Here is a 230,686-nt window from a genome sequence, read left to right on the forward strand (position 1 = left end):
CGCTGTCGTTATGGCACCGCAGCCGATTGAATTGAAAACAGCAACCTACATCGTCTTTGATATCGAGACTACAGGTCTTTCGGTTACGCAGAACAAAATTATCGAGATCGCGGCGGTCAAAGTGCAAGAGGGGAAAGAGATCGACCGATTCGCAACGTTTGTGAATCCACATGAACGAATTCCATATAACATTCAGCAGCTGACCAATATTACCGATGAGATGGTCAAAGATGCACCTGAACTTGAGCCCGTCATTCGTGACTTTGTTGCTTTTGCAGGGGATGGAGTGCTGGTGGCGCACAACGCGCGGTTTGATATGGGCTTTATTCAGGCGTCACTCAAAAACCTTGGTATGCCCGAGATGCCAAACCCGGTGCTTGACACATTGGAGTTGGCTCGGCTTTTATATCCAAAAATGAAAAATCACCGGCTGAATACGCTGGCGGACAAGTATAAAGTTGCACTGGAAAGCCATCACCGGGCGATTGATGATACGATTGCACTCGCGGGAATCCTGAACGGACTTCTCAATGACGCTGCACAGTTAAAAGGTCTGACGATGCTGGATCGTTTGAATGATTACGTCGGGGTGGACCTTTCCAATACACGACCATTTCACTGTGGCATCTATGCGTTGAATGATGTGGGCAAGAAGAACCTGTACAAGCTGGTTTCCCTGTCTCATACGGAATATTTCAAACGTGTTGCGTGTATACCGAAATCCAAGCTGGTAAGCTTGCGGGAAGGCTTGGTCGTTATATCCGGCTGCGAAAAGGGAGAGTTTTTCGAGGCTGTCCTGAACAAATCCGTGGAAGAAGCGGAGGAAATCGCAGAGTTCTATGACATTCTGGAGATTCAACCACTTACCATGTATATGCATTTGGTTGACAAGGGGCTTGTAGCCACGCCGGAGGAGCTTAAAATTGCGGTTCGTAAAGTTGTGGACATCGGAGCCAAATTAAACAAACCTGTCATTGCGACGGGGAACGTGCACTATTTGGAGCCAAGGGATAAAATTTACCGCGATATTACGATTCATGGTATTACCGGCTTCAGCCCGCTTAAAGATCAGCGCAAGCCGGATGCTCATTTTAGAACCACGGCAGAGATGCTGGAGGAGTTCCAGTTCCTGGGACAGGATAAGGCGTATGAGGTAGTTGTTACTAACACCATAGAGCTTGCTGACCGTTTTGAAGAGATCAAGCTGTTCCCGGATAAACTGTTCACGCCGATTCTGGAAGGTGCGGATGAAGAGATTCGGAATACCTGCTATAACACTGCAAAATCCATTTACGGAGAAGATTTGCCGGAGGTCATCGTGGCACGGCTCGAGAAGGAGCTTCAGCCGATTATCAAATACGGTTTCTCAGCCAACTATCTGATCTCGGAGCGTCTGGTGAAAAAGTCAAATCAGGACGGCTATCTCGTAGGTTCTCGGGGATCGGTTGGTTCATCGGTTGTGGCAACGTTCCTGGGAATTTCCGAGGTTAACCCGCTTCCGGCTCACTACATCTGTGTAAATCCTGAATGTAAATACAGCGAGTGGTTTCTGGACGGAAGTGTACCGAGTGGATTCGACCTTCCAGAGAAACCTTGTCCGAAATGCGGAGGTAATCTGAAAGGGGAAGGGCAGGATATTCCGTTTGAAACCTTCCTTGGATTTAAAGGGGACAAGGTTCCCGATATCGACTTGAACTTTTCGGGTGATTATCAGCCGCATGCCCACAACTATACAAAAGTGCTGTTCAGTGAGAAGAGTGTATTCCGTGCAGGTACCATTGGTACAGTTGCCGAGAAGACAGCATTTGGTTTTGCCAAGAAATATGAAGAAGAACATCACAAAAAGTGGCGCGGGGCAGAGCTTAATCGTCTGGCATCCGGCTGTACGGGTGTGAAACGAAGCACGGGACAGCACCCCGGCGGTATTGTCGTTGTTCCTGATTATATTGAAGTGGAAGATGTCACTCCGGTGCAGTACCCGGCAGATGATGTTACGGCAGAGTGGAAAACAACCCACTTTGACTATCACGCTTTTGAAGAAAATCTGCTGAAGCTCGATATTCTGGGGCACGATGATCCGACCATGATGCGTATGCTGCAGGATCTGACAGGTGTTGACCCGACGACCATTCCAATGAATGATCCCAAGGTTATGAGCATGTTCAACTCCACGGATGCGCTTGGTGTAACGCCGGAGCAGATTCGTTCTCCTGTTGCAACCTTCGGTGTACCGGAGATGGGAACCAAATTCGTGCGTCAGATGCTTGTCGAATCCCAGCCGTCGTCTTTTGCCGACTTGCTGCAGATTTCGGGGTTATCTCACGGTACGGGAGTATGGCTCGGCAATGCACAGGACCTGATCAAAAATGGTACATGTAACATCAAGACGGTAATTGGCTGCCGGGATGACATCATGCTGTTCCTGATCTACAAGGCGGGAATGGATGCAAGTCTGGCGTTTAAAATTACAGAAAGTGTGCGTAAAGGGCGGGGATTGCCGCAGGAATGGATTGATGAGATGAAAAAGTGCAAGGTACCGCAGTGGTACATTGATTCCTGTCTCAAAATCCAGTACATGTTTCCGAAGGCCCACGCGGCCGCTTACGTTATTTCAGCGGTACGCACAGCCTTCTTCAAGCTGTATCATCCGATCGAATATTATGCGACATATTTTACCGTTCGCGCAGACGAGCTGGATATCGAGCTGGTGTGTCAGGGCTATGATGCCATCTATCGCAAAATTGTAGAGATTGAACAGCTCGGCTTCCAGGCTCCGCCAAAAGAAAAGAACATGCTGCCTGTTCTCGAAATGGCGCTGGAAATGACGGCACGCGGCTTCTCGCTTAAACCGATCGATCTGTATCGTTCCGAAGCGACAAAGTTCATTGTGGACGGAAAATCATTGATTCCTCCGTTCTCTGCACTGGCAGGCATCGGGGATAACGCGGCTCGTAACATTGCGGCGGCCCGTGAACACGGTGAGTTCCTGTCGATTGAGGATTTCCAGCAGAAGTCAAAAGCAACCAAAACGATCGTGGAGCTGCTGACCAACATGGGATGTTTCCGCGGGCTGCCTGAGAGCAACCAGCTTTCGTTGTTCTAAGCCAGGCCGGATCAGCTTGTTTTCCAATGGATGACACAGAAGGCTCCGATTTTTTCTTCATTAGTGCGGCTGGTCCGCAAAGGATGGCTTACTTGTCACTATTACCAGACTATGTTATAATTTTTGAAGTGAACGAGATAGTACGAATTTCTGAAGAGTGGGGAAACCCACTCTTTAGTCTTTGGTATACAAGAATCTTGGGTATTTAATCATCTGCCAGCGATACAGCTGGTGTAACCTAAGTTGGAGGTTATCGGTTTTGAGCACAACGAATATTAAATCTACCGTGGAAGAAATGATCCAACCCTACTTGAACGAACAAGGCTTCGAGCTGGTTGACATCGAATACGTCAAAGAAGGCAGCAACTGGTTTTTACGGGTGTATGTCGACAAAGAAGGTGGAATTGACATCGACGATTGTGTCTTGATCAGCGAAAAGCTGAGCGCCAAGCTGGATGAGAACGATCCGATTCCATCTGTCTATTTCCTTGAAGTGTCTTCTCCCGGTGCGGAACGTCCACTGAAGAAAGCGGAGGATGTTGCCAAAGCTGTAGGTAAAAATGTGTTTGTCACAACCTACGAGCCGGTGAATGGAATGAAGGAGTTCGAAGGCAAGCTGGTTTCCTTTGATAACGGGGAGCTTGTCATTGAAGCAGGCAAGAAGCAGCATACCGTTTCTTATGAAAAGGTTGCCAGTGCGCGCCTGGCTATTTTGTTTTAAGTGCCTTGTTCACTTGATTAATGAAAAAGACACATCTCACGATAACGGCAAGGTGCTCACAAGTTTCGAGCCTTTCGCCGTTTTACGTATGAGATGCCATGTTTGAAAGGGGGATCAACATTCATGAGTATGGATTTTATTGAAGCAATGAATGAATTGGAACGGGAAAAAGGGATTAGCAAGGATGTGCTGTTTGAAGCAATCGAAGCTGCACTTATCTCCAGCTACAAGCGTAATTTTAACACGGCCCAGAACGTACGTGTTGACATGAACCGCAATACGGGGGTAATTCGGGTGTATGCCCGCAAGCTGATCGTAGAAGAAGTTCTGGATTCGCGCACGGAAATTTCGTTGCCTGCTGCACGGGAAATCAACCCACACTTCCAGCTGGAAGATATTGCGGAGATTGAAGTTACGCCGCGCGACTTTGGACGTATCGCCGCACAGACGGCCAAACAGGTTGTTACCCAGCGAATTCGTGAAGCCGAACGCGGCCTGATCTACAATGCTTTCGTAGATAAGGAAGAAGATATCGTTACGGGAGTAGTGCAGCGTCAGGATTTGCGCAATATCTACATCGATCTGGGCAAAATCGAAGCGGCATTGCCTCTTACCGAGCTAATGCCGAACGAGAAGTTTGTTCACGGTGATCGCATCAAGGCGTACATCACCAAGGTAGAAAATACGACCAAAGGGCCGCAAATCATCTTGTCACGTACTCACCCGGGACTGCTGAAACGTCTCTTTGAACTGGAAGTGCCTGAAATTTTTGACGGCGTAGTGGAGATTCGCTCCGTTGCTCGCGAAGCTGGATTCCGTTCCAAGATTGCAGTTCACTCCCGCAACGAGGAAGTTGATCCGGTGGGCTCCTGCGTAGGTCCAAAAGGAATGCGCGTGCAGACCATTGTGGGTGAGCTGCGCGGTGAGAAAATCGACATCGTTCGTTATTCCGAACAAGTGGACGAATATGTGGCTAATGCCCTGAGTCCATCCAAGGTCCTGGAGGTTCACGTGTTCGAGGAGGAAAAGATGGCTCGAGTGATCGTTCCTGACTATCAACTGTCCCTTGCCATTGGCATCAAAGGCCAAAATGCCAGATTGGCAGCCAAACTGACAGGCTGGAAGATCGACATTAAGAGTGAGAGCCAGGCGGAGCAGGAATTCGGTAGAGAAAAAGATTCTTCTTCAGAAATGCACCAGGATTCCGTCTCCGTCGACTAAAGGAAAGCACGGGGGGGGGCGCTGACGTATGAAACCAAAAAAAGTGCCGATGCGCAAATGTGTCGCTTGTCAGGAAATGATGCCTAAAAAGCAGCTGATTCGCATCGTTAAAACGCCTGAGGATGAAGTGCTGATTGATTTGACGGGTAAAAAGTCTGGACGTGGCGCATATTTGTGTGGCAAAGAGTCCTGTTTCAAGCTCGCACTTAAAAATCGGGCGCTGGACCGGGCGCTGAAAAGCAAAGTTTCACCCGAGATATATGAACAGCTTGCTGCTGACTTCATTGCAGTAGAGGATGAATTTATTGCTGCACAGGGGCGTGAAGAGGATGAGTGATGCAAAAGTATTATCTTACCTCGGGCTTTCTATGCGTGCTGGCAAGCTTGTCACAGGTGAAGAAATTGTACTGAAAGCGATCCGTTCAGGTGACGCCAAGATGGTTATTGTTGCAGGCGACGCTTCGGCGAATACACAAAAGAAATTTCGCGACAAATGTGGTACTTACAAGGTTCCGCTTCTTATCGGTTGGGATCGCGACCGTATTGGGTCAAGCATCGGTAAAGATACGCGGGTGGTTCTTGCAGTAACAGACCTTGGGTTTGCAAAAATGATCTCCAAGCAAGTCGGTATAATGTCGGAGGTGGAGTATATTGAGTAAACAGGAAAACAAGGAAAAATTGCGAGTTTATGAATATGCGAAGTCCCTTAACATGAGCAGCAAGGAAATTATAACCATTCTTAAAAAGCTGGATATTCCCGTTAACAATCATATGAGCGTGATGGAGAATGGTTCAGTCAGCAAGGTGGAACAATTTTTTAAAGATATCAAATCCACTGCCGCATCCAAACAGGGTGGCGAAGCCAAATCGGTAGCCACTTCGTCTGTGCGCAGTGACAAACCAGTGGACAGCAACAAGCCGGGCGGCGGAGTGAACACGCCGAAGAGCAGCAGTACAACCGGTAGTCCCGTACAAACAAAAATACAACAGGAAAAGCAGGTAGGTATGAACAATAGACCAAATTCCAACAATAACAATGGCGCACAAAGATCAAGCGGCCAAGACAGCCGTAACAGAACAACAACTTCCCAGGGCTCAAACCAGGGAGGACAATCAGGAAATCGTCCAAGACCAGCTTCGAGTGGTCAAGGAAACACGGGGTCCCGTCCGCAAGGCACGGGCCAACGTCCGAACAATAGCGGCGGTCCTGGCAGAACTTCAGGACCCCACAGCGGCGGTAACGCTGGCAACAGCGGCAACCGTAGCGGTGGCCAAGGACAAGGGCAAGGACAAGGTGGCCAACGCAGAGGTGGTCAAGGTAACTCAGGCAGCAACAATGGAAATCGCTCCAACAATAGTGGCGGTGGACGTCGCTTTGACGACAATCGCGGCGGCGGAGGCAATTTCCGCAATAACCGTGGCGGCAAGAACAACCGAAACAGAAATCAGCAGCAGTATGTACAGCGTGAAAAAATTGATAACACACCGAAGAAAATCATCGTTCGTGGTGATATGACGGTTGGTGAAACAGCGAAGCTGCTTCATAAAGATGCTTCCGAAGTTATCAAAAAGCTGATTGGTATGGGTGTTATGGCAACCATTAACCAGGAGCTTGATATTGACACGATTCTTCTGCTTGCAGGTGAATTCGGTGTTGAAGTTGAAGTGAAGATTGTGCTTGAAGATGACCGTTTCGAAAATGTCGAGGAGAATGACGATCCTGCAGACCTGCAGTCCCGTCCTCCGGTTGTAACGATCATGGGTCACGTTGACCATGGTAAAACAACATTGCTCGATGCGATTCGTTCCACGAATGTAACGGGCGGCGAAGCTGGCGGTATCACACAGCACATTGGTGCATATCAAGTTGAGATTAACCATAAGAAAATTACGTTCCTGGATACACCGGGTCACGAAGCGTTTACAGCAATGCGTGCTCGTGGAGCGCAGGTTACGGATATTACCATTATTGTGGTAGCTGCCGATGATGGTGTTATGCCGCAAACGGTTGAAGCGATTAACCACGCGAAGGCAGCGGGTCTGCCAATCATCGTTGCGGTTAACAAAATCGATAAACCAGGCGCTGATCCGGACAGAGTGAAGCAGGAACTTACGAACTACGAGCTCGTACCGGAAGAGTGGGGCGGAGACACGATCTTTGTTAACGTATCTGCGAAGCAGAAGATGGGTCTCGAAGGTCTTCTTGAGATGATTTTGCTCGTTGCTGAAGTGAACGAGTACAAAGCTAATCCGGATAAACGTGCCCGTGGTACGGTTATTGAAGCCGAACTGGATAAAGGCCGTGGTCCGGTTGCACGTATTCTGGTGCAGCACGGTACGCTCAAAGTCGGCGATGCTTTCGTTGCAGGTAACTGCTTCGGACGTGTACGTGCGATGGTGAACGATAAAGGTCGTCGCTTGAAAGAAGCTGGACCTTCTACACCTGTTGAGATTACAGGTCTGACAGAAGTTCCGGGTGCAGGTGATCCGTTCATGGTGTTTGAGGATGAGCGTAAAGCTCGTTCCATCGCTGAGAAACGTGCGATCACACAGCGTGAATCCGATCTCGGCTCGAATACAAGGGTTACGCTCGATGATCTGTTCCAGCACATCAAAGATGGTGAGATCAAAGATCTGAACGTAATCATTAAAGGTGACGTACAAGGTTCGGTTGAAGCATTGAAAGGTTCCCTTGCGAAAATCGAAGTTGAAGGCGTGCGCGTGAAAATTATTCACAGTGGTGCCGGTGCGATTACAGAATCTGATATCATTTTGGCAGCAGCATCCAACGCCATCGTGATTGGTTTCAACGTTCGTCCGGATAGTCAGGCCAAATTGACTGCGGATCAAGAGCAAGTAGACATTCGTCTGCACCGCGTTATCTACAGCGTGATTGAAGAGATTGAACAAGCGATGAAAGGTATGCTTGATCCGATCTACAAAGAAAATGTGATTGGTCATGCGGAGGTTCGCAGCACGTTCAAGATCAGCAAGGTGGGTACGATTGCAGGATGTATGGTTACTTCCGGTAAAATTACCCGTGCAGCAGAAGCCCGCTTGATTCGTGATGGCATTGTGCTGTATGAAGGCAAGCTGGATTCCCTGAAACGTTACAAAGATGATGCCAAAGAAGTAGCTCAAGGCTACGAGTGTGGTATTACGCTGGATAATTACAACGATCTCAAAGAAGGCGACGTTATCGAAGCCTTTATTATGGAGACTGTACAACGATAAGCAAGGAAGTATGAGGTGAACAACAATGGCTAAGATTCGTACAGGTAGAGTGGGCGAGCAGATCAAGAAAGAATTGAGTTTGCTTATCCAGTCAGAACTGAAAGATCCACGTATCGGCTTTATTACCGTTACGGGTGTTGAAGTGACTGGCGACTTGTCGCAAGCCAAAGTTTATCTGAGTGTCTTCGGTGAACAGGAGCAGAAGGATAACTCGCTTAAAGCACTTGCGAAAGCAAACGGCTTTTTGCGCACGGAGCTGGGCAAACGTATCCGGTTCCGTCATGTTCCCGAGTTGATATTCAAGATCGACGAATCGATTGCATACGGCAGCCGGATTGAAAAGCTGCTGGGCGATATTGGTTCCGACAAAAACGAATCCCAGTAACAGAATAGAGGAGACGGCAATGCACACTTATGAACAGGCGCTCCAGGCAGGCAAACAATTCCTGCTGGAGCATGACGATTACCTGGTCGTGTCGCATGTACAGCCGGACGGTGACGCAGTCAGCTCGACGGTAACGGTGGGCTGGCTGCTGTCATGTCTGGGAAAGACATTCACCATGATGAATGAAGGTGAAATTCCGCAGCGCATGCGTTTTTTATGGCAGGCCGATGCCATTGTGAACATGACCGAACAACCCCCAGAGCGTAAGTATAAAGCGATCATCTGTGTTGATTGTGCTGATTTTGCCAGAGTGGGTCTTACCCGTCAATATTTTGAAGAAGACGCCATAATTTTGAATATTGATCATCACCCGACGAACAACGGTTATGGTGCAGTAAACATAATCAAATCGGATGCAGCGGCAACAGCCGAAATTTTGTTTGATGTTCTACAGCTTTTCGATATTACGTGGAACAAGGACATTGCTACGGCGGTATACACAGGTCTGTTGACAGATACGGGCGGGTTCCGATATGCCAATACCAGCCCGAATGTAATGGCCGTGGCTTCGCGTTTGCTGGAACATGGTGTGGATGGTCCTCATCTTGCGCAGATGCTGCTGGAGGAAGTTACGCTTCCTCAGGTTCGCATTCTGAACAAGGCGCTCTCTTCTTTGCAGATGACGGAAGATGGCAGAGTGGCCTGGGTTGTTATTACACCAGATGACATGCAGGCATGCGGAGCAGTTAATGAGGATTTGGAAGGTATTGTAAACTTCGCTCGCAACATTCGCGGTGTGGAAGTGGGTATCTTTTTCAAAGTCATCAATGACAATGCAGTTAAGGCATCCATGCGCTCAGCTGGTAAAGTAGATGTTGCAGCGTTAGCACAGACCTTTGGTGGCGGCGGACATGTGCTTGCAGCTGGCTGCCGGTTGGAAGGCAAGCTGGAGGAAGTTGTGGAAAAAGTGCTGAAGCAGGTGAACTTACAATGGTAAAGCCGTTTGAAGGTGTGTTGCCAGTGTATAAGCCAGCCGGTTTTACTTCTCATGATGTCGTAGCCAAAATGCGCCGGATCCTGAAGATGAAACGTATCGGTCATACGGGTACGCTTGATCCTCAGGTGACCGGGGTTCTCCCGCTCTGCCTGGGGCGGGCTACACGAGTGGTCGAGTATATGCAGGAGCTTCCCAAGGAATATCTGGCAACGCTCAGGCTGGGACTTGCTACAGACACAGAGGATCTGACCGGTGAAGTCATTGAACGATCATCGTCAGCTGTAAAAGTAACACAGGATCAGGTGCAGCAGGTGCTGGAGCAGTTTCTTGGTACCATATCACAGGTTCCACCCATGTATTCTGCCGTAAAGGTTGATGGGAAACGATTATATGAACTTGCACGTGAAGGCAAAACGGTAGAACGCAAGAGTCGTGAAGTTACCATCTATGAGCTGGAGCTGACCGGAATAGAGAGTAATGATGGCACAACCGACATATCTTTTCGTGCCTTATGCTCGAAAGGAACGTATATCCGTACATTATGTGTAGATATCGGCCGCAAGCTTGGGTTCCCGTCTACAATGGTGAAGCTGGAACGTACCATATCTGCAGGAATATCTGCAGAGCATTGTCTCCATATAGAAGAAGTTGAAAAGCGCATGGCTGAAGGTACGCTGGCTGAGGCACTGATCCCGGTAGATGAAGCGATTCCTTCCATTCCTGCCCACAAGGTCGGAGAAGAGCAGATGAAAGGGGCCCTTCAGGGGCAAAAGCTGTCCGCTCGTCTTCTGGATCCGCCAGTGGAGCAGCCTGGCCTGCTTCGCCTCTATGCTCAGGATGGCACGTTTCTGGGGATATTTGAGCGGGATGAATTGAAACCAACCGTGAGGGCTGTTAAAGTTTTCTTACCGGAATAAAAAGGAACCAGGCTTGGAGTGATGACGAGGTTCAAGCTTGGCCCATCAAGTGAAATGCAGGTGAATGATTGTGAAAACCGTAATGTTAACCTATCCGCAGACATTACAATCCGCGGAACTGAGTACACATCCCCAAGTGCTGGCAATTGGTCAATTCGACGGGCTGCATCTCGGACATGCAAGCGTCATTCTATCCGCTGTTCGCATTGCGCGGGAATCGGGTAAGAAGGCAGCTGTCATGACCTTTCATCCACACCCGAAGGAAGTTATGCGCAAAGGGGATTACGAGGGATACCTTACCCCGCTGAGAGACAAAGAAGACATTTTGGCCGGTATGGGAGTGGATATTCTCTACGTGGTTGAATTTAATGAATCTTTTTCAAAGTTATCTCCAGAGCAATTTGTGCATGAATTGTTACTTCCTCTTCAGACACAAACTGCCGTTGTCGGATTTGATTTTCGTTTCGGTCATAAAGGAGCGGGCGATGAACAGTTGCTGCGTACCTTGGGTGGAAGCGATATGACGGTAGAGACAGTTCCTCCGTTTCTGCTTGGCGGGGAGAAAGTGAGCAGTTCACTCATCCGCGCGCTGCTGAAACGTGGCGAAATGGATGAGGCCAGTCAGTGGCTTGGCCGCCCATACAGCATTAGAGGTACTGTTATTCATGGAGAAAAACGCGGGCGTACCATTGGTTTTCCGACCGCTAACCTTGAGCTTGTCGATCATTACGTTACGCCAGCCAAAGGGGTATATGCTGTGCGGGTGAAGGTCGGCGATCAAGAGCTCGCGGGTGTGATGAACCTGGGTGTCAAACCGACTTTTCACGAAAATGGCATGAAGCCGACTTACGAAGTGCATCTGCTTGATTTTGACGGTCAAATCTATGATCAGGAACTGAAAGTGGAACTGGTGCATTACATTCGAAATGAGCAAAAATTTGGATCGATCGATGCCTTGATTGCTCAGATTCGCCAAGATGCATTGACCGCCGCTCGTCTGTTATCCTGAAAATAGAATAAAACAAAGGATGTTTACATTTTTCATTTAAATTGATGTTTACATTTACTTTGTCCGGGCAACTATGATATAATGTACTACGTTGTCGATTGCGACGACATTAACCTTAGCTTGGTTGCAGGCTCTCACCGGCGGTGACGAGGCTAACGGCGATTATAATGAAGGAGGTGAATAGGATGGCATTGACTCAAGAACGCAAACAACAACTGATCGACGAGCACAAAACTCATGAGTCCGATACTGGATCACCTGAGGTGCAAGTTGCTATCCTTACGGAAAATATCAGAAGTTTGACAGACCACTTGCGTACGCATAAGAAAGACCACCACTCCCGTCGTGGACTTTTGAAAATGGTAGGTCAACGTCGTAAGCTTTTGGCTTACGTGAAAAACAAAGATGTTAAACGTTACAGCGCACTGATCGAAAAACTCGGATTGCGTCGTTAATTATCGTACATGTTTTCAAACTCAACCTGGCTGTTATCCGCCTTTTCTTTTGTCTAAAAGGACAAGCGGACCTCACAGCCGGGTTGTTTTGTAGATGAACATGTTGCCATATATTTGTAGCTGAGGGCTCCGCAAGGAGCTTTTGTTTTGCAGGTATGCCTGTGTTTGGCATAACCATTGCTAATGAATGCCGGACAAGCAGGAAATACTGTGAATATGCAGAATCCATTGTGATAGGAACGAATTAAAGGAGGGATTTCATGGAACAGCGTGTTGAAATGCAGCTTGGTGGAAGAAAGCTTACGCTTGAAACCGGGCGTTTGGCCAAGCAGGCGAATGCTGCCGTTAAGGTGACATACGGAGATACCGTCGTATTGTGTACCGTGACAGCATCAAGTGAGCCGAAAGATCTGGACTTTTTCCCACTGACGGTGAACTATGAAGAAAGATTGTACGCTGTAGGTAAAATCCCGGGTGGATTTATCAAGCGTGAGGGAAGACCATCCGAGAAAGCGATTCTGGCAAGTCGTCTGACAGACCGTCCGATTCGTCCATTGTTCCCGGAAGGTTTCCGTAACGATGTACAAGTTCTGAATATTGTAATGAGTGTGGACCAGGACTGCGAGCCACAAATCGCTGCAATGATCGGTACTTCGGCAGCACTGAGCATTTCCGATGTTCCGTTCAGCGGGCCGATTGGCGGTGTGAAGGTTGGTCGTATTGATGGTGAGTTTATCATTAATCCTACCATTGCTCAGCTGGAAGTGAGCGATATTGAACTGGTTGTAGCCGGAACAAGAGACGCGATTATGATGGTTGAGGCCGAAGCGAACGAAGTACCTGAAGAAGTGATGCTTGAGGCAATCATGTTCGGGCATGACGAGATCAAAAACATTGTAACGGTGATTGAACAGCTGGTACAGGTTGCAGGTAAAGAAAAAATGGAAGTGAAGCTTCACGCTGTAAACGCAGAAGTGAACAGCAGTGTGCGTGAGTTTGCAAGCGCACGTCTGGTGGAAGCTGTTAAAATTGCGGAGAAACACGCTCGTCAGGATGCGATTGACGCTGTGAATGACGAAACGGTTGCTCATTTTGAGGAGAAATACCTTGAAACACCGGAATTGCTGAAAGATGTGAAAGAAGTGCTGCACGATATCGTCAAAGAAGAAGTGCGCCGTCTGATCACACATGATAAAGTACGTCCGGATGGACGCGGCCTTGCCGAGATCCGTCCAATCGAATGTGACACTTCCCTGCTGCCGCGTACACACGGTTCAGGTCTGTTCACACGTGGACAAACACAAGCTCTGAGCGTTTGTACTCTGGGTGCACTGGGTGACGTTCAAATTCTGGACGGCATCAGTTTGGAAGAAACCAAACGTTTCATGCATCATTACAACTTCCCGCCGTTTAGCGTAGGTGAAGCTCGTCCGCTTCGTGCGCCAGGACGTCGTGAAATCGGACATGGTGCGCTGGGTGAGCGTGCGTTATCCAAAGTCATTCCTTCGGAAACGGACTTCCCGTACACGATCCGTCTGGTGTCTGAGGTATTGGAATCGAACGGTTCTACGTCCCAGGCAAGTATTTGCGCAAGCACACTTGCGATGATGGATGCAGGCGTACCGATTAAAGCTCCGGTAGCTGGTGTAGCGATGGGTCTGATCAAAGATGGAGAGCATGTATCCATTCTGAGTGACATTCAAGGTATGGAAGATCACCTAGGTGACATGGACTTCAAAGTAGCGGGAACACCTGATGGGGTAACTGCTATTCAAATGGATATCAAAATCGATGGTATTGACCGTCAAATTTTGTCCGAAGCGCTGGCACAGGCGAAAGAAGGACGTATGCACATTTTGGGCAAAATGACCGAAGTGATGAAAACGCCGCGTGAGCAGCTGTCTCAGTATGCGCCTAAAATTACAACGATGCACATCAATCCGGATAAAATCCGTGATGTTATCGGTGCTGGTGGTAAAATTATCAATAAAATCATCGAAGAAACCGGTGTTAAAATTGATATTGAGCAGGATGGCCGTGTCTTTATCGCTTCTTCCAATCAGGAGATGAATGATAAAGCAAAAGCAATTATTGAAGGCATTGTACGCGAAGTGCTGGTTGGCGAAATTTATGTCGGCAAAGTAAAACGCGTTGAAAAATTCGGTGCATTCGTTGAAGTGCTGCCTAACAAGGAAGGTCTGGTACACATTTCACAGCTTTCTACGGAGCGTGTTGCAAAAGTAGAAGATGTGGTGGCAATCGGTGATTCGATTACGGTAAAAGTAACCGAAATTGACCCGCAGGGCCGAATCAACCTGTCCCGCAAGGCTGTATTAACAGCGGAAGCTCCTGCGCAATCCTAGGCAGCTGACGTTTGAATAACAATTGAACGATTGAATGAAGAGACAGAATGTGAATTTCTGGCTCTTTTTTTAACGTTTAAATTGCAGCGTATGCAGCAGGCGCAGACAGATTGCGGGATTTAATCATAATCCTGCCCTTGTCCTCATAAGATGGGGACAAAGACGGCGGGAGGATGGAGCTGTGAGAAACCAATCCAAAAAACTGGCGGTTGTTCTCGCGGGTGTGGCATCGGTCATGCTAATCGGACAAGTCGGCAGTGTACGTACATACATTACGGAAATCCGCGACGGACCTGGGACACAGAATGCGTTTGATATGTTTAAAGAAGCGACCGGGGAAGAATCACTATTATCTGCGATCAAGGATAAGGCAGCCGAAACCCGGATTGCTCCGGTGAATGCCAGAGTTGATCGTGTGTGGAAAGCGATTCCTGGTTACAACGGTCTGGAAATTGACGTGGAGGCGACCTATCGCAAGGCGCTGAGCGGCACGTGGAATACCAAAATTCCATATGTGTATCGTCAGATCGAGCCGGATATCCAGTTGAAAGACCTGGGGGCACATCCGATCTATCGAGGCAATGCCAATAAACCGATGGTTTCTTTTATGATCAATGTGGCTTGGGGCAATGGATTTCTCGTTCCGATGCTGGACACGCTGGATGCCGAAAAGGTAAAGGCTACTTTTTTTCTGGATGGCAGCTGGCTGAGCAAAAATGCGGAACTGGCCAAGGAAATTCAAAAGCGTGGGCATGAAATATCCAACCATGCATATTCGCACCCGAATATGAGCCAATTGAGTGCGGAGCGGGCAAAACTGGAGATTAGCAAAACGCAGGACCTGCTGCACCAAACGCTTGGGGTGGAAAATCGCTGGTTCGCACCCCCTTCGGGTGATTTTAATCAAAAGACGGTAGATATCGCAGCTTCAATGGGCCTGCAGACGGTGCTGTGGACGGTAGATACCGTGGATTGGCGGAAACCAAGTCCGGATTCCATCATTGCCAAAATAGCGAATAAAACCGAAGCTGGTTCATTAATCCTGATGCATCCTACAGCTTCCTCGGCAGGAGCGATGAAAGGCATGATTGATTCAATTCGGGCCAAGGGACTGGTGCTTGGAACAGTCAGTGAAACGTTGTCTTCGGAACGGGTGAAAGGCAACGCGGTTGAGTGAATGCTGTTTTTTTGTTAATATCAAAAAGTTGGAACCAAATGTCGATTGCAATCTGCAAGGATTGAGATCACGGCAATTATAGAGATGTAGGAGGGCCAACCGTGAAAAAAATTCAGCTGGGCAATGGCCTCAGAGTTGTAATGGAGCAAATTCCGACCTGTCGTTCCGTGTCTTTCGGAATATGGGTCAAAACAGGTTCGCGGAATGAGCGTACCGAAAATAACGGGGTATCCCATTTTATTGAACATATGCTGTTTAAGGGAACAGAGCGTTTCGATGCCAAAGCGATTGCGGAGCAGTTTGACGCCATTGGCGGTAATGTGAATGCATTTACCTCCAAGGAGTATACCTGCTATTATGCGAAGGTGCTCGATGAACATCTGCCGATTGCAGTTGATGTATTATCTGATATGTTCTTCCGTTCCAAGATGGATGAAGGTGAATTGGCCAAAGAGAAAAATGTCATTTTGGAAGAAATCTCGATGTACGAGGATACGCCTGATGATATGGTTCATGATCTGATGGCTCTAGCCGCATATGGAGAGCACCCGCTCGCATATCCGATTCTGGGTACAGAAGAACGCCTCAAGGCGATGGATTCCAGTCATTTGCGTGCTTATATGAAGGAACATTATACGATCGAAAACACAGTTATCAGCATTGCGGGCAACATTGACGACAGTGTGATTGATCTGATGGAGAAGCATTTTGGCGCATTTGATGTCAAAGGGGTGTCCGAGGAAGTAAAAGTTCCAGCTTTCCAAAGCGGACAGCTTTTCCACAAAAAGAAAACAGAGCAGAACCACATCTGTATCTCCTTCCCCGGGTGTAAAATTGGTGATCCACTGCAGTACGCCATGGTGGTGTTGAATAACGCTATTGGTGGAGGCATGAGCTCCAGACTGTTTCAGGAGATTCGTGAGAAGCGCGGACTCGCTTATTCCGTTTATTCGTATCACAGCTCTCATGCGGACAGTGGACTGTTCACGATCTATGCGGGTACAGCTCCGAAGCAGACGAAGGAAGTACTGGATTTGACCAAAGAGGTGCTGCATGATTTGGCTGTCAATGGGTTATCTGAGGATGAACTGCGCAAGGGCAAGGAGCAGCTGAAAGGCAGTCTGATTCTGAGTCTGGAGAGCACAGGCAGCCGTATGAACCGACTGGGGAAAAACGAATTGATGCTTGGCAGACATCTTACCCTGGATGAGATGATTGCGAAAATTGAGCAAGTTACGATGAAGGATATCGATGCTGTACTTGATCTGATGTTCGCAGAGCCGTTTGCACTTGCGATGGTAGGCGCTTCAGACAAGACGATTGCTGGATTGAGAAGGGATGATTTGGTTGCATTACGTTCAAATAAAGAAGTTACCGGGTAACGAGGATATCAAGCTGCCACAAAAAATGTCTGAGCTGGCTGCCGGCTTTGATGTTGTGGCTGCTTTGGAAGAAGAGGTTGTTCTGCAGCCGGGACAGCGTACGCTGATCCCGACTGGACTTGCGATGGCGATGCCAGCCGGACTGGAAGCTCAGATTCGTCCGCGCAGCGGCCTGGCCTTCAAACACGGTATTACCTGTCTGAATACACCGGGAACAATTGACGCAGATTATCGTGGCGAGGTGAAAGTGCTGCTTATTAATCTGGGGCAGGAGCCGTTTACGATTGTACGCGGGGAACGGATAGCCCAGATTGTGTTCCAGACGGTGCCTGCGATCGAACTGACGGAGGTTGCTGAGCTTTCGGAGACGGTGCGAGGAGAAGGCGGCTTCGGTCATACAGGCAAGTAATATACTTGAAATGAAATGTCGTCCCTTTGGGACGGCTTTTTTTATGTTCTGGCAGCCTCTAATTCAGTTCGGATTCATTTATTGTTTTCACCCACCTGTGGGCCGCTGCATACGATAAGGCATACATGTGGTGAAAGGAGTGACGTCCCGATGCTGACCGGAGTCCGGATTGTCGTTCTGGGCGGAGATGCAAGGCAGCTTGAAGTCATTCGAAAGTGCGTCGAACTGGATGCAACGGTAAGTGTGGTAGGCTTCGACCAACTGGAACAGGTTATTCCGGGCATTGAGCACCGCGAACTTGAGGATGATGTGTTTGCTTCCGCAGATGTGCTGGTACTGCCTGTGGTGAGCTGTGATGATCAAGGGAAAGTAAGTTCTTCATTCAGTGATACTGCAATTGTTTTGAAAAAAGAACATGTGGCTGCTTTGCCGGAGCACTGCACCGTGTTTACAGGGATGGCAAAGCCGTTTTTGCGTGAGCTTTGCCAGGAGAACGGTCTTCGGCTGATCGAGGTGCTGGATCGTGATGATATCGCACTTTGCAACTCTATTCCGACAGCGGAGGGAGCCATCGCCATTGCAATCAAGGAAACCGATATTACGATTCACGGCTCTGAATGTATTGTACTGGGCATCGGCCGAACAGGGTTCACGCTGGCCAAAACACTACAGGGTCTTGGAGCCAATGTACGGGTGGGAATCAGGCGAAATGAAGATGCAGTCCGGGCAGCCATCATGGGCTGGAAGCCTTTCATGACAACGGATTTGGCCGCTCAAACCGGGGAAGTTGACTTGCTTTTTAATACGATACCGACTATGATAATCACAGCACAAATCCTGTCCAGAATGCCTCAAAAAGCAGTCATTATTGACCTTGCATCCGCTCCCGGCGGTTGTGATTTCAGGTATGCCGACAAGCGCGGCATCAAGGCACTGCTCGCACCAGGCCTCCCCGGTATTGTTGCTCCCAAAACGGCTGGCGGCATTATTGCCGACGCGTTAATCCGTTTGCTTTTGGAAGAACAGAACGCACGGGAGGTTAAATCATGAACTGGCAGGGTAAAACGGTTGGTTACGCAATTACGGGGTCTCATTGTACGTTTGAAGAGGTTATGCCGGTCATTAGCCGCTTTGTTGCTGAGGGAGCCAACGTCATTCCAATTATTTCGAACTCGGTACTGACGACGGATACACGCTTCGGCACAGCGCAGAATTGGCAAAAACAATTGAAAGATATAACGGGTAATGATATCATTTCTACAATTGTTGAGGCGGAGCCTTTAGGGCCCTCTAAGCTGCTAGATGTGCTGGTCATTGCGCCATGCACGGGCAATACAACGAGCAAATTGGCTAATGCAATGACCGATAGCCCGGTGCTTATGGCTGCCAAAGCGCAGATGCGTAATCAGCGTCCGCTTGTGCTGGCTATATCGACGAATGACGGGCTTGGATTGAATGCAGCGAATATTGCAAAACTATTAGTGGCCAAATATTTGTATTTTGTGCCGTTTGGCCAAGATGATCCAGTGAAAAAACCGAATTCGTTAGTTGCCAAAATGGAGCTGATCCCGGAAGCTTGCTGGAGTGCACTGGAGGGCAAGCAGCTGCAGCCTATGATTGTGGAGCGTGCTTCACAGGCATAGAAGAGAGCTGTAGTCAGGGCAATAACGGTTATGCGCTCGAAGAATTGAAGAAGGGTTCGAGAGACAAAGAAAATCATGGTGCACGATAGCTGGCGTGAACAGCTACCTCTAACCACGTTCCTGTTTGTTAGGGCATTCCTGCATTATCGCATCGGAACGCTCCTTAGGGTGATCCATTTGTTGATCTGACTCGTGTCCAGTCTTCTTGCGTACACAAATGGAGGAATAAAGATGCGCATTATGGTACAAAAATTCGGAGGCACGTCTCTCTCTACCGTTCAGGCGAGAGAGCATGTGCTCCGGCATGTTAAACGTGAGCTTGAGGCAGGATTCAATCTGGTTATTGTAGTATCAGCTATGGGACGCCGCGGTGAGCCGTATGCGACAGATACACTTCTGGACTGGGCAGCGCAGAATGGGAACGCACTATCCGCGCGCGAGAAGGATTTATTGCTGTGCTGCGGTGAAATTATCTCTGCAACAACGCTCAGCAGCCTGCTTGAACATGAAGGCATTCCAACATCAGTGCTTACTGGTGCACAAGCAGGGTTTGTGACGGACGACAATTTCGGGAACGCCCGGATATTGGATGTCCGTCCTGTTCGTGTGCTGGAACAGTTGCAGGAGGGTCGCGTTGTTATTGTAACAGGATTCCAGGGACAGACAGAGAAAGGTGACTTCACCACGCTGGGCCGTGGAGGCAGTGATACATCCGCAACAGCTTTGGGTGCTGCACTGCGTGCCGAAATGGTGGATATCTATACCGATGTGAATGGTATTTTGACGGCTGATCCCCGGATTGTTGAGGATGCACGTCCATTAACCGTAGTCAGCTATGCGGAGATTTGCAACATGGCTCACCATGGAGCCAAAGTGATTCACCCACGGGCGGTTGAGATCGCCATGCAGTCTCAAATTCCGGTACGGGTAAGATCAACCTTTGCAGATACAGAGGGAACACTTGTAACGCATCCGGAAGGATTCAAGGACGTACAGACAGGGATTATAGATCGTTATGTGACAGGTATTGCTTATGTCAGCAATGTCACTCAAATTACGGTGGACGTTCCTGGCGGTGCGGATCGCTTGCAATTGAAAGTGTTCAAAACGATGGCCGAGAACTCAATCAGTGTCGATTTTATTAATGTTACCCCTTCGGGAGTTGTCTATACCGTGTTTGATAGTGATTCCGAGAAGGCGATACGTGTCCTGCAGGAGATTGGACTCAAGCCACAGAGCTTGTCTGGCTGTGCCAAGGTTTCTGTCATTGGCGGGGGAATCAATGGTGTACCCGGCATTATGGCGCGCATCGTGGAATCCTTGACTATGGCAGATATTCAGATTCTGCAATCGGCGGATTCCAATACAACGATCTGGGTGCTTGTCAAAAAAGAAGATATGGTTCAGGCCCTGAGGGCTCTTCATGCCTCATTTGAACTTCACTTATAAATCACCGGAGTTAGCGGAGCCAGACCTGTTTTAAGGGAGGAAATCGAATTGGACTTTGGAAGATTGATTACAGCAATGGTTACCCCGTTTAATGCAGCAGGCGAGATTCATTGGGAGGAAACGGCACGTCTTATTGATTATCTGATCGAAGATCAGAAGTCGGAGACTCTCGTGGTTTCGGGTACAACTGGGGAGTCGCCAACACTTAGTGATACAGAGAAAGTTCAATTATTCGAGTTTGCCGTGAAACATGCGGCTGGACGATGCAAAATTATTGCGGGAACAGGAAGCAACAATACGGCTCATTCCATCCATCTCACAAAGGAAGCTGAGCGAGTAGGGGCAGACGGTGTCTTGTTAGTTGTCCCATACTACAATAAACCGAGCCAGGAAGGCATGTACAGACATTTTGAAGCCATTGCTGCGGCAACATCACTTCCGGTAATGCTGTACAATGTGCCAGGGCGTACGGTAGCTAATTTGTCTGCAGCAACAACGTTACGACTGGCACAAATTCCGAATATCGTGGCAACAAAGGAATGTGCTTCTATGGAGCAGGTGACATTGATTGCTGCCGGTGCGCCTGACCATTTCAGAGTATATTCGGGAGATGATGCAGCTGGACTGCCAGCTATTGCTGTGGGAGCTCACGGTATCGTCAGTGTGGCAAGTCATGTTGTAGGGGCTGAGATGAAACAAATGATAGAAGCCTTCTATGGCGGAGATCCTCTGCGGGCTGCGCAGATCCATCAGAAGCTCTTTCCGCTGTTCAAGGGACTCTTTGAGTGCCCTCAGCCGCTGCCGAATCCGGTAGCCGTAAAATATGCACTGACATTACGTGGTCTGAATGTTGGATCGGTTCGTCTGCCACTTATTCCGCCAACCGAAGAAGAGCAGGTCTACATTAAAAATCTGCTTGATATGTAAATAAAAGTTGGGATTCTGCCATCGTTTATTAATTATTAGCATGAAAGCTTTGTTTAGCGAAGAGCCGCACCTCTTAACCCGAGGCAGCGGTTCTTTTTTTTACGACCGCTGTAAGGTTTCTTTTCTTACATGAGGGGGAAACCTACAGGTTAACGAGAGAGTGACTTGTTTTTTCTGTTTTTAATCATGTATAATGATGTCAAGTGACTGGGTGCGGTATTTTTTTGAAATTGAAAGCGACATCGTTTCAGTGGTGTGGCTTTGCGGTGAAAAGGGAAGGAACGGCTAAGAGGGGCAATTCAGATCCAACGTGTTGGTGATGGGGAATAACTTCGAAGAACTTCTTCCAAATATCGTGAATAAAGGTGTTCTTTTGCATTCATGCCTATATACGGGGATGTAATGTTTGAACTACTTTTCTTAACTTACAATAAATAATAAGGTACGACGTCCAACTACCATAGGAGGTTCAGATTCATTTGTCTAAGAAAAATAATAATAACGAAAAGCTGATGATTTTTGCATTGGGCGGCGTAGGCGAGATTGGTAAAAATATGTATGTAATCCAATACGCTAACGACATTGTTGTCGTAGATGCCGGTCTTAAATTCCCGGAAGAAGACATGCTTGGTATTGATATTGTCATTCCTGACATTTCGTACTTGACAGAGAACCGTGACAAAGTAAGAGGTATCATTTTGACTCACGGTCACGAGGATCATATCGGCGGTTTGCCATATGTTCTCAAACACCTGAATGTTCCAGTATATGGAACAAGGCTTACACTGGGTCTTGTAGAGAACAAATTAAAAGAAGCGAATTTGCTGGGTGAGACGAAACGCATTCTCATTAATGCAGATTCTGAAATTGAACTGGGTTCGACGCTGAAAGCATCCTTCTTTGCTACTAACCATAGTATTCCGGATTCCGTCGGGGTATGTGTAGAAACGCCGGAAGGTGCAGTTGTTCACACAGGTGACTTCAAGTTCGATCATACACCAGTTAACGGTCAGTATGCGGATCTTCAGCGTATGGCACAGATCGGAACAAACGGCGTACTTGCATTGCTGTCTGACAGTACGAATGCAGAGAAGCCTGGCTTTACGCCATCCGAGAAAAACGTAGGCATCGTGCTGGAAGATATCTTCCGCAAAGCAAGCCAGCGTGTCGTTGTAGCAACCTTTGCCTCCAACGTACACCGGATTCAGCAAGTCATTAACGCAGCAGAGGTTACTGGACGTAAAGTTGCGGTCATCGGACGCAGCATGGTCAACGTGGTTGGCATTGCTTCCGACCTGGGATATCTGGATATTCCGGACGGCATGATCATTGAACCGGAAGAAGTAGGCAAGATGGCAGCCGATCGTGTTGTCATTCTGTGCACAGGAAGCCAGGGCGAGCCGATGTCCGCATTGACACGCATGGCACGCTCCACGCATCGCAAAGTGGATATCCTGCCTGGTGATACGGTAATCATTGCAGCAACTCCGGTTCCTGGTAACGAGAAGTATGTCGGCCGTACCATTGATGAACTGTTCCGCCTCGGAGCACACGTGCATTACAGCGGTGCCAACAGTGGCGTTCACGTATCTGGTCACGGTAGCCAGGAAGAGCTGAAGCTCATGCTTAACCTGATGAAACCGAAATATTTCCTGCCAATTCACGGTGAATTCCGTATGCAGCGTCGTCACGCTGTTCTTGCTGAATCTGTGGGCATTGATCCAGACAACATCTTCATTACAGACATCGGTGAAGTTGTAGAGATTCAAGGCGGAGCAGCACGCAAAGCTGGGAAAGTGACTGCAGGTAACGTATTAATTGATGGTTTGGGTGTAGGTGACGTAGGCAACATCGTACTGCGTGACCGCAAACTGTTATCGCAGGATGGTATCCTTGTAGTCGTGGTGACACTCAGCAAACAGGATGGCAAAATTGTCTCTGGGCCTGATATCATTTCTCGCGGATTCGTTTACGTACGTGAATCAGAAGGACTGCTGGATGAAGCTAACCGAATCGTTAGCAGCACGCTGCAGAAGCTGATGAGCGAGAATGTCAACGAGTGGGCTTCACTCAAAACGAACGTTAAAGATGCATTGGGACGCTTCCTGTATGAGCAAACTCGTCGTAGACCGATGATTCTGCCAATCATTATGGAAGTTTAACATAAGGGTACACAAACATATATTCTGGCACACAGTCGCCCCTTCTCTACAAGTAATATTGGACGGTTCCTTGTAGAGAAGGGGCTTTTTTTGCGTTTGTCCAGATGGGTAATGTTTCGGTGGTGATTAAAGAATTGATTAGCAATGAAAGTATAAGCTTGTTGGTAAATTCCCCATACTAAGGAAAAGGAAAGCATCACATTTTTCAGGAGAAGGGGATTACATTTCATGAATGAGCAGATGAATGACAAGCAAATACCACGTTCGAATCAGCCGGAGACAGAAGCTCCAGAGATGCCGGCACAGGAGGAGAAGCAGGTTTCTCCAGTGACAGAGTCCATTCAGCAGTTTGGGCAGACACAGTCACCGGCTGCGGAATCTAACATTTTCTGTATGACCATTATCGGTCAAGTCGAGGGACATTTGATTTTACCTCCGCAAAATAAAACGACAAAGTATGAGCATATCATCCCGCAGCTCGTTGCAGCAGAACAAAATCCGAAAATTGAAGGCATCCTTATAATTCTCAACACGGTAGGTGGCGATGTAGAGGCTGGACTTGCGATTGCAGAGATGATTGCTTCCCTCAGCAAACCAACGGTAACGGTTGTTATTGGAGGAGGACACAGTATAGGTGTGCCGATTGCGGTAGCCTCGACGTATTCGTTAATTGCGGGAAGTGCAACGATGACCATTCACCCGATTCGTATGAACGGGCTTGTTATCGGTGTTCCGCAGACCTTTGAATATATGGAGAAGATGCAGGAGCGAGTTGTTCGATTTGTCACGTCACACTCCAATATCTCGGAAGAGATGTTCAAGGAGCTGATGTTCAAGACAGGAGAGCTGAATCGGGATATCGGTACAGCGGTAGGAAGTGCAGATGCTGTGAAATATGGACTTATGGATGCGGTAGGCGGTATCGGACAAGCGATTGCGCAATTGAATCAGCTTATGGGCGACAGGAAACAGACACTTCAGGCAGGAGGGTACACACAATGACAACAATGTATACAGTCATGCCCCCGGAGCAGCTTTGGTCGGGAATGTGGACAGAGGCCGGTGAAACGAAAGAGATTCGCATGAATGGTTTGTTAATGCAGGTCAGACCTGTAAATGACACCGAAGCGGTGATTGTGCGTCTCCTGGACTGTCCGCTCGAAGCGTATCTGGACCCGGCTAATCAGCCGGGTTCCACCGTTCCCCTTTCCGGTAACGCGGGCCTGGCATAACGCGACGAAACCAGACAAAAGGTGCAGAAAAAGAACATATGTACGGAATATATTTGTATGGTATAATATTCTTCTGGGGGTGACCTGATCTTGGCCAGAAGAAAAAAGAGGAAAAAAAAGGGCGCCGGATTTAGCGGTGTCTTAAAATATGAAATTTACGGTATCGTGCTGATTACACTGGCAGTTATAGCACTATCGGGTGAAGCCACCGTTGGACGCTCGCTTTCCAAGATGTTTGGACTGCTGCTTGGCAAGTTCTATTTTGCAATCCCGCTGGTGGGTATTTATTATGGTCTGATGGTGATGATTCATCGAAAATGGCCGAGCGGCTGGACTACTCGCAAAACCGGCCTGGTGCTGCTGGTTTTTGCCTTAACTTTGATGAGTACAATCTCGGCGATGCACCAGAAGCTGATTCCGGTTGGTGCGCTTGAACCGGGTGCTGTGCTGACCCAGGTACATAATGATATGCAAACAGAGCTGCTGACACCTGCCACGCCGGGGGAACGTGACTCCATGCTGAATAAGGATATTAGCGGCGGATATATTGGTGCCGGGCAGTTTGCCTTATTTTTGTGGCTGTTCGGAAGTCTTGGCGCAAGATTGATCATGATTGTGATGTTTGTGATCAGCTTTATGCTGGTGACCAATCTGTCTTATGTTGATCTGATCCGTATATTCAGGACGAAGATATGGGATGCCGGTACTTCCATGTACAAAAAGCTGGAGTCCCGACCAGCCAGACGCCCCGCTTCCAGTGCTGCAGGGGCCAAGAAAGGCAATACACGCAAATTAACCCCTGTACCCGTGCAGGATGACGACTACGATGATGATGAGTTACAGGATGCTCATGAAGGGCAGCTGCCGAGACGCAAGGCTCCGATATTTTTTCAATTGTTCGGAAAATGGGGGGCAGACCGCCAGGCTGCCAAGCAGGATAACAGCTTCCAAGAGGGGGATGCACTGGAATCCGAACAAGTGGTGTACCGGGCCGGGCAGGATGTGGAAGCCGAAGCATGGTATGGTGAATCTGGGCCAGCAGAGCATGGAACAGGAGCTGCCGCTGTGGGTGCTGCGCAGGTTGTATCGTCCAAGGTGGACTCTGCGCCAATCATTCGTGACTTCTTTGAGCATGTCAGAACGGAAGGCTCCGATAAGGATGATGATCTCGATGATGCTTATCCGTTTCCAGATGATCTCGGCAGTAACGATGACAGCGCTGATCGGGTCGACAGACCCGATATCAAATTTACAGATGAGCTGGTCGAAGCCGAGTGGTCTGATGCAAATGGTAAAGAAGCACTGCTTCAAGGTGATCTTGATCATGAATTAACGAATACAGAAGCGAGCTCAGACGAAGCGGTGGACTCTGCAACGGGGCAGCCCGCTGCAGAAGGGGAACATACGCCGCCAGCTGTGCCGCCCCCTCCACCTCCAAAGCCATACAAACTTCCGTCATTCCGTCTTCTGGCGAAGCCTAACAATGGCGGCAAAGGTGGCGACCAGAAGGATTATATGCAGACTGCACGCAAGCTGGAGGCAACACTTGAAAGTTTCGGTGTGCGTGCGAAGGTACTTGAAGTGGTTCGCGGGCCAGCAGTGACGAGGTATGAAATTCAGCCTGATATCGGGGTGAAGGTCAGCCGCATTGTCAGTCTTACGGATGATATTGCTCTGGCCCTGGCTGCCAAGGATATTCGGATGGAGGCTCCAATTCCCGGGAAATCCGCAATAGGCATCGAGGTTCCGAATGGTGAGGTCTCGGTAGTAACGATGCGGGAAGTTATGGAGACGGCAACGTTCCAGGAGGCGGAGTCCAAGGTAACGATTGCGTTTGGTCGAGACATATCGGGTCAGACGATTATTGGCAACCTGGCACGAATGCCCCATTTGCTTGTAGCTGGTGCAACCGGATCAGGAAAGTCGGTATGTATCAACGGCATTATCACCAGCATATTGTACAAAGCGAAGCCGGATGAGGTTAAATTTTTGATGGTAGACCCCAAGATGGTTGAATTGAACGTATACAACGGTATCCCGCATCTGATGGCTCCGGTTGTAACCGATCCGAAAAGGGCATCGCTTGCACTCAAAAAAATCGTGGTTGAGATGGAGAAGCGATATGAATTGTTCTCCAAATCCGGCACACGTAACGTTGAGGGTTACAATAATCTGATGAAGGATAATCCGGCAGCGGTACTGCCTTATATCGTGGTCATCGTGGACGAGCTGGCCGATCTGATGATGGTAGCGGCCGGAGATGTAGAGGATGCAATTGCTCGTCTGGCGCAGATGGCCCGTGCAGCGGGTATCCATCTGATTATTGCTACACAGCGTCCTTCTGTCGATGTCATTACGGGGGTAATCAAAGCGAACATTCCTTCGCGGATTGCTTTCGGGGTGTCCTCACAGGTGGATTCACGTACGATTCTGGATATGGGTGGAGCAGAGAAGCTTTTGGGCCGCGGAGATATGCTGTTCATGCCGATGGGCGCTTCCAAGCCGATTCGTGTTCAGGGTGCGTTTATGAGTGATGAAGAGGTTGAAAATATCGTGAATTACGTTCGGGGGCAGGGTGAAGCGCAGTATGATGAAACTCTCGTTCCCGAGGTGGACGATTCCAGTCAGGCAGCAGAAGAAGTGCAGGACGAGCTGTACGAGCAGGCTGTGCAGATTATTCTGGAGGCGAAGCAGGCTTCGGTATCCCTTTTGCAGCGGCGAATGCGGGTAGGTTATACGCGTGCAGCGCGTTTAATTGATTCGATGGAAGCTCGAGGTGTCATTGGACCGTACGAGGGCAGTAAGCCGCGTGAAGTTCTGGTTTCGCTGGAACAGTACCAACAGAGCAAAATAAGCTCGTAAGGATGTGACCAAGAAGCCTTCAACCCTTAGGGGTTGGAGGTTTTTTGCTATGTGCGGAAAACGGGGGCTGCCATTTGCTCCAGAGATCGGATGATTTGGTGCATAGGAAACAGGCAGGCTTGTCATAATAACGGTAGCGATTCTGTTAAATCCCACAAGAGAAAGGTAGAGCGTAGTCGATGCGAAAAATGAACCTATGGCTTTTCACTGCTATTTTGCTGATATCCGCGCTGGGAATCCGTTATTTGCTTCCTGAGCATACTGCCACTCCAAGCACTGTTGAGAATAATGTACAGGCAGAGGAACAAGCACTGCCTACATTCAGCAGCAATACCGTGAAATACGGCAGTTACGGTCAAGATGTATACGAGCTTCAGGGACGTCTGAAATACCTTGGATTCTACAACGGTAAAATCGACAGTAATTTTGGCAGCAGCACACTGAAATCGGTAAAATGGTTTCAATCCGAATTTGGAATGAAGGCAGACGGTGTGGTTGGTGCGAAAACAAAGCTGAAGCTTTACAATGCAACCGCCAAGTGGTCACCTACCGAACCTCCTTTGCATAAAGGAGGCGCTGGCGGGGAGACGGGGGGGACTTCAAATGCTGGCAACAATGAGCAGGACAATATGGGCTCCTCCAATGCGATGGGGCTCTCCGAGAATGAGCTCAAAATTATGGCGAATGCCGTATACGGTGAAGCCCGCGGAGAACCATTTGAAGGTCAGGTAGCCGTAGCTGCTGTTATTTTGAATCGGGTCAAATCACCGAGTTTCCCATCTACGCCTTCCGGTGTAATCTTTCAGCCAGGGGCTTTTACAGCTGTAGCAGACGGACAGATCTATCTGGAACCTAATGCTCAGGCCAAAAAAGCTGTAGAGCAGGCATTAAACGGCTGGGACCCTTCCGGCGGCTGCCTGTATTATTTTAACCCCAAAACGGCCACATCTAAATGGATCTGGACACGACCTCAGGTAAAAACGATCGGGCAACATATATTCTGTATGTAATCGGGCAGGGGAGCAACCAGAAGGATGAACTTCGGTTGCTTCTTGGCTTTTAAATCGTATAGTATAAAATGATGGTGTTACGTTTGAGCTCGATAAAGGCCTGTTATCTAAATGACGCCGTAAAGGAGTTTTGACATTTGAATACCGCAGAATTTGAACGGGGCAGCCGGAAACAGCTTCGCATTCACGTGCTTCCCACGACACGCTTCAAAACGTTCGCGATTTCCCTGTACGCCGGGGTTCCTTTACGTGAGGACACGGTGACTCAGACCGCGCTGATTCCGTTTGTGTTAAGACGAGGGACTGAATCGTATCCGGAAACAACGCAGTTTCGTGAGCAACTGGAGCATTTATACGGAGCCGGCTTTGGTTTTGACGTTTATAAACGCGGCGATTATCAGATTGTGCAGTTCCGAATGGATACGATTAACGACTCTTTTGTCGGAGGGGAAGAGCAGCTGCTGGACCGCTCCTTTGCTTTTCTTGGCGAGGTGCTGACTAAGCCTGCACAGGAAAATGGACATTTCAAAGCAGCGTATGTTCATGCCGAACGCGAGACGGTCCGCAAAAAGCTGGAATCCATCGTGAACGACAAAATGCGTTATGCCGCTGAACGTTGTATTGAAGAAATGTGCAAAAATGAGCCTTACAGGCTGCATCCGCTTGGTGAACGAAAGGTACTGCCAGCCATAGAGCCTGCGGAGCTGACTCCGGCTTATCAGAACTGGCTGGGCACAGCAAGCATGGATCTATATGTAGTGGGTGATACGACACTTGAAGAAGTGGAAGAACTGGTAGAGCGACATTTTAATCTGGAGCGTACAGTTTCCTCGGATTATCAGGCTCAGAAGGCGGTGCGCGGGGATCAGGACGTGAACACGGTTATTGAAAAGTTAAATATCGGCCAAGGCAAACTGAATATGGGTCTTCGTACTTCGATTACGTATGGAGATGACAACTATGCAGCAGCATTGCTGTACAACGGCATCCTTGGCGGGTATCCGCATTCAAAGCTGTTTGTAAGTGTTCGTGAAAAAGAGAGCCTCGCCTACTATGCGTCTTCCAGATATGACGGGCACAAAGGCATTGCTACGATACAATCCGGCATTGAAATTCCTCATTATGAGAAAGCAGTCGCTATTATCAAGCAGCAGCTTGAAGAAATGCGCAGTGGCAATATTACCGATCTGGAGATGTCCCAGACCAAGGCGATGATTCGTAATTTGCTGAAAGAGATGCAGGATGCTGCGTTTGAGATCATTGCCTATGATTTTAATCGCCAGTTATCGGGCAAGGAAAGAACACCAGAAGAATTGCTCGCGCAAATCGAGCAGGTCAGCAAGCAGGATGTTCGTGAAGCCGCAGAGCAGTTCCGTCTGGATACGATTTATTTCTTGCGGGACGAGAAGGAGGAATAGTCGTGGAGAGCATTCGTTATGAACAGCTGCAGGAAACGTTATATTACGAAGTGATGGACAACGGACTGCACGTCTATGTGCTGCCCAAACCGGGTTTTCAGAAAACGTATGCTACATTTGCAACAAAATACGGGTCTGTAGATAATCATTTTCAGGTGCAAGGACAGGCTGAAGTGAAGGTGCCGGACGGGATTGCTCATTTTCTGGAGCACAAAATGTTTGAGGAGCCTACGGGTGATATTTTTGCTACATTTGCTTCTCAGGGTGCCTCTGCAAACGCTTTTACAAGCTTCGATCAGACGGTTTATTTGTTCTCTGCCACAGAGCATATAAACGAAAATATACAAACATTAGTTGATTTTGTGCAAAATCCGTACTTCACTGATCAAAATGTGAACAAGGAAAAGGGTATCATTGAACAGGAGATCAACATGTATGCCGATAGTCCGGATTGGCGGGTTTATTTTGGCCTGATTGAAGCGATGTATCAAAAACATCCGGTGCATATTGATATTGCGGGAACCGTTCAATCCATTCACACCATTACCAAGGAAATGCTGTACACTTGTTACAATGCCTTCTACCATCCGAGCAACATGCTTCTGTTTGTTGTGGGCGGTGTGGACCCGGAGCAGGTGATTAGCATGGTTCGAGAGAATCAGGCGCAGAAAAAGTACGAGCCGCAAGGACAGATTCAGCGTTTTTTTGAGCCTGAGCCCGCCCAGGTAGGAGAGGCGAGACGTGAAGTTCAGTTGTCGGTTTCCCTTCCAAAGTGTCTGTTTGGCTTCAAAGAAACGGATGTTGGACTAACGGGGAAAGAACTTTTGCACAGGGACACCACGACACAGCTTATGATGGACCTTTTGTTTGGCTCCAGCACACGTCTGTTTCAGAAGTTATACGATGAGAATCTGATCTCGGACAGCTTCGGTCATGAGTACATCAGTTCACCTCAATATGCGTTTTCGGCTGTGGGCGGGGATACTCCTGATCCGGATCAGCTATTGAAACGGATTCGTGAAGAGGTAGATGTCATTGTTCAAAAAGGATTCGAGTCTTCCGATTTTGAGCGTGCACGCAAAAAGAAAATGGGTGGATATTTACGCATGCTGAATTCACCGGAGAACATTGCGAGTGAATTCACACGTCAGCAGTTCCGCGGTGTTGACTTTTTCAGTATGCTCTCCTTGTACGAGACGATTACATTGGAGGATGTAAATCAAAGATTGAAGCAGCATATTCGCTGGGATCAAATGGCTGTGTCACTCGTGGTGAGTCCTTGATGTGGAGAGGGATTTGGGATACTTTTAAGATGATAAAGAAGTATGAGGGAAAGATGATGAAGAAGTAAGAGGAAAGCTTGATGAAATAAAGAGTAAAGCGTTATCAAGAAAGTGAGAGGAATGTGTAATGGGGGAAACGACAGTGAAGGCGATTGGGGAAATGACGGTACTCGTTACCGGTGCAAGCGGCGGTATTGGAGCAGCTATTGCAGAGCGGTTTGCCAGTGTGGGCATGAATGTAGTGCTGCACTATATGAAATCGCATGAGGCGGCCAATGAAGCAGCAAGACGTTGTATGGAAAAGGGCAGCGGGCGCATTATGACCGTGTCAGCCGATCTGCGCAGCCGAGAGCAGATTCAGCGCATGCGGGACAAGCTGGCATCCCATGAGCTGCTGCCGGATATTCTGGTCAATAACGCAGGCATATCTCATTATGGTCTGCTGTCTGACGTAACAGAGGACATCTGGGATGAAGTGATGGCTATTAATCTGAAAGGCACTTTTCTCTGTACTCAGGAAATGATGCCGCATATGATCTCCCAGCGATATGGACGCATCATTAACGTATCGTCAATCTGGGGGTTATCCGGTGCATCCTGTGAGGTGCTTTATTCCACTACCAAGGGTGGCGTGAATGCCTTCACCAAGGCGCTAGCGAAAGAATTGGCTCCATCCGGCGTTACTGTTAACGCTGTTGCTCCGGGTGCAGTTCAGACCACGATGTTAGATCATCTGGACCAAAGTGAACTTCAGATGCTGGAGGACGAAATCCCGGCAGGACGGCTTGCGCAGCCGGATGAGATTTCGTCACTCGTATATTTTCTCGCGTTGCCCGAGTCAGGATATATTAATGGGCAAATCATCAGTCCTAACGGAGGCTGGCTGACTTAGCTGGAGGCACTGCTGGCTGAAATGGTTGAATTCGACGAACTGAATCGGCTGGATTGAACAATAATGCGCGGGCGCTCGTGCAAGGAAGCTGAATTGGAGTTTTATTTCAAAAGCTCGTATATAAAATGTTCAGGAAGCACATATTACAACTGTTGATTTTAAATCTCATGCGTCAGCTAAGGAGGATTTATCATGTCAACAGACAATACAGTAGTTTCCAACTTTGACACGTGGAAGAAGTTTCTGGGTGATCGCGTGCGGCAAGCCGAGAAGATGGGCATGAGTGAAGAGACCATCAACAAACTTGCGTACGAGATCGGTGACTTTCTGGATGAGAAGGTTGATCCGGCGAACCATTCCAACCGGGCATTGAAGGAACTATGGGATGTCGGCGATGCAGATGAGCGTCGTACGATTGCGTGCCTGATGGTCAAATTGGCCAAACAAAACGCATAAGGCAAAAGATGGAGAGCTCCCGCAAGGGGGCTTTTCTCTAATGATTACAAACGGATTACAGAGCTGTTCTTGTAATTCATTTTCATTTTATATATCATTAACGTGACCCATTTTTAGAAGATGACTCCGAATTTCGTTCAGTGGACGCGTTCAGATGTTGTCGAATAATGTGGAATAATGCATTACGGGGTGTATAAATGGAAACTAAACAATGGTATATGGAATATAAAATACATAAGAACAGACCTGGTCTTCTAGGGGATATTGCCTCTATGCTGGGTATGCTGGAAGTCAATATATTGACCATCAACGGTGTGGAAGGCAAAACAAGGGGCATGCTGCTTGAATCCGATGATGACGAGAAAATTCGTCTGCTTGGAGAAATGCTTAGCAAAGTCAACAGTATTACGGTATCGGCCTTGCGTCAGCCCAAGCTGGTAGATATTCTTGCTGTTCGTCATGGCCGGTATATTGACCGGGATTCGGATGACCGCAAAACATTTCGTTTCACTCGTGACGAACTTGGGTTACTTGTGGATTTTTTGGGTGAAGTATTTAAAAGAGAAGGCAATCAGGTCATTGGCTTGCGCGGAATGCCGCGTGTGGGCAAAACAGAGTCGATTATCGCAGGCAGTGTATGCGCCATGAAACGGTGGACCTTTGTATCCTCCACTCTTCTTCGTCAAACGATTCGGAGTCAGATGTCCGAGGATGAGCTGAATCCGAACAACGTGTTTATTATTGACGGCATTGTGAGTACAATTCGATCGAGCGAAAGACATTATAATCTGCTTCAGGATATTATGACGATGCCAAGCACGAAAGTGATTGAGCATCCGGATATTTTTGTGCAGGAATCCGAATATGACTATAATGATTTTGATATTATTATTGAGCTGCGTAACAACCCTAACGAAGAAATTATTTATGATACCTTTACGGCAAGCTACACCGACGAACTGTAAAGCTCCGTACGGCATCATGGAATAGATGAGCAACTACTGAAGAGATAAACATAAGGAGGAGATGGCATGTCTGAACTGGGTCAGCAGTTAAGAGAGGCCCGGCTGCAAAAAGGGATGAGTCTCGACGATGTACAGGAAATGACTAAAATTCGCAAGAGGTACCTGGAGGCGATAGAGGCGGGGGATTATAAAGTGTTGCCCGGCAGCTTCTATGTGCGTGCATTTATTAAAACCTATGCGGAAACCGTGGGACTGAATCCGGATGAGCTGCTGGAAGGACATAAAAAGGACGTGCCTGCAGAGGCAGCAGAAGCAACGATGGAGCCTGTAATCCAGAAGCGTGCAAACAGACCGGTGGAGCGGAGCAATCGATGGATGTCTGTTGCGCTGATGTGGACGTTCCCTATTCTGATTATCGTTCTTTTGTATGTTTACATGGCTAACAACAAAGCAGACGATACCAATCCCCAAGGGCTGGATGATACGAAAATTACAGACAGCCAGAAGCCGCCTGCGGACAAACCTGATCCATCGACGGACAACGGTCAAGCAGCGAATCCGCCTGCAACGGACTCGGGTTCGGAAGATACGGGTAAAGGTGAAGCAGGTGGCAACGGTGGCGGTACGGAAAGTAACGGTCAGACCGATGAACAAGGCAGCGGGCAGACTGAAGGGCAAACGGATGGACAGACAGGTGATAACCAAGGAGAACAGAATCCTCCAAGTACACCTGGCTCAGTCACCGTTTCGGAAGATGGCAAGTCAGGTAACATTACAAACTTCAAGGTTGCCGGAAGTGCGGGTCAGCCTGTAACGGTGACGATCAAAGCGACGGGAAACAGCTGGCTGGAAGTGTATAAAGGAGAGAATTCGAGCGGGGAAAAGCTGCAGTATGGCAACACTGCAGACGGAGATTCATTTACTTTTACACTGGATAGCGCAGGGATGTACATTAAGTCTGGTTATGCGGCAGCAACCACCATTGATGTTGGCGGTCAAGTGGTAACGGACGGCAAAGCGACAAACCGTATTCGTCTCAAACTTGATACGGATAGTACCGCTTCATCTGCGGGAACTGAGGGCACAGATGCAAACAGTTCCGGAGATTCTACAGAGGGCGGAAGTTCAAGTTCAAGTGGCGAATAACCAGGTGAACTGCAGGGGACAATAACGTTGTCTCAAATTGCAGTTAACTTATGGTGAAGTGAGGTGGACGGCCATGACAGTCAGCTGGATCGTAACGGGTTTAGGCATTATTGTCAGCCTCCTGGGTTATTACCTGACTCCAAATGCCTGGGGCTACGGAATATTGGGCTTTGGTCTTGCACATATCCTTCTTGGTGTGCTTGATATGTTCAGACAGCCTGACCGCAGCCGATATTAGAGGGCAGCTTAACCAGCAAGCATTTTTGGTGACCGAGAGGTGTGCCAAAAATGCTTTTTTCTATGGTTTCACCCTGCTCAACATTAGACTTTTGTGTGAAGTTTACTCTATAATGTTACAGAACATATGATTAACTGAAAGGGTGACTCGATTTGAGTTCAGAAAATTCATTTGATATCGTGTCCAAAATGGACTTGCAGGAACTAACAAACGCCGTTACACAAACGGAAAAGGAAATTGGCACTCGTTATGATTTCAAGGGCAGCAAGAGCAGTCTGAAGCTTGACAAGGATGCTCTGACAATTGTGTCAGATGATGAGACAAAATTGAAGGCTGTTATTGATGTACTGCAATCCAAAATGGCAAAGCGCGGTCTTCCGCTGAAAAATATTGATTACGCCAAGGTAGAGCCTGCTTCCTCAGGAACGGTTCGTCAGCGTTTGAATTTCAAACAAGGCATTGATCAGGATGTTGCCAAAAAAATCAATATTCTGATTCGTGACTCCAAGCTGAAGGTTAAGAGTCAGATTCAAGGCGATCAGCTTCGGGTCACAGGCAAAAGTAAAAATGATCTGCAAGCCGTGATGCAGATGCTTAACGGGGCTAACTTGCCGCTGGATCTGCAGTACACCAACTTCAAATAAAAGTTGAGGTGTCAGTGCTTTTTTGACACTATATTGATACGTATATTATACTGAATGTGCATTGCTGGCAGTCATGCATCAAGTCCAGTCCTCATCGTTTGCTGACTTTGTGAAAAGCAGTATACTTCTGGAAGTCACCGAAGCGTTTCAAAGCGGTTTTGCGTTTGAGCGGTAGACTTTATTTTTTGCGTTTCTACATAGGGTTCATGTGAATACAAGTCGAACGCTTGAAACGTTTATTCCTTGCTTCAGATGATGAATACGGGATTAAGATGAATGTTTGAAGTAATGGAGGATACAAAGGGAGGGCGTCTTGTGAATTTACCCAACCGGATTACGCTTGCACGAATTTGCTTAATCCCTTTTTTAATGGTGTTTCTGCTTGTGGATTTTCCGTTTTATCCCGAGCCGTTACAGCTTGGAAGTCTTGCGCTTCCGTATAATCAATTAATTGCTGCTTTCATTTTTATCGTAGCTGCAAGCACGGATGGAATAGACGGCTATCTTGCAAGGAAAAACAATATGGTCACCAATCTGGGCAAACTGCTGGACCCTCTTGCAGATAAACTGCTGGTTACCGCTGTTTTGATCTCACTGGTGCAGATGGGCAAGCTGGATTCCTGGATTGCTGTTGTCATTATCAGCCGTGAATTTGCTGTAACCGGGCTGCGTCAGATTGCTTTGCTTGACGGTTCGGTTGTTGCTGCGAGTGCTTGGGGCAAACTGAAAACGGTGGTGCAGATTGTAGCGATTGTTTTGCTGCTGCTGAACAATTTCCCGTTTTCCTACACAGGCATCCATATGGATGTTATTGCAGTGTGGGCAGCAGCGCTGATCACGATCTGGTCTGGGGTCGACTACTTTATTAAAAACAAAAATCTGCTTCATCTATCCAAGGTGTAATATTTTACTTTATCCCAAGCGTAATGTTTTGCGCTGAAACGGGTAATGATGAAAGACTCATCGGGTCAAAGGGCAATAGGAGCTTATCCTATTGCCCTTTGATTACGCTCAACATATGTACAGGAGGATACTGAAATGAAGGCAGAGATTATTGCAGTTGGAACCGAACTGCTGCTAGGACAAATCGTTAATACGAATGCCAGATATCTTTCCCGGGAACTTGCAGCCATGGGAATTGACGTATACTTTCAGACCGTGGTTGGTGATAATCTGAATCGGCTTAGTGAAGCGATCCGTATTGCGCAGGGACGCGCTGATGTTATTTTATTTTCAGGCGGCATCGGTCCTACCCAGGATGATCTGACCAAAGATGCGCTTGCGGCTGTGCTCCAACGAAAGCTGCACATTGATCGTATGGCGATGGACAAGATTGAAGGTTTCTTCCGTGAACGCAATGTAGAGATGACAGAGAACAATCGGCGTCAAGCCATCGTTATTGAAGGTGGAACACCCTTGGCGAATGAAACGGGTCTTGCCGCAGGCAATGCCATTGCGGACAATGACAAATATTATGTCGTGATGCCTGGACCGCCTAAAGAGCTCATTCCGATGTTTGAGCAGGAGGTCAAGCCGTGGCTGCTCCAGCATGTTCTTACTGAAGAAATGCCGATTTATTCACGTATGCTCAAGTTTGCAGGCATTGGTGAATCCGCATTGGAGGATCGCCTGCTTGATCTTATTGATACGCAGACTGATCCTACGATTGCTCCGTATGCAAGCGAGGGAGAAGTTACTGTACGTGTATCTACCAAAGCAGCAAGCGAAGGAGAGGCCAAGCTGAAGCTGGATGCGATGGAGGTGCAGATTCGCGAGCGTCTGGCCGAACATCTCTACGCGACCGAGGATGTGCCTATAGAGTACACAATTGTCACGATGATGTCTGATATGGGACTGACCCTGAGCGCCGCTGAGAGCTGTACAGGAGGGCTTGTAATGCAAAGCCTCACTTCTGTGCCAGGAAGTGCCTCGATGCTGAAAGGTGGCATCGTCTGTTATTCCAATGAAATTAAAGAAAAGCTGCTTAACGTGCCGCACAGCTATCTGGAAGGTGAGGACGCTCCGGGTGCGGTTAGTCCTGAGGTGGCTAAAGTGCTTGCAGAGCAGGTTCGTATGATCGGGGATGCTGATTTCGGTCTGGCGATTACAGGAGTAGCTGGTCCAGGATATTCGGAACGTAAACCACCTGGGCTTGTGTTTATCGCTTTGGCAGAGCGTGGAAAGGATACTGAAATTCATGAATTGCGAATTAACGGTAACCGGGAGACGGTCCGTATCCGTTCGGCAAAAGCGATCCTGTATCGTTTGTGGCAAAAGCTAGTTGCCATTGACTGATAAGCATGGAATGGTTTGCTTTTGTGTAATGAAGGAAGTATAATGTGTTGAGACGGAAGAACCGTAAAATGTGGCTGTACAGCCTTGTTTACGGTTCTTTTTCTGTTTCTTGAATACATTTCGATGAGGAAGAGGCGCCTCGGCCTGAACAAAAAAACGAATGTATGTTCGAAAAAAAGCTTGGCAAACGAGTAAAAACAAGGTATCATTACATTATAAACAGTAAAGGGTGTGAGTTTATTGTCAGACCGTCGTGCCGCGCTTGATATGGCGCTCCGTCAAATAGAGAAGCAATTTGGTAAAGGTTCCATTATGAAACTGGGTGAGTCAACTCACATGAATGTGGAAATCATTCCCAGTGGATCATTGGCTTTGGATATTGCACTAGGGACAGGCGGCTTGCCTAAAGGCCGTATTGTTGAAATATATGGACCTGAATCTTCAGGTAAAACAACTGTAGCATTGCACGCGATTGCCGAGGTTCAACGCGTGGGTGGACAAGCAGCATTCATCGATGCCGAGCATGCGCTTGATCCGAATTATGCAAGCAAACTGGGCGTTAACATTGATGAGTTGCTTTTATCCCAGCCGGATACGGGAGAGCAGGGCTTGGAAATTGCTGAGGCACTTGTACGCAGTGGTGCAGTAGACATCATCGTTATTGACTCGGTAGCAGCTCTTGTACCAAAAGCAGAGATTGAAGGAGAGATGGGGGATTCCCACGTAGGCTTGCAGGCGCGTTTGATGTCACAGGCACTGCGTAAATTGTCCGGAGCGATCAGTAAATCCAAAACGATTGCAATCTTCATCAACCAGCTTCGTGAGAAGGTTGGCGTAATGTTTGGTAACCCGGAAACGACACCTGGCGGCCGTGCACTGAAGTTCTATTCTACGATTCGTCTCGATGTGCGCCGTATTGAGAGCATCAAATCAGGTAATGACATTACGGGTAACCGTACTCGTATTAAAGTGGTAAAAAATAAAGTAGCACCTCCATTTAAACAAGCGGAAGTTGATATTATGTACGGTGAAGGTATTTCTAAAGAGGGAAGTATCATCGACATTGGTACAGAACTGGATATCGTTAATAAAAGCGGTGCCTGGTATTCTTACGAAGGCGAGCGTTTAGGCCAGGGTCGTGAGAATGCAAAGCAGTTTATGAAAGAACATAAAGAGATTGCTGATGTAATCGAGCAAAAAATTCGTGAAGCCAGCAATTTGACAACAGCTGTTCCTGCACCAACGAGCGAAGAACAAGAAAAAGAAGCGGCTGAGGAACAGGAATTATTTGAAATTAATGAGTAATTTATATGTCGGTTACTAACTCGTGTACTCCGACCTGTTGAAACCTGTAGTAGCGGGCAATTATGCTTATTTAGCTAAGGTTTCTCGCAATGCTAACAGCCTCTGTCCATTCCGGACAGAGGCTGTTAGCATCTATGCCATCCGAATGAAAGAATGAGCAGAAAAAGTGTATTTTAACCCAAACAGAGAATAGCGGGGAGTGTGAAGATCGTAGTGAGGCATCGCCAAAACCAGCATGAATATGATGAACATGAAGAAGAACTGCATGAACAGGCCAAGGTAGACGGTATTTCCCAGCTTCCTGACGATGAAGAACTCGAAATTACAAGGGTTGAACGAACCAAGAGCAGAGAAGCCCGTTATCGGATTTCATTTGGCATTTATTCCATTACCGTTCTGGAAGATGTGATGATCAAGTACAGGCTTACTCGGGGAAGTACCTTTATGAAGAAGGATCTGGAGGCGATCCTGATTGCGGATGAACGCCAGCGAACGTATGTGCAGGCTTTGCGTTTTCTGGAATTCAAGCAGCGAACACGCCACGAATTAAGCCAGAAGTTAAGGCAAAAGGAGTTCGCGACATCGATCATAGAAGAGGTTCTTGATCGGCTTGAACAAGAGAAGCTTGTTGATGACGATCTTTTTGCCAAGGAATGGACAAGACAGCGTATGGAGGGCCAGCGGAAGGGAAAACTGTGGATACGGCAGGAACTGCGTCAAAAAGGCATCGCGAATGAACTCATTGCAGAGGTGCTGGATGATGTGAGTGCTGAGGCAGAGCTGGACACTGCATTGACAGCTGGCCGTAAAAAATGGAAACAGGTGCGGGGAGACGTGCAGGAGAAGAAACGTAAAACGTTTGCTTACTTGATGCGGCGCGGTTTTAGCATGGATATGGTGCGCCGAGTCGTGAATCGTTTAATAGAAGAGGATGGGGCGGAAGACCTCGAAGATGACGAAGCATTGTTATGGGACTAGACGAGAAGACTAACAATCCTGCATTCTCTTGACAATTTCTTTCGTCAAATACTAAAATGGACATGAGTCTGTAAGAAAAGGACAACCCTTTTTCCTTCCAAAAAAGCGGTTTCTGCTTCTGCAGGTTTATACCATTCCTGATTATGGGTTCACTGGAAACAGTGGATAGTACATGTAGTCATGTACATGTGAAATGAAAATCGGCGGGGGATCGCCGTGAGTATTATTTATTCCCAAACATATGTAAGGTATGAAAACAGAAAAAGTTGACCCAAGGCGTGCCTTGGAGGAACCAACGAGGAGGTGAACAGTATGGACATTGCTATCACGATCATTCTCGTTGTGGCCGCGCTCGTTATTGGGTTCGGAGTCGGATATTTTATTCGCAAATCTCTTGCAGAGGCTAAAATCTCTAGTGCGGAACAAGCTGCCGTACAAATCGTGGAGAACGCGAAAAAAGAGGCAGAGGCACTGAAGAAAGAAACGGTGCTGGAAGCGAAGGACGAGATCCATCGTATTCGCGCCGAAGCTGAAAAAGACACTCGTGAACGTCGGAACGAAATTCAACGACAAGAGAGACGATTGTTGCAAAAAGAAGAGTCGCTGGATAAAAAATTGGAATCACTCGAACGTAAAGAAGAGCAAGTGGCAAACAAAGAGAAACGTATCGATGAAACACAGCAGCAGATCGAAATGATCTACAAAAACCAGGTAACAGAGCTTGAACGGATCTCGAACCTCACTATGGAGGATGCACGCAGTATCATACTGTCCAACGTTGAACAGGAAGTTCGTCATGAGACGGCTCAAATGATCAAGGACATTGAACAGCAGGCGAAGGAAGAGGCGGACAAAAAGTCTCGCGAGATTATTACACTCGCCATCCAGCGCTGTGCAGCTGACCACGTGGCGGAGACAACGGTATCCGTTGTAACGTTGCCTAATGAAGAAATGAAGGGCCGGATTATCGGTCGTGAAGGACGTAACATCCGTGCGCTTGAAACCCTTACCGGGATTGACCTCATTATCGATGATACGCCAGAAGCTGTTATTTTGTCGGGCTTTGACCCGATTCGCCGTGAAATTGCCCGCACTGCACTGGAGAAGCTGGTTGCAGATGGACGAATTCACCCTGCGCGCATTGAAGAGATGGTGGAGAAATCCCGTAAAGAAGTGGATGAGCGTATACGTGAATACGGTGAGCAAGCTACCTTTGAAGTGGGTGTGCATGGTCTGCATCCGGATCTGATCAAGATTCTGGGTCGCCTGAAGTTCCGTACAAGTTACGGTCAGAACGTCTTGAAACATTCGATGGAGGTCGCTTATCTGGCAGGATTGATGGCGGGTGAACTCGGAGAAGACGTAACTTTGGCAAGACGTGCAGGTTTACTGCATGACATCGGTAAAGCGCTGGATCACGAAGTGGAAGGATCACACGTCGAAATTGGCGTGGAGCTGGCGAAGAAATACAAGGAACATCCAGTGGTTATTAACAGTATCGCTTCCCACCACGGGGATTGCGAAGCGACTTCGGTTATTGCAATGTTGGTTGGCGCAGCAGATGCGCTGTCGGCAGCAAGACCAGGTGCACGCCGTGAAACGCTGGAAACGTATATCAAACGACTGGAGAAGCTGGAAGAAATTTCAGAATCCTTCGAAGGTGTCGAGAAATCGTACGCCATTCAGGCTGGACGCGAGGTTCGTGTCATGGTGCAGCCTGAGAAGATTGATGATGCTGAAGCCTTCCGTCTCGCACGTGATATTACGAAGATGATCGAGAATGAACTCGATTATCCAGGTCATATCAAAGTCACCGTCATCCGGGAAACCCGGGCGGTTGAATACGCAAAATAAACCATTACGGAAAAGTGGCCGCATCTGCGTGCCACTTTTCCTGTTCATAAGCGATGCAGGAACTTGAGGAGGCAGTATTCGTGAAAGTTTTATTTATCGGAGATATCGTAGGAAATGTAGGTCGTAAAGCGCTCAAGGAAAATTTGCCTTACCTGAAATCGAAATATAAACCTCATGTCATTATTGTCAATGGGGAGAACGCAGCAGCAGGGCGCGGCATTACAGGTGCCATTGCGAACGAATTTTTTAATTGGGGTGTGCATGGCATCACGCTAGGCAACCATACTTGGGACAATAAGGACGTTTTTGATTTTATAGATGATGAACCTCGCATGATCAGACCTGCAAACTTTCCACCAGGCACACCGGGCCGCGGATATACGGTGGTCAAGGGCGAAGGCAAGGAACTTGCTATTGTGAACCTGCAGGGCAGAACGTTCCTGCCAGCGATTGATTGCCCATTTCGTGTAGCGGACGAGATTGTAGACGAGCTGCGCAAAAACTATAAGTGTATTCTGGTAGATATGCACGCAGAGGCAACTTCGGAGAAGATTGCCATGGGATGGCATCTGGATGGGCGCGCCTCCTTTGTTGTAGGTACACATACCCATGTGCAAAGTAATGACGAACGGATTCTGCCTGGAGGCACAGCGTATTTGACAGATGCAGGCATGGTAGGACCTCGTGATGGCATCCTTGGAATGGAACGTGAGGCGGTGCTGCGCAAGTTCTATACCCAGCTTCCCGTGCGGTTTGTCGTCGATGACGGGAAATGGCATTTCCATGGTGCTGTTGTTGATATTGACGAAGCGACCGGGGCTGCAACGCGCATTGAGAAGATTCGTTTGATGGAAGACGAGTGGCGCATGGAATAGGGGTATTGTCCCATTTTGCCAGGCAACTCTGCTAAAAAGAAGGAATTTTTTTGCCTCCCGCGAATAACATCTAGTAAGTGGAAACAAACTTTCAACATTCCCAGGGAGGTACTTACCATGGATGTATTAAAAGTTTCAGCAAAGTCCAACCCTAACTCTGTAGCCGGCGCTCTTGCAGGAGTTCTTCGTGAACGTGGAAATGCTGAACTGCAGGCAATTGGAGCGGGAGCACTGAACCAAGCCATTAAAGCGGTAGCGATTGCCCGGGGATTTGTAGCACCAAGCGGAGTTGACCTGATTTGTATTCCAGCTTTTACAGACATTGTGATTGACGGTGAGGACCGAACGGCCATCAAGCTGATTGTGGAGCCCAGATAATACATGTATCAAGCGTATGCATGAGCCTGTTTACGAATGAAGTAGACAGGTTTTTTTGCGTTATTTTCAGACATTCGGCAGATGAATGGGGTAATTTACAGTTAACAGGGGGATGAGAGATGTCGAGAAAGAACTGGCGCATAGCTGATTTTCATTGTGATGCACTGAGTAAACTGCTGATGAAGCCTGAGCTTTCATTCGAGACTGCTTCTGAGCTGGATGTGAATTTGCAGCAAATGCAGGAAGGTGGAGTAAATCTGCAGGCGTTTGCGATCTATTTACCCGAGGTGCTGGGCCGAGGCAAGTTTGAACATGTGATGGGACAACTGGAGCTGTATCGTAAAAAAGTAGAGTACAGCGCAGAGCGCTCCAGCGGGGTGCAAACACTGCTTTGGCGAGAACAGGCTTTACAGATTCAACAAGGTGCGGCAAGCAAACCCTGGGGCCTTATTACGCTTGAGGGCGTGGATGGGCTTGAGGGAAACCTTTTTTATCTCGAACTGTGTTTTCAGATGGGCGTGCGCATCGTCGGGCTCACATGGAATCACGCGAACTGGGCTGCGGATGGCATTATGGAGAAGCGCGGAGCGGGTCTGACTGCTAAAGGCAGGGAACTGGTGCATCTTTGCAACCGGACGGGGATGCTGCTGGACGTATCTCATTTATCGGAAAAAGGGTTCTGGGAACTAGCCGATCTGAGCGAACGCCCCTTCATAGCCTCTCATTCGAATAGCTACAGTGTATGCTCGCATGTACGTAATCTGAAGGATGATCAGATCCAGGCCATCATTGCCAGAGAAGGACGCATTGGCCTGACCTTTGTACCCTGGTTTGTCAAGGAGCATGAAGAAGTCCGTATAGAGAATTTACTGCCGCACATCGAGCACATCTGTTCACTAGGTGGGGCCCATCACTTGATGATGGGTTCAGATTTTGACGGAATACCTTTGAAAATTCAAGGGCTGGAAAACGCGGGATGTTACCCGAAGCTGACTGAAGTTTTACTGAAGCACTATGACGAAGCTCTTGTGCACGGATGGTTATGGGGGAATGCGATGCGGTATCTGGGGGAACACTTGCCAGAGAGAAGGCCATAAGAGATTTAAAATGGAAAACATTTTGATGAAATAAGTGTATTTCATGAATTTTCAAGCAGTTCGTTTTCATTTCACGATAAAAAGGAGTATAATACCACTTGGATTGTTAAGAGCCTGTCTACGGGCCATAGATAAACAAGGAGTGAATTTAGGATGAGTAAAACAGTACCTGTGGGCGTATCTGCCCGTCACATTCATGTATCCCAAGAGCACGTTGAAATTTTGTTTGGCAAAGGTTATGAACTGACTGAATTTAAACCACTGTCCCAGCCAGGACAATATGCAGCTAACGAAACAGTAGCAGTCATTGGTTCCAAAGGGCAGTTTGATAAAGTGCGTATTCTCGGCCCTGTTCGCCCTGAAACACAGCTGGAAATCTCCATGACAGATTCTTTTGCCATTGGTGTTAAAGCACCTGTGCGTGAATCCGGTAGCATTGAAGGCACACCAGGCATCACAATTAAAGGACCAGCAGGCGAAGTAACGATTGATAAAGGTGTTATTGTTGCGGCTCGTCACATTCACTTCCACACGTCCGATGCTGCTAAATGGGGCATTGAAGACAAACAAATGCTGAAAGTACGTTTGGGTGGAGAACGCGGTCTGGTACTCGAAAATGTACTGGCTCGTGTATCCGACTCCTTTGCACTGGATATGCATATTGATACAGATGAAGCCAATGCTGCGGGCGCACGTAATGGCGACACAGCTGAAATCATCGACTAATTGACCTTAGACTACCTTCATGCGCAGTGCAGGCTGGATGAGGGGGGAGTCCCTGAGCGAATGCAAGAAACCTGAGTGTTCTGGTGCAGACAGTTCTTTTGTTGAACTGCTCTCCAGGCTACTCAGGTTTTTTGGTATTATGGTTTTTGCTGGATAAACGATGGGTTATTTTGTTGTGGAAAAGGGTATAAGCAGAGTCTTCTGCAGACAAAACCGATAAGGCAGCAGCGCTGTTTGCAGGTGGAACTGCAGCCCAATTCATGTTATAATTTGCTGTAATGCTCTTTTGATGCATGAGAATTGAAATGCTTGCAAAACAATGAAGAATTGAACGCTTTTATGAATAGAGGCTGTAAGGAGTGACCGAAGGAAATGGCTAAAGACTCAAAAAAGGATTACTCCCAATATTTTGATTTCTCCGATGCCAAAGTAATTTCGCAAGATGAATTCAGCAAAAAAATTAGAATTCGTGGCCGTGAGATTAATATCAAGGCGGAACCGAACCATCGACAGGAGAAACAAAGGGGCAAGGAAGATATCCAGGTTCTGTATGACACTGCGGTTCCTGATGAACTCAGGTCCATCGGAAAGGGCAAACATTATATCGTATATACCTATGGATGTCAGATGAACGAGCATGACTCGGAGACGATTAAGGGCTTGCTCGAAACGATGGGGTATGAAGCGACAGAGGATCGTAAAGAGGCGGATATTATTCTGCTTAACACTTGCGCGATTCGTGAGAATGCAGAGGACAAGGTGTTTGGCGAGCTGGGTCATCTGAAAACGCTGAAGCTTGAAAACCCGGGCCTGCTGCTTGGAGTATGCGGATGTATGTCTCAGGAAGAAGGCGTCGTTAACCGGATCATGCAGAAGCATGGTTTTGTTGATATGATCTTTGGTACACACAATGTACACCGTCTGCCACATCTGATTCAGGAAGCACTTTTCAGCAAAGAGATGGTTGTTGAGGTATGGTCCAAGGAAGGCGACATTATCGAGAACCTGCCGAAAAAACGTGAAGGCATGCGCGGCTGGGTGAACATTATGTACGGCTGCGACAAGTTCTGCACATACTGCATTGTGCCGTTTACCCGGGGCAAGGAGCGCAGCCGCCGTCCAGAGGACGTTATTGCGGAAGTGAGAGAGCTTGCCAGACAAGGTTTCAAGGAGATCACACTGCTGGGTCAGAATGTGAATGCGTATGGTAAGGACTTCACAGATCTGAAGTACAGCTTCGGTGACCTGATGGACGATATTCGCAAAATAGATATACCGCGTGTGCGCTTTACAACAAGCCACCCGCGTGACTTTGATGATCATCTGATTGAAGTGCTTGCCAAGGGCGGCAATCTGGTGGAGCACATCCACCTGCCGGTACAATCAGGCAGCACAGAAGTGCTTAAACGTATGAGCCGGAAGTATACTCGGGAACACTATCTGAATCTGGCAGCGAAGATCAAAGCGGCCATTCCAGACGTTGTATTGACGACCGATTTCATCGTGGGCTTCCCTGGTGAAACGGATGAGCAGTTTGAGGACACTCTTTCACTTGTACGTGAAGTTGGGTATGATTTTGCGTATACGTACATTTATTCTCCGCGCGAAGGCACACCTGCAGCAGTGATGGAGGATAATGTTCCGATGGAAGTGAAGAAGGAACGTCTGAAACGCCTGAACGAAACGATCAACGAGTACAGCCACCGCAGTAATGAACAGCAGCGCGGCAAAATTGTTGAAGTGCTCGTAGAAGGCGAGAGCAAACGAAATTCGACAGTTCTGGCTGGACGTACGCGCACCAACAAGCTGGTGCATTTTGAAGGGCCTAAAGAATTGATCGGTACGTTTGTGCAGGTTGAAATCACCGACCCGATGACGTTTTATATTCGCGGTAATTTGCTTACCGAACCCGTAGCCGCTAATCAGTAGGAAAAGAGCCGACTATAGGGGCGTCTACCCAAGCCGTACTATACAAAACTCACCGAACAGGATGAGAGTTTCAGGTTAAATATCAGGTTTGGACTTTGGCTTGCTGTAGCGGAGGGGAAGGAATCGATTCTGAAGAAGCGAAGCGCTCGCCTTTATCCATGGATTTTCCCCTTTGAGAAGGGGATCAGAAAAAAATCCGGGGATAACAGCGATCGGAAGAACGATCCGAACCCGAAGCGTCTACCCAAGCCGTACTATACAAAACTCACATAACAGGATGAGAGTTTCAGGTTAACATCAGGTTTGGACTTTGGGCTTGCTGTAGCGGAGGGGCGGAATCGATTCTGAAGAAGCGAAGCGTTCGCCTTTATCCGCGGATTTTCCCCTTTGAGAAGGGGATCAGAAAAATCCGGGGATAACAGCGATCGGAAGAACGATCCGAACCCGAAGCGTCTACTCAAGTCGAAGTCCAAACAAAGGTTGAACCGCATTCTCATCATATAATCATCTCATACGAATGGAGCGATCTCAGTGGCGCAGGAAGAAGTGCAGTACAACCATTATGGAATGCCTACCTACGATACGCGCAATCTGGTTATACGCGACGACATTATGGGAAAGGCCAAAGAACTGGCGGACATGCTCGGAACGAGCGAGGAAGTGAAGCAGTTCCAGCAGGCGGAGGCCAAAATTCGAGATCATGAGCGCATTCAGCAATTGATTGCAACGATCAAGAAAAAGCAGAAGGAAATTGTTGCTTTTGAAAGCTTCAACAATAGTGCGATGGTTAGCAAAATTGAGCAGGAAATTGATGAATTGCAAAACGAACTGGACAGCATTCCTTTAGTGACGGAATTCCAGCAAAGTCAAAGTGATATCAATTATCTGCTTCAGCTTGTCATTTCTGTCATTCGGGATACAGTATCCGAAAAAGTCAATGTCGAAGCCGGAACGGATTCACCTCCTACCAGCTGCGGTTAAAAGAACGGAAGGGTGCGGACGCAGTCCGCGCCTTTTTTGACATCGACGGGCCGAGAGGCACGCATCAGGTAAACTAATCGAGTTACAGGTACGGAGCGGCGATCATCTGCACACATCAGAAAGATTGAAGGGTCATGCTCCACGCTGTGGGGTTATTTGGTTTGGGTATGTGTGGCGCATGCAAGAGGCATACAATACATGTGAACAGTACACGTATTAACGAATAAATATAATGACAACTAGAGCTGGTCAGACAACAAGCGGCAAAAGGAGAAATGAAACATGAGCATTTTGGACAAAATGGTGAAAGACGGAGACGGGCGTTTTTGGGGATTTCTTGGATGTCGTTATATTAAAGGCAGTAACCAAGAGGTTCAAATTGCGCTCACAGCGGGCGAGCATCATACCAATTCGATGGGCATTATTCATGGTGGTGTGCTGACCTCATTGATGGATCAGGCGATGGGAATGGTCGCCACAGCAGCGATGGAGGTTGATGGTTGCGTAACAACTAACCTGAATGTGCATTTTCTTGCGCCGATGAGGCAGGGTGAATTAATCGTAACGTCGAGTGTGCTGCATCAGGCAGGACGCAGCATCACAACCCAATCCGAGGTGCGGGATGAATCTGGTACGCTGGGATGTATGGCTACAGCCACATTCCGTGTAGCAAAACCGAGAGGTTGAAGACAGAAATTTGAATCATCGGTTGACAAAAGATATTATTATGTCATAATGAGATTATCAAAATGAAAATAGTCGGTGGTGCCCATGAGCGAAAATAACAAACATGTTAACACGGAACCAGATCAGGACGAAATGGAAGCACGAAACTACAGCTCCAAGAAATATCGCACCCCGGATGGGGTTCCAGCGGACATCGTTATGTTCACGCTGACGAAGAGGGAACGCAAGACGGTAACGAAAACCCTCCCGATTCGGGAGTTGAAGGTGATGTTAATTAAACGTAAGGGCTGGCCTTTTGCAGGGCGATGGGCATTGCCTGGTGGTTTTTGCCAAGAGAATGAGTCCATATACGGCGCAGCAAAGCGAGAATTGATGGAAGAAACCGGCGTTGACGGTGGACACCTGGAGTATCTAAACGTGTATAGTCAACCGGGACGTGACCCAAGGGGCTGGATCATCTCACACGCGTTTTTCGCTCTTGTAGAGGAATGGATGCTTGAACACCGGCAGGCAGCGGATGATGCCCAGGATGTCGGATTGTTTACCATTCAGGAAGCGCTGGAAGAGCTTGAGCTGGCTTTTGATCACAGAACGATCATTGAAGATGCGTACAGACGGATACAGCAGCAGATGCTGGAGACCACGATTGCGAGACAGTTTCTGCCACGTGATTTTACGTTAAGTGAATTATATCAGGTTATCCAGAGTGTGGTACCGGATTTTGAAGAGCCAAATTTTATTCGTAAAATTACTTCTACACGCAGTCGTAAAGGCATTGTCGAGGAAGTGCGTGATGAGGAGGGCAATCTGGTCAGCTCCAATCAATACTCTCAGCGCCCGGCACAGCTGTACAGGTTTACAGAGCTTGTACCACGTTTATCAATTTATACGTAAAACACGGAAAATGCATTCAACCATATTCAAACCAAGGGAGTGTGGACGATGAAAGCATTAATTGTTATTGATTTTACCCGGGATTTTGTTACAGGTGCGCTGCCTGTAGGTCAGCCTGCGGTGGATATTCAGGAGACGGTTGCGGCGATTACGGAGGCATACTGTAATAACAAAGACGAAGTCGTGATGGCTGTAGACCTGCATGAAGCCAATGATCCGTACCATCCGGAAACAGTGCTTTTTCCGCCTCATAACATTCGCGGTACGGAAGGCAGAGCGCTGTATGGTCGTTTGGCCGAGGTGATGGAGAAACGCAAAAGCGAGATTCGGTGGATGGATAAAACGAGATACAGCGCGTTCTGCGGCACAGACCTGGAACTCAAGCTGCGTGAACGAGGTATCACGGATATCGCACTGATCGGGGTATGTACCGACATATGTGTATTGCATACTGCTGTGGATGCCTATAACAAAGGATTTCATATTACGATTTATGAAGATGCCGTAGCGAGCTTTAACCCGGCAGGGCATGACTGGGCGCTTGGTCATTTCCGTTCCAGTATAGGTGCACAGGTGGTTAAGGCAAGTGAAACGATTTTGGCCTGATTCGTCAGCGAGTATTGCGGTGTAATCAGCTTTAAGCCCGTCTTTAGGTATGTACCTGGAGAGCGAGCGGAAGTCAGAGAGGATGAGACAAATGCAGACAACAAGCCTGGCTTTACATACGGATAAATATCAGATCAACATGATGTATGCGCACTGGGTTAATGGTACACATAAACGGAAGGCGGTATTTGAAGCCTATTTCCGCAAGCTTCCTTTTGGCAACGGATATGCCGTATTTGCCGGACTGGAGCGTATTGTGAATTATATCAGCCAGCTTCGCTTCACGATGGAGGACATCAAATTTTTATCCAAACAACAAGAGAATTATGATCCGGTCTTTCTGGAGGAATTACTTCAGTTCTCGTTCCAGGGAACGATTCATTCCATGAAGGAAGGTGCAATTGTTTTTCCTGACGAACCGCTTATTCGGGTTGAAGGCACCATTATGGAGACACAACTGGTCGAGACGGCCATCCTGAACTTTATGAATTACCAGACACTCATCGCTACGAAGGCTTCCCGCATTAAACAGGTCGCACAGCAGGATACGCTGCTTGAGTTTGGAACACGTCGTGCACAGGAAGCGGATGCTGCCATCTGGGGCGCACGAGCTTCGTATGTAGCCGGGTTCCATGCCACATCCAATATGCTGGCGGGTGAACAATTTGGCATTCCGACAGCGGGCACACACGCACATTCATGGGTGCAGAGCTTTATGACCGAGCAGGAGGCGTTTGATGCGTATGCAAGAGTGCTGCCGGACCAGGTGACGCTGCTGGTGGATACGTTTGATACACTGAACAGCGGTGTTCCACATGCGATCAAAACAGCGAAATGGCTGGAGAGCCAGGGCAAAAAGATGAACGCCATTCGTCTGGATAGCGGTGACCTGGCTTATCTTTCTATTCAGGCTCGGCAGATGCTGGATGAAGCGGGACTTGATTATGTGAAAATCGTGGCCTCGAATGATCTCGATGAAAATACCATTTTCAACTTGAAAGCTCAAGGTGCTCGAATCGACACATGGGGTGTCGGTACACAATTGATTACCGCCTCAGACCAGCCATCATTGGGCGGTGTATACAAGCTGGTAGAGCGTGAAGTGAACGGCGAGATGCTGCCAACGCTGAAAATATCTGCGAATCCCGAGAAGGTATCCACTCCGGGTAAAAAAGAGGTTTTTCGGATCATTGATCCAAAGCATGGCAAGGCGATTGCAGATTATATCTGCTATCCGGGGGAAGAGCAGCCGCTTCAAGGCGGACCACTCAAGCTGTTCAATCCGCTGCACCCTTACCTCAAAAAGACGGTTACCCGCTATGAAGCGGTAAATATGCTGGAGCCGATCTTTGTTAATGGTCGCAAAGTATATGAACTGCCTACGCTCGATGAGATTCGCGCATACCATAAGGAACAGCTGAACCTGTTCTGGCCGGAGTACCAACGGAAGCTGAACCCGGAGATTTATCGTGTGAACATCAGCCCGGCGGCATGGAATATGAAGCAGAAGCTGATTGCTGAACATGTGAAATCTAACGAAGAATAGATGAATGAACCGATTTACAGCATACATCCAGAAGGCATACCCAGTGCATACGAAGCCTGGCTTATGCCTTTTTGATATGAACGGGATATGAACCAGGCGAGAAGCACACCTCCTCTGCAACAATGACATGTGTGCAGCTTCATAGAGGTTTGGGACAGAAAGAGGTATATTATTTCTCGGGAAAGCGCAGGAAACGTCAAATCCCGCCACATTCCGAAATACGTTGCCGATATGCTGAAATCCGCCAGATCATCTTGAAATATGCTTTTAAAAAGATAGAAGGTGATGAACAGCTCCTTGTCCTTGAGATGATCTTGTTTCAATCTGCTGACAGCAGGGGATGAAAAGGATGAGGAGGGATGTGTATGAAATACATACTTTGGCTGCTTTGGCTTGCTTTTATCGTGTATGCACTGTTTATAGCGCCGGGAAATTCCCCGGGGAATGATCCGGTATTTAAGGAGTTGCTTACACTGCAAAGCAAGGAGCCCTGGCTGCTAACCGTGTTTTCGTGGTTGGGTATATTCCCTTGCATTTATGCCTGTCTTTTGCTGCGAAAATCAGTGAAAACCCGAGGCGGCCGAAATGGAAAACATGTTCCTGCTTGGCCTTTTGTCTTGTTGTCTTTCGGGCTGGGTGCATTTGCATTGCTGCCCTACTATGCATGGACTTCCCCTTCGCGAACAGGGGCGGCTTATGAAGCAGATGTTGGTGAACACTCGCTTACTGCTGAACGCAGCAAGACGGGCATTGCGCGAGTGGCTGCCAGCAAACTGACCCATCTGGTACTGTTGTTATTAACGCTGGGTCTGGCTTTTTATGCCGTAAGCCAGGGGAATCCAGAGCGTTATGCGGAAGCGTTCAATCAGTCCTCGTTTGTGCATATTATGACGATTGATTTTGGCGTACTAACGCTGTTATCCACCCTTGCAATCTTTCGGGATGCCAGAGATAACAGGCGTGCAGGTTACTGGGCCTGGTTAGGTCTGCTGCCGCTTGCAGGGCCATTGCTATATTTACTTGCAGAATTTGAACAACAATAAGGAGAGGATACAGATGAAAGAACAATTTCAAGCTTATGTGATTCGCAAACATGACCAACAGGGAGTTACCGCCAGCATAGAGCAGCTGAAAAAGGAGGATCTTCCGAACGGTGATGTTACTGTGAAGGTGCACTATTCCAGTGTGAATTATAAAGATGGCCTCGCAACAGTGGAGAAAGGCGGGGTTGTTCGTCAGTATCCGATGGTGCCTGGCATTGATCTGGTTGGAACGGTTGAAGAATCGGTGAGCGGAAGGTTTGCACCTGGTGATCGGGTGATTAGCACCGGTTTTGAACCCGGTGTATCTCATTGCGGTGGCTACAGTGAATATGCCCGTTTGCAGAGTGAATGGCTGGTGCCTTTGCCACAAGGCTTGAGTGAGCAGGAAGCGATGGCCATAGGAACAGCTGGCTTTACTGCAGCACTCTCAGTGGACGCCTTGATCCATGCGGGCATTACGCCGGAGATGGGCAAAATTCTGGTTACGGGAGCGACTGGCGGGGTGGGCAGTATGGCGATAGCCATTCTTGCCAAGCTTGGTTATGCAGTGACTGCAAGCACGGGGAAAAAGCAGCAGGAAGAGGCCCTTCTTCGCAGTCTGGGAGCAGCTGAGGTCATTTCACGTGAAGAAGCGGATGCACCGATCAAGGGAGCAATGGGTAAACAGCAGTGGGCAGCTGTCGTTGATCCGACAGCAGGTCAGGCACTCGCAGAGCGATTGAAGCAGGTGCAGTACGGAGGGGCAGTTGCGGTATCTGGCCTAACCGGAGGCAGTGGTTTTGAGTCAACGGTATTTCCGTTTATTTTGCGCGGCATTCAGCTGATCGGGATTGATTCTGTATACTGTCCAATGGCAAGGAGAGAACGAATCTGGACCAAGCTGGGTGGAGAATGGAAACCGGATCGGGCGCTTGCACTGGGTGTTCAGGAGATTACACTGGAGCAGCTGCCGCATACCTTGGAGAACATATTAAAGGGTGGGGCAGTCGGTCGTACCGTTGTGCGAATCTGCTCCGAATAGTTTGTTTGGAATAAAATGTTTTAGACATGCTAACTCTACCTGAGAGAGTCACGCTGCTGTGGCTTATGGAAAGGAAGATGCGCATGTTTTTGAATATGGAGAGCAATGGCGGTCAACATCGAAAAGCAGGAAAAGACCGAAAAGAGAAGACGGGCAGGCTGGGTCTTGCGTGGTTTAATGTAACACGGATCATGGTCATTGGTGGAGTTGTGGTGCTCTGCGCAGCCTCTTTGACCGCCTGCACAACATCGTCCATTGAACAGGAGCGAAAGCTTTATAATGGTCAAGCCACCACGGAAGGCAATTTTCGAGCCAAACAGCAGGGACATGGTTTAAACGGTGCATTAGCACGAGAACTGACAGCAGGTTTCGATGCGAAACACATTAAACTGATGAACAACATGTTTGAAGATGATGGCGATGGCGGCATGACCTACATGTATTTATTAAACGGCAGTGCAAGACATATCATCAAAGTGCATATCTATCGCGATGCTCAAACCAGGGCTGAACGCATGGAGGAAATGTATGGCGAGCGCCGAGATCATGCGGTTCTGGAAAATGCGCTGGGCAAAACGACAATTCGCAGCCAAGGGCATGTCTCCTTTGTTTATACGGCTTCCGGTGGAGAGAAAGATGTGTATGAACGGGATGTAATGCAAGTTTTTGGGCAGGTGCTCAGTCAATTAAGCCCAAATAAATAAAACGACAAACCCGTCTGAAACATCAGACGGGTTTATATATTTCACGCATGACATGGCGCAGCTCTGGCAAAATTATGCGTTCCATCGCCAGTTTGACGGCCCCGCGGGAGCCTGGCATGGAAAATACAGCTGTCCGCCCAATCGTTCCCGCAACAGCCCGGCTCAGAATAGCGGCCGAACCGATATCCTCCGTAAAGCTGAGGTATCTGAAAATCTCTCCAAACCCCGGCAGCTCCTTGTCCAGCAGCGAAGAAACAGCCTCGTATGTGGTGTCTCGGGAAGCAATGCCTGTCCCTCCGCTCAGCAGCACGGCTTCAATATCCTCTCGTACTGAAGCATCCTGCAAAATGCTTTGAATTTGCTCTGTCTCATCCGGTGTAATGATATACTCCACTACGTGATAACCGGATTCCTGCAAGAGCTGATTCATCAGCTGACCGCTGGTATCTGTTTCTTTGGTGCGTGTGTCCGATACAGTAACAATCATGCAGGCTACCGTTGGCGGAGCCTCCTGCCTGTGCTGTTCGACTGAATTAGCCATATCATAACCTCCTTGAATACACATGTCCTCATAGCATAGACCATTCAGGTGAATCAGGCAATGGAGTATTGCAGACGGGCGATTGGAACGAGCATATTGCAGAATATTTGACGGATAGTGTACACTCGCTAGATAGAGTAGGCTCAGATTCAGATTTTGCAAGATGGACAGAAGGGTGTGTATAGAATGAATACGATCGTAGAAAAAGAACAAAGCATTCCTGTATATATATTGTCAGGCTTTTTGGGAAGCGGCAAAACGACGTTGCTCGTAAAACTCATCGAACACTGGAAACAGCAGAACCTGCGGCCCGCTGTCGTAATGAACGAGCTGGGTGAGGTAAATTTGGATGGTCAGATCGTCGATGAAGCTGTGCCGATGACAGAAATGCTGGGTGGCTGTATCTGCTGCACGGTGCGTGGCGATCTGGGACTTCAGCTGGCTGATCTCGTTCAAGAGGAGTCGCCGGATGTCATTGTCATTGAAGCGACAGGTGCTGCAAATCCGATGGAGATTCTGGATGCTGTAACCGAAACTTCGCTGTACATGCGTCTGGAACTGAAAAGTTTGATCACCGTGGTAGACGCGGCGCATCTGTCAGGATTGTACTCGGAGCAGAAGGGCAAAACCTTCAAGCTGATGCAAGAGCAGATTCGCTGTGCATCCGTGCTGCTGCTGAATAAAACGGATCGTGTGCAGGAACAGGAGCTTCAGGAGCTGGAGCAGCTGTTGAACAAGTGGAATGGCTTTGCCCCCGTCATTCCTACGATCAGATGTGAAGTGAATGTGGAGCATTTGCTTCATAGCGGTACTGACGTTCACATCCAGCAGTCCGCCGAAGCGGGTGGTGCATCTGAGTCAGAAAAAGCAGCCAAGTCTCATGTGCATACAGAAGCTTGCCATACGCATGGATGCAGCCATAACCATGATCATGCTCATCAGGATGACCATAACCATGACCATGCAGAAGGGCATCTCCATGAGCATTCCTTCAAGCCTCATGCTTCACATGAGCATGTGATGGTTTATACGCATTATTTTAAGGAGCCAGTGAACAGCGAGGCTTTTGAACAGTTTGTGGCGGCCCTGCCACGCGACATCTACCGTGCGAAGGGCATATTATCGTTTAGCGATACGGCCAGCCGTTTCTGGTTTCAGTATGCTTACCGAGAGTCTGATTACATGAAAATTACACCACAGGGTGATGTACCAAATGTTGCAGTGTTTATCGGTGAACATTTTGATCAGACACGTATTCGAGAGCAACTGCTGGAACTGGAGGCCGTAAGTATCACCGAATAAGCTAAGAGAACTAAACCACGAATGTTCTCAAATAACACGACAAAAATGGTCAATTGATGGTGTTAAGAAAGCTCTAAAATAACTGCGATACAAACGCTCTCAAAGAACCGACTAGTAAAACTTATGGTTCAAAGCTCCTCCGTATTGGGTATTAGGAAGCATAGCAAACTTTGCCTGGGAGGTAACTTTAAATGACACAACAACAATACCAACAATGTATCGATGCTTGCCTGGAGTGCATGAATGCTTGCAACGTATGTTACATATCCAGCCTGAAAGAATATGATCTGGCGATGCTGCGTGATTGCATTCGCGTGAACCGCGAATGTGCAGATATATGTGCATTTGCTGCACAGGCGATGACACGCGGCAGTGAGTTTATCGGTGAGATCTGTGAGTTGTGTGTGAAGGCATGTGAAGCCTGCGCAGCAGTATGTGGAAAACATGAGCATGATCATTGTCAAGCCTGTGCGGAAGCGTGCCGTAAATGTGCGGAAGCTTGCCGTTTAATGGCTGCTGTGGCCTAATCTTTATTTTAAAACGTACGGGTTCCTGCCATTGAGCAGCATACAGGTTGCCAAGGCAGACCAGGATATGTATAATGATGTGAAATGAATGCAATACAGCAATATCAGTGATCGGGAGAGTAGCCCAGATTCAACCAGACAGCGAGCCGGGGCAGGTGTAAGCCGGTATGGGATGAAATGAGTGAACCGCACCCGTGAGATGGTTATCCGAAGCCGTATATGTTCTCCGAGAGCAGAGATCTATGGACCTGAGGGTAATCCCGGCATGCAGCCGTTATTTGCACCGAGCGGATCAGTTATACTTGGCATGCAGCCTTATGCAATTCAGGTGACTGTTCACTTAGAGTGGTACCGCGGGAACTGTTCACACAGCTCTCGTCTCTTGTTGAAGAGACGAGAGCTTTTTTGCGTCTGGCGTTGGGAGCATGACAAAACTGGAGAAGGAGTGTTTGATGTGTTGATGAAACAGGCAGCAGCCCGGATTGCACCGTTGACTGGGCTTGCACAGGAAGACGTGTTAAAACTAATGGAGGTACCTCCGCAGGAGGTGATGGGAGATGTGGCATTTCCCTGTTTTGTTCTGGCCAAAACGCTCAAGAAAGCACCAGCCATTATTGCAAGCGATATTGCAGTGGCATTACAAGGCGAAGGTCTGCACGCCGAAGCTGCGGGGCCTTATGTCAATATTCGTTTTGACCGGGATGTATATGCTGCACAAATGCTTGAGGAACTGGGCAGCGAGACTTTTGGAAAATTGCAGCTGGGTCAAGGAACACGTGTTGTAATCGATATGTCTTCGCCTAATATTGCCAAACCTTTCGGCATCGGGCATCTGCGCTCAACCGTTATTGGTGCAGCATTGTACCGTCTCTATAACGAGGCAGGCTATACATCGGTCAGTGTGAATCATCTGGGAGACTGGGGAACCCAGTTTGGCAAGCAGATTGCAGCGTATAAGCGGTGGGGCAGCGAGGAAGCACTGCAGGCTGATCCGATCCGTAATTCACTTGAGTTGTATGTCCGTTTTCATGACGAGGCGGAGCAGGACCCTACTCTGGAGATCGAGGCACGGGACTGGTTTCGCAAGCTGGAGCAGGGTGATGAAGAAGCACAGCGCTTATGGTCCTTTTTTGTGAAGGTGAGTATGCAGGAATTTAACCGGATGTATGAGCGTTTGAATGTGACATTTGACCATACATTGGGCGAGAGCTTTTACAATGACAAGATGGGTGCGGTAGTTGAGGAGCTTCAAGCCAAGGGGCTGCTGGAGGAAAGTGATGGTGCACTCGTCGTAAGGCTGGATGAAGAGAACATGCCGCCTTGTCTTATTATCAAGAAGGATGGAACAACGATCTATCCTACCCGTGATTTGGCGACAGCGATTTATCGTCATGATGTGATGCAGGCGGATAGGTTGGTATACGTGGTTGGCGGGGAGCAGAAGCTTCATTTCAACCAGGTGTTTACGGTGTTGTCCAAAATGGGTCACGAATGGGCAGCAAAGTGTGAACATATTCCGTTTGGGCTGATGCGGTTTGAAGGGCGCAAAATGTCTACACGCCGGGGCAAGGTGATCTTTTTACAGGAAGTGCTGGATGAAGCCGCCGCTCGTGCCCTGCAGATTATACAGGAGAAAAATCCGAACCTGGAGCACCCTGAACAGGTGGCCGAGGCTGTGGGTGTCGGGGCTATCGTCTTTGGGGATCTGCGCAACAACCGGCTGAACGACGTTGACTTCTCATTGGAGGATGCCGTGAGTTTTGAAGGGGAGACCGGGCCTTATGTGCAGTATACGCATGCGCGGATTCAAAGTGTGCTCGCTAAAGCTGCGGAGACAGGTACACAGGATTCTTCCGGGACACAGGAAGGTGCAGAGAACAGCAGTGGGGCTATAGCAGGCGATACCTCATGGTCACTGCTGAAATTACTATGCGATTATCCGGCTTATCTGGAAAAAGCAGTGCTTCGCAGCGAGCCTTCCGTTATTGCCAAATATACGATTGACGTTGCTCAAGCCTTTAACCGCTTCTATCACGCGGAGCGGATTGCAGATGCAGCACCTCATGTGAAAAGCTTCCGGGTGAAGCTGGCGAAATATACGGCGGAACGTCTGGCGTACAACTTGTCTTTACTTGGCGTGCAGGCTCCCGAGCGGATGTGATGTGCAGAGAGGGGAAGTGCGAGGTTAAACGCTGCCGCTTCCTTCAGCTTGAATGTTGAGTTCTGTTTGGGTACGATAGAGGCAGAATAAACATTCAAGAGGAACGGATGGAAAGGAGCGCTCGCAAATGCAAAACACCGATTTCCAGAGTGGCCTCATGCTGGACAGCGAACACTCCAGAGAACTGTTTGCCTACTACGGCTTGGCTGTATATTATGGACAAGCGCTGGAACAGCAGCTGGTTAATCTCATTCTGCTAACCAAAATGTCTCAGGGTAAAGTGGTAACGGAGGAAGAGTTAGAAGAACTGTATGAACGGAAGATGAGCAGCTCTTTGGGACAGCTGATTCATGAGGCACGTCATCATTTTACGTTCTCGGAAGAGGAAACGGACAGGCTGAATGAATTGTGGCAGCAGCGCAATCGGATCGTGCATCATTATTTCAAGGAACGTATTCATGAAACCTTCAGTCCGGAGGGCCGCTCACGTATGATCAAGGAACTGGATGACTTCAAGGAACGGGCTCAGGAACTGGAGATCACACTCCAGCAGTATACAGGTGCCTGGATTGCAGAACTGGGTCTGAATGCTGAATCGGCAGCTGCATGGGCTGCTCTGGAACGCATGCATGCTGCGAGTCTGGAGGAGCAGGAGCAGGAAAAGGAACGGGGTCTGGGTGAGCCATAATGGAACGAAGTCATGCTCTTAGGCCGGGCAGTGCACTTTGGATGAAAAGTAGATATTTCGGGATATACCAAAAAACCCGTTCTGACAGCATGCGGAAGGCTGCTGCACAGAGCGGGTTTGTTGTATTTATTCAAATGGACGTGTGCAGGCAGGGGAGGTTATGCCTTCCCACCTGCGAGCGATGCCGAAGCTGTACCGAAGGAGTTCACGGATTGAGCCGACTCGTCAATGACGGCTTCCCCTTGAGCACCTTGCTGCAACTGATACATTCGGTAATATCGGCCTTTGAGCTCCATCAGTTCATGATGTGCACCTTGCTCCACAATTTTGCCGCGATGCAGGACTAGAATTTGATCAGCGGAGCGAATGGTTGACAGACGGTGAGCGATGATGAAGGTGGTACGTCCTTTTTTTAGGACCTCCAATGCGTTCTGAATCAATGCTTCCGTCTCTGTATCAATGTTGGCGGTGGCTTCATCCAGAATAAGAATGGCCGGATCAAAGGCCAGTGCGCGGGCAAACGAGATCAGCTGCCGTTGTCCGGCAGACAACGTCGCGCCTTTCTCGACAACAGGTTCGTCAAAGCCCTGCGGCAGATGAGCCAGAATTCGTTCAGCACCCACATCACGCAGCGCCTGCTCAATGCGTTCACGAGAGATCTTTTCATCGCCTAGACTGACATTGGAAGCGATCGTGCCTGTGAATAGATACGGGTCCTGCAGCACTATGCCCATATGCTCCCGAATCCACTGTTTCGGCAGTTCCTTGACATTTTGCCCGTCAATCGTAATCTTGCCTTTTTGCGGATCATAGAACCGGAAGAGCAGGTTGATGATGGAGCTTTTGCCTGAACCGGTATGACCGACCAGAGCCACCGTCTGCCCTTGCGATGCCTTGAACGAAATGTTGTTCAGCACATAGTCCTTTTTATAAGCAAACGATACATCGTCAAACACGACATTCCCTTTATATCTTGGCATCGAGCCATCCGTCACGGGTTCTCCCTTTTCGTCCATTAACTCAAATACACGTCCGGCGGAGACCAGAGAGGAATCCAGATTCGCAAGCTGGTTCACCATACCAATGATCGGCTGGAACAACCGACCGAGAACATCGACAAAGGCATAAAGTACACCAAGTGAGATGATGCTTGTGCCCGTGATTGCACCTGTCCCGAAGTACCACAGAACCACCGCAAAGGCGATATTCCGCAGCACGTTAACGAGGTTGTGGGAAGTAAAGGCGTTCAGGTTGAGCATTTTGTTCTGATGTTTCATATAATCTGCATTCAGCTCTTCGAATTCCTGGCGGGTTTGCTTCTGGCGCCGGAAGACACGAATGATGGACATGCCCTGAATGGATTCGTTAATGATGGCATTGATCTCACTCAGTCTTGAGCGAATGATTGTGTTGTATCGCGTTGCAAATTTGCGATAGAGCACAATCCATGCAATCAGCATCGGAACGACAAACAGCGATATCAGACCGAGGCGAACATCGAGCAGGAACAGAGCGATATATACCCCTGTAATCGTAATGATGCCTGAGAAAAAGTTGGATAATACGGCGACAAAAAGATCTTTGACCGCCTCGGTATCATTTGTAACCCGGGATACGACCTTACCTGCCGGCAGATTATCAAAAAAGTTCACTGGAAGCCGCTGAATGTGTGCGTACACATCATTGCGAAGCCGCTGGATGACCTTGTTGGCAGAGGATTGCAGCCAGAAGGTTTTACCAAACTCCATAATTATGGAGATCACAAGAAAGATCAGGTAATACACAATCAATTGATAGATGCCCGGCATCTCGGGTTTGTAAAAAGCAAACAGTTCACCAGCGGACAATGGAGCAGCCGCGTACTGTCCAACGACTTCACCTGAGCGAGTCACGGTTAACGTTCCGTTCGCATAGGTGCGGTCGCCGTCAGGAGCGCTGACAGGCTCGTTTACAAAATAAAAGCTTTTACCGGCTTGCAGCACCCGCACCTCGGCTCCTTTGTTTTCGTCTGGTGCAAACAAACCTTCACGTTTATAAAGTTTTCCTTGATAGACCGCGGCATCCTTGGAAGAAGCGGTCTCATAGAATGGCTGCTCGATGGCGAGCAGATGATTATCAATCATGGATTTGGCGATAAAGGGGCCGGCAAGTTCTGCCGCGACACCAATCGTCAGCATGATCAAGGCAGCTATAAATGTGCCTTTGGCTTTCAAGGCATACTGCAGCAGCCTTTTACCTGTATTAGACTTCAATGCGTTGACCTCCTACGTGGACAGATTGGACTCCACCTGTTGCCGTTCATATTGTTCACGGTACCAGCCGTTCTTGGCGAGCAGTTCCTGGTGAGTGCCTTCTTCCGTAATTTTCCCGTGCTCCAGCACGATGATCCGATCGGCATGTTCAATGGCGGACAGACGGTGAGTCGAGATCAGCGTTGTTTTACCCGCACGTTTGCTGCGAATATTTTCAATGATTTTGGCTTCTGTTCTTGCATCAACCGCGGACAGGGCGTCGTCGAGAATCAGAATGTCCGGATCAGCAATAAAGGCTCGTGCCAGAGACACCCGTTGTTTCTGTCCGCCTGACAAGGCAATGCCTTTCTCACCTACAAGGGTATCGAGGCCGTCAGACAGCGTGCCAAGATCACCGTCAAAGGCAGCGGTACGAATCGCCTCCATAATGACGTCATCCGAAGCGTCCGGTTTGCCGAACTGAATGTTCTGGCGAACAGATTTGGAGAACAGGATTTGCTCCTGCGGTACGTATCCAATCCAGCTGTGCAGATCATCCTTGGCAATATCCTCAATGGAATGTCCCGAAATGCTGAGTGTGCCTGAACCGGTTGGATATTCATGCAGCAGCTGCTTCAGAAGTGTGGATTTACCACTTCCTGTACGTCCTACAACGCCTAGTGTCTGCCCGCGCTGTAGCGCAACGTTGATATGACTGAGATTATCCACGGTCGAGCTTGGATAGCGGAATGTCACATCTTTCATCACAATTTCATCCGGCTTCGTAATATGAACAGGCTGTTCGCGATCCTGCACAGCGGGTTCAACCGACAGGGTTTCATTCACCCGGTCCAGGGAAGCGCTGCCGCGCTGCATCAGATTAATTAATTCGCCAATGGCAAACATCGGCCAGATCATCATCCCCAGGTACATGTTGAACGATACGAGATCCCCCAGGGTAATTTCATTATGAAATACAAGATAAATGCCGTAGGCGAGTGCGATGACATAACTGAGTCCTACGAATAACCGAATCGTTGGCTCGAAGAGCGCATCCATACGGGCCACGGCCAGATTTTTGCGATATACATCTTCCGTCACATCCGCAAAGCGTTTCTCGTCCAGTCGCTCCTGAACGTACGCGCGTACAACGCGGATGCCAGCAATCGATTCGAGCACCTGATCGTTCATGTCGCCGAAAGCATCCTGTGCCAGTGTATAACGCTGATGCACGGCTTTACCGTAGATCATCATGGCAATCGCGATAAAGGGCAAGGGAAGGATGGCGGCCAAAGTCAGCTTCCAGCTGACCAGGAAACCCATGGCGAACAGTACGGTCAGCAGAAATGCTGTCGAGTCTGTAAGGGTAAGCATACCGAAGCCTGCGGTCGTTGCAATGGAACGAAGATCGTTGGTGGCGCGAGCCATCAGATCCCCGGTTCTGTTTTTTTCGAAAAAGGGAGGTGTCATCCGCAGCAAATGGTCCATGAAGCGGGAGCGCAGCAGCCGCTCGACCAGGTTGGCTCCGCCAAACAGTTTGTGCATCCATATGTACGTTGTCAGATAGATAAAGATAACCGTCCCGAGAATCAGCAGGATGTAACGGGTTAATGAGGCGCTTGTAATGGAGCCGCGTACGATTTCATCGATGGCGTTCCCCAGCAGGCGCGGGGGCAGCAATTCGACGATGCCCACCAAAATGAGCAAAATGACACCAATCAGGTATCTTTTGCGTTCCAGCCGGAAGAACCAGGCCAGGTTTTTAAGTACAGAGAACAAGTGTTATCCCTTCCTTTCGATGTCCAAGAAATGCAGTTTTCGTTCAAAATAACAGTTAAAATTTGTTGAAATGCACGTTTATCTCACTTTTAACCCACAAAAAAAGACACACCGCACGCAGGCGGTATGTCTTGATTCCTTCATACGGCAGCATGACTCCGAGAGCAGAGCCGCCGCCGTACATAAGATTATAGTGAGCAAACTTCACAAGGGTCTTGAAAAAGACACCTGAAGTGCTGTCTTATGAACGAAATAATGATTTCGGGGATACTCCGGTATTTAATTGTGTGTGAATATGAACCAGCTTATGTCTGTTAAACACCGTAATCACCCTTTCTTGTTAATGGAAATTAATGCAATGTAGACCTCGTATGTTTGCATCTTACCACCGCGTTTTACGATCTGTCAAACATTTTTCACAAGATAATATGCCTGTGCATGATTTACAGGGTTTGTGTTCAGGACGCTCTAGCGATATGATGTAACATATATACACAGAAGGAGCTGACAGCATATGAGTACCATACATGTATCCGAACAAGCTGCTCGTTGGTACAAGGAAGAATTGAACCTGAATGAAGGAGACAGCATCCGCTTCTTTGCAAGATACAGCTCTGGCGGAGGTCTTCACCCGGGATTTTCGCTCGGAATTGCCGTGGAAAAGCCAAAACATCCTGCCGAACAAACGGAAGTATCCGGCATTCAGTTTTTTATGGAGGATCACGATTACTGGTACCTGAAGGGGCATCAGCTACATGTCGATGTCGTTGATGAAGGCCATGACATTGAATACCGTTACACAGAAGTGCAGTAGAAACATAACGGTTCAAACTTAACTGTTAAAACTTAACTATTCGAACACTAAACAGCAGAGAGTATGAAACCAAGGCAATCCAAAGTAATCCATGGAAATTCAAAGCAATCCAAGGCAATTCGAGGCTATCCATGGCTATCCCTCTTCTGACATCAGTTAGATGATTCTAACGATCTCAGGAAACGCTATTTGCATGTTTTTTAACTCTTTTGAATTCTAACGATCCGCACAGACCTTATTTCCTGCAAATGGACTGTTTTGATGCGTTGTATCCCATTTGCAGAGAGAATAAGGTTCCTGGGGATCGTTAGAATCGGAAACGGCTAAAAAGTGTACAATTAAGGTTTCTGGTGATCGTTAGCCGGTGAATTACTTTGAAAGATCGACAACACAACATTAACTGACGTTGGACCTGAATTGGAGCAGAGTTAGAGCACACTCGGATAGAGGCTGGCAGGGTTCGAACAGGATTTTCAGGAATTGGCGAAACCGGGATCGTTTTATATTTTGCCGAAGCAGCTTGAGCAGGATTCTTTATAGCTGATGGATTTGGTTCAATCGACACAGAGTTGTTTCCGTTTCGAAACCTGTTGCCATCATACATTTTAGCCCGGACCAGGACTATATTATGGTTGACCACCGTCTTTTACTGGAAGGAGGGATGAGGAGTGAATCTGCCAGCGCGAGATATAGGCCAATATATTGCCAAACGGGCAAATATTGTGGTCAAAGCGGCTATTATGGCTGCAAATGAACAGGGTGAGCTGCTGCTCATCCAGCATGCCGAACAAGGGCATTGGCGTCTGCCTGTTGGAGAGATGCGTCCTGGTGAGACGATTGAGGGGGCTGCACATCGTGAGCTGTGGGAAGAAACAGGATGGACAACGGATTTCATGACCTTTAGTGCGTTATATTCTGGCCCGGAGCTGCGGCAAGTGCATGCCAACGGGGATGAAGAATATGATGTTATTGCCCTGTTCCATGCCCGAATCATTCAGGATGATCTGGTGGAGGCAAGAGTGAATAGCGATGCGGGATTGAAGTTTTTCGACCCGACCTCACTGCCAGCTATGAATGGAATCAGTCAAACCCTGCTGGAGCGTTCAGATCTTGCAGTACAAGCGCCAGATTGAACTTATCTTGTTGCTTTTTCCAAAATCAAAAGAAATCCATCAGGTTTATTCCAGAGATCACATCAAATGTACTCGCTCAGAATTCAGGTTTGAGAAATTGGATAGATCTGAGTTTCTAAGTTTCTGAATCCAGAAAATATCAAAGACCTCGATATCCGCTGTAAAAGTGGATACCGAGGTCTTTTGGCGTTTATTGTAAACATACTCAGCTGTATGACCCAGTTCATCTGCTCCGTCCTTCTGTCCAAACCTCTGTAAATCGAATCAAACTTGATCGAGCGGTTCATCGTCCATAGCAAAATCAAAATCATCAATATCAAATACCCGTACCGGAGATTCCGATTCGATAATTCGGGCGATCAATTCAACCTGATCCGTTAAAATAGGAATGCCCAGACGTTGGGAGGTGAGCAGTAGCTCTGTCTCAATGGGATCAAAGAATTCTCCAAACTGAGCAGTATCCATCGCGTTAATAATCGTAAGGGATACCTGGTCGCCGAACAGGATTGCAGGGCTTTTGGCCCAAGGAACAGATAGCGCTCGTTCGATTTTTTTCTTGTTTAGAGGTTCCTCGAAGTACGAGATCATTTCACCGATTTTAGTTTTCACGTGCTGGTCATCTGCAGGATTATCCATCATCGGATCAGCACTGCTTTGAAATTCATATAATTCAAGGATGGTGGTGTAAGGAACAATATATTCAACAGGCGCTGGTGGCGCAAGTAATTGACCGTAGATGGCCACCATCACGGCTTCGGTAACAAAGGGACGTGACATGGTTCCTGAATCCTCCTGAGGACGATAATTGTCGTTGATCAATTCATCTGACAAGGAGAAAGATGCTGTTTCCTTGCACCAGATGCATGTACCTGAATTGCATGAATAGAAGTATAGCATACAACTGTGGGAAATACATCCAATCCGCAAAAGTGTACATGGTTATGCTGCGGTTCAGGATTTGCCTAATAACATGGCCAGAATACCTGCAGCAATCAGCGGTCCGACCGGTACCCCTTTGAACAAGGCAACACCAAGAACAGTGCCGATCAGCAGGCCTGCTACAACAGTGGGCTGTGCAGTCATAAGCGAAGCGCCTCGTCCGCCGAGGAAGGCAACGAGCATGCCTACGCCAATAGCGAGCAGTGATTTCCAGTGCAGGAACGATTCACCGACTGTTTGCAGACTGATCTTACCGCTGGCAAGTGGTGCCATGACACCAATCGTAAGAATGATAATACCCACGGTAAGTCCATACTTTTCAAGCCAAGGAAAGGCCTGATTGACATTCAGCACACGAAGCAGCAGCAAAAATACCATCGCAACAGTCACCGGGGTATTGCTGCTGATAATGCCAAGTGCCGCAAACCCAAGCAGCAGGAGGGAGGTCATGTCCATTGATTTCATTGCTCCCCGGATTGAGCGCCTGATGTGCTGTTCATATGCTCTGACTTGCTAATGATATGTTCTGCAATATATCGCCCATGCCAGCGACCTGACTCGATAAATACTTCGTTGGCATTACGCCCGGATGCGATAACACCGCCGACGTAGATGCCGGGTACACTGCTTTCCATCGTTTGCGGATTGTACATCGGTTTATCCATATCTTCGGACATTTCTACACCGATGGAAGTCAACAGCTGGCGATCCGGTCTGAATCCGGTCATGGCGAGCACAAAATCATTGTCCAGTTCGCTTTCTGAACCGTCGGCGTGTACGATGCGAATCGAGTCATCCAGAATTTCATTTACCCTTGAGCCGAGATGCAGTGTAATGCGATTTTTCTGCACCATACTTTCGAATAATGGACGAACCCAAGGTTTAATGTGGTCGGACAGACCTGTGCCTCGGTAGACCATATCGATATGTGCTCCGACCCGGACAAGCTCCATGGCAGCATCTACGGCAGAATTGCTTCCACCAATAATGGCTACGCGTGTCCGAGTATATGGATGGGCTTCACGGAAGTAGTGTGTTACTTTTTCCTTCTCTTCTCCGGGAATACCGAGATAATTCGGGTGATCAAAGTAGCCTGTCGCTACAACGACATGACGACCTTGATGTACAATAGCTTCGCCGCGCCGGTTAACTGTATGTACCTCGAATGTGCCATCTTCTTTGCGCTGAATCTCACGGGCTTCCTCATAATTATGAACGCGCAGGCCGAAATGTTCGGCGACTTTGCGATAATAGGCAAGTGCTTCATAACGAAACGGCTTGTCATTCGGACTGCTGAACGGCACGTTCCCGATCTCGAGCAGCTCGGCTGTACTGAAAAACTGCATATGGGTTGGATAGAGATAGATGGACTGTACTATATTATGTTTCTCAATGATAACCGCTGACAATCCTACCCGTTCACACTCAATTGCCGCGGACAGACCGCACGGGCCTCCGCCAATAATAATGACATCTTCCATGTTCATAATCCTCCTTCATTGCAAGCAATATAATCCTACCGTAAATAACACTTCAATGCCAGTTTTCACGCAGGAGTACGAATATAAAAATCAAATAAACGATAAGATTGACTTCCCTAAAACAATAGACTAATATCAAATTAGATGATCATCTAATTAATGGAGAGGTGCATAATGATGCAGCTGGAGAAAATAGTGGCTTATCACAAAGCCTTGGCTGATCCTACCCGGCTTCGAATGCTGCTGCTTCTGTCCGAAGGAGAACTGAATGGGCAAGCGCTTGCTGAGCGTTTGAACCTGTCGCAGCCAACCGTGACACATCATGCAGCCAAGCTGAGAGAAGCTGCGCTCATTCAGGAGCGGAGAGAGAAAAATACGGTGTATTTCACATTAAACCCTTCGTTTATCCGGGAGCATGCGCAGGCCTCGGTTGATTTTATTTTCAAAAGAAAGGAGCATTCTGATATGACCGATGTTAACGAGACACTTAAAGCCTCCATCATGAGAAATTTCTTCTCCAAGGATGGCCGGCTTCGCCAGATTCCGGCACAATACAAGAAAAAACTGGTTGTGCTGGAGCATCTGGTGGAGCAGCTTGAATTCGGACGCAAGTACAGCGAGAAGGAGATCAATGCGTTTATTCAGAAGTATCACGAGGATTTTGCCACCCTCAGGCGGGAGTTTATTATGCATCAGTTCATGTACCGGGAAGACGGAGTGTATGAGCTGAATCCACGTGAAATGTGGACCCGCTGGGATCAGGTGAATTAGAGTAAAGAACGCTCTCAATTCAAATATAATTCCAATGCAATTCGAAATAGGCTTGACAATTATATGCATGACTGTGTAACATGATGGCATATTCTACAAGGGAGGCGATGTTAAATGACAAATCTAACGGCATTATACGTGGACTTGAATAAAAACAGCGTCTCCGGAACGGATCAGGGCACATTCATTTTGGCATAGCAGGTAGGGATAGACCTATTTATGTGATGCAATAATGATATGACCTTCAGACAAAGTCACGGGTGACGTACCCGTGGCTTTTTTTGTGCCGATGAGGGAAGAATGGGCAGGTTTGGATAATGGAGGAGATGCAGAACAACCGTTATTCCATATGCTGTGCAGCCTTCTCTTTATTTCGGATAACTTGAAGTTGCCACGGGTGTGTAAACGCTCGTGGTTTTTTTGGTTTGGGATCTGTAACCGGAGAAGCAGGACGAATTGAAAAACGAAAGATGCTTAAATGAGCAAACATTAAATCGTAAATGTAAACGATCTGGGAGGAATTTTTATTTTAAATCAAGATAATAAACAGGTTATTGAGAGCGGTAGTATAAAAGAGGTTATTGAAAGCAGTAGTATAAAAGAGGTTATTGGGAGCACTATCGAAATTGAAAAGAACGGTATTCAAAGATATGGTTGGTCTGCTTCATGGGAGAAAGTATGGACAGAGGAGCAGCAGGAAGCGGCTTCCAGACAGCCTGCCCGAATTATAGCGGATCATGGACATATGCAGCGCCTGATTACAGCAGACGGAGAATGCTGGGGCAAGATGTCAGGACGACTTCGGCATGAGAGTCTGGAGTCAGGCGTATCCCCCGCCGTCGGTGATTGGGTAGCTGTAGCGTGCAAGCCGGGTGAGGAAGTAATTATTCATCATCTGCTTCCGCGTCAGAGTCGTGTGTCGAGACAGGCTGCAGGGCCGATAACGAAGGAGCAGCTCATTGCGGCCAATGTAGATACGTTATTGATCGTTGCTGCGCTTAATCATGATTTTAATCTCAGAAGACTTGAAAGATATGTGTTAATGGCCTGGAATGGGGGCGTAAGACCCGTTATTGTCCTGAGTAAAAGTGATCTCTGTGACGATGTGCTGACACGAATCAGTCAGGTGGAGGGCATTGCTCCGGGAGTAGAGGTGCTGGCAATCTCGGCAATCGAGGGACAAGGTAAAGAGCAGCTGGATATGTATCTGAAGCCTGGGGCAACGGTGGCACTTACTGGGTCATCAGGAAGCGGCAAGTCCACCTTGGTTAACTGGATGATGGGCAGAGAGGTGCAGATTACACAATCCGTTCGTGAAGGGGATAGTCGAGGCAGACATACAACGACACATCGGGAGATGTTTGTATTGCCGCAGGGAGCCGTCCTGATCGATACACCGGGCATGCGAGAGCTTCATCTGTGGGATGAAGGCGAAGATGGGCTGTCTCAGGCATTTGGCGAGATTGAAGAGCTGGCCTCTGCATGCAAATTCATGGATTGCAGCCATACAAAAGAAGAGGGCTGTGCGGTCAAAGAGGCGATCGAGAACGGAGAGCTTGAGGCAAAGCGGCTGAGCAACTTTCTCAAGATGCAGAAGGAGCTTCAGTATCAGCGTCGCAAGGAAGAGGTGGCTTCAAGAAAACGAACAGCGTCAAGCAAACCGGCCAAAACACGCAAGGCCAAGCACGCACATCGGGTCAAGGATTGGGAGCAGTATTGACAGTAGCCGGGGAAATCCGCATCTGCCTTGCATAGGATAGGGCAGGAGGGATGACAACATGCCGAATTATAGAATTATCGTAGATTTGTCCGACCATATGTTATATCTGCTGGACGGAGATCAAGTTGTAAAGGGATATCCCATAGCCACGGGAAAGATGCTTACAGAGACGCCAAGCGGCGAGTTTACCATTGTGAATAAACAAGAAAATCCCGGGGGCCCCTTCGGTGTGCTCTGGATGGGATTGTCCGAGCCGCACTATGGCATCCACGGCACTAATCAGCCCTCGTCCATTGGCAAGTCCGTCTCCCACGGCTGTATTCGTATGTACAATTCAGACGTGCTGGACCTGTCCTCCAAGGTGCCTGTAGGCACGAGAGTCACGATCCGGCCCTAGGCCGGATTGCGGTATCTCACCAGAATACTGTACCTCAAATGAATGAGAAGAAAATGGAGAAGGGAGTAAGACCATGATACGGATCAGACAAGCGCGTCAGGGGGATGCACAGGCAATCGCTTATGTACATACTGAGAGCTGGAAAACAACGTATCGAGGAATTGTGCCCGATCATGTTTTGCATCATTTGACGACGGAATCGAGATTGCCGTAGTGGGAGAAGCAAATACGCTCCGGCGAAAAAGATCAGATTTTGCTTGTAGCGGAGGAGCGGGATGGGAAGATTGTCGGTTTTGCTTGCGGTGGAAAGGAACGGGAAGGGAAACTTCCTTATGATGGTGAGCTCTATGCTATCTACCTGCTGCAGTCTTATCAGCAATCAGGAATAGGCAGACAGCTGGTCCAGCGGATAGTTCAACATCTTCAGAAATGTCAGATGCGCACGATGCTGATCTGGGCGCTGGAGCGTAATCCGGCTTGCCGGTTTTATGAAAAGTTGGGGGGAATTCCTGTTCATACACAGCAGATACGTATCGGGGATGAGGATGTGGCAGAGGTTGCTTATGGCTGGTCTGATTTGACCGTTTGCCTGACTTCGAACGAGGTTAATGAATGAGACATCGTTTTTTCATATGTACATTCTAATCTAAGGATCGGAGGCGTGGCGTAATGACTTTAATGGATAATCAACGTACAGCGGCAACCTGGACGAAGCAATATATTTCAGGCAAATGGGTGGACGGCACAGGTGAAAAAATGCTTGAGAACATCAATCCGTACACGGATGAAGTGATCGCTGTATGGCGTTCGTCCAGTAAAGAGGACATAGACCGGGCGTATCAGTCTGCGAAAAAAAGTGCAGTGGAATGGAAGGCAGCTCTGCCATCCGTTAAGGAAGGGGTGCTTCGCAAGATGTCTTCCTTGATGTACGAACGAAAGGAAGAGATCATTCGGCTTCTCATCACGGAATCAGGCAGCACACGAATCAAGGCAGAAGCGGAATTTGCAGCGGCAAAACGTGTTGTAGACGAGTCGGCTTCATTTCCTTTTCGGATGAAAGGAGAACTGCTCCCGTCGAATACGCCTGGCAAGGAAAATCGTGTAGTACGTGAGCCCAAAGGTGTTATTGGAGTCATCGGGCCATGGAACTTTCCGCTGCATCTGTGTCTGCGTTCGGTTGCGCCAGCAATTGCACTCGGTAACGGTGTTGTCATCAAACCTGCATCGGATACTCCGATTACAGCGGGCTGGCTGATTGCCGATCTGTTTGAACAGGCTGGCCTGCCAGAAGGGGTATTAAATGTTGTTGCCGGAAGCGGCAGCGAAATCGGGGATTATTTTGTAACCCATCCGGTTCCCAAGGTAATCTCGTTTACAGGCTCTACGGAAGTCGGTAGAGGCATCGGCAAGCTCGCGGGTGAGCAGCTCAAGGAAACTGCACTGGAGCTTGGCGGCAACAACGCCATGATTGTTTTGGAAGATGCCGATATTGAGCATGCGGCTCAGGCTGCGGTGTTTGGCAAGTTTCTTCATCAGGGACAGATCTGTATGGCGCTTAATCGCATCATTGTGCATGCGGATATCTACGACAGGTTCCTTCAATCGTTTGTAGACAAAGCGAAAAACATTCAAGCGGGTGATCCTGCTGATCCGAGCACGCTGGTGGGACCATTGATTCGCCAAAAAGAGGTGGAGCGTCTTCTGAAACTGGTGAAACAGGCTGAGGAAGAAGGTGCAAAACTGCTGCTGGGAGGTACACATGAACAGGCCGTGCTTCAACCGACAGTGCTTGCAGATGTGAAGCCGGATCAAGAGATTGTGCAGCAGGAGCTGTTTGGCCCGGTCGCATTAATTATGAAAGCAAAGGATGAACAGCAGGCCATTGAACTGGCGAACGATACTCCTTACGGGCTCAGTGGCTCGATATTTACGGCGAATCTGGAGCGTGGTTATCACGCAGCTCAGCAGATCGAATCCGGTATGGTGCATGTAAATGATCAATCGGTAAATGATGAAGCTCATGTGATGTTTGGCGGTGAAAAATCGTCAGGGATCGGCCGTTTCGGCGGAGACTGGGCCATTGATAAATTTACACGTACACGCTGGATCAGTCTGCAGCATCAACATCGCGACTATCCGGGTGTGAAATGAGTCGAATAAACAGGAAAGCATGGGGAGTGTTCCCTGTCACAGAGGTGTGTTCGCTATAAAGCGACAAGAGTTGTGTAAAGCCTGTCTCAACGCTGTTGGGACAGGCTTTTGCATCATTTTACAACCGGTTCAGATGTGGTGCGGTTTCCGTGAAAAAAGCTGTTTGGGTTCGTCTTGATCTGGTTATTTATGGATACACGGAACGAAGTGCTCCGTAAATATATGGCAAAGGGGCTTGGAACTCATGTCCATTGACCGCTTTATTTTAAGAAAAATAAATACCTGTCAGGAAGAACATACACGAGCCAATCTGGTCAGACTATTTGTTATTCGTATTCGAAAAGCCGAGATTGCGGAGGAGCATGAGGTGGCCTATGCTCTGGAGAAGATGTAACTAAGCAGGAATGTGTGCGAATAGAGTTAAACAGCAATTCATGCGAAAAAGGAAGCTTGTCCCTTGAGGGGAGGCTTCCTTTTTCATGGTAACGTATAAGCGAAGGAGAACGGGGTCTTCTTCAATGTGTTCTTCAATATAAAGATAAAGCAAGAGAGTCATTTTCACTGCGGCTGTGAAGGATCGCTTCGCCACCTACAATTTCAATACTAATCAAAGAGTGCAGACATTTTTGCAAAGCGCGTTTACCGTTACTGATCTTGTGTTCCAAAGCACTGCTAAGCAAGCGTAATGTTTTTTGCACAGGTTGTTTGTTTTCTTGATTAAAGTATACAGGGATTGATTTGTTTTGAAATGTTATTAGAGTTCTCACTTGAAATCACCTCACGAGAGTTATTTCATACAGGTAATATTAAATACCAATGCTTAAAATTACCTTAAAATCAGCTTATGAAAACATAAAGGTGCATAAAGTTTGAAAAGTGTTCACAATTCAATTGTGGGCGAAGCATTAGAAGTCCTATTTAGTATACTATAATCTGCAAATAAATGGAAGAATGTCCGAAACTTTCGCATCTTTGCATTTCTTAAATCAAACAATGACACGAAAGTTCTGAGTCGAATGGACGATATTTTAATATATACGTGGGTCATATGTAACAAAATTACAGCTGGTACGTTGCAAACAGGGGGGTTATATAAGAAAATAGGGTGGAATACCGTTTCATCCGCATTTTTTTGATTTAATCTGACATTAGGACATTTTACATATGAGACTTTTGGGAGGGATTCACATGATATTAACCGTGTATTCCGGCCGGGAGGAAGGCGAATGGTTTGACATCGATGTTCCTGATGAATGTACCATTGAACATCTGAAGACGCTGCTGGGTGTGCGCATTTTCGGGCAGGCCCCGGGAGACGGCATTCAATATATTCTTGAGGCCAAATTTCCGGAGGGACTATGGTTTACCCCGCAGAATACCCAGCAGTTAATGGAAACAGGGCTTCGTCAGGGAAGCTGTGTGCGTGTGCAGCGCGCATTTTCAACCACTTCCGAAGAGGCGCCGATCTATGGAAGACGCTCCTTATTTCAACAAGAGAGCAACGAATAGCGCTCTAAGGCGTATCATTCATTAAATGAACGACTAAAAGGAGGTCTTTTCTTCGTGAATGTGTTATATCAGCGTTCTCCAAGAATGACACCGGTTCTAAAGGAAGAGAATCTCGAAATTCTCAGGCCGCCTTCGGAACCGAACAAACCTACGTTTTCGATGATCTCAATTATTATTCCCGTAATGATGACAATGGTCAGCATCGGTTTTTATGTATATATCAATATGACCGGCAAAATGAACAACAGCAGTTATATGATGTTTCAAATGATGACCGTTATGATGATGCTCACATCGTACACGATTCCTTTTTTCGTCTATCTTAGCAACAAAAAGACCTATCGCAAAAAGATCGAGGAACGCAAAACGATGTACCTTGCACAACTGGACAAACACCGTGAAGAGCTGAAGGAAGCGCAGGCAGAGCAGGTGAAGAGTCTGCATGAGATCCATGGTGATCCGTCCGTATGTTTGCAGATTGTAAAGAACCGCAGCAGTTCGCTTTGGGAGCGCTCGCCGGAGGATGATGACTTCCTGCAGGTGCGAATTGGTACAGGAGAAATTCCGTTTCGGATCAAACTGCAGGTTCCGCGTATTGATGGATATGAAAAGGATGAGCTGATTGAAGCAGCACACGAGCTCGCTGCTGAATTCCAGACGGTTCCGGATGCATCCATCACGCTGCCGTTGTTCGAGTCCAAGGTGATGGGGCTTGTTGGTGATCGGGAAGAAGTTATGGCTTCACTCCGGGTCATTGTATCCCAGCTTGCGGTAAGGCATTCACCTGACGAGCTGAAGCTGGCTGCTTTCTATGAAGAAAAGGATACGAAGGAATGGGAATGGCTCCGCTGGCTGCCGCATATCTGGGATGAGGATCAGGGGCAGCGGTACATGGCTGACAGGCACAGCAGTGCGCATCAATTGGCGGACAGCTTGTTTTCCGTATTAAACCGCCGTCGCAACAATAAAGAGGACCGATATAAAAAAGCGGTGCAAACACCATGTTATGTTGTGATTCTGTCCGACACCCAGCTGATTGAAGAGGAACCTTTGCTGCCGCTGCTGCTGGAGGCTGCGCAAGAGATTGATGTGTGCACAATTGTACTGGCGAACCGCAAACAATCACTTCCTATGCATTGTCAGTTAATTATGGAGGCTGGCAAGGACAAAGGGCTGTATATCAAAAAAACGGAAGATGCTGATGTCATTCAACAGCCATACAAGCCGGATGCTATCTCCAGGGAGATGGCTGAGGCATTGTCTCGTTATATGTCACCGATTCGTCTGAAACGTTCCTCTGCTTCGGAGATTCCACAGGTGCTGCCATTGTTTGATATGCTCAGCACTTCGCGTGTGGAAGATCTGGATGTCGTATCCCGCTGGGAACAGACCCGCTACCCCGATACTCTTCCCGTACCGATGGGAGTAAGAGCCGGGGGCAAGAAAATAGCGATTAACCTGCATGACAAAATCGAGCGGCAAGGCCATGGCCCACATGGACTGATTGCTGGCACGACCGGTTCAGGTAAAAGTGAGGTCATCCAGTCCATCGTTGCTTCGCTGGCTGCAGAGTTTCATCCTCATGATCTTGCATTTATGCTGATCGATTATAAGGGTGGCGGCATGTCCAATACGTTTGTTGATCTGCCCCATGTGGTAGGCACAATTACCAATCTGGACGGCAATCTGATCGAGCGGGCGAATGTTTCACTTCGGGCCGAGCTGGTCAGAAGACAGAAAATTCTGAATGATGCTGGAAATCTGCAGCACATCGATGAGTATTACAAAATTTTGCGATCCAGACATGAGCAGCCGCTGCCGCATCTCGTTATTATTATTGATGAGTTCGCTCAATTAAAGCGGGATCAGCCGGAATTTATGGATGAGCTGATCAGTATTGCAGCCATTGGCCGGACGCTGGGTGTTCACCTCATTCTGGCAACCCAGAAGCCTGCCGGTGTTGTGGATGATAAAATATGGAGCAACTCGCGTTTCCGTATCTGTCTTCGTGTACAGAGTGAAGGAGACAGCCGGGATATGATCAAAATTCCGAATGCGGCCTGGATTACAAAACCGGGTCGAGGTTATTTTCAGGTCGGCAGTGATGAAGTTTTTGAAGAGATGCAGTTCGCCTGGAGCGGAGCGCCGTATAACCAGCAGGAGGATACGTCGACGGTGCTGCCTGTCATGGAGGTACGTCTGAATGGCAAGCGAGAGCCTCTCCTGACTGGTGAGCGAAGAGCCGTGCTTAAAGGGGATGATGTTCCTAAACAGCTCCAGGTATTTATTGATTATGTGGCCAAGGCGGCCGCAGATGCGGGCATTGATCGACTGCCTGGACCGTGGCTGCCACCACTGCCGGAGACATTGGAAATGGAGAACTTGCATGATTGGAAACAGGAGGGCAAGAGTGAGTCTTTGCTTGACGCCGGCGCAAATGGTCTCAAATCAGTCGTAGGTATGCTGGATGACCTGCCGAATCAGCGTCAACTGCCGCTGGCCCTGCCTATGGATCAAGGGCACCTCGTAGTATACGGAATGCCTGGTCTTGGCAAAACAACGTTTGTTCAGACGCTGCTCATGTCTCTGGCCAGCACGGAGCGAACCGAGCCATGGAATGGATACATTATTGACATGGGCCGAATGATGAAGGACTTTGCAGGCTTGCCGCAGATCGGCGGTGTGATGATGGCAGAAGAGGAAGACCGGATCAAGCGCTTATTCCATTACATTTTGAAAATTTCATCACAGCGCAAGGATATCATCTCGGAGGCAGGCGTTAAAACAATTTCGGCATATCGTCGAACAGCCCATACGGCTGTGCCACAGATTGTAGTGGTTATTGACGGATATCTGTCGTTCCGTAATGCTTACCCGGACGAAAATGAATTGTTAGAGACCCTTTTGCGTGAAGGTGGGAGTCTGGGCATCACCTTTGTGCTCACAGCGAATCGGGTAACGGATATTTTTGAAAAATTCAGAAGCAACATTCCGAATGCAGTTTCGTTCGAGCTGTCTGATCCGAGTGATTATTATTATGCGGTAGGACGCCCGTCCAAGGCCCCGAGTCAGCTGCCTCCCGGCAGAGGTCTGGTGAAAGGCCAGGTGCCTCCATTGATGTTTCAGGCTGCACTGCCTTCTACCGGAGCGGATGAAGGTGAACGCTCTTCTGCACTTCGCCGCACAATTGCAGCGATTCGCAAGGGCTGGACAGGGGAAGAAGCACCGCAGATTGCACCGCTTCCGGATGAAATCAAGCTGAAGGACCTGCTTGTACGCACAGGCTCCTTTGGCAAGGCTTGGGAGACCTCAAGCGTTAATGTACCCGTCGGGCTGCTTACGGACGATCTGGAGCCGTTTGAACTGAATCTGCGTGAAGGCCCGCACTTTATGGTGACCAGTCCGATGGAGGGGGGCAAAACGACATTTTTGCAAACCTGGATGTTGTCTCTTGCCTATCACGCTTCACCAAAGGATGTGCAAATATACACCGTTGATATGAGGTATGGCTCAGGAGGGCTGGGCGAAATCAGCAGTTTGCCTCATGTCCGTGGACATGTATCGAGAGAAGAACAGCTTGCACCTGTCATTCAGGAGTTGTACGATGAAGTTCTGAAACGCGGGGAGATTGCGGGAGGGCCGGCCATCGTGCTCGTCGTTGACGACGCAGATACGCTGTCTAAACAGCTGACTGACTTTAATGTAAAAGATCAGCTCGGGGTCATTGTTCGTCAAGGAAGAGACAGGGGCATTCATGTTATTCTATCTGGCGTGCCTGCAGACTTTCCAACGTTCGGCTCCGATTGGGTAAGTGATGTAAAAGCTTCTCAGAGTGGATTACTGTTCGGGACTTTGGACCCTAATGATTTATCGTTCTTCCGTATTCCTTATTCCGAATCCGGGGGCAGCACAAGTGGGCTGAAGGTACTGCCACCAGGTCAGGGTTATTATATAAAACGCAAATATTGCAGGGTTAAAGGTGCAGTTCCATGCGATAACAGCTGGAAGATGAACAATTGGATTTCTGAAATTCGTGACCGATGGCATGTTGTAGTTTGAGGGGAGGTGGCTCATAATGTTGACGGTTCATGATTCTAAGCAAAAGGTAGTCACACTGCAAATTAAGGAACTGTTTTTCCTTGCCGGCATACTCGGTTCCGATCGGCTGCTGGGGGTGGAAGATCCGTTTCGCGGTTATATGGCAGAGGAAATTGCCATGGAGTGGGAGCGTGTCAAAACCTCCTTGCTGGATAAAGGCTACTTGATTCAGGATCAAGATACCAATGAGCTGATCATGACTCCAACCGTTTTTTCCAGAGTAGCTATAGCCGGGTTGTCGGACAGAGCATGCTGGCTTCGCTATACTGTTTGTGGCAAGTCGCATGAAAGTTATATTCATTGTACAGATGAACGGGTCGTTGAAGTCACCCGCGCTTCGGATGCTTCTGATTCATTCCGTCTGCTTGATCTGGGCAATGTACGTGAAGCCATTGATATCCTCATTGAGCGGATGAACTGGAGTGGTCATTCTCCAGCGGAGAAACCGGCATTAATGTGTTCCAAGAAAAAGTTTTACGATGTGATGAATGGTCTTGAGGGCTTTGAGCTACAGTCTCTGACAGATGAGCTCTCACAGGAAACGAGTGATCCTGAAGGCTCGCTTGCTCTGGCCCGTTGCCTGATGAGCAAGCAATCGGATGGAGAGCTGCGGTTACTCGTATGGGGACAGGAGGGATGGCGGTCACAGTCGGCCGCATTCACCGCTAGTCCGGCTTCTAACTGGTTATTCCGCATGAGCACAACAGCTTCGGATGATTGGCTTGTTGCAGCGCTCACAACAAAAGAACAGTTTCACGAAATGCTGCTGGACTGGCTTAAACAGCCTGCAGGGGAAGAGGAAAGGTGATGGTAAATGCGCATTCGTGTGGAACCGGATGTGCTTCGGGCACTGAGCAGGCAGATTCAGTATGCAGCGGAGCAAATACAGCAAAAAATGGCAGTGTTGGATCAGGCAATTCATTCGCTGGATTGGGATATCGAATCCCGTGCGGCGGTGATGAGTGAATGGGATCGCAGTAAACGTCTGGGGGAAGATGCTCTTCGTCGATTGATGGACTTAAGTATGCTGTTAGGTCGCAAGGCATTGTTGTTCCAACAAGTAGATATGGATTATCGTTCCGTGCTGACTCATGTCAACGTTGCCTATGGTAATGCAGTCAACATGCTGAATGTTCTTCAAAGCAGCAGTGCAAGCGAAATTCTGCCTGCTCATGCTGCTGATGTAGCTGTTGTATCCGATCCCCTTTCCGCTATGGCGGCGGTGTATCGAATACAGGATACAGCCCCGCCTGATGGTTCTCCGGCTACTCTTGTTCAGGCAATGCAGCCTGAGCCTGTCGCCTGGAGATTTAGAGACCCTTCCTTTCGGGACAGGAGAGGAACTGAACCTGTAGTTTCTTAAGCATGCTGCGAAACCAAAGTACAACAGGAATTAAATTTAATTGTAAATAGGCTGTTAGTTGAAGTTTCATAGGCTAAAAATGGGGTAAATAGGATTAGGTCCTTCGGCTTTTGTCCGATCGATCCTTGTATAGTACAATTTGAACAAACCAAAACAATTGCACACATCAAGGAGGAATTTAACAATGGCAGGACGTATTTTAGTTACCCCGGAACAACTGGATCAGGTGTCTAACCAATTCAAACAAAGTGGAGAGCAAAGTCAGCAGATCGTATCTACTTTGACTCAATCCATCACGAGCATGGAAGGACAATGGGAAGGTATGACGAAGCAGCGCTTCTTCCAGGAGTTCCAGGAAGCAAGCAAACAAATGCAGTCTTTCGTTCAAACGCTTAACAGCATCAGTGCAGAATTGTCAGCAATTGCGACTAAATTCCGCACTGCAGACCAAGCTCGTTAATCTGCTGTACATAGATCAGGGCGATGAGAGCCATACAACCGCCTTGAATATATGCGGGCAGCAAGAACAAGGTTGTGCAATTTATCAAGAAAAAGGATTGTACAATTACAGCGAAACCGGGTGTATTCACGCCCGGTTTTTGTTGCAACTATGACACAAAGACAGAGAGAGGGATAAGCATGTCTTTTCAACTGAATCCCGGGGATGAAGTGGTGATTAACGACATTGCCTATACGATTGGGCAGCATCCGGCTGCGCCGGGGCTTGCTTATGCTCAAGCCGGGAGGCAAGGGATTGTTTATCAGTTAATTCCCCGCGGCGGCTCCGTGCATGGGGCAAAAGCACTAAAAGTATTTTTTCCGAAATTTCGTATCCCGGCGATGGTATATCAGTCTGAGCATATGGAGCCATACAGTGAACTGCCCGGGCTGCAGGTATGCAGACGTGAAGTGCTCACTCCGGAAAGAAACGGAGCGCTTATTGGAGAACATCCTGATCTGCTGTACGCCGTGTTGATGCCATGGGTACAGGGACTGACCTGGTTCGATGTGATCAGTGACCAAAAACAGCTGACATCGGAAGAAAGCCTGAAGCTGGCAAGAGCACTTGCGGGCACAGGTTCTGCGATGGAGCAGCGCGGACTGGCACATTGTGATCTGTCTGCGCCTAATGTAATGATTCCGTTTTTTTCCGAAGTGCAGAACTCGCAGCTGACTTCTGCAGTTGAACTTGTTGATGTCGAGCAGATGTATGGTTCCAAGATGGATAGGCCAGATGCGCTGCTAGCGGGCTCGCCCGGTTATGCAGCCCATCGTACGGTGCATAGTGGTCTGTGGAGCTCTTATGCCGACAGGTTTGCCGGTGCTGTCATTATTGCGGAGATGCTGTGCTGGTCAGACCCGGTCATTGTCGAAAAAGCATGGGGAGAAAGCTATTTTGATCAGCATGAGATGCAGACTGCCAGCGAGCGTTATTTTGCTATGCGGAGTTCTCTGGAGAAACGCTGGGGCTCCAAATTATCGGATCTCTTTATCCGGGCTTGGGAAAGCCATGACCTGAGCAGCTGTCCAACCTTTGGTGAATGGTACATTGCTCTTGCCGCTGCAGATACAGAACAGGCGGAAGCGCTTCTGGTTCCACCTGTCGAAGTGCAAGATGATGCACAGCATTTGTCAGAAGTTCCTGGGGATACGGAAACTGAGCACGATGCAGGACATTCTGATTATAAGGGCAATACTGCCGCTGGTATGTCAGGTGCCAAACAGGCTCCAGAACAGGAAGCTGTGGTGAATCGTTTGTTCCTTCAAGCCAGAGCATTGGAGGATGAGGACAAACCGGCTGCTGCACTGGAGGTATACCGCTCACTGTATCACTTTATTCCGAGCAACAGTGCGATGCAGATGGAAGTGGAGGCGGCGATCAAGGAGCTGGAGGAACGGATTCATGGAAGCAAGGAAAGCACAGAGCCGGCACCGATTCCATTTTACCGTTCCAAAAAATTCATGATCTCTTCAGCGGTGCTTATTGTGCTGCTGGCCGGGGGAGTGCCTACAGTTAAAATTCTTGCCGATCAGGCTGAGGTAAAACAGCAGGAAGCTGAGCGTTTGGCTGAAGCAAAGGCCGCTGAGGAGGCTGCTGCTGCCAAGCACAAGCAGGAAGAGGCTGACAAGCAAAAGGCCGCTGAAGCTGCGAGGCTTGCAGCCGAGGAGAAGAAAAAGCTTGCGGAAGCCAAGCAAAAAGAAGCGGAAGCGAAGAAAAAAGAAGCAGAACGCAAGGCTTTGCAAGAAAAATATGATAAACAGGCAAAATATGAAGATTACCTGGCGAAGCAGGAACAGCAGAAGAAAGAAGCTGCCAGAAAGGCATTGCAGGAAAAATACGATCAGCAGGCCAAATACGAGGCGTATCTGGTGTGGAAAAAAGAAAATGATGCTAAAATCGCCAAACAAAAGGCAGAGGCTGAAGCGAAGCGAAAGCAAGAGCTTGCTCAGAAGGAAGCACTCAAGAAAAAGCGTGCACAAAACGTGGTAACACTGATCGCACATTATAACAAAGCTTATAACGCACAAAAAGGCAGAAAAACGGATAATGCTCTTTCTTATGCCCGGGATTTTAAAAACCTGTACAATACGGACGCATCGTATTTCAAGGGGGTAGGAAAAGTGGCTGCACGAATGAGTGCAATCAACAAATTTTTGAGCAATTCCAAGTATACGCTGCCTGACCTGTAACTTTATATTAAATAATAGAGGTGACACACTCTAGATGAACTATACAATTCAAGCATCACAGCGCACCCCTGCACTTATTATCTATTTGATTGATATCAGCGCCTCGATGAATATGGTTTTGGATAATCGACGGCGAATTGATATCGTATATGATGCTTTATCCTTGGCGATTCGGCAGATGGTGTTTCGTTCAACCAAGGGAAATCGGCTGACGCCGCGGTATCGGATTGCTATTTTGGCATACAGTGATGACGTATATGATGTGTTAAACGGCATTAAAGGAATAGACGAGATTGCCGCAGTGGGCTCACTGCCTGATTTGACCCCAAGACGGTTCTCGGATTCAGCGAAAGCATTTTTGCAGGCGGAGAAAATTTTGCAGGCAGAAATACCGAATATGCAGGACTGCCCTGCTCCACTCGTATGTCATATGACGGACGGCGTTGCGACAGGCGAGGACCCGGAGCCGATTGCCAAACGCATTATGGGCATGAGTGTACCCGATGGCAACGTTCTGGTGGAAAACATATTTATTAGTGATCATCTGCTGGAAGGGCCTATTACAGAACCGAGACGCTGGAAGGGCATCTCTCCAGAAACCATACTTCAGGATGAGCATGGTGAGAAATTACGCAACATGTCCTCCGTGCTGCCTGAAAGCTATCGTGAAATGCTGGTGGAGGCCGATTATTTACTTGCACCGGGGGCGCTCATGATGCTGCCTGGCACTTGTGCAGAGCTGGTTTCCATTGGATTCCAGATGTCTGCTGCGACACCTGTAAGATAGGAGGGGAATCATGCGAGCGATGCGTATGGCTACATTGTCTGCCAGTGATCGGGCAGGTCATGCCAAACAGGGGCATGAACATTTTCGCTATGTAAGCGTGCAGACGGGAGAGCAGCCGTTGACACGTTATCAGGGCAGGCTGAAATGCAGATATGGATACGGCCGGGCAGCGGAGACAATGAATCAAGGTGATGCAGGTCAAGACTTTGTTGCAATTCGCATGCAGGACAATGTCTGTCATTTTGTATTATGTGATGGAGTTGGTATGAGTTATCTCGGTGATTTTGCAGCCCGTTTTCTGGGCAACGCATTGCTGGAATGGATGGAAAAGACCCCCAGTCTTACAGCTGAAGGCATTGAACGTTACCTTCAAGACGTAACAGATGCGGCTTCCAAGCAGCTTGAACAATTACAGCCTTTGGACAGCTCGCCGCTTCTGCTGCGGGAGGTATTAATGGAGAAGCGGAGCCAGGGAAGCCAGGCGATGTATGTATGTGGGCGCATTGCGCTGACCTCGGGTGGACGTAAAAGCAAGGTATGGCTCGCTTGGCAGGGTGACTCCAGAATCCGGCTCTGGTGTAACGGCCAGGAGCAGTCCAAGCAGTTTCAGAAGCATTGCAGCACCAATGAACGATGGTCTACACGCGAAGGTCCTGTAGGTGGCAAACCTCATGTTTTTGAAACGAAAGCTTCGTCCAATGATGCTTGCCGTCTTCAATTGTATACAGATGGCTTGAATGATCTGGATGCCATTGATACGTACATTCCAGATGAGCATATTCAGGTGCTGCTGGATGCCGCCCATACGGGCGGTCTGGAAGATGATGCCGCTTTCATCGAAATCGAATGGTAAATTTTATTTGAAAATTGTTGCGGGTGTTGATTTAAAAGCTGCTCGTTTTGGGTAATCTTGTGAAGAATTGATTAAACTTCAGGTTGGATCGAATCTTCTTACATAACTTCCAAATCGAAGGAGTGACTAAGTGATGACACAACACAGCAACAGGCCCCAGTTTCAAGGCAAGGTAGCGATCATTACTGGAGCGGGCTCCGGTATTGGGAAAGCAACAGCACTCAAGCTGGCGAACGAAGGAGCGCATGTGGCACTGTTTGATCTGGTGAATGATCGGATCTCACAGACGGAAGCAGAAATTAATGCACAGCATGAAGGGGCCGCGAGAGCCTTTGATGTAGATATATCTGATCCGGCACGGGTGGAAAAGGCTGTGCTTGAAACGGTAGAGCTGTTTGGCGGTTTGGATATCGTATTTGCCAATGCAGGTATTAACGGAGTATCCGCGCCAATCGAGGAAATTCAGGTGCAGGATTGGCAGCAGATCATTACAACAAACCTGGACGGTACGTTTTTCACTGTGAAATATGCACTGCCTCATCTGAAAAAACGTGGCGGGGGCAGCGTTATTATTACGAGCTCGATTAATGGAAACAAGCGTTTCTCCAGCTTCGGAATGTCAGCCTACAGTACGTCAAAGGCAGGACAGGTCGCTTTTGCCAAAATGGCAGCTCTCGAGCTGGCGAAATTCAAGATCAGGGTTAATGTCATCTGTCCTGGCGCCATTGCAACTAATATTGATCAAAGTACCATTAAAACGGACGATCTGCAGGATATTATTATTCCCATTGAGTTTCCTGAGGGGCAGCAGCCACTCGCGGACGGACCAGGGCAGCCTGAGCATGTGGCCGATCTGGTGAGTTTTCTCGCTTCGAATGCCTCCAAGCATATTACGGGTGCAGAGATTGTCATTGATGGTGCAGAGTCATTGCTCAGTTGACCCTATAGAAAGACAGGGGCGGGAAACCGCAGTCAGCAGCAATAGTGCAATGACAAGATGAAGCATGTCTGCCACGTTTACATGTTATGCATACAGCATAGTCGTTCCTTCGGGACGGCTTTTTTTGTTATAATGCTAACAACCGAATTTTGAACCCAGGGGAACGATTATAGATCTTGAACTTAAGGAAATTAAATAAAAATTGAACTTAGGGAAATTAAATAGATGTTGAACTTAGGCAAACAAATGTGAAGTGATGGGAACGATTATTGAAGGTGTGAAAGTGATCTCGAAATAATGAAGTCGAATAGCCAAATAGTGAAATAGAAAATTAATGAAAAAATATGCAAGTGATAGAAGAAATTGAAGGGGTAAGACATTCCTCAGGAGCGATGACATGTACACTGATTTACCGATACAAGCGATTATTCCGGAATTGCAGCAATGCTTCCGTGAGCAGGATACAGCTGTTCTCATTGCCGAGCCTGGAGCAGGGAAGACAACGGTTGTGCCGCTGGCTATGCTTGAACAGCCTTGGCTTGAGGGCAAAAAAATTGTGATGCTGGAGCCGCGCAGGCTCGCAGCCCGCTCAGCTGCGTCAAGAATGGCAGCAGCCTTGAGTGAAAAGACAGGGCAGACTGTTGGATATCGTGTGCGGATGGATACACGGGTTAGTTCAGCCACTCGCATTGAAGTAGTGACCGAAGGTGTGCTCACGCGCATGCTGCAGCAGGATCAGGGGCTGGAGGATACCGCCATGATTATTTTCGACGAATTCCATGAGCGGCATCTGCACGGTGATCTGGGACTTGCTCTTGCACTGGAATCCCGGGCCATGCTGCGCCCGGATCTGAAGCTGCTTGTGATGTCGGCTACGCTGGACCCGGCTCCGGTCAGTAGTCTGCTGGGGGAAGACACACGTGTAGTGCATTGTGCCGGACGTACATTTCCGGTGGAAACGAGATATGTGCCGAAACCGGCTGCCGTTGAACTGGAGAGCTGGACTGCACGCACCATTATTCGGGCATTGACGGAGGAGCAGGGAGACATTCTGGTATTTCTGCCTGGAGCCAGAGAGATACACCGTACGGAACGGGAACTGATGCAGGCTTCACTCCCCGCTCAGGTGAATGTACATACGCTGTATGGCAGTATGGCTGCCGAGAAGCAGGATGAGGCGATACGTGCCGCTGCGGAAGGATGGCGCAAGGTAGTTCTATCTACTTCCATTGCGGAATCAAGCCTTACGATTCCAGGTGTGAAAGTGGTCGTGGATGCGGGACTGAGCCGGGCATCATCGTTCTCGGCCAGGACGGGTATGAGCCGGCTTGTCACACTGCCGGTGAGTAAAGCGTCCGCCGATCAGCGGCGCGGACGTGCGGGGCGGATTGCTCCGGGGGTGTGTTACCGGCTGTGGAGCGAGGAGGCTCATGGGGCGCTGCCTGATGCAGCGCGCCCGGAAATCGCCTCCGCGGACCTTGCGCCGCTGGCGCTGGAGCTTGCCGCCTGGGGTGTCCAGTCTCCAGCCGAGCTGAGCTGGCTGGACATCCCGCCTGACGCGGCCTACGCGCAGGCACAGGCGCTGCTGCGCCAGCTGGGCGGCCTGGATGACGCAGGCCGCATCACGCCCCTTGGGCGGCGGATGAACACACTTGGTGTTCATCCGCGGCTGGCCAGCATGCTGCTCCGCGCGGCGGAGCTCGGGCTGGCCAGCTACGCCAGCACGCTGGCGGCGCTGCTGCAGGAGCCGGCAGGCCTCCGCAGCGGCAGCGCAAGTGCTGGCGGCGCGGGCGTGGATCTCCGCCCGCGCGTGGAAGCGCTGCTTGCCGCAGGCAGCAGCGCTATGCCGCATGCGGCTGGCGCAGACGGCGCTGCCGTGCGCCGCATGCTGCAGGAGAGCCGCCAGCTGTGCTCGGCGCTCGGCGGCCCGGCGGCCGATCCGGTTCAGCCGGATGAGGACAGCTGCGGGCTGCTGCTGTCCTTCGCGTACCCGGACCGGATCGGGCAGCGCCGGGAGGATGGCCGCTATCTGCTGAGCAGCGGCCGCGGGGTACGGCTCGGCGCGACAGAATCGCTGTGCCGTTCCGCTTATCTGGTCGCAGCCGAGGCAGACGACCAGGGCGCAGATGCGCGTATCCTGCTGGCTGCGCCGTTGCAGGAGCAGACGGTGCTGCGTGCCGCGCAGCACCTGCTTCACGAGGAGGTGCAGGTGGCATGGGACCGCACTACACGAAGCGTGCGGGCACATAAAAGGCAGCGTATTGGCGCGCTGATTATCAAGGAAAGTCCAGTTGCACAGCCGCCGGAAGAGCAGGTGCTGGAGGCATTGCTAACAGGAATACGACTGGAAGGGCTGGATATGTTGCCTTGGAGCAAAACTTCCCGCCAACTTGCGGACCGCATGCGTTTTCTGCATAAACATCTGCCAGAGTGGCCGGATCTGATCGAGGATCATCTGACGGATGAACTGGCCGAACAGCTCACACCCTATCTGACGGGCATGCGCTCCGCGGCAGATCTCAAGAGGCTTTCAATGCATGATGTACTGCTGGGCGGGCTCAGCTGGACACAGCGCCAGCAGCTGGATGAGGAGGCGCCAACCCATATACAGGTTCCAAGCGGCTCTCGTATCCCGGTAGATTACAGTAATTCGGATGACCCGGTGCTGGCAGTGCGTTTGCAGGAGATGTTTGGTCAGCAGGAGACACCGCGAATCGGAGGCGGGCGCGTGCCCGTAACATTACATTTGTTATCCCCTGCACAGAGACCTGTTCAGGTGACACGAGATTTGGCGAATTTCTGGCGCAAAACCTATTTTGAGGTGAAAAAAGACCTGAAGGGACGATACCCGAAGCATTATTGGCCGGATGATCCTCTTGAGGCGACAGCAACGAATCGGGCAAAACCGAGAACAACCTGAAGTTAACTTAAAAGATATAAAGCTCTTTGAAAAACCAGGCCGGTGCATATTCAGACGTTCACGAAGATGCAATTGGCCTGCTGAACAACGAAATGGCAATGATGCTCAATGGCGATCATTATCTCAAATGTCCAACATATTTATCCTCTTTTTGCTCTTGTGCTAACCCGGTCATAAGGGTATGTATTCTTTTGATCTGGATATGCAAAGATTGTTCTGTCATCAGAGTGCTCCATGTAAAAGATGTGTAGTCCAGCTTTCATAGATTCATTTTCATACGATCACGATCATCATCTTTCGAACGTTTGAAAGATGATATGACGGGTAATAACATAGCGAACCACTCAAACCAATGAGGAGGTATTCACTATGCAGAAGAAAATCGTAGGTGTGTTTAATACAGAACGTGAAGCATCCGAGGCTATTGAAAGCTTGAAGGCGGAAGGATTTGCATCGGATGAAATATCTGTCGTTACACAGGATCGGGATGAGCTGAAAGCCATTCGTGAGGAGACGGGCACAAAAGCACCGGAGGGTGTGGCTGCGGGAGCAGCAACCGGCGGGTTGCTTGGCGGTGTGGCGGGTCTGCTCGCAGGTATCGGCGCACTGGCAATCCCGGGCATTGGTCCAATTCTGGCGGCAGGACCTATTGCAGCAACCTTCACAGGCGCTGCTGTAGGGGCAGGAGCCGGAGGACTGGTGGGCGGACTTGTCGGACTCGGGATTCCGGAAGAGGATGCTAAACAATATGAAGAATATGTGCAGAACGGTAAAATTCTGCTGCTGGTAGACTCGACCGATCGGGACAGCGCTGTATACGATGTGTTTAACCTGGGCAGACCGGGACATGCGAGCAGAGATGCCGTGCACGGTGAAGATGTCAATGCAGTCCGATCGGAGCTGGATGAAAGAAATAATGTCCGATCAGATCTGGATATGGAAGAGCGCCGGATGGAAGCACAGACCAAAGCCGCGCGTTATGGCAACAATACCTTCTTGTAAAGGTAGCGAGTCTGTCATTTCAAACTGGTTTTGTGAAAAACTGCAAAAAATCATGCCTACAGGTTATACAAAGCACAGCAGCCGGTCTCCGCTGAGGAGGCCGGTTTTCTCCCTTATACAGAACCTTGCCCCTTTCACATACAGAAACTAAGCTTGTTCCTGTATCCATCCTGCTAGCAGCTCAAGCTGTATTCCAGGTCGATGGCCCTGTTTTACTTCAGGCCCTTGTTTTTCCTGGTCAAACAGGGAATAACAATACATAGAGCAGGATTGCAAGCGCGATGCCAATCACAAGCAGAATGATGCCAAGAAAGGTGATGAGTCCGGTTGTGGCCCGGAAGGACTGCTCATTAATTTGCGTTCGTTTCCGATGATAGGCTGCTGCTGTACATATTTGGAATCAGAACCATTGGATGATCTGTCTGACATGGGTATTCTGAACCTCCAATCAAGAATGGTAACCGAAATGATTTTTTACATCGTAAGCAAGAACAAAAATATAAGGAAAGGCTGATGATTTTGCCTCGCAAAGAACGGATTATCGAAATAGAAACCTTAAGGGGAATGGCCTTTGCTGCTGTTGTACTCCAGCATTCCATTGCTCATTATTCACTCGTTCCGCAAGCTGGACTTCAGGACGGTGTAGTGATGGCAGTGCTGCTGATGCTATCCAAGTTTGCTGTACCGCTGTTTATATTTATAACCGGGATGGTGTTGTTCTACAACACAGGGGAGCAGCTGAACTACAGCCAGTTTATGCGCAAAAGAGTAATGGACGTGATTTTGCCCTACGTAGTGTGGACGCTCATCTATTTTATACTTACCCCGCGAAGCTGGACAGGCTTTGGCTGGCAGGAGCTTTCTGATCTTGGACTGAAGGTGGTGACGGGCAAAACGGCCTCACATTTCTGGTACATCATCATGCTGATCCAGATCTATGTGTTTTTCCCTTTGTTCCTACGCAGCATTCGGTACATATATCAGCGTTATCAAGCAAAGGGGCGTATGATTGCCCTGTTGATCTCAGGCATCGTTTATCTGATCCTGGCTGATCAATTGAGTACCATTGCTCGCTGGATGGAGCCGCTGCAGATTCCGGTGCTGACCGATGCTTTTACAACCTATGCCGACCGTAATTTTATTTATTTTTTCTTTTATTTCGTGCTTGGGGCCGCAGCGGGATTGTCTGTCCAGAACTGGAGAAAATGGGTTCATCGTCTTCGCTGGGTATCCTGGCTGGTGTTTATTGTACTGGGTCTGCGGTTTATTTATCTATTAATGCTGGAGTTTCAGAAGCCCGATGGCCTTCAGATCAGCTTCTACAGAGTCACCCTGATCAGGCCGGATATGATCCTGTTCCTAATCTCCTCAATCCTGGTGATATACCAGTTAGCCGTAAAGCTACAGCAGCCAATGGTGCTGCACGGGCTGGCATGGATTGGCGGCATGTCCTATGGCGGTTATCTGATGCATATGCTGGTGCTTCGTTATAGCTACATTCCAGATGAATGGTTTTACGTGGCTTGGGGATGGAATCCGATTGTTCGTATGATTATCACCTGGCTCACTGCACTTGCAGTTTCTTGTGGGCTGACCTGGCTGATCTCTCGTCTGAAATGGGGAAAATGGATCGTAGGTACGGTGCCGTCCAAGCGCCCGCAAACCCAAGGAACAACGGATTCATTACTATCCAAGTGAATATATCATTACATGAAAAATTCACAATAATAAAAGATAAATTCTACGGAGTTCTCACCTCAAGCTTGCTTTCCTCACCTTGATCCTGCTTGCTCTACTCAGACGTTTGTCATAAAGGTGAGATCAGGATCAAGATGGCAGGATCAGAACATATGTTTTATAATGAAAGATAGACAGGTTCTGACAGGAGGGAAAGCTCATGGCTTTTATGATTGCACAGCGGGCATTTATCAAGGTTTATCTTATTACGATGGTCGAGCAGCACAGAGGATATGGCTACGAGATGCTGGAGGCGATGAAGCAGGAATTCAAGGATTACGGATACGTGCCGCCGCAGAGCGAGGTATATCGGGCCTTACATGAGCTGGTGCAGCAGGGTATCTTTTATCGAACCAAAAAATTAAAGGGTAATGATCCGAAGGTAGATTTTCAGGAAATCGTGCTCTATCACTTCACGGATGAGGGTGCGGCGAAAGCCGAGTTATACAAAAAACAGGTCAAAGCCGATCTGGATCGTTGTCTTGGCATTTTACACAAGGCGGAAGCGGATAACTACGGTACGAAAGGACGATGAGCATGAACAGACCTCTGCAGTGGGGTGTACTCGGAACTTCTACGATTGCCAAAAAAGCAATTATTCCTGCGATTCAGCAGTCCGAACGTGGTGAAGTGCTGGCGATTGCCAGCCGCTCGAAGGAAAAAGCACAAGCTTTAGCTGAAGAGATGGACATTGTTAGAGCCTATGGCAGTTACGAGGAGCTTCTGGCTGATCCGGATATCCAGGCTGTCTATATTCCTTTGCCGAATCATCTGCACAGAGAATGGACGATCAAAGCTGCCGAGGCGGGAAAACATGTCCTGTGTGAAAAGCCCGCAGCGCTGAATGCGCAGCAATCTGCCGAGATGATCGAGGCATGTGAACGTCATGGTGTGTTGTTTGCGGAGGCGATCATGTATCGTTATCACCCGAAGCACAGACGTGTGCAGGAGATTATCGAGAGTGGCGAGATTGGAACGGTTAGAGCGATACATGGCAACTTTACGTGTAATACCGCGGATGATAAGGAGAATGTACGCTTCAAAAGAGAGATGGGCGGCGGTTCTATTTTTGACCTCGGCGTATATCCGATCTCTGCTGCCCGCATGTATCTGGGAGACGAGCCTGAAGCGGTCACCGTACATGCCTTGTTCTCGGAAGAGCATGATGGCGTTGATATGATGGCTTCAGGACTGATCGAGTTTCCGAATTCGGTAGCGCTGACCTTTGATTGCGGCATGTGGGCGTCCGGCAGGGCTGAGATGGAAATTCTCGGCACGGAAGGCCGAATTGAGCTGCCTAAGGTGTTCGGCTGGGAGAACAGTGATATTCCACCGCAGATTATCATCCATACGGATTCGGTAAGCAGGGAGGAGCGTGTATCGGTCTCGAACTCCTATGTGCTGCAGGCGGAGATTTTTGCAGAGGCAGCGTTGGAGGGCAAGCCTTTACCGTTTAGTCCGAGCAACACCATTCTGAATATGCGTGTAATCGACGCTTGTCTGGAATCGGCCCGAACGCGTCAGCGCGTGCTGGTGGATCGGAGTCCGGTGGAGTAGGCTCCTGAAGCAGAAGTGCTGGTGTGCTGGTATGCAGTGCAGCGGCTGTCTAATAACCATTTTACCGAGGCTGTAAAAATGAATAAAGAATAGAAGGCGGCTCCATCCATGCGGATGAGAGTCTTTTTTTGCTTGGAAACAAATCTGGAACGGAACTGCTTTTGTTTGCCACTTCAATCAACACTCTACCTGTCAAATGATCATTCTAATCTATCGTGAAAACTCATCGTTAAATATGTCGTTAAAAATATTTTCACGTCAGTATTGATTTTTACGAAAACTCCGTTAAAATAATATTAACATTAAAAATATTTTCACGTTGAGGAGTGGGGCAGATGAATGGCAGCACAGTGGTTGGCAAACAAGGATTAGGGGAACTCATTCGAATCAGGCCATATATGCAGTTTATGATGAGCAAAATGGTATCCCGTTTTGCTGATTCCATAGATTCGATTGCATACAGCTGGATGGTGTACATGTTGACAGGCTCGAAGGTGCTGATGGGCACCCTGCTGGCTGTTAATTTTCTACCGAATATTGTATTTGGCCTGTTCGCTGGTGCGCTGGTGGATCGCTTGTCCCCCAAAAAAGTAATCGTCATGACCAATACCGGACGTGGTGTTATGGTTGGTTTGACAGCTCTCTTATTTGCTCTTGGTCAGCTTGAGGTCTGGCATTTATTTTTGTTCACCATTCTGAATTCCTTGCTGGAATGCTTTACGTCACCTGCCGAGGTGTCCAGTGTTCCCCGCTTGCTTCCACCATCCCTGCTGTTATCAGGTAACGCGATGACCACATCTGCCACCAGGCTGGCTGAGTTAGCCGGTCTCGCTGCGGCAGGTGCATGCATTGCAACGGTTGGCATTGCGTGTACGATCTGGATCGATGCCGCGCTTTTTGCCCTCAGTGCTTTACTTATGAGCCGTGTGCATTATCCCGAAGGTATGCCCGCTCGTGGTGTATCTTCTGCCGCCCGAAGTTTGATAGCCGAGATGGCGGATGCTTTTCATTTTCTACGTAAACATGCCTTGTTACTGATCAGCTCTATTCTGTTTGCCTTGGTGAACTTCTGCCTGATGCCCTTTAATGTGCTTCGTACACCGTACGTGATGGAGACGCTGCACGCGGATGCCTGGGGGCTTAGTCTGCTTAGCGGACTGTTAGTCGGGGGGATTGTCATTGGAGGTCTGTGGATGTCCCATTGGGGAGTCCGTTATCGTAAAAGTGTGCTGATCATCACTGGCATTGTAATGTCTGGTTTTGGTTATGCAATGACAGCGGTTCCCGCTTATATGACGGCGTTTCAGCTCCCGGTTGCAGGTTTCTTCTGTCTGCTGATGGGCTTGGGGATTCCGCTGGCTACAACTCCGCTGGCTTCATATCTGATGGAGGTTACTCCTTCCGAGATGCTTGGAAGAGTATCAGCTTTGCAAAGCATGCTGGTTTTAAGTGTGTCCCCACTGGGCAGTCTGCTATCGGGTGTGCTTGCGGACTGGTTTTCAATGCATGTGCTGTTTATTGTGTTCGGTGTCCTGCTTGGGTTGTCTGCACTTGTACTGCTGGCGAGCAAAAGCTTTCGCCAAGAGATGTAAGTGTATCCGGTTTTGACCGGGGTCCTGACTGAAAGGTATAATAGAGAGAACGAAGGGCAGGCACGTACCCCGGAAATGAGGAACCAGGCATGCAGCAGCACAAAGTGCTTTCAACGATTGAAGAGATCAAAATATACTCTGATCCGTACCGGATACAGATTATGAATATGTTTAACAGGCAGGGGAGACCCTCCACGGTGAAGGAAATCGCCGATCTGATGGGAGAGGTGCCCGCCAAGGTTCACTATCATGTGAAGAAGCTGGAGAAGATTGGTCTTCTAAGCATGGTATCCACCCGTGAGATTAACGGTATTATCGCCAAATATTACGAGCCCTTTTCAGGTGAAATTCATCTGCGTCACAAGGACGAGGAGCATGAGAATGCACCGCTGAAGCAGGTATTTCGCTCAGAGACGTTAAAGCTGCTGAACCAGATGTTCGAGCAGAGCCGTCTGCGCTTCATGAAGCAGGCAGAGCAAGGGGAGCAGGAGAAACGGTTTATTTCGGATATGACTCTGTATGCAACGGCAGATGAAATCGAGGCGTTATATCAGAATATTGTGGAGCTGTGCAAGCCTTATCTGAACAAAAATGAAAAGAATGCTGACCAGCATGTTTTTCAGCTGTTTACGGCACTGTCCAAGGAAATTCCGTTGGAGGCTCAGGCTAATGAGACTGGGGCCAGGAAGAAGAAGACGGGAGGACCGAAAAATTCGTCCGCATCTGCTGCATCCGTTACAACAGAAGCCCTGCATACTTTGCCCACCGATAAAACCTCCAGACGTCCTGCTAAGCGGAAGGCTCAGCAGTCACCTGAAGGTCAGTCTGAGAATTAAGTCTGTTGTATGAGATGAACAAAAGGTTCCAGCCATGGAATGCCCCGGTGACTGCACGGCTCAGGGCAAACTGAACGGCAGTAGAGAAAGTAAGGAGAGCCAGCCAGGGGAGCAGGTGGAGCTGAGAAGAGCATACGAAGTCAAAATGAAGTCAAGAAGTTAAGTCAAGAAGTGCGGTCAAGAGTGTGTGTAATTAGAGCTGCAGGGAAAGGTCACTCAGAACACCACACGCAGCGCAGGCTAAGGTTAAGCAGGCACAGACAGGGACATGACAGCAGAAAAGCCGCCATTGGCGGCTTTTTAGTATTAGTACGTAACGGCAAGGATTGAATCAGCATTTGATATCCCTTTACATGTTCTCGTCGTAATCCTGCACATCCCGTTTGGCGGCCATGGCAGGTGAATTGGATGTACCATATTCCTCGACCGCTTCCCAGGCCTCTGCGTTGTCGAACTTACCTGCATTGCGCTGTCTCACTTCTCCAGCTCCGCTCGGCGGCATTGTCATAACCTCCTCCTCAACAGGGCGGTCATTGCTTACGTCGCGGTTTGGGGTATGATCAATACAATAAGCAGTATACGGGATGGCTTGCAGCCGTTCAAAAGGAATGTCTTTCCCACATGTGACACATGTGCCATAGGTTCCCTCTTCCATGCGCTCAAGGGCATCATTCACCTGATTGAACTCATCTGTCAAGGTGTCATCAATGGCGAGATCACGGCTGCGTTCAAAGGTTTCTGTACCTGCATCCGCAGGGTGATTATCATAAGAGGAAAGTTCACCGGTAGAATCCTTGAGCGATTCGGCGGGAGCACCATCCTCCATGCTGGATTCGAAATGTCGCTGCAAATCTTCACGCTGCTCGAGCAGCGCCTGTTCCAATTCCTGACGTTGATCCTTGGTTAATGTACTCATAAGCACATGCTCCTTTCCTGCTTTGGGTTGTAGAGACTTCTTACCCGAAAAGCGGGAGAAGCAATCATTTTGCTATGGAAACATGGTTTCGTTTTATATCTGATGAATTATGTGTTATAAAAAATAGAGAGAGATATTGCCGTGAGTTCTGTGCCCAGAGCATAGAACCGCTGCTCGGCTACAATGGAGGGTTGTCAAGATGGATGAACATATGAAACGAAGATTGGACAAACAAAGACAATTGTTCAAACAACTGGGTGTACAGCTGGATGCTTTATCCATTCATGAGAAGCAGTTTAATTATAAACTTCGTGGGTATGACCCGGATGAGGTGGATGCATATCTCGATCTGGTCATTAAAGACTATGAGCGCTTTTATGCCAACATCGCCGATTTGATGGATAAATGGCAGGAACAGCAGCTCACGATCCGCGATCTGAAAAACTCGGTCAAACCAGTGAATGATCCGAACAAGATTGATCGCAAACAACTGGATGATATCGTAAAGCAACTGGAATATACGGTGCGGCAGCTTAAAGCGAGAGCACGTCCTGAACAGGATCTGTTTACGGAATAAAGCTGATGTATCCAGGATTATATTAAATAAAGGTGGTTAATCATGAGTACTCATTTTTCGGTCAGTGTGCATTGTTTGTTGTTACTGTCTCTCAGCGCGCCTGAACGAATAACGTCCGCAGATATTGCGGGCAGCGTGAATACGAATCCTGTCGTAGTCAGACGGATTCTGGGGGGACTCAAGAAGGCAGGATTGGTCAATTCCTCACCAGGCACCAGAGGCTTTTATCTGGCGAAGCCTTCCAGTGAGATCACATTGGATATGATCTATCAGGCCGCCAAAGACGAGGGTCCCTTGTTCCCGATCCATGGAAATTGCAACCCGAACTGTGAGGTAGGCATCCAGATGGATAGTCTGCTGACGAATCTGTATCGGATTGCCGAGTCGAAGGTAGAGCAGTTTTTTGCATCGATTACACTTGAGGATATGGAACGTTCCTGCTCGCAGCAGATGGAGACAACACAATTAGAGACAGAGCAGAAAGCCTAACGAAGGGAAGGCGGTTGACACATGAAAATCATAGTCATCTCTGATACACATCTGCCCAAAAAGGCACGAACTTTACCGGCACCACTTGCAGACGCTTTGACCGGTGCAGATCTGATTCTGCATGCGGGTGACTGGTCAGACTGGAGTGTATATGAACTGCTTAGCGGTTATGCTCCCGTTGAAGGTGTGGCTGGCAATACCGACCCGTCCGAGATCGGGGAGAAGCTTGGCTTCTCCCGAATTGTCGAAGTGGAGGGGCTGCGGCTTGGGCTAGTGCATGGTCACCGCGGATCAAAGGGCACAGAACAGAATGCGATCCAAACCTTTGCAGGCGAACAGCTGGATGCGGTGATCTATGGACATTCTCATATTCCGGTGATGCATACGGTGGATGACGTGCTTGTATTTAATCCGGGCTCACCGACAGATCGCCGGTTCCAAAAGCGTTTTTCTTTTGGCATCATGACGGTAGAAGAAGGAAAGCTGCAGGCAGAGCATGTGTTTTTTGACCGGGATTAGAACGGTTGTATTGAAATAGAAATAGTAAGGTACAGGCATTGGCAACGGCACTGGTATTGTAATGGGCAAGCTGTTCCAGCATTGTTAGATATAAAGGCATTTCTGAACAGAAGTAATTTCTGATCCGGAAGTGCTTTTTTGTTTTGAATCGGAGATGTTTATTTTATTTATTTGACGACTCGGAAGAGCTTGCTTTTTATTATTTTGTAATCGGATGTAATGTGAAACGTTATCTCTGGATGGGGAATATGTGCGGATTGTTATCTGACATTCATCTGTTTGCTTTATGCTCTATGGTGGTGTGCGAGAGAGTGATACAATGCGTTTATGACATGAAATGAATGCGTTTACATGGGAGGGTTCATGGTTATGAAACTGTCCGTATTCACCGTTGCAGTTCCAGATTTGAATGCAGCGGAACTGGCTTCAGCCGCCGCAGCGGCGGGCATCGAGGGTATTGAGTGGAGATTTCGCGGCATACCGGAGGATGCGCTGTCCGAACAGCCTTCCTTCTGGAGAAACAACCGCTGTTCCATCGACCCGGACAGGTGGCAGGAACAGGTGCCGGCTTTTCGAGAAGCGGCTGCGGTACATGGAAGACAATCCATTGCACTCGTGCCTTATCTGAGCTGTGGAGACTTGCCGGCAGCAGAGCAAGCATTCCAGGCTGCATCCAAACTCGGTGCTTCGATGATGCGTGTAGGTGTACCCGGTTATGATCGCACGACCGCTTATCCCGAGTTGTATGCGAAGGCCGTTCGTTATTTAGATGAAGTACAGGATATGGCGAAACAGTACAGCATCAAAGCAGTTGTAGAAACACACCATCAGACGATTGCACCCACAGCTTCTCTGGCTCACCGACTTGTGCAATCTCTTGACCCGGAGCACGTCGGGGTGCTCTACGATCCAGGCAATATGGTGCATGAAGGGTATGAGAATCACCGTATGGGACTTGAACTGCTTGGACCTTATCTCGCTCATGTGCATGTGAAAAATGCCGGATGGTATGTGAAAGAAGCCGGAAATACTGGGGATCGCGCGGCATCAAGCCCAAGCTCTGGTTCTGAACTGCCTTTGAGCACATCCTGGCAATGTCATTGGGCTCCGCTAACGGAAGGCATGGTTGACTGGGTGCAGATGGTACGTGATCTGAGAGCAGTCGGGTATGACGGTTATTACGGGATTGAAGATTTTAGCGGAGTTTTGCAGTCCGAAGTGATGTTACAGCATTTTGCAGATGTATTTGCGGCAATCGAGCGTCGTATAAACGAGGAGGAGCAAGCATGAGTATGGTTCGAGTAGCGATCATTGGTATTGGAAATATGGGTGCGTCACATGCCAGAACCTTGGCGGCAGGGGAAGTTCCGGGTGCTGAGCTGGCAGCAGTATGTGATGTGAGAAAAGAGATGGAAAGCTGGGTAACAAGTAATCTTCCGTCCACGGTCACGTACTGGCAGGATGCAGAGCAGATGATGGCTTCAGGCACAATTGATGCCGTTATTATTGCTACGCCGCATTATGATCATCCCGAACAAGCGATCCAGGCATTCCGGCATGGCCTGCATGTCATGATTGAGAAGCCAGCGGGTGTATATACCAAACAGGTGCGAGAGATGAACGAGGCGGCTGCGGCAAGCGGCAAAGTGTTCTCCATCATGTACAATCAGCGGACGAACCCGCTGTACATCAAGCTGCGTGACCTGATTGCATCCGGTGAGCTAGGCGAGGTACGGCGTACCAACTGGATCATTACGAACTGGTATCGCTCTCAGAGCTACTATGATTCCGGCGGCTGGCGTGCAACATGGGCAGGCGAGGGAGGCGGCGTGCTGATTAATCAGGACCCGCATCAGCTGGACCTGTGGCAGTGGACCATTGGCATGATGCCTGTGCGTATGCGTGCGTTCTGCTCCTTCGGCAAATATCGAAACATTGAAGTAGAAGATGATGTGACTGCGTATGTGGAATATGAAAATGGAGCAACCGGCGTATTTGTAACCACCACGGGTGAAGCGCCAGGAACGAACCGCTTTGAGGTGGGTGGCGACCGCGGCAAAATCGTCATTGAAGACGGCCAGCTCACCTTCTGGCGGCTGCGCGAATCAGAGCCGGAGTTCAACCAGCGCTTTACGGGAGGCTTCGGGCAGCCGGAATGCTGGAAATGTGACGTGCCGATTACGGGCATCGAAACGGGACATCCGGGTCTGATCCGTAACTGGGTTGATGCGATTCGTACAGGCGCACCACTGATTGCTCCCGGGCAGGATGGGATTCACGGTTTGACGTTATCCAACGCTATGCTGCTATCCACCTGGACGGACAATTGGGTGAATCTGCCGATCGATGAAGACTTGTTCTACGAGCATTTGCAGGAGCGTATTGCCAATTCAACAACGAAGAAAGACAAAGCATATGCGGGTGGTCAGCCTGCCGATCTGAGTCAGACGTTTAAATGAGATGTAGATAAATTGGAATAGAGATTTACACGGAACACTCCGATGACAGAATAACGTGAAGTACATTTAAATATAATTCGAAAAGAGGATGGGTTGATATGGCGAAAGACGGAATGTTCTACGCACCAAAAAGTGTGACCAAAGAGGTTGTATGCGGACCGGGCGAGTTCACCATCGCGGCAGTTGCTTTGGACCACGGGCATATCTATGGCATGGTTGGCGGTTTGCTGGACGCAGGGGCTACACTCAAATGGGTATATGACCCGGACCCGGCCAAGGTTGAGGCATTCCGCAAGCAGTTCCCGCAAGCACAGATTGCTGCATCGGAAGCGGAAGTGCTCGCGGATGATGAGGTGCTGCTGGTAGCAAGCGCCGCCATTACGTCAGATCGTGCGCCGCTTGGCATGAGAGTGATGGCAGCGGGTAAGGATTATTTTACGGATAAAGCCCCGTTCACAACGATGGAGCAATTAGATCTGGCACGTGCAGAAGTGAAACGCACAGGCAAGAAATACATGGTGTATTACAGTGAACGCCTGCATGTGGAAAGTGCCATCTATGCGGGGCAGCTGATCGAACAGGGTGCGATCGGCAAAGTAGTTCAGGTTATGGGCACAGGGCCGCACCGCTTGAATGCCGGAGGACGACCAGACTGGTTCTTCAACCATGAGCAGTATGGTGGTATTCTCTGTGACATTGGCAGTCATCAGATTGAGCAGTTCCTGACCTTTGCTTCATGCAGTGATGCACAGGTAGCCTTCAGTCGGGTTAACAATTTCAATCATCCACAGTTTCCGGAGCTGGAGGATTTCGGTGAAGCTTCTCTGATCGGTGATAACGGGGCTTCCGGCTACTTCCGCGTAGACTGGTTCACGCCAGATGGTCTTGGCACATGGGGCGACGGACGCACCGTAATTCTGGGAACAGACGGTTACATCGAGCTGCGCAAGTACATCGACATCGCCCGCGAGTCGGAAGGAGATCAGGTGTACCTGGTCAACCATGAGGGTGAATTCAGATACAATGTCAAAGGCAAAGTCGGCTACCCGTTCTTCGGTCAGCTCATCCGCGACTGTCTGGATCGCACCGAGACGGCAATGACGCAGGAGCACGCTTTCAAAGCCGCAGAGCTCTGCCTGATCGCTCAACATAAAGCGATGAGCGAGCGTGTCGTATGGAGTGTGGGCGGGAAGTAAGGTTTTAAGTGTTTTGATTCAGTTGTAAGGCTGATGTTTTAAGGAAAGCAGTCCCAGGTCACTGCAGCTGTGCTTGTTAGCTCGTTCTAACAAACGCCGCAGTGTGAGGGCTGCTTTTTGTGCATCTGTGATTTCGCAGATGGAACAAGTTGGGTTATATTAGATGTAGTTAGGATATAAGGTTGAAATGAGAGGAATATACGAAGTTCGTAAATATTATGTTATATGATAGAAATGATAAGCTGAAAATAGAACATAGGAATAATACAAAAAAGTAGATAAGAACACTTGTACGGAGATGTAAACACAGGTAAAATATAGATACAATTGAATCTTGGGTGGGCATGGTTTCCCTTCGAAAGGAGGTGAGACCATGGAAGTGAAAGATGCGATGACTCTGATGTTATTATTTGGAACATTTATTCTTGCACTTTTAACTTACATCAATAACAACAAGAGAAAGTAAAAACCCACCCAAAGGTTGACCGCCGAAGGTGGGTTTTTATTTACCTGAGACTTAGAAGGGAATAGACCATCCAAGCCAATTGTACTGACCAAGTGTTCGCTGCACTTGGTCTTTATTTAAGAATATGATAACACATCGAAAAAGATGAATCAAAATAAAAAAGCTATGAAAAGAGCAGGGTAGTAAGCAATCTCGAAGAAGTATTTCCATCATATAACATAATATTCACGCTGCGAGCATTCGCCCTTGGTCCGGCATTCGCCGGACACCCGACATACGTCGGGTTCGTGAATACAAGAACGTTATGCGAAATACACTTGGAGGAAAATATGAAAAATGAAAAAGTGGATTTAAAATCAAAAGTTGAAGAGTGGTTAACAAAAGAAGGTTACTCGCTTGAGTTTTATGTAGCAACGCAGTTTAAAAAGTCGAAATTTCTTGTGAAACAAGGTGTACATGTCAGAGATAATTCAAGTGATTTAGTGAGAGAAATAGATGTGCTAGCTACTAACGACTTAGTGGTAAATGATCATACAATTAGGATTGAACACGTTATTGAATGTAAGTGGTCAAAAGATAAGCCATGGGTAATTTTTACTTCAGATAATTCTATACATCCTGCTGCGTGTATTACACAATCTTTTGGTTCAATTTTAGGTAGAACGTTACTTTGGCATATGGCAGGGAATGAAGGATTATATGATACATCATATTTCAATTCTCCTCATAATGCTGGCTTTGCTGGGAGACAAGCCTTATCTAACGGAAAAGACTTATTTTATAATGCCATCCAATCTATTACCAGTGTTACTGAATTACGAGCTAGAAGTCATGATAGCTCAAATGCGCCATTTACTTTGCCAAAGTTAGCTGCAATAGTATTTCCGGTAATTGTTGTTGATAGTGAATTATATGAAGCGAATTATGATGAAGAAAACGATAAGGTGATGTTGAAGGAAACTAATCATGTTAGATTGCATTGGAAAGGGTCTGAGACTTGGAAACTTCATTCTACCGTTGACATTGTAACTAAATCATATATTGGTGAGTTCTCAAATTTAAGAAAAAATGAATTACTGATCTTACAAAACAATCTAGCAAAGGCCTTGGGAAATACAATTGAATGTTTTAAAGAAAGAAGTTTAGAAAAATTAAATAATAAAGATGCTCCTAGGGACTTCTCTGGACTTCCTGCCATCTTACAAGAGATTAGCCAAATAGAAATGATGAATAAAAATGCGAGTCAGTAATAAAGCATGAACTTCGCATAACATAATATTCACGCTGCGGACATTCGTCCGGGGTTCGGCATTCGCCGAACACCTTACATAAGTCGGGGCGTGAATACAAGAACGTTATACGACAGAATCCAAGATTAAAAAGTAATTTCTATTATTTATAATGTGTTGGAGGAATAATAATGGAGTCATCGTTGATAATAGAGCATTTTACTAGTTGCTCTGAGGGATATCTTTTAAAAAGAAAATTTTTAGACTGGAGAATAATGATTGTTGACTTATATAGGAATGGAGAAATTGGAAAAGCTAGTTTCAAAAAACATTTAACGAGAAATTATGCTGTAGGAATGCTGAGTTTACCTAAAAGAAATGATTTTTTTTATTCAACTTGTCAAATTAAAGAAAGTAACGCAAAGAATAATCTAGATAAGATAATAAAAAAATATTCAAACAATCAATGGAATGAAATGTTTGATGCTCTATGTATGCCCTCTGATACTTTTCTTTATAAATACATAGAAGTAGATCGTTCCAGAGGAATTCGTACTAAAGTTGCCTGCTGTAGAAAACACGATAGCGAAAGTGTGATATTAGAGTCGATGACGAAATATATGTTTGAGAATAGGATATTTGATGGTGAAGTTTTTATTTATACTCAAAAAGAACCCTGCTTAAATTGTGAATTAGTTATTCAGCAATTTATGCATCGTCATCCCCTGGTTAAAGTAACATTATTTTATGATCAAGTAAATAATATTAATTTGTCTTCTAAATATCCATGGTTATTTAGGAAGGAGAGAGGATAACTTGCATATTGAAATAACAGAAGATTTTATAAGAAGATTGTTGGAAGATGAAGAAAGTGTAAAACTCAGAAAATTATTCTCTGATAAAGAACTGATTTCTTTAACGTTGGAATTTATAAATGATTATTTGAAGGAAAGAGAAGATATTGAACGAGCAATAGAGTTTACAATTGATGGCTTAAACCAAATGTATATTGAAGATACAAGAACTCGATATATTTTATATAGTGTTTGTTTATATAGAACTGTATTAAGTACCTTCAATGGAAGATTTGAGTACTTTTTTGATAAGATATTGAATTCACCATATGAATTTGACAAATATGAAGTGTGGCAGAGGGAAGAACTCTATCAATCTTTATTTGAAGATATACACCTATATACTGAAGATAAAATTTTTCTTAGGAAATTTTTATTTGAGTTCATCAATGTTAGAGAAGCATATATAAGAACAAGTAATAGGAAAATTTTATACTCATTGGATAGAAAAGTTATTGAAACCGTGTTTCTTAGATAGTTCAATCCAAACAAATGGATAAGTTATTCAAAGAGATAAATTATAATTAAGGTTGAGACAAGATTGTAGTTTATCTGAGAGGCGAGTCTGTCGTACAACATCATAATTCACGTTCCGAGCATAAAACCTTGGTGTGGCATTCGCCAGACACCTAGTATGCGCTGAGTTGTGAATAAAGAAACGTTATACGACACAATCAAATGAAAAGAGAGCCGTTTGGCTCTCAATTAGAATTTATATTTAATTCATTATGTAATTGAAGAGCATCTTTAAAACCTTGCAAGTAGATTTCACGTTCTAGGATTGTTTGAACTGAGAGGTCTGCATCATCGTAAAGAAATAGAGTTTTATGCATATCCTGAGGTAGAATTTCATGTAACTGTTTGAAGTAAAGATTTCGATCAGATGAGAATTGATTATAGATGGTGTTGTTCTTGAGAAGATCGCTATATAAGGCTTCAATTCGATTACGTATCAACGAATCAAGTAATACTTCTAAGGAATTGTACATAAATGATCACCGTCCGTCATGTTTTATTTTATGAATAAAAGTTTAACTTGTTAAACATTATTTTATTATAACGAAAAGTATAGTCAATACATATCAAAGATATTTTTGATTAAGAAAATATATTTTCATATAATTAAAGAAAAATTCAAATCCGATACGAAGGAGTACCGAATGATAAGCTATAAACCATTTCAAAAATTATTGATTGATAGGGAGATTAAGAAACAAGATTTATTGAAAATGACGGGGATTTCATCGGCAACGATGGCAAAACTTAACACGAATGAGTATGTATCTTTAGAAGTCATTGATAAATTATGTACGGCGTTGGGATGCCAGCCTGGAGATCTTTTGGAACATATAACTGACTAATGAAAGAATAGAATATATGAGGATGTTGGTTAACTCGAAGATGTGATTCCGTCGTATAACATAATATTCAAGCTGCGGCTCCTTTGGAGCCTTGGTCTGCAAGGTGGATTTCGAGGAGGAATTTCAGCAGACAACCCCTCGGGGTTCGTGAATACAGGAACGTTATGTGAAATTCAAAGTACTAAGTTGGAGGCAGTCACATGGAAGCAGTTAAAAAAATAGAAAAGATAGAAATGGATTTAAAGGAAAAGATAAAAAGTATTAGACCTAAATTTGTGAGAACACGTAGAAAAGCTAGAATATGGAAGATTTTCATTATTTCATTAGGTATTATAACAACTATTACATTAGGAATAAAAGATATATCTTGGGGAAGCACTGTAGGATTTATTTTGTCTGCTCTTCTTACAGGGGTTACTGCTATTGAAAGCTTATATAATCATGCTTCTAAATCTGTTCAAGAACACGAATACTACGTTAAATTAACAGATTTGAAACAAGATATAGAATTTTATAAACAAGGCAAAGAATTAGAAGACTATCAGTTGTCAGATGTTAAGGCTTTTTTTGAAGAATTCAAGAAAATAAGAACTGAATTTCATAATTTTCGAGTTGAAACTGTAAAAGTATCTTATGAGAATACCAATTCTAAATTAAAATGAGAGAATATCAATGAACTTCACCTAACATTCAAGCAGCGGCTCCGTTGGAGCCTTGGTCTGCGGGAAGGAATTCGGGGAGGTATTTCAGCAGACAACCCCTTCGGGGTTCATGAATACAGAAACGTTATAGGAAATCAGCAAACACACAAAGAGAACTTGTTATATTTAACATATTTTTTGAGGAGAAGTGATTGAGTGAATAAAGACATTCTACTTGAATGGGACACTAAGCATAGTGCGATGAAACGCACGAAAGAAAATTACTGGAAAACCTATAGGAAGTGGCGTGACGAGAATAAAAGCGATTATCATGATACCTTTATGGGAAAGTTATATGATGAATTTATAAGTCTTGAAGAGCGTGCTATATACCTAAAATATAGTTTTAATACAACAGAAGCCGTGCTATTTTGCTCAATTAATATCTTTTACATAGAAGAGCAAATAGGAACTTATGATATAGAGTTCTTTTTGAACGGTGAGATCGCTGATGATTACCTGGATTTTGGAGACGTATTACTTAAAGATCGTATGATTAAAGTAAAGTATAATTTGAAGACTGCAAGAAGCGCCTTAAAACTGGGATTGGAAGTATCAGATATTTTGAAAATCACAGAAATTCCATTCAAATATATAGAAATATTAAAAGAAAAATATGTTGATATAAAGGGAATGGTATAAGAAGTATAACTGATTCGAAGAAGCTGCTGACATCCTATAACATAATATTCACGCTGTGGACATTCGTCCTTGATCCGGCATTCGCTGGACACCTAGCATGCGCTAGGTCATGAATACAGGAACGTTATATGATAAAAATGATGGGGTAACAAAGAGAAAAGGGAAAATGAAAGAAAGCAGATAAGAACGCTTGTGCGGAGATGTAAGAACAGGTAAAATATAGATACAATTGAATCTTGGGTGGGTATGGTTTCCCTTCGAAAGGAGGTGAAACCATGGAAGTGAAAGATGCGATGACTCTAATGCTGTTATTTCGGAACATTCATTCTTGCACTTTTAACGTACATCAATAACAACAAGAGAAAGTAAAAACCCACCCCAAGGTTGACAGCCGAAGGTGGGTTTTTGTCCTAACTTGACTTAAGAAGGGATTAACCATCCAAGCCAATTGTACTGACCAAGTGTTCGCCGCACTTGGTCTTTATTTAAGAATATGATAACACATCTGAAAAGATGAATCAAAATAAAAAGAGCAATGAAAAAGAGCAGATAATAAGCAATATCTAAGAATAATTTACATCATATAAACACGATGTGGCTCCTTTGGCCTGCTGGATGGATTTCGAAGAGCATTTCAGCTGACAACCCCGTTTGGATTCGTGAATACAACAACGTTATAGGAAATTCCGGCAAGTTCAAAAAAAGGAGTTGTTCAATGAAAATTATAAGTCCAATAATTATATGTGTTATCTTACTTCTCATTGTTGGTTGCTCTGATTTCAAAGAAAAAAATTCCTCAATTCCTGCTACAAATTCTTCGATAGAACCCCCAACGACAATTGCAAATACAGAATCAGATTCTACAGAAGAGGCTGTATCAACTGATCCGCCAGTTTCAACTCCTGAATTAGGAAATATTAAAGAAGATAAATATTATTCAATAAAATATAAACAATCCCTTGTTCAACTGAGAGATGATGAAAAGACTGTAGTGCATATATTAGGGGAGCCTGACGAAGCTTCTCAAGTTAAGCAGCTCGGTGATGGGGCAGATACCTTTAGTGGTATGTATTCTAAGGATCTCTATTATAGTGGATTAACATTAAAGTTTCTGGGAATGGAAAAAAGCAGTCTATGGCTTTCAGAAATTATATTAGATAAGAATGAATATGAAACATCTGAAGGGATAAAAGTTGGGGATCATTTAGAAAAATTGAAGAATGCATATTCAAATATTAAATATGAAAAACTGAAGACGATTGAGAACAAACCAAATTTAAAGATATATGAATACTTTCAAGGTGATTTTGGATTCTTCGCAGAATTTATTGTTGATGAGAGTGATGTCATAGAAGAGATTCATATGTATTTTCTTTTTGATTGATTGAGCATCCAGTAACTCAGGAAGGCCGGAACAATCTATAACACCATATTCACAAGCTTCGAGTCATTCGGCCCTCGGTCCGGCAGAAGATGAAGTCGATTCGGTGAGGCAGTTGCAGGGAAGGGATTCAGCCGGATACATCCAACTCCCTAACCGCATCGCGGCCGCCCTTCTGGCTTAAGGGAGTTGGACGTCGTGAATACAGGAACGTTACACGAGAATTCTTGAAAAGAAAAAAGCAGTTAGGATTTCCTAACTACCATATCTTTAAAATCGATATTCAATTGCAAAGTCGATAAAAAATCCACACCTAAGATTCCATCAAAACCATAAGGTTCTTTTGTTTGTCCAAGCTGAATGACGAAATCATTTAATATATGGTGGTCTAAGGTCAACGAGTGAACGGGCTGTTGAAATGAAAGTTCACTTTGACCTCCAATTCCATACATTCGAACGGCACGACCTTGTATCGGATCAATGGTTAGGCCAGTAGGTTCGATTAAATCAATATCAAAGATGGTAGTTGCACATCCTGTATCCAATAATACATTGGGAAGCAAGACAGATTGATTTTGATAAGTGAATAAAACTTCAATAATAGGAAGGCCATTGACTAATCTTATGTTCATCGAAGACCTCTAATTCCAATGAATTCTTGTTCTTGAACTTCAATGTTCTCATTGGCGGTATGAAAGATATAGTACTCACGTGAAGGTTCAGAAGAATGATGTTTCTTGTAAGCATCCCAAGCAAGCTTAGTATCTTCATAATCATTAATGACAGAGAGTTCTTCAATATTACGTATGTTATTAGCTGAGTAGGCTGAAATTGCTTCAACAAGAACCCAACGATCAGGAAACTGAACTCTAGCCTCAGACCATTTCATATCCTTTCCTCCTTTGATTCTTTACTTTTAATTGTACGTAGAATAGAGGAGAAGGGCAATAAAGAAGTTTAAGTGTAGTCAAAGGCTTCTGAATCTTCGTATAACATAATATTCACGCTGCGGACATTCGTCCTTGGTCTGGCATATGCCAGGCACCCAGCATACGTTGGGTCGTGAGTACAGAAACGTTATAGGAAAGTGACAAATTACAATAGAAGGGGGTTAGTTGTGGAAGCAAAGTTAAACCAAACTATTATTGAAGTTCTAAAAGGAGATATTACAAAGTCTCAATTGGATAGTATAGTCAATGCAGCAAATACAAGTTTGCTTGGTGGCGGTGGAGTTGATGGAGCTATCCATCGTGCTGGTGGAAAGGCAATATTAGACGAATGTATCAAAATACGAAATAAACAAGGGAATTGTCCTGTTGGCGAGGCTGTTATTACAACAGGGGGTAAATTGAAAGCAAAATATGTGATTCATACGGTAGGGCCAGTATGGAATGGCGGTAACAACAATGAAGCAGAGAAACTAAAAAATTGTTATATAAATACTTTGAAACTGGCGGTACATAACCATCTTCAAAGTATTTCAATTCCGAATATAAGCACTGGAATATACAAATATCCAAAGAGAGAAGCATCCGAAATAGCAATCAACACAGTGGCAGAATTTGTTAATAGTAATGAATCGATATTGCATATTCAGTTCGTTTGCTTTGATGACGAGAACTATGAAATCTATAAAGAGAGTTTGAAGAAATATGTGTAAGTTACTCGAGAAGTGTTACCATCAGATAACATCATATCCACGCTTCGGGCCCGGTGGCCTCTCGGTCCGCATTAAGCAACTGGCAGGGAAGCAGATTCAGCGGACACGTCCGCACCGACTTAAGGCTCCTGGCGTAGCCTTAAGTCGGTGCGACGTCGTAGATACGGGAACGTTAAGTGAAACTTGCAAGATTGAAAGGAGAAAAAAATGATACTTGGATTATATGAAGCACATTTACCCGTGAGCAATTTACAACAATCCATTGAATTTTACTCTAAGCTAGGATTAGAACTGGCTTGGAGAGATGAAGATACAGCTTTCTTCTGGATTGAAAAAGAAAAGAGTTGGGTGGGGCTATGGCAGGGCGAAGAGCATAAAACATCGTATCATCCATCATTAAGGCATATCGCATTTCGAGTGAGTTATGAAGATCTTCGAGAGAGTGTGAAATGGCTTCAAACGATTGAAATAGAACCAGTTCCATTTGGGAAGAGAGATTCCATAGATCCATTTGTTAGACCTAACCAAGGAAATGCTTCAGTCTACTTCAATGATCCAGATGGTAATAGTTTAGAATTAATGTGTTTTGTGAGTGTACCTGAAAACTTGAAGAATATATCCAATAAATTATCAATAGAAGAATGGGAAGACCTTGTGAAAGAAAGAAATTAAAGAATATACAGGGTTATTTCGAAGAAGTGCCAGCATCAGATAACATAATATTACGCTGCGGACATACGTCCTTGGCTCAGCAGTCGCTGGACACTTAGCACATGCTGAGTCGTGAATACAGGAACGTTATATGCATGACACATAAATTGAGTTTTTAGGAGCGCTCTCAACGATGATTAGGAACATAGAAAGCATAAAATCCATCATTAATAATTTTACAATCCATAGAATCGAGTGGCTTTCAGATTTTCATTTTCATATTACTCAAGATCAATATTTTAAGAATATTTCTATACTGCATATAACGTTCTTAGTCAAAGAAAATGAGACAACATATGAATTACTTATAAGATTTTCGAACATAGAAGCCTTACACTTTAAATCTGGCGGAGCACTAACTCAAATAAGTGGTTTTAATATTAAAAGTTTAAAGGAAAACGGCTATTACCCAATGAAATATGAAGTCGTGGATTATGAGAATGGGATCATCCATTTTTATTGTGCTGATATTGAATTTATACGTCTTACTGAGAGCGAGTACATTGCTATCTAGAATACAGAAGCTAATTAGATACAACTTAAGAAGGGAATATCCTTCATATAACATAATATTCAAGCAGCGGTTCTTTGAGATCTAGGTCTGCGAGATGGATTTCAAGGAGTCATCTCAGCAGACTTCGGGGTTCCTAAATACGGGAACGCTGTAGGAAATCGGCGCAAGATTTTAATAAACAAAGCTTATTTAAATTCATCGTTGAAATAAGGGAAATCTTGCCAAAGGAAATAAGGATATTTTAATTGAAATGTGAAATATTTCAAGAGAGGAACGAAAAAATGATTACATTAGATTTAATGAATTCTACCGAATTCCAGGAGTATCTAAATTCAGCAATTAAAAGCTATGCAGAAAGCAACGTTCAATCTGGTAATTGGAGTGAGCGGGAATCAATCAGTAAGGCAACAGAACAATACGAACAACTTTTGCCGGATGACGAGAAAACTCCTAATAATAAATTATTTACAATTCGTTTTGATGGCAAAGAGGTTGGCATGATTTGGTTGGCATTGAAACCAAACAACAAGGGGTTTATCTACGATATAAGGATTAGTGAAGATTACCGAGGACGTGGATTTGGTAAGAAAGCGATGGAGGATATAGAAAAAGTGGGCAGAGAATTAGGCATAAAGAGTATAGGACTTCACGTCTTTGCTCATAATCCAATAGCACGTAGCTTATATGAAAAGCTAGGCTACAAAGAAACGAGCGTTGTAATGGAAAAAAAATTATAAACTCAATAGCTTATTCAAAAAAAGATGTGAATTCAACAGACAACCCTTACTGGCTAAGATAGGAGTTACCTAAGCGAGTGGGGGGCGTGAATACGAGAACATTAGATGAAATAGCCTGAGATCGTTAATAAAACGTATAAAAAATATAATAGTAATAGAGGTGAAGACAGACATAGATGACAGGAATATCGAAGAAGGTATAAAAGTGCTAGAAGACATGATAAATGAGAATACCTATACACCAAGGATGTCATCTACTCTCTGGCATGTGAAACTGTTTGCTGCATAATCCGAAGCATCAAGAATTATTTTAAGGAAGGGGATTTTCAATGACTAGATTGTTACTCACTTCTTGCGGTTTTATTACTGAAGATATCAAAAATCAATTTCTCGATTTTATGGATAGAGATCTTTCTCGATTAAAGGTCTCTATTATTACAACAGGCTCGCCTATGAAAGAAAATAATAGGTATGCGCAAAGGGCGATGCAAGATTTTAAGGACATGGGATTTCAGCATATCGATTTTGTAGATATTGAATTCGATGACCCGCAAATTCTCGTAGATCGAGATGTTATATATATCAACGGTGGAAATCCCTTTACATTATTGTATTATGCGAAGAAAAGCGGGGCCGACGAAATTATTAAGACGCTCGCCGCACAGAATGTAATTATAGTCGGAGTAAGTGCTGGAGCGTTATTACTGGGGCCGAATATTAACATTGTCGATTTCTTTACTCCACAGATGAACACAATGGATTTAACGGATTTTAAGGCATTAGGTGTAACCGACAAGTTTATTTTCCCTCACTATGATCGAGAGGACAAATTTAAAGATCGTACTAATAAAACAATTGAAGAGAGAATAGTAGAATTTGAATCCAACGAGAACTGTAAGGTGACAAGGCTTAAAGAAGAAGAATATATCTCAATCGTAACGAACCAAGCACAATGAATTTCATAAATTCATTGAAATTAGCTCGAAGTATCAGATCACTTGGTTAAAGAAAGGAGAGAATATGACCAAAATGCCAAGAAGAATCCACATCATCGGCTCCACAGGAAGTGGTAAAACATATCTAGCCAAAAATTTATCTAAGCAATGGGACATTCCTTACTATGAACTAGACAAGGTAATGTGGAGTAGTTCAGTAGAAATGGCAGGGAAAAATTCTCCTGAGGTTCGTGACAAACTATTACATGAAATAATTGTAAAAGACTCTTGGATTGTTGAAGGAGTTTATTACAAGTGGCTGGCTGAGAGTTTCAATTTAGCGGACAAAATTATATTTTTAACACCAAATACATTGGTAAGAGACTTAAGAATAATGAATAGATTTATCAAACAAAAAATAGGCATTGAAAAATCTAATTATAGACAAACTCTAAAAGGTTTATTGGAAATGATTAAATGGAATCATGGATTTGAAGCGAAGCAAAAGAAGGAAATCTTAGAAATATTAAAACCATATAATCACAAATTAGTGATAGTAAAGAATAATAATGACATAATCAATAAGAGTGGTTCACTCTTATCAGAACTATAAAAAAACGGAAGGTGTTCGGGAGATGCTAATGAAAACATTTTATATTGCATCAAGTCTCAAGAATATAGAAAATGTAAAATATGTAAGCGATCAATTGAAGGGAATGGGTTTTATTCATTCATATGATTGGACTCAGAATGATAAAGTAACTTCAATAGATCAAATGAGAGATATAGGACGGAAAGAGATGGCGGCGGTAAAGAAGTCAAATTTTATTGTGGTTTTATTACCGGCAGGTAAAGGAAGTCATATTGAGCTAGGAATTGCACTAGGTAACAGTATTAAAACATATTTATATTCACCCAATGATGAATTAAATGATATTGAAAAGACAAGTACGTTTTATCATCAAGATGGAGTACATAAATGCAAAGGAACACTAGAGGAATTAATACAATACATAAGGAAAGATCAAGAAAGCGTAGGAGGCTAAACATATATGATTGTAATTCAAAGATGAAGCTGACATCTATAATAAAATGATCAATCGTCACATCTGCTCCACGGTGCAGCAGAGGGATTTTGGGAAGTGGATTCAGCAGGATAATCCTGCAAGCCTTCGACCCGTTCCCGTTGGTCACTTAAGGCATTCATGCTTGTGAACACAAGACGTTAGGCGAATTGACATAAACCATTAAAGGAGAAGTATTTATGTCTCAGTTTCCTATTTTAGAAACAGAAAGATTTGTACTAAGACAGATAACACAAAATGATTCATTAGATATATTTCAGTATTTCTCTTTGGAAGAGGTTACTAGGTTTTATGATGTGGAGAGTTTTACAGATATTAATCCAGCAGAAGAATTAATTCAGAAGTGGAATGAAAGATTTGAAAAAAATCAAGCAATTCGCTGGGGAATTACTTTGAAGTCAGAAAGCAGAGTAATTGGAACATGCGGGTTTCATGGTTGGATGAAAAATCATTATAAAGCTGTAATCGGATATGAACTTTCACCTAAATATTGGCACCAAGGTTTTATGACTGAAGTGATTGAGAAGGTAGTTGAATATGGATTTAATAATCTTGAATTAAACCGAATTGAAGCATTCGTAGAACCAAAGAATGTGGGATCAAGAAGAGTACTAGAGAAAACTGGATTTAGAGAAGAAGGGATATTGAAAGAACATTATTTTTGGAAAAATAGGTTTGTTGATAATGTTATATATGCATTACTAAAGAAAGATAAAGAACATTAGAAGAAGAGAACAAATAGTCAGAGAAGAGGTCACAACATTAAGATCATATTCACTCATCGGGCATTTGTCTAAGTCGAAGATCAACTAAGATTGAAGAAGCGGATTCGAACAAGAAGTGTAATACCGAAGAGCAAACCTACAAAGAAATCAATGTATAGGTTTTAAGCCTGTTAAATGTTAAGTTGGACTCAAGGATTCATTGAAGAAGAGTACAGAGAACGATTTAAGAGAAAGATTGAAAGAACGCATAAAGAGATTTTAAATTGGCATACCAACAATCAGAACCGGAGTTGAAATTTATGTTAGTAAAGGAGCAATGAAGTCAAGTCAGGAAGACTGAAGCAGATCTTAACATAGTATTCAATCTGCGGCTCCTTGCAGAGCCCTGGTCTGCGGAAAAATGAATATATTAAAAGGAAGAGAATTCAATGTTGATAAAAATTATTAAATGCATAGTAAATGAAGATTCAAAGAGTATCTTTCATTTTGCTCAAACTAAATGGACAGACCTTAAACTTATAAGTGGATTTATAGCTCAAGTAGGTGGCTGGAATCAACTTGATAAAAATGAGGCAGTAATTATTGCGGTATGGGAATCGTTGGATGCATATACCTTTTTCATGAGTGAAATACACGATAAGATCATTACATCTAATGAACAAACACAATCGTATGAGCAGATCGAAATAAGTTTATGGAAGACCAATGAAATAATAAGCCGTACGGAAATAACAAATTTTAAATGTTCAAAACTTATTGATTTACGGAATCATAATTTAAGAACTGATGATCTTAGTAAAAAGACATTACATATGACTCAACTAAAGGATGGAAAAGTGAGAAAAGTGTTGATATTAAATAACGAATTAGAAGAAACTTCAGAGGGGAACGATGAAATACTTCTAAAATTTGAGAAGGAATGGACGGTGTAATTAGTTCGTGAATTCAGAAACATTATACAAAATAACATGCAGATAAGGATGATAAAATGAATTCGAAAATACTTGATGAATTTGCACGATCGATAAAAAAGGCAAAAATCAAAAGCTGTCTAATTATGAGGGAAGACCGTTTAGTGTTTGAATATTACAAAAATCGTAAAATAGAAAACAATCCTCAAAAAATTAATTCGTGCACTAAAAGTATTTTATCCATACTTATTGGCATTGCACTTGATAAGGGATACATAAAGAGTATTGCAGAACCAGTGAGCAGTTTTTTTCCGGAATTAATGAATATACTTGATGACCCTAGAAAACGACACATCACTATTGAGGATTTACTTACGATGTCGGCGGGGTTTGAATGGCCCGAATTCGGTGAATGGAATTATTCTACTCCGATGGTTTTTAGTTCAGACATTATAAAATTTGTGTTTGAAAGAAATCTCGAAAATGACAGAGGAGAAAAAATGAATTACAATTCTGGTTGTTCGCATGTGTTAACAGCGATCCTGCAGAAGACTACAGGAATGAAAGCTATAGAATTTGCAAACCTTCATCTGTTCAAACCTCTTGGAATCACAAATGTTCAGTGGTATGAGGACAGTAAAGGGATTAACCGAGGCGGAGACGGCTTGACTATGACTACTGTGGATATGTTGAAAATGGGTACTTTGTATTTGCAGGAGGGGAACTGGAAAAACAAAAGTATTGTTTCATCAGACTGGTTGAGAAAGTCAACACAACCTTATTATCTGACTTATGAATCTATCGGTTATTACGCTTACCATTGGTGGGTAAGAAACCTTAATATCAACAATGCTGAAGTAAGCAGCACAGAAATGATATTTGCTTTAGGGTTTGGTGGTCAATATATATGTATAATCCCTGGCTTGAGTATGGTTATTGCAATAACGAGTGATATGTATGAGGATTCATTGAAACCATTAAGAATACTTGAGGAATGCCTTGTTCATTTATAAACACAATGTATAGGCAAGCACTAAAGAATGAAAGGATGATAGTTTTATGATTTCAGTGCATGATAACGAAGTGATCTCATATGAAGTTAATCTAAAGGACAAGTATATTGTTGTACATACAGAGAACAGAGGCGAGGCAGTAAAGATCGATTTTAAACATGTGATGGCCCACCTGTTTGAAGAGCATTTATGTGGCAGCATTCTACTAGACATTACGGAATATGAAATGAATCGATTTATAGATGAACATAAAGAGGTATTTGAAAAGCACAAACCCTATGGTTGGCCGATCAATTACGAGAGCATAGATGAATTGACAGAGGTGCTGACCCAAGAACAGTATAAGTGTTATATAATTTCCTCTTCATACGGATTTAACGGATGGGTACTGGCTAAAGAATTGAATATGACTAAAAAATTGTTATGAAATGAGAATAATATATAAGGAGAAGGTGTTCTCATGGATAGGAATGTTGTTCATCAAACAAACAGCTTTTATTGGGATACAAAAGGAAATGACTATTTGAAAGCAATTGTGCTTCCTTATTATGGAACGTTTATCTCAGAAGAAAAACACCAGCTTTTTGGCGATATCTCTGGGAAAAAGCTGTTGGAAATCGGATGCGGCAGTGGTCATTCCTTGCAATATCAAGCCGAGCGAAACCCATCTGAGTTATGGGCTGTAGATATATCGGAAAAACAAATCGAAAAGGCAACGGAACTTTTAAAGGCAAAGGATCTTTCGGCAAGATTGATCTGTTCACCTATGGAAAAAGAATGCGGAATTCCAGTAGATTATTTTGACTATGTTTATTCGATTTATGCCATAGGCTGGACCACGGATCTGGAGGGTACTTTTAGTCGGATCGCTTCTTACCTTAAAAAAGATGCAATATTTATATTCAGTTGGTCTCACCCTATACATAGATGTGTTGCTTCAGACAATGGTATGTTTACTTTTAAAAAGAGTTATTTCGATGAAAATTGGTATCCGGTCGCTGTTGATGAATGTGAACTGTTATTAGCGGACCGTAAGTTGTCAACCTATGTGAATGCGTTAGCAAAAGCGGGATTTGTAATTGAACAAATGATTGAAGAAACGGATGATGAGATTATGCAAACTCTGGATGATCATAGTGATATGGCAAAGAGAGCAAAGGTGTTTCCTGTAACGTTTGTGATTAAGGCAAGAAAATTATAATATTTGAAAACTATGAATATAGAACGAACTTTAGATGATTCGAGAACGCCATTGACATCCAGTAACTTCATTAATGACGAGGAGGTCGAAACCTTGACACTTAGGTTGCAAAGTGCAGTGGAAGGTAATCTTCCTATTTTGGCTGAAATGAATAAGCAGTTAATTGAAGATGAGAAGAGCTCCAACCCAATGGGAATGAAAGAACTGGAGGAACGTATGCGTCAGTTTTTCGAAGATTGGGAAATTGACTTAATTATAAAGGAAGATAATGTAGTCGGATATGTACTCTATCAATATCAGGGGAATCCATATAATAGTGAAGAACGACAAGTGTATATAAGACAATATTTTATTAGACGAGAATGCCGAAAGATGGGATACGGAATTGCTGGAATTGAACTCTTAAAGAAGACGCGTTTGAAGGATGTAAAGAGAATTGAGATTGATGTATTAGAGACTAACCCTGACGGGAAAAGATTCTGGAACAGGGCAGGATTTAAACCATATTACACAAATATGAGAATGGAGATTTAAAGGTAATGTGTGTCATACCAGTGGTGGGATAACTAAATATTTCCTCGCAGTTTTACGAGAATGTTGTACTGAAATTTAGACGGGGGGAGATTTTAATGGATTATTTTATTTTCCTGATGATTATTGCTGCGATTGTTGTGTTGTCTATATTAATCCTTATCTTATGGAGAAAACAAAAGGTAACAGTTGTTTTCGATAAAGAGGACTACGATCTGAAAGATATTACTTTAGCTGATATAGACAGGATGGAGGACGGCTCAGGTTTTGAAATGTACATATATAGATTATTAATTGAGCTAGGCTATTCTGGTGTGTATAAGACTGTCGGTAGTCGTGACTTTGGAGCTGACGTCGTTTTTACTGATTCAGATGGAGTCAGGAATGTCATTCAAGCCAAAAGATATGCTGTACATAACCCGGTAGGCATCAGCGCTGTTCAAGAGGTCTTTTCTTGTATGAGATATTATAAGGCTAAAAAAGCAATTGTCATTGCAACATCGAGATTTACAGATTCTTGTGAAACGTTAGCTGGTATCAATTATGTGAAATTGATTGACCGAACTGACTTATCTAACATTATAGATGCCTTAAGAACTGGCGATACCTTTGAAGTCCGCAGGATAATTGAAGCGGAACCCAGAAAGATACTTGAATCCTGGTCGGAGTCTAATTCCACTACGTTGCATGAAATCCGTAAGGATTACAAGGCTGAGAAGTATGTGAAAAAAGTAATGAATAAATGATAGATACGATAATAAGAGTAATATTGGAAAATATAAAATATGATCTATACATATTGATGAAATATAATTACAGGATCGTTAGGTGAAGGGTAAAAAATACAAGAAAATCAATGAAGAGAAGAGGTAGCATTCAATGTCCTATAAATCCATTTTAATAGATCAATTAACAGCATGTTATAACGACCAAAGTTGGTTTCTTCCTCTTGAGGATATACTGAAAGATGTAACAGCAGAAGAAGCAGCTACGGAGAATAACAATAAACAAACCATATGGTCCATTGTAAATCATCTTATTTTCTGGAATGAGAAATGGCTTGGGCGTTTTAAGGCTGGAGAATTTGTTTTAAATCATGAAATTAACAATGATGAGACGTTTTCTTTGGATCCGAATCAATTGACTGATTCCGGCTGGAAGGAAACATTAAGTCGACTTGAGCATGTATTTAGAGATTGGAGAATTGTTTTAGAAGAAACAGATGAAATGAAGCTCACCAAACAACTGCCAGAATATTTCAATGCTCCTTGGTGGGGAGTTGTTTCTAATCTAAGTATTCATAATGCCTATCATATTGGACAAATCATGCTGTTAAAGAAACAAATTCGAGCTTTCAATCCTTAGCATTGATGTGGCCATTAGTATAGGTGAAGTTGAAAAGTTGTCTTGAATCGCTGAAGGATAAAAATTCACATCAGAGGGATGGATCATGTATGGATATTTATTTTGGACAGTTTCTTATTAGTGACAATAAGGAATTGCTAAACATCGAGACCGTCAAATCCTTTCTAGCAAGAAGTTATTGGGCCAACAAAAGACCTGAGGAGATCATAGAGAAATCAATTAGCAATTCTTATTGCATTGGGATCTATAGGGAACAATCTCAAGTTGGTTTTGCGAGAATTATTACAGATGATGCTACGACGTATTGGCTTTGTGATGTTTTTATAGATGAGGATTACAGAGGTCATGGACTGGGCAAAAAATTGCTTGAAACGATAACGAACTCAGATCGGTTCAAGAATATGATGGGAATCTTAGGAACTAAAGATGCACATGGGTTATATGAACAATATTATTTTGAAAAAGACAATGAACGATTTATGAGAAGAATGCCGGATTTTATAAGGAACATGTAAGAGGTGAAATCGTGGGGAGTTCGACAATGAACCCAATATACGAGAGGATTTGAAACGATGGAGCTATCTTTATTTAAAGCAGGTGTCGCTGAAGCTTCCGTGATCCACGACATGCAGGTAAAAGCATTTATGCCGTTGCTAAATAAGTACCAGGACTTCGAAACCAACCCTGCTAATGAGACTGTGGAACGAATCATTGATCGATTAAAACAACAATTTACAGACTACTACATTATTAAAGATTCCAATATTTCCGTAGGGGCAATCAGAATTGTGAGAAAAGACAATGAAACAATGCTCATTAGTCCAGTATTTATACTGCCTGAACACCAAGGGAAGGGAATTGCTCAAAGCGTTTTTTCAATAGTTGAAAATATATATAACCATGTAGCCGTTTGGGAGTTAGCGACAATCTTGCAAGAACGGGGTAATTGTTATCTTTATGAGAAGTTAGGTTATCAACAAACTGGTGAAACAAAAGAAATTAATGACCGAATGACGATTGTATTTTATGAAAAACGCTTGAAATAGCTTGGTACTGATACTGATTGACTATGGAACAACTGTGGGCTGCTCAAAAAAGAGAATGCTGTCGCGTAAACGGTGATTACAATTTCAAAAACGGAGCTGATCATATTGGATATCGAATTAGCTATATCAATTGCGTTAGAAGCCCATAAAGGCCAGCTTGATAAAGGTGGAAGCCCGTATATTTTACATCCGTTAGCGGTCATGAACAGAGTGGAAACCATCGAAGAGAAAATCGTGGCAGTTCTCCATGATGTCATTGAAGACACCGAAGTCACGATTGAACAGTTAAGAGAATTGGGATTTTCGGAAGAAATCGTAAAGGCAATCGGTTTATTGACAAGATCGGAAGAAGAGAGCTACGAACAATTTATTGAGAAAACTACCACGAATCGAATTGCAAGAAATGTAAAGATTGCTGATATTCAAGAAAATATGAATTTATCCAGAATTAAAAGCCCTACGGAGCAAGATTATAATAGACTCGAAAAATATAGAAAAGCAATGGAAAGATTGGAGCGGTAATTGGAGCTTAGAATGTATAAATCTAAATCAATCGCATTATTGCTGGGGTTCTTCTACTATTAACAGCAGGTTGCAGCACTACACACAAGATCGTTTATTGAAGCAGTCACTCGACTGCTTTTATTATTTTACGGTTCGCAAATGGAACATGTTGGGTTATATTAATAATAGCTGGAGTTGGAGGGGAGAGGACGTTCAAGAGTCTTATCTGAAAGTATAACTCGAAAAACTCACATGAAAAAAGGAGAGAAAATGAAGAAAAATATTGCAATTATTGTATTAACGGTAGGCTTGATCATTAGCTTGTTTTTGAACTATCAATTGAAGGGATATAAGGAAGTTCAACAAAGAGATTATAATCTGAAATTAAATCATGGACTTCAAATTGGCCTAAAACAATCTATCGAGAATGTGGATTATGTCCTGAAGAGTTTGCAAAACAATTCTTCAAAGGAAACGGTCCTCTATACATTAGGTAATCTGGCAGTGTCGTTAAAAGTAGGCGAAGAAGCTTTTATTTTTCTAAATGCGGATTTTCAAGAGCTTGGATCATCATCAAGCAATCTTATATATAGCGTATTCCGAGATTTCTATGGATATGTAAGAGCAGACCTCTCGGATGATATTGTTTCGAATCAGCAGTCACTTGAACAAGATTCAAGGAGTCAACTGGTCAAGGATATAGAAATTCTCAAAAAGGATCTGGAGTATATTGATAGTCAATTTAACGAGCAGGTTTTGAAAGATCGGAGTCCTGAGTGGATTGAGGATAAATGGAAAGAGTTGATTGCTGAAATTGTGAACCGGAATCCGAATTTCAAGTTATATGAAAGAATGAAATTGAAGTATAATTTTTGAATATTATAAATTAATCAATGAAGGAGCAGCTTTTGAACCAGGGCTGCTTCTTTTTTTGATTTTTACTCTTCGCAAATGGAACATTGTGGGTTATATTGGATATGATTTGGTTCTCTAGTGGAGGAATGGTGAGGTGTTAACCATGGATGATCATATTCGTTTTCCGATCGGGCATTTTGTTCCGCAGCTTGAATTAAGTGATGAGGATCGAAGAGGAATTATAGATCAAATACCTGAAATCACGAAGACGTTAAGAGAAGTTACACAGCATCTTCAGGATGAGCAGCTTCGTACACCTTATCGCACTGGCGGTTGGATGATCACACAAATCGTGCATCACCTTGCAGACAATGATATGAACGCGTACATAAGATTCAAGAGAGCATTAACTGAAGAGGAGCCGTTGGCGAGCTCGTATCGCGAAGATTTGTGGGCATCCCTGCCCGACTATCATGAGCTGCTAATGGATGATTCAATTCAGCTGTTGGAAATACTGCACAAGCGTTTTCTCACACTGCTGAACAGCTTACAACCTGATCAATTTAAACGAAAACTTCGAACAGAAGTGTTAGGTACAATCTCATTGGATATTGCTCTGCAACGATTTGCCTGGCACGGTCAGCATCATATCGCTCAGATTAAAGCTTTTACAGCGTCACAGAGATGGTAGTTTTAAATTATGAAGTGACGGAGGTCATTTATGGGGAATGGAAGAATTCTGGGGATTGCTTATAACGTTATTCCAGTGAAAGATATTGAAGTGTCGGCTGCCTGGTTTGTGAAGCATTTTGGATTTAACATTCGCCATCAACGTGACGGATATTTGAGCTTGTTCAGAGGTGGAAGGCCCATTCTGGACTTGATCCAGAGCGATAATGAAACTAGAGCAACATTTCAGATAGGTCAGCAAAAGAGATGGGTTATTACCTTTTATACCGACGATATTATAGCTTTACATCAATACTTAACATCTGAGCATGTAAAGGTTGGCAGCATTAGTGATGAGGGGAAATACGGAAAATTTTTTGTGTTAGAGGATCTGGATGGCAATGTATTTGATGTGTGGGAGCATCATGATTGTGAGTTGAATTTTTAACAAATACCTTTAGGGGGAATTAGAGTGCCTGACCAAGAAGGAATCTACCCTCACTGTCCCGTGAAAATAAGAATAGTAGAAGTTGGAGGCCTCACTCAAACGCAGCTTCAACACAAACTGCAGCAGTGCTCTATTCAAATAAATGAATACGGAAAAACACTGCTAACTAGCGAGAAATTTATCATGTCTCATACAAAAAAGAGATTGCAAACGGTTGAATTGGCCGTTAAACATTTGGGGTTCAGGGATGGAGCTGCGACTTTGCAGCTCTTTCAAACAGCAGTTGATCTTGGTTTGCAATTATGTCCGATGGAGTTAGGCCCCTATCTTGGAATTCAGTATTTGGATCAATTTGAGGTAAATATAGCAACTTCTGCGAAAGAAAATCAGGCACCCCCAGGTTCGGTTACAATTGCATCCAAGCCTCTTACTGAAGATGATTATTTTCCTAAAGGTTTTTATCTCAGACGTATAAACGATGAATTGTGGTTACGAGGTTATGTTGCAGATGATCTGCATGTGTGGAACCCCGATGATCGTTTTATCTTTTGCAGAGCGGACAGTATTGAATAGGAGACTACGATATGTACCATTACCGGACGGGTCAGAAGAAAGACCTTGCTCAAGTTATCGATCTCACGATCAGCTGGACAGAGGAAGACATCACCTTGGGATATGAGAATGTGGCTTGGACTCCAGAAAAGTTAGAAAAAAAGCTGAATGAATACTTTTATGTTGTAGAGTTCAGTGACGCTATCGTGGGGTATGCCTTTGGAGACATAAGGCGGGGAAATGCGGAGCCAGTCATTCCTCAAACGGATGCTTATTTGGAACTTCATGAAGTATACATTCATCCCGAACATCGGAGGAAAGGCATTGGCAGGGAACTCGTTCAATGCTTATTAGACCAAGCACAGAAACATCAGGTTGAGCGGGCTTTGGTTGGATCATCCAATCGAAGATGGAAAGATACGGCGGCATTTTACGAAGAATTAGGATTCCAGATGTGGTATATCCAGATGTACAGATAGAAGGTGAGCAAACATGAATAAAACCATATATATGATCTCCGGGCCTTCTGGGGTCGGTAAGTCCACAACTTCACAGCAGCTTGTTCAGACATTAAGCAAAAGTGCTTATATTTCAGGAGACGATATCAGTCATATTCCAGTGAATGGACGAGGAAAACCCTGGTTATGTAAAGAGACGTATGATCTGACATGGAAAAATATACTGAGCATAACTCGGAATCTGTTAGAACAGGATTATGACGTTGTCATCGACTATGTTACTTTCCCTTCAGAAGTAGAATGGCTTGTACAGCAGCTATCCAACCTTGAGTATCAAGTCGTTTATGTTGTTTTATTGGCAGATCAGAGTACCTTGTTACACAGAGATCAATTGCGACCGGCAGATCAACAGATGGGTGAGCGCAGTTTGTTTTTGCTAGAGGAATTTAAGATGTGCTCAGAGCTGAAGGAACGATATAAACTTTATACGCAGCAGTACAGCAGAGAGCAATTATGTGAAATTGTTGAAGATATTCTACACAATCCAAGGTTAATTTGGGAAGGAGGTTTTCCAGATTGAAGCCAATTTCCATGGTTTTTTCATTTATTTTGATCATCTTAGGAATCGTTATAATATCGCTTACCAAAACCATTGAAGAGGTCATGCCAAAATTGGGGTATGCTGCTTATCAATCCGCAGGAGCGGGAAGTTACAGTCCGTATGATTATGAGATGGATCTTGAACTGAATTATTGGCTTGGCGGTATCAGTGTCTTGATTGGAGCAGTCTACTTTTTGAGCAAACTACCTTTCTTCCGCAATGCAATCACTGAAATAAAGCTGAGAGACAAAGAGTTTCATGAGAAATACAAGTAATTTCATTGAAGATGCGCTGAAAACGTCATATTTTTATCTTCAAATGGGCGGTGAACGATCGAAATGAACGATCAACATCTCTTGAATTTTTATTTACATATGAGGGAACAGGAAGCATATCAGTGGAATCTATCGCCTTCAAGCTTGTATCTGGAGCTGGAGACACGTGATTTTTTAGCGAAATATTTTGATGTTTTCAATGGACTGAAAGCACTTAATGTTGGCATTGGCGTAGGAGAGTGGGACGACTATATTGGATTCTTGTTGAACGGGCCATCCTAATGCCTCTACTGTTATATGTGATGACTTTTTAGCGTGTAAGCTTCCTCAAGAGCATTATGATCTGGTTACCATGATTGGCTCTGCACTTCAAGAAACTGGCGCATACCGCAGGTGTTTTGAAAAAATATCAGAGGTGTTAAAACCAGAGGCACAATTCATGTACATGGATTTTGATAAATACCACAAAAAAGAAGATTTATTCGAGCTATTGCCTGAGCTAAAGTTTGAGCTAATGCATATTGAACATTTTAACCGATTTTCCAATGTCAGCTTTTATTGTATGAAGCTCAAAAGGGTGCTGTGAACATACATTGGAGAATATTTATGTCTTCTAAAAGATAATCCGTTGGAGGGCTTCTATGAATCGAACGCTCATGATTAGTGATATTCACGGTTGCATTGCTGCATTTAACCAATTGTTAGAAGATGTTCATTACAATCCAAAGCAAGATCAGTTGATTTTGCTCGGAGACTACGTAGATCGCGGTCCCAGTAGTAAAGAAGTTGTTGATAAGGTCATGGAATTAGTGCATGAACATCATGCAATCGCTTTAATAGGTAATCATGACCAGCGATTCGTTGATTTTATACAAGAGGGAGGCTCGTCCATTAAATCAAAGTTTATCAAACACGGCGGACTTCCGACGCTCCAAAGCTACTGTCAACCAGCGCATGACTTTTCGCAGGAAATGATAGAAGAAGCTCGGGAAATCATTCAATCGAATTACCGTCATCATATTGATTTTTTGAGCAGCTTACCTCTATTTTACGAGGATGAAGCGCATATTTATGTTCATGCAGGCTTGAATCCAGGCTATAGTGAATGGAAGCATCAACCAGAGCGTGATTTTATGTATATCAAAGAGAAATTTATTGATCACACGTTCAGCAGCCTTCACAAAAAAGTTATCTTTGGACATACAAAAACGATAGATATTCATGGCTCAGCAGATGTTTGGTTCGCTGAAGACAAAATAGGCATTGATGGTGGATGTGCCTCTGGAATGCAGCTGAATTGTTTAATTTATCAAAATGATACGTACGAGGTAAAACATTTTAACATGTCGTAAAACGATTTTTGTCAGTGTAATAGCGTTTTACAGTGTGTATCCGTACACAATGTAAAATATTTATACATTCATACTTTAGCAAAGGAAGATAACATAATGCATAAAGGCAAAATTATTTTTTTGAACGGGGTAACAAGCTCAGGGAAAACGTCGATTGTAGAGGCGATGCAGACATACGATGAACCGTTTTTCTATGTAGTGGCGAATGATTTATTCGAGAATACGATTGGCGATAAACATCTCCAGACCGATTACTGGAAGTATCTGAGTGAGGCCATCATGATGATGTATCACACAGCAAAGGTATTTTCGGATCATGGCAAGCATGTGCTGATCGATGGTATTCTGGTGGAACGCCCAGAGCTTGCGCCGCATTATGAACAAGTAAAATCGATTTTTGAAGGGTATCCGCTGGATATTGTCGAGCTGTATTGCCCTCTTGATATCTGCCGTCAGCGTAATATTGAGCGTGGTGATCGCTGGGAGAATCAATCCGAGGAGCAACATCGCATCATGGCTTCCGACATTCAGTATACCTACTCGGTAGATACGAGTCTGCATACGCCAGAAGCATGTGCCGAGATGATTATCAACACACTGTTTAAAAATGAGTAATGATTCATGTGTGGCATGAATCCAAAGTAAGGAATCCAAGAAAGAAGCTGGGGCGTCTATTGCATGATGTTCCAGCTTCTTGGCAATTTGAGGGACTAGAGGAAAGGAGAAGCTGAGATGCTGGATAGCAAAAAGCATAAAAGGTTGATGAAAAAGGAACGATTCCTTTTGCAATTCATTACCTTGCGATGGGAAAAAGAAGTGAGAGGGGCTCCTTATGCTGCTGTACGAAACCAAATGGAGAAAGCCTTAAGCTTACCGGAGAACCTGTTCAGTTACGACACGGACTATGGACTGCCATACCACAAGGTGGTCATGTTACATAATAAGAAAGGTCTGGAGACGGTCCTAGACCAGGTTGTACGTTTGAACCCGGGGGCAGACAAGTGGAAACTCGGATGTATTGAAATAGATAAAAAGGGCAGTGAATCCGAATATGATGTGACCTTTACTTATTCTCAAGAATGCGGCAAACCCGCCCGCTATGATTCGAAAAATCATACCTTAACCGAGCGGGCGTTTGGATTGACTTCGAACGAATATGGAAGAGTGCTGTACAACGGAAGGCACCTCTATTCAGATACGGGAGAATGGTATTATGAGTTGAATATATTGAATTTGCTGCTTACGAAGCAAAGCTATTCAAAGATATTCATAGATCACGAGTTGTTAAAAGAGTACAAGCAGATTGCAATTTTATATTGAAGAAAATATACATCGAGAGAGTAAGAGGTGGGAAGACAAATGAAGCATCCTCAAGAGATCATGCCGTTGATCAAAAGATTAAATGAAAATAATATTCCGTTTACACTGGGTGGAAGCGGAATGTTATATTCCTTGAATCTAGCCGAATCCGTGAATGATTGGGATCTGATGGTGGAATGCCCGAAATCCACATTCATAGAAGCAATAGACGGATATGAATGGGTAGAGAAAGAAAGCGGCGATTTACCATTTGCAAGCGAATATCGAATAGGGATTGATTCATTAGATGTAGATGTGATTGGTGGATTTGCCTTTCATGTAGAAGGGAAAATACTGAAGCTGCCTTTATCGCATGTTCCCGATCGTACCTGGCAGGGGATGAACATTTCAAGTCCTGAATTATGGTACGTTGCTTATCATATTATGGGGAGACTTGAGAAAGCTGAGCTGATTTTAACGTATTTACAAACCAACCATGAAATTGTAGATCAGCATCTCGTCAAGAGTTTATTAGAAAACGACAATCTAACGGACGAAATCCAAAGAGGATTGAACACTCTGATTGAAAACTAATCTCTTTTACATTGAGGTGTATCTAATGTTATATCATTTTAGTGAAGAAGCAGACATCGACGTATTTATACCGAGAGCCAAGCAGAATCGGCCTGATTTTCCTGCAGTTGTATGGGCGATTGATGAGCAGCACGAATGCAGCTATTATTTTCCAAGAGACTGCCCGCGAATTGTGCTCAGAAGGAACGAAGAGATCAGCGATGAGCATCAGGAGTTGTTTTTTAGTCATACGGATGCAGCCATCATTGTCACGGTTGAGAGCGAGTGGTATTCAAGGATCGTGAATCAGACGTTGTATCGCTATCACTTGCCGGAGAGTACTTTCCGTCTTTTTGATGAAACGGCAGGATATTATATTTCCGAGCAGGTTATTACACCAAGCTGCATCGAGAAAATAGATCATCTGGTAGAAAGACTTATTGCCAGAGGAGTGGAATTGCGAATGACAACCAATCTGTATCCTCTGAGAAATACTGTATTAAAGTCCGATTTCCAGCAATTCGGGATACACCGGTTTAATCATGCCAAGCTGCCGTAGGGAGGGAAGAAATAGTCGGGTTAGGGGGGATGAAAATGCTATCTGCCTATTGGAAATATTTCTTATATGTAACTGAGCATAAGTTGAATGTTTTCATTGAGTGCTGGCATGAAGGGTTATATGTACAGGGTGTTTTTCATGATTTATCCAAATTTTATCCTCAAGAATTCTTTCCTTATGCAGTCAAGTTTTATGCGAACCAGAAAGATGAAGACATAGAACTTAGATGGAAGAACGCATGGTTGCATCACCAGAATCATAATAAACATCATTGGGAGTATTGGATTGTAAACAGAAATACAAGAGAAGCTCTGCCTATGCCGTCAAAATATATCATAGAAATGGTATGTGACTGGAGATCGTTTTCGAGGAAATGGGGTCGTAGGGTCAAAGATTCCAATCTGGCAGAACGCATGATGAATTCGGAAGATGTTATTTTGCACCCTAAGACTAGAAAATCACTTGAACTGTTGCTTAAGGTGAAGGGGGAAATATAATGACCAAGGAAATGGAACATTTGCTTCAAGCATTTGAAGAATGGACACTCTTTGTCAGAACGTTGACTCATCTTGAAGAAAAGATCTGGAATTCCAGCTTGGAGGAAGGGAAGTGGACGGTAAAATCTATCGTTAGCCATATCATGTTATGGGATCGATATTTTTACAAGGAAGCCATTGAGAAGATTGCGCTGAATCAGCCCGTTACACTGAAACATCTTGACTTTGATCAGTTTAATCGCCAAGCTGTGGAGTACGGTAATCGCACGGGGACATCGGAAATCGTAGATAAAGCGATTACATATCGCCATAAAATCATGAATGACATTCGCGGATTATCGGAGGAACGGCTTCATCAAAAGTATATGGATGCAGAGGGCAACGTGTTTTATATCCCACAGTACCTTAAAGACTTTATATGGCATGATCAGCATCATATGGAACCCTTGAAAAGGTATTTTGCCAGTCTTGAAGTATAAAGAAAGGGACTTAGCAGGCAGGATATTTGTATATGGGATAATATAGCTAATTGAGCTGCGTACATCGAGTCATTACATTTAATTACCCTAATCCAATATGGAGGGATTGTTATGAGTATTCATACGATTGCATTATCTCAAGCCAATCTGATCGGTTCATTCACGAATGAAGTAAAGCCCGTGCTGAACATAAATTCGGGTGACTCTATCCGTTTTCAGACGCTGGACGCGGGCTGGGGAACAGGTGTAAGTTATGCGGAACGTTTGAATCCTTTCCCAAGACAAGGTGAAAAGGATGGAGGTCATGCCTTAATTGGTCCGATCTGCATTGAAGAAGCGAAGCAAGGGAAAACGCTGGAGATTATTTTCAATGAAATTGTGCCCGGCAGTTACGGGTTTACTTCCGCTGGCGGATATCCGAACTGGCAGAACCAGAAGTTGCATCTAACACAGGTAGAAGAAATTTCTCTGAATTGGTCACTTGATCGACATATGATGAGCGGGGCCTGTGAAGTTCAGGGTAGGTCCTATACGGTATCATTAAGTCCATTTCTGGGTGTGGTGGGTATGCCGCCGGAATCAGGAGGAATTTATACGACGTGGCCTCCCCGTTTTTGTGGAGGAAATATAGATTGTAAGGAGCTGGTGCAGGGGAGTAAGCTGTATTTGCCAATTCCCGTAGATGGTGGTTATCTCGCTGTAGGGGATGGTCATGCACGGCAAGGTGACGGGGAAGTCAGTTGTCAGGCAATAGAATGTCCGATGGAGCTTGTAGATATCACAGTAAATGTCATTGACGATATGCCGCTGATGAATCCTCGGGCGCATACGCCAACTGGCTGGATTACTTTCGGATTCCATGAAGATTTAAATGAGGCAACAGTTCAAGCGTTGGATGGCATGTTAAACCTGATGGGTGAGTTATATGGCTTGCAGCGTGTAGAAGCGATTGCACTGGGAAGTGCGGTGGTGGACTTGCGTATTACCCAGATTGTAAATGGTGTAAAGGGTGTACATGCTTTCCTGCCCCATGATGCCTTTAAATAATCGAAAAAAGTGAAGGTTTTATAAACGAAAGAAATGAAGGTTTTAGAATCTGACACTGAGCCGGCCAATGATCGTCAAAGAGGGCTGTAAGGGGGCAAGAGTCAGCAATGGCAGGTTTGCTCAAGGAGAGGAGGGGATCCTAACGATTCCCACAGAGCTTATTTGCCCTGAATCGGGGGTATCACAATTCTAACGATCTCCAGAAAGCTTATTCCATTCAAAATTGTGAAAAATGCGCATAATCAGGATGATTTCAGATGTATAGCGTCTCTGTGGATCGTTAGAATGTTTGAAAGCCCAAATATGCCGAAATAAGGCTTCTCCTGATCGTTAGCGCCGGCAGTAGCAGACTTGCATGGGAGATGGATGAATTTTTCCAATGCCCTCCCTTGGATTAATGAGCACTAAAAGTATGACTGCAATATACGGTGACGTGACGCAATTTGACGGTGTACACAGAGAGGTCAAACCAGAACAAGCGGAGCTAAAAGCTTTCTGAAAGAAAGATCCATCGTAAGCAAAGGCTCAGCCTTTATCACTGGATTTTTCGCTTTGAAAAAGGGAATTCAAAAAAAATCTGGAGATGAACGCTACTCTCCAGGCTTTTCTTTCACCCGGAGTGACTCTATAAAATCTTTAGTTCAACTTACATAGAACCCTATGTTATAAAATTCAATTTTATAGCATAGGGTTCTGTATTTATAAACACATTTAAATGTTTCAATATCATAAAAATGTGAGGAATGAAACCGCAATAATCAAAATATTCTAAATAATAACATAAATAGTATTGACCCAGGGCTTTTCGCGATACTATAATGAAATGGGTTTCATGAAAGCCTTTTCATCAACGCCCGACATCTTGGTAAGCGCTTTCTATTAGAGGTGTGATTGCTGGTTTTCAAGTTCCCGATTCATCTTTATCTAACTTTAAGGGGGAGCGTGCGTAAGATGAAGTTTATGAGACAGAAGCGGTTTACCTTGCTTGTGATGTTCACCTTGCTGGTTACCGTCATCGCTGGCTGCAGCGGCGGAGGGGGTGCGCCAGCCGAGGCTGTGAACAAGCCGCCAGCAGAAGAAAACAAAGAAATGGCTGCCGAGCCTGCTGAAGAGAAGCAGGAGCCAGCCGCAGATCTGAAGGGCAGAGCTGTTCGAATATCCAATTGGTGGGATGCGGCCCCCAAAGGAGACTCGGAGGCAGATGAACGTGCCCGTGAACGAATCAAAAATGTAGAGAAGAAATATAACGTCAAAATCTCTTATCTGAACACAGACTATGGAGCAACGTCGGAGAAAATATCTTCATCTGTCATGGCGAATGAGCCTTTCGCCGAGATTGTGCGTGTGCCTGACGGCAATATCTGGGGGCTGATGCAGGGCGGGTTTCTGACACCGCTGGATGAATATTTGAAGGAGACAAAGATCCAGCCGGATGTCATTGACTCGATGCGGTTTGGCAGCGATAAAGTATATGGCTTGACCGGGTGGTATACCCCGAATGACAGCGGTATGTTTTATAACAAACGCCTGTTCAAAGAAGCTGGCTTGAAGGACCCGCAGCAGCTGATGGAGGAGCAAAACTGGAACTGGGATACGATGCTGGAGGCGGCCAAGAAGCTGACCGTAGACAAAAACGGAGATGGCAAGATGGATCAGTATGGTCTGTCGGGTGCGTATTATGTGCTGCATGAAATGCTCATCGGAAGCAATGGCGGCAAAATGTACGATGAGGCAACGCAGAAGGCAGCGTTTGACTCGCCCGAAGCTTTGGAAGCGCTTAACTTCCTGCACAGCCTGTACAACGATCATAAAGTCATAAAGGCTAACGCAGGCAATGATTGGGAGGACCCGTCCAAATATTTCTCGGAAGGCAATATTGCAATGTACCCCGGCGGATTATGGGAAGTAGAAGGTCGCATTCTTGACAAGTTAAAGGATGACTGGGGTTATGTTTACATGCCTAAAGGCCCCAAGGCTGCTACCTATCTGGATACGGTAAATAGTACAGAGAGTTTTGTAATTCCGAAAGGCGTTAAGGACGCAGACGTTATTGTGAAAATCTGGGAGGAGCTTCAGGACTTTGATAACTGGCAGGAGAATCATCGTCTATGGCTTGAGAACATTTTGCCAGATGAAACCTCCATTGCTAACGCTATGAACGACAACGGGGAGGTTGAACGGGTCTATGGGGCACGTGCCGGGGGATTGGGTGTAAAAGAGGCTCTTGGCAGTGTAACTGAAAAGTTTGTCAAAGGTGAAGTAACACCTTCCACAGGCGTTGCACAGATCATTGGACCTGCACAAGCTGGCATCCAGAAGGTGTTAAAGGGAGAGAAGAGCAAGTAAGGCGTAAGTATGCAGTTGGAAGTCGTCTATGGAGCTTCAAACGGTAACGGTTGGTGTCAACAGTAAAACAGTATGCATAGCAAAGCAGGATCATTTACTTGAGGGAGGCAGCCCATGTTGAAAAAAATGATGATCAGCAAAATCATGTTGTTTGTTTTGTTTGCCACATTAATTACTCTTTTGTCTGCATGCACGAGTACAAGTGAAAAGCCAGCCGAGCCGGTCGCGAAGCCAGCTGAAGTCGAGACGAGCACAACGCCTGCGAAGGAAGAAAAGGTGGAAGAGGAGGAGCCAGCCCCGAACCTGAACGGACGTGTCATTCGAATCTCTCACTGGTGGGATGCGACACCAAAAGGCGATTCGGAATCCGATGAGCTTGCACGGGAACGGATCAAAATGGTGGAAGAAAAGTATAACGTAAAGATCAAATATCTGAATACAGAATACTGGTCTACGTCTGAAAAGCTGTCTTCCTCCGTGTTAGCTAATGAACCTTTTGCGGAGATCGTCCGAATTCCCGACGGATTCATCTGGGGACTTATGCATGGCGGATTTCTGACACCGCTGGACGATTATCTCAAGGACACTCGGGTAGAGAAGGATGTTATTGATTCGATGCGTTTTGGTGGTGACAAAATCTATGGCCTGGAGAGCTGGTATTCACCAAATGACAGCGGCATGTTCTACAACAAACGCATTTTTAAGGAAGCTGGATTGAAGGACCCGCAGCAATTAATGGATGAGGATAACTGGAACTGGAATACGATGCTGGATGCAGCGAAAAAGCTGACCGTAGATAACAATGGTGACGGAAAAATGGATCAATACGGTCTGGCTGGAGCGCATTACGTGCTTTCCGAGATGCTGATCGCGAGTAATGGCGGCAAGTTATACGACGAGCAGACAGGTAAGGTCACGTTTAATTCACCGGAAGCTATGGAAGCGCTTAACTTCCTGCACAGCTTGTACACCGAGCATAAAGTGATCAAAGCAAATGGAGGCAATGACTGGGAGGATCCAGCTAAATATTTCGGGGAAGGTACGATTGCGATGTATCCAGGCGGGCTGTGGGAGATTGAAGGCCGCATCCTCGATAAGCTCAAGGATGAGTGGGGTTATGTGTACATGCCGAAAGGTCCACAAGCCCAGTCCTATCATGAACCTTTTGGTCAGACCGCAGCTTACGTTATTCCTAAAGGCGTGAAGGATGCAGATGTCATCGTAAAAATCTGGGAAGATCTGCAGGACTTTGATAACTGGCAGGATAATCGCAGGCTTTCCCTTGAAAACATTTTGCCGGATGAAACGTCGATTGCCAACGCGATGAATGATGATGGCAAAGTGCAGCGTTTGTTTGGTGGACGTTTTGGTGGGCTGGGCATCAAGGAGCAGCTGGACAGCGTAACAGAGAAGTTTGTTAAAGGTGAGATCACACCTTCGACAGGTGTTGCCCAGGTTATCACAAAAGCACAGGCAGCGGTGAAAAAGGTGTTAAGCGGAGAGCAGGACAAGAAAAAATGATGCAAGGTAGTTAGAGCATAACGGTGCGGCCCCATACTTTTTTCGAGCGGAGTCAGCTGGGAACACCAATCATGCGGGCCGCATCTTATTCCTTTCACGAACGTCAGCAAAAAGGGGGGCATTGGGTGAAGTTCACATTATCCCGAGTGGTGATCGTCGTTGTCGCGTTAATGCTCGTCGTGGTGTATGCGATATCCAGTTCCGGTGCGAGCGGCGATGCCAAGACCGGAAGTCGATCATCAGATCCGAGTCGTATCATGCCGATATCTGAATCTGCTGCTGAGGATAGCTATGATGCCTATCTGAAGCAATTCCAGAACGAGAAGCGGCCTTTGAGGGAGATTGTCATCCATGGAGCTGATTACACAGCTGCCGAAGGCATGAACCCGCAGGTGATCACGGAGCTCGGCGGCGAGTCAGGCAAGTTCATAAGAACAGAGGAAAGTGGTTCGGTGGAGTGGGAAGTGAACGTTCCCGAGTCAGGTATGTATCACATGTCATTACGCTATTACCCGATTCAAGGGAAAAGCTCTGCCATCGAACGTGAATTGTGGATTGATGGGAAGTTACCGTTCAGCAGTGCACGTAACATGAGCTTTCACCGGGTATGGGTCAACGAAAAATTTGAAATCGAACAGGACAATAGAGGCAATGATCTTCGCCCGCGCCAGGTGGAAGCGCCAAAGTGGCAGGAGTCGATCCTGAGAGATAAAGAGGGCTATTATGAAGAGCCGTACCAGTTTTATTTTTCAGCGGGAAAACATTCCATTAAGCTTGTGTCTACACGTGAGCCGGTGGTGATTGATACCCTCAAGCTGCATCATTACGAGGCTCCGCCATCTTATGCAGAGCTCAAGCAGGAGTATGAGGCAAAGGGATACAAGCAAACCATTGGACATTTGATCAAGGTGCAGGGAGAACAGGCTTCATATAAGTCATCGCCGACACTATATCCCGTTACAGATCGCTCCAGTACATCTACAGAGCCGTATGATGTTTCCAAGATCAGAATGAACACGATTGGTGGGAACAACTGGCGGGTGCCAGGACAATGGATTGCATGGGAGATGGATGTACCTGAGGATGGTTTATACAAGATAGCGATCAAGGCCCGACAAGAACTGCTGAGAGGCATATATTCAACTCGCTCACTTCAGATTGATGATAAGGTTCCTTTCCAGGAAATGATGCAGATTCCGTTCTTCTATGATGCCGATTGGCAGATGAATGTGCTGGGCAATGAAGAGGAGCCGTACTTGTTTTATTTGACGAAGGGAAAACATGAACTGCAGCTTGAGGTGAGTCTGGGTGCGATCGCACCGCTGATTCGTCAGGTTGAAGCCAGTGTGCTCGAGATCAATGCGATGTATCGAAAAATTCTGATGATCACGGGCAATGTGCCAGACCCGTATCGTGATTATCAATTGGATAAACAGATTCCCGATATGGTGGATGTGTTTCGCAAACAGAGTGACATTCTGAACGCAGTCTCTGAAGAGTTAATTCGTTTGACAGGGGAGAAAAGCGACAAAACAGCGATTTTGAATAAAACCGCCTATCAGCTGGCTGATCTGGCGAATAAACCGGAAACCGTTCAGAAACGGCTGTCCCAGTTCAAAATCAACGTCGGAAGTGTTGGCTCCTGGCTTCTGGAAGTACGTGAACAGCCGCTCGAAATTGACTATCTACTGCTTGCCTCACCTGATGAGAAGCTTCCAAAAGCGAATGATTCGGTGTTCAGCAAGGCGGGACATGAGGTGTCGTCGTTCTTCCATTCTTTCTTCGAAGATTATGACACGATTGGCAGCACAGCGGATGAAGATAAGTCCGTCACCGTCTGGATTGGTACAGGCCGCGACCAGGCGCAGGTGCTGAAGGCAATGATTGATGATACCTTTACACCGCTGACAGGCATTAGCGTTAATCTCAAGCTGGTTAATGCAGACGTGCTGCTTCGTGCCTCGCTGGCAGGCGAAGGCCCGGATGTAGCGATGCAGGTTGGCAACGATGTGCCGGTCAACTTCGGAATGCGGCATGCAGCTGAGGATTTGTCTACATATCCTGGCTATCACGAGTTAATCAAACAGTTCAGGGATAGTGCGATGGTTCCGTATAAGTTTGAGGATCAGGTATTTGCGCTGCCGGAGCAGCAGATCTTCAACATGTTATTTTATCGGAAGGATATACTGGAGCAGCTTGATCTGGAGCCGCCGCAGACGTGGGACGACGTGTATGCCATGATCCCGGTGCTGCAAAAACACAACATGGAGATGGCGCTGCCTTTGGCACAGACAACTGGCGTACCCGTCTTGGAAGTCAATCGGGCGTATGCCATGCTGCTGTATCAGATGGGCGGTTCCTTCTATCTAGATAATGGTGCCAGAAGCGGTATGGATACGGAGACGGGACTGGAGGCGTTCAAGGAGTGGACGGATTTCTACACCAGCTACAAGCTGCCGCTGACCTTTGATTTTCCGATGCGCTTCAGAACAGGGGAAATGCCGGTCGGCATCATGGACTATACCTTCTATAACTATTTGTCTGTATCTGCTCCAGAGATTAAAGGGCTGTGGGAATTTATCCCGGTTCCCGGTCTCAAGCAACAGGATGGAAGCATCAAACGTGATGTTGCAAGCGGCGGAACCGCGACCGTTATGCTCAAGCAGTCAAAGCATAAGGATGCAGCATGGGAATTCATGAAATGGTGGGTCAGCAAGGATGCCCAGGTTCGCTTCGGACGGGAAATGGAAGGTCTGATGGGTGCTGCTGCGCGGTATCCAACGGCGAACATTGAAGCATTACAAGAGCTGCCTTGGCCGATTCGTGATTATCGCAGTCTGGAAGAACAGTGGGAGTGGGTACAAGGCGTACCTGAGGTTCCCGGAGGTTACTTCACAGGCCGTCATCTGGATAACGCACTGCGTGAGGTCGTCAATAACGGTACCAACTCAACCGATGCTTTATACGATTATGTGCAGGAAATTAACTACGAAATTCAGCAGAAACGAAAAGAGTTTAAATTGGACGGAATGCGCTAGGGAGGGACTCTTTTGCAAAAGGCAAACCTTGTGACCAAAGCCGGTTCTCAGCCCAAGCGCACGCCTGCAGGCATGCCGGGGAGATGGGAACTCTTTGTCAGAGATATGAAGCGGGATAAACATCTGTACGTCCTTTTATCCCCATATATGCTGTTATTTTTGCTATTCACCGTGTTTCCAGTCATCATCTCGATCTTTTTCAGTTTTACCAACTTTAACATGCTGGAGTTTCCGCAATGGGTCGGCTGGGAGAATTATTCCAAGCTGCTCTGGAATGATGATGTGTTCTTGATTGGTCTCAAAAATACAATTATTTTCTCGGTCGTTACCGGCCCGATCAGCTACATCGCCTGCTTTGTCTTTGCGTGGCTCATCAATGAGCTGAATCCGAAGGTAAGAGCGTTTATGACCCTGATCTTTTTTGCTCCTTCAATCTCGGGCAACGTGTTTTTTATTTGGCAGATTATTTTCTCCGGGGATTCCTACGGCATTATGAACGGTTTTCTGATGAAAACAGGCATTCTTTATGAGCCGATCCTGTGGCTTCAGGACCCGAAATATATGCTTGCCATCATTATGCTTGTACAGCTGTGGCTCAGTCTGGGCACGAGCTTCCTGGCATTTATCGCCGGTCTGCAGACGGTGGATCGTACGCTGTATGAAGCAGGAGCGATTGACGGGGTTCAGAATCGCTGGCAGGAGCTGTGGTATATTACGCTGCCTTCGATGCGCCCTCAGCTGATGTTTGGTGCCGTTATTCAGATTACGGCTTCGCTGGCGGTTGCGGAAGTGGCGACTGCACTGGCAGGTTTCCCGAGTGTGCAGTATGGGGCACATACGATTGTTACACACTTGATGGATTACGGAACGATCCGCTTCGAGATGGGTTATGCGTCGGCCATTGCAACGGTGCTGTTCGGTCTGATGCTGGGCTCCAACCTGCTTGTTCAAAAGCTTCTGAAGAGAGTGGGGGAATAGCAGATGAAGATAGCCCTGCGTATGAAACGAAAAATCAACCGATCCTGGCAGGTCGATGTTCTGCTGTTTCTGCTGCTTGGCGGATTCGGTGCATTTATGGCGGTTCCGCTCATCTATGTCATCAACAATGCCTTTAAACCGCTGGATGAGCTGTTCATCTTTCCGCCAACCCTGTTTGTTCGGAACCCGACATTTGAAAATTTCTCTGATCTGTTTCAGGTAATGAAAAATTCATGGGTTCCCTTCTCAAGATACATTTTTAACACGGTGTTCATTACAGCGGCAGGTACGTTTGGTCATATTATTCTGGCCTCGGCGGCGGCTTATCCGCTGGCAAAACACAAGTTTCGCGGCCATAAAGTATTGTTCACCGTTATTGTGCTGTCGCTGATGTTCTCGCCGCATGTAACAGCCATCCCGAATTATATGATCATGTCAACACTCGGCTGGCTCGACTCATATCAAGCGATCATTATCCCGGCCTTTGCTTATCCGCTCGGCCTGTATCTGATGAAGCAGTTTATGGAGCAGATTCCCGATGCGCTGCTGGAGGCGGCAAAAATGGATGGCGCGAGCGAATACCGGATTTTCTTACAGGTGGTAATGCCGCTTGTCAAACCGGCCTGGCTGACGCTGCTCATTCTGATGATGCAGATGTTGTGGGGAACGGACGGCGGAAGCTTCATCTACAGTGAGCAGCTCAAAACGATGCATTATGCCATGGGACAGATTGTGCAGGGCGGAATTGCCCGTGCAGGGGTAGGGGCTGCTGTAGCTGTCATCATGATGACGGTGCCGATCGTCACGTTTGTATTGTCGCAGAGCAATGTCATTCAAACGATGGCATCATCCGGCATGAAGGATTAAGGGAGGGGATGTTAGAGATGAGAGTGAAATCATGGCTGATCGTTCTGGCAGCTTCCCTGCTGATTGCCGGACTCGGACATAACCAGGCTCATGCGGCACCGTATGAGGGATATACCTACAACTACTGGGGAGATGCGGTAAAATCACCGATTGCGTTTCTCCCTTCCAGAGTCATTACAGGGGATGAGGCTGGAACAGGAACGTGGCAATCTCCACTGGATTTATATGCTGCGAAGAATGGTCTGCTCTACGTTCTGGATTCAGGGAATGCACGAATTGTTGTGTTAAATGAGAAATGGGAAACGGTTCGTGTCATACAAGACTTTAAACATGACGGCAAACAGGACCGCTTTCTGAATCCAGAGGGGCTTTTCGTTACGGAGGCGGGACAGATCTACGTAGCAGATACCGAAAATAAACGAATTGTGGAGCTGAATCAGGACGGTTCATTTGTGCGTGCCATTGGTGCGCCGGAATCAGATGTGCTGAGTGATACGTTTGAATATTTTCCGCGAAAAGTCATTGTGGACAAAGCAGGGCGCATCTATGTGGTTGGCCGGGGTGTCTATGAAGGCTTGATCGAGTTTGATAGTGATGGACGTTTTACCGGCTTCATGGGCACGAACCGTGTGCAGTTTGACCCGGTTGATCTGTTCTGGAAAACGGTGTCCACCAAGGAGCAGCGGGAGAAAATGATTCGCTTTATTCCGCTTGAATTCAACAACGCCGATGTGGATGATGGTGGTTTTATTTACACAACAACAGCGGACAAAAATACGCTATCTGCAGTCAAAAGGCTGAATCCATCAGGTATCGACGTGCTCCGGGTTAACGGTGAATTTGCACCTGTCGGGGACTTGAGCATAAACCGCTCCTCCTTCATTGATATCAAGGTGTCCAGTCATGGAGTTTACCGTGCACTGGATTCCACGCGAGGGCGTGTATTCACGTATAACGAAGACGGCAATTTACTGTATGTCATTGGTCAACTGGGCAATCAGGTGGGCACGTTCAAAAATCCGGTGGCGGTTGAAAGCTACGGTGATGCCATCTATGTGCTGGATCGTGACCTGGGCCGGATCACCGAATTTAAAGCTACAACGTTCGGGAGCCTGGTGAATGAAGCCAATCGATTATACAGTTCGGGAAAACATTCAGAAGCCGCCAAGCTGTGGGAAGAAATATTGCGTCTGGATGCCAATTATGAGATGGCCTATGTCGGGATCGGCAAGTCGATGCTGCGGGAAGGAAAATATAAGGAAGCGATGACGTATCTGAAGCTTGGCAACGATCGTGAATATTATTCCAAGGCACTCGCGAAGTATCGCAGAGAATATATGCGAGAGTATTTCGGCATGTACATGACCATAACAATCGGGCTGCTGATCGGAGTCATTGCATGGCGCCGCATCGCCAGAGCAAGAAATGAGAGGAGGATCGGAGATGTCGCTAATTAAGGAACTCAAATATTCTCTGCATGTAGCTGTACGCCCTTTTGACGGATACTGGGATTTGAAATATGAAAATAAAGGCAGGCTGCGTGTGGCGCTCCTGGTACTGCTTGCAGTGACGGTAACGATGATTGTAAAACGCCAGTACGCAGGGTATGTCGTGAATGACAATTATCCGCTGTCGCTAAACAGCATCAACGAGTTCAAGTATATCGTGCTCCCTTTTTTGCTCTGGTGTATCTCCAATTGGTCGCTGACCACGCTGATGGATGGGGAGGGCAAGTTCAAGGATATTATGATTGCGACCGGGTATGCGATGCTTCCACTGGTCCTGGTCAACATTCCGAATATATTGCTGAGCAATGTCATTACACTGCGTGAATCCTCCTTTTATTATTTGCTGGATTCGTTCGCTATGCTCTGGTTTATATGGCTGCTGTTTATCGGAACGAAGACGGTGCATCAATACTCGGTCATGAAAACGATCACCACCATGCTGCTCACACTCGTTGTGATGGGTGTTGTTATATTTCTGGGCCTGCTTTTCTTCAGCTTGATCCAGCAGATCATCAGTTTTGGCTACACCCTCTATCAAGAGATCACGCTGCGCGAATAGGAGAGGAAGGAGGTACCGGAGATGAAAAGAAAACGTACCGCTATAGTTGCGGTCATACTCATGAGCAGTCTGTTAATTACACAAAGTGTGAATTATGCGGAGGGCGAAACACCGGCGGTTACAGAGCAGCAAACGGCGGATACGCAGGATGCTGGCGTTGGAGCAGTTCAAACCGATCGCGCAGGCAAGGATAATTCACAGGAGGGCTCCTCTGATGTAACTGTGACCTCAGACGCTGCAAAGACTCCAGCGGCAAAGGCTGCGAACAAATCTGCTCAAGCCGAGATGCCTGTCCCTGATGGTATGGAAGCTGTCGCGGAGAACAATGAGCTGATCCTGTATTTGCAGCCGGAGACGACCGAGATTGCTGTAAAGGATAAGCAGAACGGTGTGATATGGTTTTCCAATCCGCAGGATCGGGAGCAGGATGCCATTGCCACGGGGTATAACAAGTCTCAGCTGAATGTGCAGTTTGAGCTGACGTATTACGATAATGCGGGCAATGCGCTGAAATACGATAATTTTACACATAGTGTACAGAGTGGTCAGTTCGAGATTGAAAAAGTAGAGCATGGACTCAACATCGTATACACGCTGGGCGAAGTCAAAAGTGATATCGAAGCGATCCCCAAATATATTAGCGAGGAACGCTTTAACACATTGATTCTCGCGAAGCTGGAGGAGAAGGACCAGAAGGAGATCGAGAAGCGCTTTCGTCATGATGAGCAGAACAAACGTTATGAGAGACGGGACTCCTCTCTGAAGGGCGTGGGCTTGTCAAAGGTCACCCGTATTTTTGAATCCATCGGCTATGATGAAGCTCAGATTGCCATCGACAAAGCAGCTTACGGAGAGGAAGAAAGCGGGGGCGCCAATGTGGTTGTACCCGTTCACTATCGACTCGAAGATGGACGCTTGAGGGTATCGATACCCGAGAATGGCATTGAATATCCGGAAGCGATGAAAATTCAATCCTTGTCCCTGCTGCCGTTCTTCGGAGCAAGCGGGCCTAAGGAAGAAGGCTACAGTCTGGTGCCTGACGGGTCGGGTTCCCTGATTTATTTTAACAACAAAAAGACGTATGCTTCACCTTACAGTACAGCGCTGTACGGCAGTGATCATGCGATCAACCAGCTTACACAGATTCAGAAGGAGCAGAAAGCAAGAATGCCCGTGTTTGGTATGAGTTACGGAGACAAGGGATACCTTGCTGTCATTGATAAAGGGGATGCTGTTGCCTCCGTTGAGGCAGATATCAGCGGCAGGTTGAATCAGTACAACACCGTGCATTCCAGCTTTGCGCTAAGCAGTATGGAGGAGGTCACGCTTACGAATGGCTGGCGTTCCAGCACAGTCAAGCGGTTTCAGGCAGAGCCTTTTCATAACGAGATGGCTGTTGTCTACGAATTCCTGAATGCGGACGATGCGAGTTATTCGGGCATGGCTTCCAGGTATCGGGATTATCTGATTGGGCAAAAGCAGCTCACGCGCCTGGCGGATGATACCACACTTCCTTTTTATGTGGAACTGATCGGTGGCATTCCGAAGAAAAAGTTTTTCCTTGGTATCCCGTACAATGCCTATGAGCCGCTGACCACGTTTGAAGAAGCGCAGGATATCGTAAAGGAGATGCAGGACCTGGGAGTAAAGGATATCCAGCTGCAATACTCGGGATGGTTCAACGGAGGGGTTCATCACGATCTGCCGAAGTCCATCCAGGTTGATAAGAAGCTCGGAGGGATAAAGGGCTTGCAAAGCCTTCAGGCATATATGCAAGAAAATGGCTTCGGGTTGTACCCGGATGTATCTTTTCTGGAGGTGTTTCCGGAGGCTGATGCATTCAGGAAATCGTACGCGTCCCGTCAGATTACGGGCAAACTTGCGCAAATATTCCCGTATCGCATGTCTACGTTTACGCGGGACGAAGAGGCATCTCCGGGGTATGTTCTCAGTCCCGAGGCTGTACCTGGCATTGTAAACGGATTTATGCAGGACTATGCACCGCTCGGACTCAAGGGCATTTCGCTGCGCGATCTGGGTGATCAGCTTCATTCCGATTACAACCGGGCTAAGGTGATCAATCGTGAGCAAGCCAAGCAGGTTGTGGTAGAGCAGCTTGAGCAAGTGAAGGCTTCCTCGGATGCATCTCTGCTACTGGAAGGTGGCAATGTGTACGCCAGTCCTTATGCCAGACATATTGTAGACGCCCCGATGAGCAGCAGTGGATTTAACATCACGGACGAGACGGTTCCTTTTTTCCAGCTGGTCTATCACGGCTACATTCAATACACAGGTACAGCATGGAATATGGCTGAGGATCAGGATTCTCTCAAGCAGATGCTGCGAGCGATTGAAACGGGCTCAGCGCCGTACTATACGTGGTTCCACGCTGATCCGTCCGCGATCAAGCTGACGGGCTTCGACGAGTTATATTCAGCCGATTATCGGCGCTGGATTCAGGAATCGGCCGAACGGTATGCTGAGCTGAACGAGGTGCTGCATGACGTGCAGAATCAAATCATTGTCAAACATGAAAAGCTGAGCGAAGGTGTCTATCAGACGACGTATGAAAAAGGAAAAACAGTCATTGTGAATTACAACGATGCTGCTGTGAATGTGAACGGTGTAAATGTGGCAGCGAAGAGCTATCAGGTAGGAGGTGACACGCCGGAATGAAATTCAAAAAATTATCCTTGGAGCAAAAAAACAGATATTACGGTCTGTACTTCATCCTGCCCTGGTTCCTCGGGTTCCTCTTTCTGTTCATGGTGCCGTTGATCTCGTCGTTCCGTTACAGTCTGAGCAATCTGCAGGTGTCTAACGAAGGTTTTAGTCTGGAATTTATTGGTCTGGCCAATTTCCGCGAGGCTTTATTCTCACACGAATCCTATGTGCGCATGTTGACGGAATCGGTAATCAATATTGTGGTGAATACACCGTTAATCATCATATTCAGTCTGTTCTTTGCCGTTATTCTGAATCAGAAGTTCCGTGGAAGGGTGCTGGCGAGAGCAATATTTTTTCTGCCGGTTATTCTGGCTTCAGGCATTATTGCGAGCATCGAAAACGGCGACCTGATGCAATCCGTTGTCCGTAATGCAAACGATATGACGGGCGGCGGTTTATCTGTTATGAAAAATCTGGATCTGACCATTATGCTGCTTGAGTCTGGCATGAGTCCGATCCTGGTTGAATATTTGACAGGTGCAGTAAGCCGGATTTACGAAATTGTCAGCCAGTCCGGTGTGCAGATTCTGATTTTCCTTGCTGGCTTGCAATCCATCTCTCCATCTCTATATGAAGCTGCCAAAATTGAAGGATCAACGGGATACGAAGCCTTCTGGAAAATCACATTTCCAATGCTCAGCCCTCTGATTCTGACGAATCTGGTCTATACCATTGTGGACAGCTTCATCCGTGATCAGACGAGCCGGCTGGTGGTGGATACGGCCTTCAAAAGCTTTAATTTTGGACTCAGTGCGGCGATGTCCTGGATCTATTTTGCCGTCATTGCACTGATTCTGTGGGTAACCACTGCGATTGTGTCCCGCAAGGTTTTTTATCAAAATTAGCTAAATAATTTGAACTCATCTTTTACCCAAAACGGAGAGGGAGGCCTGACATGAAGACAGAAACCGCAGCAGGACAGCCGTCTGTGAAAAGGGAATGGCTGCAGCGCCTGGGTTCCACGGCCTACTGGTTTGAAGGGATCAAGAAGTGGGCATGGATTCTGGTCCGGTTTGTGCTGATTTTTGGCATATCATTTGTAATTCTTTATCCCATTTTATTGAAAATATCGATATCCTTCAAAAGCATGTCCGATCTGTATGACCCCACGGTGATCTGGATTCCGCGAACCTTTACGTTAGAGAACTTCAAGCTGGTCTTCACAGCGATGAATTACCCTGGCGTGCTGATGAATACCCTGTGGCTATCGTCAGCGGTGATGCTGCTGCAGACGATAACCTGTGTGCTGGCAGGCTACGGGTTTGCACGAATCAGGTTCAAAGGCAGCGGTTTGCTGTTTGCTGCAGTCATCTTTACCATCCTGGTGCCCACGCAGACAATTATGATCCCGCTGTATCTGAATTTCAAAAACTTTGATGTGATGGGGCTGATTGAGCTGTTTCGCGGTAGCCCTGCCAATCTGATCAACACGTACTGGCCGTTTCTGATCTCGGCAGCCCTTGGTATGGGGGTCAAGACAGGCTTATACGTGTACATTTTCCGCCAGTTTTTCAGAGGTATTCCGCGTGAAATCGAAGAGGCAGCGTATGTGGATGGAGCGGGGTATTTCAGAACATTCGGGCGAATTATTCTGCCAAACGCGATACCTTCTATGGTTACCGTCATGCTGTTTTCGTTTGTATGGCAATGGAATGATTCATTTTTCACCAATATGTATCTGAACGAACCTAAGGTGATGTCGTCAATGATGTCATCATCCGGGTTCACGATTGCAACCTATTTGACGGGTGGCGGTCAGGCTGCTGCCTCGTATACGCAAGATCCGTTTTTCATGTCAATGATGATGAACACCAGTGTGCTGATGGCAATTTTGCCACTTATTATTATTTATCTGTTCGTTCAGCGTCATTTCGTAGAGAGTGTGGAGCGTTCCGGTCTTGTAGGATAACGTTGATCCGGAGCTGTGATACAGGAGATACGAAACTGAAGCTGAAGAGGCTGGAAAGCACGAGCATGATGATGGAAAGATTGCAGGCCATTCGGGGCGACCTGTCTAAACAGACGGTCTCCTGAAAGGTACTGCTGGCATTGAATGTTGGCTGCTTAGGTCAGGAAGAGGGGAAGAAAAATGCAAAGTAATACGCGACGAGAAACACAAGTGAAACCGGATAAGAGAATTACGATCGACGGAGGAATCCGTTATCAGCGTATAGACAACTTCGGGGCTTCGGACGCATGGTCGATGGAACCACTCGGAAGGTATTGGAATGAAGAGAACAAAGCTCGGGTAGCTGATCTTTTGTTTTCCAGAGAAAAGGGAATCGGATTATCCGCGTGGCGTTTCAACATTGGTGCAGGCTCGGCAGAAACGGATCAGAATCGCATTCCTGACCCGTGGAGACGAGCGGAAGCTTTCAAAATGGCGGAGGAAGGGGAATATGACTGGAGCAAGCAGTCAGGTCAGCAATGGTTTCTGAAGGCAGCTTATGATCGGGGTGTAGAGACACTTATCGCCTTTGTAAACAGCCCTCCGGTATGGATGACCAGGAATGGTCATGCTCAGCCTGATCCTGAAGTCGGTTCCACTAACCTGAGAACAGGGTATGAAGGCAAATTTGCAGCCTATCTTATGGATGTATTGGCACATTTCAAGCAAAAAGGGCTCGCTTTTAATTACATCAGTCCGATCAACGAGCCAACCTGGGACTGGAACCAGGCTTGGCAGGAGGGCAATCGCTACAATAACGATGATCTGAAACAAGTCATTCTTGAGTTATATCGTCAGCTGCGGCAGAGCGACCTGCACACGCGAATCAGCGCACCCGACGGTGTGGAGATTACTTCACTGCTGGACGATGAATATTATCGTCAGTTTGCGGGCAGCGGAACCTATTCCAGTGGTGCAAACCAGCTGGGGACAGGCAAATACCGGGAGTACATAAAAGACCTGATTGGCGATCCTCAGATGAAAGAAGCCATTGGCAACAAAATCGCGTCCCATTCCTACTGGTCCGACTACAGTAATCCGGGAGATGATCGACTGGTGAGGCTCAGGCAGCTGCTACACAACAACCTCATCCATTACGATCAAGACAGCAAGTATTGGGTTACGGAATATTGCATTTTGGGGGATTATGGCCCTGGACGTGATTTAGGCATTGAGCCAGCGCTGCATGTCGCAAGAACGATTCATTTTGATCTGGTTGAAGCACATGCTGCAGCCTGGCAGTGGTGGACGGCTGTCTCCAAGGTGGATTATAAGGATGGATTGATCTATACGGATTATCAGGAAGCTGGAGACGAGCAGAACATTCTGCCCTCGAAAATGCTGTGGGTACTCGGCAATTACAGCCGATTCATCCGTCCCGGAGCAAAGCGAGTCGAACTCAACGGATTAGGAGAGGAAGCTGACAGCGGCCTGCTCGGTTCTGCCTACATTCATGAGGCTGAGCAGACGTTAACGGCTGTTTTCGTAAACCATGGCGAACACGATAAGTGCATTCAAGTGAATCTTCGGGAACTGGGCTTGAATGGTCCAATTACCACAATGGAGTCTTACGTAACCAGTGCTGAACTTGATTTAGCTTCTCAAGAGACGGTTACAGCCGAGACAGGAGAGCAGTCATTTATCCTGACCATTCCGGGGAAATCTGTTGTGACCTTTACTGGTGGTGTTAAAGAAAAGAATTAAAAAAGTAAATAGTCAGGGTTCAACTCGATATCGCCCATGATATAATGGAACTTGATACATGCAGAAATATGTTATTAAGCTAAATTCTGTCATGGGCTTTTCTAATACCTATAAGTAAATAGAAAGGAGAACAAGGAACAGGATGAATATTCGTACGGTGGCGTTGGCCATTTTCACACGTAATGATGATGAGGTGCTTGTGCAAGAGTTTCGATTCCCCGGAATTTCAACCACGTTCTATCGCCCTGTTGGCGGTACAGTTAAATTTGGAGAAAACAGTGAGCACACATTAACACGAGAAATTAGAGAAGAGTTAAATCAAGAGATAGAAGTTTCACAGCTGGTAGCTGTAATCGAGAATATTTTTGGCGTTGAAGAGACAGGGCATGAAATTGATTTTATTTATGAAGCAAAATTTAAGAACACCCATGTGTACAGTCAGACGGAGCTTCAAGGTACAGAAGGCAAAGAGTCCTACAGAGCTGTTTGGAAGTCCATACACGATTTTGATGAAACAAAAGCGGACATAAAGCTTGTTCCAGATGGACTACTGGCTCTATTAACTGGGAAAAAGAGCAGAGATTCTCAACCTATAATTCATATCAGGACAAGGTAGAATCCAATACGTAATGTAACCCAATCATATCATCCGAAAAGTGAGGGAATTCATGAAAATCAGGAGAAAGAGAATGATGATTTTGTATACTTTTTTCATAATCATCGCTTCTTATTTCGTATTAGATCCGCTCATTGTTCTAGATCGAACAGATCAAGCGTTGGGGGATTATGATTTTGTTCGGTCATCGCCTGATGCTGAGGTGTTAATTGAAGGAACAGGAAAGCAGCAAATTTCAGATGATCAAGTGTTCACCACCCTGAAAATCATTCGTACAAACTGGAATAAAACCCCACTGGCTCTGGATGAAGGAAGTATAATTGAAGCAAAAGAATATTTTGTTGTGTATCGCAATCTAACAATTATGGGATCGCAGTGGATTCCTGGCAGAAGTTTATTCGGTATGGGAACAGATTATGTGCATGTGAAAAAAGGAGAACGAAGAACGCTGTATTTGGCGTTTAATCCAGAAACCAATAAACTATTGATATTGCCTTCCAATCTGGTCAGTCGATGAAAGATAATCACACAACAGAATGCATAACCGGAACAAAAGTGCATAACCGAACACGTATAAGCGCTAAACTCCAAATTGCTTAAGATGATGATCCAGGTGCTTATATATGCCTTTACCCCATTGCTCGGTTGTTAATTTTCCGAAGAAGGGATGGGGATGGCGGGAGAATTTTTCAGGATCACCTTGTTGAAAAACAACAATCTGCTGCTGGAGCTTTTCTTTCTCTTCCAAAAACTCTCTCTGGTCATTAATAATAATGGTCGAAATCGTTGACATGTTATGAGGCAGGGGCTTTTCATTATAAAACATTGGTTTCGCAAACGGTCCAATAAGTCTTCCAAGTAATCCTCTAGGCGGAAAAGCATTACCTAATGGAATATCATGAAAGGCTGAACAGTGAGCCAGCATTTGGGAGACCTGCATCGTTCCCCATTTAGGGACAGATATTTCACTAAGATGATTCATCCGCTCTGTAATCTCATCAGCATTTATCGTAATAAATATACTTTTCACAGAAACACCCCTATCCTTCAGGATATAAAATACAAACAAAACTAGCATTATTCTATTATTGAGAGGTTTAACTTCTTGTTATCAAGAATAATAAAATATGGTAAGTTTAGTCAACGTACTATGGAAGAATTACAATAGAAAGCGGAGGCTGATTTAAATGGAAAACAAGGAAACGTTTAATCTTGTGGTTAATGAATATGAACAATATAGACCCGTCTATCCGAGCGAAATGTTTGAAGATATTTTTACATATGTACAGATCGATCAAGAAGATTCCATTCTGGAGATTGGATGTGGAACAGGGCAGGCTACCGGAGGTTTGGTAAGTAAGGGCTACACAAACATTACGTGTATTGAACTAGGGAGTAACCTGGCACAGTTCACCGCAGATAAATTCAAGTCCTATCCCTCGATTCGAGTGATTAATACTTCCTTTGAGGACTGGGATGAGGAAGGAAAGCGTTACTCCTTAATTGTGTCAGGAACAGCCTTTCATTTCATCAAACCGGAGATCGGTTATCGCCGCGCTTGGGAACTGCTCGAGGATCAAGGTGGTATCGGCCTTTTTTGGACGATTCATGTTCCGACTTTTGACCCACTGCATAATGAGATTCGTTCCCACTACACCGCTTTAGCCCCTCATCTGGATGATTCTCACTATCCTTCGCCAGATGAAGTAATTCAGGAGCGTAAAGAAATTACAGAACAATCCGGCTTGTTCACGGACATTGAGGTTAAGGAGTATAACTGGATACAGACTTGCTCCAGCGAAGAATATGTCGCGTTATTAAATACCAATTCAAAGCATCAACAGCTGGCTGGGGATGTTCGGCGTTCACTTCTGGAGCGAATCAAACATTCCATTGATGGTGCAGGAGGAACTATAGATAAACAGCACAAGGTTGCTCTGTTTCTAGGGAGGAAGAACCTATGAGTGATCTGCGTTCAACATACAATATTCAAACGGCGGTGTTAAGTTTTCAAGAGGAGTTGGAGCGGTTAAAGGTTCAGGCCATCATGGGGTGGCCCAAGGAGTTCCGCAATCTGGAGTGGTATGGTTTGAAAAACGGGATGCGTGTATTGGAGGTCGGAAGCGGTCCTGGTTACATCACAGAGCAGTTGCTGAACAATCTGCCGGACAGCGAGATCACCTCGCTTGAGATTGATCATACGTTACAGGCGCAAGCCAAAGAACGGCTGAAAGACGTTTCTTCCGAGCGATTGAAATTTGTAGAATCCTCCATTTATCAGATCGATCTGCCGGATGAATCGTTTGATTTTGTCGTGGCAAGACTGATCTTTCTTCATCTGAACAATCCTGTCGAAGCTGCGCAGGAGATTTATCGTGTGCTCAAGCCCGGCGGCCGCCTTGCCATTATAGATGTGGATGATGGTGTTTTTGGGGCAGTCAATCCGGACGTTCCTGCAATGCACACCGTATTGATGAAAATTGCGAAGGTTGTTGCACAACACGGCGGTAATCGGTTAATTGGCAGAAGTTTGCCGCGACTCCTTTCTGAGAGCGGATACATTAATATTGACATTGATTCCGTTCTGCAGCACAGTGACGTACTGGGCATCGAAGGTTTCAAGCAGCAGTTTAACCTGCAGCGTTTTGTACATTTTGTAGAAAAAGGTGTGATCCGTTCGGATGAATTCGCTCAGCTGCAGCGAGCTTCTGGAGCGATAAATCACTCACCGGAAGCCTATGCCATGATGAATTTTATTACAGCTTGCGGCACGAAGCCGCTCTAAGAATTCTATAGGTTTGAAACAACGATTATTTGTACGAATACTGTTCATGAGACGGTAAGCTTTCTAAGAGACGGAGGATGGGAATGAATATCACTCAAGCTTTTCAGGAAACTGTAGTTCAAGGAGATCACCAGGGCATGATTGATTTGCTAAAAAAATATGAACATTCTAACAGGCTGTCTGTCAATGAACGCGGCTGGGTGTACTGGAATGTTTCAGATGGCTATGCCTTGTTAAGAGAGCCGAAACCGCTGTATGCCAATCATCTGGCATTCTTCGAATGGGGAAAAGAAAACCTCGCGCCGGAGCAGTTACACTGGATCGTTACGGACTCGACACAAGCGTTGTCACTTTCTCTAGGAAACGACTTTAATCATTGGATCGATTGGTACCAGTATGCTTGCGATCATGCACCGAAGCTGGATTCCAATCGCGGCGCTCGTTTCGAGAGCCATCGGGCATTATGCGGCACGTTCTGGGCATTAGAGAGGTACAGCGAGATGGCCCAAGCACTGGAGAACATGGAACAGCTCATTGAGGAAGATGATCAGTGGTGCAATCTTCTTTTTGCCCGGATTACATATAACAAACAGCGTCTGGCTTATCTGTATCACTCCAGAGACAACAAAGGAGTAGATTCGCTACTGCATGAAACGTTGCTTTTTATAGACCAGATTGACTGGTCTTCGCTAGACCGGGTGAAAAAAGAGGAAGTGATCGGCAGCTGGCAGTGGCTAAATGCATCCAGAAGCTCACAGAGAGATATTCACATTGCGATGAATAATCTGGCATGTATTTTGACGGATATTAAGAAGCATGAGGAAAGTGTGGAGTTGTTCAGGGGGCTGGTGGATAGCGGATATACCTTGAACGGGTATGCTTTTTCCAAGTATCTTTGTTCGGTTTGGGAGTCAGAAGGGATTGAGGCTGTTCGCGAAACGTTAGCGGCCTGCGCGACTTTTGAAATGTCTGAATTGGTTCAATATAGCCCAATGTTATCTGAAGTCCTGGAGCAACTTAAGCATGACAAGAATGAGAATTAGTAGAGGGCAGTAAGAAAGTAGGAATGTATGTGATGATGCACGATATTTTGTTCAGTAGGTATCCGAATGTGAAAATTGTTGAATTAACAGGGGGCTATACCAATAAGACCCTTCTACTTGAGGGAACTGATCCATTGATCATTGCCAAAATCTATCATGTGAATAATACAGATGCAAAAACAGAAATAAGTGCACTTAAACTGTTAACTCATTCTAAATTGACTCCGCGAGTGTATGATTCCTTTGAAAAAGATGAATGGTTGTTTGTTACGATGGACTACGTTCCGGGAGTAAACGTGCAGGCGCTTATCGATCAAGGTGGCCTGGATCAAGCCAAGACAATATATGAGCAGCTTGGGGTATATCTTGCCACAGAGGTGCACTCCATCAAACGAAATCATGGTGAAGCAGAACTGCCAGTGTTAGAAGAGTCAGCTATTCATGTGCACGAACTGGAGTTTGTCCCGTCTGAGATGCTCAGTACAGTAAAAGAGGTATTGACCACTCTGGAGCATGGAGAGCATACGTTGATTCATGGCGATTATGGACCGCATAATGTAATGTTATCTGAGAATTCGATGTTCATCTTGGACTGGGAGTGGGCAGGATGGGGCAATCCTCTGTTGGATGTCGCATGGGTAGTGTGGTTTGTATATCTTCATTATCCTCATATGGCGAAGGAACTCTCAGAAGTTTTCCTCAATGCATATACAGAACGTACAAATATTGAAATAACAGGTGAGGTGATTCGGACATATTCCGTATCGAAGGTAATACAGATTATGAACCGAATTAAACATGCTCATCCAGATGTACAGAAGGAATGGCTGCGAAGATTGGAATGGACGCTGCAAACTAACTTTGGTGTAAACAAAGGAAACGATTAGGAGGAATATCAAATGACTGTTCAGGTAAAACCAGTTTCGGTGGATGATTGGTTTGCATGTACTCAATTAGAGGTAACTGAAGAACAGAAAAAAACGTTCCCTGCACCCGTCGTTTATTGGTTGGCTGAATCCAGATTTGTTACAGATTTTCATCCCATGGCGATCTACAACGGTACGAATCTGGTTGGTTTTGCAGTGTATTCCGATCAAGCTCATGATATGGGTGACTATTGGCTTCCTGCTCTAATGATTGACAGTAAGTTTCAAGGCAGAGGGTATGGAAAAGAAGCATTGCTGGCTTTAGCTCAATGGATGCAAACAACGCTGAACTGTGAACGTATTCTGATAGGACATAGACCTGAGAATCGGGCGGCAAGTAGTTTGTATGAATCTCTCGGTTTTCACCGGATAAGTGAAGAACTTATCGATGGTGAGGTTGTTCGAGCTTTGCAGTGCAATTGATGGACGATATCTGCTTGGGTACAACAGTTTATTCAAATAGGAGACAGGATTATGGATTCAATACAATTTAAAGTTGAATATTCAGAAGAGCAAAAGGCTTCCGTTATTAGTATTTATGTTAATGATGAATCTTTGATCGAGCGCATGAAGCGTTACGAAGCCCAATTCGAGTCCGAAATTGCTGGTTTGTATGAAGGGCTTAATATCGATTTGGTGGATCATATTGAAGCGCACTTTACAGGCAGGCTGCAGGAGGATGATATCTTTAATTATGAAGGAAAAACCTTAGTTCTGGGCTGTAACTGCGGACTGCCAGATTGCTGGCCGCTGTTGGTGAAAATCACAGAAACAGGTGACTCCATCATGTGGAGTCATTTTGAACAACCCCATCGAGCGGAAGATTCCCCGGGAGGATACTGGGATTATTCCAATTTTCCCCCTCTCCATTTTCAAAAAAGAGAATATATTGAACAGCTCAATAACATCTCCAGGTCTGATTGACCCGCTCGAATCGTTTTCTAGAGAGGAGGTACAAGAAGTTGAACATTTTCAAAAAGCTGACCTTCTGGTTTGTGCTTTTCTCGTTATTAGTCTGTTTCAACAATCTATCTGGAAATGATGATAAAAATATTTTGATTTATTTGACGAATCCGTTCAATCCTTTTTTGAACAAGTGGTTGACAGGTATCAATACCAACCCGGAGACCACTTATTTGTTTCAACCGTTAATTTATGGATTGCATCTGCTTTTTTGGACAGGATTAGGTCTGATTATTGACAAGTTATTAAAAAAGGATAAGAACAAGAAACACACCGGGAGGTGACGAATTTGTCTCGTTTATATGGAGAACGCATCGTGCTCAGAGAATACCAAGACGCCGATCTGGAGTATATGAAAAACTGGGTCAATGATCCGAGTATAACAGCCAATTTATCAGACAATTTCTTATATCCTCATTCAAGTTATGCGACAGAATCTTTTTTCAAAACGATGGTTGAGGGGACGTCTGCAAACAAAAGTTTTGTTATCGGAGATGCAGCATCACTGGAATATATAGGTCAAGTTGACCTGTATAAAATTGATTGGAAAAACCGCTTTGCTTCGCTAGCGATCGTGATTGGAAGAAAAGAATGCTTGGGCAAAGGTTATGGCAGCGAAGCCATCCGCCTTCTTCAGAGGTTCGCTTTTGAAGAACTCAATCTAAACCGCTTGGAACTTGAAGTATATGAGTATAATCAGGCGGCTCACAAGTGTTATATCAAGTGTGGATTTCAAGAAGAAGGGCGCTCTCGAAAGAAAATATATAAGAACGGCACGTATTGGGACAGTATAGTGATGAGTATTCTGAAAAATGAATATGAAAAATGAGCATACTTATCTGCAGGTTTGTGTATTTACCGCGTCATAGCCCAAGGGCTGGACAGCGGTTTTTTTATTTCCAGCATGCAGCTGCGTGAAATTATTTAAAACATTTGCAACAATTGTGATCAACAATACAGCAATATTGTTTAGATTTAATCGAAATAACTGTGATACAATTCATTGTAAAGCGCTATCATTTTAAATTATTGAACTATATTGCTATTTATATTCTGAGAAGGGAGATCCTCATTGATGTTAACCATACACACCCCGACGAATATAGCATTGCAGGAGAATGAAGTTTATGTGCGGTCAGAAGCTGATAATTTTCAGGATGAATGGCCTGTGCATACGCATAACGGTTATGAGATTCATTATTTTATTCAAGGGGATGCAACCTTCTTGATCGGTGACCGAATATACAAGCCGCAGCCTGGAGATATGTTTATTTTTAGAGGCGGAGTTCCCCATCGGATTAATCCTTCCAGGGAGATTGTATACAAGCGAAGTTTTGTTAATTTTACGGAACTTCTGCTAATGGACATGCTCGAGCTTAGTCAATTAGATAATCTCATGTCCATATTTCGTCATCCGAATGGACTATTGGTACACTGGTCTCCCGAGGAGCGTGAATACATTACAGGCACATTTAAAGGGATCAAAGAGGAGATGGATGCCCGAAGTACGGGATGTAAAACGATGGTCAAACTAATACTTACTCAATTGCTGCTGCGAATTTATCGGAAAATGACCAGTGAACAGTCCGTCGATCCGATTCCGATTTCTTCACAGAAACAGTCCAGTGTGAGCCGGGTTTTACATTATTTAAACCAGAATTATGCGGAGAATGTTTCGCTGGATGAACTCTCCCAAACGTTGCATTTGAATAAATATTATATCTGTCATTCCTTCAAGGAGACTACGGGATATACCATTAGTAATTATGTCATACGCAAAAGGGTAGCAGAGGCCAAAAAGCTGCTGATCTCCACAGATGAATCTATTTTGTCCATATCGGAGACACTTGGCTTTAATACACCTGTATATTTTAGTAGGGCTTTTAAACAATATGTAGGTGTCTCACCTCAGCTTTTCCGTAAAAACGAATTGCTTAACGCAGTTAAACACCATTAATTCCTCTTAAGGAGATGTTGATATGACAAGAAAAACATGGATTAAAATGAGCATCAGCGTTCTAATGATAGCGGTGCTTGTCATGCTGACTGCTTGCAATAATACGGGGAGCAACGCCAGTGGTAAACAGTCAACGCTCGATTTCTTATGGTTCTCGGATGGGAACGAAGGAGAAGTTGTTAAACAAATTATTAAAGATTACGAGCAGAACAATAGCAACGTTAAAATCAATCTCATCGAAGTCGGCTTTAAAGATATCCAGACCAAATTAAAAACGATGTTATCTGGAGGTAAACCGCCAGCATTGAGCCGGGTTACAGATACGGGGTCTTTTGCGAATCAGGCCGTTGATCTTACCCCTTATGTAGGAAATGCGGAACAATTCGAGGATCAATTTATCGATTCCCTTAAACCTTATTATGTTATGGACAACAAACTGGTAGCCGCGCCGATGGATGTCACAGCGAATGGGCTGATTTATAACAAAACCTTGTTTGATAAAGCCGGTGTCAAGGTGCCAACTTCTCCAGATGAGGTATGGACCTGGGATGAATATATCGCTGCATTGAAACAGGTGATGGCCAAAGGCGGAGCGCGATACGGGATGGTATGGGATGTCACTCCGCATCGGTGGTCTACGCTGTTGTACCAGAATGGTGGAAGCATCTTGACGGAGGATGGCAGCGCGGCAGCGATTAACAGTGAAGCTGGAATTCGTTCTATGGAGATGTTCAAGCAGCTTCATCAAGAGGGAATCATGCCTGAATCGGTATGGCTCGGTGGAGAGAACCCGAACAACCTGTTCCGTTCCGGTACGGTAGCAACTCACTGGGCTGGTAACTGGATGATTAACAACTATAAGGATATTACCGACTTCGAATGGGGAGTTACTTATATGCCAAAAGGTACGCAGCGTTCTTCCGTGCCAGGAGGAAAGTTCCTTATGGCTTTCAAAGGCAGTGGACAAGAGCAGGAGGCAGCTAAATTCATCGAATATTTAACGTCCAAGGAAGTCAATTCGAAATATAATCAGGAGTCATTGTTCATGAGCCCACGTAAAGACAGTGCCAAGCTGAATTATGAATTTGGCAAGGAGATGTTTGAAGTTTTCTCCGATGAACTGAAAAACAGTTCGCCTCTTGCAGCGAGTGACTGGTCCAAGCAAACACTGATTTCCAAAATTTCAACGGACTTGAAAAACAATATTATGGACGTATTATCCGACAAAGCAACACCGCAACAAGCTTTGGACATTATGGCCAAGAAGATTAATGAAGCGATTGCCAGTCAATAACACGCAAAGCGTGACATAAAGTTACGTGGTAATAACAACGGGGGCTTACCGATTCCTGTTAAGCCCCCTTTCCATGTACTTATAAGGAAGGAGCACACAGATGAGTGAAACACAACGATCCAATCCAAAAACCTTGGCAAGACAGAACAGGAAGCTTCTCATCGCTCCGTATCTGTTTATACTTCCCAACCTCCTGATCTTTGGTATTTTCATCGTTTTTCCCTCTTTGTTGGGATTGTATTATTCTTTCCATGTTTACGATGGACTGAATCCGATGAAGTTCAACGGTCTGGACAATTATATCAAGATCATGACAGATGGGGAATTCTGGTCAACCATTGGCCGAACAGGCATCTATGCCGTCATTGTTGTTCCGCTAATTTATGCAGCAGCATTAGGTATTGCTTTGCTGCTTGCTCGTGAGATTCGAATGCGCGGCTTCTTCAGGGCGATATTTTACTGGCCAACCATGATATCTTTTATCATCGTAGGTTTGACCTGGAAGTGGATTTTCGGAGATTCGTTTGGCATTCTGAATCATTTGCTCACGATGGCAGGTGCCGAGCCGATCGGCTTTCTGACCTCATCTTTCTGGGCCAACACGGCTGTAATTATTGCAACAGTATGGTCACGGGCGGGCTTTTTCATGGTCATTTTTATCGCGGGCTTGCAGGCTATACCTACAGATTATTATGAGGCTGCTCGCTTGGATGGAGCAACGGGTACCAAAGTGTTTCGTTATATTACCCTGCCGCTATTGAAGCCGACAAGTTTACTCGTGGTCATGCTTTGTCTCATTGACGCGTTTAAAGCCTTTCCACTTATGTTTGCGCTTACAGGCGGGGGCCCGGGCAAAGAAACCACTTATATTGTTCAATATATTTATGAGATTGGCTTTAACAGGCAGGAATTAGGTCTTGCCAGTGCCATGTCCGTCGTTTTGTTTATACTTATTGGCGGTTTCTCGGCGCTTCAATTCCGCTTATCGAAAGGAGGGGCTGTCTGATGGTGATGAAACCTATGGCCAAAATAATGATCTACGGTATATTGATTGTGGCCGCAGTGTTGTGGCTCCTGCCTGTGCTGTGGGTTGTGATCTCTGCCCTGAAGACCAATAGCGATCTGTACAGCTTTCCTCCCAAATTGTGGCCAGATCCAGTGACCTTTGAACATTTCACGGCGGCATTCAAAAAAGGTGATTTTGGCTTGTATTTTATGAATAGTACGATTGTCACGCTGTCTTCAACGCTGCTGCTGCTGTTGATTAACTCCATGGCAGGTTTTGCACTTGCAAAGTATCGTTTCCGTGGAAGCTCAATCATATTAATTGCTTTTATCTCGACTCTTATGATTCCCATTGAGGTTATCATGATTCCGATCTTCAAAGTCCTAAGTGCACTTGGTCTATATAATACGCTGCTTGCAATCATTATCCCGCCTGCCGCAACTCCGACAGGGGTGTTCCTTATGCGGCAATACTTGCTGACCGTACCGGACGAGCTGCTGGAAGCGGCACGGATGGATGGAGCAGGTGAATGGAAAATTTACTGGAGCATTATTCTTCCCATAGCAAAGCCGATCCTCGCTGTGCTTGCAATCTTTTCTTTTATGTGGAGATGGGATGACTTTGTATGGCCGTTAATCGCAATTAGTGATCCATCCAAATATACGATCCAGCTGGCGCTCTCTAATTTTATTGGGGAATACAACGTCGATTGGGGAAGCCTGCTTGCGATGTCCGTCATCACGATGCTTCCGGTACTGATTGTATTTATGGTTTTCCAGCGTTATTTTGTCAGCGGTATGATTACTTCAGGCATGAAAGGATGAGCTAGATGTTAGAACCCACCCGTAGCGGGATGCAAACTTTGGATTACAAGCCCATGAAATTGGGCGGTAATCAGGTTATCAATCATTGGTTAATCAGTGGCATATATATGCAGCCTGTAGCTTTTGTTCCAACAACGATGGAAGGCGATATTAATGATTGGCTTATTGATGGCTTTGCCATTCATGAGAACCCGTGCAGACAGGAATTTGTTGAAAATAGAAGATCACAATCTGTACCCCGATTTTTTGAACAATTAAGTGAGTTCCCAAGTCCCGGGGATCATTTTGAGGGGGAACAGGATGGGATGCCCTGGGAGATTTATTCTCCCTGGGGCAATCCACGAGTAGAGAGATCAGGTTTTTGGTTTGTACCTACCCATCTTCGCAGTTATGCGGCGACACGCCTCGTATCTCCGGTCGCTCATACGGCCTCATTCCGAATCAAAACGTATGGAAGCTTGACACTGTGGATCAATGGAGAACAGGTGACGGATTTTGCGCCGCTCGTTCGCAACAAGGAGCAGGAAGTCGTTATTCAAGCCGAGCTGCTCGCCGGAATCAATGAGATTTATGCCTGCTGGGAGGATCTGGCTGAACGAGATACGATGTATGCATTTGCAGTAGAATACCTTGGGAACGAGCAGTTACATATTTCACTGCCTATTGCTTCCCATTTGGTAGAGCCTGTGCAATCCGCTGAGCGAGCACTGGAACAAGCCTATTTCGCTTCAGATATTTTTAGAGGTGAAGAGATTAAGCTTCGTCTTCCACTTCCCTTGCCAGATATGGTTAGAGAGATGCATGTCGAGTATGGCAACTTCTTTGATGGCACCGAAAACAAAACGATTCACATCGCTGAGAAAGAAACGGATCTGATTCTGGGACATACCAATGAACTCGGCCACCACTACGTATATTTCACGCTGACGATCTCGGTTTCAAACGTATTGTTGACCAAGAAGTTTGGCTGTCAATCCTACGATACCCGTTATGATGAGGCTGCTCAGCAAGCTAAGGATATTGAAGCACGGAAATCTTTGGCTCTGCAATGTATCGCCGAGAAGGGAAGCTCTAACATTCACACAGCGATCGCTATGCTCAAAACCAATGGTAATGTGCAAGAGGCGGAGAACATGCTACTGGAAGGCATCGAAGGCATTGAACAGCGGAAGGATTGCAGCGATTTTTATCTGGTTGGACTGTTCCGTCTGTGGAGAGATGAACGAAATAGCGGTTTGTTCAGTGAAGCGTTCTGGGATCGGGTAAAAGCAAGTATTCTGAACTATCGTTACTGGATTGATGAGCCTGGTGACGATGTGATGTGGTTTTTCAGTGAGAATCATGCCTTGTTGTTCCACACCAATGAGCTTTTAGCTGGACAACTGTTTGGGGAAGAAATGTTCACGAATAGTGGGGAAACAGGTGAAGTGCATCGTCTGAAAGCAGAGGAGAGACTTGCCTTATGGTTTGAGCGCTTTATGGACGAAGGATTGGCAGAATGGAATTCCAGTGCATACATTCCCATTGATGCCGTTGGACTCTTGCATATCTATGAGTTTGCTCAGAATGAACAGCTTAGAGAGCAAGCGAAAAAAGCAATGGATTTGTTATTTTATTATATTACGGTACAAATGCACCGAGGGGTTATGTCTACGACGTTTGGCCGTAGCTATGAGAAGGAATTGCTGGGTAGTTATGCGGCGGGAACAACGTCCATGTGCTGGATCGGTTATGGTGTCGGTCACGTAAATAATTATTCAATCAGCAATGTAGCCTTGAGTTTATGCGATTACATGCCTCCTGCGGAATACCAGGAACATCTCTTGCTTGAGGAAAATCAGCAGCTAACGTTTACCAATCAGCAGGGCAAGGGAGGATATGCCAAACTCTATCATTATCGAACAGCGGAGTACGCACTTTCATCTATCATACGCTTTAGACCAGGCAAGCAAGGTTATCAGGAGCATGTCAATCATCTCTCCTTGTCACCTGAAGCGCAGGTATGGGTGAATCATCCCGCAGAAATATACAAGCATGGAGATGGCCGCCCTTGCTTCTGGGCTGGTAACGCGATTTTGCCCGACGTCGTTCAGCATGAAGCTATAGCTTTGATGATGTTTGATATTCCAGCAACCCATACTTCCGATTGGACACATGCTTATTTTCCTACAAGTTTCTTTACAGAGTGGGCAAAGCATGAGAACTGGTATTTTGCCCGTCTGGATAAAGGGTATGTGGCACTATATGCAGCGAATGGAATGAGCATGGAGAAGAACGGAGTGACAAGAGAGCGTGAGCTTATTTCCCCAGGATTGCGTAATGCCTGGATCATCAGGGCAGGAAGCGAACTGCAATTCGGATCATTTAGCAACTTTATTAACCAGGTTTGCTCCGCCAGCCCGCAATTCGACAGCGCTTCTCTTACGCTCAGTCTGATCGACCCTGTATACGGTTCCATTCAATGGGGAATGAACAAACCTTTTCTTGTTCAAGGGGAGGAAGTCATCCATGCAGGCTATGGTGTAAAGGGACAGCTGGTGCTGCAGGATATAAAGCGTTGAATCGTGTGTAATAAATCTAGGGAGTGACAGCCATAATGCCGAATCAAGTCGTACTTCTGGAGAACATAAACAAGGTATCCGATGCGATGAAATCGATGAAAAATACAAGCATCAATGAACAGTTTCCGATTGGACTAATCGATATCCATTTGTGGGAATGGCCGCAAGGGGTTGGACTTTATGGTCTCCTTCAGCTCTATGAAGCAACAAAGGATGCAGAGGTGCTTCGTTTTCTTGAATCCTGGTACGATGCAAGATTAACGGAAGGATTACCGGAGAAAAATGTGAATACGTGTGCACCGCTGCTTACGTTGATTTCGCTATGCGAGCTGACCGGGAACGAGAAATATGAACGTGTTTGTGAAGAGTGGAGCAGCTGGATTATGGAGGAACTGCTGCGAACCGGAGATGGTGCATTTCAGCATATGATCACGGGCGATGCGAATGATGGCCAAATTCTGATAGATACTCTATTTATGACCGTGTTGTTTTTGGGCAAAGCAGGAGTGCACTTTAAGAAACCAGCCTATGTGGAAGAAGCCAAGCGGCAATTCCTTGTGCATATTAAATATCTCTATAATAAACAAACCGGTTTGTTCTATCATGGCTGGGATTTCAATGAAAATCATAACTATGGAGCTGTTCATTGGGGAAGAGGCAATGCATGGTATACGGCTGGAGTGATGGATTTCCTGAATATCATTCCGATTGAGGATGGGCTAAAGGCTTATCTGCTGGATACAGCGACTGCGCAGGTTAGAGCGCTTGGCAAGCTGCAGCATGAGGACGGGATGTGGCATACGGTTCTGGATGATCCAGACTCGTATAAAGAAACCTCCGCAACGGCAGCGTTTGGATACGGTATTCTTAAAGGGATTCGGTATGGCTACCTGGACGAGTCCTATCGGAATATCGGTATAAAGGCACTTGAAGCGGTGCTGCGACACATTGATCATAACGGAGTAGTACAGCAGGTATCTTATGGAACGCCTGTGGGCAACGATGCCCAGTTTTATAAAGAAATACCGATCAGTCCGATGGGTTATGGGCAAGCGCTTACCCTGTTTATTCTGATTGAGGCATTGCGGATTCCAGAAGCTTAATAGGGGATGGTCCATAATCTGCTTAAATGTTTAATAACCGTAATGAAAAAAGGGACAAAGTAAAGGTTGATCTTACTTTGTCCCTTTTGAATGGATCGGCTTGTTTTTCTTAATCAAAAGGCTTAGGTTTGGTATGGGATTTGAGACGGCCCCCTTCAGGAATTATTGCTCCTTAGGTTCCATCAGCATGATATGACATTCGTTTTCGGCAGAAGGTTTGATTTCAAGTTCCTTCGAAACTATAAACATTTCGCCTTTAGCGATTCTAACTTGATGACCATCACGCAGATCAATGATCATTTCTCCTTCAAGCACGAAAAAAACTTTATCTGTTTCTTCATGAGCATGCCATTCATATTCCCCAAGCATCTTCACAAGTTTAAATTGATAATCATTCATGTCGCCAATGTGTTTTGGAGACCAATAATCATCAAATTTGTTCAGTTCTTCGGTCGGTTTTAATATTTGGTAATGGATAATAATTCCTCCTCATTATGTATTTTCTTGTCTGCGTTATTTCAAAAAGGTGTTCTTTGAACTTGTCTATAAGTATACGAAATTGGTTTTTCATTTAAAATGGATACCTGATGAAGTCAGGATGGATTATTGATGAATCGTTGACGGTAGGTAGTAGGCGAACATCCCACAAGCCTCTTGAACACTCTGCTGAAATAAAAAGCATCCTGCATGCCAACAGCTTGTGCAATTTGTTGTATCGTTACATCGCTTGCAAGCAGCATTTTCTTGGCCATCTCTATGCGGTAAGTGGATAAATATTCTGCTGGTCCCATCCCGGCATATCGTTTGAATACATACGATAGGCGATTTCGATTAACGTCATACTGCTCTGAGAGAGAGGTAACGGTATGATTGAAATAATAGTTTTCATGTATGTAATGGGATACCTCCTTGAACAAGGCAAGGGAGTCCCGGCTCGTCCGTCTGTTAACAACAGACAGCAGGGCTTCATTAAGTACATCACGAAATAACACTTCAGTTTGAAACATCGAGATGCCTCCAGGCTGATTGTACACTTGCCAGAGTTGCATAATGAGCTCGTTAAGCCGAGGGGATTGTCCCGTGGGTAATGCAAAATGCTGATTGGAAAAACTGGATGCCTCAAGTTCTGAACCATATGTCTGATATAAAACAAGAATGTATTCCCAGCTGGTATTGTGAATTGTTTTTTTAGCAAGCTTCATTTTGGCACCACCATGTACAACTTTCCCAGGCGATAGAATGTAAGGCGTTTCATTAAACTGAAATTGTATCCTTCCCGTAAGAGGAAACACAAATCCGGGAAATGCATCCGTATAGTCAGCGTGCGGCACCCCGGTCGTTTGGGCATATTTATAGATTCCTTTGACCTGAAAAGGAGTGTGAGCAAAATGCTCTGCTAATTGATTAACGTCTATGTTCACATGATCTGCTCCGTTTCCAATGTGTTTAGAGATTTAATGATAAGATCTTAATCTCACCTCCAGACTATTGATAACCATTATCAATGTCAAGCAGAATAGATTTATCGATTTTATACTCCAATGATTAATATGAAGCTATCAGGAAGAATTTTCTGTAATGATTGGAAAAAGTAATTGCAATGAATTACTGATTGACTTCAGTAATCCCCGTATCCATAAATTCCTCCACAGCAAGCCTGTCGCTTGCACGGAGCAGCGTTTCAATAATTTCCGCTCCCCACATCCGTTCATTCTGCGAGATCACAGCAGATAACTGTCCATTCATCAGTCCTTTATTACTTGTAGAGGTGTCACCTAATGCAATTAGATGCCTGTTTAACCCTTTGGCTTTCCAGACGAGAACAGAGGCCGAGACAGATACAAAATCCAGCCCGACCACTGCATTAAAATGCGGATGAGCATCAATCATGGCTTCAATATCGGCTGCAGCCCGAGCTTCATTGCCTTGATTGTATTTGACCTCCAGCACTTCAATCGCTGTTTCATTGCGAATATAATCAATAAATCCGTTCAGCCGCTGCTGCAGCCCGTGCATCTCTTGCAGCCCGCTCTCGACCAAAATCATACCTTGATTACTCAGCAGTCTTGAGGTGGTGATTGCGAATTGTTGTCCCGTACGATAGTTGTCAGCACCGATATAAGCAGTGCGCTTGCTGGAAGGCGCATCGGATTCGAAAGTCAGCACGGGAATACCGGCCGCTATTGCTTTATCAATAACAGGTGTGAGCGCGGCCGCGTCCACAGGGGATATGGCGATACCATCAACGCGCTGTTTGATCATGTTCTCCAGAATGCGGATTTGCTGCTCCGTATTGGCTTCATCTGGTGCATTGACGTTCAAGGTGACCTGATGCTTTTCAGCGGCCTGGGCAGCATCCATCGTAATCATCTCATAGGTTGAATATGTCATCGGGTAGATGATGCCGAAGGTTTTGCTCTTCTCAGACTGTTCTGTAGATGCCGCAGCGTGCAGACTGGTTTCCCGCTCTGAGGGTCGTAATCCACCTGATTCACCTGAAAGAGAAGACAGCGTTGAGCCAGCAGGCACACTTGAATCAGAAGTTACGACCGCACAAGAAGTGAGCATGAATAGAAGCAGCATCGTAAAGAGGAGCCAGGCAGTGCATTTGGATTTAGTCATACATGGGCTCTTCGATCTGATCGGATGGCGGTTCATGAAATGGCATAACTCCTTGTGAGCGAAATTCTTTGGGCGTGCAGCCCGTTGTTTTTTTGAAAATATTAGAGAAATAGTGCGGGTCATTATAACCTACCTTGTAGGCAACTTCAAAGGTTTTGTTGCTTGTTGTTTTCAGCAGTTCCTTGGCCTTGTTGATACGCACCTGAGTTAGATACTCTGTGATCGTCTGACCGGTTTCCTGACTGAAAATTTTGCTGAGATGGCTTGAGCTGATTCGAACATGGGCAGAGATGGTTTTCAATGAAACCTGCTCATTATTATATTGTTGTGATACGTAGGATTTGACCTGGTCAATGACATCACTATATTTGCCAGAGGATGCGGCCCTTCGCTGCCATAATTGATCCAGCAAAGTGCACAGGTACTGCTTGCAATGCTCCCAGCTTTCAATGCTCTCGATCATCTGCTGCAGGTTCCTGATATTTTCATCTGCATCAGCCCCCATCCGAAATAGCTGATTCGCCATGCGAAAGGACTCAAGGGTCAGATCGTTTAACAAATAAAAGCCATACGTTGAGGTATGCCAGTCAACAGATTTCAGCGGGGAAGCAAATTCTTGTACAAAGCTGTCACGCAGCTGAGGGCTGCCGAGCTTGAGAAATTCAAGGAACTGACGGCGATCCAGAAAAACATTTATTTTCTCATGCAGCTGAATGCCGCGCAGCGAGGCTTTATTTTGCAGGGTCAGACGTGTAATATATTTATCTTCATCTGCTTCCAGATAGGAAATATGAATGCCCTGCAAACGTTCCTGCATGCTGCCAATGCCCAGAATGATGCTGCAGTTAAACTGCTGCTCCAGCTCCAGACGGGTATGCCCCCGAAGCGCTTCCAGACACGTGTTGATGCTGTCCTTCGAGTTGGATTTAAGCAGCAGCACCAATTCGGTGCGGCTTCGAATGTAAGCCAGAAGCTCGGCATGCACGCTGCAAGCTGTTTCCAGAACATGCAGTATTCTATTCAGCACTTGCTCCGAGTGCTGTGACTCATCGTGTAGTCTTATATCGACAATGGCGATGGCGTAGAACCTGGCTGATAGGGGGAGTGACAGTTTCTTGGCGGAATCAATAGCATCACTTGTACCGATGAGACCACCACACAGATCGGCCAGCAATTTTTCTTTAGTCATGGCAAGACTCATCATCCGCTGCTCCTCTTCATCCATTTTCTGGCTGACCTGATGCAAAATCTGAAGAAGTTCTGCCGCGCTGACAGGCTTCAGGCAATACTCGGTTACACCAAGCCGGATCGCTTCCTGAGCATAACGGAATTCATCATGCCCGCTCATAATAATGATCTTGATCTCAGGCTTTTGGGCACGGATGATGGAGGCCAGCTCTAATCCGTCCATAAACGGCATTTTGATGTCGGTGATCAGAATATCAGGTGCCCATTCTTCAATTAAAGGTAAAGCCATCTCTCCATCAGGAGCATCCCCGCAATAATGAAACCCTTCCTTCTCCCAATCGACGCTGCTGCGAATGTTTTCCCGAATAGCAATCTCATCGTCTACAATTATCACTTTTTTCAATGCCGAACCTCCTTGCTCTTTGGAATTCGAATTTTAAATGTACTTCCTTCCATATATATGCTGTCCATTTCGACACCATAGGAAGGACCGAAATAGAGCCGAATCCGGTGATGTACATTCATCAGACCAAATCCGCCTTCCTGTTCTTGTTTGGGAGGGGAATGGAAGTCTGAAGATTGTTCCAGTGCTTCTCTTAATTGAGCCAGCTGCTCCTCAGACATGCCAATACCATTGTCCTGTACGGTCAGCACGATACTTGTTTCATCTGCACAGGCCTGGATCAAGATAAGTCCTTGACCACGTTTGTTTTTGATCCCATGGTAGATCGCGTTTTCGATCAGAGGCTGCAGTGTCATTTTCAAAATCGGATAATGCTGCAGCTCAGGGTCAACCTGGATTTCGTATGACAAAATATCGTGATAACGCATCTGCTGAATAACCAGGTAATTGCGGGCATGGTCCAGCTCGGTTTGAATCGTTACCCAATCGAAGCCGTTGTTCAGACTTATACGGAAAAATTTGGAGAGGGCCTGAACAAGCGTGATCACACTTTCCTTTTTGTCAGCTTCAGCCATCCAGATAATCGATTCCAATGTGTTGTACAGGAAATGCGGATTAATCTGTGCTTGCAGTGTGCGCAGCTCGGCTATTTTTACCTGCTCATTTTCCTTGATGCTCTGTTCCATCAGCGCTTTGATCTGCTCCAGCATCGTATTAAAGCTTTGACCGAGATCTGCGATTTCGTCTGAGCCCGCAGGGGAGACCTTGGCTTCCAAATAACCGCTCGCCGCCTTGCGCATCTTGTTCATCAGAATCTGAATAGGGAAAATCAGTCGATTATTCAGGAAAAAATATAAAGAAATAGCAAAGAATGCGCTTAACAAAACACTGATGATGATTAACTGCCGAATGCTGTTGGCCTCTGCGAGAATTTCTTGAAAAGGAGCTGCTCCGACGATCTGCCATCCCGTTTGTTTTGACGTGCTGTATACGACAAATTGGGGTTTGGCACCTGTGGACAGATTAAAGCTGTCCTTCCGGGCGTGTACGGACATCGAATTAATCTGCTCGATGACGGCAGGGGTGGCCTGCTCAGATGGCGGTTTAAACAGTGTCTGACCATATTGATCATTAATATAAAAGAAGCCGGAATCCTTGATCTTTGTTGTTGTCAAAAAATCATCAATGAACGCGTCATTCATGTCAATCACAATAAAACCGATGACTTCCTGTGTAATGCGTTCTTTGACAGTGGTCATAATTGAAAGCGCATTCTGCTTTGGGTACACAAATCCGTCCAATTGATTCTGTTCAGCGTAGGGCGCGGCATGCGGGATGCGTAAAATGGCATCGGGATATTGCACCAGATACTGAAAATAGGGATTCCGAAGCGGGTTGCGTTCCAGCTTGAATACGCCTTTGCGTTCACTGAGGCCTTTGCCATAGAAATTAACAAAAGAAATATTCAGAACCTTATCATATTTGTAGGTTTCACGATAAAGATTGTACGTCTGTAAAATGGCTTTGGCTTCGGCATAAGACTCGGATTGGGAGTACAAATATTGAAGCACCTGCGGATTTTTGCCCAGCTCCAGCAGTCGTTCCGTATCCTCGAACATAATATCAATGTTTCTTGCCAGCTGATCAGCAGCCAATTGTGTGGAAGCTTTATTATGATTCGATACGACGGTGTACGACTTATGGTAAGAGATTAATCCTACAACGATAAGCGGCACTGAGCTGAGGATGATGAACATGCTGAGCAATTTAAGTCTGAGGCTTGAAGTTATCCATTGCACAAGTTTCAACGTCTTCCACTCCATCTGAAGGGATCAGGATAATATAGGTAGCATTATTATAACATGAATTTTAACCATTACAGATGATCGCAAAATAGTACACCAATATCCAAAGAAATTCCACATTTTCACAGCAAGTCCTCTAAAATTACTAAATTATTACATAAAAATCGCATCACATTCCATGTTAGTTCATGTTGTAAGCGTTTTATAATGTGATCACACCGCACAAGGTGAACTTGGAAAGGGAGGATCAACTGATGCAAAGCAAAAAAAAGTGGGGACTTGTATTAACGCTGGCGATGGTCATGCTTGTCAGCACAGCTTGTAACAGCAAAGGAGCATCCGGCACAGACCCAGCGAACTCGGCAGGGGGAGAGGGGAGTACACCTGCGAGTGCGCAGACCATTACCCTTGGTTTTTCTCAGGTCGGTGCGGAGAGTGGCTGGCGTTCAGCGAATACAAAATCCATTCAGGATTCAGCTAAAGAAGCAGGTTATGACCTCAAATTCTCGGATGCACAGCAGAAACAAGAGAATCAGATCAAAGCCTTGCGCTCTTTTATTCAGCAAAAGGTAACGGTTATTGCCTTTTCACCTGTGGTGGAGTCCGGTTGGGATACAGTACTGAAGGAAGCCAAGGACGCAGGTATTCCTGTTATTCTGACGGACCGCGCGGTGGATTCGGCGGATAAATCCTTATACAAAACGTTTATCGGTTCAGACTTTGTGGAAGAGGGACGTAAGGCAGGACAGTGGCTGGCGGATCAGTACAAGGATGCCCAGGAGGACGTGAATATCGTTGAATTGCAGGGCACAACAGGTTCTGCACCAGCGAATGACCGCCAGGAAGGGTTCATGGAGGTAATCGGATCAAACGCCAAGTTAAAAGTCATTGCATCGCAAACAGGTGATTTTACACGTGCCAAAGGCAAAGAGGTTATGCAGGCTTTCCTCAAAGCACATAAAAAAATCGATGTTCTGTATGCACACAATGACGATATGGCGCTTGGGGCTATTCAAGCGATTGAAGCAGCCGGCTTGAAGCCAGGCGTAGATATTAAAATCATTTCTGTGGATGCCGTGAAGGATGGAATGCAGGCAGCAGCTGACGGCAAAATCAATTTTATCGTCGAATGTAATCCGCTGCTTGGGCCTCAATTAATGGAAGCAGTGCAGGCTGTCGTGGACGGCAAAGAGATTGAAGCCCGCATCGTCACTGACGAAACAACCTTCACATCCGAGCAAGCCAAAGAAGCATTGCCAACACGTGAATATTAAAAGCAAATGCGAATAACAAAGAAAAGTCATTTTTCGACCTGACTGTCGCTAAATGACTTTTTTCTGTAGCAACTTTGCATATACCTGATGAACGCTTTATTTGATCTGACTATGTAAGGTGAACTATTTATTTACACGTTAACGGAGAGGACAGAAAAAACCTGAAAAAGCGGAGCGGTCGCCTTTATCACCGGATTTTCCCCTTTGTAAAGGGAATCGAAAAAATCTGGGGATAACAGCGATTGGAAGGTTATTCTGTCATCGTAGTGGATTGTGTAAGATCTTTAGTTCAACTTGATTTTATGAAAAAGGAGAGGATTACATGGATGCTGTTCACACCCCCATATTGCAAATGACCGGGATTACGAAGCAATTTCCGGGTGTCAAGGCGCTCTCCAATGTCAGCTTTCGCCTGTTTCCGGGTGAAATTCATGCACTGATGGGTGAGAACGGAGCAGGAAAATCAACGCTGATCAAAGTGCTTACAGGTGTGTACTCCATTGATGAGGGCATCGTGACGATGGATGATCAAGCTCTGGCGATATCAGGGCCGCTCGAGGCTCAGAAAGCAGGGATCAGCACGGTGTATCAGGAGGTGAATCTGTGCCCGAACTTAACGGTGGCAGAAAATGTCTTTATCGGCCGGGAGCCGATGAAATTTGGCCGCATCCACTGGAAGCAGATGAACAAAGATGCGGAGAACCTTTTGCGGGAAAGATTAAATCTGGTCATTGATGTGAAGGCACCGCTGCAGACGTACTCCGTTGCGATACAGCAGCTTATTGCGATTGCAAGGGCACTCAGCATCTCGGCCAAAGTGCTTATTCTGGACGAACCGACATCCAGTCTGGATAAAAATGAAGTGCAGCAGCTGTTTCAGATTATGCGCAAGCTGAAGAGTGAGGGACTGGCGATTCTGTTTGTGACCCATTTTCTCGACCAGGTGTATGAAATGTCCGACCGTCTGACCGTGCTTCGCAACGGAGAACTGGAGGGGGAATACCTTGCCGCGGAGCTTCCGCGCATGGAGCTGGTGCTCAAGATGATTGGCAAAGAGCTTGAAGTGCTGGAAGATCTGCCAAAGCAGGTTGAGGAAGGTCATACAGAGAGAGGCACGGGAACCGACGGTGCTGGCGACATTATGATAACCGCAGCTGGACTCGGACGGAAGGGGGCCATTGATCCGTTTGACCTTACGATCCGCAAGGGGGAAGTGGTCGGGCTGGCCGGTTTATTGGGTTCAGGACGAACGGAGATGGCTCGACTGTTGTTCGGCGCTGATCGTGCAGATGAAGGGAAATTGATCGTTGCGGACACCGGTAATACCGTCAAGTCACCACGACATGCGATTGATCAGCATATCGCGTTCTGCTCCGAGAATCGCAAAACGGAAGGCATTATTGATGATCTGACGATCCGCGAAAACATTATTCTGGCCTATCAAGCTGCGCGAGGCTGGGCCAAGCCGATTTCTCGTAAGAAGCAGGATGAGCTGGCGGAGAAATATATGAACCTGCTGCAGATCCATCCGAAAAACCCGGAGCATCTGATCAAAAACCTGAGCGGTGGCAACCAGCAGAAGGTTTTGCTTGCGCGGTGGCTGCTGATGAACCCGAATCTGCTGATTCTGGATGAGCCTACACGCGGCATTGATATCGGGGCCAAGGCAGAGATACAGAAGCTGGTTCTCTCGCTATCCAAGCAGGGGATGGGTGTGCTGTTTATTTCCTCCGAGCTGGAGGAAGTGATTCGGGTCAGTGATCGGGTATCGGTGCTGCGCGACCGCAAAAAGGTGAAAGAGCTGAGCGGCGATGACATTAATCAGCAGCAAATCATGAAAGCTATGGCAGGAGGTTGAGTGATGATCAGCAGAATGCGCAAACATCATTTGTTTTGGCCGTTATGTATGCTCGGTTTTCTTTTATTGTTTAACTTGCTCTATTCGCCGGATTTCTTCTCGCTTGTGATGCGCGATGGCAATCTGTATGGCAGCTTGATTGATATTCTCAACTTTGGAGCTCCGCTCATTCTCGTCTCCATTGGTATGACGCTCGTCATTGCAACGGGTGGCATTGACCTGTCTGTCGGTTCCATCGTTGCCATATCGGGAGCAATGGCTTGTCTGACAATCAGCAAAGGCACGGATCAAAGCTCGTTTTGGCTTGTCCTGAGTGCGCTCGCATTATCGATCGGTCTGTCGCTCGCACTTGGCGTGTGGAATGGGGCGTTGGTATCCGTTGCCCGGATTCAGCCCATTATCGCAACCCTGATTCTGATGGTGGCTGGACGCGGCATTGCTCAATTGATTACGAGTGGACAGATTATCACGGTGTCCAATGCGCAGTATCAATACATTGGTGCCGGTTCCTTGGCCGCTTTGCCATTTTCCATTTTTATCGTACTGACGGTATTGCTCATTGCTGTACTGCTCACACGAAAAACGGCGCTTGGGCTGTTCATTGAATCGGTAGGCAACAATGCGCGTGCCAGTCAATTGGCGGGTATTCGCTCCAAAACCGTGATCCTCGCGGTGTATGTGTTCTGTGGTTTATGTGCCGGTATTGCAGGCTTGATCCTCAGCTCGAATGTATCCAGTGCGGACGGAAACAATGCTGGTCTCTGGTACGAGCTGGATGCGATTCTGGCCGTTGTGATCGGAGGAACTTCACTAAATGGTGGACGTTTCTATCTGATGGGCACGGTGATCGGAGCACTGATTATTCAAACGTTAACAACCACGATCTACATGATTGGTGTACCGCCAGAGGTTACGCTTGTAGTCAAAGCTTTTGTGGTACTCGCTGTATGTTTAATTCAATCCGAAGCTTTCCGTCAAACGATGGCCGAGCGTCTCAAAAAGCGGAAGTTTCCAGCTGAGCAGGGGGTAAATCGCCATGTATCTTAACCGAAAACTTCTACCGGTCCTGGTTACCTTTGGTCTGCTCGCCGTCATGATTGCCATCGGCTCATTTCGTTACACGGGCTTCTTTTCCACACAAGTTCTGTTTAATCTGCTGATTGATAATGCATTTCTCATCATTACGGCGATTGGCATGACTTTTGTTATTGTGTCCGGGGGAATCGATTTGTCTGTAGGCTCGGTCATTGCGCTGACAACGATCATTAGTGCCAGTTTGGTGGAAAAGCAAGGCTGGTCGCCCGCGGTTGTCATTCCGATGGTGCTGGTAATGGGCGCACTATTTGGTACCATGATGGGGGCCATTATTCATTATTTTAAAATTCAGCCCTTCATCGTCACGCTGGCAGGCATGTTTCTGGCACGCGGGCTTTGTTATGTCATCAGTACCGATACCATCACAATTACGAATTCTTTCTATACTACGATTGCCCAGGCCAAGATTTCACTTCCGGGAGGAAGCTTTGTGTCGATCAACGTACTGCTTGCCGTCATTATGCTGCTGCTCGCCATTTTCCTTGCGCACTATACCCGCTTTGGACGCAATGTGTACGCGATTGGCGGAAGTGAGCAATCATCTATGCTGATGGGACTTCCCGTAGCTCGTACCAAAATTATGGTGTATACACTCAGCGGTTTTTGTTCTGCGCTTGCGGGTGTTGTCTTCACATTTTATATGTTATCCGGTTACGGCTTACATGCCATGGGTCTTGAGCTGGATACGATTGCCGCGGTTGTGATTGGCGGTACACTGCTCACGGGTGGTGTCGGTTACGTGGCAGGTACATTCCTCGGCGTGTTGATCCAGGGCGTGATCCAAACTATAATTAGCTTCGAAGGCACACTCAGCTCATGGTGGACTAAAATTGTGATTGGTCTGATGCTGTTTGTCTTTATTTTGTTCCAGCGTCTTCTCAGTGAACGACGAAGTTCCGCCAAGTCTTTACATTAGCTTCGGATCATCGTATAGGTCGGGTTAGTCTGTTCCATCAAGCTGGAGGAGGGAGAAATTCGTTGGGGAAAATGGCGAGCTGGTTGTATATATTGCTTCTGTTATGCCTCACTGGCTGCACGACGTATGAGTCCGAGTCGAAGCCCCCTCCTGTGCCAACAACCGAAGAATCACTACCTTCAATAGAGGAATGGATGCAATCGGCCGAATATATGACTCCGCAAAAGAAATCAATCGTCGTCGGTTTTTCGCAGCTAGGCACAGAGAGTGCCTGGCGTATGGCGAATACGACTTCGATTCAGGATGCTGCCAAGGAATCAGGTATTACGCTTATTCTGAAAAATGCAGAGCAGTCTCAGACGAAACAATTTGAGGCTGTTCGTTCTTTTATCCGGCAAAAGGTGGATGTGATTGCCATTGCACCCGTAGTAGAATCCGGCTGGGATGACATCCTTCAGGAGGTGAACCGCGCAGGCATTCCTGTCATTATTGTGGATCGATCCGTAGATGTTCAGGACTCCTCCCTTTTTGTAACCACGATTGGCTCGGATTTCTATGAAGAGGGCGTGAAGGCAGGGAAGTATATTCGCGATCGGCTGCGGAATGTTCCGGGAACGATTCGTATTGCTGAACTGCAGGGAACTAGCGGCTCAACACCTTCGATCCAGCGTGGTGAGGGCTTTAGAAGCATTTTGGCTGAGAGAGATAATATTCTAATCTCGCAAAGTGCTCCTGCTGATTTTACAGAGGATAAGGGCCGACAGGTTATGGAGCGTTTTCTTCAAGTGCCGGAGGAGGAAAGGGCCCAGGTTCTTTTTGCTCATAACGATGAGATGGCTTTTGGTGCGATACAGGCTATTCAGAAGGCTGGCTTGAAGCCCGGCGAGGATATAATTATTGTATCGGTAGACGGTTCCCGCAAAGCGCTGCGAATTCTGGCCGATGGGCAGATTAACGCGGTGGTTGAATGCAACCCGCTGCTGGGGCCGCAGCTCATGCAGGCAGCCAAAGAAATTATTGCAGGGCGTACACTGCCCAAACGTATGGTGCCCCGGGAGGATATTTTCACCCAGGAAAGTGCCAGCCGTGAGATGCTTCATCGTAGATTCTAGTAATTATAATACGATAATGCTGAAGAGGAGTGCTCGTATGATCATCATGATTAATGGCGCCTTTGGTGCGGGAAAAACTTCAGCTGCAGCAGCACTGCAGCCCAAAATTGCAAACAGTATGGTCTATGACCCGGAGGAGATCGGTTATATGCTTCGCAAGCTGCTTCCAGAAGAACATCGGGAGGAGCAGGAGCGTACTGACGATTTTCAGGATATCGAGCTGTGGAGAGTTTTGACGGTGAAGATCGCCAGAGAGGTGAAGCAGAAATACAATAAACATCTCATTATTCCCATGACCATCTATAAAAAAGAAAACTTTGATTACATCTACAGTGGGTTGAAGGAAGTGGATCAGGACCTGCATCATTTTTGTCTGACAGCTTCTTTAGATACGATATATGAGCGTCTCGCTAAGCGCGGGGATCAATTCGGCGGCTGGCAGTATCAACAAGCTCCCAAGTGTGTTGAAGCGTTCAAGGCGGATGTATTCGAAACCCGTATTTGCACCGATCAACTGGACACTGGCGATGTGATTGATATCATTCTGGAGAAAGTGAAGGGCTGAGGTTGGATAGACCAGAATAAAGTTTAGCAGTACAATAGGATGTGAGGAATTGGAATAAAAGTAGCTTGTCTGGGTGTTTTTGAATGCGATTACATCTAAAGGAGGCTGTGCATTGTCCGAATATTACTGGGATCAACAGATTGAATATCTGAGGAATACGCGCTGGTTATATTATAACGACGACTATTTAGAATTTCTGGTTCAAAGAGTCTGGAAGATTGAGAAAGCTGTACATATCATTGATTACGGATGCGGTTTCGGGTACATGGGCTTGAAGCTGCTTCCACTCCTGCCAGAGGGGTCAAAGTACACGGGCGTGGATAAAGGAACAGAACTGATCAAACATGCTAAAGAAATCTATGAACATACATCGTATCAAGCCGACTTTATTGAGGGCGACATTGAAAAGTTTCAGATTAATCGTACTTATGACATAGCGATGAGCCATGCTTTTTTATTACATATGCCGGAACCTAAATCGATCCTGGAGAAGATGATTGGAAGTGTGGTAGATGGAGGCAGAGTTATCTGTTTTGAGCCGCATTGGATTGCAAACATGTCGAGTTATGCGCTCGAAGGTGTGCAGCAGTCCAGCATTATACAGCTGGGCGCGCTCCAGAAGATATATGAGCAGGATGCGATCCGAAGCGGTAAAGATGGAAACATCGGCATGAGCATTCCTGTTCTCTTGAGTCAATTAGGGGTTAGAGGGGTGGAATGTCGAGTAAGCGATCGGGTTAACTTTCTGGATCAACATATGGCTGATGCGGACAAGCAGAGACTGGTTCATGCATTAAAAGAAGAAGGATTAGGTGCAATGCCCGGTAATCGGCCCGATGTTATTGCCCAGCTTGTAGATCGGGGATTGACTCTCGAAGAGGCCAATCAACAGTATGAAGCAGAAGAGAGATTCGCGAGGGAATTTAATGAAAATGTGTGCATGACCTATGCTCCGAATATGAAAATTACGAGTGGAATTGTAGCACGATGAATGGAATATACGCTGAGGAAAGGCAGTGAAACAAGATGGTGTCTACAGCAATACTTTCACAAGCAGCTCAATCATTTGGCATTGCTCCTGACTCACTGGCATTGGTAAGTGATACCACTAACGTGGTATACAGATTTATTCAGAACGATAAAACTTATTTTCTTCGATTATCTGAAAAAGCACCTGCATATGAAGCATCGATACAAGCAGAAGTGCAATGGATTCGTTACCTTGTGTCTAACGGTGTTCGTGCTTCTTTGCCCATTCTGAGTAAGGAAGGCAAGTTAACCACGGTATGCCGGGATCAGGAGAAATGTTATGTTGCAACGGTATTCGAGGGAGCAACAGGACATTATTTTGATTATGACTGGAGCGTATGGGACACGGATTTATTTAGCCAGTGGGGAAGCACTATGGGAAAGATACACCATTTAACGCAAGATTATCAGCCCGATGATCCAAATTCAATAAGAGCGGATTGGAATCCGCTGCAATTAGATAATCCCCATCTCCATGCAGGCGATGTTGCCTTGTTAACCGGTAAGCTTCGAGCAATCGAGCAGCAGCTAACGGATTTACCGAGAAGGGCTGACAGTTACGGTTTAATTCATTATGATTTTCATCCTTATAACTTTATGATTGATCAGGGTGAGCTTACGGTTTTTGATTTTGATGATGCAATACGCGGCTGGTATGCTTTGGACATTGGGGTAGCAGCAGTTCATGCGGTATGGTGGGGATCACATGATGCGAAGTGGGGAACGAAGGATGAGTTCGCGCAGACCTTTCTGACTGCTTTTCTGGAAGGGTATGTGAAACAACAGCCCATTGCACAGGAGTGGATATCCCGCATCCCTTTGTTTATGGAGTACAGAAATATAAGCTCATTCTTTTGGTGGTTGAATGATTGGAACGGGGATGAGGGCAGCTTATCTGAAAATCAAAAGAATGCAATCTCACAGACGGTCAGGCTGATTGAAGCTGATCTTCCGTTTGAAGGGTGCCGCTTCAAATTATAATCAGCAGCAGTTTTTTACCTCGACGGTGGATCGGGACCAGACAATTCTTAAATGAGATTAAATAATAAGGAGTGGTGGGGAGTATGGAGACAGAACGACTGGTGTTTCGTGATTATACCAAAAATGATTTTGAGCATTTGTATACGATGACAAGCGAGCCAAATGTAATGAAGTATATCCGGCACGGTAATCCGTGGACAAAGGAAGAGACGCTGCAAACGCTGGAGAAATTTATAAAATGGAACAAGGAAGGCAAAGGGCTTTTGCTCGCTTTTAACAAGGAAGATAACCAGCTTGTTGGGACATCAGGACTCATACCACAAGTGATTGAAGGCAAGGAGGAGCTTGAAGTCGGTTATTGGGTGCGAGAGCAGTATTGGGGGCAGGGCTACGGGTATGAGCAGGCCAATGCGTGGAAGGAACAGGGTCTAAAGCTGGGGCATAAACGTTTGATTTCTCTAATCCAGCACGGAAACACAGGTTCAATGCGCATCGCGCAAAAAAATGGCATGATTCATGAGAAGGATGTCGACATCATCGGGAAACAGGTGGCCGTATTTTCGCTAGAGGTGTAACCTACAATGAAAATTCGGATTATTGGCGCTTGTGGAAGCGGAAAGTCAACCTTAGCGAGAGCATTATCCCGAAAATACGATATCGCCAGTCACGAACTGGACAATCTGATCTGGGACAGAAGCGCAGTAAATTTGCGATACCCTGAAAAGGTGAGAGACCAAGCCTTGCAAACCATTGTGAGTTCAAAAGCATGGATTATTGAAGGTGCTCAGCTTGAAGCCTGGACTTCTCCATCTATTCTGGAAGCGGACTTGGTGCTGGTGCTGCATCCCCATGTGTTGGTGAGAGATTATCGGATTGTTAGAAGGTTTGTTCTCTCCAGAACAGGCTTGCAAGCATGGAATTATAAGCAGTCCTTCAGCAATCTGTGCAAAATGATTGTGAAATGGAACCATAAATATCCTGTTCAGGATGTCATCGAGATGACGAGTCGATACGGCAAGAATGCAGTTATTGTTACGAATACGAGGCAAGCTATAACAAAGATTGAAGGTACATATAAGCTTGTAGCAGGTGAGTGCTGCATTTTTGAATGAGGAGAGTCTGTGTATGGGAAATAACATCGTCCAGATTCAACCCGTTACCCGAGATAATTGGGAGCAGGCACTGCAAATTTCACTGCATGAACACCAGACACATCTGGTTCCAAGTGTGATGGAGGGTCTCGCATATGCATATATCAAACCGTGGGATGAAGCATTTGATCCTTTTGTTTTGGAGCTGAAGGGTCAGGTGTTCGGATTCTTTTATTTAAGCTACACACCTGAGAGTGCAGATAACTACTGGATTGGTGGCTTTCAGCTGGACCGGTCGTTTCAAGGACAAGGCATGGGTAAACGAGCACTAAGAGCAGTAATTGATTTTATTAAAAAAGAACATCCGTTATGCCGTGTCATTTCACTAACTGTTGAGCGAGATAACGTAACTGCTCAACGTTTATATACAAGCATGTCATTTGTAAGTGAAAATAAGACCAATTCCGATGATGAGGTCATTTATCGGCTGCAAGTAAATTAAATTATATCTGAGTCAAGGAAAACTTTTTCACGAGGAGGGCCTTCATATGAGAACAATCGATTACAGCCAGTATTACTGGCAGAATGACAAGGTGCGGCTGCGAGCGATTGAAGAGCGAGATTGGGAGAGCAGTTATGTAGCTGGCTTTGACTCCCCTGCTCGCATTTTGCTGGAGTGTGCTGTCGAGCTGCCGCCAACCATATCCGGGGCCAAGCAATTCGTGGAACAAAATGCAGCATTTTCATCAACCAATGGACGGATTATGTTCACAGTTGAAACTCTTGATGGAGAGATAATTGGTGGAATTAATCTGAACAGTATTGATGAGCGGAACGGAACGTTCAGTATCGGGATTGTTATTGATGAGCCGTATCGGGGTCAAGGTTATGGTACAAGTGCGATGGAGATTTTATTGGGCTACGCTTTTTTGGAACGCAGACTCAACAAGTTTAATGATTGTGTGTTGGAAGGCAACGAAGGATCGGCACGTATGATGCGGAAACTGGGGTGTGTGCAAGAAGGCGTTCGCCGCCAGGTGGTTTATATTCATGGGAAATATATGGATTTTATACTGTTTGGCTTAACGAAGGATGAGTATTTGACCAAACGGGATGCAGATGAGAGGCGGGGCAAGTCCTGATGATTACATATAAAATCATGAACCTGGATCATGTGAAGCTGCTGCATGAAGTTGATCGCTCAGAGCATATCGACCTGATCTACGAGGTCAAAGAGCAGCAATTAATTGAGCACAGACAGGACCACGAGTGCGCGAGTTGGGATGGGGAGCAGCTGCAGGAGCTTCAGGATCGTTACACTCATGAGCTACAGCAGGGGGGCATGGCATATGGTGCTTTTGACGGGGCGAGATTAGTCGGTTTCGGCGTGCTTGCCCATCCATTCAGAGGCGAAGATAAGAACCAGCTACAGCTGGATCTTATGTATGTATCCAGGCCGTATAGACGACAGGGGATTGGCAGACAAATTCTGGCTTATTTAAGTGCAGAGGCGAGAAAACGCGGGGCCAAATCATTGTATATCTCGTCCACAGAGACGAGATCCGCCGTATCTTTTTATCAAAGCCAGGGAAGTCGGATAACAACAGATGTGGATGAAGAATTGTTTGCCAAAGAGCCCAAAGATGTTCACATGATAAGGAGCTTGATCCATGACAACTGTTGGTAGAAGGAGAGCCTATGCGAAAAAAGATAGCTAAAGCCATGAAGTATACCTTCTTTACCATGATAGGAATTATAGCCATTGCTCTTCTTTTCCCTACCTGGACACCAGGTATCGAAGGAAAGAACAGCATAAGCAGACTTGAGCAGATTGATATTAACGGTACTGGGCATGAAGTCATGATTAGAGGTGTAGATCGAAGTAATCCGGTGCTGCTTTTTGTTCATGGGGGGCCGGGCTGCTCCGAAATTCCGTATGTCCGAAAATACCAGCGGGAACTGGAGCAGCATTTCACCATTGTTCATTATGATCAACGCGGGAGCGGCAAGTCTTATCATTTTACAGAGGACTACTCAAACCTGACAACAGATATGCTTGTCGACGATTTGATTGCTCTAACGAAGCATGTTACAGAGGAGCTGCAGCAGGATAAGGTCGTGCTCATCGGGCACTCTTTTGGTACATATATCGGCATGAAAGCCGTTGCGAAGGCACCTGAACAGTTCCAGGCGTATATTGGCATCGGACAGATGGGGGATACCGTTCAGAGTGAGATTGAAACGTTAGATTATACGATAAAACAGGCAAGCAGGGCTGGCAATACGGAGGATGTGCGGGAACTGGAGCACTTGTGGAATGCTATTCATCAGGGGGAAGGGCTTACTCCGCGAACCTTTGTACAAAAATATGGTGGATCAGCCAGACAAATCAGCGAGAACGGTGATTATGCTGAAGGCTTTCTATTGGGATCGGAGTATAACGGGCTGGATGTCATACGTTTTTATACAGGAATTCTCCACTCCCAAGACCGTCTCGTGCGAGAAGCACTGGAGCAGCCTTTGCCCCGGAAGGTAGATGAGGTTCACATCCCGGTGTATTTCCTGATGGGTCAATATGATTACATGACAACGCTGAAAGAGGCTGACGTTTACTTAAACAAACTGAAAGCTCCCGAGAAGGAGCTGATTGTTTTTCATCATTCTGCGCATTATCCGCAATTCGAAGAAAGTGATAGATTCACGACTTGGCTGTATGAGCATTTTAAATCGAGTTAAAAAAGATGTAGTAACATGTCTAAATAGACAAAAATATGCACTTTATTTTCCATAATTGTGTTATTATGTTTTTAGCGAACCGCTTTTTCGCTTATTGATTGATATCGTCGAGAAGGGAGGATTGCATCTCCATTTCACATGCTAAACAGAGCTTAGAGGTTTCGTTAGACTAGAGCAACGGCACTGCTTGTTAACCAATAAAATAAGCGGAGGTTAGGTTATGACGAAAACGTTTAAAAGATTCAGCATCGCCAGTTTAGCTCTGCTCTTCATGGCAACAGCGGCATTCGCTGGCTGGAGCACCAAGGCATCGGCAGCGGACATGAGATCGTTAACCGCTGCTCAGATTACAGCAGAGATGGGTGCAGGCTGGAATCTGGGCAATCAGCTGGAAGCTACAGTAAATGGCACACCGAATGAAACGTCATGGGGCAATCCTACGATTACACCTGAATTAATCAAAAAGGTAAAAGCGGCAGGTTTCAAAACAATTCGTATACCCGTTTCTTATCTGAATTATATTGGAAGCGCTCCCAACTATACAGTGAATGCGGCATGGCTTAATCGTATCCAGCAGGTCGTGGATTACGCGTATAATGAAGGACTTTATGTTGTCATTAATATGCATGGCGACGGATTTCACTCGATTCCGGGTTCATGGCTGCATGTGAACAGCAGCAATCAGAGCGTGATTAAGGACAAGTATCAAAAGGTATGGCAGCAAGTTGCTACCAAGTTCAGCGCGTATAATGAACGTCTCATTTTTGAATCCATGAATGAGGTGTTTGACGGTAATTATAACAACCCGAATACGTCGTATTATAGCAACCTGAATGCATATAATCAGATTTTCGTAGATACGGTTCGGAAGACGGGCGGCAACAACAATGCCAGATGGCTGCTCGTTCCAGGCTGGAACACAAACATTGACTACACGGTAGGTAATTACGGCTTCGTAGTTCCAACGGATAACTTCCGTTCCTCCGCTATTCCCAGCTCGCAGAAGCGCATCATGATCTCGGCGCATTACTACTCTCCATGGGATTTTGCCGGTGAAGAGAATGGTAACATTACGCAATGGGGGGCAACAGCGACCAATCCTGCCAAACGCTCAACATGGGGACAGGAGGATTATCTGGACTCCCAGTTCAAGTCCATGTACGACAAGTTTGTTACGCAGGGCTACCCTGTTGTGATGGGAGAGTTCGGCTCCATTGATAAGTCTTCCTATGACTCCAGCAACAATAACTATCGTGCAGTGTATGCCAAAGCGGTTACGGCTACAGCCAAAAAGTACAAGCTGGTTCCTGTTTATTGGGATAACGGGTATAACGGACAGCATGGATTTGCCCTGTTTAACCGATTTAACAACACGGTGACACAGCAAAATATTATCAATGCCATTATGCAGGGCATGCAGTAATTGCATTAGTCTGCAGAAGAATTCAGCGGCATGTTCTTATCAAAAATAGGAGCATGCCGTTTTGATTTGTGTCGGGTTACAACAAGCGTATGATGAACGTATTTCTGTCCATGAATTTTACACAAGCCTCAATCAGAATTCACGAAAAGCCACACCTCCATCGTTATACTTAATTTTGCTTTGATCTAGCGAACTTTAAGGATTGGGTGGTAGGCAGAATGTTGAAGAAACGTGAACTGCATGAATGTCAATCGCTGTACAATTTGATGATGGACCCCGCAGTTTTTCCTTATGTTCGTTACGCATGTCAGTCCCAGGAAGAGATGATGTTTTTAACCCGGCAGTTGATTGCGGAAGAAGAGCAGGGAACCGTCATTTCACGTACGATTTTGAATGAGACAGGCACGGTCATCGGTACAATTGATCTGTATCACATTGTGAATCATACCGGATTTCTGGCAACGTGGATCGGTGCGCCCTATTTCGGGAACGGGTACAGCCAGCGAGCGAAGTCGGCTTTTTTGACAGAATTGTTTCTTGAGCACGAAATGCAGACGGTGTTTATGAAAATACGCAAGCAAAATGTCCGTTCCCGCAAAGCGGTGGAGAAGCTGCCTTATGTCAGTCACGCTCATGACCTTTATCCGGAAATCGTCAGGAACATTAATATGGAGCAGCCTATATTCGATCTATATCATGTGAACAGGGACTCATTTCTCGCCAGCGGACTGGAGCCGCAGCACATGATGGTGACGTGAATTTTTAATCACAAAATGTAATGGACAGGTATACTTTGACAAAAAGTACATCAGCGCCGTCAGCGATGACGACGCTGTTTGATATGCAGAAATATGGCATTTTCGCAGTCCGTCGAATTCACGAATGGAAGAAGATGGATTATACTAAAGTGAGTTGCATGAAGGAGAGGATTAAGTTGACAAGCAATATATGGATTCCCATCGATCACATTCAGGATCAAGAGCCAATCTGGGCAGGAACCAGAATACGAATATTTGAGTTTTCCCCGAACGGAGTCGAGCAGAACGAACAGAAGCAAAACAAGGCAGAGCATTCAGAGCAGTACATGGAATATTTGCTTTCGTACATACATGGCAATTCGGATGAGCTTCAGTTGACCTGTTTGACACAGGGGGAGGCGGGGAATATCGGAGCAGTTGTCTCCAAGGATCTGCCGAACCATTATGTTTTGGCTCAAACGTTAAAAGCCATGCTGGCGGGAACGAATAGCGAAGTACTTTTTGAATAAAACAGATCATAGATGTTGGGGAGGTTTTACCTTTTGAATCAGATGAACAAGATTTTAGGTGTTGTATTGATGATTGCAAGTGTGTTTATATCCACGCTGGAGCGCATATCGGTGAGATTGTCGGCTGCACTGGTAGAGGCGGGAAGTGGCTCGCAGCAAGGTTTGCGGGAGGTAACACGAACGGTCGATGTGCCTGCAGGACTGCTGGTGTATTTCATGTTTTTTGTCGGATTTGTTCTACTGGTTGCCAGTTTCCCCGGGAGTTACAAGAGGAAGGATCGAGGATAGATGAAGCATGAAATGACCGAGGATGGATGGGTAGCAGGAAATGGCTGAAGAATCGCATGAAAAGGAGGGATTTGCCTGTCTAAACATCAGGAGGAACGGCTGGCTGGAGGGAACGTGAACGAAGTGGTACGTGTTGGAGAGACGGTGCGCCGGAGCGCAAAGCCGAATGAGTATGCGAATGAACTGTTGTTGTTTCTGGAAAAGCAGGGCTTCCATCAAGCACCCGATACCTTGGTATGGATGAGAAGGGAAGGGAGATGCTTTCTTATCTGGAGGGAGACGTGCCAGGTGATGATTATCCAGAGATTGACGCATATATGTGGTCAGACGAAGCATTGATTGCAACTGCTCAACTGCTGAGAACATACCACAATGCAACGGCTGGTTTTACAACGGCGGCGCTGCCGGGCAATCGGTTTCCGGGGATGCAGGGCTTGAAAAGGGGACTGGAAGATGAATATACATGGTTAGTGGAATCTGAGTTAGAACCGGAGGTGGTCTGCCACAACGATTTTGCCCCGTACAATCTGGTGTTCAGGAATGGTTTGCCGCAGGGAGTTATTGATTTTGATATGGCTGCTCCGGGTCCGCGGTTATGGGATATTGCTTACACCCTTTATACCTGTGTTCCGCTGGCGAGTTTTTCACCTTTGACTTCAGGTCATGGGAAAGCTGTTACATCCTATAATAAAGAGAGCCATGCAGCTATTCGGAAAAGACGGATCAAGCTGTTTATGGATGCCTACGGAATGAAGGTTTCACCGAATATGAAAAATTGGGTACTGTCGCGTATTCGCTTTATGTGCAGAACATTAGAGGAGCGCGCGGCAGCTGGGGATGCTGCCTTTGTTAAGATGGTCGAAGAAGGTCATTTGGCTCACTATGAGCAGGAGGTGCTTTTTCTGGAGCAGCATTGGCAGGATTGGGCATGAATTTCTTCTAACGATTTCAGATGACGCTATTGACTCTCATTTGGCTCTGCTGGGAATGTAACGAATCTGAGTGACGTTATTTTGTGAAATTAGCTCATTTTGACAGGATTGAAGCTGCTTTTTGGTAGAATAGCGCTTCTGAGATTCGTTACATTTTTAAAACGTTACATAAAGGGCAAATAAGGCTCGTGGGAATCGTTAGCGCAAAATCTAAAGCTTCCTCAATACAAGCGGACTCACTTCGTATATAATGAAAAGGAATTCTACATGATTAGTAACTACATAATAATTGCGAGGTGCACACAGACTTATGCCAACCATCTATGACTTCACCGTAACCCGTACGAATGGAGAGCGTTTTCCGCTCTATCAATATGAAGGCAAGCCTGTACTGATTGTGAACACGGCAAGCAAATGCAAATATACACATCAATTCGATGATATTCAAAAGCTTTATGATGAGTACAAAGACCAGGGCCTGCAAATTATCGGTTTCCCATGCAACCAGTTTGCGGAGCAGGAGCCGGGCAGCAGTGCAGAAGCGGAGTCTTTTTGCCAGATTAACTACGGGGTGAAATTCCCGATGTTTGCCAAGCTGGATGTGAATGGCGAGACAGCGCATCCGCTATACGACTTTTTGAAAAAATCGGGTCCGTTTGCCGGCTTTGACGAGAGCGACATTCAGGCCAAGCTGCTCAAGCTGATGGTGGCGGATAAAGCGCCAGAGTGGCTGCATGGCGATGCAATCAAATGGAATTTTACGAAATTCCTGATCGATGCAGAAGGTCAAGTGGTTCGGCGGTTTGAACCGGTTGCACCTATGGATGACATCAAAGCAAGCATCCAGGAGCTGTTATAAAAAAGGTAGTCTGTCAGCGGGGGTAGTGAAGCATAATATAATTCCCGCTTTCGTTATGGACAGGAGGTGATGACGTGCCCAGCATGATGCAGTTTACTGCGCCACTAGCGTATACCTACCGAGCTACAAGTCAGTTTGATCCCGGAAAGTCCGACGGCTTCCATTCACATCCGCATTATGAAATTTACTATTTTCATGAGGGAGAGTGCACTTACATTATCGGGGATCGGGTATACAACCTGGAGCCGGGTGATCTGGTGCTCATGCATGGACTGACATTGCACCGGCCGCATCCCAAAGCTGGCAAACCGTATGTGCGGACAACTCTTCACTTTGATCCTTCCGCTATACGCAGCAGTTTGCACCCGGATCGCATTCAGGAGGTGCTGAAGCCATTTGATGAGCTCGGCAATTGCCGGGTAAATCTTACTGGGGAGATTCGTTCAGAGTTTGAAGCGCTGCTGCAGGATTTGCATCAGTTATCCCGTCACGCTTCCAGGTTCAGAGAAGAGCGTATGCATATCCGGGTATGTGACCTGCTGTATTGTGTGGCGGAAATCTGTCAGGGACATGTGCAGGAACAACGCGTATCCTCGGAAAAAGAACGGCATGTCCAGCATATTATTCGATATGTAGATACGCATTATATGCAGGATATCGGGCTTGATGATCTGGCACAGGAGTTACATCTGTCCAAGCCTTATCTGGCAGGCATGTTCAAAGAAATGACGGGGCTGACGATTTTTAAATATTTGTATGATCGCCGTATCAATCAGGCCAAGCTGCTGTTTCAGTTTCAGCCAGAGATGAGCGTGACGGAGGCCAGTCGATTGGCTGGTTTCAAGCGTTTGTCCCATTTTAGCCGAATATTTAAACAGAGTGTGGGATGTTCGCCTGATCTGTATCGAAGCCAGCTGCACCGTCAGATGTAATGACAGAACAGTGCCAATATCAAGGCTTAGAGCGTAGATTAATCGTTGTATTACTTCAAAGTCGACCAGCATGTGGGGTCGGCTTTTTTAGTTTTCATTTTCACAAATCACAACCAACAATAACGACCATGAATCGACACTGCCCGGAAGCAGCGGATGTTTAGAATTTCATACGAACAGGTAAAGAAAGGTAAAGAATCGATAGCTGTCAATTGACGAACCATTTTCAAACTTGGGAGGCGAAGCGGCATGAATAAACAAACACCGGCACAAAATGGGAAAAATGACACACAGGACAAGATGCATGACCAACCAGAACAATATAAGACGGAAAATGAAAGCATGCTGGATCGGTACGAGCAGGAACAGACTGTAGACCCGATTCCGATGCAGGATTTAAATATGGAAGCACAGGAGGAGAAAAACAAACATCAAACCAAGAGTAATTCGTCTACGGAAGAAAAGTATCGTGCAGATTATCGGAAGAGGAATGAATGAAAAAAAAGCAGTTATGGAAGCATAATGAGAATGAAGGGAAAGAGAAGGAGCTACACACGCATTACAATGTTCGTCCTGCTTGTTTAATTTTCCATATAGATAAAATAGTTTATTGACTAATGTATGTTACTATATTATAGTTACTGTGTTGGTAATGAATTAAAATTACTTAGGAGGCGTATACGAATGTCTACTTTTTTTGATGCGTTGAAGAACAGAAGATCTTATTATGGAATCAGCAAGGAATCCACGATCTCGGATGCGAAAATTCAGGAAATCGTTGAAGAAGCGGTAAAATATACACCGACCTCATTTAACTCACAAACCTCCCGAGCAGTAGTATTGCTGGGCGAGCAGCATGATAAACTGTGGAATCATACGGAAGAAATTTTGCGTGAAGTTGTTGGTAACGAAGAGGCTTTCCAGTCCACAGCTGAGAAAATGGCAGGCTTCCGTAGTGGTTATGGTACGGTTCTGTTTTTTGAAGACAACAATGTCATTGCACAGCTTCAACAGAACTTTGCATCCTATGCTGATAACTTCCCGATCTGGGCAAACCAATCCAACGGTATGCTTCAACTCGTAATCTGGACTGCTCTGGAGCAAGAAGGACTGGGTGCGTCTCTGCAGCACTACAATCCACTGATTGATGAAAAAGTGAAACAGGAATGGAATATTCCAGAGAACTGGAGACTTGTTGCACAGATGCCATTTGGTAAACCAACAGCAACACCAGGTGAGAAAGAGTTCCAACCGATCCAGGAGCGCGTGAAAGTACACAAATAAGCTTCGACATTTCCAATATTTAACCACATACGGCCTCGCTTCAATTTGATACGATAAATACATCGTAAACTATTGAAGTGAGGCTTTTTACTGTGAAAAAAATAGATATGAAACACGCTTGTCGTTCCCTGTGGAAAACGGCCCTTATCGGCGCTATTATGTTAGGTTCTGTGGCGGGTAATGGAGGCGGGATCGTTCATGCAGCAGGAAATCAGTCTGCTTTTGAGGATACTCGCACAAGTTATGCAAGAGAAGCCATTGATCGTCTGGTGAATCAAGGGGTTGTGGCTGGAACGACCGAGCATTCGTTTGAACCGAAAAAGGCGGTTACAAGAGCAGAATTTGCTTCGTTTGCTGTACGCCTGCTCGCGTTAAAGCCGGTCAAGAACAGCATGAATCCTTATGCAGATGTATCTGCTAAGGCTTGGTATTATGGCAACGTGGCAGCTATGACCAATCTATCCATTCTGGAGGGGAAGGGAAAGCGCCTGTTTCAACCGAATGCATCCATCACACGTGAGGAGGCAGCGGCACTGCTCGTACGAATGCTCAAACAGCGTCCCGTAGAAATGAATAACCTGGCTAATACATATTCGGACGCTGCGGAGATTTCGACCTGGGCTCGGCCATATGTACAGACGGTGTATCGGCTTGGTTTAATGAGAGGCAGTGACGGTTTATTTCGGCCGGGTGAGCAGGTCACACGTGAAGAGGCAGCCGTTATGCTGGATGCTATACTCCAGAATCAAACATGGGCCGCGCAGCTCAAGCGTAAAGAGCAGCTTGGAATTCAGCTGGGTTGGCAGTATAATTCATCAACGGCGGAATTCATCAAGCAGGTGCAGCAGTCGCCTGTAAACACACTGGTGCCGCGCTGGTTTTTCCTGAATGGGGATATGAGTGTATCCAATCATGTTGACTCCACTCTGATCTCATGGGCATCAAGTACAGATCGCAAGCTCTGGCCTTTGCTTGGCAATCGTTCCAACAAAGAGATCACCCATCAGATGTTGTCCAGTTCCGCGAATCGGGAAGCAGTAGTCAAACAAGTGACCAGTTTAGTGAAAACCTACAAGCTTGGCGGCATCAATGTTGATTTTGAAAATGTAGACCCATCTGATCGGGCAGGCTTCACCGCTTTTGTGACTTCTTTAACAACCGCTCTGCACAAGCTGGGTGCTGTTGTTTCAGTGGATGTCTCGCCTGATCTAGGCACAGATTGGACGGCCGCCTTTGATTACGTCAACTTGGGTGAGATATCTGATTATATGGTGCTGATGAGTTATGAGGAGCACTGGAGCGGTGATCCGAAGCCAGGCTCAGTGGCTTCGCTGCCTTGGGTGGAGCGAGCGCTGGCAACGATGCTGAACGAGGTGGCAAATAGCAAAACGATTCTGGCTTTACCGTTATATACTCGGGATTGGTCCATGGCAAGTCCAGAGACAGCTTCATGGGATATTACACTAGGGGAGCAGGGTATTCGGGCGGCCGCAGCCGGTTCTCGAACACAATGGGACACAAGCCTGAGTCAGTACAGGATCAATTATACTGCCGCCCATGCTGCAAGAGAGATATGGGCAGAGGAAAGTCGCTCTCTTTCAGCCAAGGTATTGATGAGCAGTGAGCAGAACATTGCAGGGCTGGCTTACTGGTATATGGGCGGTGAGACAGCAGATGTATGGAATGCCATTACCAATGCGATGCGGTTTGATTCTTATACGTTTTAACAGCACCTTATGATCTCATATATGTTATTATAAATTGTATTCTTATAACGGACCCGAACCATTCGCTATGAAAGCGAAGGTTTGGGTTTTTTGATTTTGGTTTAAGCTATGGAGTGAGAGTACTGGACACAGAGGAGGAGAGGAAGCATGCGAGAGGTTGATTGCATTATTGTGGGTGGAGGGCTCGCAGGGCTTCAAGCCGCCATCCAGCTCGGACGTTATTCCGTACACCAGATTCTGGTGATCGATTCAGGAGAGGGACGATCAACACTATGTCGGACCTATCATAATATCCTTGGTCATCCTGAGGGCATATCGGGTAAAGAGCTCAGAGCACGCGGCCGGATGCAGGCCGAACGCACAGGCGTTCATTTTGAACAGGATCGGATCATTGAAGCCAGTCGTATACAGGAGGAACGAATCAGACTGAAGGGTTCCTCCGGCAACATATATGAGACGAAAACGGTGCTGCTGGCAACAGGTTTGACGGATCGAATGCCTGACATTCCGGGTCTTAAACCCACATTGGGCAGAACGGTGTATGTATGCCCCGATTGTGACGGCTACGAAATTCAAGGACAGCGCACGATTCTGCTCGGCGCTGGCGAAGCCGGGGCCAATATGGCCATGGTTCTGATCGAACGTACAGATGATCTGTTATATATCAATCATGATCAGACACCCATCTCGGCAGACCTGCATCGGCAGATGAAACAAGCAGGGGTGCGTTATCTGGAAGCTGCCGTGCAGGAGGTGCAGCAGATGGAGGACGGCCATATTACGGGTGTGCTGACAGAGGATGGGCAGATTTACGAATCGGAGCGTGGATTTATTGCGTTTGGCGGCAACCGGGTGCACTATGAACTGGCCGAGCAGCTGGGTGCAGTGATCACAGACAATAAACACGTGGAAGCTGACCCGCGCAGCATGCAAGCAGCGTCTCAGGTGTGGATTGCCGGGGATCTGGGTCTGCATGCAGAGCAGGCCACTGTTGCGATGGGAGAAGGCTCGATTGCCGCAATCTGGATTCATAAAGAGCTGCAGCGTATGAAAAAAACGGTCTGATACGACAACAAGTCCTCCCAAAGCGATTGGCAGCAGGGAGGACTTGTTTTTGCATTATTTTAATATATTCACAATCTATGCGACAGTATTGTCTGTTCACTCATTATTTGAGGAATCTTTCGGTTTGCGGGTAAAATCTTTGCGAATGTTATCTACGATATCGCCAACGGCATCTTCAATCATATCGGTTGGACCAGGATTTCTTTGGTCAGGCTCGATAACTGTATTAACACCCGGTTTGAGTTCGTCGTTTCTTTTATCACGCTTGGAATCGTTATTCATGAGAATTCCTCCTAGTTTTCCGTAGTAGTGACGATGCTTACTAACATAACCAAACACCATCATGTATATGTAAAACGATTAACCCGATGAGCTTTTTTGAAACGTATGTTGTGTACCTATTGCTCGAAATTTTACTTGTTTGAAAACAGGCTGATTAAACTTCAGCAGGACGTTTATATTATAAGTGTCCTGTAATGATGAAGCACATAGCAGAACAATCTGCCAACTGCCAATGACAGCGATGGAAAGATGATCACAAGATCACAATGCAATTAAACTCTGGGAGGTAATCAAGATGAATGAACATAATCATGTGATTCACAAAGACGGACAGGTCTCCACCGATCAGGTAGACAATGCCATTGAAAAGATTGCACCGGAGGAAAGAGATCACATCTTGCAAAACTTTGATGCATTCAAGGATTATCTGGGCAAACGGATTGCGATGGGTGAATCCATCGGCCTAAGCGAAGAACAAATGGCTAAAATCGCCCAAAAGGTGGCCGATCATCTCGCGGCTAACGAGGAACCTCGCAACCGTGAAGAGAAGCTGCTGCAGGAGCTCTGGAATGTGGGTAAAGAAGACGAGCGGCATATGCTCGCTCATATGCTGGTTCGCTTGGCTCAAGACACCAGAACGAGCCATTAAACGACTCACTGCACATTTAAGGCATAAGGTGAGGGTACAAGCATACAGTATATAGACACTGCAGAGACCCTGAAGCAAACTCATTCAGGGTTTCTCTGTGATTAATAAACAGACAGGCTTGAAGTGATGACGTGAATTGTAACTATTTTTAATCTGGATGAAACTTTTGCAGAAACGATTTGACGTATGATGTGTACATAACCATTGAATTCGTTACAACGGAACATGTCCGTTTGAGGAGAAAAGCTTTCGGTTAATAATCATATGTATTGAACTATTCATTGGCATTCTGAAACTTCGAATTGTTTAGTGAAAAAAGCCATAGTGAAATAAGGAGAGATGCTGGCATGAAAAACGCGGCGAAAAAATGGAGATTACAGATGATTGGTGCAGCAGCAGCTTTATTAGGCATCATCGTGCTGGCTACATATTTGCTAACCCCTGCCAATGCAGAGCAGCGTACGAATGTTCAGTCACCTTCAGCGAATAAAGCACAGCTTGCCAATTCCGAAGTATACACGGCGTATATTGAAGGAATACGTGTCGAGGACGGCAAATTAATGCTGACTGTAGACAAGATCGGCTGGTATCAGGGCGAAGAAGCAAATACAGTTTTCAAACAACGCAATCCGGATGCGGGCATAGATGAAGCACCCGATGGTTACTATATTGTGAATGATAACAAGGAGCAGGAGCAGATTGAGGTTAAGGCTGATGCCAAAGTTCTTATGCAGCTTTATGATCACGACGGTACCATGCAGGGAGCGGAGATTCAGTGGAATGAACCTGTATCGCTGTCCAAGTTCGAATCATTATACGGAGATACACGAATCGTGGATTTATCGGTCTTCCCGTATCATCTCACCGTTCAGGATGGTAAAGTGATTCAAATTGTACAGCAGTACATTCCGTAAAACATGCATGAATCATGAAATTGGATGCAATATAATAACAACGACAAAACGAGCATTCTTTCCGTAAATGAAGCGGATAAGAATGCTTTTTGTTATGACAAATCCATGAAAGCGATTGTAATTCATGATTTGTCCATGTATCATTATAGGAATGGCGTTTTTACATCATTCAGGAGGCTTCTGATGCTTAAAGACATGATTGCATTAACCAAGCCCGGACTGTTAAGGCTGAATGTGTTTGCAGTAGCCGTTGGTTTCTGGGTCGCTTCAAAATGGTATATCCATTGGGTGTCATTGCTGCTGGTTGTGCTTGGCTCAACGCTGGTCATTGCTTCAGCCTGTGTCATTAACAACTATTGGGACCGGGAATTGGATCAGAAGATGGAACGAACGAAAAAAAGGATGGAGTACATTAACCATCTTAAGCCCGGGTTTGTGCTTGGGTATGGCTTGGCACTTGGCATCGCGGGACTGGCGGTATTGTTCCTGTGGGTAAATCCGCTATCCGGCTGGATGGCCCTGCTGGGCTGGTTCGCTTATATTGTGATCTACACGATGTGGCTGAAGCGCAGCTCTACCTGGAGCACCTCGCTTGGTGGAATTGCCGGGGCGATGCCGCCGGTTATCGGTTATACAGCGGTAACGGATGAGATTGATGCAGGAGCATGGCTGTTATTTGCGCTGTTATTTCTATGGCAGCCCCCGCATTTCTGGTCGCTCGGTATTCGTCGGGTAGAAGAGTATCGTGCTGCGGGATTTCCGCTGCTGCCCGTGGTGAAAGGTGTGAAACGTACCAAGCTGCAGATGATTCCGTATGTTTTTCTGCTAATTCCTGCCGTATTCCTGCTGTATTATTACGATTACGTTGGACTGGTATTTCTGATCATCTCCTTGATTAGCAGCATCATCTGGTTTGTACATACGATCAGTGGTCTGAAAACAGAAAATGATGAACGATGGGCAAAGATCAATTTTTTGATCTCGGTCAATTATCTCATGCTCATTTTCATTGTAATGGTTGCCAACACAGCCTGGTCGTAACAGGTATTGAAGGTAAGGCAGCTTCAGAAAGCACACGCTGAATGATTGAGAGCACAACCTCGGTTGAACCAATCATTTCTAGGTGTGCTTTTTGTTATGGGGTTAATATCTTATTTTTATGGTGAAATATGGTACAATAATCAAGATGTATAGAGTTTATGAACATATTATATGTTATTGGATGTGACAGCATGAGTTTTTTACAGCAGGCTATAGGTTGGCGGCAGGAAGGTAAACTCAAGGAGGCCATTGAGCTTCTACATAAGATCACCGATCAGGAACCTGATCATGGAGAAGCATGGTATCAGCTCGCATGGGCCCATGATTCACTTGGCTTGGAGCGCGAAGCCGTGCCTTATTATGAGAAGGCATTACAGCTCGAACTTTCCGCAGAAGATCGGGCAGGTGCAATTCTCGGGCTCGGCAGCACGTATCGCACACTTGCACAATATGAACATGCCAAAATGTGGCTGCTCACCGGCATCAAAGAATTTCCCGAGCGTCGGGAATTCGAAGTTTTCTATGCGATGGTGCTCTATAACTTGGGTGAGCATGCAGAGGCGATGCAGCGACTGCTCTTACAGCTTGCAGATACGTCTACGGATCAGGGAATAAGCGATTACAGCCGGGCCATTCGATACTACGCAGATCAGCTTGATCGGGTATGGAATTAAACGGAAGGAGATGTGAGCATGAATTCAGGTCAGGAGCTTAACGAAGTGAAGGATCGATTGAATCAGCTTGAACATAAAGTGGATGAACTTACAAGCCATATGCAGCAGCAGCAAGCTTCACCACGCAGACGTTTTTTCACCGGATTTGGTATAACTATTGTCGTGGTCATTCTGCTGCTGATGGTTGTGGGAATACTTCAATTTGTGAACGTGGGTTAACTGGATGCTTTCGATGATTCAAGCCATTGTTCTACTTCCTCAATGAATCGGCGAGATGCGGGTGACAGATTCCGAAGAGAAGCGCAAGCCAGTCCGATCGTACGATACGGATCATCTGCAAGTGGCACAAGCGCAAGTGATTTCGTGTGATTTTGCAAGACCATCTCGGGCAGCAGACTGATGCCCAGTCCGTTGTGCACCATGGCCATAATGGCTTGATCCTCGGCTACTTCGTAGACGACGTTCAGCTTGGCGTTGTGCTGACGGATCAAACGTTCAATTTCGTTGTCGCCTCCCCATTTGGGCAAAATAAAGGGCTGCTCCAGCAACAGCTCAAACGAGACGGACTCTGCGGATGCAAGAGAGTGATCGAGAGGCAGGATGCACATCATCCTGTCTTTTTGTAATGGAATCGTTTCGAATGGAGAGGTGTCACTGAGAGATAGAAAGCCAAGATCAATAGCACCGCTGGCCAGCCAGTGTTCAATTTCCGCATAGTCGCCTTCCCACAGCTTGATTTCGATCCCTGGATAGCGAAGCCTGAACTGTTTAAGAATTCCGGGAAGCCACTGGGTGGAGACGCTGGCAAATGTCCCGATGCGAACAGTACCAATCTCGGCCCCCCGGATCAGAGAGATTTCCTGATGCATCAGTTCCGTCCACCGCATAATCTCACGGGTGTATGCCAATATCCGCTCTCCCTCGGGTGTAACACGTACACCGGAGCGGCTCCGATGCAGCAGGGAGAAGCCGCACTCGCTCTCCAGACTGGCGATGGCATGGCTCACGGCAGACTGTGTGATGTTCAGCGCTTCGGAGGCTTTAGTCAGGCTTCCGTATTCAACAACAGTATTTATTATTTCGTATTTGATGAGTGACATTATGCAGTGACTTCCTCTCCATGTGAGCTGGTTTCCGAATTATGAGTTAATTTCATATTAACTATTATAAATATTCATTTTTATAATGCAAAGAGATCGTTTATACTTGCCAAGGCGAGTTAGTTTGATATACATACAGGCGCAGCTCAGACTATATAGAATGAAGGTAGAAGTAAAATGAACGGGGCACACGGTAAACAGATTCATGTATCACGAAGAGCAGATATGCAGATGCTGCTTGCAACAGTAATATGGGGCTCGTCCTATTTATTTATGAAATCGGGGCTTGCTTCGATTCAGGAACTGAATCTGATCGCTTTGCGATTCGGGATTGCCTTTATAGCGGCAGCTCTTTTCTTTCACAGAAGACTAAGGAAGCTGGATCGTGGAACGCTGGTTGCCGGAGCTATATTGGGAACGGCTTTATTTGCAGCATTTGTGTTCATTACCTATGGCGTTCAGCGAACGACGGCATCCCAGACCGGATTTTTGATCAGCCTGGCTGTCATCTTTGTTCCGGTATTAACGACGATACTGCGCCGCCGAATGCCGGATAAACGATTGCTCGTCAGTGTTCTGGTCGCTGTAACAGGGCTTGCATTGTTGACACTTCAACACAAATTAAGTTTGCATATCGGGGACGTGCTCTGTATTGTTGCCGCCCTGATCTATGCCGTATATATTATGCTTGCGGGCAAATTTACTCCCAAGCATGACCCGTTGACACTCGGAACGGTGCAGCTGGGTGTAGCAGCACTGTGGGGCACTGCCGCTACATTTGTGTTTGAGAGCCCCAGGCTGCCGGATACTCCTCAATCCTGGGCAGCGATTCTGGGCCTGGGTATATTATGCAGTGGCTTGGGTTACATTTTGCAAACCTTGGCACAGCGTCACGCTTCTCCAACGAGAACAAGTCTTATTTTCTCGTTAGAGCCGCTGTTTGCAGCTGCCTTTGCTTTTACTTTTCAGGGAGAAATGTTAACCCTGCAAGGATACATCGGAGCAGCGTTTATGCTGGCTGGTGTATTGATTACGGAGATTAAGCTATCACAGCCTGTCTTTCGACGCAGAAAACGTCCGGCGATATAACATTGCGTTTTGCACGGGGATAGTTGAAGTCTGCCCAAGCAAAAGAGAGATCTAGAAAGAAGCATGTATGTTTAGCGTTTAACCTAACAAAGTCCAGATTAACAAAACATGTTTTGTTAATCTGGACTTTTATGCTACACTGGATGGAAAATCAGGAAAATCGGGTGAGCAGGATGGGGAAAAGAGTAACGATGCAGCAGATTGCAGATGCTGCGGGAGTATCCAAATTTGCTGTCTCGCGTGCACTGACGGGCAAATCGGGGGTTAGTGAGCACACAAGGGAGATGATTGTCAGGACCGCGGGGCAGCTGGGCTATTTTAAAATGGAACCGAAGCGTTATTCGGCAGAGCCGCCACATACCAAGCTTGGTACAAAGGCAGCTGGCGATAAGAGGGAAGGGACCATCTTGGTTCTTTTCCCAAATATACGCTCGCAGAATCGGTCTTCCTTGTATTGGGGGCCGGTGTTTGAGGGCATTTCAGCACGCCTGAATGAGATTGGCATGGATATCATGACACTGACAGAGCCGTCTTCCGATCATATGTTTTCGGTTCTCAACCCCGAGGCCATCCGAGGGGTAATCACAGTGGGCACCATCTCAACGTCCGTGCTGCTCGAAATATATCGCCTGCGTATTCCCCTTGTGATGGTTGATCATGAGGATACGGCCATTCATGCAGATGCGGTATTTACAGACAATGTGAAATGTATGAAAGAACTGGTGCTTATGCTTGGCGCGAAGGGATACAGGAAGCTTCAATTTGCCGGGCAGCTGCCTGATGCAGTCAGCTTCAGAGAGCGCTGGCTTGGCTATCGGATGGGCCTTGAGGAGCTGGGGCTGCAGGAGCAACAACATCCAGATCTGCTGGTGCAGGAGTATGCAAAGATGCAGCAGGTGGTTAGGGACATGCAGCTTGAGGACATCCCTGAAGTGTTTGTGTGTGCGAATGACCATACAGCTTCAATTATCATCGAGGCGCTGCAGGGTCGGGCGCTTCAGCTGCCCGAACGATGTACGGTAACGGGATTTGATAATACACGCACAGAAGATCCTATTCTGGCTACCGCACATATTCATAAGGAGCATCTCGGTGCGAGAGCGGTGGATCAGCTGTTATGGCGAATAGAGCATCCGCAAGTTCCTTATGAACGCAAGCTGATTCACGCTGAACTCATCATGCGTGAGGAGTATCATTCGCTGCGCGAGTGAAGGGCAAAACAAACACAAGATCAGGGCTGATAAGGTAAGTTAGAACAGAATTGAATAGAATAGAACAGAACAGAACAGGACATGGAGCAGTTCACAATGTGACGCGCTATGTCCTTTTTTCGATTTATGGGTGTTTGTTTCAAAACTTTTCGACCAAACACATTGACTGCACACGGATAACATGTTAATTTTGTTTTGTTAATTGTTTGTTTATATAATAACAAAACCTAACAAAACAGGTTTCTTCTTTTACTCTAACCCTATTGGAGGCTATCATGAGCATGAACCAATTGCAGCGATTTGAGAACTGGACGTTCAAAGCATGTGAAGACCAGGAATGGATGCCGGCTCAGGTACCTGGATGCGTGCATACCGATCTGTTGAGGCTGGGCCTTATCCCCGACCCATTCTATGGGACCAACGAGAAGGAAGTCCAGTGGATCGACAAGAAGGACTGGGAGTATCAAACCACATTTGATGTGGCGCCTGAACTTTATACGCAGGATCATCTGGAGCTTGTTTTTGACGGATTGGATACGTATGCGGATGTATATGTGAATGACGTGCATGTGTTGTATGCGGACAACATGTTCCGGGTGTGGAGGGCAGAGGTCAAAGCATTGGTGAAGGAAAAGGGGAATGTGCTGCGTGTCCGTTTTCGTTCTCCGATTCAGGAGGATTTACCGAAGCTGGAAAAGCTGGGTTACGCATTGCCTGCATCCAATGACCAATCCGATGTGGGTGGTCTGGGGGATAAACGTGTCAGCATTTTTGCACGCAAAGCACCGTATCACTATGGCTGGGATTGGGGACCGCGTTTCGTGACCAGTGGCATCTGGCGGGAAGCAAGGCTCGAAGGCTGGAATGATGTTCGAATTACCGATGTGTTTATCCGGCAAAACGAAGTGAATGCTGCATTGGCCAGCTTAACTGCCTTGGTGGAGATTGAAACCTCTCAAGCTGTGGATGCTGTACTTCGTATCGGAGCCGCAGGTCAGCGCTGGGTGGTGGTAGCAGCTTTGCAGCCTGGTACGCAGACGGTGGAGCTTTCCATCTCTATAAAAAATCCGAAGCTCTGGTGGAGCCGCGGACTGGGTGATCCGTATCGGTATACCTTTGCTGCTGAAGTGCTTCAGGGCGAGAGAGTTTTGGCGGAAGCGGAGGTGCAGACGGGTCTGCGCTCCATTCGTCTTGTCCGTGATCGGGACGAAGCGGGTGCATCCTTTTATTTTGAACTGAACGGTGTGGCGGTATTTGCCAAAGGAGCAAATCATATTCCGAATGACAGCTTTATTACAGAGGTAACACGGGAGCGTTATTTGCATGAGATTCGTTCAGCGGCTGAATCCAACATGAATATGCTTCGTGTATGGGGCGGCGGCTTTTATGAGGAAGATGTTTTTTACGAGCTCTGTGATGAATATGGCATTATGGTGTGGCAGGACTTTATGTTTGCATGCAGCATGTATCCGGGGGACGAAGCATTCCTGAATAGCGTCAGACATGAGGCCATTGACAATGTGAAGCGTCTGCGCAATCATCCGAGCATCGTGCTGTGGTGTGGTAATAACGAGATTGATTCGGCCTGGGCGCATTATATCGAGAACGGTGGCTGGGGCTGGAAAAAGGACTACAACGCAGAGCAGCGTGAACGCATCTGGGCGGATTATGAAGCCATCTTCCATCACCTTCTGCCAGAAGTGGTTGAAGCTTATGCACCCGGGATCGACTACTGGCCTTCCTCACCGATTGTATCGCTGACAGGTGACGAGAAGCAGCATGCTCATCCCTCTACTTCCGAAGGCGACATCCACTACTGGGGTGTGTGGCACAACGTGGAACCTTTTGAAAATTACAATGTATATGTCGGTCGTTTTATGAGTGAATACGGATTCCAGTCGTTCCCGGAATACAAATCGGTTCGCACCTATGCGGAGGAAAAGGATCTGGCGCTGGAGTCCGAGGTTATGCTTGCACATCAGAAAAATGGAGCAGGCAATCGGCTGATCAAACAATATATGGATATGTATTTGCCGGAACCTAAAGATTTTCCATCCTTCCTCTATATGAGTCAGGTGCTTCAAGCCGAAGCGATGAAAACAGCCATAGAAGCTCATAGACGCCGTAAGCCATACTGTATGGGCACACTGTATTGGCAGATGAATGATTGCTGGCCCGTTGCCTCATGGGCAGGGATGGATTACCTGGGCCGCTGGAAGGCGCTGCAGTATTATGCGAAGCGCAGCTTCAATGATGTGCTTGTATCCGTGGACGGGACGAAGCCGGATGTAACCGAGGTTTACGTGATCTCGGATCAATTAAAGCCGGTAAAAGGTCAACTGCAGCTTCGACTGATTGGATTCGATGGAACGGTGCATCGGGAAGATACAATTGAAGTGAGCCTTGCACCAAACTCGGGTGAAAAGCTGATCTCTCTGCATCATGCAGATTGGCTTCAGGGACATGATCCGTCAGCGGTGCTGCTGCGAGTGGAGCTGAGACAAAGCGGTGAGGCTGATCTTGTGCAGGAGCATTATTTTGTACCGGCAAAAGAGCTTGCATTACAGCCTGCCAATATCACCGTCAGCGGCGGCGCCGATGAAGAGGGTGTGTATCTCCTGCTGGAAAGTGATGTGCTTGCCAAGCAGGTGTGGATGTCTTCTGAAGCTGAAGGGGTATTCTCTGATAATTTCTTTGATCTCGTTCCAGGCCTACCGGTGAAGGTGCGGTTCACGTCCAGAGAAGGGTTACAGCATGCGGGTGTAATCTCGAATCCGGGATCGGTTGAGGTTCGCTCGATGGTTGATTTTATTCAATAATATATAACGGTTGGAGTCTCTGCCAAAGAGATTTCAACCGTTTTTATGTGTGAAGAACGTACACAGACATAGACGCTGAGATACAGACGCAGACAAAATTTAACTTCGTAATCTTTTCGTAATCATTTGCTTAGCGATTCGTAAGTTGTTCTCTTTATTGTAGTCCTTGCAAGCTATATTAAACGATGGAGAGTGATAACGATGAGGAAAGCAAGCAAGAGCAAAAAAGCGTTCGTAGCAGCGGTGTTAATGATGTCTTTAACTTTTTCGGGACTGGCAAGTGCTGCCGACATGAAAACGATTAAAAAGGATGGTATGGAGCTTGTACAATTGAGACAGGCAGCAAAAATGTATGGATACAGCATTATGTGGGACAGCAAGGATCGATCCGTTACGTTAATGTACATGGGCAAAATGGAAGAAATGATGAAGGACGAGATGATGAAGAAAGACGATAATATGATGAAGAAAGACGATAGTATGATGAAGGATGACATGAAGATGAAAGATGAGAGTATGATGGAAGACGACATGGAAATGAAAGATGACATGATGATGGAAGAAGCGATGATGCCTTCGGCTAAAACCATTCAAGTGTGGGTTGGATCTAAGAAAATGATGGTCGATGGTATGCGGGTTAATCTGAAGTCGATGCCATCCATTTACGAAGGGAATACGTATGTAAGTGATATAGTCGTGTCCAAATATATGAAGCCAATGAAGGCGATGAAATAACGAGGATACGCGTAACAAAGAAGAAAACATAACGTAGCATGACCATCGCCCTGTGATATGATTATGCCAAATGAGTGTTTTTGGAATAGGGGGTGGGTTGAATGAATGAACGGATTTTGTTGCCGATGATGATAGCAATATTACAGACGTATGCCGGAGATATCTGGAACGGGAAGGGTATACGGTTGTCACTGCAACAGATGGCATGGAAGCAATTGAGCTGTGGCGAAGTCACAATCCGGGTCTGATTGTGCTTGATCTGATGATGCCTCGTAAAAATGGTTGGGAGGTCTGTAACGAGATTCGGCAGACTGAAGATGTACCGATTGTAATGCTGACGGCTCGCGGAGAAGAGCATGACCGACTGATGGGACTGACCATGGGAGCAGATGATTATCTGACAAAACCGTTCAGTCCAAGAGAGCTTGTTCTGCGTGTCAAGGCTATTTTGAGGAGAATGCGAACGGCACAGGCGACATCCGCTATTACTCCCATGCATACGATTAGTTATGAAGGGCTGACGATTGATTTTGTAAAACGTGAGGTAGAGATCGGCGGACAGGTCATTGACTTGACGGTGACGGAGTTTGATATGTTGTATTTGCTGGCAAGTCACCCTGGACAGGTGTTTTCGCGTACTCAGATGTTAAGCAAAATATGGGATTTCAGCTATGAGGGAGATACAACCACGGTGACTGTGCATATTCGGAGATTACGGGAGAAGATTGAGCAGAATGCCTCAGATCCGAAATATATCAAAACCGTTTGGGGTATCGGTTACAAGTTTGCAGGTGGATACTCATGAAGCTGCGTACGTATCTGGTCGTGTCCAGTCTTACGGGGATTGGCGTGCTGCTGATCTGTTTGTTTGTCAGTTATTCCAAAATGCTGCTAACCATTGAACAATTTTATTGGTTATCGGCAATAAGTGCCGGTATAGGTTTATTTTCATTTGTCCTTCAATATGTACTGACCAAACCGTTGGAGAAATCGATCGCACGAATTACAGAACGCACCAAGCGACTGGCCGAAGGGGATTTCCAGACGGAAGTCCCTCTCGTCGGTCCGCAGGAATTCAAGCTGCTTGCACAGCAATTCAATGAAATGAGCTCCAGACTGAAGGAAAGCTTTGACGATCTGCATCACTCGGAATCAGCCAGACGTGAGTTAATTGCAAATGTCTCACATGACCTGCGTACACCCCTGGCATCGATTCAGGCTTTTGTTGAAGCGCTGGAGGATGATGTGATCAAGGATGAAGTCACCTTTCAACGATATTTGAACACGATTCGTCTGGAAACGAAGCGATTGGGCGGGCTCATTCAGGACTTGTTTGATCTGTCCAGTCTGGAAGCAAAAGGGGAGAAATTCGATCCGCAGCCTGGTCATGTTGATGAGCTGCTGCTCAGCACACTGGAGAGTTTTTCCTTTCACCTTGATGAGAAACAGCTGAATGTGGAGATCGACTTGCCTGAGCGACTGCCCGCTGCCTTGATGGTGCCTGCTCAAATGAAGCGGGTTCTGTCCAATTTGCTGCAAAATGCGATTCAATACTCTCCGGTTGAAGGCAAAATCATCCTGACTGCCACCCAACAGGAAGAATGTATACGCATTGCAGTAATAGATGAGGGAGAGGGCATTGATGCAGAAGAGACTGCACGTATTTTTGAACGTTTTTATCGTATTGATAAATCTCGAAGTAAAAATAATGGTGGCGCGGGAATCGGGCTGGCTATAGCTCAATCCATTGTTGAAGGGCATGGAGGCGAAATCGGGGTGCAGAGCACAAAGGGAGCAGGTAGCTGCTTCTGGTTTACCCTTCCGGTCTATGTCAGTCGCTCGAACCTTTAGAGATTAATTCCAAGGCAATGTCTTTGATTGATGGACCACAAAACGTGCTGCCCGGATGACCGAGCGCACGTTTTGTGTTTTATGTAGAACCAAAGGATGCAAGCAGTATGTCGAGAAGCTGGCCCGAAAAATGATTATGGATTGGATTGTTCGTCTTTGATCTGCTGCAGTTCACTCAGGCTCAGGGTCAGATCGTTCTCGGGATTTGCACTGATTATCACGTCGGAGGCACTCTGCTCACTTGGCTGGTTTGACTTCGAAGCAGGTTTAATGACATAGAGACTTTGAACGGTATTCAGCAGGCTGGCAGGTGTGTCCTCATACGTTTCAAGGAAAAGCACATAGTCTTTGGTCGGCATCAGCTTGACGCTGTCATCATTTACAATTTCGGTGTTTCCCAGCTGACCGCCGAGCTGCTTGACCTCGATCTGATCCCCGGCTGAGTAATGTCCTTTATAGGAGTCAGTTACCTGAACCGTATAGATTGTATAGATTTTGTCAAAAGAAACCTGTTCGTTCACTGCGCTTTCAGCAGCATTGATATCATTGAGTGAAGACGAGTTTGCCTGAGCCATGTCGTTCAGTGCCTGAACACGAGTCTGAATCACATTGCCCTTCACAATCGTGTCGGCTCGCTCAGACAAGGCATCCACACTGCCATAGCTGGGATAATCCTCGGATGCGATGATCGTTACGGGAGCATTGGTGGTTGAAGCGGCTGGAGTCATGGAAGAGCAGCCGACAGCAGATAAAATGAAGATGGATGATACAAGCAGCGTAAGTGCTCTATTCTTTTTCATGGAACGGAATCCTCCTTGGATATAAGGTGTTGGACCTGCGAATTCATTTCATGCGACTCATGGGGCTTCAGTGATTAATAACGGGATCTGACATTGTTGATATCAAAGGCTTGCGGCTGGGTCATGGAATTCCGGTTACGCGAGTAAGACATGATGGAAGGGCTGTTCGTTGTGGGGTTGTCACCCAGCCAGATGGAATGACCGAGTTCATGTACAAACACACTTTGGATGAAATTGGACAGGTTGGAGGCGTCAGCAGTGATGGTAGAGGCGTTCAGCTCAACGCGGAAGCTCACGATCTGGCTGCCGGAGACGGAGGCGTAGTTGACACCATAAGCGGTATTGTTGAAGTTGCCAGCGGTAATCGTGTTGGATGAGTTACTGGTTTTGACAAATTGCACCTTGGCTCCGGCATTGTTCCAGTTGGAAATGGAAGTATCCATTGGGACTTGCCATGCTGAAGCATAGTTGTAGGTACGGATCGGGATGGTGGAGCTGGGATAGCCGTAACTCAGAAACGTGGCTGCAAAGACGGTGCTTCCAAACATCGCGAGGGCAGAGAATAACATGATGCTCATCAACAACTTCCTTTTCATACTAAAAACCTCCAATAAATGTATATTTTCTCTATTATCGTAACAAGGAAATGTGTGAATGGAATGAGTCCCAAGTCGTTGTTTTTGTCGGGGGAAAAAGGAAAAATCGTGAGCCGCTTGGGAAGGCTTGTCACAACAAGTCGCTTTCTGTCTGGTGGATTACATGCATAAATTCCTTCTTTTTACAAACAATAGACTCAACCTGACAGGAAAAAGGAGTGTAGGATATGTGTGAACGCTTTTCACTTGCGGCCGATCTCGACGAGGTGCGGGACCATTTTAAAATCGAACGTGTAATGTATTACTACAAAAACCGCTATAACATCAGCCCGACGCAGCATACGCCAATTATTCTGCATCAGGACGGAGAGCGCGTGCTGGATGAATTCCGCTGGGGATTTATCCCCTTTTGGGGACGGGATGCGGTCAATGCAAACCTGATGACGGTGCATGAGAACCCGGCGTATTACAAGCTGGTTGAAACGAAACGCTGTGTGATTCCGTGCAATGGACTGTATTACTGGCGTCAGGAGGGCAAAAAGCGTTATGCGGTGCGTGTGGTGATGCCGGATCGGGGGCTGTTTGGCATTGCTGGCCTGTATGAAATCTGGAAAGATACACGCAAACAGCCGCTGCGTACCTGCACGATGCTCATGGCTGGCGCGAACCTGGTGACTCGTGAGTTTGGCAATAAAATGCCGGCAATTCTGTCAGAGGATGAAATCAATACCTGGCTGGACCCTGCCAATACACGGGTGACACAGCTGCTTCCGCTGCTCAAGACGTACAATCGTACCGACATGAACCTGTACCCGGTCACACCTATGGTAGCCAACGACGAGCATGATTGCTATGAGTGCGTGGAAGAGTTGGAGCAAAAGCTGGCGTATGTCCGAAGCTTCTGAAGCAAGCAGTACTGTGCGATAGGCAGCCTGTACGATGCAGCTTGTGGAGTGTTTCTGATACTAAAAGCGGGTTTAAACAGCAGGATGTGAAGAACGGGTTTAAACATCAGGATGGGGAGTCCGAGGACACTCTGTCCTTTTCTTTGTTGTGCTTTGATCGGGCGCCTGAGTGGTGCTCATGAAGGAAAAGTTGCAATTGACTTAAAACGTAACTATAATCATTACAGTAACATGATGTATATATCCATATATCTATTTAAAGAGATATTAATCAGGAGGGAAACACGAATGAATCCAAAGTATTCGAAAATGTTTGAATCTGTTTCACTGCCTAGCGGCATTACACTGAAAAACCGGATCGTGCTTGCTCCTATGACTCATATGTCCTCTAATCCAGATGGTACGGTATCGGATGCGGAGCTGGCGTATTATGCACGCCGTACAGGCGGAGCAGGGATGTCGGTTACAGCGGTAACGCATGTGACACCGAACGGCATCGGTTTTCCGGCGCAATTCGGCTCTTATGACGACAGCTTTATCCCGGGATTGAAACGTCTGGCTGAAACCATCAAACAACAAGGCTCTGTAGCAGTGCTGCAAATGTTCCACGCTGGTCGACTGACTCCGGAACAGGCTGTCCCTGCTGGACAAGTGGTTGCACCGAGCGCGGTTGCAAGTGAACGTCCAGGCTCACCCGAGCCAAGAGAAATGACGGATGAAGAGATTACCTCGGTCATTCGTGATTTCGGTGAAGCGACTCGCCGTGCGATTGAAGCGGGCTTTGACGGAGTCGAGATTCATGGTGCCAACGGTTATCTGATCCAGCAATTTTTCTCTCCACACTCCAATCGCCGTGAAGATCGCTGGGGTGGCAGTGTAGAGAAACGTTTGGCGTTCCCGCTCGCTGTGGTGGAAGAGGTGCAGCGTGTCGTTGCCGAGCATACCAAGCTTCCATTCATAGTAGGGTACCGCTTCTCGCCAGAAGAGCCTGAAACACCAGGTTTGACGATGGAAGACACATATGCGCTGGTCGATGCATTAAAAGAAAAAAATCTCGACTACCTGCATGTTTCCTTGAATGAGTTCTGGTCGAAGCCAAGACGCGGCGAAGCGGATACTCGCGCCAGAATTGAATACATTCTGGACCGGGTTGGTGGTAAAGTGCCGGTCATTGGTGTCGGCGCAATCCACACGGCTGACGAGGCAGCAGAAGCGCTGGAGACAGGCGTGCCACTGCTGGCGATCGGACGTGAGCTTATTATCGAGCCGGACTGGGTGGAGAAGATTGAAAGTGGACGGGAAGAGGACATCGAGACGGTGCTGACCAAATCGGATCAGGAGCGTCTGGTCATTCCGGACGGCTTGTGGAATGCCATTATTCACACACCGGGCTGGTTCCCTATGGCTGACGATAAATAAAAAATACTCTCTTCCCGTTTGAAGAAGGAGAGCAGTGGTTGCCAATCAGAAACGGTATGAGTGATGAAACTCATGCCGTTTTTGATTTAACACTATCAGTGACTCCGTAGTGATCCCCATCTGATGTAATCCAACCATTACATCGGACTGTATTTTCTAAAAAATCATTTTATTTAATGTTGAAGTTATTTATTGTGAATAGAGTGAATATATGTAGATATCAAAAAACAATGATGTATTCAAGGTGCAAATGATCGGAATGAAAAATGTACATGTAATCATACCCTTAATTTGTTATTATATTACATAAAAAGAGATGTAACTAACATAATTTACACCAAGGGGGATTAGATTTGAATAAACGAATATATCCAATCGAGGATCGATTGGAAAAAAGAAAAATGATGCCATTGCTGCTGCTTGCTGATGAATCAGAGGAGAAAGTCATGGAATATTTAGAGGAAGGGGATGTATTGTGCCTTTCTAATGATTCTGATGATACTTTGGGTGTGATCGTGACGGTGAGGCTTAACAGTGAATCGATTGAAATAAAGAATATTGCCGTTTCTCCCGACCATCAGGGTCAAGGGTTCGGCAAATTGTTGATAAACAAAGCCATATCTCTACATAAAGAGCATGGAATGAGACATTTTGTGGTAGGAACAGCCAATTCCAGTATCAACAATCTCGCATTTTATCAGAAACTGGGGTTTCGAATATGTGATATAAAAAAAGATTTTTTCCTGGATTACCCTGAAGAGATCTGGGAGAACGGCATTAGGGCCGTGGATATGATTGTGATGGAAAAGCATGAAGTTGATTCGAAATAGCGAAGGGCCTGATCAAGATGTAATGTCTTGTTTCAGGCCTTTTTATTTCTTTTATTGTAAATATTTACAATAAACGCACGCGGTGTTACAATGAAAAAAAATGTTATATATTTTAATAAAAACCATATATATTCAATTATCAAGTCGAATTTTGCTAGATAGAAGAATATATATGGTTTTTCCAGCACTATTGAAAAAACGTTTTCGACAATATTGAAAATGCTCATTACCTAACTGGAAAAGAGGAGATTGGCATGCTGAATATGCAAAAAGAACAGTTGGCTATGTACGGGGCCAAACCTGTAAGAGAAAGAATGCTTCCGTATGGAAAACAATGGGTGGACGAGACAGACATTGAAAGTGTGGTCAACGTTTTAAGAAGTGACTTTCTTTCCTCAGGTCCTGAAATACCAAAATTCGAAGAAGCACTGGCTCGCGAGGCAGGTACTCGGTATGCTGTGGCATTCTCCAGTGGTACTGCTGCGCTGCATGCTGCGTGTTTTGCTGCTGGCGTCGAGACCGAGAGTGAAGTGATTACTTCGCCTCTGACTTTTGCAGCAAGCAGCAACTGCATATTATATGCAGGCGGAAAGCCGGTTTTTGCCGATATTGATCCCCTTACCTTCAACATCGATTCTCAGGAGGTTTATAAGAAAATCACCCCGAATACGAAGGCGCTGATCATTGTTGATTTTGCCGGACAGCCTGCTCAATATAACGAGCTTTATGACATGGCTTCCAATCACGGGCTTGTCACCATTCGTGATGCTGCCCACTCGATCGGTTCAATCTATAAAGAGCGACGACCCGGGATGTCAACCGACATGACCATTTTCAGTTTTCATCCTGTAAAGCATATTACTACAGGAGAAGGCGGAGCCGTTGTAACGGATCGGGAGGACTTCTATCATCAATTGTTAATGTTTAGAAATCATGGAATTACACGTGATGAACGGATGCTGGAACAGCAAAATTCTCCAAAATGGTATTACGAAATGCAATTCCTTGGTTATAACTATCGGATTACTGATATACAAGCTGCACTGGGCTTAAGCCAGTTAAATAGGCTGGAGCAATTTGTGAAAAGACGGCGAGAGTTAGCGGTTCTATACAATAAGGCCTTCGAGCAGATGCCAGGATTAGCCTTCCAGCAACAAGCTGAAGAAGTATTATCAAGCTGGCATTTATATCCTTTGCGATGGAAAAAAGATTTTTTCTCCGTAAGCCGCGATACCATTTTTCAAGCTTTGCTCGCAGAGAATATCGGGGTCAATCTTCACTATATTCCGGTTTATTTACATCCCTATTATCAGTCACTGGGCTATCAACGAGGCATTTGTCCCAATGCAGAAGCCGTATATGAAGAGCTGATTACAATTCCACTATTTCCTCTGATGACGGATCGCGATCTGCAGGATGTCGTGGATGCGGTTGTCAAGGTATATAACTACTTTTTGAAGTAATGCATACATGCTTGGGCGTAACTCAAAGGAGGATGTTGTATTGCAGCCAAAGCAGCTCAACTTATTTCGTTTAACCTGGCCTATTTTCATGGACGCTTTTTTTCATATCGTGTTAGGTAACGTTGACACAGTAATGCTCTCACATTATTCAGGACAAGCTGTCGCTGCTGTAGGCATATCATCACAAATATTTGGCATGTTTATTATTGTTCTGGAATTTATGGCCATGGGGTCTGGCATACTGATTGCGCAAATGCTTGGAGCAAGTCAGCGTGATCGAGCCGCTAATATTGCACAATCCTCCATCTATTTAAACGGACTTATTGGTCTGGTTCTTATTTTTGTGCTTTTTTTCTCTGCACCTTTTTTGTTTGGCCTCTTCAATCTTTCAGCTGAAGCTTACGAGTTTGGTGTTCTTTACACGCAAATTGTTAGCGTTTCTCTTCTTTTTGAGGCCATTCTGATTTGTTTGAGTACCACTATGAGAAACTATGGTTTTGCCAAAGAGCCGATGTTTGTTGTTGTTGGAATGAATGTTGTTAATGTACTAGGGAACTGCATTGCGTTGTTCGGATTTCTGGGTTTTCCCGAGACGGGTCTTACAGGTGTGGCAGTCAGCTCGTGTGTCAGTCGTTTGCTGGCAATGATTTGTATGGTCTATCTATACAAGCGCAAGCTCAAATTAAAATTAAGATTGAAAGGGCGCCACTTTATTCAGGATTGGAAATCTATTGTAAAGGTAGGCATCCCGACAGCAGGGGAGAGCTTTTCCTACCAGTCCTCCCAAATCCTGATTACGTATTTTGTCACTTTTTTCGGAGTAATCGCGATTACAACCAAGGTCATTACTTACAATATTATGCTTCTGATTATGATATTCTCCTATTCTATGGGGCAAGCAACACAAATTTTGATAGGTCATCTCGTTGGGGCAAGGGAACATCAAAAAGCGCATGACCAAGCCATTTTTAGCCTGAAAGTTTCATCTTTGATCTCATTGATCATTGCACTTGTGTGTTACTTCTTATCTGAAACTGTGCTAGGGCTGTTTACATCGGACAGAGATATTATTGAAACGGGCAAAACACTTCTTGCGCTGTCTATCTTATTGGAGCCTGGCCGAGCGTTTAATCTTGTTCTGAGTAGCTCGTTGAAGGCATCTGGGGATATTCGATTTCCAACGCTATTGGGTTTAATCAGCATGTGGGGATTATGTGTACCCGCTGCATTTATTTTGGGAAACGTACTTGGATACGGATTAATGGGAGTATGGGTTGCTTTTATTCTCGATGAATGGTTAAGAGGTTTAATTTTTTATTTCAGATGGAAGAGGATGGGTTGGGTTACAAAAGGACTGGTTAAAAGCGAAATACGGTCATCCAATGAAAAGGAGATGAGTATATGAGAAGAAGGAAATACTTGCTCTTGGGTGGAGGCGGATTCATAGGTTCAGCTATTGCAGAGGAACTTGCACCATTTCACGAGGTCACTATTGCTGATGCCGTCCCATTTAAGCAAACCGTTGCTTATTTAAGAGGGATAACCCAAGTTGATTATGTACAAGTCAATGCTGCGGATCGTTCCGGTGTATTGGATTTGGGTACAGATTACGATTATATTGTGCATGCAGTAGCTATTCTAGGCATTAACAAGGTGGCACAGGAATCCATTCTTACCATCAATACTAATTATCTTAGCTGCTTGTATTCGCTTGAACTTGCAAGTAGACAGAAACATCTCAAAAAATTCCTCACGTTCAGTACAAGTGAAGTGTATGGACAATACACTGTATCCGCCAAGGAGACCGACGAGTTTACCATTGGAATTCCGGAGACCGCACGGTGGTGTTATGCTGCAAGCAAAGTATTAAGCGAACATTTAACATATGCCTATCACAGGGAGGAGTCTATCCCGACGATTGTTATTCGGCCATTTAACGTCTATGGAGAATATCGATTTGGAAATAATGCAATATCCAGTTTGGTTCGCAAAGCGCTTAAAAACGAGGATTTATTGATCAGCGGCACAGGCGAGCAGACAAGAGTATGGTGTTATATTAACGACTTCGTTTCCGGGGTTATTCATGCTTTACATTCCGAATATGAGGGAGAGTCATTCAACCTGGGTAATCCGAACGAACAATGCAGCATCAAAGATTTGGCGCATCACATTGTGGAGCTGACGGAATCGAAGTCCAGAATTATAATCTCGCACTCGGATGAACCTGATGTGAAGCAGAGAACAGTCGATATTTCCAAGGCTCGAAGTTATCTTGCATATGAGCCATCTGTATCTTTACGCGAAGGTTTGAAAAAGTATATTGCTTGGGCGAAAAAGATGGAGAGCAATGAAAAAATGGGGATATCGCAATGACCGCAAATAATGTCTTCGGGCTCTCATTCTATGCTATATATGACAATCAGCTTCAATCCCGTTTTGCAGATGTATTCGGAAAAGTAGAGGCTACTATTTTCAATCGTGAAGATTTGATGGGGGCTGCTTGGGATTCAGTCTGGACAAATACCCGTCAGGCTGTTGAGTTATTTGGCGGCTGTAATACCAGCTTTCATTTTCCTGTGAACAATAGCAATATTGTGACGGACCCTTTCGTAAGATCACGTTTGATCGAAACCTTGAAGCGCTCAGAGGAGCTTGGTATTCCTAATGTGGTGATTCATGCCAATCAGTTATATCTGTTAGAAGAATGTAAACATCAAAATTGGACAGAGCTCAGGTCCAGATATCTCGATTGCTTGCAGGAGGTCATCTATCAGGCTGGAAGTAATGTATCTGTGAATTTAGAAAATTTACCACCTATCGGTAATTTGTATGATGATGCAGATCCTGTGTTTATATTTACTGAGGATTTCCAAGAGATAGATATACAGAACGTAGGTATCACATGGGATATTTGCCATTATTTTAACACAGTATACACCATGCATTATGCCAGTAATGATCCAGTATTTCGAGATATGCTTCCTAGTTATCAGCCGTGCGACTACATGGATTTCACCAGGATTATAAGCAAAATCAAACACTGGCACTTTTCTGCATTTGATCAAATGGCTAATCCATTGACCGAGACCATTTGCAGAGAAGGTGTTCTTCCTGTGGAAAGCTGCGTGGAAGAGAGCATGTACCAGAAGGCTCTGCGGTTAATCTACGAGGATGCTGTGAAAAGCAATAAAGCGATCATTTTTGAAATTGCAGAAAAAGACTATACACATCGCTACTATGTTCTTCAAATGCTGGAATGGGCACAAAAGGTAGTAAAGGAGCATTCTTTTTTATGATAACTACAGCTTCTGATCCAATCCATGAACGTATTCTTGATCTGGGTTCCAGACTCATTCGTTTGCATCCAACCTACACCAGACCTGCTTCTCAGAAACAAGCCCAGCTTCTGATTCAGAAGCAGCTGGAGCAAGAGGGATGGACAACTTATTTGGATGTGTTCACCGTATCTCAATTGGTCAGTAGAGACTTTATACGGCATCCTTGGGAGTATAACCGTTTCTACAAAGATGGATTCGAAATGACAAAGCACAATTTATATGCTGTTGCTGATTCGGGACACCCAGGCCCGACGTTAATCTTAAATGGCCATATTGATGTAGACATTCTGAACGGTAACCAAGAAACGGAATTACCCTGGAATGTTAATGGAAACATTGTAGATGGGAGGATGCTAGGCAGAGGAGCTACGGATATGCTGCTCGGGCTTAGCACTCTCGTTTATGCTTTAAGCTTGATTGGAGAACGATTTAATAAAGGAAAATTGATCCTCACTTCCGTCATCGATGAGGAAATTGGAGGCAACGGCTCTATTCGAGCCTGCGAGTGGCTTAAGAAAAATGGCTATTTCCCTAACGGGCGCGAACCGATGGAAGTCGTTATTGCTGAACCTACAAATACAACCATATGTACTTCTTCTCTTGGTTTTCTTCCCTTCAAAATTCAAATTTGCTCTAAAAACATACACATGAATGCACAAGAGCACAACCAGCTTGCAGATTTAAATGCACTATTCAATTCACTTCATTCCTTCAAAGAAGAGCACGAGGGACTGTATATGAATGTTGGTACGATATCGGGCGGGTCTGATCCCAGCCTGCCAATTCAGGATTTGATCCTTGAAGGCGTGATGGCTAGTGACAGCAGGTATACGATCCAAACGTTACAGAATAATCTCAGGCAGGCATTATCACCTTACACTGTGCACTATCCCAATTTGATTATTGAACCTATGAAAAACGATGGCTTGAAGTTTGGCCGTGGGGCGGAACAACATGAATTTCCTAGCGCGTGTGATGCTTCCGTATTCCATCATTTTGGATATCCGACCGTTATTTTTGGTCCGGGCCGGTTGGCTCAAGCTCATACCGAGGACGAATATATTGAGATAAGCGAAGTTGAACATTATGCACAGCAGCTAAGAGCGTATTTGATCGAATTTTTCAGATAAATTGGGAGGCACTGAAATGAATACCGACTTCACACCTCCGAACAACATCAAATATGTGTTATACCCTTCGGAATATCGATACGATTCATTGTGTTATAGCGGTATATCTAACTTGAAGGGAAACAGTAATGAAGTTTTCTCTGGTTTACGAGATCGAATCGCCACCGTATTTGATATTAGAAACCCATCACAGATTTATCTATTTGACAGTGCTTCTTCGGCTATTACTGCCTTGTTAACGATTTTAAAAAATGAACACAACATTGAGTGTGTATACATGCCCTCATACTCGTGTACAGAATTGGCTGATTCAGTCATCTCCGCCGGGCTTACGTTTAATGTCTATGACATTACAGACGATTTCAGGCCAGAGCTTGAATTCGTGCGTTCTTTGATTGGTGTGCAGCGGGCCGCATTCCTGATCCCGGCGTTGTTCGGTTCACGCTCAATACCATCGGAACTTATGGATGTGCTGCATCAATTGAAGATGCCCGTTATTTTTGACGAGGCACAGTCATTCCCAATGGCTCCGCAATATCGCGGGACAACACCTAGAGCTTTTTTTTCAGTCATCTCATTTGGAAAATCAAAGCCTCTATCCTCTATCGGGGGCGGTGCACTCATCGTTCATCAGCCTGAGATGAATACAATGTTTACAACATATTCAGAGGATGCATTACAGCATCAAGAATCCTGGTTCCCCTATCTTCGAGCTGTCACCCGCCGTCAATTAAGCAAGTACAGCTGGTGGCGCAAAGTAAACGGGCTCCAATATAGGTATGCTGATTTGGCAGCTCTGCACCGTGCACAGCAAATCCGCCAGCGCGAGCCGCGGGGCATCACACTTCTGCAAGCGCAAATGGCGCTCCGGCGCTTGCAGGTTTTTTTAAAACAGATGGAGCGCCAGAAGGTTCATGTACCAGGACTATTAGATGCTCTGGAGAGTACATTCGGCAAACAAACTTTGCGATTTGTTCTTGCCCGTGATCAGCAATGTCTGCTTCCGATTCGCATCCCCAATCACAAAAGGAAAAAAATTGGAGCGTACCTCGCACAAAAGGGGGTACAAACGACTTTCTATTATTATCCATTGCACAACATAGAGCGATACAAGGAGCGTTTTCAGCTTCACGATTGCTTCAATGCTGATCGTATTTTTAGTGAAATATTGCTGCTGCCGATCCACACGGATACACCTACGCGTCATATAAAAAAACTGGAAAGGTTCATTCGCCAATATGATGAATACTCAACAGATACTTAGTCCACGGACCCCTTTCATTGAACCAGGTTTTGCAGCACTTGTCGGACAATACCTGGATTTTGAGTATGTGCCCGTGGAAGTGTGCTGCAAGGGTCAAGTCTATGCCATATCTCTATATAAAAATACCAAAACCCAATCATACCAGATTGGAGCCGTAGGATATGGCGGGATTATTCCTTTTCCAGAAAGTCTTCCAGATTTCCTGGACATTATAGATATCATCTCAGAATCATACGGAATGATCTCTCAAATTACACTGCCGCCAATGGGAGAGCATATTTTGAGTTGGGATATGACCAGATCCGGCTTTGACCGGCAAGTTATGGACACCTATATTTTAGATTTTGCCGAATATCGAGAACAGAAGGATATGCTTTTCAAAGGCAGCGTACGGACTGATATCCGGTTTGCTGAGAAGGCTGGCGTATATGTTAGATTATATGATTCTGAACAAGAGCTTCAACAATTTTACGAGATTTACAAGTCAACGATGGAACGTGTACAAGCAAGTTATTTAACACCTTATGAACTTCTAAAGGAATTACTTCACTACTCGCATGAGGCCCGGCTTTATATCGCGTTAACGGAACAGAATCGCGTCATTGCGGGAAGTGTATTTCTTCAGAACGAAGATAATCTGTTTTATTGGATCAATGCTTCACATTCGGAATTCAGAAACTTACGAGGCAATTATCTGATTCTTAAACAGGCCATTGATGACGCATACGCCACAAAGTCTTATTTGAACTTCGGTTATTCTCACAACCCTAACATTGCTAAGTCGAAGCTTGGCTGGGGTTGTCATATTCAAAAATATATACGATTGACAAAGGAGCATGCCCAATGAAATCAGTCTATTTTATTCCCTCAAATCGCAATATTGAAAAATGTTTGACCAGCTATATGAAAGAGATTGATTTTGCCCAGAAGAAATATGGTATTCATATTCCGATCGTTGTTCCGGAAACAAATGATAAGGAATTCGTAGCTCAAAATGCACGAACCATCAATCTAATGCAAGAGAAGTATCCGAAAATCGAAATTTTACATTTAACCACCAAAATGCAGGAAGCTTATTTTGATATCTTGCTGGCCGGGGAGGATCCCGAGTTCAAAAAAGTGTTCCTGGCACAGCAAACAGACTATGGTAATTGCATGAACAAGCTGTTTTTGATGACCTGCTCACTTGGTGCAGATGCGCTGCATCGCAGAGATTCGGATACGAGGCTTATCTTTGACGAATTGAAAGCTGAGGAACTATATCCGATTGAGCTTGAATTGAATTATCTGGGTAAAAGAATTTCGGATTGCAGCAATATAACCATTAATACGGCGGACAAGTCTATTTTAAACCGGGAAATCTGGGTGGTAGGTGGCAACTATTATGGCGAGTGGAATCTGGATGTAAGAGATTTTGCCCGGGTTTCATTCGATCCGATCTATAGATTGTACGAACTGCTCGGTTTCCCCAAGGAGAGCGTCGTGGACATTTGCAATACGGCTTTTCAGCTGGATCAGCAATTTACACAGGAAGAGAAGCAGACACTTGTTACTTCAGTGAATGATGGATTGAATCCAGATTGCGGTAATGTGGCTGTATACAAGCTTCATGAGAAGCTGCCTAACTTGCCTGGGCGTAATACTGCTGCCGCAGATTATTTTGCTTTTGACACAGCAACGGCGCTGGGCATTCCGTCTATTCATCATACCAGAGAAGTATTTCACGAATACAAAAAGGATGAGTTCGAGTTGGAAAACAAAATAAAATACTGGGAGGGCGTTTCCAAATTTGCTGATTATTTTAACGCCTACATGAGTATTTATGACAGTGATTTAAATGAGACGTTTGGACCTGATCGTAAGGAAGTCATTACCAATGACATCGTACAAGCAATCAAGTCTTATGTTTCCGAATTTTCCAAGATTGGCGTGCATGAGCGTGTTGAACGTATAGACCGCATTGCGAATGAAGTGTTGATTCCTTTTGACGAGAAATATTCACAGGTCGGTGATTATATCATAGAACACTCGGAGCAGCTTGTAAGAGAAGCGAATCAAGAATACGAATTTCATGTGAAGCTCATTGAGAATTGGGATAGATTGATTCAGCGCGCTAAAGAGATCGATTTGCGAAAAGTAGCCGACTCTAACTCGGTGGCTAACACATAACCTGTGAAATCACAGTTGTACAAGTGAATGGATGATCTTATGAGAGGTGGGATGACATGAGTGTTGAGAATAAAATATTGAATCTTAAAGCAAATGTTGCGGTAATTGGACTGGGGTATGTCGGACTGCCTCTGGCACTGAATCTGGCCGAGGCAGGTTATACGGTAACAGGTATTGATTTGTCGGTGTCCAAAGTAAATCTGCTTAACAGAGGAGAATCTTACATTAGTGATATTTCCAATGAAGCTCTGAGGAAGGTCAATCATACCGGAAGATTCATGGCAAGCAGTGAATTTTCTTTGATCCAATATGCTGACGTTATCATAGCTTGTGTTCCAACTCCCTTGAATGATTATACGGACCCGGATTTATCTTCTATTTATGCTGTAGTTGACTATTTACAAACCTATATGAAAAAAGGCAGTTTAGTCATTTTGGAGAGCACAACCTATCCAGGCTGCACAGAAGAGATTATCCAGGCACGTCTAGAAGCAACAGGATTACAAGTCGGCAAAGATTTCTACTTGTGCTTTTCCCCTGAACGGATTGACCCAAGCAACCGGGATTTTACGTTGAATAATACACCTAAAATTGTTGGCGGAGTTACTCTGAAGTGCTCTAATATGGCTTCTGAATTATATAAAAAAATATGTAAAGATGTCATTACGGTCTCTTCACCCAAAGTAGCTGAATTCACAAAATTGCTGGAAAATACGTTTCGGAGTGTAAATATTGCTTTTATCAACGAAATCGCAATGATGAGTGAAAAAATGGGAATCGATGTGTGGGAGGTCATCCAGGCCGCTTCCACCAAACCGTTTGGTTTTATGCCGTTTTATCCTGGACCCGGGATCGGAGGGCACTGCATACCGCTCGATCCCATGTACTTGTCATGGAAAGCGAAGTACTATAAATTTTTTAGCAGGTTTATTGAGTTATCAAACAGCATTAATAGTGGTATGCCTGATTATGTTGTGAGCAAACTACATCAACTGCTTAATCAAAAGTCACTTCATATCAACAAGAGCAAAATTTTGGTTTTGGGTGTCGCATACAAACCGGAAGTCAATGACGACAGGGAGTCTCCTGCTTTGGAATTGATCAAGTTATTAATAGACGAGGGTGCTCATGTCGATTTTTACGATCCTTATGTAGAATATATCGAGCTTGAAAATGGTCGTACCTTGTTTTCAGTCGATTACGATGTTAACGCGTTTAAACAGTATGAATGCTGCATTTTAATGACGGCGCACAAGGCTTTCCGTTATGAAGAATTGAAAAATTTGCACGTGCCTATTTTTGATACGCGGAATGCATTTTCTTCCTTTGATGACAGTCATATTTATAAGCTTGGAGCCGGTTTGCTCCATGCTGCGAAGGATCAGGAGCAAGAGGAAATGCTTCAAAAAATAACTGTTGCCCAAGGCTAACATAAATGTGAAAAAGGGTGAGCATTGTGAGTCGAGCGAGTGTCATTATGCCAACATATAATAAAGCAGAGTATTTAAAGTTAACGCTGGCTTCTTTTGCAAGTCAATCGGTTCAGGATTTTGAAATCATCATTATTGATGACGGCAGCACCGATGATACAAAACAGGTTATTGATAACTATAAAAACATGTTAAATATTCAATATGTTTTTCAACAAAATAAGGGACGATCCAGAGCAAGAAACACAGGTCTGCAGTTAGCTGAAGGGGATATTATCATCTTTAATGATGATGATCGCATTGTGCCACCGGATTATATTGCAACCCACATCGACAAGCTTATGGAACAGGACGAAAGAACAATCGTTATTGGCTGGAAAAAAAATATGCTATCTATTCTCAAGGAGAAATTACACTTCAGTGCACAGGATATGCTGATGCTTGTTCGCCAGAATCCTGAATTTGCAGCTATGGTAACGGATGTGGGAGCAGGAGTGTCTGTTCCTTTAATTACAGAAGAAGATTTGAATCCGTATAACAGCGAGCTGATTGAGCAATATGCAACAATGGACGGTTATGATAGTTTTCCGAAGATTTTCGCCGAATATGGGGAAGATCTGAAAGATTTTCAACTCAAATGGGTTTTGGGTACAACCGCTAACATGTCGCTGCGTCGTTCTTTTCTTGAAGAGATTGGCAGGTTTGATGAGCAATACAAAGGCTGGGGAATGGAAGACACAGATTTGTCTTATCGCCTGTATAAAGCTGGTGGCATCTTTCGCTTCTGTTCAGATCTGGTTAATTTTCATCAGTTTCATCCAAGAGGAAACTCATTTCAGGAAGAGAAGGATTTTAGGAGGAATTCCTTATATTTTTGTGAAAAGCACAAGAGTTTGGAGGCGTATTTGTTTTACCGCTGGACACATGAGGAAATCGAATTAAAGACAGCTAACAATATACTCCAACTAGCCAATCATGATGAATCTGTTGCAGAAGAGCTGACAAATCTTTATGCGAAAGGGTTTACTTCCGGCAGGGAAGTTGTATGGCAATAAACAGCTAATCCTCTTGTGAGCAAATACACTAGAAAGGGGTGGTTCCACTATGATAAGAAAAGCTATTATTCCTGCAGCAGGTCTAGGTACACGTTTTCTTCCAGCCACAAAGGCCCAACCGAAGGAGATGCTTCCCATTGTAGATAAACCGACAATTCAATATATCGTGGAGGAAGCAATAGCCTCAGGGATCGAGGACATCATGATTGTAACCGGTAGAAATAAACGGGCTATAGAGGATCACTTTGATCGCTCTGTTGAGCTGGAGCTCGCTCTTCAAAAGAAAGCAGAGCTGCTTGAAATAGTTCAGGAAATTTCCAAAATGGCAGATATTCATTATATACGTCAGAAGGAACCTCTCGGATTAGGACATGCCGTTTTGTGTGCCAGGAAGTTCGTTGGAAACGAGCCTTTTGCTGTACTGTTAGGGGACGATATTATTGATAGTGAAGTTCCATGTTTGAAGCAATTGATTCGGGTATATGAACAGGAACACAAATCTGTGGTAGGTGTACAACAAGTTGACTGGAATGAAACTCATAAATATGGAATTATCGAGCCGGGAGCTCAAAAATCAAATCAGAGTGAGGTGCTGGATTTAATTGAAAAACCTAAGGTCCAAGCGCCTTCTAATATTGCAATAATGGGACGTTATATACTAGATCCACAAGTATTCACTTATTTGGAACATACTTTACCTGGAGCTAATGGCGAAATCCAATTGACCGATGCATTGCGCGGAATCGCTCATAATCAAGGGTTAATTGCTCTGCAGTTCCAAGGCCGCAGATACGATGTAGGTGACAAATTTGGTTTTCTTCAAGCAACTGTGGACTTTGCGTTAAAAAATAAAGATTTGCAAGGAAGGTTCAGGGAATATCTCATCGAGCTTAGTCGAGAATTTTCAAGTATATCATCATAACAATTATTATTCTCTTTTGGGTTGACCTGAATGTCACATATGTGGCTACAGGTCAACCCATTTCTGTATATGCGTGAAATTCTCCTTATAACGTCTCTGTGTTATGATGGAGGACAGGATGCAGTGGAACATTAACGGTTTGGAGTGAAGAAATATGCTCGTTGCAGAACGATATGAGAAAATTGTGGAATGGGTAGACGCGCAGGGAAGCATGCGTGTAACCGAGCTTAGTGAACGCTGCGGCGTAACGGAAGAGACGATTCGCCGTGATCTGGACAAGCTGGAGCAGGCGGGAAGGCTCAGGCGCTCACATGGCGGGGCGGTAAGTGTGAAGTACAAGGATGAGCTTCAGTCCGAGATTCCATATCCAGAACGTGCAGTTGCGCATGCTGATGAGAAACGCCGGATCGCAGAGGAAGCGGTGAAACTGGTGGAGCCCGGAGACCGAATTGCACTGGATGCCAGCACAACGGCATGGTATATGGCTGCGGGACTGCCGAACATTCCGCTAACCGTACTGACCAACTCGATCAAGGTTGCGGCCGAGCTGAGCACGAAGGAGCAGATTCGTGTCATTGCCACAGGCGGGCAGCTTGCATCGAAATCGCTGTCTTTTGTCGGGCCGCTCGCCGAACGTTCGTTGGATGCATATCACGTAGATAAAGTGTTTTTGTCCTGCAAAGGTGTGCATCTGAGCAAAGGCATCAGCGAGTCAAATGAACTACAGGCTCTGGTGAAGCAGAAGATGATTCATATTGCAGATGAAGTAATTCTGCTGGCAGACTCGAGCAAGTTTAACATTCAGGCGTTCACCCGGGTGGCGGCGATGGAAAGTGTGCATAAGGTGATTACGGATCAAGGCGTGCTGAAAGAGCATGTTGATGCACTGAACGAGCTTCATATTACGTGTATACGTGTGTAGCCTGAATGCTTTTGAAAAATGACAACAAATATGCGGAAGCTAAATATAGAAGGGACCGATTAGAATGAAACATCCGTTTCACTTGAAAGCCGTATGGAATGGCGGGCGTAACAGTGAGGGTACGATTGATGCAGGGGGGTTGAAAACAGTCATTTCCATCCCGCAGGAGATGGGAGGACCAGGTACTGGAACCAATCCAGACGAAATGCTGCTGGGTGCAGCGTCAACCTGTTATCTGATTACTTTGGCTGCAATGCTGGAGCGTTCAGGCATTACCCCCGATGAGCTGACGCTGGAGTCGGAGGCGACGGTGGATGTAACAGATAACGTATTTACGTATGAACGAATTGTTCATCGGCCGCGGATTGTGCTGCCGCTGGAAGCATCCGAGTCCGATCAGAGCAAGGCAGAGCGTCTGGCGCACAAAGCGGAAGCCTCCTGTATGATATCCCGCGCTGTGGCTGGTAATGTGGCGATGGAAACGCGGCCTGTGATTGTAACCACTGGTGCTGACGCAGTGTGATATAATGGGGGATAGGCGACAATATTCGTCATTTGTGCAAAATAAGGAGAAATTCAGGATGAAAAACCGGAAGCGCAAATCTAATCGACTGGCACGTTTGACTCGTGCGATGAAACTGAATTTTCTCAAGCTTTTACGTGCTCCGGGTGGTGCTCACAAGGTATCTACCGGATTTGCCATAGGTTTCGGTCTTGAACTGATTGTGATCTCGACCGCATCCCTGATTTATCTTGTGTTTTATCCGATTGTGCGTTTGTCTGGAGGTTCCATGCCAGCGGCTATTGTAGGCAATGTCGTGGGTAAGCTGACGTTTCTGCCCATTGTACTGATGCCGCTTGCGAAGCAGATTGGTTCATGGATTTTGCCGGCTCACAGTATGGGGCAGGGTCCTGTGCATGAGAGTGCATGGCTGGAATTGTTTCGTGGAAACTGGTCAGCAGTAAGTGAACTGCTGCTGGGCGGGCTGGATATTTTAACGGGTATGAGTGTGTTTGGTCTGATTCTGGGCTTCATTTCGTACTTTGTCGTTAAATTTTTCTATGTCAGAGCGCTGCATCGGCGGCACGAACGCCGGGTGGAGAAGCGCCGCCAAGCAGCGAACGCCTCTGGTGCCGCCACAGCGCCTGTGCTGATCAGGAAAACATCACAATCATAATGGGCAGGATGAGCATGGATGCAGCGGTTGTCCACAGAATGCAGCGAGAGACAAACTGAGGGGATGCCCCGAACTGTTCAGCCAAAATAACCGCGTTCACTGCCGTTGGCATAGACGCCAGAATAAGCAGCACCGGGAACAAGGTTCCCTCGACGTGCAGTGCTTTGAGAATAAGCCAGGACAGGAGCGGTGCTGCCGCCAGCCGCACGACGAGTCCGGCCCAGAACGCCCGGCGAACGTTGTTCTGCCAAGGCTCGCGATCTCCTTTGGAACGCAGCATCTGCGCGCCCAGAATGGCAAGCACGATCGGTGCATAACCTGTGGCAACCATGGACACGCCGCCATCCAGTGCCTCCGGTAAGCTGATGCTGAAGGTTCTCAGCAAGATAGCAACCACAGCTGCATATATGGTAGGCATGCGGAACACGGACCCGATAGCCTTTTTGACGGTGAATTCCGATCTTGCGGCGAAGAAGATACCTACGGTATTTACGATAATCATCTGTCCAATGACATATACCGAAGCCTTGTCCAGTCCAAGCTGACCGAAGGCAAGCAGCACGAGCGGGAGCCCGTAATTGACACAGTTCGTAAATGTAGAGACGAGGGTAAGGCCTGCTTTTTCCGGTGCACCCAGACCAAAAATCCGGCTCAGCAGCTCGGCAAGGGCCCAGAGGGCAATCAGATTCAGAACCGAGAACCAGAAGGTGCTGGTGACATCCGTCCATGTGATCTCTGCATGCAGCAAGGTATGGAAAATGAGCGCAGGACTCAAAATATAGAGTGAAAATGTCGATAGCGGCCGCGTATCCCAGGCTTTGAAACGTTTTAACAGCATTCCGCCAATGACAGGCAGGGATATGGGGAGAAATACATGGTAGAGCGTCATTACAAATGAGGTAAACAATCTGTTCAGTCCTTTCTGGATGAAAAACCTATCTTATCATATCAGGAATTGCATTTCAGTTGAATGCTTGACTGTTGAACCGTACGAGAATACCATTGTTCGGCGCTGAAAATGGTTGGCTGAGGGCAGGGAGCACCGCGCCTCGGATTGCTATTTTGATATGACAGATTTATTATAGAAGAGGTGCAGCAAGACTACATACACATAGAGGAGGAAACTGTAATGAGTGAATCAAAACGTTTGCTTGTATTAGTGGGCTCTTATGCCGAAGCGGAAAATGAGGGCATTTACGCATATGAATTAAATGAGGACACAGGCAGTCTGGCGAAGCTGGATGGCATTGCAGGTGTGAAGAACCCGACGTTTGTTAACGTGAACGCAGAAGCGAACAAGCTGTATGCGATTGGTGAAACGGCATCTGCCGAAGGCAATAAAATGTCAGAAGCGGTGGCGCTGAGCGTTGATCCTTCGACAGGCAAGCTGACTCTGCTGAATCGCAACGATTCCATCTCTGCTCCGCCTTGCCATATCCAACGTGATCCTTCCGGTAAATATTTGATCCTGTCCAGCTATCACGGCGGACTGGTAGGTCTTCAGGCGCTGACGGACAACGGCGAGGTTGGTGCGCTTCTGGACGAGAAAAAACATGAAGGCCATGGGGCACATCCTGAACGTCAGGACAAGCCGCATGTGCACTCCGCATTTTTCAGCCCGGACGGCAAATATATGATGGTACAGGATTTGGGCGCAGATAAAATTGCGATCTATTCCATCAATGCAGCGAATAATGAGCTGGTGCTGCACAGTGAAACGAAGACACATCCAGGCGCGGGACCACGTCACTTGGCGTTCCACCCGAACGGACAGTTTGCGTATGTGATCAATGAAGTGGATTCGTCTATCACATCCTACAAGTATGATGCGGCGGCGGGCACGTTGACAGAGATCTCTAACATTTCCACCCTGCCTGACGGTTATGATGGCGCCGAGAACACAACAGCCGAGATCACTGTTTCCAATGATGGTCGCTTTGTGTATGGTTCCAACCGTGGACATGACAGCATCGTGGTGTTCGCTGTAGATGCAGACAAAGGCCATCTGAGCCTGGTGGAGCATGTTTCCGCAGAAGGACAGCACCCGCGTCATTTCGCTTTGACACCAAACGGTAAAATGCTGATCGCAGCCAACCGTGATACGAACAACATGGTTACGTTCACCGTGGATCAAGAGAGCGGTCGTCTGAAGTACACTGGTCACAGCACAGGTGTATCCAAGCCGGTATGTGTAAAACCTGTTTATCTGTAATTTGAAACAGGTTTAAATTCAATAAAATGAATCTCTATACATTAGGCTTGTACAGGTATAGAGATGCAATGTGAACCCCGCTTGAACATAGGCGGGGTTTTCTTTTTTCTAAAGGTTATCCGACTTGAGGTGATCAACAAGAAGATTACTGGATATTGTTCATATGTGATTTGCAAGTCATCGTAAGAGACATAAAAGATTCATAAGTAGGTCGGATGTAGTTTCGATGAAGCGCTTGGTTTAATCCTAAAGAATCATATGAATTTCATTTTAGTTCATATAACAAGGTGTTAATTTCATTAGTTTCGTGCACGTAACTACATCACTTCAAAGTGCGTACTTCCTGAAAGGACCGCTAGGCTCTACAATTTAGTTATACTTGAACAACAAAGGAGAACAAAAATAATGAAATTGCAGCTCGCACTTGATTTGGTTAACATCCCTGATGGAATCGCACTGGTTAAAGAGGTTGAATCCTATATTGATATCGTCGAGATCGGCACACCGATTATTATTAACGAAGGGCTGCACGCTGTTAAGGCGATGAAAGAGGCCTATCCTAATCTGCAGGTGCTGGCGGACCTGAAAATTATGGACGCTGGTGGTTATGAGATTATGAAGGCAGCGGAGGCGGGTGCAGACCTCATCACGGTTCTTGGCGCAAGCAACGACATGACGATTAAAGGTGCAGTAGAGGAAGCGAAGAAACAAAACAAGGAAGTTCTCGTTGACATGATCAACGTTCCTAACCTGGAACAACGTGCACGTGAAGTTGACGCTCTGGGCGTAGACTACATCTGCGTTCATACGGGATATGACCTGCAAGCGGTTGGACAAAGCCCGTTCGAAGACCTGCAAACGATCAAAGGTGCGGTTAAAAACGCAAAAACCGCAGTTGCTGGCGGTATCAAGCTGGACACATTGCCGGAAGTAATCAAAGCACAGCCTGATCTTGTTATTGTTGGCGGTGGTATTACTGGACAAGCGGATAAGGCAGCAGTGGCCTCTGAAATGCAGCGTCTTGTAAAACAAGGGTAAGCTCATGAGCAGCAGACAATACGCCGAAGTGATCCTCAAGGAATTGGGACGCACGTTAAGTCAGCTTGATGATACGGAAATGCAGACGTTGGCGGAGCAGCTGCTGGCGGCGAAGCGGATTTTTGTAGCCGGTGCAGGCCGTTCGGGTCTGATGGGCAAGGCATTTGCGATGCGATTGATGCAGATGGGACTTGAGGTGTATGTGGTGGGTGAGACGGTGACGCCAGGCATCAGTTCAGCGGATTTCCTGCTGTTATGCTCCGGTTCCGGGGAGACGGGCAGTCTGGCCGCTATGGCCCAGAAAGCGAGTGGAGCGGGTGCATCCGTAGGTTTAATCACAATTAAGCCCGAGTCTACAATTGCCCGGCTGGCGCAGACGGTTGTTGTTGTTCCAGCTTCGGCTAAAGAGGATACAGCAGCAGCCGGAGGAGATGTGACGATGCAGCCGATGGGCTCTTTGTTTGAACAAAGTCTGCTGATCGGTATGGATGCCCTGATTCTCACCATCATGGAGATGAAAGGCATGACAGGTGCGGACATGTTCAGCAAACATGCCAATCTGGAATAGCTTTTGGAAAGAAACCCCTGACTGAGATGAGGCTATAAAAATAAGAAGCAGGTCGTGATCTTTGCTGATGCAAAGGTTGCGGCCTTTTCTGGTGAGAAGGGGGGGCCTCGCTTTTCATTACGAAGCTGCTATAGTACAATAAATGATTAGACATGGAGTAATAAAGATGAAGTAATAAAGATGCTGTACAGCGGGCGTGCGGAAAGCAGGCTTGGAATTCAGCAAGGTTTAAATCTGAATTATTTCAGAATTACTATAGAGGTATCCGTTTAAGAGAATAAAGGGGGCTTGGATGATGGCATCTGAGGTCAAGGAACGTATTAATCTGAAAGAAATCAACTGTGAGAAGGAACTGACGCTGGCGGTGATTGGCGGCAAGTGGAAGCTCATTATTTTGTGGCATCTGGGTCTTGAAGGCACGAAGCGATTCAGTGAGCTGAAACGTCTGATTCCCCATATTACACAGAAGATGCTGACCAATCAGTTGCGTGAGCTGGAGGAGGACAAGCTGGTGGAGCGCAAGGTGTATGCCGAGGTTCCGCCGCGAGTGGAATATTCCCTGACGGATCATGGGGAGAGTCTGATGCCCGTACTGCACGCCATGTATAACTGGGGCAAAAACTATGGAGAGAATGTTATCTGGAAAGACCTTTAAGGAAGGGGTTCAACCCAATGTCATAAAGGGATTTAACTCTGTGTAATGAAGGGACTTAACTCCGTGTAATGAGAGGATTTAGCTCCGTGTGATGAAGGGGCTTAACCCGGCGTCATTAAAAGCTTTAATTAAATGTCACGACAAGAATTAACCAAACGTCAGGGAACTGGACACGTCCAGCGCTTGGCGTTTTTTTATCTTTTAGCCGAATTTATTGAAAAGAAACACTGGATCAGAACCTGACACAGAGTTGGTCCATAATCGTCAAAGGTCCTTTCATAATCTCGTCCATAAATTGCTGCACGTTATTGCCATACGTTGCTGACCTCGCTAACGATTCCAGGAAACGTTATTTACACGATTTAGACCCTCCTGAAATTCTAACGATTTCACGAGACGCTATTTTGCCAAAATGACGCCATTCCCGCCACTTTTGCACGGTTTCCAGCGAAATAGCGTTCCTACGAATCGTTACATTTTCAAACGACCCAATTTGCACGGAATAAGGCTTCTGGGGATCGTTAGCGGCCTGAGCGAATCACACCACCTGATATCGGCGTGCTTGAGATGGCTCAATCCACTTGGCTGCTCTGATGCTCAGCCGTGCGGCCAAGCCTACATGCTTTTTGCCAAACTGGCCGACAACCAACGAACATGAAATGCTGTCAGTTAGTTCGATTGAACGCAGCGGAAGCAAGCCAACTAATCCAGCACGATCTTCTATAAAAGAACCCGGCTCGACCTTCTATAAACAACCCAGCTCACCTTTTATATAAGATGAACGATTCATTTTCACGTAACGGAGAGGAGGAGAGGACAAAAAAACTAAAAAACTGAGCGGACACCTGAAAGGTTTCTGTAAGAAAGCTACATTTAAAGCATAGCATGCGCTTATCACCGGATCTTCCCCTGTGGAAAAAGAATTGAAAAATACCGGGGATAACAGCTACTCTCCAGGTTGTTCTATCATCGGAGTGATGCCGTAAAAACCTCAGAGTGGATAGTATAAGATTTCAGAGTAGATTGTGTAAACACTTTAGTTCAACTCTTATAGCCGGGATTGATTTGTACTTGTAAACCAAAAGACTCATTCTCAGTTCATGTCATGTATAGATAAGCAGAGTATGATACGATGAGAGATATTGGAAAAGTTTGAAAGAAGAAGCTTATGATTTTAAGTATGATGTGAAGAAGTATGGTGGAATGTTGAGAAAAAGTATGATGGATTGTTGAAGAAGAAGTATGTAAGGAATGTAGAAAGAGTATGAAAGCATGTTGAGGAGGATTATGTTATAGATTTCAAGAAGAAAAACGATGAAGGATGAAGAACGAAGGAGCAAGCTGATGATGAATATAGGGAAGGAGACAGTGAAAATGGTGAAAATACGTACACGTGCCGAGGTTATGGAGGAAGCTACCTGGGATCTGCGAGACTTGTTTGCAACAGATGCGGAATGGGAGCAGGAGCTCATGTCCCTGCCTGAGGCTGCTGCTCATATCGAGACATTCCAGGGTTCATTGGGTCAAGGTGCACAGCAACTGCTCGCTTGTCTGGAAGCTCGTGAAGTTCTGCAGGAGCGGATTGGCAAGGCTGCTGCCTATGCCCGTCTGAAGCAATCAGAGGACAGCATCAACCCGGCAAACATTGTGAATGCTGCCAAAGCAGGAGATATTGTGTCCAGTCTGTCTTCAAGTCTGTCCTTTATCTCTTCCGAGATCGTCTCGCTGCCGGACGGTACGATCGAGCGGTATGTAGAGGAGCTGCCGGCTCTGGCGCCGTACAAGCGCAGCCTGGAGCGGTTGATTGCGGAAAAAGCACATCGCCTTTCGCCGGAAACCGAGAAAGTGCTTGCTTCACTCAGTGAGGTGCTGGATTCACCATATCGAATCTATCAGCGCGGTAAGCTGGCAGATATGACGTTTGAGGAAGCGCTAGATGGTGAGCATGAGTCCCGTCCGCTATCCTGGTCTTTATACGAAAATAATTATGAGATGTCAGCAGATACAGAGCTGCGCCGCTCGGCTTATGCTGCATTCAGTGCATCATTGAATAGCTATAAAAACACGTTTGCCGAAGGATACGCCGCCGAAGTGAAGAAACAACTGGTGTTATCCCGTCTGCGCGGATATGACGACGTAACCGATATGCTGCTTGCTCCGCAGCAAGTGAGCAGGGAGATGTACAATAACGTGCTTGATATTATTCAAAAGGAGCTTGCTCCGCATATGCGCAGACTGGCTGCGCTGAAAAAGCGTGAGCTTGGACTCGACAAGCTGATGTTCTGTGATCTCAAGGCTCCGCTTGATCCGGAATTCAGTCCAGCAATTACATATGATGAGGCCTGCACCCTGATTCGTGAAGCTCTGGAAGTGCTCGGTCCAGAATATGGAGAGATTGTTGAACGAGCTTTTAGTGAACGTTGGGTGGATTACGCGGACAATGCAGGCAAATCTACGGGAGCATTCTGTTCCTCTATTTATGGTGCACACTCTTACATTTTGATCTCGTGGGCGAATAACATGCGCGGGGCGTTTACGCTGGCCCATGAGGTGGGGCATGCAGGTCATTTCATGCTGGCTGGCAAGTATCAACGACTGATAAATACACGTCCTTCTCTCTATTTTATAGAAGCGCCATCAACAATGAACGAGATGCTGCTGGCAGATCACTTGCTCAAGCGTTCTGACAACCCGAGAATGCGGCGCTGGGTTATTTTACAATTGCTCAATACGTATTATCACAATTTCGTTACCCATCTGCTCGAAGGTGAACTGCAACGCAGGGTGTACGCACTTGCATCCGAGGATACATCGATCACGGCGAAGACGTTAAGTGAGCTGAAAGGTGCAGTCCTCTCGGAGTTCTGGGGTCCTGAACTCATTGTTGACGAAGGCGCCAAGCTAACCTGGATGAGACAGCCGCATTATTATATGGGCCTGTATCCGTATACGTATGCAGCCGGTTTAACCGCGTCAACAGCAGCTGCCCAGAAGATCAGGGAAGAAGGTCAGCCGGCGGTAGAGCGCTGGCTTGAAGCGCTGAAAGCTGGCGGCAGTCTGGAGCCGCTGGAGCTGATGAAGCTGGCAGGGGTGAACATGTCACAGCCTGAGCCGATTCGCACAGCTGTTGCCTATGTTGGCACACTTGTTGACGAACTTGAACGTCTGTA

At 46.0% G+C, this 230,686-nt stretch carries 235 protein-coding genes and 1 pseudogene (2 of these 236 only partly in view); 214 read left to right on the forward strand and 22 right to left on the reverse strand.

What is annotated here, in order from left to right; translation table 11 throughout:
- The 50 genes from ACQSGY_RS08660 to ACQSGY_RS08905 all read left to right on the forward strand — a co-directional run.
- Positions 1–3,103, forward strand: partial view of a PolC-type DNA polymerase III gene (locus tag ACQSGY_RS08660; protein ID WP_427051553.1) — the 3' portion only. It extends 1,220 nt beyond the left edge of the window; 3,103 of the gene's 4,323 nt are visible here — the last part of the coding sequence; its start codon lies beyond the left edge, outside the window; it ends in the stop codon at positions 3,101–3,103.
- Positions 3,104–3,362: 259 nt separating this feature from the next.
- On the forward strand, positions 3,363–3,824 hold the full coding sequence (gene rimP, locus ACQSGY_RS08665) for a ribosome maturation factor RimP (RefSeq protein WP_184180312.1): 462 nt from the start codon (positions 3,363–3,365) through the stop codon (positions 3,822–3,824).
- Between the two features lie 123 nt (positions 3,825–3,947).
- Positions 3,948–5,045 (forward strand): transcription termination factor NusA, encoded by a 1,098-nt coding sequence (nusA, locus tag ACQSGY_RS08670; RefSeq protein ID WP_090923835.1) that lies wholly within the window; start codon positions 3,948–3,950, stop codon positions 5,043–5,045.
- Between the two features lie 28 nt (positions 5,046–5,073).
- Complete coding sequence (gene rnpM / locus ACQSGY_RS08675) at positions 5,074–5,382, forward strand: RNase P modulator RnpM (protein WP_110893089.1); 309 nt, start codon at positions 5,074–5,076, stop codon at positions 5,380–5,382.
- The gene (locus ACQSGY_RS08680; protein ID WP_111270041.1) at positions 5,375–5,704 is read left to right on the forward strand and encodes a L7Ae/L30e/S12e/Gadd45 family ribosomal protein; all 330 of its coding nucleotides are present in this window, start codon (positions 5,375–5,377) and stop codon (positions 5,702–5,704) included. Before rnpM ends, ACQSGY_RS08680 begins: the two co-directional genes overlap by 8 nt.
- Entirely contained in the window at positions 5,697–8,279 is a 2,583-nt protein-coding gene (gene infB / locus ACQSGY_RS08685) for a translation initiation factor IF-2 (RefSeq protein ID WP_427051554.1), read from the forward strand. Before ACQSGY_RS08680 ends, infB begins: the two co-directional genes overlap by 8 nt.
- Before the next feature lie 25 nt (positions 8,280–8,304).
- Positions 8,305–8,664: a 30S ribosome-binding factor RbfA gene (gene rbfA, locus ACQSGY_RS08690; RefSeq protein WP_110893083.1), complete on the forward strand. Its 360-nt coding sequence runs from the start codon at positions 8,305–8,307 to the stop codon at positions 8,662–8,664.
- A 19-nt stretch (positions 8,665–8,683) separates the two neighbouring features.
- On the forward strand, positions 8,684–9,661 hold the full coding sequence (locus ACQSGY_RS08695) for a DHH family phosphoesterase (RefSeq protein ID WP_216513457.1): 978 nt from the start codon (positions 8,684–8,686) through the stop codon (positions 9,659–9,661).
- Positions 9,655–10,578 (forward strand): tRNA pseudouridine(55) synthase TruB, encoded by a 924-nt coding sequence (truB, locus tag ACQSGY_RS08700; RefSeq protein ID WP_427051555.1) that lies wholly within the window; start codon positions 9,655–9,657, stop codon positions 10,576–10,578. Before ACQSGY_RS08695 ends, truB begins: the two co-directional genes overlap by 7 nt.
- Before the next feature lie 70 nt (positions 10,579–10,648).
- Positions 10,649–11,587, forward strand: a complete 939-nt coding sequence (locus ACQSGY_RS08705) for a bifunctional riboflavin kinase/FAD synthetase (RefSeq protein WP_427051556.1) — start codon at positions 10,649–10,651, stop codon at positions 11,585–11,587.
- A 185-nt stretch (positions 11,588–11,772) separates the two neighbouring features.
- Positions 11,773–12,042: a 30S ribosomal protein S15 gene (gene rpsO, locus ACQSGY_RS08710; RefSeq protein WP_056700672.1), complete on the forward strand. Its 270-nt coding sequence runs from the start codon at positions 11,773–11,775 to the stop codon at positions 12,040–12,042.
- Between the two features lie 260 nt (positions 12,043–12,302).
- A complete protein-coding gene (gene pnp, locus ACQSGY_RS08715; RefSeq protein WP_111270046.1) occupies positions 12,303–14,405 on the forward strand; it encodes a polyribonucleotide nucleotidyltransferase in 2,103 nt (700 codons plus the stop codon).
- Between the two features lie 181 nt (positions 14,406–14,586).
- On the forward strand, positions 14,587–15,582 hold the full coding sequence (locus ACQSGY_RS08720) for a polysaccharide deacetylase family protein (protein WP_427051557.1): 996 nt from the start codon (positions 14,587–14,589) through the stop codon (positions 15,580–15,582).
- A 101-nt stretch (positions 15,583–15,683) separates the two neighbouring features.
- Positions 15,684–16,964: a M16 family metallopeptidase gene (locus ACQSGY_RS08725; RefSeq protein ID WP_216513460.1), complete on the forward strand. Its 1,281-nt coding sequence runs from the start codon at positions 15,684–15,686 to the stop codon at positions 16,962–16,964.
- Positions 16,921–17,373, forward strand: a complete 453-nt coding sequence (gene dut, locus ACQSGY_RS08730) for a dUTP diphosphatase (RefSeq protein ID WP_192895099.1) — start codon at positions 16,921–16,923, stop codon at positions 17,371–17,373. Before ACQSGY_RS08725 ends, dut begins: the two co-directional genes overlap by 44 nt.
- 150 nt (positions 17,374–17,523) lie before the next feature.
- Positions 17,524–18,423 (forward strand): dipicolinate synthase subunit DpsA, encoded by a 900-nt coding sequence (gene dpsA / locus ACQSGY_RS08735; protein ID WP_216513461.1) that lies wholly within the window; start codon positions 17,524–17,526, stop codon positions 18,421–18,423.
- A complete protein-coding gene (locus tag ACQSGY_RS08740; RefSeq protein ID WP_110893066.1) occupies positions 18,420–19,016 on the forward strand; it encodes a dipicolinate synthase subunit B in 597 nt (198 codons plus the stop codon). The genes dpsA and ACQSGY_RS08740 overlap by 4 nt, the downstream gene beginning before the upstream one ends.
- Before the next feature lie 231 nt (positions 19,017–19,247).
- A complete protein-coding gene (gene dapG, locus ACQSGY_RS08745; RefSeq protein ID WP_427051558.1) occupies positions 19,248–20,465 on the forward strand; it encodes an aspartate kinase in 1,218 nt (405 codons plus the stop codon).
- A 48-nt stretch (positions 20,466–20,513) separates the two neighbouring features.
- Positions 20,514–21,392 (forward strand): 4-hydroxy-tetrahydrodipicolinate synthase, encoded by an 879-nt coding sequence (gene dapA, locus ACQSGY_RS08750; RefSeq protein ID WP_427051559.1) that lies wholly within the window; start codon positions 20,514–20,516, stop codon positions 21,390–21,392.
- A gap of 512 nt (positions 21,393–21,904) precedes the next feature.
- Positions 21,905–23,554, forward strand: a complete 1,650-nt coding sequence (locus tag ACQSGY_RS08755) for a ribonuclease J (RefSeq protein ID WP_373288498.1) — start codon at positions 21,905–21,907, stop codon at positions 23,552–23,554.
- A 228-nt stretch (positions 23,555–23,782) separates the two neighbouring features.
- The gene (locus ACQSGY_RS08760) at positions 23,783–24,556 is read left to right on the forward strand and encodes a ClpP family protease (RefSeq protein WP_276311044.1); all 774 of its coding nucleotides are present in this window, start codon (positions 23,783–23,785) and stop codon (positions 24,554–24,556) included.
- Positions 24,553–24,786 (forward strand): YlzJ-like family protein, encoded by a 234-nt coding sequence (locus tag ACQSGY_RS08765; protein WP_427051560.1) that lies wholly within the window; start codon positions 24,553–24,555, stop codon positions 24,784–24,786. Before ACQSGY_RS08760 ends, ACQSGY_RS08765 begins: the two co-directional genes overlap by 4 nt.
- A 90-nt stretch (positions 24,787–24,876) precedes the next feature.
- On the forward strand, positions 24,877–27,648 hold the full coding sequence (locus tag ACQSGY_RS08770) for a DNA translocase FtsK (RefSeq protein WP_427051561.1): 2,772 nt from the start codon (positions 24,877–24,879) through the stop codon (positions 27,646–27,648).
- Positions 27,649–27,827: 179 nt separating this feature from the next.
- On the forward strand, positions 27,828–28,658 hold the full coding sequence (gene sleB, locus ACQSGY_RS08775; protein WP_427051562.1) for a spore cortex-lytic enzyme: 831 nt from the start codon (positions 27,828–27,830) through the stop codon (positions 28,656–28,658).
- 137 nt (positions 28,659–28,795) lie between these two features.
- Positions 28,796–30,076 (forward strand): EF-P 5-aminopentanol modification-associated protein YfmF, encoded by a 1,281-nt coding sequence (yfmF, locus tag ACQSGY_RS08780; RefSeq protein WP_427051563.1) that lies wholly within the window; start codon positions 28,796–28,798, stop codon positions 30,074–30,076.
- Positions 30,077–30,078: 2 nt separating this feature from the next.
- Entirely contained in the window at positions 30,079–31,359 is a 1,281-nt protein-coding gene (gene yfmH, locus ACQSGY_RS08785) for an EF-P 5-aminopentanol modification-associated protein YfmH (RefSeq protein WP_427051564.1), read from the forward strand.
- 127 nt (positions 31,360–31,486) lie between these two features.
- Complete coding sequence (gene ymfI, locus ACQSGY_RS08790) at positions 31,487–32,251, forward strand: elongation factor P 5-aminopentanone reductase (RefSeq protein WP_427051565.1); 765 nt, start codon at positions 31,487–31,489, stop codon at positions 32,249–32,251.
- Between the two features lie 192 nt (positions 32,252–32,443).
- Complete coding sequence (locus ACQSGY_RS08795; RefSeq protein ID WP_145402751.1) at positions 32,444–32,707, forward strand: DUF3243 domain-containing protein; 264 nt, start codon at positions 32,444–32,446, stop codon at positions 32,705–32,707.
- A gap of 197 nt (positions 32,708–32,904) precedes the next feature.
- Positions 32,905–33,672, forward strand: coding sequence for a DUF3388 domain-containing protein (locus ACQSGY_RS08800; RefSeq protein WP_145402750.1), 768 nt, complete (start codon positions 32,905–32,907; stop codon positions 33,670–33,672).
- A 66-nt stretch (positions 33,673–33,738) separates the two neighbouring features.
- A complete protein-coding gene (locus ACQSGY_RS08805) occupies positions 33,739–34,818 on the forward strand; it encodes a RodZ domain-containing protein (protein WP_427051566.1) in 1,080 nt (359 codons plus the stop codon).
- Positions 34,819–34,891: 73 nt separating this feature from the next.
- Positions 34,892–35,056: a hypothetical protein gene (locus ACQSGY_RS08810; protein WP_184180342.1), complete on the forward strand. Its 165-nt coding sequence runs from the start codon at positions 34,892–34,894 to the stop codon at positions 35,054–35,056.
- A gap of 152 nt (positions 35,057–35,208) precedes the next feature.
- Entirely contained in the window at positions 35,209–35,700 is a 492-nt protein-coding gene (locus tag ACQSGY_RS08815; RefSeq protein ID WP_110893041.1) for a YajQ family cyclic di-GMP-binding protein, read from the forward strand.
- Positions 35,701–36,015: 315 nt separating this feature from the next.
- Positions 36,016–36,603, forward strand: a complete 588-nt coding sequence (gene pgsA, locus ACQSGY_RS08820; RefSeq protein WP_216513469.1) for a CDP-diacylglycerol--glycerol-3-phosphate 3-phosphatidyltransferase — start codon at positions 36,016–36,018, stop codon at positions 36,601–36,603.
- A gap of 135 nt (positions 36,604–36,738) precedes the next feature.
- Complete coding sequence (locus ACQSGY_RS08825; protein ID WP_145402747.1) at positions 36,739–37,995, forward strand: competence/damage-inducible protein A; 1,257 nt, start codon at positions 36,739–36,741, stop codon at positions 37,993–37,995.
- Between the two features lie 240 nt (positions 37,996–38,235).
- Positions 38,236–39,300 (forward strand): recombinase RecA, encoded by a 1,065-nt coding sequence (gene recA, locus ACQSGY_RS08830; protein WP_111268738.1) that lies wholly within the window; start codon positions 38,236–38,238, stop codon positions 39,298–39,300.
- A gap of 213 nt (positions 39,301–39,513) precedes the next feature.
- Entirely contained in the window at positions 39,514–40,278 is a 765-nt protein-coding gene (locus tag ACQSGY_RS08835) for a regulatory protein RecX (RefSeq protein WP_427051567.1), read from the forward strand.
- Between the two features lie 312 nt (positions 40,279–40,590).
- On the forward strand, positions 40,591–42,132 hold the full coding sequence (gene rny / locus ACQSGY_RS08840; RefSeq protein WP_090923808.1) for a ribonuclease Y: 1,542 nt from the start codon (positions 40,591–40,593) through the stop codon (positions 42,130–42,132).
- An 80-nt stretch (positions 42,133–42,212) separates the two neighbouring features.
- On the forward strand, positions 42,213–43,007 hold the full coding sequence (locus ACQSGY_RS08845; protein ID WP_427051568.1) for a TIGR00282 family metallophosphoesterase: 795 nt from the start codon (positions 42,213–42,215) through the stop codon (positions 43,005–43,007).
- A gap of 117 nt (positions 43,008–43,124) precedes the next feature.
- Entirely contained in the window at positions 43,125–43,385 is a 261-nt protein-coding gene (locus tag ACQSGY_RS08850; RefSeq protein ID WP_007430104.1) for a stage V sporulation protein S, read from the forward strand.
- Between the two features lie 119 nt (positions 43,386–43,504).
- Positions 43,505–44,482, forward strand: coding sequence for a dipeptidase (locus ACQSGY_RS08855; protein ID WP_427051569.1), 978 nt, complete (start codon positions 43,505–43,507; stop codon positions 44,480–44,482).
- Between the two features lie 153 nt (positions 44,483–44,635).
- Positions 44,636–45,208 carry a phosphate propanoyltransferase gene (pduL, locus tag ACQSGY_RS08860; protein ID WP_184180352.1) on the forward strand — a complete coding sequence of 191 codons (573 nt, stop codon included), beginning with the start codon at positions 44,636–44,638 and terminating at the stop codon, positions 45,206–45,208.
- A gap of 372 nt (positions 45,209–45,580) precedes the next feature.
- Positions 45,581–47,137, forward strand: a complete 1,557-nt coding sequence (miaB, locus tag ACQSGY_RS08865) for a tRNA (N6-isopentenyl adenosine(37)-C2)-methylthiotransferase MiaB (protein ID WP_216513472.1) — start codon at positions 45,581–45,583, stop codon at positions 47,135–47,137.
- Positions 47,138–47,704: 567 nt separating this feature from the next.
- Complete coding sequence (locus ACQSGY_RS08870; protein ID WP_253298943.1) at positions 47,705–48,118, forward strand: RicAFT regulatory complex protein RicA family protein; 414 nt, start codon at positions 47,705–47,707, stop codon at positions 48,116–48,118.
- A gap of 282 nt (positions 48,119–48,400) precedes the next feature.
- Entirely contained in the window at positions 48,401–48,805 is a 405-nt protein-coding gene (locus ACQSGY_RS08875) for a PaaI family thioesterase (protein ID WP_145402743.1), read from the forward strand.
- A gap of 132 nt (positions 48,806–48,937) precedes the next feature.
- Positions 48,938–49,699, forward strand: a complete 762-nt coding sequence (locus tag ACQSGY_RS08880) for an NUDIX hydrolase (RefSeq protein ID WP_110894007.1) — start codon at positions 48,938–48,940, stop codon at positions 49,697–49,699.
- A 48-nt stretch (positions 49,700–49,747) separates the two neighbouring features.
- Positions 49,748–50,305, forward strand: coding sequence for a cysteine hydrolase family protein (locus ACQSGY_RS08885; RefSeq protein WP_427051570.1), 558 nt, complete (start codon positions 49,748–49,750; stop codon positions 50,303–50,305).
- Between the two features lie 91 nt (positions 50,306–50,396).
- Complete coding sequence (locus ACQSGY_RS08890; RefSeq protein WP_184180361.1) at positions 50,397–51,851, forward strand: nicotinate phosphoribosyltransferase; 1,455 nt, start codon at positions 50,397–50,399, stop codon at positions 51,849–51,851.
- 365 nt (positions 51,852–52,216) lie between these two features.
- Positions 52,217–52,894, forward strand: coding sequence for a hypothetical protein (locus tag ACQSGY_RS08895; protein ID WP_427051571.1), 678 nt, complete (start codon positions 52,217–52,219; stop codon positions 52,892–52,894).
- Between the two features lie 13 nt (positions 52,895–52,907).
- The gene (locus ACQSGY_RS08900) at positions 52,908–53,915 is read left to right on the forward strand and encodes an acryloyl-CoA reductase (RefSeq protein WP_427051572.1); all 1,008 of its coding nucleotides are present in this window, start codon (positions 52,908–52,910) and stop codon (positions 53,913–53,915) included.
- Between the two features lie 83 nt (positions 53,916–53,998).
- Positions 53,999–54,619 carry a hypothetical protein gene (locus tag ACQSGY_RS08905; RefSeq protein ID WP_427051573.1) on the forward strand — a complete coding sequence of 207 codons (621 nt, stop codon included), beginning with the start codon at positions 53,999–54,001 and terminating at the stop codon, positions 54,617–54,619.
- 22 nt (positions 54,620–54,641) lie between these two features.
- On the opposite strand, the gene ACQSGY_RS08910 is transcribed toward ACQSGY_RS08905, so the two are convergent.
- Entirely contained in the window at positions 54,642–55,160 is a 519-nt protein-coding gene (locus ACQSGY_RS08910) for a MogA/MoaB family molybdenum cofactor biosynthesis protein (protein ID WP_427051574.1), read from the reverse strand.
- A 186-nt stretch (positions 55,161–55,346) separates the two neighbouring features.
- On the opposite strand from ACQSGY_RS08910, the gene ACQSGY_RS08915 reads away from it, so the two are divergent.
- From ACQSGY_RS08915 to ACQSGY_RS08930, 4 genes are all read left to right on the forward strand, one after another.
- Positions 55,347–56,462 carry a CobW family GTP-binding protein gene (locus ACQSGY_RS08915; RefSeq protein ID WP_427051575.1) on the forward strand — a complete coding sequence of 372 codons (1,116 nt, stop codon included), beginning with the start codon at positions 55,347–55,349 and terminating at the stop codon, positions 56,460–56,462.
- A 191-nt stretch (positions 56,463–56,653) separates the two neighbouring features.
- A complete protein-coding gene (locus ACQSGY_RS08920; protein ID WP_111268956.1) occupies positions 56,654–56,989 on the forward strand; it encodes a four-helix bundle copper-binding protein in 336 nt (111 codons plus the stop codon).
- 454 nt (positions 56,990–57,443) lie between these two features.
- Entirely contained in the window at positions 57,444–59,150 is a 1,707-nt protein-coding gene (gene argS / locus ACQSGY_RS08925) for an arginine--tRNA ligase (protein ID WP_427051803.1), read from the forward strand.
- Between the two features lie 127 nt (positions 59,151–59,277).
- Entirely contained in the window at positions 59,278–59,838 is a 561-nt protein-coding gene (locus tag ACQSGY_RS08930; protein ID WP_145402736.1) for a hypothetical protein, read from the forward strand.
- Between the two features lie 158 nt (positions 59,839–59,996).
- On the opposite strand, the gene ACQSGY_RS08935 is transcribed toward ACQSGY_RS08930, so the two are convergent.
- The gene (locus ACQSGY_RS08935) at positions 59,997–62,090 is read right to left on the reverse strand and encodes an ABC transporter ATP-binding protein (RefSeq protein ID WP_427051576.1); all 2,094 of its coding nucleotides are present in this window, start codon (positions 62,088–62,090) and stop codon (positions 59,997–59,999) included.
- Between the two features lie 12 nt (positions 62,091–62,102).
- Positions 62,103–63,848 (reverse strand): ABC transporter ATP-binding protein, encoded by a 1,746-nt coding sequence (locus ACQSGY_RS08940; protein WP_216513481.1) that lies wholly within the window; start codon positions 63,846–63,848, stop codon positions 62,103–62,105.
- A 514-nt stretch (positions 63,849–64,362) separates the two neighbouring features.
- Between ACQSGY_RS08940 and ACQSGY_RS08945 the strand changes: the two genes are divergently transcribed.
- Both ACQSGY_RS08945 and ACQSGY_RS08950 read left to right on the forward strand, forming a co-directional pair.
- Positions 64,363–64,662, forward strand: a complete 300-nt coding sequence (locus ACQSGY_RS08945; RefSeq protein WP_184180381.1) for a HesB/YadR/YfhF family protein — start codon at positions 64,363–64,365, stop codon at positions 64,660–64,662.
- 668 nt (positions 64,663–65,330) lie between these two features.
- Positions 65,331–65,795 (forward strand): NUDIX domain-containing protein, encoded by a 465-nt coding sequence (locus ACQSGY_RS08950; RefSeq protein WP_427051577.1) that lies wholly within the window; start codon positions 65,331–65,333, stop codon positions 65,793–65,795.
- 264 nt (positions 65,796–66,059) lie between these two features.
- On the opposite strand, the gene ACQSGY_RS08955 is transcribed toward ACQSGY_RS08950, so the two are convergent.
- From ACQSGY_RS08955 to ACQSGY_RS08965, 3 genes are all read right to left on the reverse strand, one after another.
- Positions 66,060–66,572, reverse strand: coding sequence for an ADP-heptose synthase (locus ACQSGY_RS08955; protein WP_427051578.1), 513 nt, complete (start codon positions 66,570–66,572; stop codon positions 66,060–66,062).
- A 174-nt stretch (positions 66,573–66,746) separates the two neighbouring features.
- On the reverse strand, positions 66,747–67,190 hold the full coding sequence (locus tag ACQSGY_RS08960; RefSeq protein ID WP_145403750.1) for a DUF441 domain-containing protein: 444 nt from the start codon (positions 67,188–67,190) through the stop codon (positions 66,747–66,749).
- A 5-nt stretch (positions 67,191–67,195) separates the two neighbouring features.
- Positions 67,196–68,215, reverse strand: coding sequence for a YpdA family putative bacillithiol disulfide reductase (locus ACQSGY_RS08965; protein WP_248061418.1), 1,020 nt, complete (start codon positions 68,213–68,215; stop codon positions 67,196–67,198).
- A 177-nt stretch (positions 68,216–68,392) separates the two neighbouring features.
- Between ACQSGY_RS08965 and ACQSGY_RS08970 the strand changes: the two genes are divergently transcribed.
- The 7 genes from ACQSGY_RS08970 to ACQSGY_RS09000 all read left to right on the forward strand — a co-directional run bounded on the left by ACQSGY_RS08970 (position 68,393) and on the right by ACQSGY_RS09000 (position 73,648).
- Positions 68,393–68,986: a metalloregulator ArsR/SmtB family transcription factor gene (locus ACQSGY_RS08970; protein ID WP_427051804.1), complete on the forward strand. Its 594-nt coding sequence runs from the start codon at positions 68,393–68,395 to the stop codon at positions 68,984–68,986.
- Positions 68,987–69,731: 745 nt separating this feature from the next.
- Positions 69,732–70,706, forward strand: a complete 975-nt coding sequence (gene rsgA / locus ACQSGY_RS08975) for a ribosome small subunit-dependent GTPase A (RefSeq protein ID WP_427051579.1) — start codon at positions 69,732–69,734, stop codon at positions 70,704–70,706.
- 58 nt (positions 70,707–70,764) lie between these two features.
- Entirely contained in the window at positions 70,765–71,103 is a 339-nt protein-coding gene (locus ACQSGY_RS08980) for a L,D-transpeptidase (RefSeq protein ID WP_145402730.1), read from the forward strand.
- 73 nt (positions 71,104–71,176) lie between these two features.
- Positions 71,177–71,317 (forward strand): hypothetical protein, encoded by a 141-nt coding sequence (locus ACQSGY_RS08985; RefSeq protein WP_427051580.1) that lies wholly within the window; start codon positions 71,177–71,179, stop codon positions 71,315–71,317.
- 39 nt (positions 71,318–71,356) lie between these two features.
- On the forward strand, positions 71,357–71,719 hold the full coding sequence (locus tag ACQSGY_RS08990) for an N-acetyltransferase family protein (RefSeq protein ID WP_427051581.1): 363 nt from the start codon (positions 71,357–71,359) through the stop codon (positions 71,717–71,719).
- A gap of 53 nt (positions 71,720–71,772) precedes the next feature.
- Entirely contained in the window at positions 71,773–73,254 is a 1,482-nt protein-coding gene (locus ACQSGY_RS08995; protein ID WP_427051582.1) for an aldehyde dehydrogenase family protein, read from the forward strand.
- Between the two features lie 244 nt (positions 73,255–73,498).
- Positions 73,499–73,648, forward strand: a complete 150-nt coding sequence (locus ACQSGY_RS09000) for a hypothetical protein (RefSeq protein ID WP_167433928.1) — start codon at positions 73,499–73,501, stop codon at positions 73,646–73,648.
- A gap of 133 nt (positions 73,649–73,781) precedes the next feature.
- On the opposite strand, the gene ACQSGY_RS09005 is transcribed toward ACQSGY_RS09000, so the two are convergent.
- Complete coding sequence (locus ACQSGY_RS09005; RefSeq protein ID WP_110892980.1) at positions 73,782–74,021, reverse strand: hypothetical protein; 240 nt, start codon at positions 74,019–74,021, stop codon at positions 73,782–73,784.
- A 421-nt stretch (positions 74,022–74,442) separates the two neighbouring features.
- Here ACQSGY_RS09005 and ACQSGY_RS09010 point away from each other — a divergent pair, with 421 nt between their 5' ends.
- The 16 genes from ACQSGY_RS09010 (at position 74,443) to ACQSGY_RS09085 (ending at position 95,139) form a co-directional block, all read left to right on the forward strand.
- Positions 74,443–74,763, forward strand: coding sequence for a hypothetical protein (locus tag ACQSGY_RS09010; RefSeq protein ID WP_111268942.1), 321 nt, complete (start codon positions 74,443–74,445; stop codon positions 74,761–74,763).
- Positions 74,764–74,817: 54 nt separating this feature from the next.
- Positions 74,818–78,822, forward strand: a complete 4,005-nt coding sequence (gene essC, locus ACQSGY_RS09015; RefSeq protein WP_427051583.1) for a type VII secretion protein EssC — start codon at positions 74,818–74,820, stop codon at positions 78,820–78,822.
- Between the two features lie 16 nt (positions 78,823–78,838).
- Positions 78,839–79,669: a hypothetical protein gene (locus ACQSGY_RS09020; RefSeq protein ID WP_427051584.1), complete on the forward strand. Its 831-nt coding sequence runs from the start codon at positions 78,839–78,841 to the stop codon at positions 79,667–79,669.
- 6 nt (positions 79,670–79,675) lie between these two features.
- A complete protein-coding gene (locus tag ACQSGY_RS09025; protein ID WP_216513490.1) occupies positions 79,676–80,224 on the forward strand; it encodes a WXG100 family type VII secretion target in 549 nt (182 codons plus the stop codon).
- Positions 80,225–80,408: 184 nt separating this feature from the next.
- A complete protein-coding gene (locus tag ACQSGY_RS09030) occupies positions 80,409–80,684 on the forward strand; it encodes a WXG100 family type VII secretion target (RefSeq protein WP_110892970.1) in 276 nt (91 codons plus the stop codon).
- Positions 80,685–80,863: 179 nt separating this feature from the next.
- The gene (locus ACQSGY_RS09035; RefSeq protein WP_427051585.1) at positions 80,864–82,915 is read left to right on the forward strand and encodes a hypothetical protein; all 2,052 of its coding nucleotides are present in this window, start codon (positions 80,864–80,866) and stop codon (positions 82,913–82,915) included.
- Between the two features lie 34 nt (positions 82,916–82,949).
- On the forward strand, positions 82,950–83,702 hold the full coding sequence (locus ACQSGY_RS09040) for a vWA domain-containing protein (protein WP_110892966.1): 753 nt from the start codon (positions 82,950–82,952) through the stop codon (positions 83,700–83,702).
- A 10-nt stretch (positions 83,703–83,712) separates the two neighbouring features.
- Positions 83,713–84,555: a protein phosphatase 2C domain-containing protein gene (locus ACQSGY_RS09045; RefSeq protein ID WP_427051586.1), complete on the forward strand. Its 843-nt coding sequence runs from the start codon at positions 83,713–83,715 to the stop codon at positions 84,553–84,555.
- Positions 84,556–84,688: 133 nt separating this feature from the next.
- Entirely contained in the window at positions 84,689–85,495 is an 807-nt protein-coding gene (locus ACQSGY_RS09050) for an SDR family oxidoreductase (protein ID WP_145402722.1), read from the forward strand.
- A 397-nt stretch (positions 85,496–85,892) separates the two neighbouring features.
- On the forward strand, positions 85,893–88,415 hold the full coding sequence (gene hrpB, locus ACQSGY_RS09055) for an ATP-dependent helicase HrpB (RefSeq protein WP_427051587.1): 2,523 nt from the start codon (positions 85,893–85,895) through the stop codon (positions 88,413–88,415).
- Between the two features lie 369 nt (positions 88,416–88,784).
- Positions 88,785–89,417, forward strand: coding sequence for a general stress protein (locus ACQSGY_RS09060; RefSeq protein WP_427051588.1), 633 nt, complete (start codon positions 88,785–88,787; stop codon positions 89,415–89,417).
- Between the two features lie 519 nt (positions 89,418–89,936).
- Positions 89,937–91,115, forward strand: a complete 1,179-nt coding sequence (locus ACQSGY_RS09065; RefSeq protein ID WP_427051589.1) for an acyltransferase — start codon at positions 89,937–89,939, stop codon at positions 91,113–91,115.
- A 199-nt stretch (positions 91,116–91,314) separates the two neighbouring features.
- Positions 91,315–91,689: a helix-turn-helix transcriptional regulator gene (locus ACQSGY_RS09070; protein WP_110892954.1), complete on the forward strand. Its 375-nt coding sequence runs from the start codon at positions 91,315–91,317 to the stop codon at positions 91,687–91,689.
- A 2-nt stretch (positions 91,690–91,691) separates the two neighbouring features.
- Positions 91,692–92,711 carry a Gfo/Idh/MocA family protein gene (locus tag ACQSGY_RS09075; RefSeq protein ID WP_427051590.1) on the forward strand — a complete coding sequence of 340 codons (1,020 nt, stop codon included), beginning with the start codon at positions 91,692–91,694 and terminating at the stop codon, positions 92,709–92,711.
- A gap of 335 nt (positions 92,712–93,046) precedes the next feature.
- On the forward strand, positions 93,047–94,303 hold the full coding sequence (locus tag ACQSGY_RS09080; protein ID WP_427051591.1) for an MFS transporter: 1,257 nt from the start codon (positions 93,047–93,049) through the stop codon (positions 94,301–94,303).
- Positions 94,304–94,392: 89 nt separating this feature from the next.
- Entirely contained in the window at positions 94,393–95,139 is a 747-nt protein-coding gene (locus tag ACQSGY_RS09085) for an ArsR/SmtB family transcription factor (protein WP_427051592.1), read from the forward strand.
- A 349-nt stretch (positions 95,140–95,488) separates the two neighbouring features.
- Here the strand turns inward: ACQSGY_RS09085 and ACQSGY_RS09090 are convergent, their stop codons facing one another.
- Entirely contained in the window at positions 95,489–96,055 is a 567-nt protein-coding gene (locus tag ACQSGY_RS09090; protein WP_427051593.1) for a TraR/DksA C4-type zinc finger protein, read from the reverse strand.
- Between the two features lie 199 nt (positions 96,056–96,254).
- On the opposite strand from ACQSGY_RS09090, the gene ACQSGY_RS09095 reads away from it, so the two are divergent.
- The 10 genes from ACQSGY_RS09095 to ACQSGY_RS09140 all read left to right on the forward strand — a co-directional run bounded on the left by ACQSGY_RS09095 (position 96,255) and on the right by ACQSGY_RS09140 (position 104,322).
- Positions 96,255–96,632 (forward strand): DivIVA domain-containing protein, encoded by a 378-nt coding sequence (locus tag ACQSGY_RS09095; protein WP_110892945.1) that lies wholly within the window; start codon positions 96,255–96,257, stop codon positions 96,630–96,632.
- Between the two features lie 42 nt (positions 96,633–96,674).
- Positions 96,675–97,121: an Rrf2 family transcriptional regulator gene (locus tag ACQSGY_RS09100; RefSeq protein WP_111271118.1), complete on the forward strand. Its 447-nt coding sequence runs from the start codon at positions 96,675–96,677 to the stop codon at positions 97,119–97,121.
- Between the two features lie 21 nt (positions 97,122–97,142).
- On the forward strand, positions 97,143–97,640 hold the full coding sequence (locus ACQSGY_RS09105; RefSeq protein WP_145402714.1) for a metallophosphoesterase family protein: 498 nt from the start codon (positions 97,143–97,145) through the stop codon (positions 97,638–97,640).
- Positions 97,641–98,009: 369 nt separating this feature from the next.
- Positions 98,010–98,930, forward strand: a complete 921-nt coding sequence (locus ACQSGY_RS09110; RefSeq protein WP_427051594.1) for a sugar phosphate isomerase/epimerase family protein — start codon at positions 98,010–98,012, stop codon at positions 98,928–98,930.
- The gene (locus ACQSGY_RS09115) at positions 98,927–100,099 is read left to right on the forward strand and encodes a Gfo/Idh/MocA family protein (RefSeq protein ID WP_111271121.1); all 1,173 of its coding nucleotides are present in this window, start codon (positions 98,927–98,929) and stop codon (positions 100,097–100,099) included. The genes ACQSGY_RS09110 and ACQSGY_RS09115 overlap by 4 nt, the downstream gene beginning before the upstream one ends.
- 98 nt (positions 100,100–100,197) lie before the next feature.
- A complete protein-coding gene (locus ACQSGY_RS09120) occupies positions 100,198–101,295 on the forward strand; it encodes a Gfo/Idh/MocA family protein (protein ID WP_427051595.1) in 1,098 nt (365 codons plus the stop codon).
- A gap of 373 nt (positions 101,296–101,668) precedes the next feature.
- Positions 101,669–101,761 (forward strand): putative holin-like toxin, encoded by a 93-nt coding sequence (locus tag ACQSGY_RS09125; protein ID WP_007431380.1) that lies wholly within the window; start codon positions 101,669–101,671, stop codon positions 101,759–101,761.
- A 329-nt stretch (positions 101,762–102,090) separates the two neighbouring features.
- Positions 102,091–103,011: a hypothetical protein gene (locus tag ACQSGY_RS09130; protein WP_427051596.1), complete on the forward strand. Its 921-nt coding sequence runs from the start codon at positions 102,091–102,093 to the stop codon at positions 103,009–103,011.
- A gap of 170 nt (positions 103,012–103,181) precedes the next feature.
- Complete coding sequence (locus tag ACQSGY_RS09135; RefSeq protein ID WP_427051597.1) at positions 103,182–103,805, forward strand: deaminase domain-containing protein; 624 nt, start codon at positions 103,182–103,184, stop codon at positions 103,803–103,805.
- Position 103,806: 1 nt separating this feature from the next.
- Positions 103,807–104,322, forward strand: a complete 516-nt coding sequence (locus ACQSGY_RS09140; protein ID WP_427051598.1) for a hypothetical protein — start codon at positions 103,807–103,809, stop codon at positions 104,320–104,322.
- A 223-nt stretch (positions 104,323–104,545) separates the two neighbouring features.
- On the opposite strand, the gene ACQSGY_RS09145 is transcribed toward ACQSGY_RS09140, so the two are convergent.
- Complete coding sequence (locus ACQSGY_RS09145) at positions 104,546–104,833, reverse strand: hypothetical protein (RefSeq protein WP_427051599.1); 288 nt, start codon at positions 104,831–104,833, stop codon at positions 104,546–104,548.
- Between the two features lie 171 nt (positions 104,834–105,004).
- Here ACQSGY_RS09145 and ACQSGY_RS09150 point away from each other — a divergent pair, with 171 nt between their 5' ends.
- The 5 genes and pseudogenes from ACQSGY_RS09150 (at position 105,005) to ACQSGY_RS09170 (ending at position 107,932) form a co-directional block, all read left to right on the forward strand.
- Entirely contained in the window at positions 105,005–105,205 is a 201-nt protein-coding gene (locus tag ACQSGY_RS09150; RefSeq protein ID WP_427051600.1) for a helix-turn-helix domain-containing protein, read from the forward strand.
- 200 nt (positions 105,206–105,405) lie between these two features.
- A complete protein-coding gene (locus ACQSGY_RS09155; RefSeq protein WP_188593180.1) occupies positions 105,406–105,867 on the forward strand; it encodes an SLATT domain-containing protein in 462 nt (153 codons plus the stop codon).
- A 195-nt stretch (positions 105,868–106,062) separates the two neighbouring features.
- Positions 106,063–106,548 carry a hypothetical protein gene (locus ACQSGY_RS09160; protein ID WP_427051602.1) on the forward strand — a complete coding sequence of 162 codons (486 nt, stop codon included), beginning with the start codon at positions 106,063–106,065 and terminating at the stop codon, positions 106,546–106,548.
- Positions 106,549–106,823: 275 nt separating this feature from the next.
- Positions 106,824–106,917, forward strand: a pseudogene (locus tag ACQSGY_RS09165) (putative holin-like toxin).
- 346 nt (positions 106,918–107,263) lie between these two features.
- The gene (locus ACQSGY_RS09170) at positions 107,264–107,932 is read left to right on the forward strand and encodes a hypothetical protein (protein WP_427051603.1); all 669 of its coding nucleotides are present in this window, start codon (positions 107,264–107,266) and stop codon (positions 107,930–107,932) included.
- 242 nt (positions 107,933–108,174) lie between these two features.
- Here the strand turns inward: ACQSGY_RS09170 and ACQSGY_RS09175 are convergent, their stop codons facing one another.
- Together ACQSGY_RS09175 and ACQSGY_RS09180 are read right to left on the reverse strand one after the other, a co-directional pair.
- Positions 108,175–108,561, reverse strand: coding sequence for a hypothetical protein (locus tag ACQSGY_RS09175; RefSeq protein WP_427051604.1), 387 nt, complete (start codon positions 108,559–108,561; stop codon positions 108,175–108,177).
- Positions 108,558–108,818, reverse strand: a complete 261-nt coding sequence (locus ACQSGY_RS09180) for a hypothetical protein (protein ID WP_145402710.1) — start codon at positions 108,816–108,818, stop codon at positions 108,558–108,560. Before ACQSGY_RS09180 ends, ACQSGY_RS09175 begins: the two co-directional genes overlap by 4 nt.
- Positions 108,819–109,046: 228 nt before the next feature.
- On the opposite strand from ACQSGY_RS09180, the gene ACQSGY_RS09185 reads away from it, so the two are divergent.
- The 48 genes from ACQSGY_RS09185 to ACQSGY_RS09420 all read left to right on the forward strand — a co-directional run bounded on the left by ACQSGY_RS09185 (position 109,047) and on the right by ACQSGY_RS09420 (position 148,860).
- Complete coding sequence (locus ACQSGY_RS09185; RefSeq protein WP_427051605.1) at positions 109,047–109,589, forward strand: O-acetyl-ADP-ribose deacetylase; 543 nt, start codon at positions 109,047–109,049, stop codon at positions 109,587–109,589.
- 207 nt (positions 109,590–109,796) lie between these two features.
- Positions 109,797–110,261 (forward strand): VOC family protein, encoded by a 465-nt coding sequence (locus tag ACQSGY_RS09190; protein ID WP_427051606.1) that lies wholly within the window; start codon positions 109,797–109,799, stop codon positions 110,259–110,261.
- A gap of 172 nt (positions 110,262–110,433) precedes the next feature.
- On the forward strand, positions 110,434–110,814 hold the full coding sequence (locus ACQSGY_RS09195; RefSeq protein WP_427051607.1) for a hypothetical protein: 381 nt from the start codon (positions 110,434–110,436) through the stop codon (positions 110,812–110,814).
- Between the two features lie 281 nt (positions 110,815–111,095).
- Complete coding sequence (locus tag ACQSGY_RS09200; protein WP_427051608.1) at positions 111,096–111,551, forward strand: GNAT family N-acetyltransferase; 456 nt, start codon at positions 111,096–111,098, stop codon at positions 111,549–111,551.
- 329 nt (positions 111,552–111,880) lie between these two features.
- Positions 111,881–112,507: a Type 1 glutamine amidotransferase-like domain-containing protein gene (locus ACQSGY_RS09205; protein WP_427051609.1), complete on the forward strand. Its 627-nt coding sequence runs from the start codon at positions 111,881–111,883 to the stop codon at positions 112,505–112,507.
- A 64-nt stretch (positions 112,508–112,571) separates the two neighbouring features.
- Positions 112,572–113,099 (forward strand): DNA topology modulation protein FlaR, encoded by a 528-nt coding sequence (locus tag ACQSGY_RS09210; protein ID WP_427051610.1) that lies wholly within the window; start codon positions 112,572–112,574, stop codon positions 113,097–113,099.
- 28 nt (positions 113,100–113,127) lie between these two features.
- Positions 113,128–113,532, forward strand: a complete 405-nt coding sequence (locus ACQSGY_RS09215) for a group-specific protein (protein ID WP_427051611.1) — start codon at positions 113,128–113,130, stop codon at positions 113,530–113,532.
- Positions 113,533–113,750: 218 nt separating this feature from the next.
- Complete coding sequence (locus tag ACQSGY_RS09220; protein ID WP_427051612.1) at positions 113,751–114,296, forward strand: GNAT family N-acetyltransferase; 546 nt, start codon at positions 113,751–113,753, stop codon at positions 114,294–114,296.
- A gap of 428 nt (positions 114,297–114,724) precedes the next feature.
- Positions 114,725–115,228 carry a DUF4937 domain-containing protein gene (locus ACQSGY_RS09225; protein ID WP_427051613.1) on the forward strand — a complete coding sequence of 168 codons (504 nt, stop codon included), beginning with the start codon at positions 114,725–114,727 and terminating at the stop codon, positions 115,226–115,228.
- A 56-nt stretch (positions 115,229–115,284) separates the two neighbouring features.
- Complete coding sequence (locus ACQSGY_RS09230) at positions 115,285–116,220, forward strand: serine hydrolase domain-containing protein (protein ID WP_427051614.1); 936 nt, start codon at positions 115,285–115,287, stop codon at positions 116,218–116,220.
- A gap of 46 nt (positions 116,221–116,266) precedes the next feature.
- On the forward strand, positions 116,267–116,647 hold the full coding sequence (locus ACQSGY_RS09235) for a hypothetical protein (RefSeq protein ID WP_427051615.1): 381 nt from the start codon (positions 116,267–116,269) through the stop codon (positions 116,645–116,647).
- A 33-nt stretch (positions 116,648–116,680) separates the two neighbouring features.
- Entirely contained in the window at positions 116,681–117,421 is a 741-nt protein-coding gene (locus tag ACQSGY_RS09240) for a class I SAM-dependent methyltransferase (protein WP_427051616.1), read from the forward strand.
- Between the two features lie 93 nt (positions 117,422–117,514).
- A complete protein-coding gene (locus tag ACQSGY_RS09245) occupies positions 117,515–117,955 on the forward strand; it encodes a GNAT family N-acetyltransferase (RefSeq protein WP_427051617.1) in 441 nt (146 codons plus the stop codon).
- 95 nt (positions 117,956–118,050) lie between these two features.
- Positions 118,051–118,698 carry a restriction endonuclease gene (locus ACQSGY_RS09250; protein WP_427051618.1) on the forward strand — a complete coding sequence of 216 codons (648 nt, stop codon included), beginning with the start codon at positions 118,051–118,053 and terminating at the stop codon, positions 118,696–118,698.
- Between the two features lie 133 nt (positions 118,699–118,831).
- Entirely contained in the window at positions 118,832–119,317 is a 486-nt protein-coding gene (locus ACQSGY_RS09255; protein WP_188593194.1) for a DinB family protein, read from the forward strand.
- 89 nt (positions 119,318–119,406) lie between these two features.
- Positions 119,407–119,832, forward strand: coding sequence for a GNAT family N-acetyltransferase (locus ACQSGY_RS09260; RefSeq protein ID WP_188593195.1), 426 nt, complete (start codon positions 119,407–119,409; stop codon positions 119,830–119,832).
- Positions 119,833–119,889: 57 nt separating this feature from the next.
- On the forward strand, positions 119,890–120,363 hold the full coding sequence (locus ACQSGY_RS09265; protein WP_427051620.1) for a GNAT family N-acetyltransferase: 474 nt from the start codon (positions 119,890–119,892) through the stop codon (positions 120,361–120,363).
- 72 nt (positions 120,364–120,435) lie between these two features.
- Entirely contained in the window at positions 120,436–120,885 is a 450-nt protein-coding gene (locus ACQSGY_RS09270; protein WP_427051621.1) for an HD domain-containing protein, read from the forward strand.
- Between the two features lie 252 nt (positions 120,886–121,137).
- On the forward strand, positions 121,138–121,743 hold the full coding sequence (locus ACQSGY_RS09275; RefSeq protein ID WP_427051622.1) for an oxidoreductase: 606 nt from the start codon (positions 121,138–121,140) through the stop codon (positions 121,741–121,743).
- A gap of 142 nt (positions 121,744–121,885) precedes the next feature.
- Positions 121,886–122,413 carry a YfiT family bacillithiol transferase gene (locus ACQSGY_RS09280; RefSeq protein ID WP_427051805.1) on the forward strand — a complete coding sequence of 176 codons (528 nt, stop codon included), beginning with the start codon at positions 121,886–121,888 and terminating at the stop codon, positions 122,411–122,413.
- Between the two features lie 30 nt (positions 122,414–122,443).
- The gene (locus ACQSGY_RS09285) at positions 122,444–122,839 is read left to right on the forward strand and encodes a VOC family protein (RefSeq protein ID WP_188593196.1); all 396 of its coding nucleotides are present in this window, start codon (positions 122,444–122,446) and stop codon (positions 122,837–122,839) included.
- A gap of 24 nt (positions 122,840–122,863) precedes the next feature.
- On the forward strand, positions 122,864–123,412 hold the full coding sequence (locus ACQSGY_RS09290) for a helicase (RefSeq protein ID WP_427051623.1): 549 nt from the start codon (positions 122,864–122,866) through the stop codon (positions 123,410–123,412).
- A gap of 11 nt (positions 123,413–123,423) precedes the next feature.
- Positions 123,424–123,870, forward strand: a complete 447-nt coding sequence (locus tag ACQSGY_RS09295) for an N-acetyltransferase family protein (RefSeq protein WP_427051624.1) — start codon at positions 123,424–123,426, stop codon at positions 123,868–123,870.
- 13 nt (positions 123,871–123,883) lie between these two features.
- A complete protein-coding gene (locus ACQSGY_RS09300) occupies positions 123,884–124,429 on the forward strand; it encodes an AAA family ATPase (protein ID WP_427051625.1) in 546 nt (181 codons plus the stop codon).
- A complete protein-coding gene (locus tag ACQSGY_RS09305; RefSeq protein ID WP_427051626.1) occupies positions 124,426–124,725 on the forward strand; it encodes a hypothetical protein in 300 nt (99 codons plus the stop codon). The genes ACQSGY_RS09300 and ACQSGY_RS09305 overlap by 4 nt, the downstream gene beginning before the upstream one ends.
- Before the next feature lie 99 nt (positions 124,726–124,824).
- A complete protein-coding gene (locus ACQSGY_RS09310; protein WP_427051627.1) occupies positions 124,825–125,007 on the forward strand; it encodes a hypothetical protein in 183 nt (60 codons plus the stop codon).
- 70 nt (positions 125,008–125,077) lie between these two features.
- On the forward strand, positions 125,078–125,311 hold the full coding sequence (locus ACQSGY_RS09315) for a hypothetical protein (RefSeq protein WP_427051628.1): 234 nt from the start codon (positions 125,078–125,080) through the stop codon (positions 125,309–125,311).
- Between the two features lie 55 nt (positions 125,312–125,366).
- Complete coding sequence (locus ACQSGY_RS09320) at positions 125,367–126,077, forward strand: metallophosphoesterase (protein WP_427051629.1); 711 nt, start codon at positions 125,367–125,369, stop codon at positions 126,075–126,077.
- Positions 126,078–126,173: 96 nt separating this feature from the next.
- Complete coding sequence (locus ACQSGY_RS09325) at positions 126,174–126,692, forward strand: phosphotransferase-like protein (protein WP_427051630.1); 519 nt, start codon at positions 126,174–126,176, stop codon at positions 126,690–126,692.
- Positions 126,693–126,809: 117 nt separating this feature from the next.
- On the forward strand, positions 126,810–127,397 hold the full coding sequence (locus ACQSGY_RS09330; protein WP_427051631.1) for a hypothetical protein: 588 nt from the start codon (positions 126,810–126,812) through the stop codon (positions 127,395–127,397).
- A gap of 39 nt (positions 127,398–127,436) precedes the next feature.
- On the forward strand, positions 127,437–127,970 hold the full coding sequence (locus ACQSGY_RS09335; RefSeq protein ID WP_427051632.1) for a hypothetical protein: 534 nt from the start codon (positions 127,437–127,439) through the stop codon (positions 127,968–127,970).
- A 25-nt stretch (positions 127,971–127,995) separates the two neighbouring features.
- Positions 127,996–128,508: a DUF6886 family protein gene (locus ACQSGY_RS09340; RefSeq protein WP_427051633.1), complete on the forward strand. Its 513-nt coding sequence runs from the start codon at positions 127,996–127,998 to the stop codon at positions 128,506–128,508.
- A gap of 29 nt (positions 128,509–128,537) precedes the next feature.
- Positions 128,538–129,005, forward strand: a complete 468-nt coding sequence (locus ACQSGY_RS09345) for a DUF5662 family protein (RefSeq protein WP_427051635.1) — start codon at positions 128,538–128,540, stop codon at positions 129,003–129,005.
- Positions 129,005–129,484: a DinB family protein gene (locus ACQSGY_RS09350; RefSeq protein ID WP_427051636.1), complete on the forward strand. Its 480-nt coding sequence runs from the start codon at positions 129,005–129,007 to the stop codon at positions 129,482–129,484. The genes ACQSGY_RS09345 and ACQSGY_RS09350 overlap by 1 nt, the downstream gene beginning before the upstream one ends.
- Before the next feature lie 111 nt (positions 129,485–129,595).
- Entirely contained in the window at positions 129,596–130,531 is a 936-nt protein-coding gene (locus ACQSGY_RS09355) for an acetamidase/formamidase family protein (protein WP_427051638.1), read from the forward strand.
- Between the two features lie 951 nt (positions 130,532–131,482).
- Entirely contained in the window at positions 131,483–132,877 is a 1,395-nt protein-coding gene (locus ACQSGY_RS09360; protein WP_427051639.1) for an ABC transporter substrate-binding protein, read from the forward strand.
- Positions 132,878–132,991: 114 nt separating this feature from the next.
- Positions 132,992–134,398: an ABC transporter substrate-binding protein gene (locus ACQSGY_RS09365; protein WP_427051640.1), complete on the forward strand. Its 1,407-nt coding sequence runs from the start codon at positions 132,992–132,994 to the stop codon at positions 134,396–134,398.
- Between the two features lie 125 nt (positions 134,399–134,523).
- A complete protein-coding gene (locus ACQSGY_RS09370) occupies positions 134,524–137,436 on the forward strand; it encodes an extracellular solute-binding protein (protein WP_427051641.1) in 2,913 nt (970 codons plus the stop codon).
- 72 nt (positions 137,437–137,508) lie between these two features.
- Entirely contained in the window at positions 137,509–138,414 is a 906-nt protein-coding gene (locus ACQSGY_RS09375) for a carbohydrate ABC transporter permease (RefSeq protein ID WP_111271181.1), read from the forward strand.
- A 3-nt stretch (positions 138,415–138,417) separates the two neighbouring features.
- Positions 138,418–139,281, forward strand: a complete 864-nt coding sequence (locus ACQSGY_RS09380; RefSeq protein WP_145402681.1) for a carbohydrate ABC transporter permease — start codon at positions 138,418–138,420, stop codon at positions 139,279–139,281.
- A gap of 17 nt (positions 139,282–139,298) precedes the next feature.
- Positions 139,299–140,738, forward strand: coding sequence for a gluconolactonase (locus tag ACQSGY_RS09385; RefSeq protein ID WP_427051642.1), 1,440 nt, complete (start codon positions 139,299–139,301; stop codon positions 140,736–140,738).
- Positions 140,725–141,348: a Yip1 family protein gene (locus ACQSGY_RS09390; protein ID WP_188593207.1), complete on the forward strand. Its 624-nt coding sequence runs from the start codon at positions 140,725–140,727 to the stop codon at positions 141,346–141,348. Before ACQSGY_RS09385 ends, ACQSGY_RS09390 begins: the two co-directional genes overlap by 14 nt.
- A gap of 21 nt (positions 141,349–141,369) precedes the next feature.
- Complete coding sequence (locus tag ACQSGY_RS09395) at positions 141,370–144,024, forward strand: DUF5696 domain-containing protein (protein ID WP_427051643.1); 2,655 nt, start codon at positions 141,370–141,372, stop codon at positions 144,022–144,024.
- Positions 144,021–144,920, forward strand: a complete 900-nt coding sequence (locus tag ACQSGY_RS09400) for a carbohydrate ABC transporter permease (protein WP_427051644.1) — start codon at positions 144,021–144,023, stop codon at positions 144,918–144,920. Before ACQSGY_RS09395 ends, ACQSGY_RS09400 begins: the two co-directional genes overlap by 4 nt.
- 50 nt (positions 144,921–144,970) lie before the next feature.
- The gene (locus ACQSGY_RS09405; protein WP_427051646.1) at positions 144,971–145,984 is read left to right on the forward strand and encodes a carbohydrate ABC transporter permease; all 1,014 of its coding nucleotides are present in this window, start codon (positions 144,971–144,973) and stop codon (positions 145,982–145,984) included.
- Positions 145,985–146,164: 180 nt separating this feature from the next.
- Positions 146,165–147,727, forward strand: a complete 1,563-nt coding sequence (locus ACQSGY_RS09410; RefSeq protein WP_427051648.1) for a glycoside hydrolase — start codon at positions 146,165–146,167, stop codon at positions 147,725–147,727.
- A 142-nt stretch (positions 147,728–147,869) separates the two neighbouring features.
- Positions 147,870–148,343 carry an NUDIX hydrolase gene (locus tag ACQSGY_RS09415; protein ID WP_427051649.1) on the forward strand — a complete coding sequence of 158 codons (474 nt, stop codon included), beginning with the start codon at positions 147,870–147,872 and terminating at the stop codon, positions 148,341–148,343.
- 73 nt (positions 148,344–148,416) lie between these two features.
- A complete protein-coding gene (locus tag ACQSGY_RS09420; protein ID WP_427051650.1) occupies positions 148,417–148,860 on the forward strand; it encodes a hypothetical protein in 444 nt (147 codons plus the stop codon).
- A gap of 63 nt (positions 148,861–148,923) precedes the next feature.
- Here ACQSGY_RS09420 and ACQSGY_RS09425 read toward each other — a convergent pair whose 3' ends face one another.
- Positions 148,924–149,373 carry a DUF1569 domain-containing protein gene (locus ACQSGY_RS09425; protein WP_216513557.1) on the reverse strand — a complete coding sequence of 150 codons (450 nt, stop codon included), beginning with the start codon at positions 149,371–149,373 and terminating at the stop codon, positions 148,924–148,926.
- A gap of 157 nt (positions 149,374–149,530) precedes the next feature.
- Here ACQSGY_RS09425 and ACQSGY_RS09430 point away from each other — a divergent pair, with 157 nt between their 5' ends.
- The 14 genes from ACQSGY_RS09430 to ACQSGY_RS09495 all read left to right on the forward strand — a co-directional run bounded on the left by ACQSGY_RS09430 (position 149,531) and on the right by ACQSGY_RS09495 (position 162,805).
- Complete coding sequence (locus ACQSGY_RS09430) at positions 149,531–150,307, forward strand: class I SAM-dependent methyltransferase (RefSeq protein ID WP_427051651.1); 777 nt, start codon at positions 149,531–149,533, stop codon at positions 150,305–150,307.
- Complete coding sequence (locus ACQSGY_RS09435; protein WP_427051653.1) at positions 150,304–151,128, forward strand: methyltransferase domain-containing protein; 825 nt, start codon at positions 150,304–150,306, stop codon at positions 151,126–151,128. Before ACQSGY_RS09430 ends, ACQSGY_RS09435 begins: the two co-directional genes overlap by 4 nt.
- A gap of 83 nt (positions 151,129–151,211) precedes the next feature.
- Positions 151,212–152,171, forward strand: a complete 960-nt coding sequence (locus tag ACQSGY_RS09440; protein ID WP_427051655.1) for a hypothetical protein — start codon at positions 151,212–151,214, stop codon at positions 152,169–152,171.
- Positions 152,172–152,239: 68 nt separating this feature from the next.
- Positions 152,240–153,058 (forward strand): phosphotransferase family protein, encoded by an 819-nt coding sequence (locus tag ACQSGY_RS09445; RefSeq protein WP_427051656.1) that lies wholly within the window; start codon positions 152,240–152,242, stop codon positions 153,056–153,058.
- A 12-nt stretch (positions 153,059–153,070) separates the two neighbouring features.
- Entirely contained in the window at positions 153,071–153,520 is a 450-nt protein-coding gene (locus tag ACQSGY_RS09450) for a GNAT family N-acetyltransferase (protein ID WP_427051657.1), read from the forward strand.
- Positions 153,521–153,571: 51 nt separating this feature from the next.
- The gene (locus ACQSGY_RS09455) at positions 153,572–154,021 is read left to right on the forward strand and encodes a hypothetical protein (protein ID WP_427051658.1); all 450 of its coding nucleotides are present in this window, start codon (positions 153,572–153,574) and stop codon (positions 154,019–154,021) included.
- A 38-nt stretch (positions 154,022–154,059) separates the two neighbouring features.
- Positions 154,060–154,344: a hypothetical protein gene (locus tag ACQSGY_RS09460; protein WP_427051659.1), complete on the forward strand. Its 285-nt coding sequence runs from the start codon at positions 154,060–154,062 to the stop codon at positions 154,342–154,344.
- 5 nt (positions 154,345–154,349) lie between these two features.
- On the forward strand, positions 154,350–154,889 hold the full coding sequence (locus tag ACQSGY_RS09465; RefSeq protein WP_427051660.1) for a GNAT family N-acetyltransferase: 540 nt from the start codon (positions 154,350–154,352) through the stop codon (positions 154,887–154,889).
- A gap of 246 nt (positions 154,890–155,135) precedes the next feature.
- A complete protein-coding gene (locus ACQSGY_RS09470) occupies positions 155,136–156,017 on the forward strand; it encodes an AraC family transcriptional regulator (protein ID WP_216513565.1) in 882 nt (293 codons plus the stop codon).
- 22 nt (positions 156,018–156,039) lie between these two features.
- Positions 156,040–157,311: an ABC transporter substrate-binding protein gene (locus ACQSGY_RS09475; protein WP_427051662.1), complete on the forward strand. Its 1,272-nt coding sequence runs from the start codon at positions 156,040–156,042 to the stop codon at positions 157,309–157,311.
- 100 nt (positions 157,312–157,411) lie between these two features.
- Positions 157,412–158,317 carry a carbohydrate ABC transporter permease gene (locus ACQSGY_RS09480; protein WP_188593220.1) on the forward strand — a complete coding sequence of 302 codons (906 nt, stop codon included), beginning with the start codon at positions 157,412–157,414 and terminating at the stop codon, positions 158,315–158,317.
- The gene (locus ACQSGY_RS09485) at positions 158,317–159,141 is read left to right on the forward strand and encodes a carbohydrate ABC transporter permease (protein ID WP_145402663.1); all 825 of its coding nucleotides are present in this window, start codon (positions 158,317–158,319) and stop codon (positions 159,139–159,141) included. Before ACQSGY_RS09480 ends, ACQSGY_RS09485 begins: the two co-directional genes overlap by 1 nt.
- A gap of 5 nt (positions 159,142–159,146) precedes the next feature.
- On the forward strand, positions 159,147–161,702 hold the full coding sequence (locus tag ACQSGY_RS09490; protein WP_427051663.1) for a hypothetical protein: 2,556 nt from the start codon (positions 159,147–159,149) through the stop codon (positions 161,700–161,702).
- Positions 161,703–161,737: 35 nt separating this feature from the next.
- Positions 161,738–162,805, forward strand: a complete 1,068-nt coding sequence (locus ACQSGY_RS09495; RefSeq protein ID WP_427051664.1) for a glycoside hydrolase family 88/105 protein — start codon at positions 161,738–161,740, stop codon at positions 162,803–162,805.
- 162 nt (positions 162,806–162,967) lie between these two features.
- Here the strand turns inward: ACQSGY_RS09495 and ACQSGY_RS09500 are convergent, their stop codons facing one another.
- The 5 genes from ACQSGY_RS09500 to ACQSGY_RS09520 all read right to left on the reverse strand — a co-directional run bounded on the left by ACQSGY_RS09500 (position 162,968) and on the right by ACQSGY_RS09520 (position 168,841).
- On the reverse strand, positions 162,968–163,282 hold the full coding sequence (locus ACQSGY_RS09500) for a cupin domain-containing protein (protein ID WP_427051806.1): 315 nt from the start codon (positions 163,280–163,282) through the stop codon (positions 162,968–162,970).
- A gap of 116 nt (positions 163,283–163,398) precedes the next feature.
- Complete coding sequence (locus tag ACQSGY_RS09505; protein WP_427051665.1) at positions 163,399–164,226, reverse strand: helix-turn-helix transcriptional regulator; 828 nt, start codon at positions 164,224–164,226, stop codon at positions 163,399–163,401.
- 184 nt (positions 164,227–164,410) lie between these two features.
- Positions 164,411–165,427, reverse strand: coding sequence for a sugar ABC transporter substrate-binding protein (locus tag ACQSGY_RS09510; protein ID WP_427051666.1), 1,017 nt, complete (start codon positions 165,425–165,427; stop codon positions 164,411–164,413).
- Positions 165,420–167,009, reverse strand: coding sequence for a response regulator (locus tag ACQSGY_RS09515; RefSeq protein ID WP_427051807.1), 1,590 nt, complete (start codon positions 167,007–167,009; stop codon positions 165,420–165,422). Before ACQSGY_RS09515 ends, ACQSGY_RS09510 begins: the two co-directional genes overlap by 8 nt.
- 5 nt (positions 167,010–167,014) lie before the next feature.
- Entirely contained in the window at positions 167,015–168,841 is a 1,827-nt protein-coding gene (locus tag ACQSGY_RS09520; protein WP_427051667.1) for a cache domain-containing sensor histidine kinase, read from the reverse strand.
- A 236-nt stretch (positions 168,842–169,077) separates the two neighbouring features.
- On the opposite strand from ACQSGY_RS09520, the gene ACQSGY_RS09525 reads away from it, so the two are divergent.
- From ACQSGY_RS09525 to ACQSGY_RS09645, 25 genes are all read left to right on the forward strand, one after another.
- A complete protein-coding gene (locus ACQSGY_RS09525) occupies positions 169,078–170,097 on the forward strand; it encodes a substrate-binding domain-containing protein (RefSeq protein WP_427051668.1) in 1,020 nt (339 codons plus the stop codon).
- Between the two features lie 322 nt (positions 170,098–170,419).
- A complete protein-coding gene (locus ACQSGY_RS09530; protein WP_427051669.1) occupies positions 170,420–171,955 on the forward strand; it encodes a sugar ABC transporter ATP-binding protein in 1,536 nt (511 codons plus the stop codon).
- A gap of 3 nt (positions 171,956–171,958) precedes the next feature.
- The gene (locus ACQSGY_RS09535) at positions 171,959–173,002 is read left to right on the forward strand and encodes an ABC transporter permease (protein ID WP_427051670.1); all 1,044 of its coding nucleotides are present in this window, start codon (positions 171,959–171,961) and stop codon (positions 173,000–173,002) included.
- Positions 172,992–173,966, forward strand: a complete 975-nt coding sequence (gene yjfF / locus ACQSGY_RS09540) for a galactofuranose ABC transporter, permease protein YjfF (protein WP_427051671.1) — start codon at positions 172,992–172,994, stop codon at positions 173,964–173,966. The genes ACQSGY_RS09535 and yjfF overlap by 11 nt, the downstream gene beginning before the upstream one ends.
- Positions 173,967–174,037: 71 nt before the next feature.
- Positions 174,038–175,078, forward strand: coding sequence for an ABC transporter substrate-binding protein (locus ACQSGY_RS09545; RefSeq protein WP_427051808.1), 1,041 nt, complete (start codon positions 174,038–174,040; stop codon positions 175,076–175,078).
- A gap of 37 nt (positions 175,079–175,115) precedes the next feature.
- A complete protein-coding gene (locus tag ACQSGY_RS09550) occupies positions 175,116–175,643 on the forward strand; it encodes an AAA family ATPase (RefSeq protein WP_427051672.1) in 528 nt (175 codons plus the stop codon).
- A gap of 112 nt (positions 175,644–175,755) precedes the next feature.
- Positions 175,756–176,634 carry a class I SAM-dependent methyltransferase gene (locus tag ACQSGY_RS09555; protein ID WP_427051674.1) on the forward strand — a complete coding sequence of 293 codons (879 nt, stop codon included), beginning with the start codon at positions 175,756–175,758 and terminating at the stop codon, positions 176,632–176,634.
- Positions 176,635–176,669: 35 nt separating this feature from the next.
- Positions 176,670–177,653 (forward strand): phosphotransferase enzyme family protein, encoded by a 984-nt coding sequence (locus ACQSGY_RS09560; protein WP_427051675.1) that lies wholly within the window; start codon positions 176,670–176,672, stop codon positions 177,651–177,653.
- A gap of 83 nt (positions 177,654–177,736) precedes the next feature.
- The gene (locus tag ACQSGY_RS09565; protein ID WP_427051676.1) at positions 177,737–178,228 is read left to right on the forward strand and encodes a GNAT family N-acetyltransferase; all 492 of its coding nucleotides are present in this window, start codon (positions 177,737–177,739) and stop codon (positions 178,226–178,228) included.
- Positions 178,229–178,234: 6 nt separating this feature from the next.
- Positions 178,235–178,765 carry a hypothetical protein gene (locus tag ACQSGY_RS09570; protein ID WP_427051677.1) on the forward strand — a complete coding sequence of 177 codons (531 nt, stop codon included), beginning with the start codon at positions 178,235–178,237 and terminating at the stop codon, positions 178,763–178,765.
- 13 nt (positions 178,766–178,778) lie between these two features.
- Positions 178,779–179,246, forward strand: a complete 468-nt coding sequence (locus ACQSGY_RS09575) for a GNAT family N-acetyltransferase (protein ID WP_427051678.1) — start codon at positions 178,779–178,781, stop codon at positions 179,244–179,246.
- A 46-nt stretch (positions 179,247–179,292) separates the two neighbouring features.
- Positions 179,293–179,886, forward strand: coding sequence for a GNAT family N-acetyltransferase (locus ACQSGY_RS09580; RefSeq protein WP_427051679.1), 594 nt, complete (start codon positions 179,293–179,295; stop codon positions 179,884–179,886).
- Positions 179,886–180,431, forward strand: coding sequence for a GNAT family N-acetyltransferase (locus ACQSGY_RS09585; protein WP_427051681.1), 546 nt, complete (start codon positions 179,886–179,888; stop codon positions 180,429–180,431). The genes ACQSGY_RS09580 and ACQSGY_RS09585 overlap by 1 nt, the downstream gene beginning before the upstream one ends.
- An 11-nt stretch (positions 180,432–180,442) precedes the next feature.
- The gene (locus ACQSGY_RS09590) at positions 180,443–181,480 is read left to right on the forward strand and encodes an alpha/beta fold hydrolase (RefSeq protein WP_427051682.1); all 1,038 of its coding nucleotides are present in this window, start codon (positions 180,443–180,445) and stop codon (positions 181,478–181,480) included.
- A 220-nt stretch (positions 181,481–181,700) separates the two neighbouring features.
- Positions 181,701–182,903, forward strand: coding sequence for a glycoside hydrolase family 5 protein (locus ACQSGY_RS09595; RefSeq protein WP_427051683.1), 1,203 nt, complete (start codon positions 181,701–181,703; stop codon positions 182,901–182,903).
- A gap of 218 nt (positions 182,904–183,121) precedes the next feature.
- Positions 183,122–183,661, forward strand: a complete 540-nt coding sequence (locus tag ACQSGY_RS09600; RefSeq protein WP_427051684.1) for a GNAT family N-acetyltransferase — start codon at positions 183,122–183,124, stop codon at positions 183,659–183,661.
- Positions 183,662–183,837: 176 nt separating this feature from the next.
- Positions 183,838–184,170, forward strand: a complete 333-nt coding sequence (locus tag ACQSGY_RS09605) for a hypothetical protein (protein WP_427051685.1) — start codon at positions 183,838–183,840, stop codon at positions 184,168–184,170.
- A gap of 33 nt (positions 184,171–184,203) precedes the next feature.
- The gene (locus ACQSGY_RS09610; RefSeq protein ID WP_427051686.1) at positions 184,204–184,458 is read left to right on the forward strand and encodes a hypothetical protein; all 255 of its coding nucleotides are present in this window, start codon (positions 184,204–184,206) and stop codon (positions 184,456–184,458) included.
- Positions 184,459–184,694: 236 nt separating this feature from the next.
- Complete coding sequence (locus ACQSGY_RS09615; RefSeq protein WP_427051687.1) at positions 184,695–185,390, forward strand: phosphotransferase; 696 nt, start codon at positions 184,695–184,697, stop codon at positions 185,388–185,390.
- 310 nt (positions 185,391–185,700) lie between these two features.
- Positions 185,701–186,249, forward strand: a complete 549-nt coding sequence (locus ACQSGY_RS09620) for a glutathione peroxidase (RefSeq protein ID WP_427051688.1) — start codon at positions 185,701–185,703, stop codon at positions 186,247–186,249.
- An 83-nt stretch (positions 186,250–186,332) separates the two neighbouring features.
- Positions 186,333–187,181: an AraC family transcriptional regulator gene (locus tag ACQSGY_RS09625; RefSeq protein ID WP_248062265.1), complete on the forward strand. Its 849-nt coding sequence runs from the start codon at positions 186,333–186,335 to the stop codon at positions 187,179–187,181.
- 249 nt (positions 187,182–187,430) lie between these two features.
- Complete coding sequence (locus ACQSGY_RS09630) at positions 187,431–187,679, forward strand: hypothetical protein (RefSeq protein WP_289373600.1); 249 nt, start codon at positions 187,431–187,433, stop codon at positions 187,677–187,679.
- A gap of 186 nt (positions 187,680–187,865) precedes the next feature.
- Positions 187,866–188,465, forward strand: coding sequence for a nitroreductase family protein (locus ACQSGY_RS09635; protein WP_427051689.1), 600 nt, complete (start codon positions 187,866–187,868; stop codon positions 188,463–188,465).
- Between the two features lie 92 nt (positions 188,466–188,557).
- Positions 188,558–190,192, forward strand: a complete 1,635-nt coding sequence (locus ACQSGY_RS09640) for an S-layer homology domain-containing protein (protein WP_427051690.1) — start codon at positions 188,558–188,560, stop codon at positions 190,190–190,192.
- 147 nt (positions 190,193–190,339) lie between these two features.
- Positions 190,340–191,257 (forward strand): NAD(P)/FAD-dependent oxidoreductase, encoded by a 918-nt coding sequence (locus ACQSGY_RS09645; protein ID WP_427051692.1) that lies wholly within the window; start codon positions 190,340–190,342, stop codon positions 191,255–191,257.
- A gap of 96 nt (positions 191,258–191,353) precedes the next feature.
- On the opposite strand, the gene ACQSGY_RS09650 is transcribed toward ACQSGY_RS09645, so the two are convergent.
- Positions 191,354–191,539, reverse strand: a complete 186-nt coding sequence (locus ACQSGY_RS09650; RefSeq protein WP_427051693.1) for a hypothetical protein — start codon at positions 191,537–191,539, stop codon at positions 191,354–191,356.
- Between the two features lie 295 nt (positions 191,540–191,834).
- Here ACQSGY_RS09650 and ACQSGY_RS09655 point away from each other — a divergent pair, with 295 nt between their 5' ends.
- The 5 genes from ACQSGY_RS09655 (at position 191,835) to ACQSGY_RS09675 (ending at position 195,036) form a co-directional block, all read left to right on the forward strand.
- On the forward strand, positions 191,835–192,188 hold the full coding sequence (locus tag ACQSGY_RS09655) for a DUF3243 domain-containing protein (RefSeq protein WP_427051694.1): 354 nt from the start codon (positions 191,835–191,837) through the stop codon (positions 192,186–192,188).
- A gap of 347 nt (positions 192,189–192,535) precedes the next feature.
- On the forward strand, positions 192,536–193,102 hold the full coding sequence (locus ACQSGY_RS09660; protein ID WP_427051695.1) for a hypothetical protein: 567 nt from the start codon (positions 192,536–192,538) through the stop codon (positions 193,100–193,102).
- A 183-nt stretch (positions 193,103–193,285) separates the two neighbouring features.
- A complete protein-coding gene (gene cyoE, locus ACQSGY_RS09665; protein WP_427051697.1) occupies positions 193,286–194,143 on the forward strand; it encodes a heme o synthase in 858 nt (285 codons plus the stop codon).
- Positions 194,144–194,334: 191 nt separating this feature from the next.
- Entirely contained in the window at positions 194,335–194,817 is a 483-nt protein-coding gene (locus ACQSGY_RS09670) for a tetratricopeptide repeat protein (protein WP_427051698.1), read from the forward strand.
- A gap of 18 nt (positions 194,818–194,835) precedes the next feature.
- Positions 194,836–195,036 carry a hypothetical protein gene (locus tag ACQSGY_RS09675; RefSeq protein WP_427051699.1) on the forward strand — a complete coding sequence of 67 codons (201 nt, stop codon included), beginning with the start codon at positions 194,836–194,838 and terminating at the stop codon, positions 195,034–195,036.
- On the opposite strand, the gene ACQSGY_RS09680 is transcribed toward ACQSGY_RS09675, so the two are convergent.
- A complete protein-coding gene (locus ACQSGY_RS09680) occupies positions 195,033–195,917 on the reverse strand; it encodes a LysR family transcriptional regulator (RefSeq protein WP_427051700.1) in 885 nt (294 codons plus the stop codon). The two genes, ACQSGY_RS09675 and ACQSGY_RS09680, sit on opposite strands and share 4 nt — an antisense overlap.
- A gap of 177 nt (positions 195,918–196,094) precedes the next feature.
- On the opposite strand from ACQSGY_RS09680, the gene ACQSGY_RS09685 reads away from it, so the two are divergent.
- The 6 genes from ACQSGY_RS09685 (at position 196,095) to ACQSGY_RS09710 (ending at position 203,622) form a co-directional block, all read left to right on the forward strand.
- Positions 196,095–197,006, forward strand: coding sequence for a DMT family transporter (locus ACQSGY_RS09685; protein WP_427051701.1), 912 nt, complete (start codon positions 196,095–196,097; stop codon positions 197,004–197,006).
- Positions 197,007–197,179: 173 nt separating this feature from the next.
- Positions 197,180–198,217 (forward strand): LacI family DNA-binding transcriptional regulator, encoded by a 1,038-nt coding sequence (locus ACQSGY_RS09690; RefSeq protein ID WP_427051702.1) that lies wholly within the window; start codon positions 197,180–197,182, stop codon positions 198,215–198,217.
- Between the two features lie 281 nt (positions 198,218–198,498).
- Positions 198,499–201,036, forward strand: a complete 2,538-nt coding sequence (locus tag ACQSGY_RS09695) for a beta-mannosidase (RefSeq protein WP_427051809.1) — start codon at positions 198,499–198,501, stop codon at positions 201,034–201,036.
- 201 nt (positions 201,037–201,237) lie between these two features.
- Entirely contained in the window at positions 201,238–201,771 is a 534-nt protein-coding gene (locus ACQSGY_RS09700) for a hypothetical protein (protein WP_427051703.1), read from the forward strand.
- A 139-nt stretch (positions 201,772–201,910) separates the two neighbouring features.
- Positions 201,911–202,576: a response regulator transcription factor gene (locus ACQSGY_RS09705; RefSeq protein WP_427051810.1), complete on the forward strand. Its 666-nt coding sequence runs from the start codon at positions 201,911–201,913 to the stop codon at positions 202,574–202,576.
- Positions 202,573–203,622 carry a sensor histidine kinase gene (locus ACQSGY_RS09710; protein ID WP_427051704.1) on the forward strand — a complete coding sequence of 350 codons (1,050 nt, stop codon included), beginning with the start codon at positions 202,573–202,575 and terminating at the stop codon, positions 203,620–203,622. The genes ACQSGY_RS09705 and ACQSGY_RS09710 overlap by 4 nt, the downstream gene beginning before the upstream one ends.
- A gap of 134 nt (positions 203,623–203,756) precedes the next feature.
- Here the strand turns inward: ACQSGY_RS09710 and ACQSGY_RS09715 are convergent, their stop codons facing one another.
- Positions 203,757–204,422 (reverse strand): hypothetical protein, encoded by a 666-nt coding sequence (locus ACQSGY_RS09715; RefSeq protein WP_427051705.1) that lies wholly within the window; start codon positions 204,420–204,422, stop codon positions 203,757–203,759.
- A gap of 74 nt (positions 204,423–204,496) precedes the next feature.
- The gene (locus ACQSGY_RS09720) at positions 204,497–205,018 is read right to left on the reverse strand and encodes a hypothetical protein (RefSeq protein ID WP_145402629.1); all 522 of its coding nucleotides are present in this window, start codon (positions 205,016–205,018) and stop codon (positions 204,497–204,499) included.
- 227 nt (positions 205,019–205,245) lie between these two features.
- On the opposite strand from ACQSGY_RS09720, the gene ACQSGY_RS09725 reads away from it, so the two are divergent.
- From ACQSGY_RS09725 to ACQSGY_RS09805, 17 genes are all read left to right on the forward strand, one after another.
- Entirely contained in the window at positions 205,246–205,923 is a 678-nt protein-coding gene (locus ACQSGY_RS09725; protein WP_216513603.1) for an SOS response-associated peptidase, read from the forward strand.
- A gap of 288 nt (positions 205,924–206,211) precedes the next feature.
- A complete protein-coding gene (locus tag ACQSGY_RS09730; RefSeq protein WP_427051707.1) occupies positions 206,212–207,342 on the forward strand; it encodes an NADH-dependent flavin oxidoreductase in 1,131 nt (376 codons plus the stop codon).
- A 353-nt stretch (positions 207,343–207,695) separates the two neighbouring features.
- Entirely contained in the window at positions 207,696–208,172 is a 477-nt protein-coding gene (locus ACQSGY_RS09735; RefSeq protein ID WP_427051709.1) for a GNAT family N-acetyltransferase, read from the forward strand.
- A 254-nt stretch (positions 208,173–208,426) separates the two neighbouring features.
- On the forward strand, positions 208,427–209,635 hold the full coding sequence (pseC, locus tag ACQSGY_RS09740; protein ID WP_427051711.1) for a UDP-4-amino-4,6-dideoxy-N-acetyl-beta-L-altrosamine transaminase: 1,209 nt from the start codon (positions 208,427–208,429) through the stop codon (positions 209,633–209,635).
- Positions 209,636–209,675: 40 nt separating this feature from the next.
- On the forward strand, positions 209,676–211,040 hold the full coding sequence (locus ACQSGY_RS09745) for an MATE family efflux transporter (protein ID WP_216513605.1): 1,365 nt from the start codon (positions 209,676–209,678) through the stop codon (positions 211,038–211,040).
- Positions 211,037–212,008, forward strand: coding sequence for an NAD-dependent epimerase/dehydratase family protein (locus ACQSGY_RS09750; protein WP_216513606.1), 972 nt, complete (start codon positions 211,037–211,039; stop codon positions 212,006–212,008). Before ACQSGY_RS09745 ends, ACQSGY_RS09750 begins: the two co-directional genes overlap by 4 nt.
- On the forward strand, positions 212,005–212,931 hold the full coding sequence (locus ACQSGY_RS09755; RefSeq protein WP_427051714.1) for a sugar phosphate isomerase/epimerase family protein: 927 nt from the start codon (positions 212,005–212,007) through the stop codon (positions 212,929–212,931). The genes ACQSGY_RS09750 and ACQSGY_RS09755 overlap by 4 nt, the downstream gene beginning before the upstream one ends.
- Positions 212,928–214,103, forward strand: coding sequence for a M20 family metallopeptidase (locus ACQSGY_RS09760; protein ID WP_427051716.1), 1,176 nt, complete (start codon positions 212,928–212,930; stop codon positions 214,101–214,103). Before ACQSGY_RS09755 ends, ACQSGY_RS09760 begins: the two co-directional genes overlap by 4 nt.
- A 16-nt stretch (positions 214,104–214,119) precedes the next feature.
- The gene (locus tag ACQSGY_RS09765; RefSeq protein WP_427051718.1) at positions 214,120–215,367 is read left to right on the forward strand and encodes a DegT/DnrJ/EryC1/StrS family aminotransferase; all 1,248 of its coding nucleotides are present in this window, start codon (positions 214,120–214,122) and stop codon (positions 215,365–215,367) included.
- Positions 215,342–216,214 (forward strand): peptidoglycan bridge formation glycyltransferase FemA/FemB family protein, encoded by an 873-nt coding sequence (locus tag ACQSGY_RS09770; protein ID WP_427051720.1) that lies wholly within the window; start codon positions 215,342–215,344, stop codon positions 216,212–216,214. Before ACQSGY_RS09765 ends, ACQSGY_RS09770 begins: the two co-directional genes overlap by 26 nt.
- Positions 216,211–217,536, forward strand: coding sequence for a DUF6271 family protein (locus ACQSGY_RS09775; RefSeq protein ID WP_427051722.1), 1,326 nt, complete (start codon positions 216,211–216,213; stop codon positions 217,534–217,536). Before ACQSGY_RS09770 ends, ACQSGY_RS09775 begins: the two co-directional genes overlap by 4 nt.
- 56 nt (positions 217,537–217,592) lie before the next feature.
- Positions 217,593–218,966, forward strand: coding sequence for a nucleotide sugar dehydrogenase (locus ACQSGY_RS09780; protein WP_427051723.1), 1,374 nt, complete (start codon positions 217,593–217,595; stop codon positions 218,964–218,966).
- 26 nt (positions 218,967–218,992) lie between these two features.
- Positions 218,993–220,021: a glycosyltransferase family 2 protein gene (locus ACQSGY_RS09785; RefSeq protein ID WP_427051724.1), complete on the forward strand. Its 1,029-nt coding sequence runs from the start codon at positions 218,993–218,995 to the stop codon at positions 220,019–220,021.
- Positions 220,022–220,070: 49 nt separating this feature from the next.
- On the forward strand, positions 220,071–220,943 hold the full coding sequence (gene galU / locus ACQSGY_RS09790) for a UTP--glucose-1-phosphate uridylyltransferase GalU (RefSeq protein ID WP_427051725.1): 873 nt from the start codon (positions 220,071–220,073) through the stop codon (positions 220,941–220,943).
- 154 nt (positions 220,944–221,097) lie between these two features.
- The gene (locus ACQSGY_RS09795; RefSeq protein WP_427051726.1) at positions 221,098–221,865 is read left to right on the forward strand and encodes a DeoR/GlpR family DNA-binding transcription regulator; all 768 of its coding nucleotides are present in this window, start codon (positions 221,098–221,100) and stop codon (positions 221,863–221,865) included.
- Between the two features lie 64 nt (positions 221,866–221,929).
- Positions 221,930–222,388 (forward strand): OsmC family protein, encoded by a 459-nt coding sequence (locus ACQSGY_RS09800; RefSeq protein ID WP_184186727.1) that lies wholly within the window; start codon positions 221,930–221,932, stop codon positions 222,386–222,388.
- Between the two features lie 58 nt (positions 222,389–222,446).
- Positions 222,447–223,043 (forward strand): DUF2062 domain-containing protein, encoded by a 597-nt coding sequence (locus ACQSGY_RS09805; protein WP_427051727.1) that lies wholly within the window; start codon positions 222,447–222,449, stop codon positions 223,041–223,043.
- On the opposite strand, the gene ACQSGY_RS09810 is transcribed toward ACQSGY_RS09805, so the two are convergent.
- Complete coding sequence (locus ACQSGY_RS09810; RefSeq protein ID WP_427051728.1) at positions 223,021–223,950, reverse strand: AEC family transporter; 930 nt, start codon at positions 223,948–223,950, stop codon at positions 223,021–223,023. The genes ACQSGY_RS09805 and ACQSGY_RS09810 overlap by 23 nt on opposite strands.
- Before the next feature lie 222 nt (positions 223,951–224,172).
- Here ACQSGY_RS09810 and ACQSGY_RS09815 point away from each other — a divergent pair, with 222 nt between their 5' ends.
- The 5 genes from ACQSGY_RS09815 to pepF all read left to right on the forward strand — a co-directional run.
- Positions 224,173–225,255, forward strand: a complete 1,083-nt coding sequence (locus tag ACQSGY_RS09815; protein ID WP_289373545.1) for a lactonase family protein — start codon at positions 224,173–224,175, stop codon at positions 225,253–225,255.
- Positions 225,256–225,660: 405 nt separating this feature from the next.
- Positions 225,661–226,293, forward strand: coding sequence for a 3-hexulose-6-phosphate synthase (gene hxlA, locus ACQSGY_RS09820; RefSeq protein WP_111269405.1), 633 nt, complete (start codon positions 225,661–225,663; stop codon positions 226,291–226,293).
- Between the two features lie 4 nt (positions 226,294–226,297).
- Positions 226,298–226,861: a 6-phospho-3-hexuloisomerase gene (gene hxlB / locus ACQSGY_RS09825; RefSeq protein WP_427051729.1), complete on the forward strand. Its 564-nt coding sequence runs from the start codon at positions 226,298–226,300 to the stop codon at positions 226,859–226,861.
- Positions 226,862–227,156: 295 nt separating this feature from the next.
- On the forward strand, positions 227,157–227,516 hold the full coding sequence (locus ACQSGY_RS09830; RefSeq protein ID WP_145403742.1) for a winged helix-turn-helix transcriptional regulator: 360 nt from the start codon (positions 227,157–227,159) through the stop codon (positions 227,514–227,516).
- A 1,374-nt stretch (positions 227,517–228,890) separates the two neighbouring features.
- Positions 228,891–230,686 carry the 5' portion of an oligoendopeptidase F gene (gene pepF, locus ACQSGY_RS09835; protein ID WP_427051730.1) on the forward strand. It continues 7 nt past the right edge of the window, so only the first 1,796 of its 1,803 coding nucleotides appear in the window; the start codon lies at positions 228,891–228,893; its stop codon lies off the right edge, out of view.

It is taken from the genome of Paenibacillus sp. TC-CSREp1, assembly GCF_050171015.1.
Classification (GTDB): Bacteria; Bacillota; Bacilli; order Paenibacillales; family Paenibacillaceae; genus Paenibacillus; species Paenibacillus silvae.

Excerpts from the sequence above, each read along its gene's own strand:
- nusA (WP_090923835.1), top strand. The coding sequence starts at position 3,948 with ATGAGTATGGATTTTATTGAAGCAATGAATGAATTGGAACGGGAAAAA.
- rnpM (WP_110893089.1), top strand. The coding sequence starts at position 5,074 with ATGAAACCAAAAAAAGTGCCGATGCGCAAATGTGTCGCTTGTCAGGAA.
- ACQSGY_RS08680 (WP_111270041.1), top strand. The coding sequence starts at position 5,375 with ATGAGTGATGCAAAAGTATTATCTTACCTCGGGCTTTCTATGCGTGCT.
- rbfA (WP_110893083.1), top strand. The coding sequence starts at position 8,305 with ATGGCTAAGATTCGTACAGGTAGAGTGGGCGAGCAGATCAAGAAAGAA.
- ACQSGY_RS08695 (WP_216513457.1), top strand. The coding sequence starts at position 8,684 with ATGCACACTTATGAACAGGCGCTCCAGGCAGGCAAACAATTCCTGCTG.
- truB (WP_427051555.1), top strand. The coding sequence starts at position 9,655 with ATGGTAAAGCCGTTTGAAGGTGTGTTGCCAGTGTATAAGCCAGCCGGT.
- rpsO (WP_056700672.1), top strand. The coding sequence starts at position 11,773 with ATGGCATTGACTCAAGAACGCAAACAACAACTGATCGACGAGCACAAA.
- pnp (WP_111270046.1), top strand. The coding sequence starts at position 12,303 with ATGGAACAGCGTGTTGAAATGCAGCTTGGTGGAAGAAAGCTTACGCTT.
- dut (WP_192895099.1), top strand. The coding sequence starts at position 16,921 with ATGATTTGGTTGCATTACGTTCAAATAAAGAAGTTACCGGGTAACGAG.
- dpsA (WP_216513461.1), top strand. The coding sequence starts at position 17,524 with ATGCTGACCGGAGTCCGGATTGTCGTTCTGGGCGGAGATGCAAGGCAG.
- ACQSGY_RS08740 (WP_110893066.1), top strand. The coding sequence starts at position 18,420 with ATGAACTGGCAGGGTAAAACGGTTGGTTACGCAATTACGGGGTCTCAT.
- dapG (WP_427051558.1), top strand. The coding sequence starts at position 19,248 with ATGCGCATTATGGTACAAAAATTCGGAGGCACGTCTCTCTCTACCGTT.
- ACQSGY_RS08755 (WP_373288498.1), top strand. The coding sequence starts at position 21,905 with ATGATTTTTGCATTGGGCGGCGTAGGCGAGATTGGTAAAAATATGTAT.
- ACQSGY_RS08760 (WP_276311044.1), top strand. The coding sequence starts at position 23,783 with ATGAATGAGCAGATGAATGACAAGCAAATACCACGTTCGAATCAGCCG.
- ACQSGY_RS08765 (WP_427051560.1), top strand. The coding sequence starts at position 24,553 with ATGACAACAATGTATACAGTCATGCCCCCGGAGCAGCTTTGGTCGGGA.
- sleB (WP_427051562.1), top strand. The coding sequence starts at position 27,828 with ATGCGAAAAATGAACCTATGGCTTTTCACTGCTATTTTGCTGATATCC.
- ymfI (WP_427051565.1), top strand. The coding sequence starts at position 31,487 with ATGGGGGAAACGACAGTGAAGGCGATTGGGGAAATGACGGTACTCGTT.
- ACQSGY_RS08795 (WP_145402751.1), top strand. The coding sequence starts at position 32,444 with ATGTCAACAGACAATACAGTAGTTTCCAACTTTGACACGTGGAAGAAG.
- ACQSGY_RS08800 (WP_145402750.1), top strand. The coding sequence starts at position 32,905 with ATGGAAACTAAACAATGGTATATGGAATATAAAATACATAAGAACAGA.
- ACQSGY_RS08805 (WP_427051566.1), top strand. The coding sequence starts at position 33,739 with ATGTCTGAACTGGGTCAGCAGTTAAGAGAGGCCCGGCTGCAAAAAGGG.
- ACQSGY_RS08810 (WP_184180342.1), top strand. The coding sequence starts at position 34,892 with ATGACAGTCAGCTGGATCGTAACGGGTTTAGGCATTATTGTCAGCCTC.
- ACQSGY_RS08825 (WP_145402747.1), top strand. The coding sequence starts at position 36,739 with ATGAAGGCAGAGATTATTGCAGTTGGAACCGAACTGCTGCTAGGACAA.
- rny (WP_090923808.1), top strand. The coding sequence starts at position 40,591 with ATGGACATTGCTATCACGATCATTCTCGTTGTGGCCGCGCTCGTTATT.
- ACQSGY_RS08850 (WP_007430104.1), top strand. The coding sequence starts at position 43,125 with ATGGATGTATTAAAAGTTTCAGCAAAGTCCAACCCTAACTCTGTAGCC.
- ACQSGY_RS08855 (WP_427051569.1), top strand. The coding sequence starts at position 43,505 with ATGTCGAGAAAGAACTGGCGCATAGCTGATTTTCATTGTGATGCACTG.
- pduL (WP_184180352.1), top strand. The coding sequence starts at position 44,636 with ATGAGTAAAACAGTACCTGTGGGCGTATCTGCCCGTCACATTCATGTA.
- miaB (WP_216513472.1), top strand. The coding sequence starts at position 45,581 with ATGGCTAAAGACTCAAAAAAGGATTACTCCCAATATTTTGATTTCTCC.
- ACQSGY_RS08870 (WP_253298943.1), top strand. The coding sequence starts at position 47,705 with ATGCCTACCTACGATACGCGCAATCTGGTTATACGCGACGACATTATG.
- ACQSGY_RS08875 (WP_145402743.1), top strand. The coding sequence starts at position 48,401 with ATGAGCATTTTGGACAAAATGGTGAAAGACGGAGACGGGCGTTTTTGG.
- ACQSGY_RS08880 (WP_110894007.1), top strand. The coding sequence starts at position 48,938 with ATGGAAGCACGAAACTACAGCTCCAAGAAATATCGCACCCCGGATGGG.
- ACQSGY_RS08885 (WP_427051570.1), top strand. The coding sequence starts at position 49,748 with ATGAAAGCATTAATTGTTATTGATTTTACCCGGGATTTTGTTACAGGT.
- ACQSGY_RS08890 (WP_184180361.1), top strand. The coding sequence starts at position 50,397 with ATGCAGACAACAAGCCTGGCTTTACATACGGATAAATATCAGATCAAC.
- ACQSGY_RS08895 (WP_427051571.1), top strand. The coding sequence starts at position 52,217 with ATGAAATACATACTTTGGCTGCTTTGGCTTGCTTTTATCGTGTATGCA.
- ACQSGY_RS08900 (WP_427051572.1), top strand. The coding sequence starts at position 52,908 with ATGAAAGAACAATTTCAAGCTTATGTGATTCGCAAACATGACCAACAG.
- ACQSGY_RS08905 (WP_427051573.1), top strand. The coding sequence starts at position 53,999 with ATGTTTTTGAATATGGAGAGCAATGGCGGTCAACATCGAAAAGCAGGA.
- ACQSGY_RS08910 (WP_427051574.1), bottom strand. The coding sequence starts at position 55,160 with ATGGCTAATTCAGTCGAACAGCACAGGCAGGAGGCTCCGCCAACGGTA.
- ACQSGY_RS08915 (WP_427051575.1), top strand. The coding sequence starts at position 55,347 with ATGAATACGATCGTAGAAAAAGAACAAAGCATTCCTGTATATATATTG.
- ACQSGY_RS08920 (WP_111268956.1), top strand. The coding sequence starts at position 56,654 with ATGACACAACAACAATACCAACAATGTATCGATGCTTGCCTGGAGTGC.
- ACQSGY_RS08930 (WP_145402736.1), top strand. The coding sequence starts at position 59,278 with ATGCAAAACACCGATTTCCAGAGTGGCCTCATGCTGGACAGCGAACAC.
- ACQSGY_RS08945 (WP_184180381.1), top strand. The coding sequence starts at position 64,363 with ATGAGTACCATACATGTATCCGAACAAGCTGCTCGTTGGTACAAGGAA.
- ACQSGY_RS08955 (WP_427051578.1), bottom strand. The coding sequence starts at position 66,572 with ATGTCACGTCCCTTTGTTACCGAAGCCGTGATGGTGGCCATCTACGGT.
- ACQSGY_RS08960 (WP_145403750.1), bottom strand. The coding sequence starts at position 67,190 with ATGGACATGACCTCCCTCCTGCTGCTTGGGTTTGCGGCACTTGGCATT.
- ACQSGY_RS08965 (WP_248061418.1), bottom strand. The coding sequence starts at position 68,215 with ATGGAAGATGTCATTATTATTGGCGGAGGCCCGTGCGGTCTGTCCGCG.
- ACQSGY_RS08970 (WP_427051804.1), top strand. The coding sequence starts at position 68,393 with ATGCAGCTGGAGAAAATAGTGGCTTATCACAAAGCCTTGGCTGATCCT.
- rsgA (WP_427051579.1), top strand. The coding sequence starts at position 69,732 with ATGCAGCGCCTGATTACAGCAGACGGAGAATGCTGGGGCAAGATGTCA.
- ACQSGY_RS08980 (WP_145402730.1), top strand. The coding sequence starts at position 70,765 with ATGCCGAATTATAGAATTATCGTAGATTTGTCCGACCATATGTTATAT.
- ACQSGY_RS08985 (WP_427051580.1), top strand. The coding sequence starts at position 71,177 with ATGATACGGATCAGACAAGCGCGTCAGGGGGATGCACAGGCAATCGCT.
- ACQSGY_RS08995 (WP_427051582.1), top strand. The coding sequence starts at position 71,773 with ATGACTTTAATGGATAATCAACGTACAGCGGCAACCTGGACGAAGCAA.
- ACQSGY_RS09000 (WP_167433928.1), top strand. The coding sequence starts at position 73,499 with ATGTCCATTGACCGCTTTATTTTAAGAAAAATAAATACCTGTCAGGAA.
- ACQSGY_RS09010 (WP_111268942.1), top strand. The coding sequence starts at position 74,443 with ATGATATTAACCGTGTATTCCGGCCGGGAGGAAGGCGAATGGTTTGAC.
- ACQSGY_RS09020 (WP_427051584.1), top strand. The coding sequence starts at position 78,839 with ATGTTGACGGTTCATGATTCTAAGCAAAAGGTAGTCACACTGCAAATT.
- ACQSGY_RS09025 (WP_216513490.1), top strand. The coding sequence starts at position 79,676 with ATGCGCATTCGTGTGGAACCGGATGTGCTTCGGGCACTGAGCAGGCAG.
- ACQSGY_RS09030 (WP_110892970.1), top strand. The coding sequence starts at position 80,409 with ATGGCAGGACGTATTTTAGTTACCCCGGAACAACTGGATCAGGTGTCT.
- ACQSGY_RS09035 (WP_427051585.1), top strand. The coding sequence starts at position 80,864 with ATGTCTTTTCAACTGAATCCCGGGGATGAAGTGGTGATTAACGACATT.
- ACQSGY_RS09040 (WP_110892966.1), top strand. The coding sequence starts at position 82,950 with ATGAACTATACAATTCAAGCATCACAGCGCACCCCTGCACTTATTATC.
- ACQSGY_RS09045 (WP_427051586.1), top strand. The coding sequence starts at position 83,713 with ATGCGAGCGATGCGTATGGCTACATTGTCTGCCAGTGATCGGGCAGGT.
- ACQSGY_RS09050 (WP_145402722.1), top strand. The coding sequence starts at position 84,689 with ATGACACAACACAGCAACAGGCCCCAGTTTCAAGGCAAGGTAGCGATC.
- hrpB (WP_427051587.1), top strand. The coding sequence starts at position 85,893 with ATGTACACTGATTTACCGATACAAGCGATTATTCCGGAATTGCAGCAA.
- ACQSGY_RS09060 (WP_427051588.1), top strand. The coding sequence starts at position 88,785 with ATGCAGAAGAAAATCGTAGGTGTGTTTAATACAGAACGTGAAGCATCC.
- ACQSGY_RS09070 (WP_110892954.1), top strand. The coding sequence starts at position 91,315 with ATGGCTTTTATGATTGCACAGCGGGCATTTATCAAGGTTTATCTTATT.
- ACQSGY_RS09075 (WP_427051590.1), top strand. The coding sequence starts at position 91,692 with ATGAACAGACCTCTGCAGTGGGGTGTACTCGGAACTTCTACGATTGCC.
- ACQSGY_RS09080 (WP_427051591.1), top strand. The coding sequence starts at position 93,047 with ATGAATGGCAGCACAGTGGTTGGCAAACAAGGATTAGGGGAACTCATT.
- ACQSGY_RS09085 (WP_427051592.1), top strand. The coding sequence starts at position 94,393 with ATGCAGCAGCACAAAGTGCTTTCAACGATTGAAGAGATCAAAATATAC.
- ACQSGY_RS09090 (WP_427051593.1), bottom strand. The coding sequence starts at position 96,055 with ATGAGTACATTAACCAAGGATCAACGTCAGGAATTGGAACAGGCGCTG.
- ACQSGY_RS09095 (WP_110892945.1), top strand. The coding sequence starts at position 96,255 with ATGGATGAACATATGAAACGAAGATTGGACAAACAAAGACAATTGTTC.
- ACQSGY_RS09100 (WP_111271118.1), top strand. The coding sequence starts at position 96,675 with ATGAGTACTCATTTTTCGGTCAGTGTGCATTGTTTGTTGTTACTGTCT.
- ACQSGY_RS09105 (WP_145402714.1), top strand. The coding sequence starts at position 97,143 with ATGAAAATCATAGTCATCTCTGATACACATCTGCCCAAAAAGGCACGA.
- ACQSGY_RS09110 (WP_427051594.1), top strand. The coding sequence starts at position 98,010 with ATGAAACTGTCCGTATTCACCGTTGCAGTTCCAGATTTGAATGCAGCG.
- ACQSGY_RS09115 (WP_111271121.1), top strand. The coding sequence starts at position 98,927 with ATGAGTATGGTTCGAGTAGCGATCATTGGTATTGGAAATATGGGTGCG.
- ACQSGY_RS09120 (WP_427051595.1), top strand. The coding sequence starts at position 100,198 with ATGGCGAAAGACGGAATGTTCTACGCACCAAAAAGTGTGACCAAAGAG.
- ACQSGY_RS09125 (WP_007431380.1), top strand. The coding sequence starts at position 101,669 with ATGGAAGTGAAAGATGCGATGACTCTGATGTTATTATTTGGAACATTT.
- ACQSGY_RS09130 (WP_427051596.1), top strand. The coding sequence starts at position 102,091 with ATGAAAAATGAAAAAGTGGATTTAAAATCAAAAGTTGAAGAGTGGTTA.
- ACQSGY_RS09135 (WP_427051597.1), top strand. The coding sequence starts at position 103,182 with ATGGAGTCATCGTTGATAATAGAGCATTTTACTAGTTGCTCTGAGGGA.
- ACQSGY_RS09145 (WP_427051599.1), bottom strand. The coding sequence starts at position 104,833 with ATGTACAATTCCTTAGAAGTATTACTTGATTCGTTGATACGTAATCGA.
- ACQSGY_RS09150 (WP_427051600.1), top strand. The coding sequence starts at position 105,005 with ATGATAAGCTATAAACCATTTCAAAAATTATTGATTGATAGGGAGATT.
- ACQSGY_RS09155 (WP_188593180.1), top strand. The coding sequence starts at position 105,406 with ATGGAAGCAGTTAAAAAAATAGAAAAGATAGAAATGGATTTAAAGGAA.
- ACQSGY_RS09170 (WP_427051603.1), top strand. The coding sequence starts at position 107,264 with ATGAAAATTATAAGTCCAATAATTATATGTGTTATCTTACTTCTCATT.
- ACQSGY_RS09175 (WP_427051604.1), bottom strand. The coding sequence starts at position 108,561 with ATGAACATAAGATTAGTCAATGGCCTTCCTATTATTGAAGTTTTATTC.
- ACQSGY_RS09180 (WP_145402710.1), bottom strand. The coding sequence starts at position 108,818 with ATGAAATGGTCTGAGGCTAGAGTTCAGTTTCCTGATCGTTGGGTTCTT.
- ACQSGY_RS09190 (WP_427051606.1), top strand. The coding sequence starts at position 109,797 with ATGATACTTGGATTATATGAAGCACATTTACCCGTGAGCAATTTACAA.
- ACQSGY_RS09195 (WP_427051607.1), top strand. The coding sequence starts at position 110,434 with ATGATTAGGAACATAGAAAGCATAAAATCCATCATTAATAATTTTACA.
- ACQSGY_RS09200 (WP_427051608.1), top strand. The coding sequence starts at position 111,096 with ATGATTACATTAGATTTAATGAATTCTACCGAATTCCAGGAGTATCTA.
- ACQSGY_RS09205 (WP_427051609.1), top strand. The coding sequence starts at position 111,881 with ATGACTAGATTGTTACTCACTTCTTGCGGTTTTATTACTGAAGATATC.
- ACQSGY_RS09210 (WP_427051610.1), top strand. The coding sequence starts at position 112,572 with ATGACCAAAATGCCAAGAAGAATCCACATCATCGGCTCCACAGGAAGT.
- ACQSGY_RS09215 (WP_427051611.1), top strand. The coding sequence starts at position 113,128 with ATGAAAACATTTTATATTGCATCAAGTCTCAAGAATATAGAAAATGTA.
- ACQSGY_RS09220 (WP_427051612.1), top strand. The coding sequence starts at position 113,751 with ATGTCTCAGTTTCCTATTTTAGAAACAGAAAGATTTGTACTAAGACAG.
- ACQSGY_RS09225 (WP_427051613.1), top strand. The coding sequence starts at position 114,725 with ATGTTGATAAAAATTATTAAATGCATAGTAAATGAAGATTCAAAGAGT.
- ACQSGY_RS09230 (WP_427051614.1), top strand. The coding sequence starts at position 115,285 with ATGAATTCGAAAATACTTGATGAATTTGCACGATCGATAAAAAAGGCA.
- ACQSGY_RS09235 (WP_427051615.1), top strand. The coding sequence starts at position 116,267 with ATGATTTCAGTGCATGATAACGAAGTGATCTCATATGAAGTTAATCTA.
- ACQSGY_RS09240 (WP_427051616.1), top strand. The coding sequence starts at position 116,681 with ATGGATAGGAATGTTGTTCATCAAACAAACAGCTTTTATTGGGATACA.
- ACQSGY_RS09250 (WP_427051618.1), top strand. The coding sequence starts at position 118,051 with ATGGATTATTTTATTTTCCTGATGATTATTGCTGCGATTGTTGTGTTG.
- ACQSGY_RS09255 (WP_188593194.1), top strand. The coding sequence starts at position 118,832 with ATGTCCTATAAATCCATTTTAATAGATCAATTAACAGCATGTTATAAC.
- ACQSGY_RS09260 (WP_188593195.1), top strand. The coding sequence starts at position 119,407 with ATGGATATTTATTTTGGACAGTTTCTTATTAGTGACAATAAGGAATTG.
- ACQSGY_RS09265 (WP_427051620.1), top strand. The coding sequence starts at position 119,890 with ATGGAGCTATCTTTATTTAAAGCAGGTGTCGCTGAAGCTTCCGTGATC.
- ACQSGY_RS09275 (WP_427051622.1), top strand. The coding sequence starts at position 121,138 with ATGAAGAAAAATATTGCAATTATTGTATTAACGGTAGGCTTGATCATT.
- ACQSGY_RS09280 (WP_427051805.1), top strand. The coding sequence starts at position 121,886 with ATGGATGATCATATTCGTTTTCCGATCGGGCATTTTGTTCCGCAGCTT.
- ACQSGY_RS09285 (WP_188593196.1), top strand. The coding sequence starts at position 122,444 with ATGGGGAATGGAAGAATTCTGGGGATTGCTTATAACGTTATTCCAGTG.
- ACQSGY_RS09295 (WP_427051624.1), top strand. The coding sequence starts at position 123,424 with ATGTACCATTACCGGACGGGTCAGAAGAAAGACCTTGCTCAAGTTATC.
- ACQSGY_RS09300 (WP_427051625.1), top strand. The coding sequence starts at position 123,884 with ATGAATAAAACCATATATATGATCTCCGGGCCTTCTGGGGTCGGTAAG.
- ACQSGY_RS09310 (WP_427051627.1), top strand. The coding sequence starts at position 124,825 with ATGAGGGAACAGGAAGCATATCAGTGGAATCTATCGCCTTCAAGCTTG.
- ACQSGY_RS09315 (WP_427051628.1), top strand. The coding sequence starts at position 125,078 with ATGATTGGCTCTGCACTTCAAGAAACTGGCGCATACCGCAGGTGTTTT.
- ACQSGY_RS09320 (WP_427051629.1), top strand. The coding sequence starts at position 125,367 with ATGAATCGAACGCTCATGATTAGTGATATTCACGGTTGCATTGCTGCA.
- ACQSGY_RS09325 (WP_427051630.1), top strand. The coding sequence starts at position 126,174 with ATGCATAAAGGCAAAATTATTTTTTTGAACGGGGTAACAAGCTCAGGG.
- ACQSGY_RS09330 (WP_427051631.1), top strand. The coding sequence starts at position 126,810 with ATGCTGGATAGCAAAAAGCATAAAAGGTTGATGAAAAAGGAACGATTC.
- ACQSGY_RS09335 (WP_427051632.1), top strand. The coding sequence starts at position 127,437 with ATGAAGCATCCTCAAGAGATCATGCCGTTGATCAAAAGATTAAATGAA.
- ACQSGY_RS09340 (WP_427051633.1), top strand. The coding sequence starts at position 127,996 with ATGTTATATCATTTTAGTGAAGAAGCAGACATCGACGTATTTATACCG.
- ACQSGY_RS09345 (WP_427051635.1), top strand. The coding sequence starts at position 128,538 with ATGAAAATGCTATCTGCCTATTGGAAATATTTCTTATATGTAACTGAG.
- ACQSGY_RS09350 (WP_427051636.1), top strand. The coding sequence starts at position 129,005 with ATGACCAAGGAAATGGAACATTTGCTTCAAGCATTTGAAGAATGGACA.
- ACQSGY_RS09355 (WP_427051638.1), top strand. The coding sequence starts at position 129,596 with ATGAGTATTCATACGATTGCATTATCTCAAGCCAATCTGATCGGTTCA.
- ACQSGY_RS09360 (WP_427051639.1), top strand. The coding sequence starts at position 131,483 with ATGAAGTTTATGAGACAGAAGCGGTTTACCTTGCTTGTGATGTTCACC.
- ACQSGY_RS09365 (WP_427051640.1), top strand. The coding sequence starts at position 132,992 with ATGTTGAAAAAAATGATGATCAGCAAAATCATGTTGTTTGTTTTGTTT.
- ACQSGY_RS09375 (WP_111271181.1), top strand. The coding sequence starts at position 137,509 with ATGCCGGGGAGATGGGAACTCTTTGTCAGAGATATGAAGCGGGATAAA.
- ACQSGY_RS09380 (WP_145402681.1), top strand. The coding sequence starts at position 138,418 with ATGAAGATAGCCCTGCGTATGAAACGAAAAATCAACCGATCCTGGCAG.
- ACQSGY_RS09385 (WP_427051642.1), top strand. The coding sequence starts at position 139,299 with ATGAGAGTGAAATCATGGCTGATCGTTCTGGCAGCTTCCCTGCTGATT.
- ACQSGY_RS09390 (WP_188593207.1), top strand. The coding sequence starts at position 140,725 with ATGTCGCTAATTAAGGAACTCAAATATTCTCTGCATGTAGCTGTACGC.
- ACQSGY_RS09395 (WP_427051643.1), top strand. The coding sequence starts at position 141,370 with ATGAAAAGAAAACGTACCGCTATAGTTGCGGTCATACTCATGAGCAGT.
- ACQSGY_RS09400 (WP_427051644.1), top strand. The coding sequence starts at position 144,021 with ATGAAATTCAAAAAATTATCCTTGGAGCAAAAAAACAGATATTACGGT.
- ACQSGY_RS09405 (WP_427051646.1), top strand. The coding sequence starts at position 144,971 with ATGAAGACAGAAACCGCAGCAGGACAGCCGTCTGTGAAAAGGGAATGG.
- ACQSGY_RS09410 (WP_427051648.1), top strand. The coding sequence starts at position 146,165 with ATGCAAAGTAATACGCGACGAGAAACACAAGTGAAACCGGATAAGAGA.
- ACQSGY_RS09415 (WP_427051649.1), top strand. The coding sequence starts at position 147,870 with ATGAATATTCGTACGGTGGCGTTGGCCATTTTCACACGTAATGATGAT.
- ACQSGY_RS09420 (WP_427051650.1), top strand. The coding sequence starts at position 148,417 with ATGATGATTTTGTATACTTTTTTCATAATCATCGCTTCTTATTTCGTA.
- ACQSGY_RS09430 (WP_427051651.1), top strand. The coding sequence starts at position 149,531 with ATGGAAAACAAGGAAACGTTTAATCTTGTGGTTAATGAATATGAACAA.
- ACQSGY_RS09435 (WP_427051653.1), top strand. The coding sequence starts at position 150,304 with ATGAGTGATCTGCGTTCAACATACAATATTCAAACGGCGGTGTTAAGT.
- ACQSGY_RS09440 (WP_427051655.1), top strand. The coding sequence starts at position 151,212 with ATGAATATCACTCAAGCTTTTCAGGAAACTGTAGTTCAAGGAGATCAC.
- ACQSGY_RS09450 (WP_427051657.1), top strand. The coding sequence starts at position 153,071 with ATGACTGTTCAGGTAAAACCAGTTTCGGTGGATGATTGGTTTGCATGT.
- ACQSGY_RS09455 (WP_427051658.1), top strand. The coding sequence starts at position 153,572 with ATGGATTCAATACAATTTAAAGTTGAATATTCAGAAGAGCAAAAGGCT.
- ACQSGY_RS09470 (WP_216513565.1), top strand. The coding sequence starts at position 155,136 with ATGTTAACCATACACACCCCGACGAATATAGCATTGCAGGAGAATGAA.
- ACQSGY_RS09475 (WP_427051662.1), top strand. The coding sequence starts at position 156,040 with ATGACAAGAAAAACATGGATTAAAATGAGCATCAGCGTTCTAATGATA.
- ACQSGY_RS09480 (WP_188593220.1), top strand. The coding sequence starts at position 157,412 with ATGAGTGAAACACAACGATCCAATCCAAAAACCTTGGCAAGACAGAAC.
- ACQSGY_RS09485 (WP_145402663.1), top strand. The coding sequence starts at position 158,317 with ATGGTGATGAAACCTATGGCCAAAATAATGATCTACGGTATATTGATT.
- ACQSGY_RS09490 (WP_427051663.1), top strand. The coding sequence starts at position 159,147 with ATGTTAGAACCCACCCGTAGCGGGATGCAAACTTTGGATTACAAGCCC.
- ACQSGY_RS09495 (WP_427051664.1), top strand. The coding sequence starts at position 161,738 with ATGCCGAATCAAGTCGTACTTCTGGAGAACATAAACAAGGTATCCGAT.
- ACQSGY_RS09510 (WP_427051666.1), bottom strand. The coding sequence starts at position 165,427 with ATGACTAAATCCAAATGCACTGCCTGGCTCCTCTTTACGATGCTGCTT.
- ACQSGY_RS09520 (WP_427051667.1), bottom strand. The coding sequence starts at position 168,841 with ATGGAGTGGAAGACGTTGAAACTTGTGCAATGGATAACTTCAAGCCTC.
- ACQSGY_RS09525 (WP_427051668.1), top strand. The coding sequence starts at position 169,078 with ATGCAAAGCAAAAAAAAGTGGGGACTTGTATTAACGCTGGCGATGGTC.
- ACQSGY_RS09530 (WP_427051669.1), top strand. The coding sequence starts at position 170,420 with ATGGATGCTGTTCACACCCCCATATTGCAAATGACCGGGATTACGAAG.
- ACQSGY_RS09535 (WP_427051670.1), top strand. The coding sequence starts at position 171,959 with ATGATCAGCAGAATGCGCAAACATCATTTGTTTTGGCCGTTATGTATG.
- yjfF (WP_427051671.1), top strand. The coding sequence starts at position 172,992 with ATGTATCTTAACCGAAAACTTCTACCGGTCCTGGTTACCTTTGGTCTG.
- ACQSGY_RS09545 (WP_427051808.1), top strand. The coding sequence starts at position 174,038 with ATGGCGAGCTGGTTGTATATATTGCTTCTGTTATGCCTCACTGGCTGC.
- ACQSGY_RS09550 (WP_427051672.1), top strand. The coding sequence starts at position 175,116 with ATGATCATCATGATTAATGGCGCCTTTGGTGCGGGAAAAACTTCAGCT.
- ACQSGY_RS09560 (WP_427051675.1), top strand. The coding sequence starts at position 176,670 with ATGGTGTCTACAGCAATACTTTCACAAGCAGCTCAATCATTTGGCATT.
- ACQSGY_RS09565 (WP_427051676.1), top strand. The coding sequence starts at position 177,737 with ATGGAGACAGAACGACTGGTGTTTCGTGATTATACCAAAAATGATTTT.
- ACQSGY_RS09570 (WP_427051677.1), top strand. The coding sequence starts at position 178,235 with ATGAAAATTCGGATTATTGGCGCTTGTGGAAGCGGAAAGTCAACCTTA.
- ACQSGY_RS09575 (WP_427051678.1), top strand. The coding sequence starts at position 178,779 with ATGGGAAATAACATCGTCCAGATTCAACCCGTTACCCGAGATAATTGG.
- ACQSGY_RS09580 (WP_427051679.1), top strand. The coding sequence starts at position 179,293 with ATGAGAACAATCGATTACAGCCAGTATTACTGGCAGAATGACAAGGTG.
- ACQSGY_RS09585 (WP_427051681.1), top strand. The coding sequence starts at position 179,886 with ATGATTACATATAAAATCATGAACCTGGATCATGTGAAGCTGCTGCAT.
- ACQSGY_RS09590 (WP_427051682.1), top strand. The coding sequence starts at position 180,443 with ATGCGAAAAAAGATAGCTAAAGCCATGAAGTATACCTTCTTTACCATG.
- ACQSGY_RS09595 (WP_427051683.1), top strand. The coding sequence starts at position 181,701 with ATGACGAAAACGTTTAAAAGATTCAGCATCGCCAGTTTAGCTCTGCTC.
- ACQSGY_RS09600 (WP_427051684.1), top strand. The coding sequence starts at position 183,122 with ATGTTGAAGAAACGTGAACTGCATGAATGTCAATCGCTGTACAATTTG.
- ACQSGY_RS09615 (WP_427051687.1), top strand. The coding sequence starts at position 184,695 with ATGGATGAGAAGGGAAGGGAGATGCTTTCTTATCTGGAGGGAGACGTG.
- ACQSGY_RS09620 (WP_427051688.1), top strand. The coding sequence starts at position 185,701 with ATGCCAACCATCTATGACTTCACCGTAACCCGTACGAATGGAGAGCGT.
- ACQSGY_RS09625 (WP_248062265.1), top strand. The coding sequence starts at position 186,333 with ATGATGCAGTTTACTGCGCCACTAGCGTATACCTACCGAGCTACAAGT.
- ACQSGY_RS09630 (WP_289373600.1), top strand. The coding sequence starts at position 187,431 with ATGAATAAACAAACACCGGCACAAAATGGGAAAAATGACACACAGGAC.
- ACQSGY_RS09635 (WP_427051689.1), top strand. The coding sequence starts at position 187,866 with ATGTCTACTTTTTTTGATGCGTTGAAGAACAGAAGATCTTATTATGGA.
- ACQSGY_RS09645 (WP_427051692.1), top strand. The coding sequence starts at position 190,340 with ATGCGAGAGGTTGATTGCATTATTGTGGGTGGAGGGCTCGCAGGGCTT.
- ACQSGY_RS09650 (WP_427051693.1), bottom strand. The coding sequence starts at position 191,539 with ATGAATAACGATTCCAAGCGTGATAAAAGAAACGACGAACTCAAACCG.
- ACQSGY_RS09655 (WP_427051694.1), top strand. The coding sequence starts at position 191,835 with ATGAATGAACATAATCATGTGATTCACAAAGACGGACAGGTCTCCACC.
- ACQSGY_RS09660 (WP_427051695.1), top strand. The coding sequence starts at position 192,536 with ATGAAAAACGCGGCGAAAAAATGGAGATTACAGATGATTGGTGCAGCA.
- cyoE (WP_427051697.1), top strand. The coding sequence starts at position 193,286 with ATGCTTAAAGACATGATTGCATTAACCAAGCCCGGACTGTTAAGGCTG.
- ACQSGY_RS09670 (WP_427051698.1), top strand. The coding sequence starts at position 194,335 with ATGAGTTTTTTACAGCAGGCTATAGGTTGGCGGCAGGAAGGTAAACTC.
- ACQSGY_RS09675 (WP_427051699.1), top strand. The coding sequence starts at position 194,836 with ATGAATTCAGGTCAGGAGCTTAACGAAGTGAAGGATCGATTGAATCAG.
- ACQSGY_RS09680 (WP_427051700.1), bottom strand. The coding sequence starts at position 195,917 with ATGTCACTCATCAAATACGAAATAATAAATACTGTTGTTGAATACGGA.
- ACQSGY_RS09685 (WP_427051701.1), top strand. The coding sequence starts at position 196,095 with ATGAACGGGGCACACGGTAAACAGATTCATGTATCACGAAGAGCAGAT.
- ACQSGY_RS09690 (WP_427051702.1), top strand. The coding sequence starts at position 197,180 with ATGGGGAAAAGAGTAACGATGCAGCAGATTGCAGATGCTGCGGGAGTA.
- ACQSGY_RS09695 (WP_427051809.1), top strand. The coding sequence starts at position 198,499 with ATGAACCAATTGCAGCGATTTGAGAACTGGACGTTCAAAGCATGTGAA.
- ACQSGY_RS09700 (WP_427051703.1), top strand. The coding sequence starts at position 201,238 with ATGAGGAAAGCAAGCAAGAGCAAAAAAGCGTTCGTAGCAGCGGTGTTA.
- ACQSGY_RS09710 (WP_427051704.1), top strand. The coding sequence starts at position 202,573 with ATGAAGCTGCGTACGTATCTGGTCGTGTCCAGTCTTACGGGGATTGGC.
- ACQSGY_RS09715 (WP_427051705.1), bottom strand. The coding sequence starts at position 204,422 with ATGAAAAAGAATAGAGCACTTACGCTGCTTGTATCATCCATCTTCATT.
- ACQSGY_RS09720 (WP_145402629.1), bottom strand. The coding sequence starts at position 205,018 with ATGAAAAGGAAGTTGTTGATGAGCATCATGTTATTCTCTGCCCTCGCG.
- ACQSGY_RS09725 (WP_216513603.1), top strand. The coding sequence starts at position 205,246 with ATGTGTGAACGCTTTTCACTTGCGGCCGATCTCGACGAGGTGCGGGAC.
- ACQSGY_RS09730 (WP_427051707.1), top strand. The coding sequence starts at position 206,212 with ATGAATCCAAAGTATTCGAAAATGTTTGAATCTGTTTCACTGCCTAGC.
- pseC (WP_427051711.1), top strand. The coding sequence starts at position 208,427 with ATGCTGAATATGCAAAAAGAACAGTTGGCTATGTACGGGGCCAAACCT.
- ACQSGY_RS09750 (WP_216513606.1), top strand. The coding sequence starts at position 211,037 with ATGAGAAGAAGGAAATACTTGCTCTTGGGTGGAGGCGGATTCATAGGT.
- ACQSGY_RS09755 (WP_427051714.1), top strand. The coding sequence starts at position 212,005 with ATGACCGCAAATAATGTCTTCGGGCTCTCATTCTATGCTATATATGAC.
- ACQSGY_RS09760 (WP_427051716.1), top strand. The coding sequence starts at position 212,928 with ATGATAACTACAGCTTCTGATCCAATCCATGAACGTATTCTTGATCTG.
- ACQSGY_RS09765 (WP_427051718.1), top strand. The coding sequence starts at position 214,120 with ATGAATACCGACTTCACACCTCCGAACAACATCAAATATGTGTTATAC.
- ACQSGY_RS09770 (WP_427051720.1), top strand. The coding sequence starts at position 215,342 with ATGATGAATACTCAACAGATACTTAGTCCACGGACCCCTTTCATTGAA.
- ACQSGY_RS09775 (WP_427051722.1), top strand. The coding sequence starts at position 216,211 with ATGAAATCAGTCTATTTTATTCCCTCAAATCGCAATATTGAAAAATGT.
- ACQSGY_RS09780 (WP_427051723.1), top strand. The coding sequence starts at position 217,593 with ATGAGTGTTGAGAATAAAATATTGAATCTTAAAGCAAATGTTGCGGTA.
- galU (WP_427051725.1), top strand. The coding sequence starts at position 220,071 with ATGATAAGAAAAGCTATTATTCCTGCAGCAGGTCTAGGTACACGTTTT.
- ACQSGY_RS09795 (WP_427051726.1), top strand. The coding sequence starts at position 221,098 with ATGCTCGTTGCAGAACGATATGAGAAAATTGTGGAATGGGTAGACGCG.
- ACQSGY_RS09800 (WP_184186727.1), top strand. The coding sequence starts at position 221,930 with ATGAAACATCCGTTTCACTTGAAAGCCGTATGGAATGGCGGGCGTAAC.
- ACQSGY_RS09805 (WP_427051727.1), top strand. The coding sequence starts at position 222,447 with ATGAAAAACCGGAAGCGCAAATCTAATCGACTGGCACGTTTGACTCGT.
- ACQSGY_RS09815 (WP_289373545.1), top strand. The coding sequence starts at position 224,173 with ATGAGTGAATCAAAACGTTTGCTTGTATTAGTGGGCTCTTATGCCGAA.
- hxlA (WP_111269405.1), top strand. The coding sequence starts at position 225,661 with ATGAAATTGCAGCTCGCACTTGATTTGGTTAACATCCCTGATGGAATC.
- hxlB (WP_427051729.1), top strand. The coding sequence starts at position 226,298 with ATGAGCAGCAGACAATACGCCGAAGTGATCCTCAAGGAATTGGGACGC.
- ACQSGY_RS09830 (WP_145403742.1), top strand. The coding sequence starts at position 227,157 with ATGGCATCTGAGGTCAAGGAACGTATTAATCTGAAAGAAATCAACTGT.